206 protein-coding genes and 16 pseudogenes (1 of these 222 cut by a window edge) are annotated in these 230686 nt (G+C 51.2%); 143 read left to right on the top strand and 79 right to left on the bottom strand.

Annotated elements, in window-relative coordinates:
* Window positions 1-757, top strand: partial view of a sigma-54-dependent Fis family transcriptional regulator gene (locus JI735_RS32425; RefSeq protein WP_051051519.1) — the end only. 1199 nt of this gene lie to the left of the window's left edge; the window shows 757 of its 1956 coding nt (coding positions 1200-1956); its start codon lies beyond the left edge, outside the window; its stop codon occupies window positions 755-757.
* An 89-nt stretch (window positions 758-846) separates the two neighbouring features.
* On the opposite strand, the gene JI735_RS37120 is transcribed toward JI735_RS32425, so the two are convergent.
* From JI735_RS37120 to JI735_RS32400, 6 genes are read right to left on the bottom strand one after another with little or no spacing between them, the layout of a single operon-like run.
* Window positions 847-1212 carry an energy-coupling factor transporter transmembrane component T gene (locus tag JI735_RS37120; RefSeq protein ID WP_245236127.1) on the bottom strand — a complete coding sequence of 122 codons (366 nt, stop codon included), beginning with the start codon at window positions 1210-1212 and terminating at the stop codon, window positions 847-849.
* Window positions 1206-1637: an energy-coupling factor transporter transmembrane component T family protein gene (locus tag JI735_RS37115; protein WP_245236128.1), complete on the bottom strand. Its 432-nt coding sequence runs from the start codon at window positions 1635-1637 to the stop codon at window positions 1206-1208. The genes JI735_RS37120 and JI735_RS37115 overlap by 7 nt, the downstream gene beginning before the upstream one ends.
* Before the next feature lie 43 nt (window positions 1638-1680).
* Window positions 1681-2556 carry an ATP-binding cassette domain-containing protein gene (locus JI735_RS32415; protein ID WP_039833238.1) on the bottom strand — a complete coding sequence of 292 codons (876 nt, stop codon included), beginning with the start codon at window positions 2554-2556 and terminating at the stop codon, window positions 1681-1683.
* Window positions 2541-3383: an ATP-binding cassette domain-containing protein gene (locus tag JI735_RS32410; RefSeq protein ID WP_039833239.1), complete on the bottom strand. Its 843-nt coding sequence runs from the start codon at window positions 3381-3383 to the stop codon at window positions 2541-2543. The genes JI735_RS32415 and JI735_RS32410 overlap by 16 nt, the downstream gene beginning before the upstream one ends.
* The gene (locus tag JI735_RS32405) at window positions 3380-3892 is read right to left on the bottom strand and encodes a CD3072 family TudS-related putative desulfidase (protein WP_051051520.1); all 513 of its coding nucleotides are present in this window, start codon (window positions 3890-3892) and stop codon (window positions 3380-3382) included. Before JI735_RS32405 ends, JI735_RS32410 begins: the two co-directional genes overlap by 4 nt.
* Window positions 3882-4463: a CD3073 family putative ECF transporter S component gene (locus JI735_RS32400; protein ID WP_039833240.1), complete on the bottom strand. Its 582-nt coding sequence runs from the start codon at window positions 4461-4463 to the stop codon at window positions 3882-3884. The genes JI735_RS32405 and JI735_RS32400 overlap by 11 nt, the downstream gene beginning before the upstream one ends.
* Before the next feature lie 444 nt (window positions 4464-4907).
* On the opposite strand from JI735_RS32400, the gene JI735_RS32395 reads away from it, so the two are divergent.
* Window positions 4908-6890, top strand: a complete 1983-nt coding sequence (locus tag JI735_RS32395) for a beta-galactosidase (RefSeq protein ID WP_039833241.1) — start codon at window positions 4908-4910, stop codon at window positions 6888-6890.
* 221 nt (window positions 6891-7111) lie between these two features.
* Here the strand turns inward: JI735_RS32395 and JI735_RS32390 are convergent, their stop codons facing one another.
* The 3 genes from JI735_RS32390 to JI735_RS32380 are packed head-to-tail and all read right to left on the bottom strand — an operon-like array spanning window position 7112 to window position 10671.
* On the bottom strand, window positions 7112-8800 hold the full coding sequence (locus JI735_RS32390) for a type 2 periplasmic-binding domain-containing protein (protein ID WP_039833244.1): 1689 nt from the start codon (window positions 8798-8800) through the stop codon (window positions 7112-7114).
* A 42-nt stretch (window positions 8801-8842) separates the two neighbouring features.
* A complete protein-coding gene (locus JI735_RS32385) occupies window positions 8843-9712 on the bottom strand; it encodes a carbohydrate ABC transporter permease (RefSeq protein ID WP_039833245.1) in 870 nt (289 codons plus the stop codon).
* A gap of 14 nt (window positions 9713-9726) precedes the next feature.
* The gene (locus JI735_RS32380) at window positions 9727-10671 is read right to left on the bottom strand and encodes an ABC transporter permease (protein ID WP_233476165.1); all 945 of its coding nucleotides are present in this window, start codon (window positions 10669-10671) and stop codon (window positions 9727-9729) included.
* A 269-nt stretch (window positions 10672-10940) separates the two neighbouring features.
* On the opposite strand from JI735_RS32380, the gene JI735_RS32375 reads away from it, so the two are divergent.
* The 9 genes from JI735_RS32375 to JI735_RS32340 all read left to right on the top strand — a co-directional run bounded on the left by JI735_RS32375 (window position 10941) and on the right by JI735_RS32340 (window position 20743).
* Window positions 10941-12629: a sensor histidine kinase gene (locus tag JI735_RS32375; protein ID WP_233476164.1), complete on the top strand. Its 1689-nt coding sequence runs from the start codon at window positions 10941-10943 to the stop codon at window positions 12627-12629.
* Between the two features lies 1 nt (window position 12630).
* Window positions 12631-14001 (top strand): response regulator transcription factor, encoded by a 1371-nt coding sequence (locus tag JI735_RS32370; protein WP_039833247.1) that lies wholly within the window; start codon window positions 12631-12633, stop codon window positions 13999-14001.
* An 898-nt stretch (window positions 14002-14899) separates the two neighbouring features.
* Window positions 14900-15838 carry a nickel ABC transporter permease gene (gene nikB, locus JI735_RS32365; protein WP_233476163.1) on the top strand — a complete coding sequence of 313 codons (939 nt, stop codon included), beginning with the start codon at window positions 14900-14902 and terminating at the stop codon, window positions 15836-15838.
* Between the two features lie 39 nt (window positions 15839-15877).
* The gene (gene nikC, locus JI735_RS32360; protein WP_039833257.1) at window positions 15878-16684 is read left to right on the top strand and encodes a nickel transporter permease; all 807 of its coding nucleotides are present in this window, start codon (window positions 15878-15880) and stop codon (window positions 16682-16684) included.
* 3 nt (window positions 16685-16687) lie between these two features.
* A complete protein-coding gene (locus JI735_RS32355; protein ID WP_051051521.1) occupies window positions 16688-17473 on the top strand; it encodes an ABC transporter ATP-binding protein in 786 nt (261 codons plus the stop codon).
* A 37-nt stretch (window positions 17474-17510) separates the two neighbouring features.
* On the top strand, window positions 17511-17759 hold the full coding sequence (locus JI735_RS36630) for a hypothetical protein (RefSeq protein WP_233476162.1): 249 nt from the start codon (window positions 17511-17513) through the stop codon (window positions 17757-17759).
* Window positions 17687-18325, top strand: a complete 639-nt coding sequence (locus tag JI735_RS32350; RefSeq protein ID WP_325175558.1) for an ATP-binding cassette domain-containing protein — start codon at window positions 17687-17689, stop codon at window positions 18323-18325. Before JI735_RS36630 ends, JI735_RS32350 begins: the two co-directional genes overlap by 73 nt.
* Window positions 18326-18395: 70 nt before the next feature.
* On the top strand, window positions 18396-19991 hold the full coding sequence (locus JI735_RS32345) for a nickel ABC transporter substrate-binding protein (protein WP_233476161.1): 1596 nt from the start codon (window positions 18396-18398) through the stop codon (window positions 19989-19991).
* Window positions 19988-20743 carry a class I SAM-dependent methyltransferase gene (locus JI735_RS32340; protein WP_233184142.1) on the top strand — a complete coding sequence of 252 codons (756 nt, stop codon included), beginning with the start codon at window positions 19988-19990 and terminating at the stop codon, window positions 20741-20743. The genes JI735_RS32345 and JI735_RS32340 overlap by 4 nt, the downstream gene beginning before the upstream one ends.
* A 16-nt stretch (window positions 20744-20759) precedes the next feature.
* Here JI735_RS32340 and JI735_RS37110 read toward each other — a convergent pair whose 3' ends face one another.
* From JI735_RS37110 to JI735_RS32325, 4 genes are read right to left on the bottom strand one after another with little or no spacing between them, the layout of a single operon-like run.
* Window positions 20760-20930: an LUD domain-containing protein gene (locus tag JI735_RS37110; protein WP_267919060.1), complete on the bottom strand. Its 171-nt coding sequence runs from the start codon at window positions 20928-20930 to the stop codon at window positions 20760-20762.
* The gene (locus JI735_RS32335) at window positions 20897-21430 is read right to left on the bottom strand and encodes a LutC/YkgG family protein (RefSeq protein ID WP_267919059.1); all 534 of its coding nucleotides are present in this window, start codon (window positions 21428-21430) and stop codon (window positions 20897-20899) included. Before JI735_RS32335 ends, JI735_RS37110 begins: the two co-directional genes overlap by 34 nt.
* Complete coding sequence (locus tag JI735_RS32330) at window positions 21427-22854, bottom strand: LutB/LldF family L-lactate oxidation iron-sulfur protein (RefSeq protein WP_202676815.1); 1428 nt, start codon at window positions 22852-22854, stop codon at window positions 21427-21429. Before JI735_RS32330 ends, JI735_RS32335 begins: the two co-directional genes overlap by 4 nt.
* The gene (locus JI735_RS32325; RefSeq protein ID WP_051051522.1) at window positions 22835-23599 is read right to left on the bottom strand and encodes a (Fe-S)-binding protein; all 765 of its coding nucleotides are present in this window, start codon (window positions 23597-23599) and stop codon (window positions 22835-22837) included. Before JI735_RS32325 ends, JI735_RS32330 begins: the two co-directional genes overlap by 20 nt.
* 167 nt (window positions 23600-23766) lie before the next feature.
* Here JI735_RS32325 and aldA point away from each other — a divergent pair, with 167 nt between their 5' ends.
* The 9 genes from aldA to JI735_RS36620 all read left to right on the top strand — a co-directional run bounded on the left by aldA (window position 23767) and on the right by JI735_RS36620 (window position 34043).
* The gene (gene aldA, locus JI735_RS32320; RefSeq protein ID WP_267919058.1) at window positions 23767-25212 is read left to right on the top strand and encodes an aldehyde dehydrogenase; all 1446 of its coding nucleotides are present in this window, start codon (window positions 23767-23769) and stop codon (window positions 25210-25212) included.
* A 924-nt stretch (window positions 25213-26136) separates the two neighbouring features.
* Window positions 26137-27192 (top strand): zinc-dependent alcohol dehydrogenase, encoded by a 1056-nt coding sequence (locus JI735_RS32315; RefSeq protein ID WP_233476160.1) that lies wholly within the window; start codon window positions 26137-26139, stop codon window positions 27190-27192.
* A 55-nt stretch (window positions 27193-27247) separates the two neighbouring features.
* Window positions 27248-29185 (top strand): alpha-amylase family protein, encoded by a 1938-nt coding sequence (locus JI735_RS32310; RefSeq protein ID WP_039833260.1) that lies wholly within the window; start codon window positions 27248-27250, stop codon window positions 29183-29185.
* A gap of 18 nt (window positions 29186-29203) precedes the next feature.
* Window positions 29204-30349 (top strand): sugar ABC transporter substrate-binding protein, encoded by a 1146-nt coding sequence (locus JI735_RS32305; RefSeq protein ID WP_039833261.1) that lies wholly within the window; start codon window positions 29204-29206, stop codon window positions 30347-30349.
* A 15-nt stretch (window positions 30350-30364) separates the two neighbouring features.
* Window positions 30365-31024, top strand: coding sequence for a RibD family protein (locus tag JI735_RS32300; RefSeq protein ID WP_020429121.1), 660 nt, complete (start codon window positions 30365-30367; stop codon window positions 31022-31024).
* Window positions 31025-31045: 21 nt separating this feature from the next.
* Window positions 31046-32407, top strand: coding sequence for an MATE family efflux transporter (locus tag JI735_RS32295; RefSeq protein WP_039833262.1), 1362 nt, complete (start codon window positions 31046-31048; stop codon window positions 32405-32407).
* A gap of 174 nt (window positions 32408-32581) precedes the next feature.
* Complete coding sequence (locus tag JI735_RS32290) at window positions 32582-33115, top strand: YceI family protein (RefSeq protein WP_039833263.1); 534 nt, start codon at window positions 32582-32584, stop codon at window positions 33113-33115.
* A gap of 387 nt (window positions 33116-33502) precedes the next feature.
* On the top strand, window positions 33503-33661 hold the full coding sequence (locus JI735_RS36625) for a hypothetical protein (protein WP_233476159.1): 159 nt from the start codon (window positions 33503-33505) through the stop codon (window positions 33659-33661).
* A gap of 16 nt (window positions 33662-33677) precedes the next feature.
* A complete protein-coding gene (locus JI735_RS36620; RefSeq protein WP_233476158.1) occupies window positions 33678-34043 on the top strand; it encodes a hypothetical protein in 366 nt (121 codons plus the stop codon).
* 1195 nt (window positions 34044-35238) lie between these two features.
* Here the strand turns inward: JI735_RS36620 and JI735_RS32280 are convergent.
* Window positions 35239-36156, bottom strand: a complete 918-nt coding sequence (locus tag JI735_RS32280) for a copper amine oxidase N-terminal domain-containing protein (RefSeq protein ID WP_202676814.1) — start codon at window positions 36154-36156, stop codon at window positions 35239-35241.
* A gap of 324 nt (window positions 36157-36480) precedes the next feature.
* Window positions 36481-37563, bottom strand: a complete 1083-nt coding sequence (locus tag JI735_RS32275) for a hypothetical protein (RefSeq protein ID WP_039833268.1) — start codon at window positions 37561-37563, stop codon at window positions 36481-36483.
* Between the two features lie 254 nt (window positions 37564-37817).
* Between JI735_RS32275 and JI735_RS32270 the strand changes: the two genes are divergently transcribed.
* Window positions 37818-38282: a DUF6097 family protein gene (locus tag JI735_RS32270; RefSeq protein WP_051051524.1), complete on the top strand. Its 465-nt coding sequence runs from the start codon at window positions 37818-37820 to the stop codon at window positions 38280-38282.
* 122 nt (window positions 38283-38404) lie between these two features.
* Here the strand turns inward: JI735_RS32270 and JI735_RS32265 are convergent, their stop codons facing one another.
* On the bottom strand, window positions 38405-39010 hold the full coding sequence (locus tag JI735_RS32265) for a TetR/AcrR family transcriptional regulator (protein ID WP_039833269.1): 606 nt from the start codon (window positions 39008-39010) through the stop codon (window positions 38405-38407).
* Between the two features lie 195 nt (window positions 39011-39205).
* Between JI735_RS32265 and JI735_RS32260 the strand changes: the two genes are divergently transcribed.
* Both JI735_RS32260 and JI735_RS32255 read left to right on the top strand, forming a co-directional pair.
* A complete protein-coding gene (locus JI735_RS32260; protein WP_039833271.1) occupies window positions 39206-39481 on the top strand; it encodes a hypothetical protein in 276 nt (91 codons plus the stop codon).
* Window positions 39411-40541, top strand: coding sequence for a YhgE/Pip domain-containing protein (locus JI735_RS32255; RefSeq protein ID WP_039833272.1), 1131 nt, complete (start codon window positions 39411-39413; stop codon window positions 40539-40541). The genes JI735_RS32260 and JI735_RS32255 overlap by 71 nt, the downstream gene beginning before the upstream one ends.
* An 80-nt stretch (window positions 40542-40621) precedes the next feature.
* Here the strand turns inward: JI735_RS32255 and JI735_RS36615 are convergent.
* Window positions 40622-40921 (bottom strand): annotated as a pseudogene (locus JI735_RS36615) (SAM-dependent methyltransferase); the annotation flags it as partial.
* Window positions 40922-41117: 196 nt separating this feature from the next.
* On the opposite strand from JI735_RS36615, the gene JI735_RS32250 reads away from it, so the two are divergent.
* Window positions 41118-45467, top strand: a complete 4350-nt coding sequence (locus tag JI735_RS32250) for an S-layer homology domain-containing protein (protein ID WP_202676813.1) — start codon at window positions 41118-41120, stop codon at window positions 45465-45467.
* A gap of 284 nt (window positions 45468-45751) precedes the next feature.
* Window positions 45752-46174 (top strand): HIT family protein, encoded by a 423-nt coding sequence (locus JI735_RS32245; RefSeq protein ID WP_039833277.1) that lies wholly within the window; start codon window positions 45752-45754, stop codon window positions 46172-46174.
* A 141-nt stretch (window positions 46175-46315) separates the two neighbouring features.
* On the opposite strand, the gene JI735_RS32240 is transcribed toward JI735_RS32245, so the two are convergent.
* Window positions 46316-46621, bottom strand: coding sequence for a DUF6809 family protein (locus JI735_RS32240; protein ID WP_039833278.1), 306 nt, complete (start codon window positions 46619-46621; stop codon window positions 46316-46318).
* A gap of 444 nt (window positions 46622-47065) precedes the next feature.
* Between JI735_RS32240 and JI735_RS32235 the strand changes: the two genes are divergently transcribed.
* From JI735_RS32235 to JI735_RS32225, 4 genes are all read left to right on the top strand, one after another.
* Window positions 47066-47203 (top strand): hypothetical protein, encoded by a 138-nt coding sequence (locus JI735_RS32235; RefSeq protein WP_202676812.1) that lies wholly within the window; start codon window positions 47066-47068, stop codon window positions 47201-47203.
* 4 nt (window positions 47204-47207) lie between these two features.
* Window positions 47208-47444, top strand: coding sequence for a hypothetical protein (locus JI735_RS36610; RefSeq protein WP_233476157.1), 237 nt, complete (start codon window positions 47208-47210; stop codon window positions 47442-47444).
* A 1450-nt stretch (window positions 47445-48894) separates the two neighbouring features.
* Window positions 48895-50364 (top strand): RNA-guided endonuclease InsQ/TnpB family protein, encoded by a 1470-nt coding sequence (locus tag JI735_RS32230; protein ID WP_039833280.1) that lies wholly within the window; start codon window positions 48895-48897, stop codon window positions 50362-50364.
* 72 nt (window positions 50365-50436) lie between these two features.
* Complete coding sequence (locus JI735_RS32225) at window positions 50437-50604, top strand: Rpn/YhgA-type helix-turn-helix domain-containing protein (RefSeq protein WP_157771268.1); 168 nt, start codon at window positions 50437-50439, stop codon at window positions 50602-50604.
* A 380-nt stretch (window positions 50605-50984) separates the two neighbouring features.
* On the opposite strand, the gene JI735_RS32220 is transcribed toward JI735_RS32225, so the two are convergent.
* Together JI735_RS32220 and JI735_RS32215 are read right to left on the bottom strand one after the other, a co-directional pair.
* Window positions 50985-51593: a hypothetical protein gene (locus JI735_RS32220; protein WP_233476156.1), complete on the bottom strand. Its 609-nt coding sequence runs from the start codon at window positions 51591-51593 to the stop codon at window positions 50985-50987.
* 309 nt (window positions 51594-51902) lie between these two features.
* A pseudogene (locus JI735_RS32215) lies at window positions 51903-52792 on the bottom strand (ROK family protein).
* 287 nt (window positions 52793-53079) lie between these two features.
* On the opposite strand from JI735_RS32215, the gene JI735_RS32210 reads away from it, so the two are divergent.
* The 8 genes from JI735_RS32210 to JI735_RS32180 all read left to right on the top strand — a co-directional run bounded on the left by JI735_RS32210 (window position 53080) and on the right by JI735_RS32180 (window position 60495).
* The gene (locus JI735_RS32210) at window positions 53080-54042 is read left to right on the top strand and encodes a glycoside hydrolase family protein (protein WP_233476155.1); all 963 of its coding nucleotides are present in this window, start codon (window positions 53080-53082) and stop codon (window positions 54040-54042) included.
* Window positions 54015-54446, top strand: coding sequence for a GH32 C-terminal domain-containing protein (locus tag JI735_RS36605; RefSeq protein ID WP_233476154.1), 432 nt, complete (start codon window positions 54015-54017; stop codon window positions 54444-54446). Before JI735_RS32210 ends, JI735_RS36605 begins: the two co-directional genes overlap by 28 nt.
* 52 nt (window positions 54447-54498) lie before the next feature.
* Complete coding sequence (locus JI735_RS32205; protein WP_039833282.1) at window positions 54499-55833, top strand: ABC transporter substrate-binding protein; 1335 nt, start codon at window positions 54499-54501, stop codon at window positions 55831-55833.
* Between the two features lie 91 nt (window positions 55834-55924).
* Window positions 55925-56800, top strand: a complete 876-nt coding sequence (locus JI735_RS32200) for a carbohydrate ABC transporter permease (protein WP_039833283.1) — start codon at window positions 55925-55927, stop codon at window positions 56798-56800.
* Between the two features lies 1 nt (window position 56801).
* Complete coding sequence (locus JI735_RS32195; protein WP_039833284.1) at window positions 56802-57635, top strand: carbohydrate ABC transporter permease; 834 nt, start codon at window positions 56802-56804, stop codon at window positions 57633-57635.
* A 32-nt stretch (window positions 57636-57667) separates the two neighbouring features.
* Window positions 57668-58756 (top strand): glycoside hydrolase family 172 protein, encoded by a 1089-nt coding sequence (locus tag JI735_RS32190; RefSeq protein WP_051051527.1) that lies wholly within the window; start codon window positions 57668-57670, stop codon window positions 58754-58756.
* A gap of 43 nt (window positions 58757-58799) precedes the next feature.
* The gene (locus JI735_RS32185) at window positions 58800-59792 is read left to right on the top strand and encodes a LacI family DNA-binding transcriptional regulator (protein WP_039833285.1); all 993 of its coding nucleotides are present in this window, start codon (window positions 58800-58802) and stop codon (window positions 59790-59792) included.
* Between the two features lie 469 nt (window positions 59793-60261).
* On the top strand, window positions 60262-60495 hold the full coding sequence (locus tag JI735_RS32180) for a KGG domain-containing protein (protein ID WP_039833287.1): 234 nt from the start codon (window positions 60262-60264) through the stop codon (window positions 60493-60495).
* Window positions 60496-60568: 73 nt separating this feature from the next.
* On the opposite strand, the gene JI735_RS32175 is transcribed toward JI735_RS32180, so the two are convergent.
* From JI735_RS32175 to JI735_RS32165, 3 genes are all read right to left on the bottom strand, one after another.
* Window positions 60569-60964, bottom strand: coding sequence for a hypothetical protein (locus tag JI735_RS32175; RefSeq protein ID WP_051051528.1), 396 nt, complete (start codon window positions 60962-60964; stop codon window positions 60569-60571).
* Between the two features lie 222 nt (window positions 60965-61186).
* A complete protein-coding gene (bglX, locus tag JI735_RS32170; RefSeq protein ID WP_202676811.1) occupies window positions 61187-63346 on the bottom strand; it encodes a beta-glucosidase BglX in 2160 nt (719 codons plus the stop codon).
* Window positions 63347-63416: 70 nt separating this feature from the next.
* Window positions 63417-64607 (bottom strand): GH36-type glycosyl hydrolase domain-containing protein, encoded by a 1191-nt coding sequence (locus tag JI735_RS32165; protein WP_233476153.1) that lies wholly within the window; start codon window positions 64605-64607, stop codon window positions 63417-63419.
* Window positions 64608-64952: 345 nt separating this feature from the next.
* Between JI735_RS32165 and JI735_RS32160 the strand changes: the two genes are divergently transcribed.
* The 4 genes from JI735_RS32160 (at window position 64953) to JI735_RS32145 (ending at window position 69559) form a co-directional block, all read left to right on the top strand.
* On the top strand, window positions 64953-65897 hold the full coding sequence (locus tag JI735_RS32160; RefSeq protein WP_411830019.1) for an ABC transporter permease: 945 nt from the start codon (window positions 64953-64955) through the stop codon (window positions 65895-65897).
* A gap of 28 nt (window positions 65898-65925) precedes the next feature.
* A complete protein-coding gene (locus JI735_RS32155) occupies window positions 65926-66822 on the top strand; it encodes a carbohydrate ABC transporter permease (protein WP_233184116.1) in 897 nt (298 codons plus the stop codon).
* A 76-nt stretch (window positions 66823-66898) separates the two neighbouring features.
* Window positions 66899-68473 (top strand): DUF3502 domain-containing protein, encoded by a 1575-nt coding sequence (locus tag JI735_RS32150; RefSeq protein WP_039833294.1) that lies wholly within the window; start codon window positions 66899-66901, stop codon window positions 68471-68473.
* A 69-nt stretch (window positions 68474-68542) separates the two neighbouring features.
* Window positions 68543-69559 carry a LacI family DNA-binding transcriptional regulator gene (locus tag JI735_RS32145; RefSeq protein WP_202676809.1) on the top strand — a complete coding sequence of 339 codons (1017 nt, stop codon included), beginning with the start codon at window positions 68543-68545 and terminating at the stop codon, window positions 69557-69559.
* 159 nt (window positions 69560-69718) lie between these two features.
* Here the strand turns inward: JI735_RS32145 and JI735_RS32140 are convergent, their stop codons facing one another.
* A complete protein-coding gene (locus JI735_RS32140) occupies window positions 69719-70750 on the bottom strand; it encodes a GerAB/ArcD/ProY family transporter (RefSeq protein ID WP_233476540.1) in 1032 nt (343 codons plus the stop codon).
* A gap of 107 nt (window positions 70751-70857) precedes the next feature.
* Window positions 70858-71343, bottom strand: a complete 486-nt coding sequence (locus JI735_RS36600) for a Ger(x)C family spore germination C-terminal domain-containing protein (protein ID WP_233476539.1) — start codon at window positions 71341-71343, stop codon at window positions 70858-70860.
* Between JI735_RS36600 and JI735_RS36595 the strand changes: the two genes are divergently transcribed.
* Window positions 71303-71560: a hypothetical protein gene (locus tag JI735_RS36595; RefSeq protein WP_233476551.1), complete on the top strand. Its 258-nt coding sequence runs from the start codon at window positions 71303-71305 to the stop codon at window positions 71558-71560. The genes JI735_RS36600 and JI735_RS36595 overlap by 41 nt on opposite strands.
* A gap of 7 nt (window positions 71561-71567) precedes the next feature.
* On the opposite strand, the gene JI735_RS36590 is transcribed toward JI735_RS36595, so the two are convergent.
* The 3 genes and pseudogenes from JI735_RS36590 to JI735_RS32125 all read right to left on the bottom strand — a co-directional run bounded on the left by JI735_RS36590 (window position 71568) and on the right by JI735_RS32125 (window position 75160).
* Window positions 71568-72005: a Ger(x)C family spore germination protein gene (locus JI735_RS36590; protein WP_233476151.1), complete on the bottom strand. Its 438-nt coding sequence runs from the start codon at window positions 72003-72005 to the stop codon at window positions 71568-71570.
* 88 nt (window positions 72006-72093) lie between these two features.
* Window positions 72094-73715 (bottom strand): annotated as a pseudogene (locus JI735_RS32130) (spore germination protein).
* Window positions 73716-74191: 476 nt separating this feature from the next.
* Window positions 74192-75160, bottom strand: a complete 969-nt coding sequence (locus JI735_RS32125) for a bile acid:sodium symporter family protein (protein ID WP_202676808.1) — start codon at window positions 75158-75160, stop codon at window positions 74192-74194.
* A 203-nt stretch (window positions 75161-75363) separates the two neighbouring features.
* On the opposite strand from JI735_RS32125, the gene JI735_RS32120 reads away from it, so the two are divergent.
* A complete protein-coding gene (locus JI735_RS32120) occupies window positions 75364-76443 on the top strand; it encodes an LCP family protein (protein WP_051051531.1) in 1080 nt (359 codons plus the stop codon).
* A 331-nt stretch (window positions 76444-76774) separates the two neighbouring features.
* On the opposite strand, the gene JI735_RS32115 is transcribed toward JI735_RS32120, so the two are convergent.
* A complete protein-coding gene (locus JI735_RS32115) occupies window positions 76775-77485 on the bottom strand; it encodes a GntR family transcriptional regulator (protein WP_020427327.1) in 711 nt (236 codons plus the stop codon).
* A 369-nt stretch (window positions 77486-77854) separates the two neighbouring features.
* Here JI735_RS32115 and JI735_RS32110 point away from each other — a divergent pair, with 369 nt between their 5' ends.
* From JI735_RS32110 to JI735_RS32090, 5 genes are all read left to right on the top strand, one after another.
* Window positions 77855-78829: an SIS domain-containing protein gene (locus tag JI735_RS32110; protein WP_039833300.1), complete on the top strand. Its 975-nt coding sequence runs from the start codon at window positions 77855-77857 to the stop codon at window positions 78827-78829.
* A 39-nt stretch (window positions 78830-78868) separates the two neighbouring features.
* A complete protein-coding gene (locus JI735_RS32105; protein WP_039833301.1) occupies window positions 78869-79735 on the top strand; it encodes a fructoselysine 6-kinase in 867 nt (288 codons plus the stop codon).
* A 78-nt stretch (window positions 79736-79813) separates the two neighbouring features.
* Entirely contained in the window at window positions 79814-81133 is a 1320-nt protein-coding gene (locus JI735_RS32100) for an anaerobic C4-dicarboxylate transporter family protein (RefSeq protein ID WP_039833302.1), read from the top strand.
* A 55-nt stretch (window positions 81134-81188) separates the two neighbouring features.
* On the top strand, window positions 81189-82019 hold the full coding sequence (locus JI735_RS32095) for a sugar phosphate isomerase/epimerase family protein (protein ID WP_039833303.1): 831 nt from the start codon (window positions 81189-81191) through the stop codon (window positions 82017-82019).
* A 52-nt stretch (window positions 82020-82071) separates the two neighbouring features.
* The gene (locus JI735_RS32090; RefSeq protein WP_202676807.1) at window positions 82072-82485 is read left to right on the top strand and encodes a hypothetical protein; all 414 of its coding nucleotides are present in this window, start codon (window positions 82072-82074) and stop codon (window positions 82483-82485) included.
* Between the two features lie 171 nt (window positions 82486-82656).
* Here the strand turns inward: JI735_RS32090 and JI735_RS32085 are convergent, their stop codons facing one another.
* Window positions 82657-82884 (bottom strand): hypothetical protein, encoded by a 228-nt coding sequence (locus tag JI735_RS32085; protein WP_039833305.1) that lies wholly within the window; start codon window positions 82882-82884, stop codon window positions 82657-82659.
* Between the two features lie 209 nt (window positions 82885-83093).
* On the opposite strand from JI735_RS32085, the gene JI735_RS32080 reads away from it, so the two are divergent.
* Both JI735_RS32080 and JI735_RS32075 read left to right on the top strand, forming a co-directional pair.
* The gene (locus JI735_RS32080) at window positions 83094-83459 is read left to right on the top strand and encodes a hypothetical protein (protein ID WP_039833306.1); all 366 of its coding nucleotides are present in this window, start codon (window positions 83094-83096) and stop codon (window positions 83457-83459) included.
* A gap of 12 nt (window positions 83460-83471) precedes the next feature.
* Window positions 83472-83645, top strand: coding sequence for a hypothetical protein (locus tag JI735_RS32075; protein ID WP_167330776.1), 174 nt, complete (start codon window positions 83472-83474; stop codon window positions 83643-83645).
* On the opposite strand, the gene JI735_RS32070 is transcribed toward JI735_RS32075, so the two are convergent.
* The 3 genes from JI735_RS32070 to JI735_RS36580 all read right to left on the bottom strand — a co-directional run bounded on the left by JI735_RS32070 (window position 83632) and on the right by JI735_RS36580 (window position 84896).
* Window positions 83632-83940 carry a hypothetical protein gene (locus JI735_RS32070; protein ID WP_020427317.1) on the bottom strand — a complete coding sequence of 103 codons (309 nt, stop codon included), beginning with the start codon at window positions 83938-83940 and terminating at the stop codon, window positions 83632-83634. The two genes, JI735_RS32075 and JI735_RS32070, sit on opposite strands and share 14 nt — an antisense overlap.
* Before the next feature lie 306 nt (window positions 83941-84246).
* Window positions 84247-84651 (bottom strand): FCD domain-containing protein, encoded by a 405-nt coding sequence (locus JI735_RS36585; protein ID WP_233476150.1) that lies wholly within the window; start codon window positions 84649-84651, stop codon window positions 84247-84249.
* Window positions 84633-84896, bottom strand: coding sequence for a GntR family transcriptional regulator (locus JI735_RS36580; protein ID WP_233476149.1), 264 nt, complete (start codon window positions 84894-84896; stop codon window positions 84633-84635). Before JI735_RS36580 ends, JI735_RS36585 begins: the two co-directional genes overlap by 19 nt.
* A 221-nt stretch (window positions 84897-85117) precedes the next feature.
* Between JI735_RS36580 and uxuA the strand changes: the two genes are divergently transcribed.
* The 11 genes and pseudogenes from uxuA to JI735_RS32010 all read left to right on the top strand — a co-directional run bounded on the left by uxuA (window position 85118) and on the right by JI735_RS32010 (window position 99424).
* Window positions 85118-86194 (top strand): mannonate dehydratase, encoded by a 1077-nt coding sequence (uxuA, locus tag JI735_RS32060; RefSeq protein ID WP_202676806.1) that lies wholly within the window; start codon window positions 85118-85120, stop codon window positions 86192-86194.
* Window positions 86195-87805, top strand: coding sequence for a mannitol dehydrogenase family protein (locus tag JI735_RS32055; RefSeq protein WP_039833316.1), 1611 nt, complete (start codon window positions 86195-86197; stop codon window positions 87803-87805).
* 40 nt (window positions 87806-87845) lie between these two features.
* Window positions 87846-89261 (top strand): glucuronate isomerase, encoded by a 1416-nt coding sequence (gene uxaC / locus JI735_RS32050; protein ID WP_039833317.1) that lies wholly within the window; start codon window positions 87846-87848, stop codon window positions 89259-89261.
* Between the two features lie 176 nt (window positions 89262-89437).
* Window positions 89438-90112 carry a response regulator transcription factor gene (locus JI735_RS32045; protein ID WP_039833318.1) on the top strand — a complete coding sequence of 225 codons (675 nt, stop codon included), beginning with the start codon at window positions 89438-89440 and terminating at the stop codon, window positions 90110-90112.
* Window positions 90109-91479, top strand: a complete 1371-nt coding sequence (locus JI735_RS32040; protein WP_039833319.1) for a sensor histidine kinase — start codon at window positions 90109-90111, stop codon at window positions 91477-91479. The genes JI735_RS32045 and JI735_RS32040 overlap by 4 nt, the downstream gene beginning before the upstream one ends.
* A 596-nt stretch (window positions 91480-92075) precedes the next feature.
* Window positions 92076-93044 carry an SIS domain-containing protein gene (locus JI735_RS32035; RefSeq protein WP_039833320.1) on the top strand — a complete coding sequence of 323 codons (969 nt, stop codon included), beginning with the start codon at window positions 92076-92078 and terminating at the stop codon, window positions 93042-93044.
* Between the two features lie 15 nt (window positions 93045-93059).
* On the top strand, window positions 93060-93872 hold the full coding sequence (locus tag JI735_RS32030) for a fructoselysine 6-kinase (RefSeq protein WP_039833321.1): 813 nt from the start codon (window positions 93060-93062) through the stop codon (window positions 93870-93872).
* 96 nt (window positions 93873-93968) lie between these two features.
* The gene (locus tag JI735_RS32025; RefSeq protein ID WP_039833322.1) at window positions 93969-94682 is read left to right on the top strand and encodes a GntR family transcriptional regulator; all 714 of its coding nucleotides are present in this window, start codon (window positions 93969-93971) and stop codon (window positions 94680-94682) included.
* 90 nt (window positions 94683-94772) lie between these two features.
* Window positions 94773-96356, top strand: a complete 1584-nt coding sequence (locus JI735_RS32020; protein ID WP_039833323.1) for an amidohydrolase — start codon at window positions 94773-94775, stop codon at window positions 96354-96356.
* Window positions 96357-96358: 2 nt separating this feature from the next.
* A pseudogene (locus tag JI735_RS32015) lies at window positions 96359-97788 on the top strand (YfcC family protein).
* Between the two features lie 445 nt (window positions 97789-98233).
* Window positions 98234-99424, top strand: coding sequence for an IS256 family transposase (locus tag JI735_RS32010; protein ID WP_202676805.1), 1191 nt, complete (start codon window positions 98234-98236; stop codon window positions 99422-99424).
* Between the two features lie 290 nt (window positions 99425-99714).
* Here JI735_RS32010 and JI735_RS32005 read toward each other — a convergent pair whose 3' ends face one another.
* The 6 genes from JI735_RS32005 to JI735_RS31980 form a co-directional block, all read right to left on the bottom strand.
* Entirely contained in the window at window positions 99715-101466 is a 1752-nt protein-coding gene (locus JI735_RS32005) for an ABC transporter substrate-binding protein (RefSeq protein WP_039834485.1), read from the bottom strand.
* Between the two features lie 75 nt (window positions 101467-101541).
* Window positions 101542-102444: a carbohydrate ABC transporter permease gene (locus JI735_RS32000; protein WP_039834484.1), complete on the bottom strand. Its 903-nt coding sequence runs from the start codon at window positions 102442-102444 to the stop codon at window positions 101542-101544.
* Between the two features lie 10 nt (window positions 102445-102454).
* Window positions 102455-103411: an ABC transporter permease gene (locus JI735_RS31995; RefSeq protein WP_020426118.1), complete on the bottom strand. Its 957-nt coding sequence runs from the start codon at window positions 103409-103411 to the stop codon at window positions 102455-102457.
* Between the two features lie 126 nt (window positions 103412-103537).
* On the bottom strand, window positions 103538-105097 hold the full coding sequence (locus JI735_RS31990; protein WP_039834483.1) for a response regulator transcription factor: 1560 nt from the start codon (window positions 105095-105097) through the stop codon (window positions 103538-103540).
* Window positions 105090-106877 carry a sensor histidine kinase gene (locus JI735_RS31985; RefSeq protein ID WP_039834482.1) on the bottom strand — a complete coding sequence of 596 codons (1788 nt, stop codon included), beginning with the start codon at window positions 106875-106877 and terminating at the stop codon, window positions 105090-105092. Before JI735_RS31985 ends, JI735_RS31990 begins: the two co-directional genes overlap by 8 nt.
* A 413-nt stretch (window positions 106878-107290) precedes the next feature.
* Complete coding sequence (locus JI735_RS31980; RefSeq protein ID WP_039834481.1) at window positions 107291-108205, bottom strand: dihydrodipicolinate synthase family protein; 915 nt, start codon at window positions 108203-108205, stop codon at window positions 107291-107293.
* A gap of 154 nt (window positions 108206-108359) precedes the next feature.
* Between JI735_RS31980 and JI735_RS31975 the strand changes: the two genes are divergently transcribed.
* Genes JI735_RS31975 through JI735_RS31965 form a run of 3 tightly spaced genes read left to right on the top strand, consistent with a single transcriptional unit; the run spans window position 108360 to window position 112728 of the window.
* Window positions 108360-109118 (top strand): IclR family transcriptional regulator, encoded by a 759-nt coding sequence (locus tag JI735_RS31975; RefSeq protein WP_039834491.1) that lies wholly within the window; start codon window positions 108360-108362, stop codon window positions 109116-109118.
* A 47-nt stretch (window positions 109119-109165) separates the two neighbouring features.
* Window positions 109166-111142: a YjhG/YagF family D-xylonate dehydratase gene (locus JI735_RS31970; RefSeq protein ID WP_411830018.1), complete on the top strand. Its 1977-nt coding sequence runs from the start codon at window positions 109166-109168 to the stop codon at window positions 111140-111142.
* Window positions 111142-112728 carry a glycoside hydrolase family 43 protein gene (locus JI735_RS31965; RefSeq protein WP_039834480.1) on the top strand — a complete coding sequence of 529 codons (1587 nt, stop codon included), beginning with the start codon at window positions 111142-111144 and terminating at the stop codon, window positions 112726-112728. The genes JI735_RS31970 and JI735_RS31965 overlap by 1 nt, the downstream gene beginning before the upstream one ends.
* A gap of 40 nt (window positions 112729-112768) precedes the next feature.
* Here the strand turns inward: JI735_RS31965 and JI735_RS36575 are convergent, their stop codons facing one another.
* Window positions 112769-112924, bottom strand: a complete 156-nt coding sequence (locus JI735_RS36575) for a helix-turn-helix domain-containing protein (RefSeq protein WP_233476148.1) — start codon at window positions 112922-112924, stop codon at window positions 112769-112771.
* Window positions 112876-113673 (bottom strand): AraC family ligand binding domain-containing protein, encoded by a 798-nt coding sequence (locus JI735_RS31960; RefSeq protein ID WP_233476147.1) that lies wholly within the window; start codon window positions 113671-113673, stop codon window positions 112876-112878. Before JI735_RS31960 ends, JI735_RS36575 begins: the two co-directional genes overlap by 49 nt.
* A 207-nt stretch (window positions 113674-113880) precedes the next feature.
* Between JI735_RS31960 and JI735_RS31955 the strand changes: the two genes are divergently transcribed.
* The 9 genes and pseudogenes from JI735_RS31955 (at window position 113881) to JI735_RS31915 (ending at window position 122892) form a co-directional block, all read left to right on the top strand.
* On the top strand, window positions 113881-116112 hold the full coding sequence (locus JI735_RS31955; RefSeq protein WP_039834489.1) for a glycoside hydrolase family 52 protein: 2232 nt from the start codon (window positions 113881-113883) through the stop codon (window positions 116110-116112).
* 76 nt (window positions 116113-116188) lie between these two features.
* A pseudogene (locus JI735_RS31950) lies at window positions 116189-116982 on the top strand (Nif3-like dinuclear metal center hexameric protein).
* A gap of 131 nt (window positions 116983-117113) precedes the next feature.
* A complete protein-coding gene (locus JI735_RS31945; protein WP_039834477.1) occupies window positions 117114-117719 on the top strand; it encodes a pentapeptide repeat-containing protein in 606 nt (201 codons plus the stop codon).
* The gene (locus JI735_RS31940) at window positions 117716-118339 is read left to right on the top strand and encodes a hypothetical protein (RefSeq protein ID WP_233476145.1); all 624 of its coding nucleotides are present in this window, start codon (window positions 117716-117718) and stop codon (window positions 118337-118339) included. The genes JI735_RS31945 and JI735_RS31940 overlap by 4 nt, the downstream gene beginning before the upstream one ends.
* Before the next feature lie 40 nt (window positions 118340-118379).
* Window positions 118380-118871 carry a hypothetical protein gene (locus tag JI735_RS31935; RefSeq protein WP_233476144.1) on the top strand — a complete coding sequence of 164 codons (492 nt, stop codon included), beginning with the start codon at window positions 118380-118382 and terminating at the stop codon, window positions 118869-118871.
* Window positions 118872-118886: 15 nt separating this feature from the next.
* Entirely contained in the window at window positions 118887-119681 is a 795-nt protein-coding gene (locus tag JI735_RS31930; protein WP_039834474.1) for a hypothetical protein, read from the top strand.
* A gap of 36 nt (window positions 119682-119717) precedes the next feature.
* Window positions 119718-120131: a DMT family transporter gene (locus tag JI735_RS31925; RefSeq protein WP_233476143.1), complete on the top strand. Its 414-nt coding sequence runs from the start codon at window positions 119718-119720 to the stop codon at window positions 120129-120131.
* A 29-nt stretch (window positions 120132-120160) separates the two neighbouring features.
* Window positions 120161-121669 (top strand): spore germination protein, encoded by a 1509-nt coding sequence (locus JI735_RS31920; RefSeq protein WP_051051672.1) that lies wholly within the window; start codon window positions 120161-120163, stop codon window positions 121667-121669.
* Window positions 121666-122892 (top strand): Ger(x)C family spore germination protein, encoded by a 1227-nt coding sequence (locus tag JI735_RS31915; RefSeq protein ID WP_039834472.1) that lies wholly within the window; start codon window positions 121666-121668, stop codon window positions 122890-122892. Before JI735_RS31920 ends, JI735_RS31915 begins: the two co-directional genes overlap by 4 nt.
* A gap of 4 nt (window positions 122893-122896) precedes the next feature.
* On the opposite strand, the gene JI735_RS31910 is transcribed toward JI735_RS31915, so the two are convergent.
* Window positions 122897-124036, bottom strand: coding sequence for a GerAB/ArcD/ProY family transporter (locus JI735_RS31910; RefSeq protein WP_202676803.1), 1140 nt, complete (start codon window positions 124034-124036; stop codon window positions 122897-122899).
* Window positions 124037-124159: 123 nt separating this feature from the next.
* On the opposite strand from JI735_RS31910, the gene JI735_RS31905 reads away from it, so the two are divergent.
* The 9 genes from JI735_RS31905 to JI735_RS31865 all read left to right on the top strand — a co-directional run bounded on the left by JI735_RS31905 (window position 124160) and on the right by JI735_RS31865 (window position 133983).
* Window positions 124160-125773 carry a sensor domain-containing diguanylate cyclase gene (locus tag JI735_RS31905; RefSeq protein ID WP_039834470.1) on the top strand — a complete coding sequence of 538 codons (1614 nt, stop codon included), beginning with the start codon at window positions 124160-124162 and terminating at the stop codon, window positions 125771-125773.
* 574 nt (window positions 125774-126347) lie between these two features.
* Window positions 126348-127070 (top strand): 4Fe-4S binding protein, encoded by a 723-nt coding sequence (locus JI735_RS31900; RefSeq protein WP_202676802.1) that lies wholly within the window; start codon window positions 126348-126350, stop codon window positions 127068-127070.
* Window positions 127071-127079: 9 nt separating this feature from the next.
* Window positions 127080-127475 carry a PadR family transcriptional regulator gene (locus JI735_RS31895; protein WP_202676800.1) on the top strand — a complete coding sequence of 132 codons (396 nt, stop codon included), beginning with the start codon at window positions 127080-127082 and terminating at the stop codon, window positions 127473-127475.
* Complete coding sequence (locus JI735_RS31890; protein ID WP_202677718.1) at window positions 127403-127645, top strand: virulence activator alpha C-terminal domain-containing protein; 243 nt, start codon at window positions 127403-127405, stop codon at window positions 127643-127645. Before JI735_RS31895 ends, JI735_RS31890 begins: the two co-directional genes overlap by 73 nt.
* Before the next feature lie 157 nt (window positions 127646-127802).
* Window positions 127803-128822 (top strand): LacI family DNA-binding transcriptional regulator, encoded by a 1020-nt coding sequence (locus JI735_RS31885; RefSeq protein WP_020429029.1) that lies wholly within the window; start codon window positions 127803-127805, stop codon window positions 128820-128822.
* 151 nt (window positions 128823-128973) lie between these two features.
* Entirely contained in the window at window positions 128974-129936 is a 963-nt protein-coding gene (locus JI735_RS31880) for an ABC transporter permease (protein WP_233476537.1), read from the top strand.
* 14 nt (window positions 129937-129950) lie between these two features.
* Window positions 129951-130838, top strand: a complete 888-nt coding sequence (locus tag JI735_RS31875) for a carbohydrate ABC transporter permease (protein ID WP_039834468.1) — start codon at window positions 129951-129953, stop codon at window positions 130836-130838.
* A 119-nt stretch (window positions 130839-130957) separates the two neighbouring features.
* The gene (locus JI735_RS31870; protein ID WP_202676799.1) at window positions 130958-132595 is read left to right on the top strand and encodes a type 2 periplasmic-binding domain-containing protein; all 1638 of its coding nucleotides are present in this window, start codon (window positions 130958-130960) and stop codon (window positions 132593-132595) included.
* A 38-nt stretch (window positions 132596-132633) separates the two neighbouring features.
* Complete coding sequence (locus JI735_RS31865) at window positions 132634-133983, top strand: glycoside hydrolase family 30 protein (RefSeq protein WP_039834466.1); 1350 nt, start codon at window positions 132634-132636, stop codon at window positions 133981-133983.
* Window positions 133984-134093: 110 nt separating this feature from the next.
* Here JI735_RS31865 and JI735_RS31860 read toward each other — a convergent pair whose 3' ends face one another.
* The 6 genes from JI735_RS31860 to JI735_RS31840 all read right to left on the bottom strand — a co-directional run bounded on the left by JI735_RS31860 (window position 134094) and on the right by JI735_RS31840 (window position 139329).
* Window positions 134094-134309: a helix-turn-helix domain-containing protein gene (locus JI735_RS31860; protein ID WP_020429023.1), complete on the bottom strand. Its 216-nt coding sequence runs from the start codon at window positions 134307-134309 to the stop codon at window positions 134094-134096.
* 10 nt (window positions 134310-134319) lie between these two features.
* The gene (locus JI735_RS31855; RefSeq protein WP_039834464.1) at window positions 134320-134802 is read right to left on the bottom strand and encodes a DUF2975 domain-containing protein; all 483 of its coding nucleotides are present in this window, start codon (window positions 134800-134802) and stop codon (window positions 134320-134322) included.
* Between the two features lie 135 nt (window positions 134803-134937).
* Complete coding sequence (locus tag JI735_RS31850) at window positions 134938-135876, bottom strand: DUF5643 domain-containing protein (protein WP_202676797.1); 939 nt, start codon at window positions 135874-135876, stop codon at window positions 134938-134940.
* 107 nt (window positions 135877-135983) lie between these two features.
* On the bottom strand, window positions 135984-136346 hold the full coding sequence (locus tag JI735_RS37605; protein ID WP_325175645.1) for an AraC family transcriptional regulator: 363 nt from the start codon (window positions 136344-136346) through the stop codon (window positions 135984-135986).
* Between the two features lie 527 nt (window positions 136347-136873).
* Entirely contained in the window at window positions 136874-137593 is a 720-nt protein-coding gene (locus JI735_RS37600; protein ID WP_325175557.1) for a response regulator, read from the bottom strand.
* A 14-nt stretch (window positions 137594-137607) separates the two neighbouring features.
* Window positions 137608-139329: a sensor histidine kinase gene (locus JI735_RS31840; RefSeq protein ID WP_039834462.1), complete on the bottom strand. Its 1722-nt coding sequence runs from the start codon at window positions 139327-139329 to the stop codon at window positions 137608-137610.
* Between the two features lie 315 nt (window positions 139330-139644).
* Here JI735_RS31840 and JI735_RS31835 point away from each other — a divergent pair, with 315 nt between their 5' ends.
* Window positions 139645-141249 (top strand): extracellular solute-binding protein, encoded by a 1605-nt coding sequence (locus JI735_RS31835; protein WP_039834460.1) that lies wholly within the window; start codon window positions 139645-139647, stop codon window positions 141247-141249.
* A 38-nt stretch (window positions 141250-141287) separates the two neighbouring features.
* On the top strand, window positions 141288-141497 hold the full coding sequence (locus JI735_RS37595; RefSeq protein WP_039834459.1) for a LacI family DNA-binding transcriptional regulator: 210 nt from the start codon (window positions 141288-141290) through the stop codon (window positions 141495-141497).
* A gap of 21 nt (window positions 141498-141518) precedes the next feature.
* On the opposite strand, the gene JI735_RS31825 is transcribed toward JI735_RS37595, so the two are convergent.
* Window positions 141519-141800, bottom strand: a complete 282-nt coding sequence (locus JI735_RS31825; RefSeq protein ID WP_039834458.1) for a toxin-antitoxin system YwqK family antitoxin — start codon at window positions 141798-141800, stop codon at window positions 141519-141521.
* Window positions 141801-142342: 542 nt separating this feature from the next.
* On the opposite strand from JI735_RS31825, the gene JI735_RS31820 reads away from it, so the two are divergent.
* Both JI735_RS31820 and JI735_RS31815 read left to right on the top strand, forming a co-directional pair.
* Entirely contained in the window at window positions 142343-143266 is a 924-nt protein-coding gene (locus tag JI735_RS31820; RefSeq protein WP_039834456.1) for an ABC transporter permease, read from the top strand.
* A 16-nt stretch (window positions 143267-143282) separates the two neighbouring features.
* Window positions 143283-144206: a carbohydrate ABC transporter permease gene (locus tag JI735_RS31815; RefSeq protein ID WP_051051670.1), complete on the top strand. Its 924-nt coding sequence runs from the start codon at window positions 143283-143285 to the stop codon at window positions 144204-144206.
* A 30-nt stretch (window positions 144207-144236) separates the two neighbouring features.
* On the opposite strand, the gene JI735_RS31810 is transcribed toward JI735_RS31815, so the two are convergent.
* Window positions 144237-144518, bottom strand: coding sequence for a GNAT family N-acetyltransferase (locus tag JI735_RS31810; RefSeq protein WP_039834455.1), 282 nt, complete (start codon window positions 144516-144518; stop codon window positions 144237-144239).
* 24 nt (window positions 144519-144542) lie between these two features.
* Window positions 144543-144767: a (4Fe-4S)-binding protein gene (locus JI735_RS31805; protein WP_039834454.1), complete on the bottom strand. Its 225-nt coding sequence runs from the start codon at window positions 144765-144767 to the stop codon at window positions 144543-144545.
* 199 nt (window positions 144768-144966) lie between these two features.
* Here JI735_RS31805 and JI735_RS31800 point away from each other — a divergent pair, with 199 nt between their 5' ends.
* The 4 genes from JI735_RS31800 (at window position 144967) to JI735_RS31785 (ending at window position 147723) form a co-directional block, all read left to right on the top strand.
* Window positions 144967-145488, top strand: a complete 522-nt coding sequence (locus JI735_RS31800) for a stalk domain-containing protein (RefSeq protein WP_051051669.1) — start codon at window positions 144967-144969, stop codon at window positions 145486-145488.
* Between the two features lie 201 nt (window positions 145489-145689).
* Complete coding sequence (locus JI735_RS31795; protein WP_020429012.1) at window positions 145690-146088, top strand: RrF2 family transcriptional regulator; 399 nt, start codon at window positions 145690-145692, stop codon at window positions 146086-146088.
* Window positions 146089-146185: 97 nt separating this feature from the next.
* Window positions 146186-147091 carry a class I SAM-dependent methyltransferase gene (locus JI735_RS31790; protein WP_039834453.1) on the top strand — a complete coding sequence of 302 codons (906 nt, stop codon included), beginning with the start codon at window positions 146186-146188 and terminating at the stop codon, window positions 147089-147091.
* Window positions 147092-147270: 179 nt separating this feature from the next.
* On the top strand, window positions 147271-147723 hold the full coding sequence (locus tag JI735_RS31785) for a GreA/GreB family elongation factor (protein WP_039834452.1): 453 nt from the start codon (window positions 147271-147273) through the stop codon (window positions 147721-147723).
* 465 nt (window positions 147724-148188) lie between these two features.
* Here JI735_RS31785 and JI735_RS31780 read toward each other — a convergent pair whose 3' ends face one another.
* Window positions 148189-150123, bottom strand: coding sequence for an NAD(+) synthase (locus JI735_RS31780; RefSeq protein WP_202676796.1), 1935 nt, complete (start codon window positions 150121-150123; stop codon window positions 148189-148191).
* A 164-nt stretch (window positions 150124-150287) separates the two neighbouring features.
* On the opposite strand from JI735_RS31780, the gene JI735_RS31775 reads away from it, so the two are divergent.
* The 3 genes and pseudogenes from JI735_RS31775 (at window position 150288) to JI735_RS31770 (ending at window position 154669) form a co-directional block, all read left to right on the top strand.
* Window positions 150288-151016 carry a LacI family DNA-binding transcriptional regulator gene (locus JI735_RS31775; protein WP_233476142.1) on the top strand — a complete coding sequence of 243 codons (729 nt, stop codon included), beginning with the start codon at window positions 150288-150290 and terminating at the stop codon, window positions 151014-151016.
* Complete coding sequence (locus tag JI735_RS36565) at window positions 150992-151327, top strand: substrate-binding domain-containing protein (protein WP_233476141.1); 336 nt, start codon at window positions 150992-150994, stop codon at window positions 151325-151327. The genes JI735_RS31775 and JI735_RS36565 overlap by 25 nt, the downstream gene beginning before the upstream one ends.
* Before the next feature lie 49 nt (window positions 151328-151376).
* Window positions 151377-154669 (top strand): annotated as a pseudogene (locus JI735_RS31770) (alpha-mannosidase).
* Window positions 154670-154855: 186 nt separating this feature from the next.
* Here the strand turns inward: JI735_RS31770 and JI735_RS31765 are convergent.
* From JI735_RS31765 to JI735_RS31730, 8 genes and pseudogenes are all read right to left on the bottom strand, one after another.
* On the bottom strand, window positions 154856-155698 hold the full coding sequence (locus JI735_RS31765) for a sugar phosphate isomerase/epimerase family protein (protein WP_039834438.1): 843 nt from the start codon (window positions 155696-155698) through the stop codon (window positions 154856-154858).
* A gap of 52 nt (window positions 155699-155750) precedes the next feature.
* On the bottom strand, window positions 155751-156473 hold the full coding sequence (locus JI735_RS31760; protein ID WP_051051667.1) for a rhamnogalacturonan acetylesterase: 723 nt from the start codon (window positions 156471-156473) through the stop codon (window positions 155751-155753).
* 68 nt (window positions 156474-156541) lie between these two features.
* Window positions 156542-157966, bottom strand: a complete 1425-nt coding sequence (gene uxaC / locus JI735_RS31755; protein ID WP_039834437.1) for a glucuronate isomerase — start codon at window positions 157964-157966, stop codon at window positions 156542-156544.
* 33 nt (window positions 157967-157999) lie between these two features.
* A pseudogene (locus JI735_RS31750) lies at window positions 158000-159486 on the bottom strand (UxaA family hydrolase).
* Between the two features lie 27 nt (window positions 159487-159513).
* Window positions 159514-160935 (bottom strand): tagaturonate reductase, encoded by a 1422-nt coding sequence (locus JI735_RS31745; protein WP_051051666.1) that lies wholly within the window; start codon window positions 160933-160935, stop codon window positions 159514-159516.
* Window positions 160936-161167: 232 nt separating this feature from the next.
* On the bottom strand, window positions 161168-162172 hold the full coding sequence (locus JI735_RS31740; RefSeq protein ID WP_083886559.1) for a LacI family DNA-binding transcriptional regulator: 1005 nt from the start codon (window positions 162170-162172) through the stop codon (window positions 161168-161170).
* Window positions 162173-162863: 691 nt separating this feature from the next.
* Window positions 162864-163073, bottom strand: a complete 210-nt coding sequence (locus JI735_RS31735; protein ID WP_039834434.1) for a hypothetical protein — start codon at window positions 163071-163073, stop codon at window positions 162864-162866.
* 203 nt (window positions 163074-163276) lie between these two features.
* The gene (locus tag JI735_RS31730) at window positions 163277-163495 is read right to left on the bottom strand and encodes a hypothetical protein (RefSeq protein ID WP_020428986.1); all 219 of its coding nucleotides are present in this window, start codon (window positions 163493-163495) and stop codon (window positions 163277-163279) included.
* Window positions 163496-163770: 275 nt separating this feature from the next.
* Here JI735_RS31730 and JI735_RS31725 point away from each other — a divergent pair, with 275 nt between their 5' ends.
* From JI735_RS31725 to JI735_RS31705, 5 genes and pseudogenes are all read left to right on the top strand, one after another.
* Entirely contained in the window at window positions 163771-164400 is a 630-nt protein-coding gene (locus JI735_RS31725; RefSeq protein ID WP_202676787.1) for a hypothetical protein, read from the top strand.
* Window positions 164401-164609: 209 nt separating this feature from the next.
* Window positions 164610-165737, top strand: a complete 1128-nt coding sequence (locus JI735_RS31720; protein WP_039834442.1) for a DNA alkylation repair protein — start codon at window positions 164610-164612, stop codon at window positions 165735-165737.
* Between the two features lie 86 nt (window positions 165738-165823).
* Window positions 165824-166129, top strand: a pseudogene (locus JI735_RS31715) (GNAT family N-acetyltransferase); the annotation flags it as partial.
* Window positions 166130-166131: 2 nt separating this feature from the next.
* Window positions 166132-166317 (top strand): hypothetical protein, encoded by a 186-nt coding sequence (locus JI735_RS31710; protein ID WP_039834433.1) that lies wholly within the window; start codon window positions 166132-166134, stop codon window positions 166315-166317.
* Window positions 166283-166684, top strand: coding sequence for a hypothetical protein (locus JI735_RS31705; protein WP_233476140.1), 402 nt, complete (start codon window positions 166283-166285; stop codon window positions 166682-166684). Before JI735_RS31710 ends, JI735_RS31705 begins: the two co-directional genes overlap by 35 nt.
* Window positions 166685-167343: 659 nt before the next feature.
* On the opposite strand, the gene JI735_RS31700 is transcribed toward JI735_RS31705, so the two are convergent.
* The 3 genes from JI735_RS31700 to JI735_RS31690 all read right to left on the bottom strand — a co-directional run bounded on the left by JI735_RS31700 (window position 167344) and on the right by JI735_RS31690 (window position 169325).
* A complete protein-coding gene (locus JI735_RS31700; protein WP_202676786.1) occupies window positions 167344-167535 on the bottom strand; it encodes a hypothetical protein in 192 nt (63 codons plus the stop codon).
* Between the two features lie 55 nt (window positions 167536-167590).
* The gene (locus JI735_RS31695; RefSeq protein WP_039834431.1) at window positions 167591-168493 is read right to left on the bottom strand and encodes a manganese catalase family protein; all 903 of its coding nucleotides are present in this window, start codon (window positions 168491-168493) and stop codon (window positions 167591-167593) included.
* Between the two features lie 268 nt (window positions 168494-168761).
* Complete coding sequence (locus JI735_RS31690; RefSeq protein ID WP_039834430.1) at window positions 168762-169325, bottom strand: hypothetical protein; 564 nt, start codon at window positions 169323-169325, stop codon at window positions 168762-168764.
* Window positions 169326-169401: 76 nt separating this feature from the next.
* Here JI735_RS31690 and JI735_RS31685 point away from each other — a divergent pair, with 76 nt between their 5' ends.
* The 5 genes from JI735_RS31685 to JI735_RS31670 all read left to right on the top strand — a co-directional run bounded on the left by JI735_RS31685 (window position 169402) and on the right by JI735_RS31670 (window position 171976).
* On the top strand, window positions 169402-169977 hold the full coding sequence (locus JI735_RS31685) for a TetR/AcrR family transcriptional regulator (protein ID WP_039834440.1): 576 nt from the start codon (window positions 169402-169404) through the stop codon (window positions 169975-169977).
* Window positions 169978-169993: 16 nt separating this feature from the next.
* Window positions 169994-170137, top strand: coding sequence for a hypothetical protein (locus JI735_RS36560; protein WP_157771319.1), 144 nt, complete (start codon window positions 169994-169996; stop codon window positions 170135-170137).
* Window positions 170130-170792 carry a ribonuclease H gene (gene rnhA, locus JI735_RS31680; protein WP_039834429.1) on the top strand — a complete coding sequence of 221 codons (663 nt, stop codon included), beginning with the start codon at window positions 170130-170132 and terminating at the stop codon, window positions 170790-170792. The genes JI735_RS36560 and rnhA overlap by 8 nt, the downstream gene beginning before the upstream one ends.
* 79 nt (window positions 170793-170871) lie before the next feature.
* Window positions 170872-171540, top strand: coding sequence for a uracil-DNA glycosylase (locus JI735_RS31675; protein WP_039834428.1), 669 nt, complete (start codon window positions 170872-170874; stop codon window positions 171538-171540).
* A gap of 31 nt (window positions 171541-171571) precedes the next feature.
* Window positions 171572-171976, top strand: coding sequence for a hypothetical protein (locus tag JI735_RS31670; protein WP_039834427.1), 405 nt, complete (start codon window positions 171572-171574; stop codon window positions 171974-171976).
* A 163-nt stretch (window positions 171977-172139) separates the two neighbouring features.
* Here the strand turns inward: JI735_RS31670 and JI735_RS31665 are convergent.
* Window positions 172140-173107, bottom strand: a pseudogene (locus JI735_RS31665) (AI-2E family transporter).
* Window positions 173108-173403: 296 nt separating this feature from the next.
* Between JI735_RS31665 and JI735_RS31660 the strand changes: the two are divergent.
* Window positions 173404-173877: a general stress protein gene (locus JI735_RS31660; RefSeq protein WP_039834425.1), complete on the top strand. Its 474-nt coding sequence runs from the start codon at window positions 173404-173406 to the stop codon at window positions 173875-173877.
* Here the strand turns inward: JI735_RS31660 and JI735_RS31655 are convergent.
* Window positions 173850-174191, bottom strand: coding sequence for a hypothetical protein (locus JI735_RS31655; RefSeq protein WP_202677732.1), 342 nt, complete (start codon window positions 174189-174191; stop codon window positions 173850-173852). The genes JI735_RS31660 and JI735_RS31655 overlap by 28 nt on opposite strands.
* 127 nt (window positions 174192-174318) lie before the next feature.
* On the opposite strand from JI735_RS31655, the gene JI735_RS31650 reads away from it, so the two are divergent.
* The 13 genes and pseudogenes from JI735_RS31650 (at window position 174319) to JI735_RS31590 (ending at window position 187795) form a co-directional block, all read left to right on the top strand.
* Window positions 174319-174459 carry a hypothetical protein gene (locus JI735_RS31650; RefSeq protein ID WP_157771318.1) on the top strand — a complete coding sequence of 47 codons (141 nt, stop codon included), beginning with the start codon at window positions 174319-174321 and terminating at the stop codon, window positions 174457-174459.
* Window positions 174460-174599: 140 nt separating this feature from the next.
* Window positions 174600-175361, top strand: coding sequence for a DeoR/GlpR family DNA-binding transcription regulator (locus JI735_RS31645; RefSeq protein ID WP_039834423.1), 762 nt, complete (start codon window positions 174600-174602; stop codon window positions 175359-175361).
* Window positions 175362-175393: 32 nt separating this feature from the next.
* A complete protein-coding gene (pfkB, locus tag JI735_RS31640) occupies window positions 175394-176305 on the top strand; it encodes a 1-phosphofructokinase (protein WP_039834422.1) in 912 nt (303 codons plus the stop codon).
* 39 nt (window positions 176306-176344) lie between these two features.
* On the top strand, window positions 176345-178276 hold the full coding sequence (locus tag JI735_RS31635) for a PTS fructose transporter subunit IIABC (protein ID WP_039834421.1): 1932 nt from the start codon (window positions 176345-176347) through the stop codon (window positions 178274-178276).
* Window positions 178277-179367: 1091 nt separating this feature from the next.
* Window positions 179368-180214, top strand: a pseudogene (locus JI735_RS31630) (STM4015 family protein).
* Window positions 180214-181458 carry an STM4014 family protein gene (locus tag JI735_RS31625; protein WP_202677717.1) on the top strand — a complete coding sequence of 415 codons (1245 nt, stop codon included), beginning with the start codon at window positions 180214-180216 and terminating at the stop codon, window positions 181456-181458. Before JI735_RS31630 ends, JI735_RS31625 begins: the two are co-directional and overlap by 1 nt.
* Window positions 181455-182239 (top strand): annotated as a pseudogene (locus JI735_RS31620) (STM4013/SEN3800 family hydrolase). The gene JI735_RS31625 and the pseudogene JI735_RS31620 overlap by 4 nt, the downstream one beginning before the upstream one ends.
* Before the next feature lie 36 nt (window positions 182240-182275).
* Entirely contained in the window at window positions 182276-183661 is a 1386-nt protein-coding gene (locus JI735_RS31615; protein ID WP_039834417.1) for an STM4012 family radical SAM protein, read from the top strand.
* Window positions 183658-184530: an STM4011 family radical SAM protein gene (locus JI735_RS31610; RefSeq protein ID WP_039834416.1), complete on the top strand. Its 873-nt coding sequence runs from the start codon at window positions 183658-183660 to the stop codon at window positions 184528-184530. The genes JI735_RS31615 and JI735_RS31610 overlap by 4 nt, the downstream gene beginning before the upstream one ends.
* Window positions 184527-185060, top strand: coding sequence for an adenylyl-sulfate kinase (cysC, locus tag JI735_RS31605; protein ID WP_039834415.1), 534 nt, complete (start codon window positions 184527-184529; stop codon window positions 185058-185060). The genes JI735_RS31610 and cysC overlap by 4 nt, the downstream gene beginning before the upstream one ends.
* Window positions 185061-185261: 201 nt before the next feature.
* Window positions 185262-185762 carry a Crp/Fnr family transcriptional regulator gene (locus JI735_RS31600; RefSeq protein WP_020431600.1) on the top strand — a complete coding sequence of 167 codons (501 nt, stop codon included), beginning with the start codon at window positions 185262-185264 and terminating at the stop codon, window positions 185760-185762.
* Window positions 185763-186101: 339 nt separating this feature from the next.
* Window positions 186102-186773, top strand: a complete 672-nt coding sequence (locus JI735_RS31595) for a YitT family protein (protein WP_039834414.1) — start codon at window positions 186102-186104, stop codon at window positions 186771-186773.
* A 230-nt stretch (window positions 186774-187003) separates the two neighbouring features.
* Window positions 187004-187795: a TIGR00266 family protein gene (locus tag JI735_RS31590; RefSeq protein WP_039834413.1), complete on the top strand. Its 792-nt coding sequence runs from the start codon at window positions 187004-187006 to the stop codon at window positions 187793-187795.
* 357 nt (window positions 187796-188152) lie between these two features.
* Here JI735_RS31590 and JI735_RS31585 read toward each other — a convergent pair whose 3' ends face one another.
* From JI735_RS31585 to JI735_RS31570, 4 genes are all read right to left on the bottom strand, one after another.
* Window positions 188153-188977 (bottom strand): NAD(P)-dependent oxidoreductase, encoded by an 825-nt coding sequence (locus JI735_RS31585; RefSeq protein WP_051051664.1) that lies wholly within the window; start codon window positions 188975-188977, stop codon window positions 188153-188155.
* A 66-nt stretch (window positions 188978-189043) separates the two neighbouring features.
* A complete protein-coding gene (locus tag JI735_RS31580) occupies window positions 189044-189433 on the bottom strand; it encodes a MerR family transcriptional regulator (protein ID WP_233184018.1) in 390 nt (129 codons plus the stop codon).
* Between the two features lie 256 nt (window positions 189434-189689).
* Entirely contained in the window at window positions 189690-189950 is a 261-nt protein-coding gene (locus tag JI735_RS31575) for a hypothetical protein (RefSeq protein ID WP_202676785.1), read from the bottom strand.
* Window positions 189951-190014: 64 nt separating this feature from the next.
* Window positions 190015-190749, bottom strand: coding sequence for a class I SAM-dependent methyltransferase (locus JI735_RS31570; protein ID WP_039834408.1), 735 nt, complete (start codon window positions 190747-190749; stop codon window positions 190015-190017).
* A 343-nt stretch (window positions 190750-191092) separates the two neighbouring features.
* Between JI735_RS31570 and JI735_RS31565 the strand changes: the two genes are divergently transcribed.
* Both JI735_RS31565 and JI735_RS31560 read left to right on the top strand, forming a co-directional pair.
* Window positions 191093-191791, top strand: a complete 699-nt coding sequence (locus JI735_RS31565) for a response regulator transcription factor (RefSeq protein ID WP_020426540.1) — start codon at window positions 191093-191095, stop codon at window positions 191789-191791.
* A 1-nt stretch (window position 191792) separates the two neighbouring features.
* On the top strand, window positions 191793-192767 hold the full coding sequence (locus tag JI735_RS31560; protein WP_039834407.1) for a sensor histidine kinase: 975 nt from the start codon (window positions 191793-191795) through the stop codon (window positions 192765-192767).
* A gap of 228 nt (window positions 192768-192995) precedes the next feature.
* Here the strand turns inward: JI735_RS31560 and JI735_RS31555 are convergent, their stop codons facing one another.
* Both JI735_RS31555 and JI735_RS31550 read right to left on the bottom strand, forming a co-directional pair.
* On the bottom strand, window positions 192996-193439 hold the full coding sequence (locus JI735_RS31555; RefSeq protein ID WP_039834406.1) for a MarR family winged helix-turn-helix transcriptional regulator: 444 nt from the start codon (window positions 193437-193439) through the stop codon (window positions 192996-192998).
* A gap of 123 nt (window positions 193440-193562) precedes the next feature.
* Window positions 193563-194600, bottom strand: a complete 1038-nt coding sequence (locus JI735_RS31550) for an NADH:flavin oxidoreductase/NADH oxidase (protein ID WP_039834411.1) — start codon at window positions 194598-194600, stop codon at window positions 193563-193565.
* 218 nt (window positions 194601-194818) lie between these two features.
* On the opposite strand from JI735_RS31550, the gene JI735_RS31545 reads away from it, so the two are divergent.
* The 5 genes and pseudogenes from JI735_RS31545 to metE all read left to right on the top strand — a co-directional run bounded on the left by JI735_RS31545 (window position 194819) and on the right by metE (window position 201709).
* Window positions 194819-195589, top strand: a complete 771-nt coding sequence (locus tag JI735_RS31545; protein WP_039834405.1) for an ABC transporter ATP-binding protein — start codon at window positions 194819-194821, stop codon at window positions 195587-195589.
* On the top strand, window positions 195564-197513 hold the full coding sequence (locus tag JI735_RS31540; protein WP_202676784.1) for an ABC transporter permease: 1950 nt from the start codon (window positions 195564-195566) through the stop codon (window positions 197511-197513). The genes JI735_RS31545 and JI735_RS31540 overlap by 26 nt, the downstream gene beginning before the upstream one ends.
* 14 nt (window positions 197514-197527) lie before the next feature.
* Window positions 197528-198150: pseudogene (locus JI735_RS31535) on the top strand (DedA family protein).
* Between the two features lie 82 nt (window positions 198151-198232).
* Window positions 198233-199092: pseudogene (locus JI735_RS31530) on the top strand (undecaprenyl-diphosphate phosphatase).
* 328 nt (window positions 199093-199420) lie between these two features.
* Window positions 199421-201709: a 5-methyltetrahydropteroyltriglutamate--homocysteine S-methyltransferase gene (metE, locus tag JI735_RS31525; RefSeq protein ID WP_202677716.1), complete on the top strand. Its 2289-nt coding sequence runs from the start codon at window positions 199421-199423 to the stop codon at window positions 201707-201709.
* 71 nt (window positions 201710-201780) lie between these two features.
* On the opposite strand, the gene JI735_RS31520 is transcribed toward metE, so the two are convergent.
* Complete coding sequence (locus JI735_RS31520; RefSeq protein WP_020429143.1) at window positions 201781-201933, bottom strand: DUF1540 domain-containing protein; 153 nt, start codon at window positions 201931-201933, stop codon at window positions 201781-201783.
* 347 nt (window positions 201934-202280) lie between these two features.
* Here JI735_RS31520 and JI735_RS31515 point away from each other — a divergent pair, with 347 nt between their 5' ends.
* Complete coding sequence (locus JI735_RS31515) at window positions 202281-203423, top strand: DUF4349 domain-containing protein (protein ID WP_051051663.1); 1143 nt, start codon at window positions 202281-202283, stop codon at window positions 203421-203423.
* Window positions 203424-203605: 182 nt separating this feature from the next.
* Here JI735_RS31515 and msrB read toward each other — a convergent pair.
* Both msrB and JI735_RS31500 read right to left on the bottom strand, forming a co-directional pair.
* A pseudogene (gene msrB, locus JI735_RS37590) lies at window positions 203606-204591 on the bottom strand (peptide-methionine (R)-S-oxide reductase MsrB).
* Between the two features lie 101 nt (window positions 204592-204692).
* Window positions 204693-205307, bottom strand: coding sequence for a TVP38/TMEM64 family protein (locus JI735_RS31500; protein ID WP_039834394.1), 615 nt, complete (start codon window positions 205305-205307; stop codon window positions 204693-204695).
* Between the two features lie 149 nt (window positions 205308-205456).
* On the opposite strand from JI735_RS31500, the gene JI735_RS31495 reads away from it, so the two are divergent.
* The 4 genes from JI735_RS31495 to JI735_RS31480 all read left to right on the top strand — a co-directional run bounded on the left by JI735_RS31495 (window position 205457) and on the right by JI735_RS31480 (window position 208185).
* A complete protein-coding gene (locus JI735_RS31495) occupies window positions 205457-206392 on the top strand; it encodes a Gfo/Idh/MocA family protein (protein ID WP_202676783.1) in 936 nt (311 codons plus the stop codon).
* Between the two features lie 26 nt (window positions 206393-206418).
* Window positions 206419-206742: a protein YxiS gene (locus JI735_RS31490; protein ID WP_039834389.1), complete on the top strand. Its 324-nt coding sequence runs from the start codon at window positions 206419-206421 to the stop codon at window positions 206740-206742.
* Between the two features lie 95 nt (window positions 206743-206837).
* Window positions 206838-207155: a winged helix-turn-helix transcriptional regulator gene (locus tag JI735_RS31485; RefSeq protein ID WP_020429149.1), complete on the top strand. Its 318-nt coding sequence runs from the start codon at window positions 206838-206840 to the stop codon at window positions 207153-207155.
* A 307-nt stretch (window positions 207156-207462) separates the two neighbouring features.
* Window positions 207463-208185: a hypothetical protein gene (locus JI735_RS31480; protein ID WP_039834388.1), complete on the top strand. Its 723-nt coding sequence runs from the start codon at window positions 207463-207465 to the stop codon at window positions 208183-208185.
* A gap of 203 nt (window positions 208186-208388) precedes the next feature.
* Here the strand turns inward: JI735_RS31480 and JI735_RS31475 are convergent, their stop codons facing one another.
* Window positions 208389-208832 (bottom strand): DUF6773 family protein, encoded by a 444-nt coding sequence (locus JI735_RS31475; protein ID WP_039834387.1) that lies wholly within the window; start codon window positions 208830-208832, stop codon window positions 208389-208391.
* Window positions 208819-209034, bottom strand: coding sequence for a helix-turn-helix transcriptional regulator (locus tag JI735_RS31470; RefSeq protein ID WP_039834386.1), 216 nt, complete (start codon window positions 209032-209034; stop codon window positions 208819-208821). Before JI735_RS31470 ends, JI735_RS31475 begins: the two co-directional genes overlap by 14 nt.
* A 464-nt stretch (window positions 209035-209498) precedes the next feature.
* Here JI735_RS31470 and ric point away from each other — a divergent pair, with 464 nt between their 5' ends.
* The 5 genes and pseudogenes from ric to JI735_RS31445 all read left to right on the top strand — a co-directional run bounded on the left by ric (window position 209499) and on the right by JI735_RS31445 (window position 214942).
* The gene (ric, locus tag JI735_RS31465; RefSeq protein ID WP_039834391.1) at window positions 209499-210215 is read left to right on the top strand and encodes an iron-sulfur cluster repair di-iron protein; all 717 of its coding nucleotides are present in this window, start codon (window positions 209499-209501) and stop codon (window positions 210213-210215) included.
* A 118-nt stretch (window positions 210216-210333) separates the two neighbouring features.
* Entirely contained in the window at window positions 210334-211089 is a 756-nt protein-coding gene (locus JI735_RS31460) for a hypothetical protein (RefSeq protein WP_039834385.1), read from the top strand.
* Between the two features lie 213 nt (window positions 211090-211302).
* Window positions 211303-213730: pseudogene (gene nirB, locus JI735_RS31455) on the top strand (nitrite reductase large subunit NirB).
* 30 nt (window positions 213731-213760) lie between these two features.
* Window positions 213761-214081 (top strand): nitrite reductase small subunit NirD, encoded by a 321-nt coding sequence (gene nirD / locus JI735_RS31450; RefSeq protein WP_039834380.1) that lies wholly within the window; start codon window positions 213761-213763, stop codon window positions 214079-214081.
* A 42-nt stretch (window positions 214082-214123) separates the two neighbouring features.
* Window positions 214124-214942, top strand: a complete 819-nt coding sequence (locus tag JI735_RS31445; protein ID WP_039834379.1) for a formate/nitrite transporter family protein — start codon at window positions 214124-214126, stop codon at window positions 214940-214942.
* 221 nt (window positions 214943-215163) lie between these two features.
* Here the strand turns inward: JI735_RS31445 and JI735_RS31440 are convergent, their stop codons facing one another.
* A complete protein-coding gene (locus JI735_RS31440) occupies window positions 215164-215883 on the bottom strand; it encodes a Crp/Fnr family transcriptional regulator (RefSeq protein ID WP_269847273.1) in 720 nt (239 codons plus the stop codon).
* A gap of 353 nt (window positions 215884-216236) precedes the next feature.
* On the opposite strand from JI735_RS31440, the gene JI735_RS31435 reads away from it, so the two are divergent.
* The 5 genes and pseudogenes from JI735_RS31435 (at window position 216237) to JI735_RS31420 (ending at window position 222389) form a co-directional block, all read left to right on the top strand.
* The gene (locus JI735_RS31435; RefSeq protein WP_039834378.1) at window positions 216237-218540 is read left to right on the top strand and encodes a glycoside hydrolase family 65 protein; all 2304 of its coding nucleotides are present in this window, start codon (window positions 216237-216239) and stop codon (window positions 218538-218540) included.
* A pseudogene (locus JI735_RS38030) lies at window positions 218537-220611 on the top strand (glycoside hydrolase family 65 protein). Before JI735_RS31435 ends, JI735_RS38030 begins: the two are co-directional and overlap by 4 nt.
* Window positions 220581-220832: a glycosyl hydrolase family 65 domain-containing protein gene (locus JI735_RS36545; RefSeq protein WP_233476137.1), complete on the top strand. Its 252-nt coding sequence runs from the start codon at window positions 220581-220583 to the stop codon at window positions 220830-220832. The pseudogene JI735_RS38030 and the gene JI735_RS36545 overlap by 31 nt, the downstream one beginning before the upstream one ends.
* A 46-nt stretch (window positions 220833-220878) precedes the next feature.
* Window positions 220879-221505: a beta-phosphoglucomutase gene (pgmB, locus tag JI735_RS31425; RefSeq protein ID WP_411830143.1), complete on the top strand. Its 627-nt coding sequence runs from the start codon at window positions 220879-220881 to the stop codon at window positions 221503-221505.
* An 86-nt stretch (window positions 221506-221591) separates the two neighbouring features.
* On the top strand, window positions 221592-222389 hold the full coding sequence (locus tag JI735_RS31420) for an alpha/beta hydrolase (protein ID WP_202676780.1): 798 nt from the start codon (window positions 221592-221594) through the stop codon (window positions 222387-222389).
* Window positions 222390-222828: 439 nt separating this feature from the next.
* On the opposite strand, the gene JI735_RS31415 is transcribed toward JI735_RS31420, so the two are convergent.
* A complete protein-coding gene (locus tag JI735_RS31415; protein WP_202676641.1) occupies window positions 222829-223140 on the bottom strand; it encodes a hypothetical protein in 312 nt (103 codons plus the stop codon).
* 6 nt (window positions 223141-223146) lie between these two features.
* Window positions 223147-224103 carry an IS4 family transposase gene (locus JI735_RS31410; protein WP_039832733.1) on the bottom strand — a complete coding sequence of 319 codons (957 nt, stop codon included), beginning with the start codon at window positions 224101-224103 and terminating at the stop codon, window positions 223147-223149.
* Window positions 224104-225356: 1253 nt separating this feature from the next.
* Between JI735_RS31410 and JI735_RS31405 the strand changes: the two genes are divergently transcribed.
* The 4 genes from JI735_RS31405 to JI735_RS31390 all read left to right on the top strand — a co-directional run bounded on the left by JI735_RS31405 (window position 225357) and on the right by JI735_RS31390 (window position 230408).
* Entirely contained in the window at window positions 225357-227150 is a 1794-nt protein-coding gene (locus JI735_RS31405) for a cache domain-containing sensor histidine kinase (RefSeq protein ID WP_202676778.1), read from the top strand.
* Window positions 227151-227166: 16 nt separating this feature from the next.
* Window positions 227167-228495 carry a response regulator gene (locus JI735_RS31400; RefSeq protein ID WP_039838562.1) on the top strand — a complete coding sequence of 443 codons (1329 nt, stop codon included), beginning with the start codon at window positions 227167-227169 and terminating at the stop codon, window positions 228493-228495.
* A gap of 145 nt (window positions 228496-228640) precedes the next feature.
* A complete protein-coding gene (locus tag JI735_RS31395) occupies window positions 228641-229534 on the top strand; it encodes a carbohydrate ABC transporter permease (RefSeq protein WP_233184077.1) in 894 nt (297 codons plus the stop codon).
* Window position 229535: 1 nt separating this feature from the next.
* On the top strand, window positions 229536-230408 hold the full coding sequence (locus JI735_RS31390) for a carbohydrate ABC transporter permease (RefSeq protein ID WP_039838561.1): 873 nt from the start codon (window positions 229536-229538) through the stop codon (window positions 230406-230408).
* Window positions 230409-230686: the final 278 nt, after the last annotated feature.

The following is a 230686-nucleotide window of genomic DNA, read 5'->3' as shown; positions in this document are numbered from 1 at the left end:
GAGCGAGCTGTTCGGATACGAGAAGGGCTCCTTTACAGGAGCGCTCCGGGAAGGCAATCCGGGAAAGTTTGAGCTGGCGCACGGGGGGACTATTTTTCTGGATGAAATCGGGGAACTGCCGCTGGAGATTCAGGCAAAGCTGCTCCGTGTTCTGGATAACCATAAGGTCCGCAGAATCGGGGGCAAGCATGAGCGGACGCTGGATGTAAGAGTCATTGCAGCCACCAACCGCGATCTGGCGGAGGAAGTGAACCGGAAATCATACCGCAGCGACTTGTATTACCGCTTGAATGTAATCAATATCAAGCTGTTGCCGCTAAGGGAACGCAGGGAGGATATCGCCCCGCTGGCAAGGCTGTTCCTGCTGAAGTGCAACCGTGATCATCCCGGCCCGGCTAAGCGCTTCAGCCCCTCCTTTCTGGAAGCCTTGCAGAGCTATGAGTGGCAGGGAAATGCTCGCGAGCTTCAGAATGCCGTGCAGCGGGCTTATTATGTATGCAGCTCTGCGGAGATTACCCATCTGGATTTGCCTCCTGCACGGACCCCGCTTCTGCAACACTCCAACAGCGGTAATGCAGCGGTACCGGAGAAGCCTTCAGCGGAGGGGGCCGGCAAAAAAATGGAGCAGATCGAGATGGAAAGCATCTGCAGTGCGCTAAAAACATGCGGCGGCAATGTTGTCACCGCAGCCAAGATGCTGGGGATCGGAAAATCGACCATGTACCGGAAGATTGCCGTGTATGGAATAAGGAAATAGGACAAATAGCGGGGGGATCACGGGTATTCAGTTCCGGTACAAGCAAAGAAGCGCCCCGGCAGCCACTCAGCACCGGGGACGCTCCCTTGTTACCCAATAAAAATAAACAACAAATTACAGACCGCGAAGCTGAAAACGGCATAATCACTTAGCTTAAACTGGTAGATCCGGATGGGGGTTCTTCCTTCCTCTCCCTGGTAGCAGCGGGATTCCATGGCGACCGCCAGGTCCTTGGCGCGGAGAATAGACATCACGAACAGTGGCATAAGCATGGGCAGCACTCCGCCAAAGCGGGAGGTAAGCCCCTTGCGGTGAAAACCGCCTCCCCGGGCAAGCTGGGCTTTGCGGATCTTGTCGAATTCTTCCACAAGAATAGGAAGAAAACGCAGGGCGATGGAGAACATCATGACAGCCTCATGAACCGGAAAACGCCATTTTTTTAAAGGCTTCAGCAAGATTCCAGTCCTTCCGCCAATACAATAGGCGAGGTTGTCCGTACCAGCAGCGACAGGAGCAGCACAATCCCCGCAATCTGCTCGCACATCATCATTCCGTTGACCAGGCCCCGGGTAGAGAATTGAAGGGGACCCCATTGAATCAGGGTGTCGGCCGGCTCTGACAGCAGAATGGCTTGATAAATCATTGTCGAGGCAAAAAATAACGATAGTGAAAGTAATGTAAGGACCAGAACGCGCCAAGGCAGCTTCGCGATCCCCCATAACAGGATCAGTATAAGCAGCTGTAAGGTTTTCAGCCCCGGATCATGGGTGAACAGCATAGCAGCGCCAAAAAGCAGCACCGCCACAATTTTCATCCGCGGGTCCCAGCGTTCCGGCCACGAATTCCGTTTTTGATAGAGTAAAAAGCTTGTGCCTGACATAACGCTCTCCTCATTTACAATAAGCTGGTTGATTCTTCAAGTGTTAATTGGATACTTGCCGGTTCTGGTGCAAAGCGAGAATGGCGCCGGCGGCCTCCAAGGCGGTAAGCGGCCGGTTGTCTTGAACAGCAGCCCCAAGCTCCCGCAATATCCGGGATACGGCCAGCGCCGGCGGCTCCTCCCAGTCAAAGGCCTGCAGCAGCGCCGGATCTGACAGAAGCACAGATGGGGCGCCATCCGCCACAAACTGACCGGCCTTAAACGCAATCATACGTGCAGCATGCTCAAGAATCTCTTCCAGCTGATGACTGACCCATATAATCGTGATCCCCTGCTCGCGGTTCAACGTATGGAGCAAATCAAACAACGCGGTCCGTGATTGCAGGTCCAGTCCGGCTGTGGGTTCGTCAAGAATCAGCACCTCCGGTTCCAGGACAACCACTCCTGCAATGGCTACACGGCGTTTCTCCCCTCCGCTGAGCTCAAACGGACTCCGGTCTTTAAATTTCCCGTAATCCAGTTGAACGGCTTGCATGGCCTTGCGTACCTTGGCTTCCTGAATTTCAGGGGACAGCTTGGCGCTCCGGAGCCCGAAGGCAATGTCTTCATACACGGTGGTAGAGAACAGCTGGTGTTCAGGGTATTGAAAAATGAATCCGATCCGGTCAAACTGCTCCGGCTGCCGGTTCAGATGGGGATCGGTCCCGTCCAAATAAAGGCTTCCTTCGGACGGTGACAGAAATCCCTTCAGCAGCTGGAGGAAGGTTGATTTGCCTGAACCGGATTTGCCGGCAACTGCCAGCATTTCGCCCTTGTCCACGGTGAATTGCAGCTTCCCCAGCACTAATGGTCCGGCCAGGGGCCTGTTCTTACGCCGTTTGCTATAGGTGAAGGAGACATGGTCTAAGATGATCTGCATAGCAATCCTCTCAATTCTTGTTCACTTAAAGTTGCAGGTGTAGGGATTCCGCTGCGGCGGAGCAATTCAGCAAGCTTATAATAATAGGGCAGCTCCAGTCCGCAATCATGCAGCAGCTGTGTATCCTTCTGCAGTTCTGAAGGCGGTCCGGATGTGATGATCCTGCCTTCACGGAACAGCACCCAGCGGTCTGCGCCCATTACCTCTTCCAGATGATGGGTAATATAAATCAATGTAAAGGGAACCCGTTGTCTCACCTCATGCAGGGTTTCCACGAACCGGCGGCGGGCAACCGGGTCCAGCATGGACGTGGCTTCATCCAGAATGAGATAGCGCGGGGCGAGCGCCAGTACAGAAGCGAGCGCGAGCTTCTGTTTCTCACCGCCGGATAATCGGGTGACCGGACGTTCTTCATCGGCTTCTAATCCGACAAGCTGTAGCGCCCAGGCAATCCGGCTGCGGATCTCCTGCTGCGGCCAGCCGATATTGGAAAGACCAAAAGCAATATCCTCACCCACAGTAAGCCCAACCTGCTGATTCTCAGGATTCTGGAAGACGATTTGCACCGCCCTCCGGATCTCCTGTACTTCATGCGGCTCCGCAGTCCGGCGCCCGTCAACCGTCACCGTTCCCTCCGTCGGCAGCTCAATGCCGTTTAGCAGGCGGGAAAGCGAGGATTTGCCTGAACCATTGCGGCCCAGCAGTGCCACGAACTCTCCCGGCTGAATGTCGAGCGATACCTTCGATAACGCCGGCCTCAGACCGGCGTGCCCAGAGGCTTCGTCGGGTTCATTATAATAAAATGTGACATCCTGGATACGTATCATTGCTTCTCATCACCCTTTTGGATTACAGGCGTACGGGTAGGGCCGTAGACACTATTGGAATCCCCGGGATTGAAGGTTCCGTCAGCGGTGTTGGGAATCTGCCAGAAGAAATCAATGGCTACCCCGTTCTCTGCGGCCAGCTCCAGAAAGTCGCGCATAAATACGCCTTTGCCCGGATCGCAGGAGGGGCTGCCCGAGATTCCGAGTCCGCCCACGATGGAATACCCGTGATCCTGATAGGTTTTCAGCTGTTCCACAACAGGTTGGAGAATCTTGCGGTTATGGCTGCGGAATTCCGGGGTGTCGTACTCCTCCACCGTCATTGGAGGACGCTCCGGCCCCAGGAAGGTGAATTCCGGGCAAGGCAGCTGAAACAGCCCATACCCCTGCTCATAAGTCCAGTCGACCGCCGCTTTCATAACGCCTGGACTTCGAGCCTCGCCTTCCACTACGGCATTCTGATTGATGACGCAGTGGGAGGCTACAATGATCTTTTTGCTACGCTGCACGGGAACTCTCCTTCTTCTTAAGCGCCGGGCGCTTGATTAAAGAATGCGGCAGATTCTTGACTAAGTAATATACAAGCAGGGCGGATAGAATTTTATCGATCAGGTTCTCGCCAAGGCGCGGCAGAAAAGCGGTAGCGAACAAGCTGGTTCCTGCCTGCTTGAGCCATAACACCGCAACATCCTGCACTCCGCCCGTTAATCCGCCAAACAATCCAATGGCGATCACTGAACCCACGGCGGGGCATAGAATACCCAGAATAATACCCGAGACCAGGGCTGAAGAGAAGGTGAAGCCTTTCTTGCGGGAGGCATAGCCGACCACCAGACCGACAATGACATTTACAAGAGCAAAAGGTATAGCTGTATACCCTGAGGTTACACCAAGCACAAGGTTTGTCAGCAGACCGACGAGCGCTCCCCATAAAGGGCCAAAGACGGCGGCAATGAATATAGTGCCAACAGTATCCAGAAACAGAAAAGGGATTATTAAATTGCTGACCACAGTTCCTGCAATGACATTAATGGCAATAGCAAGGGCTCCCAGCGTAATGACGAGCGTTTTTTGATTCATTTCATTCTCCTCCTAAAGATCATAATGCTGATGAATTTTTTCATTTCATGAATCCAGCTGATTATGAACCCGAAGCCCCCTTTGTACATAACGAGCGCTGCCGTACATGAACCGGCAAACACTACAGACGAATAAATAACCAAGTAAGTATATTGGTATTATTGTATATCGTTTTATGCAGAATTTTAGGGTTGTCAATGGTATTAAACTGGAAGCTGGTTTATGGGGCGGGATGATGCCGGGGCTTTCTGCGTTAAGAAGAGACGGTATTATTCTGCTTGATAATTGTGTATGAATGGTTCAGATTAGGGCATCGACCTGAGGATGAATTCCGAATATAATCTTTGTGAAATTTCCCGATCGGCAACGAATCGGTTGAAGCGGAGGGAAGGCCGTGTTAATGGTGTTCTACTCTAAGATCTCATGGAAGGAGCAAAGAAAAAAATGTCATTATCTTTGGCAGGCACATTCTGCAATGTCCCCGAAGGCATCAGAATTTTAACTGTGGCGGAGGATCATTTTCAGATGGAGACAGCTTCAGACGGAGGCGGTGCAGCCCTAGATATATCGCAGTATGCACCGGATATTTGGAACGGCTATGAATATTTGACTGCAGATATTTACCATGAATGCCACGACGTGCTGGTCATCATTTTCAAGTTCCAGGATACTGACGGACGGGCGATTTCCGTTCATTATGGCGTTTTGCCTCATGTAACAACGCGGCTCTGCTTCCCGCTGGCGGCTTTAAACGGGGAAAAGCTGTTTTTGGAGCGTTTTCCCGGCGTGCTGCAATCTGTTCTCAGAGGAGATTCCTTCGTCGACCGGAGCCGGATTGACGGACTCTCGATCTGTACGATACCTTCGGTATCCGCCAGGAAATTTGAAGTTTCCGGGCTGCGGCTGACACAGTCTGTGCCGGATTTTACATATGAACCGAAACCATATGTTGACGGGCTTGGACAGCTCTCCTGGAAGGAATGGCAAGGTAAAACCCGTTCTGCCGGGGAAATGGCCTCAGCGTTACACGGGGAGCTTGCCCAGATGCGGCCAGATGCGGATTCGAATGGGCTAACCAGCCCCTTCGGAGGCTGGAAGAGCCTGCGGTTTCCCGCTACCGGCTTCTTCCGGACAGAGTTCGACGGATCGAACTGGTGGTTTGTTGACCCTGACGGATATGCTTTATTCAGCGCCGGGATGGATTGCATCGGGCCTTCGTCCGAGATGCAGGTAACGGGCATGGAGCATTTGCTGCCCGTTCTTCCAGATCGGGAAGGGCCGTATAAGGAGGCATGGAGCGGACACGGCTACTCGCCTTTTATCGCCAACCTGATCCGTGCGTTCGGGGAGAGTTGGCGGGAAGACTGGAGGGAATTGACCGAGCGCCGGTTGAAGGCGTGGGGCATCAATACGGCCGGGAACTGGTCCGATCCGGATTTTATCGCCGGCTCCAAGCTTCCTTATGTATATCCGATGCAGAGCTTTCCGTCGACGAACGCGGTTATCTACCGTGATTTCCCCGACGTCTTCAGCCACGAATACGAGGAGAAAGCCTTGGAGTTCGCCAGGCAGCTGGCTGCGTTTAAGGAAGATAAGCGGCTGGTAGGTTATTTCATGCGCAACGAACCGCAGTGGGCCTTCGTGGACGGACTGAATTTGACGGAAGAAATGCTGCGCAGTCCGGTTCCGTTCGTGTCCAAATACCGTCTGATCGCCTGGCTTGAAGACAAGTATGCCTCGGTCGGGCGCTGGAATGCGGCTTGGGGAACCTCTTTTGACAGCTTTCAGGATCTTTTGGACAACGAAAAGGCAGCGTCGGGCGGGAATGAAGCGCGGAGGAACGATTGCACGTTATTTAACCGGCTCATGATCAGGCGTTACACGGAAATTCCGGCAAGGGCTTGCAGAGAGGCAGATCCGCACCACTTGAATCTGGGCATGCGCTACGCCTGGATTTCTAATGAAGATCTTCTGGAAGGCTGCGAAGCGTTTGATGTATTCAGCATTAATTGCTATCAGCTTCAGCCGGACCGGGAGCTTATCGGGCGTATCAGCAAAAGGCTAAAGCGGCCGGTGATGATCGGGGAATATCATTTCGGGGCAGCGGATGCCGGCTTGCCGGCTTACGGCATCCGGGCTGTGGCCACCCAGCAGGACCGTGGGCTGGCTTACCGCTATTATGTCGAACAAGCAGCTGCGATCCCGGAGCTGATCGGGGTTCATTATTTTCAGCTCAATGACCAGACGGTGCTGGGACGGTTTGACGGGGAGAATTATCAGATCGGGGTGGTTGATGTCTGCCAGCGGCCCTATCAGGCGTTTGTGGAGCAGATGAAAATGGCTCATCGGAACATGTATGAAGTCCGTACCGGCCGAATCGATCCGTTCACTCAAGCGCCGGAAGAAATACCGAAGACCGGTTTCTAGATTGGCTGGGCGAACGCAAACACAGCCGTCATCTACGGCCACTGGCCCGCCGGTGACGGCTTGTTCGTTGTACAGGACATAAAACGGGGCACCCAAGCAGTGTGCTCGCTCCGAGGGAACTGGGCGGAAATCTTGCGTACAGAACAACAATGTGTGCCCAAAGCCCGCCCCCGGGCGGAAATCCTGCACTTAGCTTGTTCCCTGCTTTATACTACCTGCGGCTATTTCAGCCCCATTGCCGACATTACATCGACTTCATTGGTTTTTTTATACCAGTCATTCACTTCTTCTGTAATTTGCGTGCCGCCTTTTTCGTGCCACTGCTTCACAAACTCATCATAGGCTTCAAGAGGTTCTTTGCTGTAAATGATCTTGGTGAAGGTTTCCTTCTCCATGGTGGTAAGCTGCTCCCAGGAAGACTGCATCGTTTTCGTAGGTGCGCCGTTGAAGGCGCTTGGAAGTAAAACATCTCTGTTCTCGTAGGAGATTACAAAACCGTCCTTGGCGGTTTGGTCTACAGGAGCCGCAGCTCTCATTAGGATACCATTGTCCGGCTTGGCGCCGTTCGCTAAATCATAGTAGGATTTACCCGGTCCGTCTACGCTCGGCGTATTTTTGGTGAAGGTCATTTTGCCTGGAGCCTGTATGGCATCCAGCGGCTTGTTGAACTTTGCTGAATCGAACACGACTTCGCCGTTCACGACATCATAGTCATAGCCTTGGGCATAGCCGTATTTGAAGTCGCCTGTTCCGAATGCCGCATCGTACAGCTTGTCATAGTACAGGAAAAATGCTTCCATATTAGTGAAGTTTTTGTTGAACATGAAAACACCGTCGTTAAGCTGGCCCGACTGATAGGTCTTGTCTTCTTTCACACCCTTGATTGTTGGATGCGCAGAAATCTTGGCACCCTTGATATTCTTCTCGACGTCCTTTACGCTGCCATACAGCCAGGGGCGCCCGATGATGATGCCGGCTTTGCCTTCCGTGAAATCGGCGAGCGCATCCCAGGCCCCTTGAGTAGCCAATTCCTTGTTCAAATAGCCTTTGGAATACCAGTCGCGAAGCTTGGCGAGTGCTTCCTTGTTGCCGTCGGCCACTGATCCGTAAGTGAGCTTCCCGTTGTCATTGTACCACTGGCCGGGGAGATGCTTGCCGGTATAGGTGCTGAAGATCATCACCGGATCGCTGACCCAGCCGGTGTTGTAGGAATCCTTGCCGGAGAAATCGAACCCATAGGTATCCTTTTTACCATTGCCGTCCGGGTCGTCGTTCGTGAAGGCGGCAATGACTTTTTCGAATTCATCGATAGTTGTCGGCACTTCTAGATTCAGTTTATCCAGCCAATCCTGCCGGACCAGCATAACTTCACCTTCGGTCAGGTTGGGCGAGATGGCCATGCCGTATACTTTGCCGTCCTGGATGACGGGATTGAAAGTCGTCGGGTACTGCTTGTAGATTTCTTTTAAACGGTCCGGCATGTATTTTTGGATATCCCCGGTGATCTCCTTCACCTGCCCGGATTGAATGAGATCATTCTCCAGCGAAGTATCATATACAGGGATAATATCCGGCAGCTTCTCGGAGCCGGTGAGCGCGAGCCGCAGCTTGGTATTGTAATTCGCGGCGTCGCCGCCGAGCAGCGTTGTTTCGATCTTGATGCCCAGGTGATCCACACCCCAGCGGGTCATCACATTGTCGTTCAGACTCTCGCCGTTGATATATTTACCTGCATTCTCATCCTGCTGCTTGGCCGTGGTAATGGTTAGTACAGGGTCATACTTCCCGTCTTTCAGAGCCGCTTCCGGTGCGGCGGTGCCGGGACCGTTGTCTTTGGATACGCAGCCGGCAAGCATCCCGGCCATCACTAGAGCGGATGCAGCGGCAGCACAGGTTTTTTTCATTTTCATCGATTTGGCTCCTTTAAATGTATTCTGGGTGTTACCTCAATTTTATTCCTTTACCGCGCCCAGGACGATTCCCTTGACAAAATACCGCTGAAGGAACGGATACACGAGGATAATGGGCAGGGTGCTGATAAAGATTTGGGCAGCTTTGATGCTCTGCTCTGACAAGGCCGCTGCTTCCGATTGGCTGAGCGCCATGCTCTGCGCAGAACTCTGCACGACAACCGTCTGCAGAAAAGACGCCAGCGGATAGTTGGTGGTGTTGGACATATACAAGATTCCGTCAAACCAGGAATTCCAGTGTCCTACCATGATGAACAGGCCGACGGTTGCCAGTCCGGGAAGCGATAGCGGAAGAAAGATTTTGACGAAAATACCGAAGAATGAAGCTCCGTCGATAAAAGCCGCTTCTTCCAGCGCCTTCGGGATCGTCTTGAAGAAGTTCATAATCAGGATCAGGTTGTAGGCGCCGAAAGCGCCCGGCAGCACCAGCGCCCAGATCGTGTCTTTCATGCCAAGACTGGTCACCAGAATGTAGGAGGGGATCAGCCCGCCCGAGAACAGCATGGTGAACACGAAGATCCACATGAGGGCATTGCGCCCGCGGAAGTCTTTGGATAACGCATATCCGGCCGTTGTGATCACGAACATGCCAATCAGGGTTCCAAGCACGGTGCGCACTATCGAAATCAGCATAGAACCGGTAAAGTTCGAGTTTTTGAAGGTTTTTTCATAGGCGTCTGCGGTAAACTCAACCGGCCAGAAGGAGACCAGATTGCCGTTGACGGCCGCTTTGCTGCTGAATGACTGGGCGAACAGATGCAGCAGAGGCAGCAGACAGGTCAGCGCAACCAGAATGAGCAGGATGTGGTTGAAGATTGAAAACAGCTTATATCCCTTAGACTTGTGGTACATGCCTACGCTCCTTTCTAGAAAATTTTATAATTCGCCAGTTTGTAAGCGATCCGGTAGGAAATGACAATCAGGATAAAACTGATCCCGGATTTGAACAAACCGACCGCCGTACCGAAGCCGTATTGTCCGTTAAGCAATGAGGAGCGGTATACATAGGTGTCAATTATATCACCGGTGCTGTAGACCAGCGGATTATAGAGGTTAAAAATCTGGTCAAAGCCTGCATCCAGGACGCTCCCAAGACTCAGCGTGGAAATAACGATAATCATGGGCAGCATGCTGGGCAAGGTGACATGGCGGATTTGCTGTCTGCGTGTTGCCCCGTCGATCTCGGCCGCTTCGTAATACGAAGGGTCGATGCCTGTAATCGTTGCCAAATAGACGATCATGCCGAACCCGAAGTTTTTCCAAAGATCACTGATAATAACGGTCGGCCGGAAGTAGGCGGGATCACCCAGGAAAAAAACCGGCTTTGTTCCAAAGACGCTGAAGAGAAAATGGTTAATCCCCCCGTCAAGACCCAGAATATCGATCATAATGCCAGCCACCGTAACCCACGACAGGAAGTGCGGCAGATAGACCAGCGTCTGAATGCTCTTCTTAAGTCCGACGTTCCGGATCTCGCTCAGCAGTATTGCCATAATAATCGGTACGATAATCCCGACCACAATTTTGATGACGGCTATAATTAGCGTGTTCATAATAGCCTGCGTAGACTCTTCATATTGAAAAATCCGTGCGAAATTGTCCAGCCCAATCCATTCAGAACCCGTGATCCCCTGCCAAGGCTTATAATTCTGAAATGCCATGACCAGACCGGCCATAGGACCATAGGCGAAAATCAAGACAAAGATCAAAGCCGGCAAACACAGCACATAAAGCGGCCAGTTATGTCTGAGCTCCTTCTTCCATGGTTTTTTTCTGGTTCCGTGAATCTTCTCCGGCTTCACCCGGTTCACCTGAGTGTTAAGTGCCTGTGCGATGGTCGTCCCCCCCCCTTTTTTTCATGATTGATTTCTCTGTATTGCCTATTTTCAGACTAACAAAAGCGCTTACATCGTGAAATGCCAGAAAATAAATATTATAGCCCCGATCTTAATGAGGTTAACAAAATAGCCTGGACGGGGAAAACGGAACTCTTTTTCTTTGGTGAAGATTAAGCTATTATGGGGGAGCGGCCAGCCATGGCGGCAAAAAGGGGGTGGCTTCACTGCTTAGAAAAATAAATATGAAACGCTTTATTTATTTTTTTGTCTTTTTTCTAACGCTTACACTGGTTTTGTTTTATGTGATGGAAACGCTGAGTGCGCGGACCCTTCAACAAAGCCTGATCCATTCCTCCAAGAACCAGGTAATCTATACGGACAGTATGCTGGATGGTGTTCTCTCCGAAGCCCGGATGTATGCCATACAATATACGACGGACAGTTCGGTCCGGTATTATGAGAGCCAGAAGCGTGTCCTGGGCGTCTATGATTCCCAGATGAAAAAAAATGATATAAAGGCCATGATCAGCAATACGCTGGTATCCAGCCAATCTGTGGAGATGGTGGGGATTTTCTGGAGATCGGACGGAACCTTTATCTCTACCGCAAGCGGCCGGTCCGTAGCCGGGCCGTTCAAGCAGGTGACCCGTCAGGGGTGGAAAACTGTGGACGGAAGTTTGTACTATTTTTCAGTCTATCCGTATATCAAGCAGCCCAGCAGCCCCTCGGATATTCAATACATTGTAGGGGTCAAGCTCAAAACAGAGTATTTGGTGGGACTGCTGGATAAGGCGTTGAACAGTGACAATGCGGACGCTTTTTTCCTGCTCAACAAGGAGTTGCTGGTCAGTGACAAGTCCGTGGATTCCGGTATCGTCCAAGCGGCCAAAGGAATGATTAACGCCGATCCGGACCAAGTGCTGGAATATCACTATAAGGCGGCTGACGGAGATTACGTGATATTGTCCCAATACATTGATTCGATTGATGCTTATCTGGTGACCTACACGCGCATGAACGATTTCCTGAATCCGCTTAACCGGAATCATCAGGTGTTCTTCATCAGCATTCTGGTTATCCTGATTATCGGTCTGTTCGTGATCACGATGTTCTACCGCAATTTTTACCGCAATGTATATTTGCTGCACAAGCGTTTTTATCAGGTGGAGCATGGTGAATACAGCACGCGGATCAAAGAGAATCCCGGCAATGAATTTGACAGCCTGTTCAAAAGCTTCAACCACATGGTTGAGCAGATTCAGGCGCTGTTCGTTTCGCTGGCGACGGAGACGGAGCTTAGGCAGAACGCGGAATTGAAGGAGCTGCAAGCGCAGATCAACCCGCATTTTTTGTATAACAGCCTGTTCTTTATTATGTCTATGGCCAAGGCGTCACCTGATGCAGTCATGCGGATGAGCAAGCATCTGGCTGAATATTACCGCTATATGACGAAGCTGGACTCCCGCGATGTAACCGTTGCTTCGGAACTGGAGTTGTCCGGCCATTATTTGGCGATCATGGCGCTATGTAAACAAATCGACTACCGGATCGGACTGCCGCAAGGCATCGGAACACGGCGGATCATGCCTTTGATGATTCAGCCCATTGTGGAAAATGCAATTCAGCACGGCATTGAAGAGCATCAGGGGGCTCATCGTGTCTCCATCAGCGCCGAAGAATGGGGTGGAGGTCTTAAAATTACGGTAGCGAACGACGGAAAGGGGCTTTCACCGGAACAAATATCACAGCTCATGGACCATATCGGAAAGGAAGAGGCACCGGAAGGAACGAAAGGCATTGGGCTGTGGAACATTAACAAGCGTCTCAAAAATTCGTACGGGGAAAGCAGCGGTTTGCACTTTTATACCAATGAATGGGGAGGGCTTTCTGTGTGCCTGCTCATCGATTTTCAACTGGAAGAAGGGGAATAGTGTGAAGGTACTGATCGTGGATGACGGGCATTACATCGTGGAGTATTTGAAGCATTTGCTGGACTGGCGAACATTCGGCGTGGAGCAGGTTGAGACTACAACGAATTCCATTGAAGCCAAAGGAATGCTGGAACAGTCGCCTGTAGATATCCTGATCACTGACATCCGTATGCCTGAGGTATCGGGGATCGATCTGCTGGAGCATGTGAAGGCCCTGGAGCTGAAGACCAAAGTGATTTTTCTGTCCGGTTATTCGGAATTCGAATATGCGCAGAAGGCGGTCCGCCTGGGAGCGTTTGATTATTTGTTGAAGCCGGTGGATAAAGAGGATATGGAAAAAGCCATACGGAACGTCACCAAAACAATTGGGGATAACCGGCCCGAAAACGGTCATTCAGGGAAGTCGCAGGACGGTCTTGGCTATCTTTTATCGGCCCTCAGCGTGAACGGTTCGCCGAAGCGGGAATTAATACCGGCGCATAGCGGCTTTGAACAAAAACTTATGCGGTTCTTCAAGGTTACCCCGGCGGACGGGCAGGAGGAAAAGAAGCTCCGGGGCAGCCTGGAAGAGGCTGGTGTGTTCATTTGGGAAGCCCCGCCTGCTTGGGTCGGGATAGTCCCCGACACCAAGACTGGGCAGCTTGAGTCTGCCATCCCTACCATCGTCTGGTCTGAGCCGTTTCAGTTTATACACAAGCATTCGGTCCGGCATTCGTTCTATCAGTTCTTTTATCAGGAAAAAGTGGAGCCTGCTGACTTTGCCCTGCTGCAAAATGCGGACGAATTCCCGAAACTGGAGTCCCGGGAGTGGGAATGTGCCCGCCAAAAAATTCAAAAACGGTTCACTCATTTGACTGTTAAAAAACAGAAGATGATTTATCTTGTGGAGGCTGTCCGGTATTTATATCTTACCCATGACCAAGTAAGCGCGGAGGAAGTTCCCGATTGGCTGTTTCACCGGCTTGAACACCCGGCTGACGCCTATGAATTCATCATCCTGGCGATCTCTCGGCTTGGGAGGGAAGCAGACCTGTCCAATGAGGATATGATCGACAACATCCGGACCTATATCACCGGACATCTCGATGAAGCGCTCAGCCTGGAGGATTTGGGGCGCATCGTCCATCTTCACCCGGTCTATCTCTCCAAATTCTACAAGCAAGAAACGGGGGAGAACCTTTCAAGCTATATTTCGTCCAAGCGGCTTGAACGGGCCTCCAGGTTGTTGACCGGTTCCAATCTGCATGTGGCGGATATCTCCCATATGGTGGGCTATAAAAAGTCCCAATATTTCATCAAGCTATTTAAAGAGCAATACGGCGTCACACCGCAGCAATACCGGAAAAATCAGATGAAAGTGAAACAGGAGTAACCGGAATTTTGTAACTCGGGTTCAGGTTTCGCATGATTTCGAGGATACTAATGATTGGTATACAGTGCAAAAAAATGTGGATATCTTGGCAGCCTCAAAGGATATAAGCGATGCAGAAGGATAGGGCTCCAGGTGGGCTGGAGCTCCATCCTCAGACTGAGCGGACTGAGGAGCCCTTATTTAGTCAAAAACCTTGCTTTTTCAGCAGTTGCGGACTCAGGAGCCGTTATAACGTTCGATCGAGCCTGGAATGAAGGGGAAAGGGACAAATAAAGGCATCTGAGTCCGCTGTCCTGCGGAATAGCCGAATCTTCTATCCATAACGGCTTTCCTGTCCGTAACGGCTGCGGATCGATCGCGAAGGAATAGGGCGATCCGTTTTTACCGGCTTCTTCGCAGGTGCTAGTTGGAAAAAGGGAACTTATTTTTTCGAAAATTAAGTAATCATGGGATTGAAGTGGAAAAAGTAAACTTAATTGGGCCACTTTTCTTGAAAAGTGGCGAAATGAGCCGAATTAGTGTCCCTTTTTCCACTTCATCTGCCCGAGGGTAGGGTACTCCAGCAAATTAGTGTCCCTTTTTCCACTTAAAGAGTTGCCGTTAGATTCATGAGGAATCGTTCTCCAGGTAACGCTAGAACAAAGGCGGCTGCGCTGTCCCGTGGAGGACGGCACAGCCGTTTCTACTTGTGCAACCCTTATCCCCTAAAATCAGAATGAATCTCTACCTCTACTCAAATCAAGTGGATACAAAACATATTACTTGTTGCAGTAAGCCCCTTTGGTTATTCGTTGGCCGCTCCGCCTGGAGCGGCCATGTTTTATATGAACGTCAAATTTAGACTATTAATTTTAAAAGTTTATGTTATAATCGTAATTATTACGAATAAACATTGGGGTTGAACATCATTTTACGGTATCTGGTGCAGCGGCTGCTGCAGATCATTCCCGTGCTGTTTGGCATCTCCATAATAACCTTTGCACTGATGCAAATAACGCCGGGAGATCCGGCTGAGATTATGCTGCGTGCAGACGGCATCAAGCCTACACTGGAGGCCATCCAGGCCACCAGACATGCTCTTGGCCTGGATGGGCCGATACATATGCAATTTGTGCACTGGCTGTACCGCGTGTTTCATCTGGATTTGGGAATATCCTACAGCAGCGGCTTGCCGGTGCGGGAAGAACTTATGACCCGTTTCCCGGCTACAGCGCTGCTTAGCGGCTGCTCCTTGTTGACGGCAATTCTGATTGCCTTGCCGCTTGGCATCGGCTCTGCCCTTTATCCGGGAAGCCTGCTGGATCGTCTGGGAAGAGTCTGTGCGCTGTTCAGTGTTTCCGTGCCGGGTTACTGGCTTGGCCTGCTGCTGATTTATTATGGTGCGGTGAAGCTGAAGTGGTTCCCTGTGATGGGCATGGAGGGATGGCCGAGTGTGATTCTGCCTGCATGTACTCTCGGCTTTGGCATGGCGGGAATCTATATCCGTCTGATCCGTTCCAGTCTGCTGGAAGTTCTCGGCAAGCTCTATATCAAGGCGGCGAGGGCTAAGGGGCTGCAGGAATGGAAGGTGATAAGCGGACATGCGCTTCGCAATGCACTTCTTCCCAGCCTCACCTTGCTGGGGATTCACATAGGGGGGCTGCTGGGCGGTTCGGTGATTGTGGAGAGCATCTTTTCCTGGCCCGGTATCGGCAAATATGCAGTGGAAGCTATTTTTGCCAAAGACTACACGGTCATTCAAGGCTATGTATTAATAATGGCTGTTGTCGTTGTCCTGATTAACGTTGCGGTGGACTTGCTCCATCTGCTGCTGAACCCGCGAATCAGGATGCGGTGAAACGGCAGAAAGGGGGCGTTGGTTTTGAACCGCCTTCATATGTTCAAGAGTAACGGGGCCAAAGCCGGCGGGATGATTGTGCTTCTGTTCGTATGTATTGGAATATTTGCCCCTTGGCTTGCTCCATCCGATCCGCTTCAGATTCATATGGAACACAAGCTAAGTATGCCGTCATGGGAGTATCCTCTGGGTACGGACCATTTGGGGCGCTGCGTTTTATCCCGTCTGATCTACGGGACGCGGACTTCACTATATTATTCACTGATGGTACTGGCGGCGGTTTTTTCTATTAGTATTCCGGTTGGCCTGCTCGCTGGCTATGTTGGGGGAATAATCGATCATTTGATCATGCGGGTGATTGACATCCTGCTGGCTTTTCCCAGTCTCATTCTCTCTCTGGCCGTTACAGCGGTGCTTGGCCCCAGCATGAAAAACCTGCTTATCTCTTTTGCAGCAGTGTGGTGGGCGGGCTATGCAAGAGTGATCCGCAGTATGGTCCTGCAAATAAAGGAAAGTGATTACATTATGGCAGCGAAGGCTGGAGGCTCCACGCATCTGCAGATTATTCTGCGGCATATTCTCTTGAATGCCACCCGTCCCATCCTGGTGCTGGCTTCCATCGAAATCGGTACACTGATGCTCTCGATCGCCGGTCTGTCTTTTCTGGGCCTGGGTGCTCAGCCTCCGACACCGGAGTGGGGAGTCATGCTGAACGATAGCCGCCCCTACATCCAAACGGAGCCCCGGCTGCTGTTATATCCGGGACTGGCCATTATGCTTTCGGTCCTGGGCTTCAATCTGCTGGGAGAGGGGCTGCGCAAACCGGGGCAGAAGGAGGAATTGTAGAACATGTTAACTGAGACCCCGCTGCTGAGAATCGACCATCTGCGGACCAGCTTCTGTACCAAGGATCAGGCAGTCACGGCTGTAGATGATGTGAGCATGGAAGTGAGGCCCCGGCAGATTGTTGCGCTTGTCGGTGAAAGCGGCTGTGGAAAAAGCGTAACAGCCATGTCTGTTCTGGGGCTGCTGGACCCGCCGGGCAGGGTGGAGAAGGGAGAAGTCTGGCTGGGTGGCAATAATCTCCGCGAATACTCAAAACGTGAGCTAAGGATGCTGCGGAGCAAAGAAATAGCCGTTATCTTTCAGGACCCCATGAACGCACTTCATCCGCTGCTCCCCATTGGCAAGCAGATCAGGGAGACGGTGATGCTGCATAGAAAGGTATCCAGAAAAGAGGCAAAAGCTCTGGCTTTGGAGCAGATGCACCGGGCAGGCCTAAGCGATCCTGAGCTGCTGTACACTAAATATCCTTTTCAGATCAGCGGCGGGATGTGCCAGCGGGTGATGATTGCCATCGCTCTAATCTCAGGTGCGCGCCTTCTGATTGCCGATGAACCGACAACAGCACTTGATGTTATGGCTCAAGCCCGGATTCTGAAGGAGCTGGATCGGATCAGACATGCGGAGGGCATGGGCATCCTGTTAATCACACATGATTTTGGCGTTGTCGCAGAGCTTGCGGATTATGTGTATGTCATGCAGTCAGGAAAGATTGTGGAGGCCGGAAATGTGTACACCCTCTTTGCCAATCCGGTGCATCCCTATACAAGACAGCTTCTTGGCAGCAGATAACAACCATAATAGTATATATCTGTTCAGGAGGGGAGACATGTATCTGCTCGAAGCTGTAGAACTGAGTAAAGTGTATGGCCGGGAAGGGAGGTGGTTCACGCCGGATATCCAAAAGGTAGCGGCTGTAAATCATCTGTCGCTCCGGCTGAAGCCGCATGAAAATCTGGGACTTGTGGGGGAAGCGGCAGTGGTAAAAGCACGCTGGCCCGTTTATTGCTTGGATTGGAACGGCCGTCCTCCGGAAGGGTTCTCTACCAGGGTACAGATTTCACAGATTGGAGCTTAAGCAAAATGCGGAGAATTCGGGGCAAGCTGCAGGTCGTATTTCAGAACAGCCTCGCTTCGTTCAACCCGCTGTTTACAGTGGAGCAAATCATCGGCGAGCCGTTAAGGAATTACGGGATGGGAAATGCAGGGGCACGCAGGGACCGGATTGCAGAAACGCTGGAGCTGGTGGGTCTCGAAGGGCGGTACATGTACCGTTATCCGCATGAACTCAGCGGGGGCCAGCAGCAAAGAATCGGCATTGCCAGAGCGATTGCGCTTCGCCCGGAGCTGATTATCTGTGATGAGCCGTTCTCCAGTCTCGATGCCAGCCTGCGGAGGCAAATGATGAATTTGTTGCAGGAGCTGAAGGCTCAGCTGGGGCTGGCTTATATTTTTATTACACATGATCTGTCAGTCGTCAGCCGTTTCTGTGACAGGGCAGCTGTAATGCATCAGGGGCAGATTGTGGAGGAGCAATCGGGCGGCGGACTGATGAAGCAGGCGGTCCATCCGTATACCCAAAAACTTATAGCTTCGGTGCCTGTACAGGACCCCCGGCTAAGAAGGTCAGATGACCGAAATTAGAAGAAGGAGAGTTACATTAGAGATGGCAAGAAATTCAAAGCGAATCAGAGGCTTAACCCAATCTTTGATAATGATCATACTGGCTGCATTCATAATGATTGCGGGGTGCAGCAGCAACAGCAATAACAGCGATGCAACAGGCCAACCCTCCGAAGGGCGGGAGAAAGCGGTCACTGTAGCCATATCGGCAGACCCTGGTATAGATCAGCTCGATGCCGGTGCCTATAAAGGTGCGATGAGTGTACATGCGATGATCTATGACGGATTAGTGGAGTATGGGGAAAAAGGCAGCATTCTGCCGGCATTGGCAGAGTCCTGGGACATATCCGAAGACGGAAAAGTGTATACTTTTCATCTTCGCCATGGGGTGAAGTTCTCGGATGGCACTGATTTTAATGCCGCCGCGGTTAAATTCTCTTTTGAACGCTGGATGAACGATCCGGCTAATTCGTTGAATGTAGCTGCAGCGTTGCAGTCTATGGATGTTGTAGACGACCATACCCTCACCATGACCTTCAACAAAACCTATTATCCGTTCCTTACGGAGTTGTCTTTTGCAAGACCGGTTCGAATCATTAGCCCTTCTGCCGTAGAACCTGCCGGAGAGGTTACCGGGAAATTTGTCAAAGCGGTCGGCACCGGGGCATGGATGGCGGAGAGCTATAAGACGGATCAGGAGGCAGTGCTCGTCAGAAATCCTTATTACTGGGGAGAGGCCCCCAAGCTGTCCAAGATTATTCTCAAGGTTATTCCTGATCCGCAATCCAGAGTGCTGGCGCTGCAAAGCGGGGCTGTAGATATTGCAGGAGGCCAGCCCGGCAAGCTTCCGGTAGAAAGCGTACCGGTTATCGAAGGCGACTCCAGTTTGAGTCTGCAAAAAGCACCAGGAACAAATTCGCATTTCCTGATTTTTAATTACAACACTCCGGCTCTGCAGGACCTGAACGTGCGCAAAGCCATTAATTTAGCCATCAACAAAAAAAGCATTATCGATGATCTGCTGGATGGTATCGGCAGCGAAGCCAAAGGTCTATTCCCCTTAACCGTACCCTATGTGACAGATCAGAATAATACCTGGTATGGCTTCGACCCGGATGAAGCAAAACAGCTTCTTGCAGAAGCCGGTTATAGCGATTCTAATGGGGATGGAATCGTTGAAAAGGACGGCGCGGCGCTGGAGTTTAGTTTTGTACTGCAGCAAGCCGAGTTTCCGGAATGGAAATCCGTCAGTGAGCTGGTCCAGTCCGAGCTGAAGGCGATAGGTATTGCCGTGAATCTTCAGATCCTTGAGCCTAACGCGTATTATGATGCATTATGGACCACCAAGGCATACGACCTTATTATGTACCGTACCTACGACGATGCTTATAATCCGCATGCCTTTCTCCTGTCCCTGTTCCATAGGACTGCGGAGGCACCGGCTGTTGCTTGGTCGGACGCTGAATTGGAATCATTCATTGATACAGCGGTAGGAAGTACGGATCTGCTGGTGAGGCAAAAGGCTTATGACTCGATCTTTGGCAGGCTGTATGGGGAAGCCATGTTTGGAGCCCTATACTTTCCGGAAGAGGTCATGGCGGTGAACAAGCGGGTGAAGGGTTTCAAGCCCGGGTACACCACCTTCACACCGGTTTTCTGGAATCAGCTGGACATAGGTGAAGAATGATGCTAAAAGAAATCTCTAAATATTGGACCTCCAGCTCGGTTGGTTATGACAAGGTGATCCAGACTCAATTCCGCAGCAGGAAAACCGTCAGACTGTGGAAGCAGCTGCTTATTCAGGGAATGGGCCTCAAATCCCGGCAAAAAGTACTTGATGTAGGAACAGGTCCGGGATTTTTCTCTATCCTCTTGTCACAGATGGGGCATCAGGCAACAGCAGTGGATGCTTCACGGGGAATGATTGAACGGGCTTCGCGAAACTTTGACCGCTATGGATGCAAAGTCCAGGCATATGTGGGCGATGCAGCGGATTTAACTGCCGAGCCGGATAACAGCTTCGACGCAGTCGTCTGCCGTGATATGGTGTGGACGCTGCCCGATCCGCAGAAGGCCTATGCGGAGTGGCACCGCATTCTGAAGCCGGGCGGGACTCTGATTGTTTTTGACGGCAACTATATGTATAAGGAGAACAAGTCATTATTCCGCAGGCTCTGGTACGCTTTATCCTGGATGCTGATTCTGATTACGGAAAAAAGAATCCGGCAGCGCAGCAGCAGGGAAAAAAGCCTGCTCAGTGAACTGCCGTTTGTAAATGTACTCCGGCCTGAAGCAGATGAACAGGCTCTATTGCACGCAGGGTTCCGCATATTCGATACCCGCCGGAATTTCATTCCTGCCCGCAAGCTGCCGCTTAATTACCTGAAATATGGTTATGAGAATGTGAACCGGTTTATGATTATCGCTAAAAAGGAGTGATCTGCTAAATGAATCGCTAGATAAGCACATAGGCCGCCCGCAGCGGACCATGCACCCCGACAACGAGCTGCATTTCAATATCGGCCGAATTCGAAGGCCCGGAAATGAAATTGATCGAGGAACCCAGCGGCTCCCCCGCCTGAATCCGCCGGTTCAGATCTGCTGCAGCCTGGGTCGAGCGGAGCATGAGCCGCTTTTTTCAATCACCGCAATATAATGGGCAGGCAGAAAATGCAGGGCGCGCCCTTGATCCGGGCGGCTCTCGACAACAATCGTACCCGACTCGGCCAGCGCATAGTCGGCAAAGACAATCGCCGTATTGGCCGCTGCGGAGCGCAGAATATTCTGCTCCCTTCCTGCCGCTTCCTCCCAGACGGAAGCATTTGCGAATTCCAGCCCATATTCGGCAAACCGGGCATCTCCGGAAGTGATTACACTGCCTCCGCCATTCGCAGCGATCAGATCATCCAATGTTTTCTGCAAGATTTCCGCGTTTGATTCAATCACCTGCGTGTGAATGAAAAAGCACTGCTCCTTCAGAATCTCTATCAGCTCACCGGCTGTTAAACTGCCGTAGCTGTCCGGAGCCATGGCCTGCAAGTCCGGCCGCTGAACGTCGTAGATACGCTCCCGCCCCAGCTTGGAGGCAATTGTGTTTAAGAATGAATCCTTGTTGGATGCCGTCATTGACCCTCCCTCCCTTTGCGTTTGTCAAACCAGGCCCGGAAGCTGTCCTGCTGCCTGACCGGCTGGCTGAGATCACGGGCGTTGATCCAGCCGCGGACCAGCTGCGGTCCTCTTGCAATTCGTCCATGCCTGCTGATCAGCCGGCTGGCCGGGTTGGCAAACCGCAGGGCTTTGCCGAACAAAGCCTGGGAGGCCAGCAGCCTTCCGGCTGTCTTCATCTGGAGCCTTTCTGCAGCACTGGTGCGTTTTTCCTGTACAATATTCTGGCGGTGCAGAATCAGCTGCTCATGCAGCGGGATTTTGACCGGACAGACATCCGTACAAGCGGCGCACAGGCTGGAGGCAAAAGGCAGCTCTTTATAGTCATCGTAGCCGCCCAGCAGCGGGGTGATTACCGCTCCGATCGGACCCGGATAAATGGACCCGTAGGCATGGCCGCCGATATGGCGGTAGACCGGGCAGACATTAAGACAGGCGCCGCAGCGGATGCATTGCAGGGCTTCGTTGAATTCGCTGCCGAGAATCCCGGAGCGGCCGTTGTCCACAACCACCAGATGGAAGTCCTCAGGACCATCCGTCTCCCCGGACGCAGAGGGCCCGATGACTGAGATATAGCTGGTCAATTTTTGCCCGACCGCACTGCGGCAGAGCAGATTGTCCAGCACTTCCATCTCTTCAAGCGTCGGCACAATGCGCTCCATGCCCATCACCGCGATATGCGTTTTCGGTATGGCGGCGGTGAGGTCACCGTTGCCTTCATTGGTCACCAGATTGATCGCGCCCAGGTTGGCGACGGCGAAATTACAGCCGGTGATCCCGACATCCGCTTCCAGGAACTTCTGCCGCAGCACCGTCCGGGCATAACGGGCAAGATTCACGGGACTCTCGTCGCCGGTGTATCCAAGCTTCTCCGTGAACACTTTTCGAATTTGCCTCCGGTCCTTATGCAGCGCAGGGGCCACAATATGCGAAGGCGGGTCCCAATCATCCATCTGGAGGATGTATTCACCCAGATCCGTCTCGGTCAATTCACAGCCGGCTTCCATCAGGACATGGTTCATTTCAATTTCCTCGGTGACCATCGATTTGGATTTGACGATTTTTTTAGCTTTTTTCTGGACGATGATATCCCGGATATAGCCGCTCGCTTCTTCTTTGGTTTTGGCAAAATAAATATGTCCGCCCTTTTTCTCAATGTTATCCGCTAACTGCCCCAGGTAATAATCTAGATGCTTCAGCGTGTGCTGGCGGATTTGCTGGCCTAGAGTACGCCACTGTTCCCAGTCTCCAAGAGCGGTTGCGGCGGACAGGCGCCTGGTCTTCAGGCTGTCCTGGGCTGAGCTTACAGCGTTTCTCATAAAAGGATTGCCGATGCCGTCTGTAGTCCGTTCGTTGAATTCCCGCCTATCCGTTTGCAGGCTCATGTCCGGCTTCCTCCTTTTTAGCAGCAGGGTTGTGATGATTCAGCACTTCTGCAATGTGCATGATTTTTACGGGTTCTCCCTTACGGGACAGGCGGCCCCCGATGTTCAGCAAGCAGCCCATATCCGCACTGATCAGGATGTCCGCTCCGGTTTCGGTTACACAACCGCATTTTTCATTGACCATCTGCTCAGAGATGTCCGGCATTTTTACCGAAAAGGTTCCTCCAAAGCCGCAGCAATTATCGCTGTTCTTCAGCGGCTCCATTTGCAGTCCCTGCACCTGCTCAAGCAATTGGAACGGGGTTTCCCTTTCGCCCAGCAGTCTTGTCATATGGCAGGAGCGGTGGTAGGTTGCGGTCCCCTCCAGACTTGCACCCACATCGGTAATGCCGAGCACCCGGACGATGAATTGTGTGAACTCATACGCTTTCTCCTTTAACGCAACCGCTTTCAACTCCCATTGGGGATCTCCCTTGAAAATTTTCGGGTATTCATGGAACATGGCGATGCAGGAGCCGGACGGACCTACAACATAATCGGAATGCTCAAAGGCCCGCATCATATTTTTCATAGCAAGCTTGGAATCTTCCAGATAACCGCTGTTGTAGGTGGGTTGGCCGCAGCACACCTGCGAAGCGGGAAAATCGATTTCACAGCCCAGCCTTTCGAGAACCTGAACCATAGCAATCCCGACATTCGGGGTCATAAGGTCCACTACACAGGTCGAAAAAATACTGACTTTCATTTCCTATCCCTCCAATCGCAGCCTTCACAACAATAGCTTAACTCAAAAAGTCAATAAAAAACAACACAAAAACAAATAATAAATGTGAATCTTGTTGACAAAAAATATTGATAACGTTTACACTGTGGAAGAGTAAATGGAATGATCTACCTTAAGGGGGAGAAACAGTGGAAAAACATTTGATGTATATCGACGGCCAGTTTACCGAGTCAGAAGGCAAAGAGTGGATGGATGTCACCAATCCGGCAACAGATGAAGTCATTTCACAGGTCCCCAAAGCTACAAGGAATGACGTGGTCCGTGCCATCCATGCAGCGGATAAGGCCCAGACTGCCTGGGAAGAAACGCCTGCGGTGGAGAGAGGGAAGTATCTTCATGCCATTGCCGAAGGGATTCGGGCGGAGGCGGACAGCCTGGCCAGACTGATCTCCGAAGAGGTAGGCAAGACATTGGAACTGTCCACGGTCGAGGTTAACTTTACAGCGGATTATATGGACTATATGGCAGAATGGGCACGCCGGTATGAAGGTGAGATTGTTCAGAGTGACCGGGATAATGAGAATATTTTTGTGTTCAAACGGGCGATTGGGGTCACTACCGGCATCCTCCCTTGGAATTTTCCATTCTTTTTGATTGCCAGAAAAATGGCGCCGGCGCTGATTACCGGAAATACAATTGTCGTCAAGCCCAGTGCTGAATCTCCAAACAATGCAGTGGCGTTTGCCCAAATTGTTGACAAAGCCGGTCTTCCCCAAGGGGTGTTCAACCTGGTTACAGGCAAAGGCGGAGAAGTAGGCAATGAATTAGCGAGCAACCCTAAGGTTGGGATGGTCAGTCTGACGGGCAGCGTGCCGGCCGGACAAAAGGTGATGGAGGCCGCAGCCGAAAATATCATCAAGGTCAGTCTGGAGCTTGGCGGCAAGGCACCGGCCATTGTAATGGACGACGCCGATCTGGACCTGGCGATCAAAGCGATTGTGGATTCCCGGGTGATTAATACCGGGCAGGTCTGCAACTGTGCGGAGCGGGTCTATGTGCATGAAAAGATCAAGGACGAATTCACCAGCCGTCTGGTTGAGGCGATGAAAGCGGTGAAGTATGGCGATCCGCTGAAAGACACGGATATTCAGATGGGTCCGCTGATTAATAAGGCAGCCCAAGAATCGGTGCAGCAAAAGGTTGACCGCGCGGTACAGGAGGGGGCCCAAATCGCCCTTGGCGGTAAAAAAGTGGAGGGGGCAGGCAGCTTTTTTGAGCCTACGGTTATAACTGGTGCCACCAATGAGATGGAGATCGTCCAGGAAGAAATCTTCGGGCCGGTCATCCCGGTCATATCCTTCTCGAACCTGGATGAAGCGATTGCGCTTGCCAATGACAGTGAGTTTGGGCTGACCTCTTCCCTGTATACCCGGAATCTGAACGTCGCCATGAAAGTCATCAAGCGTCTCAAATACGGAGAAACCTATATTAACCGCGAGAACTTTGAAGCAATGCAAGGCTTCCATGCGGGCTGGAGAAAATCCGGCATCGGCGGCGCGGACGGCAAACACGGCTTGAACGAATACCTGCAGACCCACGTGGTATATTTGCAGTATGATCAATCGGTCAACTGAAATTTGTATTACAGCGGTATACAATCAAGAAATCTGCAGATGGGCAGCGGCCGGAGGTACAAACATTATCTGGAAGTTAAGTATATATATAGAAAATGAATAATGAACTTATCCGATACGGTCCGAAAGGGCCGTTTTTTTTGCGGGAAAGCACCAGAGTAATCATCGAAGAGCCACTATTCCTGATCCATACGGACTGTAACGCCGTTATTTTAGCGGTAGGGGGACTTGGCGCAGGGCTAACGGACCAGAGCGCGCTTATTTTCTCTCCAGCAGGCTGAAATGGGACAAATATCAGCACATAAGAGCACTGGTGTCCGTTAGCTTGCCTAAAGTTGATTTTGGCAAGGAATAAGGACTGCTCAGTCCGCTAACAAACAAACAGGCAGGCAGCACACAAACACAAACCAAACGCAGACGCAAACGCAGACGCAAACGCAGACGCAAACGCAGACGCAGACGCAGACGCAGACGCAATTGCCTTAGCCTGTCCTGCCCGCAACGCAGCCGGTACGATAAGAGGCATTACTTATCCGCCAGCGCTAGCTGGCTCGGTTACTTGTCCGAGGGCTAAACAAACGGTGCTGTCCTTATTCAAGGACGGTACAGCGTTTCCACTTGTTATGCTGGCCCGGATTCTTCAGTTCAGGAAGAGGGCAGGATCGCATTTTATGAGTTGGATTGTAAAAAATACGAGTATTGCTAAAATTCGACAAAATTTCCCTTACTTTTTAAAAAAAGTGTGCTAGGATAAAAAAGCAATTGCACAAACGTTTGCACGAGATCAAAAGTTTCGTTATCCGGAGCTGAAGGAGATGTTTTGCAACTAAATGAAAAGAAAAGAAAGGGAAAGTAAGAAATTGTAAAGAAATGCAATTAAATGTAATAGAAAAGCGGATGTGAAAAAAGAAAGGATATGGAGCAATGAAATCAGAAAATGCTGAATATGCAGAATCGCGTAAGATGCCGGCGTTGGTATGGAATTCTCAGAGGCTGAATCTGTCCGAACAGGACATCCCGGTGATCACGCTTGCTACTGATGTCAAAGTGAAGATCCATATGACGGGCATCTGCGGAACTGATCTGGCAGTCATCACAGGTAAGGAGCCTGGTGTTCCCGGAGTGATACGCGGTCATGAAGCCGTAGGTACTGTTATTGAAACCGGCAGCAAAGTAACAAGCTTAAAAGCAGGCGACAGAGTCGTTGTTGATCCCAATCACAGCTGCGGCAAATGCAGGTTCTGCCTTCAAGGCAAACTGCATCTCTGCACAGGAACGGATGGACAAGGTATGCCGATTGCCGGGTTGAATAAAAATGGAACTTTTGCTCCATGGTTCGTTTCAGAAGAAAAATTTTTACACAAATTACCTGAGCAGATGAGCTGGGAAGCGGCATTGGCCACTGAACCCCTCGCCTGTGTTCTCCATAACTTCCGGGAAGCCAGAGCTAAAAAAGGAGATGCGGTATTAATCCTTGGTTCGGGTCCGATGGGATTACTGTGTCAATTTGTTGCTAAACGCATAGGGTGCACCACTGTTTCAATAGAAATTAATGAAGGACGACTGGCAAAGGCACAGCAAATCTCAGACTATGCCTGCCCGCCGGAGGAGCTGACCGCAGAGCGGGTGTTCCGCATTCTGGGTGATAAGAAATTTGACATCGTAATTGATGCGGTGGGCACACAGATGGAGATGGCGGAGCAGTGGGTGGAGCGCGGCGGCACGATCATTCCCTTCGGGATAAACGGACGATATAAGTACACCATCTCACCAACTTATTATACCCAGAACGCAGTACGGCTGCTGGGGGCCGGTGAATATCTGAACACCTTTGAGGATGCCCTGCAGTTTGCAAAAGACGTTCCGGAGGTAGCTTCCCTGATCACACGCAAGTACAGTTTGGATCAATTCGAGACTGCAATTCAGGAGCTGCTGGGGAAGAGCGGGAATCCTGCGGTTTCTGCGGAGCCCCCGTTTTGAAATCGGCATTTATTTTCTGAAAAAATATAATTCCTGTATAGAGGAGATCTACTTGATGATCAGACATAATCATAGAGTAAACCGGATGCTTGACTATTTTGCAGACTGCCGGTTTCACGACACAGCACCCATCTGGATACCTGCGTTGTGGAACGAGTGCGGCTATGTATCGACATTGGATAGCAAGGATGGCGAAATTCTTGTTGAACCGGCAAGATTTATGGTTAAACATCTGCAGTACTTGCTTGAGTTGTCTTCTGATTATGCTCATCTCGGCCAGGCAGATTTAGATGATAGTGTCATTTATTGCTCCTTGCTGCGTTATTCCTCGGCCTGGGATTATACTCATACCGGGAATATCCAATCCGGAACATTCCTGAAATTTATGATTCTGCTGCCTATGCTGAAAAAAATGAATGTCAATATCCTGTATCTGCTGCCTGTCACCCGGTACAGCAATTTGAATCTCAAGGGGGATATTGGTTCACCGTATGCAGTGTACAGCCTGTTTGATTTGGATGAGAATTTACATGATCCGTTGCTGGACGGCATGGAGAACCTGACCATCCACGATGAGCTGGCGACCTTGGTCGAGGCCTGCCATCTGCTGGATATCAAAGTTGTGCTGGATTTAATCCCCCGGGTGGGTGCACGGGACAATGTATTTTTAGCCGAACACCCGGACTGGTTTTATTGGATTGATCTGAACGCGCTGCCTGGATTCCAGCCCCCGCACATTGCCGGATTGGAATTCTTCACAGAGTGCACACCGGACAAGCTGGAAACCATTTACCGCAGCAAGGATACCTTAACTTTCCTGAATCAGTTCCGTCTGCCGCCGGATGAACTGGACCCGGACCGCTGGAACGACCTCAAAAAACGCGCGCTTGAGTCCGGCGAGCCCCTATTGCCATTGATCGAACAGGAGATGGGTATTACGCCGGCTCCCGCCCATTCGGATTGGATTAATGATGTTCAGCCGATCTGGACGGACATTGCCTTTTTCCGCCTGTACAAGGACCCCTCGCCATTGGTCCGGCCTTATTTGCCTGAGGGTCAGCCCCCATATGTGCTCTTCGATACGATCAAGTGCAATATTTATCCGGGGGAAGAGCCGAATCAGGAATTATGGGACACGCTGATAGAGGCTGCCAGCTTCCAGCTAAAAACTTATAATATTGATGGTTTCCGGGTGGATATCGGACATACGCTCCCCGTCCCCTTGCTGCAATCTATGTTTAAGATGATCAAAGATATGAAGCCGGCAGCGATTCTGATCAGCGAGGATTTATTCAACCGCAATCACCGGGAAGCGGCAAAAACCGGATACAATGTGATGTTAGGCAGCGGCTGGAATATTATGACCGATATCCGTGTCGAACGTTTGCAGGATTACTTGCGGGAGCTTCCGGAACTGCAGATTCATGTGTTTGCCTGCTCGGAGACGGCGGATACCCCGCGCATTACAAGCCGTGGCGGGACAGAACTAGCCCGGCTTATGACGGTGTTCAATTATTTCCTGCCGAATGGGATTCCCTATCTGACTACAGGAATGGAAGTTTATGAGGAGCAGCCCCTCAATTGCGGTCTCGGGGATAATACCGGCGGTGCGGATATTCCAAAAGCTTTTTTCAATACCATGGCCATCAACTGGGCCAGTGAATCAACATTACTCCCGCTTCTGGAGCAATTGCAGCAGATGAAGAGACAGCATGCTAATCTGCTGAAGCCTGCGAACTTCTATCTTTCCGACTCGCAGGGCGATATTTTGATTTACTCATACTATTTGAAAGATGAACTGTTCAGTGCCTGTTTTAATTTGAACCCGGATCAAGAGCAAACCTTGCGGACTGAGCTGATCTATCCGGGCCACAAACAGACAAGCCTGCTGCTGGAAAGCGAACAGGGCGGCTGGAACCGGCTCAGCAGTGAAGGAACCTATGAAATGCGGCCATATCAGGCTTTGGTGCTGTATACGGAACTCATCAAATGACGAAGGAGGAAGACAGCTATGAACAAACAAGTTGCACAGCAGCTGAATATCTGGCATGAATTCGACGGGAAGGGAGATACATCCATAGAGGTGCTGGAGCAGCTCTGCCGTGCTTACACCTCTGAATCCGGAGTTTCCGTTATTCCCGAGGTCATGAATATCACCGTACTGACCGCCCGCTTGCAGCAGATAAAAGCCGGCGGGGCGGGTCCGCAAATGGCGCTGGTTCCGGCCGATATGGCCGGTTACGCGGAAGGCGCCATGTATTCAGAGATTCCTGAGAAATTCTGGTCAATGTCCGGCCTCCCCGATGTGGATATCCGTAGCTCCATGCAGTCCAACGGCCGGCAGTACGGTATTCCTATTTTAAAAGGCAATCATCTGGTTCTATATTACAATCCGGAAATCTACCCGGAGGCTCCCGCTTCCTGGGAGGCGATTGAACAACAGGCCGAAGCGTTAACGGCTAAAGGAATTGTTCCGGCCGCTGCCGATCTGGCGGACCCGTATTGCTTCATTCCGTTCCTGACCGCATTTGGAGGCTGGCCGCTGAAGGAGGGGAATCCCGATCTGGCGTCTTTTGAAATGGATGCGGCTCTGCGGTTCGTTCAGCGGCAAATTGCCCACAAGGTACTCGGCAGTTTTCATGGTCCAACTGAACTCCTGGACCGTTTTATCGCCGGTGAGATTGGAGCAATCATTTGCGGGGAATGGATTTACAATTATTTGGACCTTCAAATGAGAGACAGATTGCTTGTAGGTGCGCTGCCGTCGATTAATGGCAATCCGGCGGCCTCGATGTCTTCATCTATCGGTCTGGTCTTTCCGCAGCATTCGTTAGAATCGGAGCAGGCGGACGAGCTTCTGTCTTTCGCGGCGTATCTGCTGAATGAAAGCAGCCAGCTGGAATGGGCGGAGCGGGTGCAGCGGATTCCCGTGCATTCCCGCGTATTGGATAACATCAAGGCAGCCGCCTCACCGGCCAGGGCTAAACTAATTACCTGCCTTGAAAATGCGCGGAACATGCCCATTGAGCCGATTATGCGGAATATCTGGGATGCCATGGCTGTTGGCCTGCAACATTTAGCAGATGAAGATGCCGCAAGAATGATGAGGTTAATGAATGAGCATGTGAACAGCAGCCTCATTCAACAAACTTTATAGAGAAGAGGGAGAACGATGAAAACAACTATTTTTAGCCAAGTTTCAATCGACGGCAAGCTTACTTTGGGCGCGGGGAAGTCCAGTAAACAGTTGTTCAGTATGTTCGAGGAACCCGATATTAAATACATTCATCAATTCAGAGGTTTGATTGACGCTATCATGGTAGGTAAAAATACAATTCAATATGATGATCCGATGCTGACAAACCGGTATGAGGAGAATAAGAACCCGCTGCGGATTATCCCGACAACACATATGGATATTTCGTTGGACAGCCATGTCCTTGCTGACGACGGTCGGACGCTGATTGTTACCACCGAAAACGGCAAAAATCCTGAAATGATTAATATTTTGAAGGATAGGAATAAGGATGTGTTAATCTGCGGGAAGGACAAAGTGGATTTTGTGAATCTGTTCCGTGAATTGGAAGAGAACTATAACGTACACAGCATTATGATCGAAGGCGGCGGATTTCTGAACTGGAATGTACTGGACCAGGATTTAGTTGATGAGATCATCATCATGCAGCTGCCGATTATTATCGGGGGCGGGACCAATATCACACTGGTTGACGGCACGGGATATACCGACCTGAATTTCGTGAAGAAATTCAAGGTTGTCGAAGTTCTCCCGAACAAAAACTATACACTGCTTCGTTATCAGAAGGCTGTCTAACAGCTATGGGAGGCCCTGCTAATGTTAAAAGATTCAAAGGCGGATTTTTATAGTAAAATCTATACCATTGCAATTCCTGTAACACTGCAAAGCCTGATTATGGCACTGCTAACCTTAACCGATCAGCTGATGGTCGGACAACTCGGCGATGTGGCTGTTGCATCAGTAGGGATTTCCATTAAAATATACGGGATCATAACTGTAGTATTGGCAGGGCTGGCTACAGGAGTATCCATTTATGCCGCGCAGTTCTGGGGAAAGAAAGATGAGAAAAGCACTGGCCAACTGCTGGGATTGGGATTGTTTTTTGGTCTGGGAATCTCCATTATTTTTACGCTGCCTGTTCATTTCTTCCCGCAATTCTGTCTCGGCTTGTTTACGAAGGACCAGCGGCTGATCACAGAGGGGGATATTTTTCTGGAAGTCACCTCCCTGAGCTATATTCCTGTCATGCTGACGATGATATTTTCCGCAATATTGCGCGCTACAGGACATGTGAAGCTCCCAATGATGACCAGCATCGTAGCTGTATGTATTAACATTGTACTTAACTATCTGCTCATCTTCGGGAACTTCGGCTTTCCGGAATGGGGGATAAAAGGAGCAGCAACTTCTACACTGATCGCCCGTTTATTTGAATGCTGCTTCATTATTGCGGCTGCCTATAAGCTTCGTCTGCCTGGAGTAACCCATATCCGTGACTGGTTCGGGGCTTCCACAGCCTTGCTGTCAAAGTTCCTCCGCACCACCTATCCGATCGTATTGACCGAGCTGATTTGGGTACTCGGTGAAACGGTATATGCGATTATTTACAGCCGGATGGGAACTGTAGAAATAACCGCAATGACGATAACCTATCCGCTTCAAAGCTTAAGTATCGGATTATTATCCGGGCTCTCCAGTGCAGCCGGCATTATGATTGGAAACAAGCTAGGGGCCGACGAACAGGACGCAGCACTGGATTTTTCGAAGAGGTTCATTAAGCTGGGGATTTTTGTATCCCTTGGGATAGGTGTATTGATCGCCGCAATTGCACCTTTGTATGTATCCATCTTTCAGGTGTCAGAGGAAGCGCATCACATGGGCACCCGTCTAGTATGGGTTTTCGCCGGGTTTCTGTGGGTAAAGGTTGCCAACATGATCCTGGCGGGCGGCATTCTCAACAGCGGCGGTGACAGCAAGTTCGTATTTGCAATGGAAGCCGCTGCAACATGGCTGATTGGTGTTCCTTCCGGATTATTAATGTCATTTGTCTGGAAGCAGCCTGTGTTTCTGGTATATATGATTTTGTCATTGGAAGAAGTGGTTAGGCTTAGCATCGGATTGGCGCGAATTCACTCCAGGAAATGGATGAAAAATCTGGTCGCTGAAATCTCTGCATAAGCCATTGAGTGAATCTATTGAAGTTTCCGGTACGGCCCGAAAGAAAAATGTTGAAACGCTGCTGACATTACGTTGTCAGTAGCGTTTTTGTATAGTCAGGGTATGCGAAGATCGCAGTGCTTAGGAGATGGGGCAACCTTTCTTACAATCTTATCGTAGAGGTGGAAATTAATCGTGAGCAATGTCAATTGGGAAGTGGATCAGGACCACAGCTCCGTCGAATTTTCGGTGGCGCATTTAATGATTAATCGAATCAAAGGCGTATTCGGGCAATTTCAAGCAAGCTTGAGCTTTGACCCCAATGATCTAACAACGATGGGTATACAGGCGTCCATAGATGCCAATAGTATCACAACCCGCCAGCCGCAGCGGGATGAGCACCTGAGGAGCGGCGACTTCCTGGATGCAGCCAGGTATCCAACCATTGCGTTTCAAACCACCGGCTGCATCCCTGCTGGAGAACGGCAATATGAACTTGAAGGCAATTTGACGCTGCATGGAGTAACGAAGCCGGTCACTTTTCATACCGTTTTTGAAGGACTAAACAAAGATCCTCGCGGCCGGGAACGTGCAGGATTGTATTCAACAGCTAGTATTGAACGCAATGAATTTGGTTTGACCTTTAACTCGCCGCTGGAAACTGGCGGCATGATCGTCGGAAATGAGGTGAGGATTGAGCTTTATATCGAGGCAATAAAAATAGAATAATACGATTGACAGCTACAATTAAGATGTGGTAACTTTACCATTGAAAATAAAGGCAATGCAACCTTTGGGTTCAACCTCGCTGAGAAGTGGGTTGGGCCCTTTTTGCATTTAATGCCAGGGGAGGATTCATATGCTGAGAACAGAACTGCTGCTACAGCGGCTGGATGAGATCGGCCAGTCGCTCGAACGTATGGGGGGAGCTCTTTTATTATTAGGCGTTGGTTCCGTTGGAGCCGAGACAGAACGGTTGGATGAATATTCGGATTTGGATTTCTTTGTTATTGTGAAACCGGGGAGAAAAGCAGATTTATCGGCCGGCTGGATTGGCTCGAAGGGGTACACCCTCTTGCCTATTCATTTAAGAATACGGATGACGGGTACAAGGTATTGTTCGAGGACGGAATTTTCGGGGAATATGCTGTCTTTGAGGAATGGGAGCTGGCGGATGCCGCCTATACGGAAGGCCGGGTCATATGGAAGGACCCGGCGTATAGCAATACGGCAATCGCCAAACCGGTAAATCCGAATCCCCAGCCCCAAAAATGATTCCTTGGACTTTCCTTTGAACGAAGCCTTAACCAATCTATACGTAGGGCTCTGCCGCTATGCCAGGGGAGAACGCCTATCCGCTACGCGGTTTGTTCAAGGTTACGCTATAGACCGGATTCTATCCGTGCTCCATCTACTGGAACATGAGGAGGATTACTTTCCCGACCCATTCGGGAATGAGAGACGGTTAGAGAAGCGATACCCCCGTTTTGCGGAAATCATCGGAGACATGATCCAGGGATACAACCATGTTCCCGAATCGGCACTCCGCATTTTAAATTTCTTAGAAGAGGTGTACCCGGTCAATCGGCGGTTAAGCGATGAGATCCGGCGCTTGGCTAATCTGAATTGCGGGCAGAAGCAGTGCGGTGAACCTTAAATAAGATCATCTTTTGGCGATGGCCTTTTTCTCGTTGTATAGGAAATTATATAGTGTAAAAAAGTGTGGATATCTTGGCAGCCTCAGAGGATATAAGCGATGCAGGAGGATGGGGCTCCATCCGAGGACGGAAGCGGACTGAGGAGCCCTTATTTTGCAAAAAATCTTAGTTTTTCAGTAGTTACGGACTCAGGAGCCGTTATATCGTTCAATGGAGCCTGGAATAAAGGGGAAAAGGACAAATAAAGGCATCTCAGTCCGCTGTCCTGCGGAATAGACGAATTTTCTATCCATAACGGCTTTCCTGTCCGTAACGGGTACGGATAGATCGCGAAGGAATAGGGCATCCGTCTTCAGCATGCCCCCATTGATTTTTGGAGCGGTTGGGAATTCCTGCGGCCATAGGCCCCGTGTTGCTATTCACCCGCCAGGGTGATTTTGTTCAAATATAATTTATATGTTTCACGCTGTAAATTATCCTTCTATTTCTCGCTGAAACGGGTACCTGAAAGCGATACTCTGTATCGCTGCTTCGGAAGCATTGGCTCCTTATAAGGACGACGTAGCCGTTTCTACTTGGATTCTTTGCATGACTGCACTTCGTGCAATAGAATTCTTATTGTTCTGCGTTGAACCGCATTCTGCTGTATTTTGTGCAATAGATTTTCGGATATCGCGCCCAAAACAACCTTTCCAGCGGATTCAAATGTACAGAGTGCAATTGATGGAGCTTTTCGACTGATTTACGGGATATTCTGCTGTAGAGAATGCAATAGACATACATGCCGCCCATTGGCGGCACTTCAGACGATGAAATTTCGGAGAAGGGCTATAATACTTTATTTTCTTTGGACATATGAACCACTGACTATTCTGATTTTTCATATTATTTGACTAGAGGTTCATTACCAGCGCCGAATGTAACCTGTCGTAGCGGGTGTTGCAAAGAACTGATAAGGCGGGCCTGTTCCAAAGCAATCAGAGTAGCCTCGGCGGCACCTATACGAGACAAACAGGTCGAGCTGTTTCAAGAGGATATTGAAACCATGAGTCAACGTATACGCATCCCGCGGGAGGATGCGGTTTCCCATATTGTGACTGAGCTTTTAGCCTACATTCAAGTCGAAGACACATCCTGAAGAAGCGGGCAACGCCCTACTGAAGTGGCGCCGCCCGCTTTGTGTGTGGAAATGGTTTAAGATTTGTTCTCTTCCGGTATGTCAAAAAACTGATTTAAATTCATTTCCTTTGTCCCCAGGGTCTTGACTTCTCCGTTAGGCTCAACGAACCCGTATTTGGCTTGTCCGACATGACCCATGAATTCAAAAAAAACTACACGACTCGTGATTTTTGGAAGTTCGCCGTCCTGGTTGGTGATTTTTAGAGGCAAAAAGAACAGGCCGCTGGACGCTTTAACCGAATCAAAGGTGGCCGTCCATTTTTCCTCGCTGTGGTTTCCCACAACTTCGTAATATGAAATGCTGTTGCCTCCAGTCAAGAAAAATTGGTCCGCTTTTCCTTCCGGGAAATAATAACCTTGATTACCTCCTACTTCGCTAGGAGTAATGTCCAAGGCTTTCAACGAGCTAACCACAGGAAATTTCAGCGCTGCGGTTCGGGCTTCGGCCAGATTGGACGATGCAAATTGTTTCTTTAGTTCCTCACTGGATTTGGCGACGAACACGATCCGCTGTTTAGGATTCCACAGGACATACGCCCCCGTCGATTCCGCGATAAAGCGCAAGGGAACCATAACACGGCCTTGTTTTAGGGTAGAGGCCGCTTCCAATTTCACTTCTTTATTCCCGATCTTTGCTGTTTCCTGACCCGCCACTAAGGTGATGGTTTCCCCGTCCCGGGTAAGAGTGACGGTCTTGGACGCGTTATTCCATTGTACCGAGCTGCCGGGTATTTGTTGGGTCACCTGCAAAGGAACCATGGTTGTTCCATTGGTAATATACGGAGCTACATCCGTATCCGCGAAACGATTATTTATCCTAATTTCGATGGCTGAGGAAGCTGCGGAAGCCGTTCCTGTAGGTAGGGCACTTCCTGCGATCAGCAGGGACGCGGTGAGCCATCCGATGACGCTCGTTTTCAAATGCTTTTCCATGTTATAATATCCTCCTTATTCTATTTTTGGTCATTCACTGCACATCCGGTCATTTTTCAATCTGCTTTTCTCAAAATAGATTAAAGATTTGATTTGTGATAAATGGTGTAGGCCTCTAGAATAACGCTATCTTCAATTTGACCAAGTAAGTGTAACTCTTCCTCTGCCGGAGCATATGAACCGTATTTCAGTACATCAAACGAACCTGCGAAAAACTGGTCAACGACTTAATCCCAGCCACTTTTGTTTATTTGGATGATTTCCCTTTGTTCTAACATATTTAATCATCTCATAGAACTTCAGTAGGTATTGCTTAGCTAACCATCAAAGAAATTCCCGATATATTTCCCGGGCGTTCTCATCGAACAGAGCCGTGACGTTCGCATAGTTGTGGAGATCAATCCGGTTCTGCCACAGGATTTTCTGGATAAAGATTGTCTCGGTAAACATCCGGTTCACAATTACCCTGCACAGGGCTAGATCGTCCTGGAAAAACTCCACCAGTTCGACAATCTGGTCAAAGTCAAAATATAAAATGTAGCATACGTAATTGTGCAGCAGCATGCTGATAATGTGTTCGCGGTAAGGTGTGGAGGGCACACCCGTAAGCGTATCCTGCAGGCATCCGAACACTTCAGACCTATTGCGGGCATAAGCGGCAAGAAATTCGTCCGCTTGGTTAATCAGACGCAGGGCTGGTTCCAGGCCGGCTTCGGGTGGAAGCTTCAGCCTGGAGGAACGTCCTTCGACCACTTCCAGCATTTGCAGGGTAAGCCCGCAGCAGGCTTCAATCTCTTGCGGCGAGAGAGTCAGGCAATCGTTATATGCTGTATGATGGTGGGCGTAATGATCGTGGTACGCTGCGAAATAATCCTGAACGCGGATGCCGGTCATCGTATGGATTAAGTCCGGGCCGCGAAAAGAAAAAGCATCCAGCGTCTCCCCGTTGACCGGGTGGGCGTACAGGTAGAACCAGAAGAAAAAGTCCCGCAGTCCGGCTTTCTGCTCATCGGACAGCATAGAGAGATACGCCCACTGAGCCAGTTGGAAGAAGCAGTAGTGCTTCATTCGGTCATTCATCACGTTGTAGGGGTGAATTGGAACGATGGAGGTAGTTGCGTTGATCGTCAGCAGCAGATAGTCCAGCACCTGTTCGCCGTACACGTCCAACTGACCGAAACGGGACGCTAAGACGGGCGCTCTGCCCGTGGTATCCGTATAATGCGGGTCGGCGGGACGAAGGTCGCTTGTCCAGTCGGTAAACGACTCGTTCTCGCGGCCGGCCAGGAACAGCTCCGTGCTTCCGTCTTCGCACAACGCATACTCAAAGCGGCCTGTTTTCAGTAACGGCAGCCCGCGTTCGAATTTGAGGTTAAGGTAATTGTGGTACAGGGCATCAAGTTCCATCTCACATCTCTCCGATTCTGGCAGGATTGGATGACATGGCGATTCATTCGTCCCGGCTTCGCCTTGCTTACGAACTAGGCCGCAGCGCCCGTCATTTATAGTATAAACGATAATCCAGAAACGCCCCGCGGTTCAAGCCAATTTCATTGTCGGGACTGTTCCTGCGCGTTATAATACAATAGTTGACCGGAGAATCGTGGATCTGATGTCCGAATGATGCCGCCGGAATCTGTAAACGATGGGAGGTGACGACAATGAATGTGGGAAGAACTCTCCTGCGGACGATGGAGTTCAGCCAGCAGTTGGATTTGCTGCACAAGCATATTACGTACAGCGAGCTGCCGGTGCAAAAAAGCGATTCCTTCGACAAGCAGTGCATGCTGCTCGAACAATATCTCGGCGAAAATACTTTTCAAACTACTTACAAGAAAATGAACAGGGTTAATATCCTGTCCGGTTTGTTCGCCCTGCCAGTGCTGCTGATTGTGGCCGCTGCATTTATCTATGGACGCTATATCGACCGGGACTACGATGTTTTCGGATTTTTCATGGACCATCCCGTCTTGTATCTGGTACCCGCCGCGCTGATCGTAGTGACCCTGGTGCTGGCCGTGTTTCATTCGGTGCTGCGGCGGAAGCTGTATGGCCGTATCTACCCGGAGCTGACAAGAAAACTACAGATGAATGCCTCCAGTGGAGTATCTCTATCTGGACGATAACCTCATCCGGAGCAGATCCAAGCTTTGATGCTTAGTTCCTAAAAGAGGCCATCTCCAAAAGATGGCCTGATTTGAGGTTAACCAATACATATTTAAGTTTTTTATTTCACCACCGCTGATTTTTATTCCTCATAAGCGATGCCGGCAGCTTTCAAATGCCCGTAGGCCACGAGTCTGCTGAACTGAGACGATACTTCACCCGCAGGAAGAGGTTGTTCGTTTTTAACCCACCAAATGATGATCCCCATGAAAGACGATACAAGGTATTCGAGCAGCAATTCCTTAGATATCGCTAAAGGGGAATTTCCCGCTGCAGGATTCCACCCCTCATTTAGTTTATCTTTAATGATATTCTCCATTTTCGCCCGGAACTGATAGATTCTATTCTCTTCAATTAACATGGCATAGTAAAAAGAAGTGTTGCGTGAAATATGTTCCAGTACAGTTTGCATAACTGTCTCGAGTATAGCAATACTGTAAGGATTCATGCTGATTGGACAAAGAACCACTGCATTTTTTAATTCGCCCAACAACTCATCCATATATGTATTTAATAAGTCAGGTTTGTTTTCGTAGTGGAGATAAAACGTATTTCGATTGATCATAGCCCGATCGGCAATATCCTGAATCGTTATCGCTTCATAGCCTTTTTCCTGAATAAGCGCAATAAACGCCGTTCGAATCGATTGTTTAGTGCGGAGTATCCTTAAATCAGTTTTTTTGCTCATTGTTTTCGCTCTCCTTGCTTAAATTTGAGTCGTTAAGCGACAAAGTGATCTGGACTGTATGTTATCTTTCAAATTCAAAAATATTGAATATTGAGCGTCATATTCATCTCTATTATAATGAGCGCATGATAAATAAACAACAAACCGTTCATTATTTATCTTTACAACAGTTGAGAAAATAAGGAGGATATTCTAATGGCAGTAAACAATCAAAATGAGCTTGTACTTAAGGCAACCGCTGTGCTGGAAAGTTTAGCGAGCGGTGATCCCGGAGCGATTACGAATTACATTCATCCGGATCAATATATTCAGCACAACCAGGCTTTACCCGATGGCCGTGCGGCTATGCTGGGTGCACTTAATCATTTACAGGAAATCGGTACAAAGGTGTTGAAAACCTATGAGTTTATTAAAAAGCAAATTAATTGTTACTTTACCTGTTATCGTTATTGCAGTCATCTTCATTTTTAGTCTGGCTATGATTCCTAGCCTCAATCCGGCTCCCCGGAACTTGCCCATTGCCATTGTGAATGAGGATCAAGGCTTGGCAACTCCAGAAGTAATTCAGTCAGAAACCTGGGCTAATCCGGATGGAGAGCCAGCGGTTAAATGGATCGAAGTGGGCAGTGAAGCAGAAGTAAAAGCGGGACTTGATAACCAAAAATATTATGCTGCATTGGTGATTTCCAAGGGGTTCAGCGAGAAGCAGGCATCGCTTATGACGCCGGACCCTTCTTCACCCCGGGTGCAGATTTACATCAACCAAGGTATGAATGCATCAGCATCTAGTATGGCTGGGCAAATGCTGAATCAGGCGGTTCATGGCATGAATGAGAAGCTGCGTGCCGAGCTATTAGCGGCTATTGGTCAACAGGGCGGTATGCTCTCGACAAAACAAGCCGCTGCATTAGCTTCACCCATCGTTAGCGAAACCATTAATGTGAATGAAACCGGTACGCATAATGGAAACGGGAATTCACCGGTTTTGATGCTACAACCTTTGTGGATGGCGAGTCTAATCGGAAACGTGGTTTTCTTGCTTGTCAAAAATAAACAAAATTACGTGAATCGTAAAGAGCGGGTCCGGGCGAATATAATCCAGATCATTTGGGGAACGGTCATCGCTTTGGCGGCTGGATTTAGCTTCACTTGGTTCGCCGGGAGCTTGGGGGTACACATTTCTCATTTCACGGATACCGCTATATTTCTGGCAATTGCTTATTTAGCATTTTTCCTCATGATAGCTGCTGTTTTCGCTTGGATTGGATTAAAAGGCATGATTATTTTTGTGCTGCTCCTATTCTTCGGCGCGCCTCTCCTTAGTTTCGGTTCAGAGTTTTTATCTCCGTTTTACCGCGATTGGATACTATCGTGGCTGCCGATGCGTTACATGGTAGATGGGCTGCGTGAGTTGCTTTTCTTTGGGCAAAGGCTGCGTATGAATCATCCGACAATTATCCTAATCTGGATCGGCACTGGCGGCCTGTTGGTCTTGCTTGCCTCTGCCTTCAGACGTTCCAGTACACCTTAACGATAAGACTCTCTATTTTATAAAAGCATTATAAATAAGAAGGATACTCGATTAACGAGTATCCTTTTTGTGTACAATCTCTATAGCTTAGCAGTGATCATAAAGCGTTCCGAATTGGTCCGAATCCCCTTCTCCGTTTGATTTTCCTTAATAAATTGTTGGAGTATTTTGAAATCGGCCTCTGTCCGTCCAAAGTCGGGAATAATAGGAGTGTGTTTTAATAAAAAAATCAGGTCTTCAGCGGTTTGGTAATATTCGATAACATTAGATTCAAATGACTGAATGTCGCTAAAGCCGGCCTCGCTTAATTCAGTAATATATTGATGCTGTAATGTGCCTCCCTTTGCTCCATAAGCTTGTCCTCTTCCAAACGCTTCTTTAAATATTGGATTTGTAGAGATTCAGGTTTATAAGGCCCACGTAAAATAGTTATTTTAACACCTAATTTGGTAGTTTCTTTATTCTCTTGGGAGATTTTTACGAAAAGCTATTCTTGTGTGAACATAATGAAAACATTTGCCAGCTAGAATAAACCGGTATGCAAATAATAATGTTTACGAATAAGGAGGCAATGAATTGAGGAAACTTATTAACAAGTCACTTTCAATGGCGCTGGTTTTGATCATGGTATTGGGCTTTGCGACCAATGGAGTGCAGGCTTTGGCAGAGAATACCAACGGGGAAATGCTGCAGAGTCAGGCAAATCAGCCTTTTACATTGCTGGAAGGAAATTCAGTATGGAAGTATGCTGATGATGGAACCGATCAAGGCACAGTGTGGCAGGCAGTCTATGACGATTCCAACTGGAATACGGGACAGGCTCCTTTGGGATACAAGGATAATGGCACTGGAGTCAGTACCACCGTATTTGGTGGTCTGAAGACCAATATAAGCTATGGCAGCAATAAATCGGATAAGTACAGGACTTCGTATTTTCGTACGAATATCAATGTGAACTTGGAGCAATTAAAAGATTTTCAGAAGTTCGAAGGAACGATTGCATTTGATGACGGTATCGTCTTGTATTTGAACGGTACTGAAATCTACCGTGAAGGCATGCCTGCGGGAGCGATTGATTACTTAACCCAGAGCACTTACGCCAATGGAGATCCCAATGTCTCCAAGGTTAATCTGACTGACCTTGTGAAGGCGAATCTCAAGGATGGCAACAACGAATTTGCAGCCGAGGTTCATCAAGCAAATGCAACCAGTTCGGATCTGTATTGGGATATGAGCCTGACAGCCTATCCGGCGGCTGATCCTGTGCAGCCTGGCAAAGGCAAGCCGGAATCCATCGCACTGACCTTTAACGGGAATCCGCAGACCAGCATGGGGTTTGCCTGGTATACCCCGGAGACGGTGACAGGCACGAAGCTGGAAGTGGTGGAAGCCTCCAAAGTGACTGACAGCGGGTTTCCTGCGGATGGACTGCTGACCTTTGAAGGAACTTCGGTTGTTGCCAGCGTCTATCAGTCCAAAGCGGACAAGTCTGCCGGGGACGCTTCAGCCATATCCAGCCATAAAGTAATTGCGGACAATCTTCGCCCGGGCACAAAATATGCTTACCGGGCCGGTGATGGGCAAGACGGCAACTGGAGTGGGATTGGAACCTTCACAACAGAAGCTGCGGACAACTCTTCCTATCAGTTTATTTACACTACAGATTCCCAGGGTACCACCGAACCGGATTTTGACATCTGGAACCACACCCTGCAAGAGGGGGTCAGCAAGTTCCCTGAGGCGGAGTTTATTCTGAATTCAGGAGATTTGGTAGATAACGGGGATTTGGAAGAGCAGTGGGGCTGGTTCTTCGGGAAGCCGAAGGATATTCTGGAGAACATACCGCTGGTTCCTCTGGTTGGCAATCATGAGAGCAAAAACTACAGTAATTATACCGGACATTTCAATCTGCCCAATGTTTCCAATACCGGTGCTAAACCGGATGGTTCGGTATATTCATTCAATTATGGCCCGGCGCACTTCATGGTTCTGAACACAGAGTATTACGGAACAAGCTCCAATGCCTTGAATAATGAAATCTATTATAAGCAAGTGGAGTGGCTGCGCAGTGAGGTGGCAAAGTCAGATAAGAAATGGAAAATTGTGCTGCTGCATAAATCCCCATATTCAGTAGCCAATCACACCAATGATAAGGATGTTCTATTCTATCGTTCTGAATTGACGAAAGTCTTCGATGAGCTTGGCATCGATATGGTTATTGGCGGACATGATCATACGTACGCCAGAAGCTATCAGATGCTGAACAATGTACCTTTAACAGACGTTGTTCCGGATTCAGCAGGTAAGGTTACAGACCCTGATGGGACGCTCTATCTGATTACCAATGCCGCAGGCAACAAGAAATATAACGTTGCTTCGGGACCTTTCCCTTTTGCAGCTAAATACGGGCAGCCCGGCAAGGAAATGTTCACAGGGTTCACCGTTACAGAGAACGAATTAAGCTATAAGGCTTATACTACAACAACCGGAGGAACTACAGACCTCTACGACGAATACAGCATTCATAAATCGGATGCAGCCGTTCCCGGCGTCCGGAATGCGCAGATGGTTGCAGGCGCAGACGGCAAGATCACATTGACCTGGGAGGCCCCTGATACGGAGCTGCCGGTATCGGGTTACCGTGTCTATGAGCAGAATGATCTCCTTGGAGCCAACTGGAATACGTTAGTGTCTACTGAATCCGGGAAAACCGCCTACAGCTATACGGTAGACAACTCAGATCCTGCACAGAATTACCAATTTGTTATTAAAGCGGTAAGCGGCCGAAATCATTCAGAAGCGGTTATTGCCGGCCAGCCAGCCGTGAGTAAAGTGACCGTTACCTTCCATGGGGATCCCCTCAGTTCAAAGGGCTTCACTTGGTATACACCACTGATCTCGAAGAAAAGCGACTTGCAAGTGGTAGAGTTAACCCAGGATACACCTGATTTTACCAACGCAAAATCATTCAGCGGTCGTTCTGCCGTTTCTACCAATGCCAAGGAAGAGATGGTGCACAAGGCGGAAGCTACGGGGCTGAAGGCCGACACCTCCTATTATTTCCGCGTGGGCGACAAGTCGCTGGGAATCTGGAGCGCGGCTGGCACCTTCCGAACAGCACCTGAATCGGGGGCATTTACATTCGTTGACCTTGCGGATACACAGGCGAAGTCTGAGGATGAAGCGATTTTGTCGTCACAGACCCTTGCCAAAGCTCTGGCAACGGTGCCGGACGCACATTTTGTAGTTCATAACGGAGATATTGTAGATACTGGAACCAAAGAAACGCAATGGGACTGGCTGCTGGGTCATTCTCAGAACAGTCTGCTCCATACCACAATAGCCCCTTCTGCGGGCAATCATGAGGATGAAGCCAATGCGTTCTATGAGCATTTTAATATTCAGGAGGCACCAGGATCGGCGACCGAAACCGGAGCCTATTATTCTTATGATTACAGCAATGCCCATTTCGTAGTACTGAACAGCAACGAAGATTCCGATTTGTATGCCAATTTCAGTGCAGACCAGGTAGAATGGCTCAAAGCAGATGTGCAGTCGGCCCAAAAAGCCGGTGCCCGCTGGATTATTGTCAACATTCATAAAGGTCCTTATACAACCTCCAATCACGCTACCGACAAAGATATTATCGGCGCCAACGGGGTAAGAACGAAAATTGCGCCGCTTATGGCGGAGCTTGGCATCGATTTTGTATTGCAGGGACATGATCATATCTATGCACGTACCAAACCAATCAAAGCAGATGGAACCGCTGCAGCCACGCAGAAAATCACCGAGACCTTGAATGGTTCAACCGTGGAATACACGGTGAATCCGGATGGCTCGATCTATCTGATTCCAGCCACAGCCGGGGCAAAGGTGTATTACAAGAACCAGAAACCAGAGCTGGGAAAAGCCTATTACGATCTCTTTGAAGCTGCTGACGAAAACCATGCTGCACCGTACGGGCCGGACCCGAGCGACAGCTCGCGTCCGAAGCGTGGACAGATCCAGAACTTCGTGGGCATTACGGTCAATGGTGACAAGCTGACTGCAGTGTCCTATGAAATAGACCAGAACAAGAACGATGCAAAACCTTACATTATTGAGCAGTTCGGCATCATCAAGAAGAAGAGCGACGGGGGAGGGACACCGACACCGGAGGTACCAACTCCGGCACCGGCTACACCGACGCCTGCTCCTGCTGCGCCAACACCAACGCCGACGGCAACACCGGTACCTGGCGGTTCAACTGGATGGACACCGGTTTCCACACCGGCGCCGACACCTACACCTACACCGACACCGTCTGCTTCTCCAACACCGGCACCGACAGCTGCTGTCCCATCGTCTTCACCAGCCGGCAGCGTAGACCGTCCGTCGACGAATCCAGTACTAACGGATATAGGCACTCATTGGGCGGCTTCGGCTATTCAAAAAGCGCTTGAAGCCGGCTTTGTCAACGGGTATGCCGACAATACCTTCCGTCCGAACCGGGAGGTGAACCGGGCTGAATTCATCACGATGCTTGCCCGTGCGCTGAAGCTTCCGGATAATAGCAGCACTGGAGCTTTTAAAGATATGGATAAAATCCCGGTGTGGGCCAGACCCTATGCGGCACAAGCCGTCTCAGCTGGAATTGTCAGCGGATATGCTGACGGAACCTTCCGGCCGGAGCAGAAGCTGACCCGTTCAGAATTGACTGTGATGATTGTAAGGGCTCTGGGAATAAAGGTAGATACGCAAGCCAAGCTAACCTTTACTGATGCCGGCGATGTCCCTAAATGGGCAGCCCCTTATATAGCAGCCGCCGTAGATAAATCTCTGGTAAATGGCACCGGCCAGAACAAGTTTGCCCCCCACCGGGTTGCCACGCGGGCGGAAGCGGTGACCTTAATCGTAAATCTGCTGGAGAATCCGATAGAATAAACTTTCCGTTGTTCACAGATATCAACCGCTACTAGCGGTTTACCCCAGTATCCTGCATAAAATAACAGGGCTATCCCCGCAGCCATTTTATGGCTTAGGGGGTAGCTCTTTTTTGTACTGAACTATTGCTCCTATTCTTCGGGCGCCACTCCTTAGTTTCGGTCCTGAGTTCCCGTTTACCAGAACAGAAGAAGGAGGTTGCGTGTAACTCTTTTAATTGTAGACAGCAGAACTTAGGAGCAGGATAGAGCTGTATATAATCACAGGGAGAAAGGAAGTAGGACATGGAGAAAAATAACGAGTGTATGTATTGTATGGAGGATGAAAGACGGGACAACCTTATGATTGAGGTGGCTCAGCTGGAGGATTCAACCGTGTTTCTGTTCAAAGAGCAATCGTATAAAGGCAGATGTAATGTCGTGTATAAAGATCACGTAAAAGAGTTATTTCAGCTTACCTCAGCGGAATTATCCGCATTCATGAATGATGTCCAAAAAGTGGCCGCTGCTATGAACAAGGCTTTTGGGCCTGATAAACTGAATTATGGAGCTTACGGAGACAAACTGCATCACCTTCACATGCACATCGTCCCTAAATATGCCGATCAAAAGGACTGGGGCTCCACCTTCGAAATGAACCCGGGTCTGACGTATTTAAGTGATGAAGAATATGCTGAAATGATCGCGGAGATTAAAAAACATTTATAATCTCATTACGTCGGTATCGACGCTGTATCTGAAGTTGACGGATTCGAACAGGCATGACCTAAGTGGTTTCATGCACAGCCGCGGGCACTATTCGGTTTTGTGTGGAGGCGGTTAGGTCTTTTTTGGTGCCAAAAATAATGTTTAGTCGGGAAAGCTGCTCAGCTTGTCGGCAAGCTCTTCTTTTCTAATTAAGACCTCGACCATGAGGCCTGCCCCCAAGCGAAATCCATAGGTAAAAGAGGAGGCCAGCTCCATTCCATGGGTTTGACTATATAACTCCAACAATACCTCAAGCTCATTGAACTCCTCTTCGGAATGCCGCTTCCTCCATGCCTCCAAGGTTTCGGATGTTTTGCGGCTTATATGGCGGTACTGCGGATCATTGGGTACAGCCTTTTCATCAGGACGCAGATTGCCGTGATATAGCTGGTCTAACAGGCTCGCCATTTCTGTTCATCCTTTCTGTAAAGAAGGTTTGTTGGAAAAAACCGGGAAAATCCAAGGGGGTGTTTTCTTAAATTAATTATCCGGCAATCTCCATCATGAAATCCACGGAGTATACTCTACAGAATGGGATATTTTTTCGGTTTAATGAATAATCAGATAATCTATAGCACCTATAAAAAGGTGTTTTTTTGTTTCTAAAACAGGAAAAATATCACAAAAGGTAGAAATTAGATATAGTAATATTTTCATATATTCTACATAAGGTAGTTGAAGAAATGTCGGATTTTAATTTTAAACAAATTCCTTTTGCGGTTGAGTTTGCTGAAAATCCAGAGCCTAGATGTCCTTGTATTCTACTACTAGACACGTCTTATTCAATGCAAGGTGAAGGAATAAAAGAGCTGAAGACTCAAGATATTCAAAGAAGAATTATTATCCGACTCTATGGCGACGAAAAGAGTAGAACTGGCTATAGTGATAATTGGACCAGTTGAAGTTCATACCGATTTTATGACGGTAGATAATTTTTACCCTGAAGATTCTTTTAAAGAGATTAAAGGATTAAATATTCTCTCCAGATGAAATCATGAATAATACAGATGAATATAGCTTTAAAGGCACCTTTTTATATTTAACACCCATGTGGTTAGATAATTATGGATATACATTTATGAGGTCAGGTTGTTCTGCTCTTCAATCAATTGTTAATTACCTTGAAGGAAGGCCAATATTAAAGACTATTTTACATGCAAGGAGCGAAAGATTTGGTAGGAGTAACCTTGATCATCCAATAGATAAATTAATAAGTCTGGGAGCAATTTAGTACAGATTCCAAGAGAACTAGGGTTAATGATTTATTAGGGTATCCATTATTTATCTCTGAAGATATTTAAGAGATCCTGAAAGGGAAGTATGACTCCTTAAAGGTATGATTGGATACTGTCAAGTATAAAACTGTAGATCTACGACTGCTTTTTGTCTCATTCAATAATAATAGTAGAACGGAGAATGTAAACTGAATATATGGGGAAATATCGCTGTTATATTGTCTTCTATAGCTGTAATGGTACTATTATGGTTTGTTATGAATTTTATTTTTAGCAAATGGTTTATACCGTTTTTTGAGTCAGTTGGAAAATTTTTTGCCAGTAAGATTACTGAGAGAATCATTCTGATCTTAGAGGTTTTAGTATTAGTAATTCCCTTTGCATATATAATTGGAAACTTTTATCTGTACTTCACTACAAATTTAGGAAAGGGGTACTTCTCTCTTTACTGGGTTATACTCACTTTGCTTTTTTTAGTTTGGGTGTTTGCTACTACAGCGCTAATTGTTGAGTATAAGACAATACATTCTGGATACAAGTTTCCATTTATAAATTGGTTTGGGAAAAGAGTTGAGAGAATCTTCTATCGACTAAAAAGAATTTATATATTCAATAGAATTGGGCTTTTGTTTTCTCAATTCCCTGATCTTTTGAAATCGATTATGATACTGTACATTTCTTTAGTATTCTTGACAATACTCCCATGGTCAGATGAGTATTATTTCTTGGGATTCCTTTTTGTTCCTTTATATGCAAATTACTGGGTTTATTATAATAGAGTATTTACTGTTAACGAGAATTTAGAAGAAGTTTTTATCAGAAGAGTTTGTTTATATGTTTCAATGATGGTAGTGGCTACATATGAATTGTTTACTAAATATGAAAGTTTTCTCTATGAGATTAAATCGAATTTTAATTTCTGGATTCTCTTGATGACTGGATCCGGGGTCTTATACATAGCACTCGATAGAATATTGAAAGAGATAACCGCTGATTATATAAAGTTTAAAAAAGAACACAGGAAAACCAGTAATACAAAAGGTGAACAAACTACAGTAAGAAAGATCAGATATGTTCAAAGAAATAGCCGAAAGTATTTAAGTACCCCACGGATGTTGTCAAAAAGGAGGAAACAGCGGAGAAAAAACTCAGAGAGTAAAAAGCATTAGAGCAAAAAATCTATACGGGGGATAGTGGTGGTTGTGCTTCTAGGAATATACTTTGGGACAAATGCTATAGAGTCGTCAGATTTAGAAGTAATAGCTAATTCAAAATATGAAAGTTTCTATCAGCACTCGCCGAGAGGACTCCCGCTTCTGCAAGCGGTGAGGTGAATCGGCGACCTCCTGAACTTGCCCGCAAGATGTTCTTTCCTTCCATCTCTATTAGCGGTATAATAAAAATGGAACATACATTCGTATTCCGTGATTGGAAGGAGGTGAAGTCATGTCGGATTCAACGATGATGTACAGGACCCATCAAGTATGGATCAAACCGGGCCATCGGTTGTTTACGTACCTAAATGAAGCGTGTCAGAACGCCAGAAATCTGTACAATACGACCAACTTTTACATCCGGCAAGTGTTTACTTCTTTTGGACGAAATGAGCCCCTTCAGCCATTGCAACAACAAGTGATGAACACACTGGAAACAAGGCTCGAAGCAATGAATGAAAGACGGAGCTTTCAAAATCGTTCCCGCCTGTTCGAGCTGCCTTCACAGGAGAATCCCTTTGTGTCCTACCCCTTTCTGGACGCGTTGTTCAAAGTGATGGATCAACCCGATTATCGCGCACTTCCTACGCAGAGCAGTCAAAGCATCATGAAGGTGGTGTTTCAAAACTGGAACGGCTTCTTCGCGAGCATGAAGGATTATCGTAAACATCCGGAGAAGTACACCGGCAAACCGAATATACCGGGTTACGCTCGCAGTCCGGTGAAAGAAGTGGTGTTCTCCAATCAGGATTGCGTGATCAAAGAACGGAAGTTTCTTAAGCTTCCCAAGACCAGGCTACAGCTTAACATCGGCAAGCTGGGCCGTGCCCACGGACAACTGAAACAGGTACGTGTAGTGCCCAGCCATGGACACTATGTCGTCGAATTGATCTTCGCTTGTCCAATGGAAGAGAAGGAAGCCGCGCAAGAAAACGTGCTAGACGTCAAACCTTCTGATTTACTTGTGGACGTGAATCGTTCTGATTACCTTATGGCCATTGATTTGGGTGTAGACAATCTTGCAACCATCGTCACGACAACGGGTTCGAAGCCGATGATCGTGAAGGGCAAGATCGTCAAAGCGATCAACCAGTATTACAACAAGATGAAAGCGCACTATACCGGAATTCTTCGTCAAGGCAAGGAACCGAGAGAAGGGTTACACACCTCCAAACGGATGGAACGTCTGCATCGGAAACGCTACCTCCGGATCAAAGACTTGTTTCACAAAGCCAGTCATCGCCTGGTTAGGTTGGCCGTGGAAAAACGCATCGGCACGATCGTCATCGGGCATAACGATAGATGGAAGCAATCATCGGCGATCGGACGGCGAAACAATCAGTCGTTCTGCCACATCCCACACCAGATGCTGATCCGCATGATCCAGTATAAGGCGGCTGAACAGGGAATAGCGGTCATACTGACGGAAGAAGCATACACGTCGAAAGCCAGCTTTCTGGATCACGATCCCTTGCCGCGTTATGGCGAAGAGGGGACATGGACGTTTTCCGGCAAGCGAATTCATCGCGGGCTTTATCGAAGTAATAAAGGGTTCATCCATGCCGATGTAAACGGCGCTCCCAACATTATGCGCAAAGTATTCCCAAACGTAGTTGCCAAGAGTACGGATGGGATAGAGGAGTTGGACGGTAACCAGTCCGTCAACGTGTCAACTCCCCTGGTGTTAAGTATCCTGAAATAATTCAGGTTGAGACATCAGAAACCCCCACTTCAGCCGAAGCGGTAGCATCGGTAAGTGGCGGGAGTATTCATTATGGGTCTGGAAAAAACCTTGGATGATATTGAACGCAAAGGCATCGAATTAGGTAAAGAGAAAATAGCTGGCCGCATGATTGCAGAGGGTATGGATGATCAATTGATTGCCAAGATCACAGGCTTCTCCTTGAAAAAAGTTGAACAATTGCGTAAGCAGATACAGTAACATGTGCCGCTTCTTGTGAAGCGGTTTTTTTGTGCGCCACATGCAGCAATGGTTAACGCTAGCTCCGGTTTCGGGGGGAGCTGCCCCCTGCTGCTATTGCTGTTCCGTATCAAACACTGGGGAGTGATTCCAATTGGTTTGGTTCTGTTGCACTTGATACAGCAGAATGCCGCCATCACCCCTCCCAAAATGCGTTCTGTTGTAGTTTGTACAACAGATTTTCGCTCAGATGCAGCAAATTGACGAATTTGAACTTTTTGAGTGTATAAAGTGCAATAGAAGTGAAATTTCCCGGTGATGGGCCTAATTCTATTGCAGAAAGTGCAGCAGATGGACAGGACGGGTTGAAGCTCTTATGAATTTGACCATTGTGCTTTTGATTAGAGCGGAACATTATTAACGACCTGAATCATGGCAGGCAGTTTCCGGCTTGTTCCGCCCATAAATGAATAGCTGGAATCCGGAACGTTCATCTGAGTGGCATTGGCACCGTCCAGAATAATTCCCTCAATTCCATTGGTGGTGTCTATGCCTAATTTGATTGCGGTCCGGAACTGGTCCAATGAGCATTTCGTTTCGGAAATGACAAGATAAATATTCAGCGAGGTTCCATACAGAAGAGCAGAACGATTATAGGGAGTATTTGGAGATTGATCACTGATATATTCACCTTTGGTAGGGGAGTTGATCAGGTTGTTCCAAGAAGTGTCGTTCTTAAGGAACAGATTGACTCCGCCTTGTGCCCAGTAATTATCCGGATCACCGATCGTTACTTCGTCCGCAGCTTCTATGGTTTGCAGCCGGTATGTTCTCCAGGGGTCATCCCATACTAAAGTACCCCGGGCTTTGGTACCGGCCGAGGTTACATTATAATAGCCGTTGTAAGTGTGCCCGCTAGTTACGGTGCTTGAATTTTGAATACAAATGGAATAGACATCTTGTGAATTGTCGTCGAAATATCCTGCGTTTATTCCCAGTAATCCCGACACCGGTACGGTGCCTGAAATATGAGTGAGCTTAATATTTTTGGGCGATGTTTTAATATATCTTAAGCGGATATAACCTTTCCCAGTAACGTATACATCAGCAGTTCCAAAAAAATAATAGGACATTTTCCCACACCCCATGAAAGTTAGATTGATGAATATAGTTTCTATCTCATAGATTGGATAGTGGGATAAGAAGCCGCTTTAAGTTGTATCCCTCAAATTAAAGCAGCTTCACTATCACATTTAGCATATTTTGCTAGGATCGGTTTTGAACCAACCAATAGTGGAAATCGTGAACAACAATAAAATCTAGATGTTCTGCGCAGGATCTTGCAGAGCCTTGATCCCCAGCGCCAGAGCACCGCACAAGCCCGCATGGTCACCGAGGCCAGGCGGAACAATGTAAGTATCCATGGCCTCCAGGATTTCCGGTGCTGCCACATAGCCGTTCAGAGCCTGGCGGACTTCCTTACGAATCAGCGGAAAGAGCTGCTCCTGGTGCATTACGCCTCCGCCCAGGATCACACGCTTCGGAGACAACAGAAGGACCACGCCCGCGATGGCTTGGCCCAAATAATAGGCCTCCATTTCCCAGGCCGGATGATCCGCCGGCAGCGCAGAACCTTTGACGCCCCAGCGCTTCTCGATGGCCGGTCCTGCCGCCAAACCTTCCAGGCAGTCGCCATGGTAGGGACACAAGCCTTCGAAGACATCCTCTGCATGCCGCCGGGTCAGTACATGTCCGCCTTCAGGATGCACCAGCCCGTGGATCAGCCTGCCCTCTGCATACACACCCACTCCGACGCCTGTCCCGATTGTATAATAGACGCAGCTGTCTAATCCTTGAGCCGCTCCCCACTTCACCTCGCCAAAAGCAGCAGCATTCACATCCGTATCGAATCCGATCGGCACAGGGAAATGCCGTTTCATATACCCGACGAAGCCGAAGCCTCCCCAGCCCCGCTTGGGCGTGGTGGTCACATGCCCGTACAAGGGGCTGGAAGATCCATATTCAATGGCCCGAACGACCCGATCCCGATAGCCTCCACCCCAGTATCCTTAAAATAAGCAACCGCCTGCTGCATGGTCTTCCCCGGTGTCTCCGTCGGAAAGCTGATCCGGTCCAGAATTTTGCCGTCCTCATTGCCCACTCCGCAGATGAATTTTGTACCGCCTGCTTCAATCGCCCCAATGATCATATGATGTTCTCCTCCTGCCGGGAAAGGATGGCCTTCCCCTTTTCAGTTATTGGTAAACGTTTTACAAAATTATATTTTACTCTGAATGATATATATCTTTAATCCCACTATACAAATAAATGTAACCGTTGACAAGAATAAAAATTATGTTACTATATGTTTGTAAAACGTTTGACTAATGGAGATGATGCAAATGAGAAAGGTATTCTACAGACCTGCAAATGGCTGGGTCGGTGACGTAATTCCGTTGTATGACCAAGGGGAGTACAAGCTGTACTATCTTCACGATGAGAGAGTGGGGGGACTATGGCAACCATACCTCATGGAATTTGCTGGCCACCAGAAACGGGTTTGACTTTGAGGATTACGGAGAGGTTCTGCCGAACGGTGATGAAACCGCTTTAGACCGGAACGCATATACCGGCTCTGTGATCAGGGACAAGGAAGGCATGTACCACCTTTTCTACACGGGACATAACCCGGGCGCTGCATTTTGCAAGGAGGGTAAGCCTTTGCAGGTTGTGCTGCGGGCGACGGGCACCGACGGGATTCATTGGACTAAGGACCACAGCTTCAAGCTTTACGGGGATGAAGTGATCTACGAGCAGTATGATTGGCGTGATCCCTTTGTGTTCTTCAACGAAGAGAAGCAGGAGTACTGGATGCTGGTCACGGCCAGGGAAATGAATTCTTCCGAGAAAAGAGGCGGGTGCATCGCCCTTCTGACTTCGGATGACCTGCTGAACTGGAAATACCGTGAACCCTTCTACAGCCCGGACAAGTACATCACGATGGAATGTCCCGATTATTTCAAGATGGGGGAATGGCACTACCTGGTCTACTCCACCTTCAGTGAGAAGTTCGTCACCCATTATAAAAAGAGCAAAACAATCGATGGCCTGTACACCTCACCGGTGCTGGACACTTTTGACGGCAGGGGATTTTATGCGGCCAAAACAGCCTCGGACGGCGGGAAGCGGTATGCTTTTGGCTGGGTTCCATCGAAGAAGGGCTCGAATGATTACGGGGATTGGGAATGGGCAGGCACTCTCGTTGTCCATGAGCTGCACCAGAACGAACAGGGAGAGCTGCTGGTGAGAATGCCGTCTTCCATCTATGGACATTTTAATAGGGAAGAACAAATTCTGCCGCAAGCGGAAAAAAATTGCCTTCAGCAGGAAAATGGCCTGCAGCTCTCTTCCCGGACGGGCTGGCTTATAGTGTGCTTAACCCGTTGCCTGCCCAGGTGATGCTTGAAGCATCCTTTGCGGATTGGCAGCAGGTGAAGGACTTTGGGATCGCGGTTCGCACAGACAAGTCGCTGGACAATGGTTATTTCATCAAATTTGATCCTTTTCATAACCGGATAACCTTTGATATGTGGCCGAGAAGAGAGCCGGGATTTTTTCAATGGCAAATTGCCGGGGACAAGCCGCAAATGATTGAGCTGGAGCGTCCGTTTGATTTTGGAAGCCGCAGCCGGATTCATTTCCAGCTGATACTGGAAGAAGATATTTTATGCCTCTATGTCAATAATGAAGTTGCGATGACTACACGGATCTATAACTTCAAAGACGGCCATTTTGGATTTTTTGCCAATGAGGGTGCTGTAAGCGTTCAGGACATTACCCTAAAAACGGCTGCAGAGCTTTGATCACAGGATGGTTTCACAGCATTTATAAGATAAATATGTTGGAGGGGTAAAAATGACAAAGAAAATGTCAAAAGCGTTCACTGGGCTTGCAGTTTTCTCCTTGGCCGGGGCCGCTCTGGCGGGCTGCGGCAGCTCCGCAGGCAACAATAGCCCGGACCAGGCCGGTGCTTCGAATGCGCCTAAGGAGCAAACTGTCACCTGGCTCTCGGCCAGACCGGAGAACGGGGCCATTGTCCAGACGGTTAAGGAGCTTGCGGACCGGTTCGCCGCCGATCATCCCGGCTTCAAGCTGGACCTTCAGGTAACAGCGGACAGACCTTCTTACCTGACCAAGCTCAGAACGCTGGTCGCTTCAGGACAGATGCCGGATTTCATTGACAGCGATGCCGACCCTTTTGCCCAGGAGCTCGTCAATGGGGGGTTGCTGGTGGACATGGAGAAATTCCTGAAGGACGAGGGAATGTATGATAAGTTTTATGAACCTGCGCTGAAATACCAGGCGCTGCCGGATGGAAGCCTGTATCTCCTGCCGATGGAATACCACATGGAAATGACCTGGTATAACAAAAAAATATTTGCCGACAACAACCTTACGGTGCCCAAAACCCTTGATGATCTGCTTGCAGTCAGCAAAACGCTCAAAGACAAGGGGATTACACCTATCGCTGTAGACGGCGTTGATGTATGGCCGGTATTGCGTTATGCGGCAATGTACCCGTTCCGGACCACAGGCAATCAGTTCATCCGGGATTTGAGCCAGGGCAAAGCCAACATGTCCGATGCGGCAGGCATGCAGGCGGCTAACTTCGCTTCGCAAATCGGGAAATACTTTCAGGATGGCTTCGCTACAACCGATTATACGACAGCCAAAAATCTGTTCCTGAACGGACAGGCTGCCATGTACAACATGGGCACTTGGGAAATACCGTCCTTCGTGGAAGAAAGCCTGCCGGAAGGACTCAAGGGCAATGTGGATTATTTCTACCTGCCGACAACAAGCAATGCGGTCACACCGGATAATGAATTTTTCGGCAACAGCGGGATCGGACTTGGAGCTTCGGCGAAAACGTTCGATGGACTGCCTAAGGAATTCCTCAGCTATGTGCTGAAAAATTACAGCGACGTCTATGTGGCCAAACAACAAATGTCTCCGCTGAAATTCACCATTGATGACGAGTCCAAATTCTCCCCGCTGTTCCTGCGGATCAAAAAGGATATGGACAACTATGGCTCCGAGTTCGCCAAGCCTTGGGATACGCTGCTTGATCCGAATACCAACTCGGTGATGAGCGATCTGATTACTAAATTGACAATGGGCTTTATTACTCCAGAGGATTTTGCCAAACAGATTGATGAGGCCATTGCCAAAAACACAGCCGGCAAATAAAATCCGGGCCTGACAAACCTCCGCCCGGCCCTTAAGGACCGGGCGGAGACCTTCAACGAATAGCGTGATTACAGATGCGGGGTGACCCTATATGAATGTGCTAAAAGACAAAAAGGCATGGCTGATTTTCATCCTGCCGGCTTTGATATTTTATCTGGGAACAGTCTTTGTCCCGATTATCCAGTCCTTGAAATACGGGTTTCAGCAGTGGAACGGCATTCAGGAGCCGCGCTACATCGGCCTTGATAATTATATCGCGATGTTCAAAGATTCGTATTTCTGGAATTCTGTGCAGAACAATCTGGTCTACGTAGTGATTGTGGTATTTATGCAGGTGTTCATCGGCTTGTTTTTTGCCCTGATGCTCTCCTATGTCACCAAAGGCGCAGGAATCTTCAGAACACTGTATTATCTGCCGGCGGTTGTTGTAACCGTAGCTATTGCGCAAATGTTCCGTAATTTCTATTCCCTTCAGCCTCTCGGTCTGCTGAATATGTTCCTGGACTGGGTGGGACTCAGCCATCTTCAGTCCGCCTGGCTCTCCAATCCCCATACGGCATTGATCGCGGTGTCGATCCCTGAGGGGTGGCGGTTTATCGGGATGTATATGGTTATCTTTTATGCGGCGCTGATTGCGATCCCCAAAGAAATTGAAGAAGCGGCTACGATTGACGGTGTAAGCGGCTGGCAGCTGATTCGTTATATTAAGCTTCCGAGCATCATGCATGTGCTGAGCCTGTCTTTGATTATGTGTACCACAGGGGCTCTGCGTGGCTTCGATATTCCTTATATCATCGGTGTGCCGGGATCGGCCACAGAGCTGGTTACCACCTACATGTATAAGCAAGCGTTCTCGACCATCCAGTATGGATACGGAAGTGCGATTGCCGTGTTCATCGTTATCGAAAGTCTGCTCGCGGTACTGATCATCCGGGCTGTTTTTAATTCAAGGAAAGGAGATGCCTGACATGCTGGCGAAGAAAAAGCTCTCCTCTTCTCTGCTGTATATCCTGGTCATTGCGATTCTGCTGGTTCAAATCTACCCCGTAGTCTGGCTGATGCTGTCCAGCTTCAAATCAAGCATCGAGCTGACGACACAACCGTTTGCAATGCCTTCGTCCTGGTCGTTTGAGAACTATGCCAGTGTATTCCGGGAGAGCAGCCTGCTGCTGTATATCAAAAATACCGCTATTGTGACCTTTGTCTGCCTGGCATTGATCATCTTCCTGAGCGCGACCGCAGGTTTTGCCCTGGTCAAAATGATCAACCGGCTGAATTCGAAGCTGCTGCTGTTTTTTACGATCGGCATTATGATTCCGATTCAGGTTACCCTGATTCCGCTCTTTATTATGTACAAAGATTACGGCCTGCTGAACTCGTATCCGGCACTGATCCTGCCGCAGGTGGGTTTCGCGCTGCCTTTGTCCATTCTGATCTTCACCAGCTTCTACCGGTATGTGCCGGGCGAGCTTATTGAGGCTGCGGTAATCGACGGCTGCAACATCTATCAGGTTTTTTTCCGGATTATTTCGCCGCTTACCATCAATACAACCATTACGGTGGCATCGATTAACTTTATTTTTATCTGGAATGATTTCGTGTTCTCCAATACGTTCACCAATGATAAAGCGTACAAGACGATTGCCGTCGGGCTGCAGGAATTCATCGGCGCCTTTGGGGCTACAGATTGGGGCCAGACCTTCGCGGCGATCAGCATCAGCATTATTCCCATTATTGTTACTTACTTGTTCCTGAATAAATATGTGATGGCCGGTGTGTCAGACGGTGCAGTCAAAGGATAAGGATAAAGATAAGGATAAGGAGAAGATAAACCATGCAATCGATGAATCAGCTGTTTGGCCGAATGAAAGGCAAGAGCAGAGCAATTACAGCGGAGAATCCGCGGGGTCTGAAGGGGCAAGGCGGCCAGGCGGAAGGCCCTCTGGGTGTTGCCCGCAAAGGCAAGGCGTTCATTTCGCTCGCACAGGGAGAAACCGCAACGCTTGTTGATATTGAAGGACCCGGAATCATTCAGCATATCTGGATGACCGTTACCGATAAGACTGAATCCGGCTGGTTCGTCCTCCGCGACCTGGTGCTGCGCATGTACTGGGACAATGAAGAACAACCATCCGTTGAAGTGCCGCTGGGCGATTTCTTCTGCAACGGATTTGGAGCGCGGGCGGTTGTCAATTCACTGCCGGTAGTGGTGAATCCGGTCGGCGGCATGAACAGCTACTTCGCCATGCCCTTCCGCCAGGCGGCCAAAGTGACCATTACAAATGAGCATCCCCAGAGCATTGAGGCGTTTTTCTATCAGTTTGACTATATGCTGGTGGATGAATTGGATAAGGATACCGAGTATTTTCACGCCCAGTACCGCAGAGAAAATCCCACGGTCCTGAGGCAGGATTATACCCTGATTGATGGAATTAAAGGAAGAGGCAAATTTATCGGCACCTATATGTCCTGGACTTCTCTATCCCGTTATTGGTATGGTGAAGGTGAAGTGAAATTCTATATCGACGGTGACCGGGACTGGCCGACGATTTGCGGTACCGGGGCAGAGGATTATTTCGGCGGTGCCTGGGGTTTTGTGAAATATGACAACGGAAACCCGGTGCAGGAGCAGACGTATTCCACCCCGTTTATGGGTTTCCCGTATTTTGCAACGCGGGATGATACCCGGTCACACATTTATGACGGTGCGGCTTGCCCGATGCGGGGGTTCTACCGCTGGCATATTCTTGATCCGATTCTGTTCGAAGAGGACCTGCGGGTGACCGTACAGCAGATAGGACATGACGGCCAAGCCTTATTTGAACGCAGTGACGATATCAGCTCGGTCAGCTACTGGTATCAGACGGAGCCGCATCAGGCATTTCCGGAATTTCCGGCAGTGATGGACAGACGTCCGCGGTAAGCGCTGAGGCAGGTTTCCAAGTAAATTCGCAGAGGTGCAGCACATGGCAAAACAAAGAGTTACTTTAGTACAGGTCGCCAAAGATGCAGGCGTGTCGCCGGCAACGGTCTCCCATTTCATGAACGGCAATTTTCACCGGATGAGACCGGAAACCCGGGAGAAAATAAGCGACTCGATTACGAAGCTCGGGTACCAGGCAAACCCTGTTGCCAAAAGCCTGATTACGGGCAAAATGTATACCATCGGCCTCGTTCTGTCGAACAGCACTTATGACGGATATTTCGAAGATTTATATTTCCTGCACTTCGCCAAGGTGCTGAAGCAGCAGCTGAAGACTATGGGCTACAAGCTGATCCTTCTGGACTTTGATGAGATCTTCATGAATATCCAGATGGTGGATGGAATTATTGTAAAAGCAACCCTGGAGACGGAGAAGTTCATGCCGAGGCTCATGGATCTCAACGTTCCGGTCATCACCATCGGCCGGCATAATTTATCCTACGGGGCGCATATTGTCCGGGTGAACGATTATCAGTGCGGCCAGACGGGAGTGGACCATTTAATGTCCCGGGGGTATCACAAAATTATTATTCTGACCTATCCGCATGGGCAGGTCCCCGGATTCGACGACCGGTTGAACGGCGCCTCCCAGTCTATGCAGGAGAAGGGCAATCTCACAACAGTCATTACCGGAGATATGACGGAAAGCTTCGGTTATGAAACGGTGATGCAGCTGCACACCAATGGCCAACTGCCGCAGGCATTGTTCTGCCTGAACGATATCTCTGCCATCGGGGTGCTGAAGGCCTGCAAGGATCTGAACCTGTCCGTGCCGGAGAACCTTGCTGTGCTCGGTGTGGATGACATGCCGACTGTATCGGAGCTGCTCAGTCTGTCAACGATCCGGCATCCGATCAACGAGCTGGCACTGAATGCCTCGGAGCTGATAATTCAATCGGTTGAAACCAAGGGGGAGCCGGTCCAGCCTGTTGACCGGATGTTCCCCATTGAGCTGATGGCAAGGCATACCAGCTGAGCAGGGATACAAGAAATACATGAGGATAGAGAGGAGAGGCTGTCGAGAGGTTTTCGGCAGTCTTTTTCTAAAAATAAATGAAACCCATGCCGTTGTTGGAGCGAAAAAGCTCAGCGGATCATTTGCCGTAAACTTGCCGTTCTTATAGACAACTCCGAAAGTTCTGCTTCTTGACTGTGACAGGGCCTCGCTTATCGTGGTGAAAGGATGCGGCATGAATCTTCTCCTTTGCTGTGCATGGATTAGCGGCTTGCAGTGCCTTTCTTCATTATTCAAGAAACAGAGGGGAAGGCTATAGGAGAAGTTTTGGATGATGGAAGAATTTATAGCGCTTTCATAGCTGGCTTGAACTTGTGTACTGGATGGCAAGAGCAAGGGGGATATATATATTATTGTTTCATGCTCAGGGGGACGGGTAAATTAAAAGTGCAACAAAAATACTCAATACCCGAAAAGGAGCGAATTCGAAATGGCACAGAACAACCAGAATGATCAAAAGATGAGCCGCGAAGAAGCGGGACGTAAGGGTGGCGAAGCCACGGCAAAAAATCATGACCGTGAGTTTTATCAGGAAATTGGAGAAAAGGGCGGAGAAGCCCGCAGCCGCAACCAATCAGGCAGCAGCGGGAATGATGGCAAAATGAGCCGTGAGGAAGCGGGACGTAAAGGCGGAGAAGCCCGGGCCCGTCAACGTGACAATTAAGTAAGCAACCCAATTCATATATTATAAGTACAAGGCCAGGTTCTCTCAGGAGGACTTGGCCTTGTTTACTGTTTTAGGCAATGTGGGACCGGTCCAGCCGATCCCTGTAGCTGAAGAGGGACTCATCCATAATGAAACGCAGAAAGGTGGGGTCTGCCTCTGTAAGCAAGGAAACAGCATATGCCCACGCATTTTCCTCGATTCTTAATCTGATTTCGGCTTCTTGCCTTTCTGTCAGAGGCCTGTCCAGTGCTGCCGCAAGCAGCTCCAGCTCCTGGTCTTCGGAATGCCCAAGCTCGTGGGCTAATACAACCGCAATGTATTCCTTCAGCCGGAGTGGTGAACCGAACAGCTCACAGCATTGTCTGACAATCTCTTCTTTATATAGGAAAATGGTATGGCTGGCTAAATGATATTTGCCGCCAACTAACCGGTTCTCTTGGAACCTGGGTTCCAGTATTACCTGCACCTTGCTGTTAGAGAGGGCCAGCAGCTCATTGACAGTCTGATTAAATAATTGGTCTTCCAGCTTGCCTCAACCTGCCTTATCAAAAAGTATAGCATTATATTAATCTAAAATTTTTAGTAACTCCAGTGATTTTGACAGAAAAATGTTACTGTTTATTGAAATTTAAAAGTTAGCCAACATGGTGCTGGCACTTTCGGCCATGCAGCCGCAGCCAGACGGAGGTCAACCGATCCAGATCCGCTGTGTTTCGTGGTCGCCGGAGTTTCTGCCGATCATAATATCGAATTCCCCGGGCTCGAAGACAAGCTGGTCATCCTTGCCGTAGAACATCAGCATCTCTCTGGTGATTTCGAACGAGACCCTTTGTTTCTCATGCGCTGCCAGGGATAATTGGCGGAAGCCCTTCAGCTCTTTGACCGGACGCACGACACTTGCGCTGACATCGCGGATATAGAGCTGGACGGTTTCCTTGCCGGCGATGTCCGATGTATTTTCTACCTCAATGGAGGCGGTGATCCGGTCAGCGGTTTCAACAGCAAAGCCGCTGTAAGTAAAATGGGAATAGCTCAAGCCATACCCGAAGCAGAAGAGCGGATCATTGGGACAATCCAGATAACGGGTTACATAACGCACTTGCGGATACTTGGGATCATAAGGGCGCCCTGTCTGAAAAGCATTGTAATACACCGGAATCTGCCCCACCGTGTAGGGAAAGCTCATGGATAAACGCCCGGACGGATTGTAATCCCCGAACAGCGCATCTGCGAGTGAATTTCCCGACTCTGTACCCAGAAACCAGGCCTGCAGCAAGGCGTCGCTGGCTGCAAGGATCGGGTTCAGCTCCAGCGGCCGCCCGCTGAATACAATGGTGACGACCCTTTTGCCGGTATCCTTCAGCCGCCAGATCAGCTTCTCCTGATTGGCCGACAAGCGCAGATTGGACTTGCTGCCGCCTTCCCCGGTATCCTGCTGGTTCTCGCCGACGGCAGCCAGAATGACATCGCAGTCCTTCAAGACGTTATATGCTTCCTCCGTTTCATCCTCCACATCGAAGAACCCCTCCAGCATACTTCCCAGCTCGCCGGTCATGGCCATGAGAATATCCCCGGCTGCGGTTTTTTGCCTGATTCCGGAGTAGAGCGAGACGGCGGAATCCCTTTCCTTCCCGGCCCAGCCGCCCAGCACGCGGACAGAAGCAGCGAAGGGGCCGGCCAGGCCGATCTTCATCCCCCGTTTCAGCGGCAGAGTCTCATTGTCATTTTTAAGCAGCACAACCGAGCGGGCTCCAAGCTCCCGTGCAGCCTGCAGATGCTCCTTGCAGGGTTCAGCGGCTTCATCCACCGCAGGATCGGCATCCTTGAACGGATTCTCGAACAGGCCCAGCGCATCCTTGAGCTCCAGAACCCGGATAACGGCTTCGTCAATCCAGGCAGGATCAAGCCTGCCCTGCTGTATCAGGTCTGCGCCATGATTCAGATAGTGGGTGGACATCATCTCCATATCCAGCCCGGCCGCAAGGCTGTTCTCTGCGGCTTCGCCGCCATCCTGCGCAGCCCCGTGGGGAATCAGCTCATTGACGGAATTGAAGTCGGCGATGGTAACGCCGCTGAAGCCCCATTCCCCGCGCAGAATCCCGCGCAGAAGCTGCTGATTGCCGGTTGCCGGTAAGCGGTCTACCGTATTGAAGGCCGCCATCACCATAGCTACTCCGGCATTTACAGCTGCTTGATAAGCAGGCAGATAATACTCACGCAATATTCCGGAGGACATATCCACCGTGTTGTATTCCCGGCCGCCTTCGGGCGCGCCGTAACCGGCGAAATGCTTCACACAGGCGGCGATGCGTCCTTTTTCCTTCAGGTTCGTCCCCTGATAGCCGCGGACCATGCTTTCGGCAACCCTGGCGTTCAAATAAGGGTCTTCGCCGGAGGTTTCCATGACGCGGCCCCAGCGCGGGTCGCGTACGAGATCGGTCATCGGCGAGAAAGTGACGTGAATTCCGGCCGCCGCGCTTTCCCTGGCCGCGATCTCGGCGAATTTTTCACAGGCCTCCAGATCAAAGCTGCAGCCCATGGCGAGCGGAATCGGCAGGATGGTCCGGTAGCCGTGGATGACGTCCGCCATGAAGAGCAGAGGGATCTTCTGGCGGCTTTTTTGCAAATGCTGGGCCTGCATCCCGATGACATTCCTGGCTCCAATGCCATTCAGGACGCTTCCGATACTCTCCATTACATGCGGCTCTATGTTCAGTTCCTTGAACGGCCCCGTTAAATCCACGGTATCGTCCAGACCCCAATAGTGAGGACCCAGCTGGGTTAATTGAGCCAGCTTTTCGTCCAGCGTCATATCATTCACAAGATCCTGGATAAACGGTTTGGTCATGGTCAACTCCTTCTTCCTTGGCACATTGGAAAGTTATTGTGATAGATAAGTTGAACTTTGCAAGTTCATCTTAGATAGATGTGCAGTTCCCTGTCCGCAAGCTCAGGCACCGTTCGTTTGGCAATGCTTGCACCCCTGGACGATACGGGTTGGAGAGGCTCTGGACGGGAACAGCCACGCCTTCTGCCCGCAGCTCAGGTGTGCGGGACGGACCTGAACCGATGTGATAAACAAAGGTCAGGATGCAGCCGAAGCATTGGTAGGTGAAGTGCAGTCCGTCCAGGCCGGCCGGCAGAACCGGGTCCATAATAAGGCGGTCTGCCGTGAAGCGGATGCCCAGAATGCCCGAAATGAGCTGGTTCAGATAAATGCCGGGGCCGCTGGAATACAGCCGCCAGCCGCCTTTGACTTCCACGCTGCCGGTGCGCAGCTGATCAAAATGCTCGTGATAGCTGTAGCGGTCGGGGAATTCACCGTCTGAACTGCTGAAATACATATTGCTCTGGCGCCGTTTCGCATTAGGCACGTTCTCTTGGATCAGGATCGGATTAATCTGGAACAGCCCTTTCCAGGCGCGGTCTGCTTCACCGAGCTTGGCGGCCGCCTCAAGATACCGGATATGGGCATGCACATACTGCAGGCTGATTTCACGGCCGACATTGGCCCCCTGCTCGGCACGGCGGAAGATGGTGCTTACTCCGCCTGCATACCGGGCCGGTCGGTCCACCAGGCGTACGCCATCCGGGAACTGCAGATGCTCATCGATCAGGCGCAGATTGGCTGCGGCTTGTGCCGGGTCCACCAGCTCAGCAATGATGCTGCGTGTCATGGGCAGCAGGCGGTAACGGATTCCGGTCTGATGGTCCTGCGGATGAAGCATATATTCGATGGCCCCGGCCTCCTTGAAGTAAGCAAAGCCGGCGATGACCCCATCCTTAATCAGCAGCGAGTGGAAGGAGGCCTTCATCCGCTCCGCCATGTCCGCAAGCTTTGCCGAGAATTCCGGGTCGAATGCCGTAACCTCCGCCAGGTTGCGGATGACCTGGAACGCCAAAGCAACCGTCCAGGCGCTGACCAGCTCAGTCTTCAGCGCTTCATCGGCTGGCTGCAAAGTATCATCCCAGTCGCCGCCGGCATAGGAGATGAGGGCAGTTCCCTTCAGGAAGCGCTTACAGGTTGTGTCTACTGCCGCCTTTACATGCTCCAGAACAGATTCGGCTTCCTGGCTGGGCAGAGCATCTGCCGCATGGTGATACACCACCTGTTCGTCAATATGACCTGTAAATGGAATCTAACGGGGAATTCATCACAAGAAATTATATAAAAGGGGGGAGGACAGTTTTCACAAAAAACGATATAGAAACGTTTTCATTACTGATTCACCTCGATCTTAGCGGCAAGATGGAAAAAAGTCAATCTTCTTTAAAGAAAAGACGTAATTACAAAATTTGACACAAAAATAGTAATTTTTGTCCTTGAAAAATAAAAAATAATTCAATTGACAGCGCATACATTTCGGGAGTATGCTCTTCGCAAGGGGAGTTCCAAGAAGAACATAGAAACGTTTCCATGTCATTCGCTGCGCTGTTTATCGCTCAAATTGGAGGTGGGCTTGTTGACAAGAGTTAAGCTGGCGGGCCGGAATATTGTCCGGGAAGTGATGAAGAATAAGGTTCTTTTCCTCATGCTGCTGCCTGTACTGCTGTATTTCCTGATCTTTCACTATGCTGTCATGCCTGGCGCTTATGTCGCATTCGTGGATTACAATCTCAATAAGGGGATTTTTGGAAGCGATTTTATTGGCCTGAAGAACTTCGAGTTCCTGGTGCAGAACGGTGATCTCTGGAATATTACGAAAAATACACTGCTCTACAACATTGTTTTCCTCGCCCTGGGGAATATCATTCAGATTGTGTTTGCCATTATGCTGTCTGAAATATCGGGCAGATGGTTCAAGAAGGTTTCCCAGTCTGTCATTCTCCTTCCCAACTTCATTTCCATGGTTATCGTCGGCGTGTTCGCCTACAATATCTTCAACTTCAACTCCGGTTTTATCAATACAATACTTGCGGGCGCCGGGCTGGACCGTTACGAGTTCTATTCCGATCCGGGCATTTGGAAGTATATTATCGTGGCCTTCAAGATATGGGCCGGAACCGGATACGGTATGATTGTCTATCTGGCTACGATCACAGGGATTAATCATGACTTGTATGAGGCGGCATATATGGATGGGGCCACCACCTGGCAGCGGATTCGCTACATGACCCTGCCGATCCTGAAGCCTACCTTCATTCTGCTCCTGTTGTTCGGGATGGGCGGCATTCTCAAAGGCTCCTTCGACCTGTTCTATAATCTGATTGGCACCAACTCCGTGCTGTATCCGCAGACGGATATTATTGATACCTATGTCTTCCGTTCGCTGGTGGGGCAATTCAACTTCTCTATGGGTGCAGCGGTGGGCTTCTACCAATCCTTATTTGGCCTGATTCTGGTGCTGGTGGTTAACTTTATCGTACGCAAGATCGAACCGGACAGCGCGTTGTTCTAAGCTCAGATACGAAACAGGGGTGATATCCGTGGAAAAAACAACCATCAAACAGGACTCCGGAAGCCTCATTGTCAAAGGGGTCAGTTATGTCAGCATCACCTTTTTTGCCCTGGTATGCCTATTTCCTTTTGCCCTAATGATCTCCTCCTCGTTCATGAACGAGCAGGAAATTGTCCGCGAGGGCTATAAGCTGCTGCCAAAGGAAGTCTCCCTCAAGGCTTACAAAATGCTGCTGGGCAACTCTACTCAGCTGCTGGACGCTTATCAGGTCACTATTATTATTACCGTAGTGGGTACGGTACTTGGATTGTTTATGATGTCGATGGCCGGGTTCGTGCTCAACCGCAAGGACTTCAAATACCGCAACTTCTTTTCTTTCCTGATTTACTTCACGACGCTCTTTAGCGGCGGCTTGATCCCAACCTATATTCTCATGGTCAAACACCTCCACCTGAAGGACAACCTGTTCGCTATGATTCTGCCGGGTGTGGTTGGCGCATGGTCCATCTTCCTGATGCGCAACTTCATGAAAGCGATTCCAGATTCCTTATATGAATCTGCAACTATTGACGGTGCCGGCGATTTCCGTATCTATTGGCGGATTTTCATTCCGCTTGCGGTTCCTTCCCTGGCTACGATTGGACTTTTCTCGGCGCTGGGCTTTTGGAATGAGTGGTATAACGGGATGCTGTACATGGACAGCCCCGATAAATTTCCGCTTCAATACTTTTTGCAGCGCATGGTCAACCAGACGAACCTTGGGGCTTTGATCAACTCGGGGGCGGTTATTAATACGGCTGATCTTCCAACGCAATCCATCAAGATGGCGACAGCGGTGCTGGCCACCGGGCCGATTATTCTCCTGTATCCGTTTGTACAGCGTTATTTCGTAACGGGCCTTACGATCGGGGCGGTAAAGGGTTAATGGACGTCATCTTATCAGAGGCGTTTATTATAAATGAAGGAATTCATAAATAGAAGAGAAAAGGGAGGCTTACTCAATGAAAGGTAAAAAACTTGCGTCTTCTTTAATCGCTGTCCTCATGCTTACCGGGGTATTGGCAGCCTGTTCATCCAAAAACAATGAGTCCGGCAATGCACCGGCAGCGTCGGGAACACCCGGAACGGCTGCTAACACCGGTGGAGTCGATACTTCGAAGGAAGCCAAGCTGGTGTATTATCTGTGGGGGAGTGAAGGGGTCGCCAATAAGGCTATTCTTGCCGAGATTAACAAAAAACTGAAGGCAGATCTCAATGCCAGTATTGAAGTAAAGTATATCGACTGGCCGGATACGGCGACCAAGTACCCGCTGCTGTTTGCTTCCGGCGAAAAGTTTGATCTGTCGCATGCCTCTCCGGGAGCGCCCGTGTCCTATTTTACATTGGCCAGTGAAGGCGCATTGGTGGATATTACAGATATGCTCGACAAAGTGGCTCCGAAGCTGAAGGCGGAAATCCCGGCCAGTGTCTGGGAAAATACCAAGTACAAGGGCAGAATTTATGGCGTTCCGAGTCTGTACAGCGAATACACGCCTACCGGCTATGCTTACCGTTCTGACCTGCTGAAGAAATACGGTATGGATAAAATCAGCTCGATAGATGATATGGTTAAATATATGGATAATGTGGTTGCCAATGAATCGTTCCCTCCAATTAACGGCAAAGCTGAAGATGCGCAGAATATGTACAGAATGCTGGTCGATACTACAGATATGTGGCTGAATGCACCTGGTATATCTTCAACCGAGCTTAACCTGGTGACCAAGAGTCCCGAGGATTATAAAACCGTCTTCCATCCGGCCTTCACCCAGGAGTTCGAGGATTGGGCCGTGAAGATGCGTGAATGGGCAGATAAAGGATATTGGAGTAAAGATGTGCTGTCTGCCACCCTTGGCGGCAAGGATAACTTCCGCGCAGCAAATTCGGCAGGTTATCTGACGCATGCCCAGGACTGGATCGGCCAGTATGGTGCGGATATGAAGGCGCAGCCGGAATCAGATCCTTACTTCTTCACATTTGCTGAAGCCAATAAAAAAATCAAACGCAAGATGGGCGTTGACAACTCGACCGTAATCAGCACCAACTCGGCCAATCCGGAACGCTCCCTGATGGTAATTGAGAAGTTCATGACCGATGAGAGCTACTACAATCTCATTCAATATGGAATCGAAGGCAAGCAATATGTTATGGACAACGGTGTGAGAAAAAACCCTCCGGGCTATAACGAAAAAACGGATGCCGGCGGCTTCTCGGCCTGGTCCCTGCGGAATGACAAATTTGTGGTTCCAAGCGATACAGAAAATCCAATCCGCAACTCCCTGTATGCGGAGTGGGACAAAGTCGCTATCGATGACCCTTACAATGGCTTCAGCTTTGATCCGTCGAATGTAAGCACGGAAATTGCCGCCATTTCCAACGTGAATTCACAGCTTGGCATTCAGCTGATGCTCGGCAAAACAAGCAAAGATCCCAAAGCAGCGGTTGCAGATTACCGCGAACAGCTGAAAAAAGCAGGAGTTGACAAGGTCATTGCCGAAGTAGAGAAGCAGTTAGCTGAATTTGTCCCTGTCAATTAAGGGGACGTTAACAGGTGTGGGGGAGCTATAGTCCGATATAGCTCCTTTACCCATAAATGGAGGAGTATTGTGGACGTAAATATCAAGGATATCGCGCGGATTTCAGGTGTCGGCATCTCCACGGTTTCCAGGGTGATCAACAACAAGGGACTGGTGAGCAAAGCTACACGGGAAAAAGTTCTGAGTGTGGTTAAGGAATACAATTATATTCCCAATTCCAACGCCCGGAATTTGAAAACTACGCAGTCCAAGAACATTGCACTCATGGTCAAGGGAATTACCAATCCTTTTTTCTCCAACATGATCAAAGAAATTGAGCGGCAGGTCAATCTGCGGGGTTACCCGTTTCTGATCCAGCAGGTAGAGGATGGTACGGATGAAATCAATGCGGCGATTCAGCTGGTCAAGGAGAAAAATCTTTGCGGGATTATTTTTATGGGCGGGACCTATAATCATTCCGAAGAGAAGTTCAAGCAGCTGACGGTTCCTTTTGTGCTGACGACAATTACTTCAACACAGGAGGTGGACCCCGCCATCTTCTCCAGTGTCATCATCAATGAATTGAAGGAAGCCTATAAGGCCACCAATTATTTGATCTCCCTCGGGCATAAGAATATCGGTTTTCTGGCCAAGTCTCCTTTAATGGATGAAACCACAGGCAACCGGCGGTTTTTGGGCTACAAAAAAGCACTGGAAGAGCATGGTCTGCCCTACGATGCCGGGCTGGTTGAGGATTGTGAATACAGTCCCAGCTCGGGATTCAATGCCGCGCGGAGACTGCTCAACAAGAATAAGGGACTTACGGCTATTTTTGCTGCCTCCGATACGATTGCCATTGGCGCGGCCAAAGCCGTGCTTACCGCAGGGCTGTCTATCCCGGATGACATCTCCATTCTTGGCTTTGACGGGATCGAGATGGCTGAATATTATCATCCATCCCTCGATACCATCAGCCAGCCGGGTACAGAAATGGCCCTATCCAGCGTAGGCGTCCTGTTTGACCTCATTTCCGAACGCTCAGGCAATCAGCATATTGTGTATGATGCGGTGCTGCTGAAACGCGGCTCCTGCAAGATGCTGGTGTAATGCATAATGCTGCTCCACCTGCATATTAAGCAGCACCTCCTGCGCGTGCCGGTATTCACCGGTGCGCGTTCGTTTGGATGATGACTTTTGAGCCAAGAAGTATTAACCAGTGAAGAAGACATGGGATCTTCTCTACCCACCGCTAATCCTCAGGTATTCTCATGAGCTGGACGGTTTGCTCCGCTTTTTCCGCTTTCTGATAAGGATCAATATAAACAGCAGCAAGGGAAGAACAATCTGGAAAACAGGGAAAAGGTAATTTAATACAACTTGCCGGCCTGTTACGATATGATGGGTATAATTTGGAGATAGGAAGGCCATTCCGTAAATTAGAATGGCTACAGGCACCACCCATTTTTTATAAGCAACACCGGTTATTTTTTCGAGTCCGATTACGGCACCATTAAAAAAAGCTCCCATTTTAACACCCAATCCAAGAAAAAGCAGCATGGTGAATAGAGCGTCCATCCGCTCAAACACTTCCGCCAAGTCAATCAATTGGACGGTTTCCAGAAGTGGCAGAGTGCTGTATAGCGCAATCTTTGGACCCAGGACAAAAATGTTCAATTGATTAATAAATGTTAGTGAGAGTGCTGTAAGGACATAACTGGTAATCACAGTTTTGTTGAGTTTTTTTTCGGTGCGGGCATAGGGGAAAAACACAAGAAATAATACAACCTGTCCGAACGGAAAAGAGATAATCTCCGGTAAAGCCGCATTAAGAACGGGCTTCCACCCGGCTTCCAAAACCGGAAGCATGAATTCGAAGTGGAAGATGCCGGTGACAGGAATCAGAATACTGATCAGGACATAACTAGCTAACATAATGGGGAAAAAAATGACACACATCAGAAACAATACTCTATGTCCATAACGGACTGAATTGGAAATAACCAGGATGACGATCAGCATGATAATCCATAGCGATGTCCGGTTTAACAAAGTCATTACCGTGATTTCGCCAAAATCGCGTAAATTCCGTGAGGCTTCATAGGCGAAGTAGCCCGCAAACAAAAGGTTCACGAATGTCCCCACATATTTCCCCATATAACGGCGGAACAATAGGAACAGATCTAAATGGGGCTCCTGGTGATGAATACTCAAGTGTATTAGGAGCATGAACAGACCGGCCAACGCCCCTGTCAGCATGGCTAACCAGGCGTCCTGCTTAGCTTCCCCCCTATAAAAAATAAGGTTGTACTGCCTACCTCGAATAATGAAATAGCTATGGCCAGTTCTGATACCCGGATTGTATTCCGTTGGCTCATTATTTCATCTCCTGTTTGTGTGAGTAATCCTTAATCATCTTCGGATTCGAGCAGCCGGCTGAATGAACTCTGAAATAAACCGGGCCGTTTCAGGTTCACTTTTACATCGACGTCCAGGTCCATGTTTGCTATTTCATCGGGCCAGCTTTCTTTTAATCTTTTCCAATCCTTGGGGGATTTGCGGTGGATTTTATTGCCGATTCCCACAAGGTCTATTTTTAGGTGCTGTACAGCTTTCCAGCCGTCCAGGATTTGCGTGCGGATGATCTGCTCTGCCTGCTGCTCCAGCTTCTTAACATCTTGCGTTTTTAATAGATCTTCATGTGTAGTGGTCTCCAAAAACTCACCTACAACCACTTTAGCCTTGACTTTTAATGTATAATGCAGGGCTTTTTTTACTGGTGTAACTTTAACCTTCGCGTTGCGGACCAGAAATGCGGACACATCGGTATCATCCTTACTTTTATAACTTAATATGGTCAAACGTATACGGTTGGTCAGCCAGGAGATTCCCATACTCTCGTTTTGCTCCAGTGTTCCAACCATTTTTGCCTTCTGGAAGACGCTTAACCCGGAAATTTTTAATTTACTGCTGGTCGAGGTCTGTTGGTATACACTTGCTGATTCCAAATTGGAGCTGTCAGTGCCTGTGATAGATACTTCTGGAACTCCAGCTGCGCCGCTGTCGGAACTGATGCCGAGCGCCAGTTCATGTACGGATGCCGAAGGATAAAACGAACTTAACTGCTTATTTTTTTGCAGGATATCGGATAACGCTCTGCCGGGAAGCTTCTCCGGGGGATCAGCTTATTCAAAAAATCTCTGGCTTCGCCATTGGCTACCAAGACCTTAACAGTTTCCCGTGCGTCAGGATTACGGTAATAAGTGTCCAGAATTTCTTCAATTCCGTTTTCTGCTGCTTGTTTGCCAATGATAAGAACATTAGTATGTGCAAAATACAGCTTACGCGGATTTTCCCGGTTGCTTTCCGCTAAAGCCCCTCTGATGGTTTTTCCATGTGCCGAGAAGGTATGCACAGCAGCTTGGGATCCGCCTCCGCCGGATGATCCGCCTGCGCCGGAAGCCATGGCCGGTGGAAAGATGACCTGGTAAGTGAGGGTCCAGTCCCCTTGCTGCCCATCAAACCCGGTTGCCGTTGTAATTCCTAATTCGTTCATTTCAACTCGGTTTCCGCACCCTGCAAGCATTAGAGCTGCAACAAGCAAAACAGTAACAACCCGGCGTCGGTGCACATAGATCTCTCCTTTAAGCTTTGGGATCAGGCTTGCCTGCGCGGTGGATAATGTTATTCGAACCGGTAGGATATTGTTGAGGAGCCTGTCTTCTTTTGTTAGATCCGGATTTTATATTGGGTCTTGTTTTCATTGCCCACCAAGGTACCCGGATAAGCAGGTCTTTCATGTTGGACTTATACATTGGGCTGTATGGCATTAGATAGTCAACGCCGAACGATTTTAGAGAGAGCAGATGAGCCAGAATAGGAACAATCCCTGCCATAATTCCGAATAAACCGAGGGTTCCCGCCAGCAGCATGAGAACAAAACGCAATAAGCGTACGGCAGTGGCCATACTGAAATATGGAATGACAAAGTTGGATATAGCCGTAAAGGAGACAACGATTACCATTGCACCCGAGACCAGGCCTGCTTCCACCGCTGCTTGGCCAATAACCAGGGCTCCTACGATGGATATGGCTGGACCAATCGCACGGGGCATCCGGACCCCTGCTTCACGAATCACCTCAAAGGTTAATTCCATCAGCAAGGCTTCGAGCAGAGCCGGAAAAGGAACCCCTTCCCGTTGGGCAGCCAGAGTGACTAACAGGATGGTGGGAATCATTTCCTGATGGAACGTTGTCAAGGCAATGAACAAGGAAGGAAGCAGCAAGGATACCAGGAACGATATCAGACGGATCACACGCAAAAAAGATGAAATATCGTAGCGCTGGTAATAGTCCTCGGCGGTCTGGAAAAAATTATAAAAAGTTACCGGGGCGATTAAGGCGAAAGGGGTCCCATCCACCAATACGGCTACTTGTCCATCCAGAAGGCTGCCGGCGACGGTGTCCGGGCGTTCTGAATTTAACATGGTAGGAAGGGGGTAAGCGGCGCATCCTGGATGAATTCTTCGATATAGCCGCTTTCAAGGATACTGTCTGTATCAATGGCCTGAAGCCGCTTAGTGATCTCCTGAACCACACCGGAATCGGCAATTCCTTCTATGTAGGTTACGATGACAACGGTTTGTGAGTATTGTCCGATGATATGGCTGTCGAACTTAAGATCAGGTGTCCGCAGCTTCCTTCTGATCAGAGTAAGATTGGTTGCGACATCCTCTGTAAAACCCTCTTTCGGCCCCCGGACCACACCTTGCGAAGTGGGTTCCTCCACGGCCCGTCTGACCCCGCCGGCAATGGAGACGGTCAGGGCAGATTGCAAACCATCTATTACAATGACGGCTTTGCCTGCAAGGACAGCTTGATAGATCTGATTTTGCGAATCAATCATTTCAATATTTCCTAGAGGCAGTGTTTGTTTTATCAAAGAAGCAACAAGATGTTCTTCTAACCGGTTCGAGGGGGCAGGGGCTATTTCTTTAACTAAGCTTTCAATAAGATCGGATAACAGACCTGAGTCAACCAGCCCATCAATATAACAAACGGCAAGAAGCCCGGCATGTTCAGAATGATCGGAAAAGTCCCGGATGGTAAAGTCAGGGCTTTGGCCCAGTTTCTTTTTAAGCGTGCGCAGGGTACTGGCTAAGGATGCATTTATAGGTTCGTTCAAGGCCTGATGTTTGGATTTTTCCGCATCCTGATTGGAACCTTTCGCTGGTTTCAACACATTTTTGATCCAGTGTTTTAGCATGATTAGCCCCCTCTCCTGTGTATACTATTTGCCGCCATTCCCAATTGTATACATTGCGGGCTATCTCCAAATGATCCGCTGAGCTGAAAGAAATACTATGGGCGGAACCGGCAGTTGCTAAGGTAGATTAAAGGAGATATTGATATGGAGGTTACAGAGCGGGGTTAAAAGGAGTGCTTGTCACGTTGCAGATGATTGGCGGGAAATGGAAGCCGCTGATCAGTGTCTGCTAGGGCTTCGATAGATGGTTAGGTGGAAAAAGGATCACTAATTCGCTTGAGCACCATGCGCCCCGCAGGCTAAGTGGAAAAAGGATAACTAATTCAGCTCACTTTGCTCCTGATGGGGTAATATTGCCCAATTAAGTTCCCTTTTTCCACTTAAATCTCTCAATTGTTGAGTTTCGAGGAGAAATAAGTTCCCTTTTTCCACTTGCTACTGATGTTGGTCGGTGTGCGGCTGATCAGTAGCCAAACTCACGCCGCCGTAGTCTGCTCCGCAGTGTGTCTGACCTTGGCGCGGTGGCTGAGCAGAAAGCCTGCAAGTGAAGCCAGCAGCTGCTGGAACACCATGCCAAGTACGACGGGAACGGCCACCGGAGCGGGGAAATAGGATACCGCCAGGACAGCGCCGGCGCTGATATTGCGCATGCCTCCATTGAAGATAAGGGCGACTTCATCCGCTTCATTCCAGCGTAATACCCTCGCCGTGAGGAAGCACAGGGCATAGCCTGTGGAAGCCAAGAGCACAATGACAAAGGCCAGGCCAACCAGATGCAGGCTGATGCCAGCTAAATACGGGGAAATGACAGAGCCGTTGATCATAATCACTGCAGCCATGAAAAGCTTGGAGAACGGGTTCAGTCTGGGACTCCAGACGGGAGCAACCGCACCTTTGGTCCATTCGTTAAGCACCATGCCGAGCAGGGAAGGGACGACAATCATCCAGAACAGACTGCTCATCATGGCGCCCGTGTCCAGCTCCACACTGGTTCCGATCAGCAGCGATAATACGCCCGGGACGACAAAGGGAGCCAGCAGCGTGTCGATCAGAATGATGGACAAGGTGAGGGCGGTATTGCCTTTGTAAATGCTGACCCAGATGAAGCTGCTTACCCCCGTTGGAATGACTGCGGCCAGCACAAGGCCCGTAATCGTGAATTCATCCGCGTGATACAGCACATTCCCGATACCTAAGGCAACCAGCGGCATGGCAATGTGCAGAATGAACAGACAGGCAAACAGGGGCAACGGCTTTTTGAGTACATTCACAAAATCCTTAAATCCCAGGCTGATGCTTCCGGCAAACGTCATAAACGCAAACAGCCAGGGAGACAGATAGGTATAAGAGGACAGTGCACTTCCGCAGAGCACGCCGGTCAAGACGCTTAATGGAGTGATCAGCGGCATCATCCGGTTGAGTGTACGGTTCACAGCAAGAAGCATGTCAGGACATCCTTTTTCTAGAAGTTCTACTTATTATACACCTTTTGCAGTCTGGCGGATGCCGGAAACATCTCTAGCCTCAGGCTCTGCTGATTCATTTGAATGACCAGCTGCGGTTTCCTCCACTTTTGAGCATCAAGATAAGCCTATGTTATAATCATTTACAACTTATAACATTCATGAGATGAAGCAGGAGGAAAGGAATGGAGGAACGAAGCAAGAGAAGGAAAGCCCAACGCGGAAAAGTCCGTACCCGAAAAACACTGCTCACCCTGTCGGCCGTGCTCGGCACTTGCCTGATCGCCGGCGCAGTCTATGCCGGAACGCTCTATTACAAGGCGGAACGGGCGCTTGACCGGATTTCGGCGGCAGGCTCTGCCCCGGGTGAGACAGCCGGACCGGCGTCACCCGTACCTACAGCTTCTGCAGCCGCTGCGGCTGTGGATGCAGAAGAGGAGAGCAAACCGCTGACCTTCCTGCTCGCCGGAGTCGACAACAGAAGCGGCAGCGGTGGAACGCTGAACACGGATGTGCTGATGCCGGTGGTCTATGAGCCTGTGAGCAGGAAGCTGTCCATCCTGTCCATCCCCCGGGATATGAAGATCGCAAGCAGTGAGATGGGGACACATAAAGCTAATTACTACTACGCTTATTATTACGCGCATAACAAGGGTGAGGATTTAAGCAAGACCAGAGAGTTCTACGGCGATATTCTGCAGATGGATATCGATCACATGATTCTGGTCAACTTCGAGGCGTTCAGCAGTATTGTGGATGAGCTTGGCGGGCTGGATATCGATGTGCCGATGGATATGCGGTATGTGGATAATGCGGACGGCACGAACATTAACTTGACAAAAGGGCGGCAGCACTTAAACGGCAAGAAAGTGCTGGATTTCGTCCGCTACCGTAAATCCAACCGCGGGACCGCCGAGTCCTCCGATATCTCGCGCAACGAACGGCAGCAGGAGGTGTTGAACCTCATCCTGGATAAGCTGGATTCGGTAAGCGGAATCGCCAGGTGGGGGAATATCATCGATATTCTGGGTGACAATATCCGCACGGATATCGGCAAGGATCAGCTGCGGGACTGGATTCTGAATTATCCGTCGATGAAGCCTGCGGCAAGTGAGCTGATTACCCTGGAATCGGGCTGGAAGAGTCCTTATGTCTATGCGAACAAGGAGGATTTGCTGGTCAAGCTGCCGAAGCTGCGCGAACCGCTGGCCCTGCCCGCATTGGATACCCGGAAATTGCTCCATGATTTTGGAATTGCCGAGTAGGCAGGGTTAACTTACATAGGGTCCGTTCATCTATACTATACGGTTACAATACATCACAATAATAAACGCCTAACCATTGATTGGAAGGGCGTTTATTTTTGCGGTGGCGGCAGACTTTCTTTGTTGCTTAGGAAATGATGCAATGTAAAAAAAGTGTGGAGATCCTGGAAAGGGTGATTTTGTGCAAAGATAAGAATTTCTATGCTTCACGCTATAAACTATCCTTCTATTTCCCGCTGAAACGGGTACCTGAAAGCGATACTCTGTATCGCTGCTTAGGAAGCATAGGCTCCTAATAAGGACGGTACCCGTTTCAGCTTGTTATGCAGGATTACACAATCAACTCGAACTTATCCCCTAATATGAGCTGCTTGGAGCGGTGGATTTTTTGTCCGTCCGGACTGGACACCGTGCTTCGGATGCTGAGCAGCGGATAACCTTCCTCTATATTCAAATAGGCGGCCACATCAAAGGAGGCATATTCCATGACAATATATTTTCTGGAATGCCCGAAGGTAACCTTGTACTTGCTCCGCAAAATTTCATACAGCGACTTGTCGTTCAAATCCTCCTGCAGCAAAAAAGAATAGGAAGAGGGAAAACGCGAATACTCCACCGAGATAGGGACGTTGTCGGCATAGCGGATACGTTCAATATTAATCACTTTGTCTCCGGGGTTCAGCCCCAGATGCTCCTGATCCGCTGCGGTGGCTTCTTCAATGACGCATTTGATGACTTTGGCGCCGGGCGTTTTGTTCTGCAGCCTGCATGTATCGCTGAACCCGATCGTCTCGGCAACATTTTTTTGAATTTTGTCTTTCGTTATGAATGTGCCTTTACCCGGAATCCGCACCAGGTAGCCTTCAGAGGTAAGTGCATCCAGGGCAGCCCGGACCGTTACGCGGCTTACCTGATTCGTTTCGCTTAATTCCAGCTCTGTAGGGAGTTTATCCCCCGGCTTCAGTGTACCGTCATGGATGGAGTCTAAGATCTTTTCTTGCAGCTGCTTGTACAGCGGCGATGATTCGGAGTGGTCTAGCATTCGTTTTATACCTCCAGGTTCGAAAATCGGTTATAAAATTTGCACTATGGCCGGATATGGTAAGGCCTAACTGGGGATCAGGATCGTCTGACATCTGACATCCGCCAAGTGAAATGTATTGAAATGTACTACATACATATCTCTATAGTATAACAATATGTACTATTTGTTAACAGTTTACATCCCTTTACCTTCCAAATATTGTCGCAACTGTTCCGGAATAGGGCTTGAACAAGAAATTTTTAAAAAATGAAAGCCTTCTCTTGATTCATGTATTATAATGTGTTAATCTCTGTTTAAGACATTCCCATACAAAAGCCGGCGCGGAATGGAATTCCAATAAATGTATCATACAAGGGGAGAGACAGAATGGATATGAAACAAATTATCGAGCAAATTACAGCGGATAAAAAAGAGGCTGGCGGCATCAAGCAGGTCTACTATGCAGCTTGCGGAGGTTCTTACGGAGCATTTTATCCGGCCAAGACGTTTCTTGAAAAAGAAGCCAAGGATATTAAAGTAGGCCTCTACAACAGCAATGAGTTCGTGCACAACACGCCTAATGCGTTCGGAGAAAATTCGGTGCTGGTTGTAGCTTCCCACAAAGGCAATACGCCGGAAACAGTAAAAGCCGCAGAACTGGGCAAAAAAGCAGGGGTACCGGTTATTGCGCTTACCTGGATTGAAGATTCTCCTATCACGGAATATGCGGATTACGTGGTCAAGTATACCTTTGGGGAAAATAAAGATATCGCCGGAGAGAAGACGATTCAAGCGCTGATGACTGCGGTGGAAATTCTGAAACAGACGGAAGGGTACGGGAATTACGACAAATTCCTGGACGGTGTATCGAGAATTGACCGGATTGTGAAGCAGGCCTGCAAGCATGTGGCGAACCGCGCCCTGACATTTGCCCGGAACCACAAAGACGATTCCGTGATCTATACCATGGCCAGCGGAGCGGGTTATGGCGCAGCTTACATGGAAAGCATCTGTATCTTTATGGAAATGCAGTGGATCAACTCTGCGAGCATCCATTCCGGAGAATACTTCCATGGACCGTTTGAAATTACGGACGCCGAAATTCCGTTCGTCATTCAGGTATCGGAAGGCAGTACCCGGGCGCTTGACGAGAGAGCGCTGAGCTTCCTTAACCGGTACGCCAAGCGGGTGGAAGTGCTGGACGCGAAGGATCTCGGTTTGTCTACCATCGACAGCTCGGTCGTCGACTACTTCAATCACTCCTTGTTTAACAACGTGTATCCTGTTTACAATCAAGCTTTGGCTGTGGAAAGAGAACATCCGCTTACCACCCGCAGATACATGTGGAAGGTTGAATATTAATCTCTGCTTATTTCAGCAGTCTTCAGAGGGGATATTCTTATGAAACAGTATAAGGTAATCGGAATTGGCGACAATGTAGTGGATAAGTACGTCCACCAGGGCATTATGTACCCTGGTGGAAATGCCTTGAACTTCAGTGTATACGCTACCATGTGCGGCATGGAGTCTGCGTATCTGGGCAAATTCGGCAGCGATGAAGTCGCCGGGTATATCCGGCAGGTGATTGACGAGCTGAAGATTGACCGCAGCTGCTGCCGCGAGTATGAAGGGGGGAACGGCTATGCGCGTGTCACCCTGGAAGACGGCGACCGCGTATTCCTGGGATCGAACAAGGGCGGAATCGCCAAGGAACATGCATGGCAATTCACCAAAAGCGATCTGGACTACATCAAACAATTTGCTGTGATCCACACCAGCTTGAACAGCTATATAGAACAGGACCTGACCGTACTTCGTGAGAGCGGCGTCCCTATTTCGTATGACTTTTCGGTCCGCTGGAATGACGGCTATCTGGAGCAGGTATGCCCGAATGTGGACATTTCCTTTCTATCATGCAGCCATTTGACTGCAGAAGAACGGGAGAGGGAAATGCGGAAGGCGCAGCGGTTCGGATCTAAAATTGTGGTCGGAACAGTAGGGGAGAACGGGTCGTATGCCCTTTTCGGCGATCAATGGATCTACCATCCGGCAGTTTCGACCGAAGCGGTGGATACGATGGGAGCGGGAGATTCTTATATCACTGCATTTCTCGTGGAGCTGATCCGGAATTCGGACGGCAGGATCGAATTTGGCCAGGAGAGCGAAATGCTTGGCAAGATCAAGAGCAGCATGAGCAAGGGAGCGGAGTTTGCAGCGGAGATATGCCGGGTCAACGGTGCATTCGGCTTCGGCACCCCATTGGTATAACAGCCAATGGGGAGGCTCCCCTCCTTTTACCTTCAATTTGTAAGCGTGTTCAGTACAAACAAAAAAGGGGACTTTTTTATGTTTTGGTTAGAACTCTTAATCATCTTTTTGCTCATTTTCTTTGGCGCCCGGGTCGGCGACGTATTTATGGGCTTGCTCGGCGGTGTCGGCGTTGCGATCTTCGTATTTATCTTTCATGTTCAGCCTGCATCCCCTCCCGTCGATGTTATGCTCATTATTCTGGGGGTTGTGCTGGCCGCCTCGGCACTCCAGTCTTCGAGCGGGTTGAACTTTCTTGTTCACGTCGCGGAAAAACTGCTGCACAAATCACCGAAGAATATCACCATTGTCGCTCCCGTTATTTGCTGGTTGTTCACTTTCCTGTCGGGAACAGGGCATGTTGTTTACAGTCTGCTGCCCATTATCAATAAGCTGGCCATTGACAGCGGAATCCGTCCGGAGCGGCCGATATCGAACAGCATCATTGCATCCCAGCAGGCTATCACCTGTTCGCCGGTGTCGGCGGCGACCGCTGCCATGCTTGGACTGATGGCTCCGCTTGGTGTAGGTCTTGGTACGATTTTGTCCATCGCCATTCCGGCTACCCTGCTGGGAGTCATTGTAAGTGCTTTGCTTACACTGCGCAAAGGGAAGGAGCTGGCGGAAGATCCGGAGTATCTGCGCAGACTTGCTGAAGGTTTGGTTGAGAGCGCACCGGAAGAGCAACCGGAGAAAAAGGCGACGCCGAAGGGGGCAAAAGCTTCAGTAGTGCTGTTCCTGCTCGCGGTTCTGTCCATTGTCATTCTGGGGCTGTTCCCCGATCTGCGCCCATCCTGGACCGTAGACGGCGTAACGACTGTGTTAACCATGGCGCATACCATCGAAATTATTATGCTGGTCTGTGCTTCGCTGATTATTATCATCTGCCGTCCGGCGATTGAAACGATTCTTAACGGCACCATCTTCCGGGCCGGGGCGCTGGCCATGGTTTGCGCTTTCGGATTGGCCTGGATGAGCAACACCTTTATCGGCGGACAAACGGAGTTTATCCAAGAGCATGTGGCTGCGGTTGTTAACAGCCAGCCCTGGATGCTTGCTGTAATCATGTTTATCGTTGCCGCTTTAACGACCAGTCAAGGCGCTACGACATTAATTATGATCCCGATTGCCATTGGCCTTGATCTGCCGGCGTACATCATCGTTGGCGCGTGGATGGCTGTTAACGCCAACTTCTTTTTGCCGGTATCCGCCCAGTGCCTTGCAGCCATCTCCTTTGATACGGCGGGAACCACCAGAATCGGCAGGTTCGTGCTGAATCACAGCTTCATGCTGCCAGGGATGATCAACATAGTCGTATCTGTAGTCACCGCCACTTTAATTGGAAACGCTCTTATCTAGGTGTGCGTAGAAGTATGGATGATATGAAGGATAACAAGGGAGGAAGAAGATTATTATGATACAGCTTAATCAAGTTGCCGCTGCTAACTTTCATTACAAACGCTATTCACTGGATTATTTTCTGGATTCGGCCGCCCGGCTCGGATTCGAAAATATTGAGCTGTGGGCGTCGGGTCCTCATTTCCACCTGGATTATTACACCCCGCAGGATGTTCAGCACCTGAAGCGCAAAATAAAAGACCGGGGGCTCAAAGTCATTTGCCTTACCCCCGAACAGAGTGTCTACCCGATCAGTATCAGTCATCCGGACCCGGTGTACCGTAAGAAAAGCGTGGAATTTTTCTGCCGGCATATTGAAGTGGCCGCTCTTATGGAGTGTGACCAGATGCTGGTGACTACAGGACTTGCCTATCTGGATGAAGATGAGTCGGAAATGTGGAAATGGTGCAGGGAATCGCTTGGCGAGATCTGCAAAACCGCAGAAAAAGAAGGCATCATTTTACCTGTGGAAGCGTTCACCTCATATTCTACCCATGTATTTAACAGCGCCGAGCATATCTCACGAATGATTAAAGAGGTAGGGAGTCCGAATCTGAAGGGGCTGGCGGATACGGATGTCATGGCGGTTACAGGAAAAGATACGATTCACGACTTTATCAGAGAACTCGGCGGTAACCTGGGGTACGTGCACTTTGTAGACGGCAACCCCGGAGGACATCTGGTGCCCGGCGAAGGCAGGCTGCCGCTGGAAGAAGCACTGCAGGCGCTGAATGACAGCGGGTATAAGGGGTATTTAGGCCTTGAGCTGCTGGACCGGAGATATGTGCTGGACCCGGAGAAAGCAATGCGCGATTCGCTGGCCTGGTTCCAGAAGCACCTGGGATAAATGGACGAAGTTAATATTATCTGCAGCAATAGCTGAGGAAGAGGGATTTGCGATGAAAGCTGACATTTATGCATATGACGGCATAGGCATCCAATGCGTTTATAAAAACGACGAATGGCTCGTGTGCATCAAGAACTGGAAACCGGATAACGACATTGACGGAATCCACCGTCTGGAGGTCCACCTGGAGACCGACGAACAGTTCATTCTGATCAACGGAAAAGCCATACTCCTGGTGGCGGACCGGAAGAAGGACCAGTTCGATATTGATCTGATCGAGATGGAAATCGGCAAGGTCTACAATGTTCCGAAGAACACCTGGTTCTATACCATTGTCCAAAAAGACACCAAGCTTGCGTATGTACAGCATGCCAATACCACGGAAGACAACAGCAGCTATTGCGAAATGTCTGAATCCGAGCTGGCCGGTGTTAAGGAAAGAGCGCGTAAAATCTTGAAGCTGTAAAGTATTCAAGGGGAGGCCTATCTTCATTTTGCATGAGTAATGTATACAGGACTGCGGGTTGAAAGGAAAGACTTTCGATCCGCGGTCCTGTTTTTTTGATTATCCAGCGGCAAGCGCGTCTTAAGAAGGGTTGATTTTTTCAATGTTGACATGAATGATTAATAAATATAGTCAGTGTTTGCTCTCCTCCTTATTTTGTCCTTGTGGGGGGACACGTAAGGCAGACTGATGGAATGTTTTGACCAGCATATTCATTGTTTTCTCAAGCTGGGATAACCGCTTCTCTAGCCCTTCCACTTGCCGGTTGAATGTAACCAGAATCGTTTGGAGAAGAATGATGGACAAGGCAATTGGAAATCCAACGTTGCCGACTAACTGTACAAGTGATTGCAGATCCATAATTTGCTCATCCTTTCAATAGGTTTATGCCTATATTATATTATATAACGTTGCGTAACGCTATATACAAAATACATTTTTCACCATTCTGTTGAACTTATGTGCATTATAATCAAAAAAGGCAGAAAACAGCTCAAAACATGGAATAAATATTGTGCAACGTAACGAATCGCTATATAATAGCAAAAGATAACAAAAGGAGGCTGAATATGAAATACTCGATTAACTTGTTCGGCTACAGCGTTGATTGTGAGCTTAAGCTTGTGGGGGAAAGTTTGAGTATCGAAATAACGGAAGAGAATCAAAAAGCCCTAAAGCAATATCTGGTGCGTGTGTTGCCAAAGTACGGAAGAGAGGCCACTAGTGAATCTTCGTTTCAAACTTTGCTGGAGCTTGCCATAGATGCTGAAAAAACACTAGATGGCCGGATGGTTGAACCTAAATTGAAGTTGCCTTATGAATTTCAGCCCGAGATTAAGGAGAAGTTGATCGAAGCGGCAGCTTTACAAGATGTGTCGGCCACCCAGCTGCTGATCCGGATTATTGAAAAGAAATATCAAGAAGTCATGGGATAGGAGGAACTTGCATTGGCGTACGGGAATAAGGTGAAGTTTCATTATGATGTACCGGCCTACATAAAAAAAGAATTGGCTGAAGCCGCTAAAAAGCTGAATATGACGGCAACCGAACTGCTCTCCAAAGCGATTGAAGAAGAATACGAACGCATCAAGAAAGAAATAGAAGCTGCTAAAGGAGATTAAGCCGTGAAATAAACTCAGCAACGGCTTGAACATGTTCTACAGCCATGTTGTTGTACAGATAATCTTCTCCGATCTGGTCATAGGCATAGCAATGGCATGTTGTATATGACTCCCCGGGGTTATGTTCAATCAGAAAAACATTTACATTGGGTGCATGATGCTCAACTTTACAGTAAAAATGAGAGGTTGAATTCGATTCAAGAACATCTACGATATGCCGCTGTACATGAACAGGAAGCAGCTGTTGCAGTAAAAGGAAAGTATGGGGAGCCAGCTCGTCTTCATAGATAATCATAAGTTGAAATCCCTCCTAGCATAAGTATTTAACTGTAAAATATTGACTTGTACATTATACCGATATACGCTCGCATCTTAAGGGTATAATTTCCTTATCAGCATATACTTTACTATTATTGCGAGAGATTTGGTACAGCTAATTAGTAGCTTATTGGTTACAAATGTGAAATCTTATTCATCCTAAATTTACCATAATTTTGCAGTATATTACAATGCGTTTTATCACGCAATATTTCAAAGCTTTCTCAAGCAGAAAGCTTTTTTCTATGCGCTTGGCGGTGCATTATTTTAAAAAGCAGAATGCTTATTTCTTCAGATACTCCGAGAAATTCTCCTGAAAATCCAGCGAATGGATATCTTCCCGGAGATGGTGGTGGATCAGCGGGCCGATCTTTGCGGTTTCCTTATGCACCATCAGCTCCAGCAGGGATTGATGCTCCTTCCAGATTCCCGCGAGCTTCTCTGTTTTCAGCATGTGCAGCCTGCGGTACCGGAGGTAATGCACATTGGACTGCTGAATCAGATTCCACAGAAATTCCCGTCCGGCAAGCCGGTACAAGGCCCGGTGAAACGCGTCATCCTGATTGAGAAAGGAATCGATATCATTGTGCCCGATGGCTTCCTTCTGCCGTTCCAGAATGTCCTTAAGCTCGTGCACCCCGGTGAGCAAAAGCTGTGAAGAGAGATCCTTCAGGATCTCTTTTTCCAATGTGCTGCGCAGATATGTAATTTGTTCAACGGATTCAAGATCAATATAGGAGACGATATTCCCTTTTTCGGATAGATATCGGTATAGGATTCCAGAGCCAGCTGTTTCAGCACATCACGCAGCGGCGTCCGCGAAATCTGAAAGCGTTCAGACAGGGCGGTTTCGCTCAGAATGGTGCCTGGCTTCAAGGACAAGGTAAGGATTTCATGCTTCAGTGTATTCATAATTTCAGCTTTGATCGACATTTCTCTTCCTGCTTTCCGTAGATATTGACAGATATGACTAGTATACATGATCTTTGGCGGTAATAAAAATATTTATCAAAATAATGAGGCTGGTGTAGCGGACATGCTCATGAAAACTGTTTATTTTATTGTATTGACATCGGGGGATTCTTATTCTATGATCAAGAAAATCTTGTATACAAGATTGATTATGAGGATGACAATCATAGGAGGGTTTATCGATGAACATGACGTGGAGATGGTATGGTGAAGGCAATGACAATATTACGCTTGACCATATCCGGCAGATTCCGGGGGTTATGGGTATTGTCTGGTCTTTGCATGAGAAGGTAGCCGGTGAAGTGTGGGAAATGGAACGGATCCAGGAAGTGGCGGATCAAATCACCAGCAAGGGCTTCAGCACAGCAGTGGTGGAGAGCGTCAACGTTCATGATGATATCAAAATCGGCCTGCCGACCCGTGATAAATATATCGATATTTATATCGACACCATCCGTAAACTGGCGAAGGTTGGCGTGAAGGTTATCTGCTACAATTTCATGCCGGTGTTCGACTGGACGCGTACCGAACTGTACAAAGAACTGCCGGACGGTTCAAATGCCCTCTTTTATGAAAAGGCTGCCATTACCGATAATCCGCGTGAGATGGTGGACCGGATCTTGAAGGGAGCGGGGCAGTTCACCATGCCGGGCTGGGAGCCGGAGCGCCTTGCGAAGCTGGATGAGCTGTTCGCAGCCTATGCCGATGTGACTGAAGAAAAGCTGTTCGAGAACCTCAAATATTTCCTGGAGCGTATTATTCCGGTCTGCGAGGAAGTGGACATCAAGATGGCCATTCATCCTGACGATCCGGCCTGGCCGATCTTTGGCCTGCCGCGCATTATCCGCAGCCGCGATACGATCCGCCGTATGCTTGACGCCGTAGACAGCCCGTACAATGGCCTTACTTTTTGCACGGGGTCACTGGGTTCCAATCCGGAGAACGATCTGCCGGCCATGATCCGCGAGTTCCATGACCGTATTTATTTTGCCCATATCCGCAATGTGAAGGTGTTTGAGAACGGGGATTTCATTGAGGTCTCGCACCGCGGACGTGACGGCAGTGTCGATGTGGCAGAGGTTGTGAAGGCATATCATGAGAACGGGTATACCGGTTATGTACGGCCTGACCATGGACGCCACCTCTGGGGCGAAGAGAAAAACTGCCGTCCGGGCTACGGACTCTATGACCGGGCGCTCGGCATCATGTATTTGCTTGGCGTCTGGGACAGCCTGGACAATGTCAAGGGGGCGAAATAAATGCTGCGCTTGACCAGAAGCAGTATCCAACGGGAACAAGCAGCCTGGACCGCAGCGGGAGTAGAACTGCCGCAGTTCGATTATGAGCAGGTGGCGAAGAATACACAGCAGAAGCCGGAATGGATTCATTTCGGGGCGGGCAATATTTTTCGGGGATTCGTAGCCAATGCCCATCAGAAGCTGCTGGACAGCGGCAAAGGGGCTACAGGCATCATCGCGGCGGAAACCTTTGATTTCGAGATGATCGACAAGGTCTACAAGCCGTATGATAATCTGACCCTGCTGGTGTTGATGAATGCACGCGGCGATTTTCAGAAAAGAATCGTAAACAGCATCGTCGAGGGAATTACTGCGGACAAAAGCCGTGAAGCAGATGACCGCCGCCTGACGGAAGTGTTCGAGAACCCCAGTCTGCAAATGGCGAGCTTCACTATTACGGAGAAGGGATATTCGCTGACGGGGCCTAACGGGAAGTACCTTGGCATTGTGGAAAAGGATATCGAAGGCGGACCGGAGCAGCCGGTTCATGCCATGAGCATCGTCGCTTCTCTTGCATACAAGCGTTATCTGAAAGGCGCCTTCCCGATGACCTTCGTCAGCATGGATAACTGTTCCCATAACGGCGACAAGCTGAAGAAGGGCGTCGTGACGATTGCCAAGGAATGGACGGCCAGAGGTCTGGTTGAAGAAGGTTTCGTAGCCTATCTGGAGAATGAGCAGCTGATTGCCTTCCCGCTGTCGATGATCGACAAAATCACGCCGCGCCCTTCGGAAACGGTCCAGGCGGCACTGCTGGAGCAGGGGATTGGCGGTATGGATGTGATCATTACCTCCAAAAATACCTATACCGCACCCTTCGTTAACGCGGAAATCAGTGAATACCTGGTCATCGAAGACAAGTTCACGAACGGCCGGCCTCTGCTTGAGGAAGCGGGCATTATCTTCACCGACCGGGATACGGTCAACAATGTGGAGACGATGAAGGTTACGACATGCCTCAACCCGCTGCATACGGCGCTTGCCGTATCCGGCTGTCTGCTCGGCTATACCCTGATTGCGGATGAAATGAAGGACGATACTCTGCGGAGATTCGTGGAGATTATCGGGTATAAGGAAGGTCTGCCTGTTGTAGTGGACCCCGGCATCCTCAGTCCGAAGCAGTTTCTGGATGAAGTGCTGACGGAGCGCTTCGCCAATCCGTTCATTCCGGATACGCCGCAGCGGATCGCCACCGACACCTCACAGAAGGTGGGCATCCGGTTCGGAGAAACGATTAAATCGTATATCCGCCGGGAGGAGCTTGATCCGGCGCAGCTGACGGCGATCCCGCTGGCCATTGCGGTCTGGTGCCGCTATCTGCTTGGCGTGAATGATGAAGGAGAAGCCTTCACGCTGAGTCCTGACCCGCTGCTGGAAACGCTGCAGGGACATCTGCAAGGGGTTGCCCTCGGCGACCGGAACGCCAGTGTGCGCCCGATTCTTGAAGATGAGCAGCTTTTTGGCGTTCCGCTGTATGAGATTGGCCTCGGAAGCAAGATTGAGGGGATGTTCCTGGAAATGCTGGCAGGACCGGGAGCCGTGCGGAGAACCTTGGAGAAGTATTTGAAGTAGTACCTGAAGCAGTATCAGAAGTAGGGAAGGGAGTATAGCGATGAAGGCTTTTATTCATGAGGATTTTCTGCTGCAGACGGAAGAAGCGCGGGTGCTCTACCATGAGTATGCCGAAGCTTTGCCCATTATCGATTATCATTGCCACCTTGACCCGGGGGCGATTGCCGAGAACAAGCGCTTTGGCAGCATCACCGAGGTGTGGCTGGGCGGAGACCACTATAAATGGCGGGCGCTGAGAACGTTCGGCGTCGAAGAGAAATATATTACCGGCAATGCTCCGGATGAAGAGAAGTTCGCCAAGTGGAGCGAGGTGCTGCCCTATACGGTCGGCAACCCGCTGTACCATTGGTCCGCGCTGGAGCTGAAAGCCTATTTTGGCGTAGAGGAGCAGCTCAGCCCGCAGAATTGGCGGCGGATTTATGATCACTGCAATTCGCTGATTGCCCAGGACGGCTTCACAGCGCAAGGGCTGATTACCCGGTCCAATGTGAAATGGATCTGTACCACGGATGATCCCGCCGATGATCTCCGCTACCATGGACAAATCGCCGGGCAACCGGGGTTCCAAACCGGAGTTACTCCAACGTTCAGACCGGATAAAGCAATGCAGATTGAAGCGGAGTCTTTCCCGGATTATGTCCGCAGTCTGGAACAAGCTGCCGGTTATGCCATCACGTCCTATGCGCTGATGGAACGCGCCCTGCTGGAGCGGATTGAATATTTTGACAAGCACGGCTGCAAAGTCTCCGACCACGGGTTCTCGCATTTTCCCTATGCGGAGGCAGCGCCTTCTGTGCTGGAAGACATTTTCAGCAAACGCCTGAGCGGGAGAATCCTGAGCCGTCTGGAATCCGACCAGTACCAGACAGCGTTGCTTCTGGCCATGGGGCGCAAATATGCTGCCCACGGTTGGGCCATGCAGCTTCATATCGGAGCGATCCGCAATCCGAATTCACGGATGTTCCGCGAGCTGGGTCCGGATACCGGCTTTGATACCATCGGGGATAACAGCTATGCGGACAGCTTATACAAGCTGCTCGACGGGCTGGAGCGGACCGGAGAGCTTCCGAGGACGATCCTGTATAATCTGAATGCGGTGCAGAATGATGTGCTGGCTGCGATGGCGGGTTCTTTTCAGGGCGGCGGCATCAAGGGCAAAATCCAGTTCGGCTCCGGCTGGTGGTACAACGACCAGAAGGACGGGATGATCAAGCAATTAACGTCTTTGTCGAATCTGGGCCTGCTCAGCTGTTTTGTAGGGATGCTTACAGATTCCCGTTCCTTCCTGTCCTATACCCGGCATGAATATTTCCGGCGGATTCTATGCAATCTGATCGGCGGCTGGGTTGCCAGCGGCGATGCGCCGAGGGATTTGGCTTTTCTGGGAAGCATCGTTCAGGACATTTGCTATCATAACGCTGAGCGGTATTTTGAGTTTCCTCTATCGCGGGGATGAGTTGAATGAATATTGTAAAAGCCTTCAAGACCGCTGACCAAGCGGCTTTGAGGGCTTTTGCTGTTCTTCTGCTGGTTCGGGTGTTGCCGGGTGAACGGCGGAGTGAGGCGAAGGGAACATTATAGGTTATTTTTTTGTATAATGATTAGGATGGACAACAAGGAAAGAGGGAACGAATGCCTACTATATTGGTTGCTGACGATGATGCGAACATTAGCGAGCTCGTAAGTTTGTTTCTCCGCAATGACGGATTCCAGACAGCCGAAGCTGCGGACGGAGAGGAAGCGCTGAGCGTATATGCCTCGACGCAAGCCGATCTTGTCGTGCTGGATATCATGATGCCGGTTATGGATGGATGGACGTTATGCAAGGAGCTCAGACGGATTAATCCTGATCTTCCGCTGCTTATGCTGACGGCGAGAGGCGAAACCTGGGAGAAAGTGAAGGGATTCGAGCTTGGGACGGATGATTATTTGACAAAGCCCTTCGATCCGCTCGAATTGACGGCGCGGGTCCGGGCATTATTGAAAAGATACCGGATTGGCTCCGCACAGAAGATTCAATTCGGCAATGTCATTCTTGACCGGCAGACCTATAAGGTGATGAGGGGAACGGAGTCGCTTACGCTGCCGCTGAAGGAGTTCGAACTGCTGTATAAGCTGGCTGGGACACCCGGACAAGTCTATACGCGCGGGCAGCTGATCGACCAGATTTGGGGGATTGATTATGCCGGTGATGACCGGACGATAGATGTGCATATTAAAAGGCTGCGCGAACGGTTCGCGGATACGCCTGATTTTCGTATCGAAACGGTGCGCGGGCTTGGCTACCGGCTTGAGGCTCACGAATGATCAGATCCTTATACACACGTGTCGTCCTGACCTATCTGGGCTCCGTAATCGGGGGCACGATCATTGCCCTATTGGTAGCAACCTGGGTATATTACGATCAGTTTGACGAAAACTTAAAAACCAACTTATTTTATTACGGCCAAGATATCGTCCGGATTTACGAGTCATTCCCATTGCGGGATGTGGAAACTTACCTAAGTGGAATGAAGCAGCTCAATTATTATATTCGGGTTTATGAAGAAACAGGGCAGTTCCAGTCTTACGGTACGCTTAACGGAAGCCGTATTTCCGCAGTCCCTATGGATCAAGTTAAGGCGGTACTGGATGGAGAAGTTGTTCAAGTTACTGGTGTGGAAAAGAGCTTCTTAGGGTTGCCGTTGAAAACAGAAACGGGAAAAAAAGCGCTGTTTGTGAACACGGTTGCTCCCCCTTCCGCTATTTTTTTCATCAAGTGGCTTTTGAACTTTGTGGCCTATTCTTTGATCGCAGGCAGTCTAATTATTCTGGTTGCTGCCGTGTTCCTGGTCAGACCGATCAAAAAGCTGACAAAAGCGACCAGGCAGATTGCCACCGGAGATTTCAGCGTCAAGCTGGATATTAAGCAAAAGGGCGAGCTGGGCACTCTGGCCCGCAGCTTTGAAGACATGATGCATGACCTGCAGGAGCTTGAGCAGATGCGCAGGGACTTTGTATCGAATGTGTCTCACGAAGTCCAGTCGCCGCTTACCTCGATATCCGGATATGCTAAAGCGCTCAAGCAAGTAAATCTTGCAGAACATGAGCGAAGCCGTTATCTCGATATTATCATCGCTGAGGCTGAGCGGATGTCCAAGATGAGCGATGGCCTGCTCAAGCTAAGCTTGCTTGAATCGCAGTCACTGCAGCTGCGGCTCAGCACGTTCAGCCTTGATGAACAGATTAGACGGGTCATCGTCGCAGTCCAGCCGCAATGGTCGGACCGGAACATCCGTTTCGAGCTCCATTTGGAGCCCGTCCGGCTAATGGCGGATCAGGATCAATTAAATCAGGTATGGACGAACCTTATCGGCAACAGCATCAAATTTTCCAAGGATGGCGGCGTGATTAACGTCAGCATCAGACAAGAGCTCAAAAACGTGACCGTCAGGATTTCCGACACAGGCATAGGGATCTCTCATGAGGACCAAAAGCGTATCTTTGAACGGTTTTTTAAGGCGGACCGCTCGCACAGCCGCAAATACGGCGGCAGCGGTATGGGACTTGCCATTGTGAAACAGATCATATCGCTTCATCAGGGAGAAATCCGGGTGGAGAGTGAGCCTGGCCGGGGAACAACCGTCATTGTTATTTTGCCAACCCCTACGCCCGCGGATAAGGCGGATAATTAGGTATCATTCGGATGGGCTTGCATGTTATGGAGCGTCTGTCCGAAGCTGAGCAGCACAGTGAGGTGGAATTAGTACACCTAAAATGATGAAAAACCTTACTTTAGAGGAAATAGTGGGAAAAAGTACACTTAATATAGCCGAAATCGCCTGTAAGCGTCCGAATCGGTCAGATTAGTTATCCTTTTTCCACCTAATGCTTGCGGAGCTTGGGAGGGTGAGAATTTAAGCTCCATTTTTCCACTTGGGCTGACCGGCTGAACCGGCTGACCGGCTGACCGGTTGAACCCAAAAATGGATTTGATACCCAGTAACCTAATTTTATATACGGCTGCGCCGTCCAGTGAGGACAGTGTGGCCGTTTTTTTTATAAAAAAAACAGAGCGAGGATACGGTAACAACGGGGTTCATTTGCTGCCCGAGGCGGACTGAGAAGACGTTATTTTGCCAAAAACTCACCGTTTCCGTTTGATTACGGACAAGAGCGAATCCCCTTCGTTATAAATTATTGAACAAAGTCTTGACAGCTTCTTTGAAAGCGGTTATATTTATCTCGTAAACAATACGTTATATAACGTTATACAAAAGGAGAGAATCAAATGAACGTAAATCAGGTTGTTCAGAGTATCCGTGAAAAAGTGGCTGAAGGAATTTCAGAGGTATATTTTGTAGCTTGCGGGGGATCACTCGTCGATATGTATCCTTCCAAGTATTTTCTTGACAGTGAAGCAAAGAAACTGGTAGCAGGACTTTATACGGCGAATGAGTTCGTTCATGCCTTGCCTAAACGTCTGGGCGCACAATCGGTAGTCATCGTTTGTTCCCATGGCGGAAATACGCCGGAATCGGTAGCTGCGGCGCAAACAGCCAAAGAGCATGGGGCCCACACCATTGGTCTGACCCACAACAAGGAAGCCGCGCTGCTGAATTACTCCGATTATTCCTTCCTGTATGAATGGGGAGATGACAGCAATGTCAAAAACAATCCGATGGCTATCATTCTGGACCTTGCCGTTCAATTGCTGCATGTGGTTGAAGGGTATGCGCATGTTGAAGCTTTTCAAAAAGGCCTGGAAAGCATCAACGGCATTATCAACCAGGGTAAGAAGCAGGTTGCCCCGCGTGCCCGTGTGTTTGCCGACAAGTACCGCAATGAAGAGCTTTATTATATCTTGACGAGCGGAGCTTCGTACGGACATGCTTATGGCTTTGCGATCTGCTCGCTGATGGAAATGCAATGGCTGAATGCTGCCGCTATTCACTCTGGTGAGTACTTCCATGGTCCTTTTGAAGTGACGGATAAAGAAACACCATTCATCCTGATGATGAATGAAGGCCGTACCCGCGCGCTGGATGAACGGGCCCAGACATTCCTGAACCAGTATGCGGAGAAAGTCGAAGTGATTGACGCCAAAGAGCTTGGAATTGGTACGATTGCCGATGAAGTCGTGGAATTTTTCAATCCGGTGTTGTTCTACAGTATTATTTGTGTCTATCGCGAGGCTCTTGCCGAAGTCAGAAATCATCCGCTGGAAACCCGCCGTTATATGGGGAAAGTAGCCTACTAATCGGGAGGAACAACCATGAAAGTCTTAGGGATTGGCGATAATGTGGTCGACAAGTATGTTCATCAGCGTACGATGTATCCCGGCGGCAATGCGCTTAACTTCAGTGTTTTCGCCAAAGGAGAAGGTGCAGACGCGGCGTTCCTCGGTGTTTTCGGCGATGATGACGAAGCACGGCTTGTGGAAAATACGCTGCAGCAGCTAGAGATCGATATCTCACATTGCAGACACCACAGCGGCGAGAACGGATGCGCACGTGTTACCCTGGAGAATGGGGAACGGATATTTCTGGGCAGCAACGAAGGCGGAGTCACCAGACTGAATCCGATTATGCTGAGCGAAGCCGACAGAGAATATATCCGGGGCTTTGACATTATTCATACAGGGCTTTATAGCCACACTGGACATCTGCTTGCGGAGCTGAATGAACTGGGGATTCCCCTCTCCTTTGATTTCTCGGATGACTTTGAGGATGAGCAAGTAGAACGGTATATCGGGAATGCGGATTTTGCGTTCTTTTCCTGCAGCCATATGACCGACGAAGAAACGCGGAATTATATTCAAGCCAAACGCAGAAGAGACGGCCAGATTCTGGTTGCAACCCGCGGCGGAGACAGCTCCATTGCCTATGATGGAACCGCTTTTTATTACCAGGCCCCGGAGCTTATTGAAGCCGTGGATACCATGGGAGCAGGCGATTCTTATATTACAGCCTTTTTAATGAGTATGATCAAGGATGGGAATATTCAAGCGGCCATGCAGGAAGGCTGCAGATTAGCCGCCAAAAGCTGTATGGTAGAAGGTTCCTTTGGATTCGGGGCCCGTTACTGACAACGGCAACGTTCTATCTCTGCTTGTGAAAAAGAGAAAGGTTTGTTACTCTAACTTTAGAGTAATATAACGTTATATAACAAGCGAGGGTAAAGGATGTTAAATTCAGAACAGGTAGAGCCCCTATATATTCAGTTGAAAAAAGCGGTCCAAGCCGCCATTGCGAACGGAAGCTTTAATCCCGGAGATAAAATCCCTACTGAAATTGAGCTTAGCGCGACCTACAATGTCAGCCGGATTACGGTAAGGAAAGCTATCGAGGAATTGGTGAGTGAAGGATACCTGACGAAACGCCAGGGCAAGGGCACCTTTGTCAATGCGCACAAAATCGGCCGCAAAATTGAGCATATTATCAGCTTTACGGCTGCCTGCAGAGCCAATGGATTATCTTCGCACAGCGTCATAACCGAGAGGAAGAAGATTAAGGCCGACCAGGAAACCGCAGAGCGGCTGCAAATACAGCAGGGTGAGCCGGTGCTCTATATTCAGCGCAAAAGATATGCCGGTGAAAGACCGCTTATGCTGGAAAATAACTATTATCCGTTTGAGCGATTCTCCTTTTTAATGGAGCAAAGTCTGGAAGGCTCGGTGTATGAGCTGCTGCGGGACCGTTATCAGATTGATCCCAACCAGCCGGGAGAGACTGTATTGCAAATTACCCTGGCTGATGAGCAGCAGGCGAAATTACTGGAAATTCCGATTGGCCAGCCATTGTTCTATATGAATACAATCATTTATGACCAGCATAGTAAGCCTGTTCATGTAGGCAAGCAGTACATTATCGGTGACCGTTATCAATTTACTTTGTAATTCATTCTGCTTCTTGCGGCAAGCGGGAAGCAGAAGTTTTGATATAACGTTATAAGTCGTATCTAGATTCGGCAGAAAGGCGTTGAACTCATGGAAGCAGCTACACATGGTTTTGCAGACAGAGTACTGTTGTCTAATGCAGTATTTACAGGAATAGAGGATAGCGTTTCACCGGCATTTGTTGCCCTGCAGGGTGAACGCATTGCCGCGGTCGGCAGCCCGGCAGAAGCCGAAGATTGGATTGGGCCAAAAACATTTGTTCATCATCTGAAGGATGCACTCATTATGCCCGGTGTGCATGATAACCACGTGTTTTTTACCGGTTACATGTCTATGCACCGTGGTGTGAATCTGACACATGCCGCTACGATTGACGAGGCCCTGCAGCTGCTTAGGCAAGACGCGGAAAAACGTCCCTCAGAGCAAAATGTATACGCTTACGGATGGAGTGAAGAGGGTTGGGGACAGCTTCCCGGGCAAAGCTTATTAGACGAAGCTTTTCCCGATCGGGCTGTAATCGCCATTAACCGGACCAAAAGCTATTGTTGGATGAACACACTCGCCCAGCATAAGTATCAGTTTGCTCCTGACGAATGCAGTGCGGAATCACGTGCCCATCTGCTGAAGGACATGATGTTGGACCGGGAATTGGTCAGACAGGAATTTCTTGAGTTCGCCCGGATGCTTGCCAAGCGGGGAGTTACTTCAATAAAAGATATCGGCTTTGACCGACACAGCGGTCTGCTTCCGGTCCTTGAAGAGCTGGAAGCTGCAGGGGAGCTGCCGCTGCGGGTTCATTTCGCACTTGAACCTGTATTGCAGCCGCTGGATATTCCCGCAGGACTGCAGTATAAAGAGCGTTACCAAGGGGAGTTTCTCCGCTTTCAGGGCTATAAGCTGATGCTGGACGGTGTAGTAGCCGATCATACGGGAGATATGCTGGAGCCTTATGCGGATATGCCGGGGGTTACCACCCTGCGGCCCGTTGATTACGAAGCGGTTGAAGCGGCAGTGCAGGCAGCGGACAGTCATGGAATCAAATGCTGCCTTACGGCTGAAGGGGATGCGGCTATCCGCAAGGCAGTGGATATCCTCGAAGGCTGCAGCCGCCGCCGGGGGGATCAGCGGATCAGACATTCGATCAGTGATTTGGAATATCCGCATCCCGATGATATCCGGCGGATGGGCGAAAACGGGATCTTTGCCGAAGTATATGCGCAGATTCTGCTTTTGAATCCTTCCTATGAGGAGGCTTACATGGCGGCCGTGGCCGGCAAGGAAAATGAAAGCCGGTTTTATAATTACAAGTCCATGCTGGAAGCCAAGGTTCCGGTTACGATTGGCACGGACTTGCCGCTTTTCCTTACAAGTGTGCCTGATTCACTGTATGCGGCTTCATTCCGGCTGTTTCCGGATGGATCGCCTACGGGAGGATGGCATCCGGAGCAGGGGATGCCTGCTGCAGAAGTCTTAAAGGCTTGGACCATCAACGGTGCCCGGCATAACGGCATGGAGGAGCGCACAGGAACTTTGGAAGCTGGAAAAGCTGCTGATATTGCTGTATTTGACCGTAATCTTTTGGATACAACAGCAACCGAGATTAGAGACGCACATGTGATCCTGACGATTACCGCCGGTCAGATCACCTATGATGCTGCCAGGAACGAGGGGTAGAAATGGAAACAGTTAAACGTAAATGGAAATGGTCCCTTCCTCATAGCTATACGTTGATTTTCCTGATTATTATCGCTATTGCCGGTCTGACCTGGATTGTCCCGAGCGGGCAATTTGACCGGCAGGAGGTTGTGGTGGATGGTTCTTCCCGGACGGCTATCATTCCGGGAACCTACCACACTGTACCCAAGATCAGTGAACAAGGGGATTTGAGACAGGGGTTGGCCCAAATAGCCAGTGCGCCGATGGAGGGTATTATCAATGCTGCCGATGTTGTGGCCTTCGTTCTGATTGTAGGCGGAGCCTTCGGAATCATTCTGCAGACTGGAGCGATTGACCGGGCCTTGATGGCTTTAGCCGGCAGGCTCAAAACGAAAGGAATATTACTGATTCCGATCGCCATGGTTATTTTCAGCCTGGGGGGTTCCACCTTTGGGATGAGTGAAGAAATCATTCCGTTGTATGCTATTTTTATCCCGTTAATGTTTGCCTTGGGTTTTGACTCCATTACGGCAATTCTCATCCTTTTCCTCGGAACACAGATCGGCTATGTCGGATCAACCGTCAATCCGTTTTCTGTACTGATTGCGCAAGGTGTAGCGGGAGTGCAGGGAAATCCGCAGTTATGGCTGAGATTTATCGAATGGATTGTTTTTACCGGGATATCGGTTGGCTTTACGATGTGGTATGCACACCGGGTCAAGAAGAATCCGGAGAAATCGGCAGTCTACCAGAACGATATTCTGAACCGCCAGCACTTCATCAAGGAGAATGACGGGATCGAAGTAAAATTCTCGAACCGGGATAAATTGATTATCGGCGGCTTTATCGTTACCTTGGGGATTATTGTTTGGGGGATCTTGAGCAAAGGCTGGTATATGACCGAGATCGGAGCGCTTTTCTTTGTACTTGGTATTTTTTCGGGCATTGTGACCCGGATGAGCCAGAAGGAAATCGCCGAGAATTTTGTCAAAGGCTGTGGAGAATTTATCTACGCTGCGGTGATCATCGGCCTGGCCCGGGAATTCTTGTCGTTGCCGAGAACGGGATGATTATCGATACCATTCTAAACGGGCTGGCAACCATGCTTGAAGGCTTGCCGAACTACTTGTTCACGACCATCATGCTGATCGTTCACAATGTTATAACGTTCCTGGTCCCTTCTTCATCCGGGGAGGCGGCCTTAACGATGCCCGTGCTTGCGCCTTTAGGCGATCTGGTAGGTGTGAACCGCGAAGCGGTAGTAACCGCATACCAATTCGGAAATGGATTAACGAATCTGATCTCTCCGACAGGCGGGGTGCTGCTGGCAGGTCTGGCCATCGCCCGGATCAATTTTGGACAATGGCTGAAGGTGATCCTCAAGCTGTTTCCGATTCTCTGGCTGGTGGCAGCAATTTTTGCGGCAATTTCCTCAGCGGTAGGCATGTAGTGCATAACGTAAAACAGGGGTGTTCCAAAAGCCGTGAAACGGCTTGGAACACCCCTTGTTTTATTTAAATACAAACATTTATATGCTTCACACTACCGTTGCTGGAGCGGCGAAGGCCGAGTTCTGAGGGAGTAGCTGGTCTAAATATCCTAATTCCAACTAGCAATTACTTACCGGTTTCTTCGCAGGTGCTAGTTGGAAAAAGGGAACTTATTTTTCCGGAAATTAAGAATTCCTGAGATTGAAGTGGAAAAAGTAAATCTAATTGGGCCACTTTTCCTGAACAATGGCGAAATGAGCTGAATTAGTGTCCCTTTTTCCACTTAGATCTGCCCGAGGATGATGGCGTAAAATAAGTTGTGTACCAAGATTTGGGGCCTAGTAGGCAACAAAAAAGTAGGGTATTCTCGGGATTACGACACCACCAAGAAAGGAACCCTACTCAATGACTATTGTACCCGAAAATATGCTGAATAATCTATTTGAAAATCTTGTTACTCAATTTGTGAAAGAGAACTTAGAGTCCATCATGCGAGCAGAAATCCAAGAATTCATGGCTACGGAAGAGTCCGGTCCAAGCAACAGTCGCAATGGATATTACCCGCGCAATCTGCACACGAAATACGGAAATGTGGAGAATCTTAAGGTTCCTCGTGACCGTCAGGCTCTGTTCCAGACGCAACTGTTTGAGCCCTACCAACGGCGGGACGGTTGGTTAGAAGAGGCCGTCATTCAGATGTACAAAAGCGGAATGGGGACACGGGATGTGGCCCGGTTCATTGAAAGTATGTTCGGCAGTCACTATTCTCCCACGACGGTCAGCAACATTACGGCAACCGTCCTCGAAGACATTCACCAGTGGCAGAAGCGCCCTCTGCAAAAGCGTTATTCCGTCATCTACCTGGACGGATTATACGTCAAACTCAAACGTGGCACCGTCGGCGGAGAAGTGGTTTATTTCGCGATGGGCATTGACGAAGAAGGCCACCGACAAATCCTCGGGTTTTATGTGGGGGGCCAAGAAAGCGCCAATGGCTGGCGGGAGGTCCTGAAGGATCTTTACGACCGCGGAGCGCAGGAGGTCTTGCTCGGCGTGTTTGACGGACTCCCCGGCCTGGATGGAGCGTTCCGCGAAACGTATCCGAAGGCAGACGTACAGCACTGTGTGGTTCACAAGATTCGGTCGACCTTTCCCAAAATACGGGTGCAGCACAAAACCGAAGTCATTGAAGATCTAAAGACGATCTACACCTCAGCCGATGAGGATGTGGCCCGGGCTGCATTCGATACCGTGAAGGCCAAATGGGGCAAGCTCTACCCGAAAGAGATGCAGTCATGGGAAGAGCAATTAGCGACCTTACTGACGTTCTACAAGTATCCAGCGCTCATTAAGGAAGCCATCTACACGTCCAATCCCATTGAACGAATGAATAAGGAAATTCGGAAGCGCCTCAAACCCATGAACAGCCTCACCAATATGGATGCGGCAGAGAAGATTGTCTATCTGGATGTTGTGGAGTATAACGAGCGCTTTGCCGAACGAGTGATTCGCGGTTTTGGGGATCTAGAGGTAAAGAAGAAACTGAATGAGATGTTTGAGGCACGATATCCTGCCCAGGAATTGCAGGAAAAGTAGCCCATTTCTCTTGTTCTTGGGGTGGGGGAACCCCCACCCCAAGAACACCCCTACCACCTAAAACGAATACTCGAGAAGATACTCTACGCTTCTTACACAAACTTCTTGACGCTACCCCGAGGATAGGGTACTCCGGCAAATTAGGTAACCTTTTTCCACTTAAAAAGTTGCCGTAGGATTCATGGGGAATCGTTCTCCAGGTAACGCTAGAACCAAGACGGCTGCGCAGCCCATGGAGGACGGCACAGCCGTTTTTGTTTGTATGTTTCGGGGGAAGCGAAGCTTACCCCTTACTTGCTGCTCCACAAGGCGACACGGTCCTGCACATATTTGGTATAGCCTTTTTCCATTTTCTCCACGCCGGCTTTGTCGAGGTCGGCCATGTAGTCATCCCAGATTTTATCGAAATCCGCCGGTTTCGCCAGGATGGCCTGGGGAATCCGTTTCCACGTGATATCCCTCATTTTATTGCCGAGAATGGAGACCTCATCCTCGCCGGGAATGGCAATGTTCCAGGCGGCTCCATAGGCTTTTTCCTTGAATTCCTCTTCCTTCGGGAACAGATCCTTCCAGGTGGTGGCTTTGTAGGCGGCCAGGGTTTCCTTCTCGGCGTCGCTGTAGCCAAGCACCAGCTGTTCCGGGAAGTTTCTGGTGTAATAGTTGCCGGTTGAGTCCTTGGCACCGTCGCCGTAGTGTACCATTATGTTCCAATAGAAGCCGAGTCCGGATTCCTTAGTGAACGCAGTATTGTCATTGTTGATGCGGTCCTGAACTTCCTTAAGAACGACCCGTTTGCCGTTTTCCACCGTATAATGCTTGCCTTCAATGCCCCAGTTGTTCAGAATTTGGCCTTCATCGGAAGCGAGGAAGTCCAGGAACTTGATCGTGCGGACCGGGTCCGGGTTGGTGCTGGAGATCGAGATGCCGTAGCCGCCCATGAAGCCGGTAGGCCAGAAGCTGGTTTCCTTATATTCTTTCGTCAGCGTGACCGGATAGTGGCCGTAGGTCTGGTCAAATTTGCCTGCCGTCTTAAGCGCCTGCTGGGCATCATTGTAGTCCCAATCCTGGTCAATCAGGCCGAGCACCCGTCCGGTGGCGACTTTAGCTTTGTATTGGTCATACTTCTGCACAAAGCTCTCCTTGTCGAGCAGGCCGATGTCATTCATGTGGTTCAGCCAGCGGAAATATTCCTTCTCCTCCGGACGGCGGAAGTGGTATATGGCTTCATGCGTCTCCTGATCGATGTAATATTCCCCGTCATCCGAGCCGCCGGTCGTTGCTACAGCCGGGTTGGTGACGGAAATGTACATATGCCAGTCATCTGCATTCAGGGAGAGCCCGATATTTTTGTTGCCGTTCTCATCGGTGGGATGTTTCTCCAGGTACGCCTTGATCACATTCTCGTAATCGGCAACCGTCCGGATTTCCGGATACCCGGCTTCCTTCACCACACGGTGCTGCAGCTCGAACCCGCCGCCGGCCACGAATTTCTTCTCATTCATTGCCGCCCAGGTCGGAATGGCATAGATGGACTGGTCTTCATTGGTGTATTTCGCCCGGGCGAGATTGTCGCCGAGCACACGCTTGATGTTGGGAGCATATTTATCGATTAATTCAGTCAGATCAATCACGGCCCCGGCATCGACCAGCTTGCCGATATCCGCTTTGGCGGAGATGATGTCGGGATATTCGCCGCCGGCTGCGATCAGGGCGATTTTTTGCTGCGGGTCGCCCACGGCAAATTCCGCATCCAGCGTGACGCCTGTTTTTTCCGTAATGACTTTGCTGATATCATCCTTCATATTATTCCAGTTCGGATTCGGGTCTTCGGCGAAGAAGGAGAGTGTCAGCGGACTCAAATCTTCGGTTTTCGCCGTAGCCTCGGCGGTTGCACTGGCATTGCCTTCGCCCGCAGCTTTAGTCGCAGCGGCACTCTCCGCCGTATTCTTGGTATTGTTTGAACCGCTGCAGCCTGCCAGCACACTGAGGAGCAAGGTCAAGACCATCAGCAGCACGTACGGTTTCGCTGTCTTGCTTGTCATGAATAGAAACCCTCCCTTTTTCTGGTCAAAAATGTATTGTATACACAGGCAAAGCCTGATGATACCGGAAGCGGACTAGCTTTTTACCGAACCCAGCGTCATGCCCTTGACGAAGTAGCGCTGCAGAAACGGGTAGACAACCAGAATGGGCACCGTAACCACGATGGTGATCGCCATTTTGACCGATTCCGGGGAGATTTGCGCCATCACCTCGGTCATATTGCGGCCGCGGAAATTATCCGCATTGGTTGTTGTGCTCTGGATAACCTTCATCAGCTCAAACTGCAGGGTGGTCAGCCCATCCTTGGAGCCGTTGTAGAGATAGGTGTCGAACCAGGCATTCCACTGGCCGACGGCCAGGAACAGCGCAATCGTCGCCAGCGCCGGTTTGGTCAGCGGGAGAATGACCCGCCAGTAAATCGTGAAATCATTGGCCCCGTCCAGCTTGGCGGATTCCTGCAGGGCGTAGGGCAGGCCGTCGATGAAGGAGCGGATGACGAAAACATTGAATGCACTGACGAGACCGGGTAGGACATAAACACTGAAGGTGCCCATCATATGCAGGTTTTTGATCAGAATGTAGACCGGAATCAGTCCGCCCGAGACATACATCGTCAGCGCCAGGAACGTGGAGACGAATCTGCGGGCCTGAAAGTCCACCCGGCTTAACGTAAATGCGAGCATGGAGGCACTGACCAGTCCGAGTATCGTGCCGATGATCGTGCGCAGGATTGAAATCTTCAGTCCGGTCATCAGCCCGGAATAAGCAAAGATCGTTTCATAGTTCTTGACCGTGAACACGCGCGGATAGACTGTAATTCCGCCTTTGATGCTGTCTGTGGAGTCGTTAAAGGAAATCGCCAGCACATTCAGAAAAGGATATAACGTGGCAATAGTCACCACGGTAATCGCAGCATAGACTACCAAATCGAAGATACGGTCCGACCAGGATGCGGCGGCCAGTTTTTTACTCAGCATAAAGGGCCTCCTATATGATGCTTTCCTTCGTTATTTTTTTGAAAATGCCGTTGGCAACGAACAGCAGAAACACACTTACCACCGAGTTGAAAATGTTAATGGCTGTCCCGAAGGAAAAACGCCCCAGCCCCAGCCCGTAATTCAGCGCATACAGGTCGAGCGTCTGCGAATAGTCGCGCACCAGGTTGTTGCCGAGCAGGAACTGCTTCTCGAATCCGATGCTGATTAAATGCCCGATCGACATAATCAGGAGGATAATCACCGTAGTCCGGATACCCGGCAGTGTAATATTGCGTACCTGCTGGAGCCGGCTGGCCCCGTCCACTCTTGCGGCTTCATAGAGCTCGGGACCGATGCCGGAGATCGCTGCCAGATAGATGATCGTGTTCCAGCCCGTTTCCTTCCAGACATCCGAGGCGGTGACTATGCCCCAGAACAGATTGCCTTTGGCCATGAATTGTATGGGTTCGCTAATCAGGTGCAGGCTCATGAGCAGATCGTTCACCGCACCGTTGTCGGTGGAGAGCATCTTGGTAATAATCCCGGCCGCAACGACCCAGGACACGAAGTGGGGCAGATAAGAGACGGTCTGGACAAAACGTTTCAGAAATATCTGCCGCAATTCATTCAGCAGGACGGCGAATACAATGGGAATAATAAACCCGGCCAGCAGGCCCATGAGGCTCATCGCAAGGGTGTTGCGCAGCGCATTGAAGAATTGCTCATCCTGAAACAACTCCCTGAAGTACTGCAGGCCCACCCACTTCTGCTCGAAAAAAGACTTGCCCGGCTTGTATTTCTGAAAGGCCATCGTCCATCCCCACAAAGGCAGATAGTTAAAAACAAATGCCCAGAGCACAAACGGAACAGCCATCATATAGAGGTATTTCTGCTGCAGAAACTTTGGCCAAAAGCGTGAAGCTGGCTTCTTCGGCTCCGGCTGGACTTTGGCAGTAATCGCTTTCATTTATGTCCCTCCTTCGATATGGCCTTATCATAATCCGCAAGGAATGCTGGAAACACCCGAAGATTTAAGTTAAAAAACAGGGGAAAATCTGCTTTTTTCGTAAGCGCTTTCTGAAAAGAAATCCGTCTATATGGAGTTTTTTCTGCGGTAATCGGAAGGGGAGAGGCCTTCAATCTTCTTGAACTTTTCCCGGAAATAATCCACATCGCTGAAGCCGACTTCGCTTGCGGCCTGATGGATTTTACAGCCCTGGTCCAGCAGTTCCTTGGCTTTTCCGATGCGGACATTGTCCAGATAGCTGTTGAAGGAGAGGCCCGTGCTGTTCTTGAACAGCCTGCCCAGATAGGCGCTGCTGTAAGTAAACACATCCGCCAGCGTTTCCAGCTTCAGATTCTCAGGGTAATGGCGGTGAATGAGGTCCAGCATCCGCTTTATTAACACCTCTATATCGTCGCGCTTAATTCCGCCTGCATATTGCTCCAGGAGACCGTTGATATGGGATTGCAGTTTCGGCAGGGAGGTATGCTTGTAAATTTGCTCGACCTGTTCATCCATTCGGCTGTGCAGCAGCTCCAGCTCCCTGTACTGGAGCGACAGCTTGTTCATCAGATGGGTAACCAGGCGGACATAACGGGATTTTACGGCCATTTCGGAATAACCGGCGGCAATCATCAGCGCTCCGGCTTCCTGAATCAGCGAAGGCAGAAGGTTGATGCTGCCGATATCCATGGCAAAATACAGCCGCTCCGTCACAGGCGCCAGACCCGGTTCCACTTCCTCCGGTTTGACCGGCAGCCCAGTCTTCAGCTTAAGGGAGTCGGGTCCGATCATCCCCGGCTCATCGTAGAAGAAATGCTCTTTCATCCGCGTCAGCGCGGACTCTTTGGAAGCAGGAACTTCCTCCAGAGAGTCCACCATATCTCCTGCGGTGATGATGCATTCCAGCCCTTGGGCGGTTACGGCTTCCCGGATATTCCGGACCATCAGCTGGCGCACCAGCTCCTTCTGATATGAAGGCTGCAGCAATACGCCCAGATAGGAGTCCAGGGAGAAGACAATCCCCCATTCCTGTTCTTCAAAGCTGGCTGCAAGCCTCGTCTTGACAGCCGTTGACGGTCCGTTGTCCGCATTGTCCTGGAGCAGGAGCCGGATCAGAACCACCTGGTAGGAATCCCAGAGCAGCCCGGACTCCTGCGCCGGTCCCTCCAATGCCGCCGGTGCCTGCGGGCCGTTATCCAGCAGCAGGGATTGGACCAGCATTTCCCGGCTCCATATTTTGACGGCGGCATGCTTCTTCCGGTGGGCAGCGCGCGCTGCCAGCCCTGCAGACAGATTCGTCAGATACAGGTGCAGTTCATCTTCATCCACCGGCTTCAGCAAATAATTGTCGATCCCCAAAGACATCGCGCGTTTGGCATAGCTGAAATCCGCATAGCCGCTGAGGATGATGATATGCAGCTCCGGATCGTCTTCCCGCAGCTCCTTAATCAGCTCCAGCCCGTCTCTGCCGGGCATGCGGATATCGATAATCATCAGATCCGGGGAATGCAGCTCATATTTATGCTTCGCTTCTATGGCGTTCGCCGCGGTATCAACGACCACATAGCCAAGGCTCTCCCAGTCCAGCAGGGTTGCAAGCCCCTCCCGGATTGCCAGTTCATCATCCACAATCAGCACACTATACATAAGAATCACTCCTTAAAGGGATTTCAAAGCTGATCTGCGTGCCGAAGCCCTCCTGGCTTGCCAGCGTAAGCCCGCATTCCGGGCCATAGGTCAGCTTCAGCCGCAAATGAATATTGCGCATTCCGATATTATTGCTTTCATAGTCATCCTTGCTCTCCAGCATTTGGCGGATTTCGTGCATCCGTGTTTTTGAAATGCCGGCTCCATTGTCGGATACCTGAACCTTGAGCAGTCCGTCTTCGATACGGATATCCACCCGGACCATACCGCCGTCAATCCGGTTCTCCAGCCCGTGGACAACGGAGTTCTCCACCAGCGGCTGAATAATCAGCGGCGGAATCTGTACAAGATTCGCCTTGGGATCTATATGCAGCTCATAAGCGAGCCGGTCATCATAGCGGAATTTCTGGATGACGAGGTAGCAGCTCACCGTCTCCAGCTCGCTTTGCAGGCTGATTCTCCGGTTGCCGACCTCCAGATTTTTGCGCATCATTTTACCGAGCAGCCGCACGACTTGAGAAATATCGGCCTGGCCCCTGACATGGGCCTTCATCCGGATGGATTCCAGGGCATTGAAAAGAAAATGGGGGTTGATCTGGCTGGCCATCATTTTGAATTTGATCTCGTTCTGCTTCAGCAGGATGGCGTTTTTTTGCCGGTTGGATTCCTGAACCTCACTCATCAGATCATTAATGTTCCGTACCATATGATTGAACTGTCTGGCCAGCTGGCCGATTTCATCTTTACCGTCAATGACAAGCGTGGCCCCCAGATTGCCGGAACCGACCTTGGAGATATGCTTGCTTAGCTGGAGCATCCGTCCGGTGAGCAGCCGCGAGAAATAGTAGATCAGCAGAATCGCCATAATCAATGCGGAGAGGATGACAGCAGAAGCCAGCATAATAATCCGGTTGGGCTCCTTGACAATACTTTCCACGGAAAAGATGGAGATGATGCGCAGGCTGTTCAGACTTCCTCCCGGCTGCCAGTCATCAATCAGCATTGTGAAGGGTTTCCCGTCAATCGATACATCATAAAACCCTGGACCGGCAGCGGATTCGGCCTTGAAGTTCAGGTCATTCAGGGTTTGGCCGAGGAGTTCCGTGCGGTTGGAAGCCACAATGTTGTCGTTCTCATCTACAATCAGAGTTTCAAAGGATTCCTGGTTCAGGATGCCATTCAACCTGTCTGTATTCACGTTCACAACCAGCACACCCGAAGTCCGCTGCTTAAAAAAATTGACTTTGCGGATCAGGCTGAGGTAATACCGCCCATCGCGGTTGTCGCGGATATAGTTCCAGCAGACCATCCCCTTCTGGGCCAACGCAGTGCGGTACCATGGCTCCTGTGTGACCGTCTCGTCTGCCTGCAGGAACTCCCAGTTGTCCAGAACCGTCGGGTTGTCGATATAAAGGCGGATGCTGGAGATTTCTCTGTACAGCCGGACAAATTCGCGGAAATCGGGGTAATTCCAGTAGGCTTGCACCACATCATAGACCGATACGTAGCGGTGGTTGGCGGCTTCCTCCAGACGGCTGTCATTGGACAGCCGGTAAGCGATGTCGAGTGGCACATCCAGCAATTCGCCGGTCCTTTTTTTCACCCGGTCCACATTGGCCGTAATCTGCTTCAGGGCATTGTCCATTGCCATATTCCGCAGCTCACTCGTCAGGAACACTCCCACAATAAGCACCGGTATCAGGGCGACACAGCCAAAGGACAGGAAGAGTTTGGTCCGCAGGCGCAGGTTGTTCATCGAGGTGATGATCCGGGCATACATGAATATAAACGCCTCCATTCTTTTTGTTGATAACGCTTACATGAGAGTATACCGTTAATTGCGAAGCTAATATATGCAATCATTTATGCATTTATTGTCTTTGATTGGATACTTTTCATAAAGCGGGGTGAGGGCGGGGAGCTGAAGGGGAGCGAAGTGGAAATAGTCCATTTAAATCGGCTCAAAAGTGTTCAACAGAAGGGAATAGTGGGAAAAAGTAGACTTTAATTTAGTTGATTTTACCTGTAAGCGGGCAAATCGGCCGAAATAGTTATCCTTTTTCCAACTAGCATTTGCAGGGAAGCAGGATGGGACAAATTAGGTATACTTTTTAAACCACAAATTAAAAACGGCTATACTGTCCAGGGATGGACGGAGTAGCCGTTTTGTTCCGGGAACGAATGCGGTTGTCATTATGCAAAGGGAATCCCCGCATTGCTGAATATTTGTTTCAACTGCTGCTCCTTCCCGCTGTTCCAGGGATTTGCCGGGGAATGGCTGAAGGCAGGAACGGGAACACCGGCCAAACGGACCGCTTCCTTGATGGCGGGAATGAAGGGATCATCCAGCGCATACAGCGGCGGAATTTGAATCAGCTTCCGGTGATATTCAAGCACCTCTGAGAATTGATTTTTCTGAAAGCTGCTGTATAAGCCAAGCATCAGCTGCGGGGCAAAATTAGCACTGGCTGCGATGGCTCCGGCTCCGCCTGCGGCAAGGGTTGGCAGCAAATATTCATCAAAGCCGCAGAACACGGCGAACGCCGGGTTCACTTCTTTGACCTGCAGAATCATCTGGCGGATATGGCTTAGCTGGTCTACCGTTTCCTTGATGCCAACCACCCGGGAGTAGCGCGCCGCAAGGCGTCTGACAAAGGCGGGACTCAAATCCTGGCCGGTAAGCGCCGGGAAATTGTACAGCATCAGAGGAAGCTCTGCTGCTTCGGCAATGGCGGCATAATGCGTGAACAGGCTGTCCTCGCTTAGCTTGCAGTAGTAAGGGTTGATGACAACGACACCAGTGGCCCCGCTGCGGGCAGCATGCCGGGTGAGGCGCAGCGCTTCGGAGGTTGTATTGCTGCCTGTTCCAATCCAGACCGGGAGGCGCCCGTCTGTATAATTAATGCAGAACTCTGCAATTTCTTCCCGTTCCCCCGCGTCGAACTGATTGAACTCCCCGGCAGTTCCCAGGAAGAACAGGCCATGAACACCTTTGTCTATCAGGCTGTCGATTAGAAGCTGCATTCCGCCGCGGTCGAATTTCTGCTGTTCATTCAGAATGGTGGGAACAGGGGGGATAATGCCTGCATTTGGATGAATAATATTCATTTGTTTTCGCCTCCAAGTTTGATATTATAAACATAAGATTATTATATTGAACTCGAGGGAGTTTATCAAACAATGTTTTGCCAAACATTGTTTATCTGATCAACCTCAAAGAGGCAGACACTGTTAATAATCTTTAAGAAAGGGGATGGAGGGATTGGACCGTAAATATTGGGTTCCCGCCCTGGAACGGGCTGATTTGATTCTGGCGGCGATTTCCCGGAAGCCCGGGGAGTATAAAATGACCGATCTGTGTGATGCAACCGGCATCAACAAAAGCTCGATGTTCTCCCTGCTGCGGACGATGGAAGCCTTGAACTGGGTGACGAAGGATGAGAAGGAAGCCTATGCGCTTGGGGCAGGGGTGGCTTATCTCAATAAGGTGTTCAATGAGTCGCACAAGCAGAACTACAATCTGGTGGAACATTTTCTCAAGGCTTCTGCAGAGAGTATTAAGGCCGTTGGCGAAACCTTTCAGCTATCGGTGCTGGACCGGAGTGAAATTATCTATCTGGCCAAGCTGGAAGGGCCATCGCTGGTGAAGCTGGAGTCCAGCCCGGGGATGCGGTTTCCGGCTCATGCGACAGCGATGGGAAAGATGATGCTCGCGCTGCTCCCGCCGGATGAGCTGGACCGGAGGTACCCGGACAGAATTTTAACTCCGGCAACTTCACATACGCTAACAGACTGGAATGAATTCACGGCAACATTGGCGGAAATCCGCAGCAGCGGATATTCGGTGGATCAGGAGGAGATTATTCAAGGAATCTGCTGTGTCGCCGCACCGGTCCTTGATGCTTCCGGGAATGCGGTTGCGGCAGTGAGTACCTCCATGCTGCGGCATGCCTACCTTAACAAGCAGGAAGCGGCGATTCAAGAAGTAATCTTGCTTGGGAAGAAGCTGTCCTTGGCTTAATTCTCTGCCGCTTGCGCTTGATTACATGAAGAAAGAGGGGTCCAAAAGTGGAAATAAGCTTGCAAGAAATCATGCGGGAAGCTCCCGGACAGTCAGCTTCAGTACATACTGCTGCGGCAGGCCCTGCAGGCAGGCTGCCTATTACAGGTGAAATGCTGCGGAGTGCCCCAAGCGGTGAAATATTCGGGATGACGCAAAATTCGGGAATGGGCTGGAATCCGCTGCTCCTGAACAGGCCGCAATATCTCATCCTGGGTACAATGGGGGGAATACGGCGCGAGGACGGCAGTCCGCTTGCCCTTGGCTACCATACCGGCCATTGGGAAATTGGGCTGATGATGGAGGAAGTCGCGCAGGAAATTACTGAACAGCAGGGAATTCCGTTTGCGGGTTATGTCAGCGATCCCTGCGACGGGCGCTCCCAGGGAACAGCGGGCATGTTCGATTCCCTGCCGTACCGCAACGATGCGGCCATGGTGCTGCGCCGCTTAATCCGTTCGTTGCCTACGCGCAAAGGGGTGCTCGGTGTAGCCGCCTGTGATAAAGGGCTGCCTGCAATGATGGTGGCGCTGGCTGGCATGCGGGACCTGCCGGGGATTATTGTGCCGGGCGGAGTCTCTCTGCCCCCTGTTCATGGGGAGGACGCCGGTAAAGTGCAGAGCATCGGGGCCAGATTCAGCAATGGTGAGCTGACTCTGGAAGAAGCGGCAGACCTCGGATGCCGGGCCTGCGCAACTCCCGGCGGCGGCTGCCAATTCCTGGGGACCGCCGCGACGGCCCAGGTGGTTGCCGAGGCGCTTGGCATGTCGGTTCCCCATTCCGCTCTGGCCCCTTCGGGACAGCCTGTATGGAAGAACATGGGGCGCCAGTCTGCCCGCGCGCTGCTGCATATGGAGCATAGCGGAATGGGCATGAAGGATATTCTGACCAACCAGGCAATCATGAATGCGATGGTAGTTCATGCGGCGTTTGGAGGGTCCACGAATCTGCTGCTCCATTTGCCTGCCATTGCCCATGCCGCCGGCCTGCGCATTCCAACCGTCCAGGACTGGAATGCCGTCAATCGCAGGGTACCGCGCCTGGTCAGCGTGCTGCCAAACGGTCCTGTTCCACATCCGACGATCCGGGTATTTCTTGCTGGAGGTGTTCCTGAAGTGATGCTGCATCTGCGCCGGTTGGGACTGATTGACGATTCGGTGCGGACGGTAACAGGCAGGACGCTTGGAGACAACCTGGACTGGTGGGAAACCTCGCAGAGAAGGCAGGATATGCGAAGCCGCCTGCGTGAGGCGGATGGCATTGATCCGGATGCCGTCATTATGAGTCCCCGGGAGGCAAAGCGGCAGGGGCTTGCTTCCACAATGACCTTCCCCACCGGCAATCTGGCTCCGGAAGGCTCGGTCATCAAATCGGCAGCCATAGATCCTTCGGTTCTGGACAGTGAAGGCGTCTACCGGCATGTGGGAAGAGTTAAGGTTTTTACCGCAGAAAAGGACGCGATCCGCAGCATCAAGGACGGACTTATCCGGGCGGGAGATATTCTTGCGGTCATCGGCCGCGGTCCCAGTGGAACCGGAATGGAAGAGACGTATCAATTGACCTCCGCGCTGAAGCATCTGCCCTTTGGCAAGTACGTTACGCTCATTACCGACGCCCGTTTTTCCGGTGTGTCCACGGGGGCCTGCATCGGGCATATCGGTCCGGAAGCGCTGGCGGGAGGGCCGCTTGGCAGACTCCGGGATGGGGACTGGGTAGAGGTCATTGTCGATACGGTCAAGCTTGAAGGGAGTGTAAATCTGGTTGGTGACGGCGAACAGCCCGGCTCGCCTGAAGCAGGGGTGGACATTCTGGCCGCCCGGACCGCTCACCCGTTCCTGGCTGTTGATCCGGGACTGCCGGATGATACCAGACTGTGGGCAGCATTGCAGGCCGTAAGCGGCGGGACCTGGCAAGGCTGTGTCTATGATACCGATAAAATCATTGCCGCACTCGAAGCGGGCCGGCAAGCATTGGGGTGGAACTAATGAGCAGAAGTCTAATTCAGAATCCGATTCTCCGCGGCTTTCATCCGGACCCGTCCATCTGCAGGGCAGGAGAAGATTATTATATTGCTACATCTACTTTTGAATGGTTTCCCGGCGTCCGTATCCATCATTCCCGTGATCTTGTCCATTGGCGGCTGCTGACGCATGCGCTTACACGCAAATCACAGCTTGATATGGAAGGGGATCTGGACTCCGGCGGGGTGTGGGCGCCGTGTCTCAGCTACGACAATGAAATCTTTTATCTGATTTATACCGATGTAAAAAGCAGGCAGGGGGCGTTCAAGGATACCCCCAATTACCTGGTCACCGCCCGGAATATTGAAGGCCCCTGGTCTGAGCCGGTTTATCTGAACAGCAGCGGTTTCGATCCGTCCCTGTTCCATGATCCGGACGGGCGCAAATGGCTGGTCAATATGCGCTGGGATCACCGGACGGACAAGAACAGCTTCGCCGGAATTGTTCTGCAGGAGTATTCGGCAGAGCTGGAACGGCTGATCGGTCCGGTGTTTCCTATCTATAAAGGGACCGCGCTGGGGCTGACGGAAGGCCCGCATCTGTACCGGAAAGACGGCTGGTATTACCTCATTACGGCTGAAGGCGGCACGCAGTACAACCATGCAGTGACCGTCGCCCGCTCAAGAAATATTGAAGGTCCCTATGAAACCGCCCCCCTTCATCCGGTGTTGACTTCCGCCGGCAACAGCGGGCTGGAGCTGCAAAAGGCGGGGCATGGCTGTCTGGTCCACACGCATACGGATGAGTGGTATATGGTTCACTTATGCGGCCGGCCGGTGAAGGAGAAGTACTGCAATTTGGGCCGGGAGACTGCGATACAGCGCTGCGAGTTTACAGAGGATGCATGGCTGGCCCTTGCGGATGGAACAAACCGGCCTTCCGTTACTGTCGAAGGCCCGGATATTCCGGCTCACCCCTTTCCGGCAGCTGCGGAGAGGGATGATTTTGACGCGCGGGAGCTGGATGTGCGCTGGAGCACCCTGCGTGTTCCTGCCGATGAATCCTGGCTCTCGCTGAAGGAACGGCAAGGGTTCCTGCGCCTGAAAGGAAGAGAATCGATGAGCTCCCTGCACCGCCAGAGTCTGGTTGCCCTGCGCCAGCAGGCTTTTTGCTGCAGTGCTGAAACAGAGCTTGAGTTTGAGCCGGAGCATTTTCAGCAGATGGCCGGGCTGATTGTCTATTATGATACGAAGGATTATGTATACTTGCGGATCACTCATGATGAAGTGCTGGGCAAGTGCCTGGGGATAGTCCGGTCCGTGGACGGCGTATACGAGGATTCTATATGTGCTCAGGCTCCTCTGCCGCCTGGTGCAAGCTGCCGGCTGAAGGTGTTGATCGAGCGGGAGTCGGCGCAATTTTATTACAGCGTTGGCAATACCCTCTGGGACAAGATTGGCCCCAGCCTGGATATTTATCATCTATCCGATGATTTCCCGGCGTACATCAGGTTTACGGGAACCTTTATCGGGATGTGTGTCCAGGACCTCAGCGGTACCTTTCAGGCTGCAGATTTTGATTATTTTGAGTATAAGGAGCATTCGAGGTAAGCGAAAACGGATACCGCCTTTCCCAAGGGCGGGTCCGTTTTTATTTATCCGCTTCCCTGTACTCACGCGGTGATTTCCCGTACCAGCGTTTGAACTGGCGGCTGAAGTGGGCGATATCGCGGTAGCCCAGCAGGCTTGAGATCTGGCTCACGGACAGGCTTGAATCCTCCAGCAGAACCTTTGCCTCATGAAGCATCTGTTCGGACAGAAATTCCCGGGCGATACCCCGAATACCTGCCGGAACACACGGTAGCAGTGGGAAGCGCTGATGCCCAGCTCTGCGGCAATATCATCAATGCCATAATGGCTGTCGTAGGGCAGCTCCATTTGAAATTGCTGAAAGACCAGCCCCTGCAGGCGGCTGCGGATCTGGTGGGCAAGCTCTACCTTTTCGTAGGTGCCCGTTGTGGGTAAATTCGCCTCGATGGAAAAGGCTTCCCACAGCTGCCCGAACAGCTCAAACACCGTAGACTGCAGCCTCATCCGCTGCGACATGGTGATATCTCCAGAGATGGTGCTTGAAATCTCCACCAGCCTGGTGAAGACAGGGCCTAATTTATGGGTAATGGTGCTGCCGGATTCGAAGAGAACATGATTCAGGCGGCTGAGCAGTGAGATCAGAATCTTGTCATCGATGTCAAAATGAATGCAGAAATAAGTGAAGGGTTTGCCGTTGCCGCTTTTGCTGGAGTGGGAATCGCCTGGTCTTAACAAGACCAGATCTCCGGCCTTCTGCATATAGCTGCGGTTATTGACGACAAGCTGCTGCTCGCCCTCAAGCACATAATTAAATTCGTATTGCGGATGGGCGTGAACGGGATACTCCCATTCTCCGCGCACCTTCCGCAGATGCATGCCGAATAAGTTCAGTGTTGTTTTCACATCGGGGATGATCGTCTCGCTGATGCTGTGGCCGTGGACAGGCGGTATAAAGGCTGATACCATACAGACTCTCCTTTTGAAATAGTTGCATTCAATCTAAAATATATCCTTTCTAACACTATAGCAGGATTCAGCTTGATTTGGGTAAATATCTGCTTGATTTGACAATGTTCGCACCCTGAAGGCCATGTTAGGATGAACATGAACAAAGGAAGTGAAGTAACCCAAGAAACCAAGAAACCCAAGCCGAAGTTCCAGAGAGGAGTCTTTATGACAAAAACCAATTTATTCTATAATGTTCAACACTCACCTATCGGGGCCTTTGCCAGCTTCACATTGGGCTTCAAAGGAAAAAATGGGGGGCTTGGACTGGAGCTGGGCAAGCCGGCGGACCAGAATGTGTATGTTGGCTTCCAGTCTGGAGATGGCGAAACGTATGACGTGCTGCCCTTTTTCGAGCGTGTGGAAGATACAGGCGCCAGATATGATATAGAAAAAGCGGACGAAACCGCCAAGGAATTGCAGGAGGTGTTCCCGGCTTCGCCGGGCGGAAACGACAGGGATAAGCCAAGCGGCTGGTATCAGCCTTCCCGGATTGTTTTGCAGGCATATGAAGACGGGAAGATTACCAGAACCCTCCGTCCGGCAACGGATACCTGGAATGCGGGGGATCTGACGTTTACCATCTACTCGCCTGTGCGTTCCGTTCCCGATCCGGCAACTGCGGATGAAGAGGAACTGAAGGCCGCCATTCTGCCGGCCGTATTCGCTGAATTGACACTGGATAATACCCAGGGCACCTTTACGAGAAAAGGCTTCTTCGGCTACGAAGGCGGCGATGCCTACAGCTCCATGCGCAGGCTCCGGGATACCAGCAACGGTGAATTTGAAGGCGTCGGACAAGGCCGGCTGACGGCTATAGCCTGTAAAGACGAAGGGGTGCAAACCGCCCTCGGCTTCACCATGGAGAAGATTCTTGAATCCAAGCTGGAGCATAATCTTGCTTTTGGGCTGGGGGGAACAGGAGCCATTATGATGGAGGTTCCTCCAGGAGAAAAGCGGACCTACCGCTTCGGCATCTGCTTTTACCGTGGCGGGCTGGTTACGGCAGGTATAGATGCCAGCTATGCGTATACCCGCTATTTTAAAAACATCGAAGCCGTTGCAGGTTATGCCTTGGAGCACTTTGACGAGCTGACCGGTTCCTGCGCAGCCGGCAATGCCTGGATCGAATCTGCCCGCCTTACAGAGGACCAGTCCTTTATGCTGGCGCATGCGATTCACAGCTATTATGGCAGCACCCAGCTGCTGGAGGCTGACGGCAAGCCCCTTTGGATTGTGAACGAAGGCGAATACCGGATGATGAATACGCTCGATTTGACGGCGGATCAGCTGTTCTTTGAGCTGGTGATGAACCCCTGGACCGTGAGAAATGAACTGGAATTGTTCGTGGACCGCTATAGCTACGAGGACAAGGTCGTATTTCCCGGCGGGACGGAGGAATACCCCGGGGGCATTACCTTTACCCACGATGTCGGTGTAGCCAATGTGTTCTCGCGGCCGCAGTATTCCGCCTATGAGATGGCAGGACTGGATGATTGCTTTTCATATATGAGCCATGAAGAGCTGGTTAACTGGCTGTGCTCGGCGCTGGTCTATATCGAACAGACCCGGGACCGGGAGTTCATCGGTCATATGCTGCCGACGCTTCGCGCCTGCTTTGACAGCATGCTGAACCGCGACCATCCTGAGAGCCATCTGCGCAATGGTCTGATGGGGCTGGACAGCACCCGCACTGAGGGCGGTGCCGAAATTACCACGTACGACAGTCTGGACACTTCCCTGGGACAGTCGCGCAATAATATCTACATGGCAGGAAAATGCTGGGCCGCTTATGTGGCCTTGGAGAAATTTTTCAGGCAGGAAGACCTGGCTGAGCTCTCGGCAGCGGCGGGACAGCAGGCTGAGAAATGCGCCGCGTCCATAGCCTCCAAGCTGAACAGTGAGGGCTACATTCCGGCTATTATCAATGAAGACAATGCGTCCTGCATTATCCCGGCGATCGAAGGGCTTGTGTTCCCGCTGTTCACCGGCTGTGAAGCTGCGCTTGATCCCAACGGCAGGTTTGCCGGGTATCTGAGCGCGCTGAACACACATTTGGCAAATGTGCTCGTTCCGGGCGTATGCCTCTTTGAGGACGGAGGCTGGAAGCTGTCATCTACCAGCAACAACTCCTGGCTCAGCAAAATCTATCTGTCCCAGTTCATTGCCAGGGAGATTCTGCAGCTGCCCTGGGATGAAGCCGGACTTGCTGCAGATGCCGCACATGTCCGCTGGCTGCTCCATCCCGAACTGTCCTACTGGTGCTGGAGTGATCAGATTCTATCCGGGCTTATCGGCGGAAGCAAATATTATCCGCGGGGAGTTACCGCCATCCTATGGCTGCTCGAAGGCACAGGCAACCGGTCGTTGACCAAGATCAAGGAGGAAATCCCAGTATGAGCCACTCCCAAGCGTTCAACACCATTACAATCATCATTCAAATTGATTCAAATCCAGTTCATACAAGGAGGATATGATCATGCTTACGTTCGGACAACTCATCGGTCACCTGACAGCAGGAACCGCCGGGCCGGAACAGACCGTGGACAAGCTGGAGCCGGGGTCCCGGAGACCCCGGTACGGGGGGTTGTTACGGCTTTTTCGGCCTCACAGGCTGTTATCGAACAGGCCATAGCGCTTGGAGCAAACCTGATTATCACGCACGAAGGTGTATTTTACAGCCACCAGAAGCATGGGCCTGAGCTGGAGCAGGACCCGGTGTATAAGCAAAAAGCGGAACTGATCGCAGGCTCGGACCTCGGGATTTACCGTTTCCATGATTATCTGCACCGCTACACACCGGATGGAATCGTGGACGGGCTTATCCGGGAGTTAGGCTGGCAGGAATATGTGGCCGAGCACCGGCCGGCGGTTTCCATTCTGACCCTTCCTGAGATGAAGGTTGAAGAAATCGCGGAGCATTTGAAACGGCGGCTGCACATTCCCTATGTGCGGGTTGCGGGAAATCTGTCCGCTTCCTGTGCAAGAGTTGGGGTACTCGTTGGCTACAGAGGGGGCGGCTCCACGGCAATCCCCTTGTATGATCAAGATTCCCTGGATGTCATCATCGCCGGGGAAGGACCGGAATGGGAGACACCGGAGTACATACGGGACGCTGCCCGTCAGGGCCGGAATAAGGCTCTGATCATGCTGGGCCATGCAGAAAGCGAAGCACCCGGTATGAAACATCTGGCCGGGCTGTTGTCTGAGCAGTTTCCCGGTGTGCCGGTTCATTTTATTGCAGACCCGCCGGTGTTCCGGGTTCTATAATGATCGAAACCTCTTTGGAGGCAAAAAGAGCGGGGAGGGCCTCTGCAGCATGCCACAAACTGGTAAATGTACTTGACATGCATATGTTAAAATTAAGGATGTGTTGAACTTTCTATTATCGGAGGAATCATATGTATCAGTACAACGACCGGGAATTTGTGGATGTCCGTTTTGACGGGCATGATTTACGTTATGGGGAGCTGATCCGCTGCACGTTTACAAACTGTACGTTCATGAATACCTCAATGGAAGAAATCGATACCAGCCATTGCCGTTTCATAGAATGTGATTTTAAAGGCGCTGCCCTGAATGCTTCAATCCACACTGAATCCGCGTTCGAAAATTGTAAATTCAGCGGTGCCAATCTCTTCGTCACCAAATTTATCTCCTGCAAAATGACCGGCTCGGACTTCTCGGGCGCTCAGATAGACGGCATTACGTTAAGCCAGGGTGACTGGTCGTATACGAATTTGCGGCATGCCAAGCTCGGAAAGCAGGATTTGCGCGGGGTCCGTTTCCATGAAGCGGATCTTTCGGAGAGTGATCTGACGAAGGCTGATTTGCGGGACTGTGATTTGACGCGGGTAACGCTGAGCAAAGCCAAGCTGAAGGGGGCCGATCTGCGGGGAGCCAAGCTGGATGGGATGAATTTGAAAGCTTTGGATGTTACCGGCGTCCGGATGGATATGGAGCAGGCTGTCCTGTTCCTGCGCTCCTATGGAGCGAAGATAGATTGAGTCCGGATCAGGGAGCAGCATATCAGAAGGAGAAAGAAGAGTGGGGTCCATCGGCCTCCGCTCTTCTTTTTTCGTGCATAAGCCACATGCGTATGGGGAAAATTAGAAGTCAAAGCTTGACAGAGAAGGGAAGGCATTTTACGTTGGTCGTCATCATATTTTTCGTGTTTGCGTGGTTCTGTATTGGGGTCATGGTCTGCCTGCCGAGTAAGCTGCCGCTGGCCGCCAACTTTCTTCTGCTTATGGTTATTGAAATTATGCTGACTAACAAAATAACGGTTTTGACTTACAATCTAAAGCTGCTCCAAATCAATATAAACAGCATCCCTCACTACCTGTCCATGGCCATACACAATGACATCACCGATGCATTCGTTCTTCTTACCTTCGCTAATGTGTTTTTAACTACCTCCAAAGCCAGTATCCGCTGGGGAATATCGGTCTATGCTTTTCTCTTCCAAATGTTCGCTGGAGCGATGCTAAGTTGGAACTCCGTACTTATCTATACGGGGTGGAACTTCGTTTTGGAGGCGGTGATGATTATAGCCTTAATGATCTATGCTTTGCTGATGGGGCGTCTCTTTCAACGAATGGCTTCAAAAGAAGGGTGGATGCGCTGATGAAGAAAATCGTCTATGACAATCATTTTAACGGGAATGAGTGGTTCATCATCGGGATTATTGTAGTGGGTTTCGCGGTGGTCTGGTTGTTGCCCCGGCGATTTTCCCCGCCCAAACAACCTTTAATCTGCTTGTTGGCATTACCTTCGGGCACATTATCGACCATGCGATCGGGCTGCCGCCGTTTGATTTTTATGATTTGGGGGACCAGTCCACCTACCAGCTGTTTGATTTATTTACTTATCTGATGTATTCGCCGTTTGGGTATTTGTTCATTTACGGTTATGAGCGGTTGCGGATGTCCGAACTGATGACGGTTGCGTATATTCTCTTCTGGGCGGCGGTGTCTGTCGGGCTCGAATGGCTGGCCTTTAAGGCTGGAGTGTACCATTACAAACACGGCTACCATTCCGGTTATTCCTTCCCCATCTACTTGTTTCTGATAAGTATTCAACTTATCTTGTACCGTATGGCATTTGCACGGAACCGGTGGCAGAGGAGCCGCAGGGAAGAGGTTAAAAAGACATACTAAGCGGGGGCAATCCAGGTGGAGCATAAGACAGAAGCAAAGCATATCCGCAGGTATAACAGCTATATGGCGATATACAATAACAACCATATCTATTTAAGGAACCCTTGGGTTGTGGCGTGGTGGTCGGCGGCTTTTCCCGGTTTGGGCCATCTGAGCCTGGGATATTATTTGAAGGGGTTTATGTTCATCGTTTGGGAAATCGTGATTAATAACGGTGCAGGGATTAACAAAGCGATGGTTTATTCCTTTAATGGAAGGTTTGATATCGCGAAAGGCGTACTGAACCCAAGATGGGTGCTTCTGTATATTCCCGTCTACATTTACTGCATATGGGACAGTTCCCGCAAAACGGCCGATCTGAACAAGCATTGCTTGCTGGCTGAACGTGAGGCTGCGCCCATAACGCTATTCAAGATGAATGGGGTGAGCCTGAATATGCTGGATAAGCGGCTGCCGGAGGTCGCTCTGGTCTGGTCCTTGTTATTCCCGGGATTGGGCCATCTATATTTGCATAAATTGCTGAGCGGTTCATTTCTCTTCGTGTGCTGTACCTTCATTTCTTATTATTCACATCTTGTTGAAGCCTGTATATATATGATTAACGGTTCCTTTGGGCAAGCGCAGGCTGTACTTGATCCCGAATGGATCTGTTACTATCCGTCTATCTTTTGTTTTGCGGCTTATGAGTCGTACAAAATAGCAGTCCAGCATAACAAATTGTACGAGCAAGAGCAGTTTCGATTTCTCCGGGAACATGTTCAACCCCGGAGCTATAAGCTGTTTGAATCGAAAGGAAATGAGGGATCTTAATTGCATGTGTTCTCTTCTTTTGAGTCCTCTGTGTATGTGGAATTGGCAATTCTGGCTTTGGAACAGGACGGGTTCGGCAGAGAGAGCATAGCTGCTGTTCCAATGGAACCGACAACGCGCAGCATAAGCCTGTCCGATTCCATCTGCCGGGCCGAGGGAGTTGGCGTAATCGATATGGCTGCAATTCTGGGCACCATCTTTGCAGTATTAGGGGCTTCTTTCGGTTTTGAACTGAGGTGGGGGCCTATTCTGTGGGGACTTATCGGATTGGCGGCAGGGGTGTGCGCAAGCTTGATCCTCTTTCTTATGGGAGGAAAAAGACTGAACCATAAAGCGTCAGATACAAAAGCCGTAGTCATGCTGATTATTCATTGCGAACAAGGCGATTCGCATAAGGCAATCCAAATCTTAAAGCAGTTCTCTGCGATAAGCATTGGGAATTTAGATTAGGCATCTTTTGAAAAAGATGGAGGGTAACTATGCGTTTTACCGAATTGAGCACTGACCTCGCAAAGAATGAACAGACGCTTAGAGAAATTTTTCAGGATTGTTCCGATATCGTATTTCGGACATTCAACGTCGATCCGAGAGTCCTTTTGGTTTACATAGATGGATTGACCGATACACAAACCCTGGAAAAGGTTGTGCTGCAACCCATCCTGTTTGATAAGAATACTGACGGGTTGAACCACGCTTACACGCCGGGAGAAATCATTCAACAGCAGCTTGTAGCCATTGCAAAGGTTCAGACGGTTTCTACGCTAAATGAGGTAACCGATGGAATATTAAAGGCGAATATCGCCATATTGGTTGAGGGAGAAAAGCAGGTTTTAGTTGCAAGTCTCAAAAGATCTGAAAAACGCGGGGTTGAAGAACCGGAGGCTGAGGTAACTGTCCGTGGACCGAGAGACGGCTTCACAGAAACCTTACGAACCAACACCAGCCTGATCCGCAGACGAATCCGCAGTGTGGAGCTGAAAATGGAATCCGTTACAGTGGGTCAATTTTCTCAGACGGAAGTCATAATTGCTTATATTCATGGAGTTGCCTCGGATACCGTCCTGGAGGAAGTACGTAATCGAATCAGGCAAATCCAGATTGACGGAGTCATGGAATCGGATTTTATTGAAGAATTTATCGAAGATGTCCCTTGGTCTCCTTTTCCGCAAATTCAAAATACTGAACGCCCTGACGTCGTAAGCGCAAGTCTGCTGGAGGGCAAAATTGCGATTATGGTAGATAATACTCCTTTTGTACTGATCGTTCCGATGAATTTTTGGACTGGACTACAGGCGGTTGAGGACTATTACGAGCGGTCAATCTATACAACCTTCATCCGGTTCATCCGCTATTCCCTGGTCAATATGTCATTGCTGCTGCCGTCTTTGTATGTTGCGCTTTCAACCTTCCATCAGCAGCTCATTCCAACCAACCTGCTCATCAGTATTGCCAGTTCCAGGGAAGGCGTCCCTTTTCCAACATTTGTTGAGACCTTATTGATGGAATTTATGTTCGAGGGGCTCCGTGAAGCGGGGATTCGTCTGCCAAAAGCCATCGGTTCGGCTGTTAGTATTGTCGGGGCACTTGTCATTGGACAAGCTGCTGTGCAAGCAGGCATCGTATCTGCCCCTGTGGTAATTGTGGTTGCCGTAACGGGGATCTCCTCATTTGCTATTCCGCGATACAATTTTGGGACTGCGTACCGGATGCTCCGGTTTCCTATGCTGATTTTGGCGGGGGTGCTGGGTTTATACGGTATTATCTGCGGATTATTCATTATGATCATACATCTTCTGGGTCTAAGTTCATTTGGTGTTCCGTATATGAGTCCGGTCGCTCCACAAACCCTCCGGGGCTTGAAGGATGTATTTGTCCGCGCACCCCGATGGAGCATGAATGTGCGCCCGGCTTACGTCTCCGGGGCAAACAAAAGACGTATCCCCAAAGGCCAGCAGCCTAATCCGAATCGAAAGAGGGGAGATCAATGAATAAAAAACGGATCGTTTCTTCCTGCCTGCTCCTCTCTCTTATATTTACCTCAGGTTGCTGGGACAGTACAGAGGTGAACGAACTTGCCATTGAACTTGCTTGGGGGATCGACAAAGGGCAGGACGATGACGTAATGATTAGTGCTCAGGTCATTGTTCCGTCAAAAATCAGCAGCGGACAAGGCGACGGTAAAGCTGGAGCGGGTCAGGGAAAACCCTTTTTTGTCGTAACCAGCTCCGGCATGAACACGCTGGATGCCGTGCAGAAGATGCAGACCAAGCTTTCCCGGCGGGTATTCCGCGGCCACCGGCGGGTCATTGTAATTGGAGAGTCATTGGCCAGACACGGAATTAAGGATGTACTAGATACCTATACCCGGGATCCGAACCTCAAGCTGCGGACCGATCTGTTTGTTGTCAAGGGAAGTACGGCGAGGGAGTTTTTGAACATATCGTATCCGCTGGAAACCATACCCGGTCTCGGGGCTTTAGGGGAATATGACCAGATCGGAACGCTTATGGAGATGGGGTTTATAAATTTTCTGGTATCTGCAAGCAGCAAAGGAAGCAGTCCGACCGTCCCTGTCCTTGTAAGCGGCTTGAACACGGGTTTATCACAGGAAGGAGAGCAGCAGGATTCATCCGAAAATGTTGATGCAGAAGGCTTCCGTATTTCAGGAGCTGGGATTTTTGATCAGGATCTGAAACTGGTGGGATTCTTGAAAACATCAGATGCCCGCATCTTGCGATGGGTAACCGGAAAATTGCAGAAGCTGACGATTTCAACCCAAATTCCGGATCAAAAAGGAAACGCCAGTATGGATGTGAATAATCCGGGCAGCAAGATTCAGCCTGTAATCCGCGGAAACCAGATAAAAATCTTTGTCACGTTAACGGGGCAAGGAGACATCCGTGAAAACAATGCACGTCTGGACCTGACACAACCGGGCAATGTAAACCTGCTGCAGGACACATTCAACAAACATATTGAAGAATCGGTTCTTCAAACCATTACCAAAGTGCAAAAAAAGTATGGGACAGATGTCTTTGGATTCGGGGATGTCATTCACAATAAAATTCCATCACAATGGAAATCCTTGAAGAATAACTGGGATCTGGAGTTTTCGAAAGCTGAAGTATTTGTAAAAGCAGATTTGAAGGTCCGGCGGATAGGTGTAACAGGGCCATCGGTGCATTTGATGGATGACGAAATAAAACGGTGAAGTTTCATTTCTTGAGTTGCCGGAACCAGGCAACCAGAAGCAGGGCCGTTGGCAGGATAATAAACAAGGGGACCCACACATAGGGAACCAGTATTTTAAAATGATGATAATAAATGTGTTCAGCGATGTTTTGTGACATTGTCATTCCCAGCAGCAAAGCGATGATGCATCCGGGGATCATAAGTGCATGGTAGCTCTTTAACTTCGTCAATTGCTGGACCCCTTTCAGCGCGGCATACATATAAATGGCACCTTTCAATAATGCCGTCATTAAAAAATAAAGCACGCCAAACATCTGCAGGTTTTCAATAAACTTTCCGACACTGATTAAACTTAATAAGGTGTAGAGGGGATACAGGAAACGCGAAAAGACGCCCCCAAAAACGGAAATCACAAATATATCTAGACAGGCTATCATGATTCCTGACAGCAAAGTGGAGAGAACCGTTATCTTCATCACTTTTGAGGGGGTTTTGGATAGAGGCCAGATCATGGCAAGAGCCAGCGTCTCCCCAAAGGGTTGAGTGATACCGGCTGGATAGACCACGTTCCAGATGGGCCCCCATCCGTGTTCCAGCACAGGCTCTATATTCGTGATATGCATGACCCCGGAGCTGAAAAGCAGGATAATCTCAATACTAAAGATGAGGATAACAATGGGAAAAAATATTTCTCCCAGCCGGGCAATGATCTGAGCGCCGCCATATACGCAATAGGCGATGATGATGACAAACAGCCCTGTGATCAGGAGCAGCGGTGTATTGTTTAAAATGGTTGTTGAAACCATATCTCTAATATCCGCAACAATGCGTCCTACAGTATACAGAAACAATAGAGGGTATAAAAATGCTATGGGTGTGCCGATCCAGCGGCCCAATTGTGCAGGAAACCACTCCACAAGAGATAACCCCGGATTCATCCGCATTAAAGTAGTATAGATCAGAATGATGATTACCCCCAGAGAACAGGAAATCAGTTCGGCGATCCACGCCTCCCGGCCGGCTGTACCCCCAAAGCCAAAAATAATCGTAGTCCCCAACTGAAAAATAAAGGTTATGGTAAATAACTGATAGGCAGAGATTTTTTGCACAGTATCCGCTCCATATAATCTGATTTCGCATGCCGTCAGTATGATTATTTCCATCGGAAGGCTGCGGCAAACCATTAGGAGCGAAATGAGGAAATATGCTCATTTATTGTCGAATAACATTATGGTTTGTTGTATTATGGAACTAAGCCGTTTTCCAGAATCAAGGAGGGTAATAGTTTGCATATACAGAGAAAGGCCGGGCTGCGTCAAGGTAAAAAGCTCAGTCTAACATCGCTTTTTACAGGCCTTGTAACGCTGGTGGTTCTGCTAACCACAACTATAATTATGGTGGGTTCTTATGACTCCAAAAAACAATCGTTGATGGAAACAACGCTCCACCTGAATTTCTCCAATGCCGACCGCATGGCGAGGACCATGGACTCCTTATTTCAATCCATACGCGGCAGCCTGGCACATAATGCACAGATGCTTTCCAAGGTGGACGGTATGACACCTGAGCAAGTGGGGCATCAATTGGAGTTGATGCGTAACAGCAGCAATTATTTTAATTCCATTGTTGTTATTGGCAAAGACGGGCTGGTCCGCAACGTGGAACCCACCTCAATAGGGACTGCGGGCAAACATATCACTTCTCAAGCGGCTAAAGAAGCGTTGGAGCTCAAACAGCCGTACACTTCTGCTCCTTATATGACAAAGAACACCAATAGGCTAATCGTGTTCCTGAGTCAGCCGATCTTCAGCAATGACGGTACATATCTTGGTATACTGGGTGGTACCATTTATCTGCAGGAGAATAACGTTCTGTCCAGTATTTTTGGAAATAACAAAGTGGACGATTTTGGATCTTATTATTATATTGTGGATTCCGGCGGACATTTGCTGTATCACCCGGACAAGCGCCTCTTCGGGAATGATGTCAGCGGCAACGAGGTTGTGCAGAAGCTGATGAAGGGGCAAAGCGGGGAACAGCAGGTCCGCAACCTTAATGGAAATGAACTGCTCGCCGGATACTCCAGTGTTCCAGAGAGCGGCTGGGGAATTGTGGTCGTTTCACCGGTGGCGCTGATCCGTCAGCAGCTGATCGGCCATATTCAGACCATTATCGCGTATTCCCTGATTCCGTTCATTATTCTGCTGAGCGCTGTGATTCTTGTAGCCCACAGACTGGCTCGGCCGTTTGCCTATCTGGCCGATTTGGTCAGCAAGATGGGCAAGGAAAGGATAGTGCTTCCGCCGGTCAAGCCGCACTGGAGCCGGGAGGCCGATTTGCTGACGAAGGCTGTGTTTTTAGCGGTAGCGGACATCCAGAAGCAGACGGATCAACTGACACAGGAGGCAGCGACCGATACGTTGACCGGGCTGAAGAACCGGAGGTCGCTGGAATATACCTTGAGCCAGTGGATTGCCTCAGGGATTCCATTTTCACTGATTGTGCTGGATGTGGACCGGTTCAAGTTCGTGAACGATACCTATGGCCATGTCACCGGTGATGAGGTGCTGAAGCATGTGGCCGGAGTGATCGTCTCCTCGCTTCGCCCGGATGATGTGTGCCACCGTTTTGGCGGTGAAGAATTTGTCATTCTGCTGGCACGCACCCGTCCGGCCGAAGCCTTCAATGTGGCGGAAAGAGTCCGCCGGGCGCTGGAGCAGAGGAAGGGGCCGATTCCCACGCAAGTTACTGTATCGCAGGGCATCGCCCACTATCCGCAGCATGCTTCAGAGCAGGCGGAGCTGCTGAAGAAAGCGGATCAGGCGCTATACCGTGCCAAGAGCAACGGAAGAAACAGAACGATGGTCGCGGAGGACAACCCGGCTGCCCCATCGGCATAACCACTTGCGTGGAACATTGGCGGGATAAGGAGGCTGCCCTTTCAGCGGTACTAGCGGGGATTAGCGGGAATTTGTACACTTAAATTGGCTAGAAAGCTTCCTGTAGAAGAAATAGTGGGAAAAAGGGAACCTAATTTAAGCGAATTCGCCCGGGAGGGTGAGAATCGGCCAGATTAAGTGTCCTTTTTCCCACTAATGCCTGCGGAGTAGCGGGATGGGGAGGATTTAAGTTCACTTTTTCCACTTCAGCCTTGCTGCCGAGCCCAAAAGTGTCCGGAAGGACCGGGAGAGCACATCAACCAAAAGCCGGCTGCCGTAATTGGCAGGCTGGCTCTTTTTATTTTACATAAACAGCGGCTGCTGAGTCTAACCAACGGATAAATGCTTCAGCAAGCTTCTAAGCAATCAGAAATGACAAAAAGCTCATTGACAGCGAATATATCAACTTGATACCATAAACTATATCATCATGATATACATCCCGCTCAGTAAGGAACGCCTTTATTCTAAAAAGAATGGAATGTGATGAAGCATGCGTAAGCAAACGCTCCGAAAGACCCTCCTTCTGTTGTCAATGCTGCTGTTTCCGGTAACCTTGAACTATTTCTCCCCTTATCTGATTATCCAAGGCAGTTTTGCCGGTATTGCCACCGGAAGCTTTTTGCTGTTTGCCGCACTTTTTGGCTCTTCCTTATGGTTTGGCAGAGCCTTTTGCAGCTGGGTGTGTCCGGCAGGAGGGTTGCAGGATACCTGCAGCCAGGTCGTGAATAAACCTGCGGGATCAAGGCAGAACCTCATCAAATATCTGATTTGGCTGCCGTGGGTTCTGTCTATACTGGCCGGATTTGTGACTGCTGGCGGGATTAAAGACGTCAACCCGGTTTATTTTACTGACCATGGAATTTCAGTTTCTGCCCCTCCGGCTTTCATTACGTACTTTGCTGTCGTATTATTAATAGTCAGTGTGTCCCTGATCTTCGGTCGCCGTTCCTTCTGCCATTCGCTCTGCTGGATGGCCCCGTTCATGGTCTTGGGCAATAGCCTCAAGAACAGGCTGGGTTACCCCTCACTGCACCTGGAGGCGAAAACCGAGGATTGCATCAGCTGCAAGAAATGCGACAGAGCCTGCCCGATGAGCCTGAAGGTCAATGAAATGGTGCAGAACAGGGACATGAACAGCAATGAATGTATTCTGTGCGGCAGCTGCGAGGCGGTGTGTCCGAAGCAGGTGCTCCGGGTAGGCTTCGGTGCGCAGAAGCATTCTGCTGCCAAAAGCAGCTATACGGAGGGAGCTTAAGGAAAAATTATGCCGAAGGAAAATACTACGGTTTACATCATATTGGGCCTGCTGAACCATGAGGACCTTAGCGGATATGATATTAAAAAAAAGATTGATGTGATGATCAGCGGTTTTTGGGAAGTAGGTTATGGACAGATTTATCCCACCCTGGCGAAGCTGGTTGCCGAAGAGCTGGTAATCAAACATAAGGGCACCGGCTCCAAAGGTCCTGAGAAAAACATTTATTCCATCACGGACAAAGGGCGGGAGCTGCTGAAGGAGTGGGTTATGCTTCCTGAGCAGAAGGAGTATACGAAATATGAGATTTTGCTTAAGCTTTTTTCGGAAGCCTGGTTCCGGATGAGAGCAATCTTGCGCGGATTGAAGACTTCAAGGAACGGCATATACAGAATTTTCAGCTGATTCAGATGTTCAAAGGCAATCTGGAGCGTGTTCTCCATACCGACAAGGATCATCTGTACTTTTATCTGACTGTCCTGTTCGGGGAGCATGTCTACAAGGCTTATCTGGACTGGGCGGACGAGGCTAAGGCGCTGCTGGCCGGTGCATCAAACGGGGAACTGGAGCAATGATATTGAAATATTGTTCAAACAGGTGCGAGGTATGGAGGGGAAGTTTGGAACCGGGAGCGGCAGCGTCCGCCTTCACAAGAAAAACTATTGTGCTGAAAACGGTTTTATGTTACTTTATAATCTATAAAAACGTTTTTATAGTGAAGGATAAATGAAGATGGGAAAAATTACAATCCGGGATGTTGCCAGGGAGGCCGGGGTTTCGATCTCAACCGTATCGAATGCGTTAAATGATGTGGATGTGCTGAATCCGGAGACCAAATCGCATGTGCTTAAGGTGGCGCAGCGGCTGAATTACGTCCCTAACCTGAACGGCAAACAGCTGAAGTCAGGCAAAACCATGATGCTGGGCTTTTTTACAACAAGTGTGGCTGGCCCCTATTTTTATAAGCTAGTGGAGGCTATGTCCCGGCAGTGCGACCGTCTGGGGTACGGGCTGAACGTATTTGTCACGAAGGATAAGCAGGTTGTGATGAGCAATATCCTCGGCAGGCGTGTGGACGGCGTCATTATTTATGAAGAGCTGGGCATCGGCGACAAAGACATTCAAGCGATGAACAAGGAAAAGATCAAAGCGGTGTTTCTGGACCGGGTGCTGGAGAACGAGAACATGGGCAGCATTATTTTTGACTCCTTTGAGGCCGGTTATGAAGCGACCAAGTATTTAATCGGGCTGGGGCATAAGAAAATCGCCTACATCTCCGGCGTGGATACGATGTTTGACAGCGTACAGCGCAGGGAGGGGTACCTGGCGGCCTTGCGCCAGTACGGTCTGCCGGTGAGCGAGGAGTATATTTTGCAGGGATATTTCGAGGAGGAGAGTACCTATAACGTGGTAAAATCCTTCATCCGGGCGCAGCCCGAGAAGCTTCCGGATGCTTTTCTGGCGGGCAATGACCTTAGTGCGATCGGCTGCATCCAAGCGCTCAAGGCCCATGGCTACGAGGTCCCGGACGATATCAGCGTGGTCGGCTTCGATGATATTGATATCGCGCAGTACTATTCACCTCCGTTAACGACAGTGCGGAATCAGATCGCCCGGCAGGGGATATTGGCCATCGACCATCTGGTCCGCATGATACAGAAGCAGGAGCAGGGCAATGCGCAGAAACTGAAAGGTGAGCTTATCGTCAGAGGCTCAAGCCATGTGAAGTTAGGCCGGAATGAGCGGATATAAGGCACTGGGCACGGCACCGTCCTTAACAGGACGGCAAGCCGTTCCACTTGTAATCATGCTAGGAGGGGATTTTTTTTGCCAATAATAAAAACGTTTTTATTGGTTTGGGATGCTGTTGGGGAGAGTGATGAACGTGGATAAACTGAACCTGATGCCTTCACCGGCACTGCAGCAAATGGGTAAAAGGCCTATGGGGCAAAGGATTAAGGAATGGGTGACGGATTTCAGAAGGCAATGGGAAATTCAGTCGATGGTGATACCGGGCATTATTTTTATGATTGTTTTTTGCTACATTCCCATTTACGGCTTGACTATCGCTTTCAAAAATTACACGGTCATCGATACGCTGTCCTCGGCCCCGTGGGTGGGTCTGGATAATTTCAGAATCATCCTGTCCGACAAATATTTTTGGGACTCGGTTATAAATACGCTGGGCATCAGCTTCCTGAAGCTGGCCATCGGGTTCGTCATTCCGATTATCCTGGGGATTATGATCTACGAATTGAACAGGGGACGCTTCAAAAAAATAGTGCAAACCATCTCGTATCTGCCCCATTTTTTGTCCTGGATCGTGCTGGGGGGCATGCTGATTACCTGGTTCTCAACCTCAGGGTTGTTCAATCAGCTGCTGCTCGAACTGGGGCTGATCTCGAAGCCGTCCAACATTCTGCTGGATGCGGGGAAATACTGGTGGATCGCCACGTTGTCGGATATTTGGAAAGAGGCCGGCTGGGGAACGATTCTGTATCTGGCGGTGATGTCCAAGATTGATCCGACGTATTATGAAGCGGCCAGAATCGACGGTGCGAGCCGGATCAGACAGATTTGGAATATTACGCTGCCCAATATGAAAATGATCATCAGCTTAAATCTGATCCTTACTGTAAGCGGTTTATTGGGCTCTAATCTGGATCAGACACTGGTGCTCATGAACTCCCAGAACCGGGAGAAGGCCGAGGTCATCAACTCCTATGTATACCGGATGGGGATGACGCAGGGTGATTTCTCTTATGCAACCGCTGTCGGACTCGGAGTCTCCATCGTTTCCGTGATCCTGCTGGTCGCCGCGAACAAGATCACCAGCAAATTAAATGACAATCAATCTGTGCTGTAAAGGAGGCATTCGCCGTGAATCGAAAAGTGGTTAAAGAGGATGTCGACAGCAGGATCTTTGATGCCATTAATATCATTGTGCTGTTTCTCGTAACGGTAGTGATTGTGGTTCCGCTCTGGAACGTGATCATCTCCTCCCTCAGCTCAGGCAAGGCGCTCGCCGAAGGCGGATTCATCTTTTGGTCCAAGGAATTTTCCCTGGAAAATTACCGGTCAGTGTTCAATGACAACACGATCTGGCAGTCCTTTCTCGTCTCCATTTCCAAAACCTTTGCCGGCGTGATTACCCATGTGTTTTTCTGCGCGATGATCGGCTACGGACTCAGCAAAAGATACATAAAAGGCCGCAAACTTTACGTTGCCATGGGTGTTATTACGATGTTTTTCTCCGGGGGGATGATTCCAACCTACCTGCTGATCAAATCGCTGGGTCTGCTTAACAGCTTCTGGGTCTACATTATTCCGGCGCTGTTCAGTTATTACGATGTCGTGATTCTGATGAACTTCTTCCGCAATGTCCCGGATTCCCTGGAGGAATCGGCCAAGATCGACGGTGCAGGCGACTGGCGCATTTTCCTGAAAATCTTCATCCCGCTGTCGATGCCCGCCATGGCAACCATCGCATTGTTCAACGGGGTGGGGCAATGGAATGATTTTATGACCACCAAGCTGTACATCACCAATCAGGCGCTGTATCCGCTGCAGATGAAGCTGTACGAAATCATCGTCCAGTCACAAACCCAGTCCATGCAGAACATCGGCGGTTCAGCGGTTATCGAAACGACCACCAAAGGGGTTCAACTCGCAACGATTGTCATTACGACTCTGCCGATTGTTGTGATATATCCATTACTGCAAAGGTACTTTATTTCCGGAATGATGCTGGGGGCGGTGAAGGAATAGAGGTGACAGGGGGGATTTATGAAAGCGTAATCAATAATGTGTGAAGTCCAAACATTCTCCGTAGTCACGATAATACCCGAGTTGGAAATATAAAAACAAACTTTGAGGAGGACTAATACATGAATAAAGCATTCGGTAAAAAAGGACTCAAGCTCTGCACGGTGCTGATGGCGGCTGTACTCGTCATGCAGGGCTGTGGCGGCGGCAATTCGGCAAGCTCCGGCAAAGCCGGTTTGCCTTCGGCAGATGACCGCTATACGGTTGACGCGGAAACTCCGGCCTGGAAGCTGGACAAAAAAGAGGAGACTACTGAACTGACCTGGTACGTGAATGCGGACTGGTGGAATACCGATTTTGGCAAAGATGTGGTCACGAAAAAAATCAAAGAGGATCTGAACATCAATATCAAATTCATCACCGGGGATGATACAAAGCTGAATACGTTTTTTGCCGGCGGCGATATGCCGGATTTGCTGACGATCTTCGATTCCAACTCGCCGGTGGTGCAGAAGGCTGCCACCTGGGCCTTGCCGCTGAATGATCTTGCAGAGAAATATGACCCTTACTTCAATAAAGTGGCGGCTGCCGATACGCTGAACTGGTTCCAGCTGGCGGACGGCAAAACCTATGGCTATCCGAACTATTCCAATACACAGGCGGATTATGACAGCGGCAACATCCCGGCCAAGACTGCCTTTGTGATCCGCAAGGACGTCTATGAAGCGCTCGGAAGCCCTGCGGCCGGCACGCCGGAAGAGTTCAAAAATGTGATGGGCCAGATCAAAGCCAGGTTTCCGGAGCTGATTCCGTTCGGCTTCAACTCCATCGGTGAAGGCACCGGCTCGCTGGGAGATGTGCTGCAGGATTTCCTCGGCGTGCCGATGGAAACCAAAGAAGGCGGATTCTACAACCGCAATCTGGATAAGGATTATCTGGCCTGGCTGAAAACGATAAATGCCGTGTATAGAGACGGCGCAATCAGCGATGACAGCTTTGCCGATGACGGAACGGCTTTTGAAGAAAAGGTCAAATCCGGCAAATACGCCACCATGCTGCTTGACGGAACGCCTCAGCAGGGCGGCAATCTGCAGATCTACATGAGTGCGAATCCCGGCAAGGAGTATATTGCCATCGACGGGCCGCAGAGCACAGTGGGCCATGCGCCAACGCTGAACCAGTCCGGAATTACCGGCTGGATGATCAGCTTCATTACCAAGAAATGCAAAGACCCGGCCAAGGCCATGCAGATCTTCACCTACCTGCTCAGTGACGAAGGCCAGAAGCTGATGAACTACGGTATTGAAGGCGAAACCTACCAGGTCAACGCGAACGGCAAGGTAGAGCTGCTGCCTGCGGTGAAGGATCTGCAATTAAACAATGCTGACAAATTCAAAAAGGATTACCGGCTGGGCGAATTCATGTTCTTCGGGCATGACCGCGACAAAGCCCTGAGTGAAGACGCCTTTCCCGAATCCATCAAGCAGATGCAGGAATGGGGCAAAGGCAAGCTGAAGCCGCATTTTATTCTGGAGAACATCAATCCGGACCAGGGTACACCGGAAGCACGGGCCCTGAGCGCTATCAACACCAAGTGGAACACAACCATGGTCAGTATGCTCCGCTCCAAGGATGATGCAAGCTTTGACAGCCTCCTGGCCGACTACAAAACCTTCCTGGATAATAACAACTGGGATAAAATTGTAGAAATCCGCACGGAGAAGATGAAGAAGAACAAGGAAAAGCTGGGGCTGAAGTAAACCAGGCGGGGAGGGGAACCACATTGCAGGAGCTTATCATGTACAGGTCCACAGGCGAAAACGAGCTGTTCATCAAGCAGCCGCCTGAACAACAGAAAGTAGGTGCTTCAGAGCAGGCGACCGTCACCGTTACCATTGATGAAAGTCAGACCTACCAGGAGATGGATGGCTTTGGGGCTTCCTTTACCGATTCGGCGGCGTATCTGATCAACCGGGTGCTGAGCCCGGAGCAAAGGACGGAGCTGATGAAGAGGCTGTTCGATCCGGCAGCCGGAATTGGCTTATCCGTCTTGCGCAATCCGATGGGCGCCTCGGATTACGCCAGAACGGTGTACAGCTATAATGATCTCTCTGAAGGGGAAACCGATATGGAACTGAACCGGTTCTCTGTCGCCCATGATGAAGAGGACATCATTCCGCTGCTGCAGCAGGCGGTGGCGCTGAATCCGGCGGTTAAGCTGATGGCTTCGCCCTGGAGCACGCCGGGCTGGATGAAGACCAGCGGGTCGATGATCACAGGCAGGCTGAAGCCGGAATATTACGGAGTGTATGCCGGTTATTTTGTCAGATACATTCAGGCGTACGCCGAGCACGGGCTTCCTGTTTATGCCGTCACTCCGCAGAATGAGCCGCTGTTCGAACCGCATCATTATCCGGGGATGCTTATGCTGCCGGAAGAGCAGGCCATTTTTGTTCGGGAGCACCTGAAGCCTGCGTTTGTAAAGCATAAGATCAACGCCAAAATTCTCTGCTATGACCACAACTGGGACCGGCCGGATTATCCGCTCGCCGTGCTTGCGGCTGCCGGAGAAGCGGTGGACGGGGTCGCCTGGCACTGGTATGGCGGCACGGCTTCGGCGCAGTCCCGGGTGAAGTTGGTTTTTGAAGATAAAGAAGTGCATTTCACCGAAGGCTCCGGCGGCGAATGGATTCCGCCTTTTGAACAGGCCTTCTCCAATGTGATCCGCACAGGGATAGAGATTCTGCGCAATCACAGCAAATCGTTTGTCCTGTGGAATATGGCATTGGATGAGCAGAACGGGCCGGCGGTGCCGGGCTTCGGCAGAAGCACCTGCCGTGGTATTGTCCGGATCGACCAGCAGACCCGGGAGCTAACGTATACGCTTGACTACTACGCGCTGGCTCATTTCAGCAAAGTCATCCGGCCCAAGGCCTTGCGGCTGGAGTCCCATTCTACTCATCCCGCAGTTACTTCCGCTGCCTTCCGCAACCTGGACGGATCGGTGGGAGCAGTCCTGTTCAACGACGGGGAAAAGCTTGAAATCGTGGCGGTGAGATTGCCGGGAGAGGAGCTGCTGACCTTCAGCATGGCACCCAAAAGTGCTGTGTCACTTCAGGTGAAGAAACACCCCAATGGAGTAGACTGATCTGAGCACAAAAGAAACAGCGGCAGCCATGGACAAAATATAAAGTCCGAAGCTGCCGCTGTTTTTTGTAAGCCATTGTGCCCTGTTAGCATATGTCCGCTTGTTAAGCTTTAAGTTTCTTCGTCGCTTCTGTATTCCAGTATATCTCCAGGCTGGCATTCCAGAGCCTTGCAAATTGCCTCTAACGTGGATAAACGAACTGCTTTTGCCTTGCCGTTTTTAAGAATTGAAAGATTAGCCATCGTGATGCCAACCCTCTCGGACAGCTCGGTGACACTCATTTTTCGCTTAGCCAGCATTACATCAATATTGATTATAATCGCCATGGTCTTCACCTCAGACTGTTAAGTCATTTTCTAATTTTAGTTCGATGGCCTCTTGTAATAGCTTCTGGAGAACAGCAGCAAAAACGGCAATTACCAGGGAGGCGAAAATGATGACCAAACCGATGACGATGATGCCCGGAGCATCGTCCTTCTCCGCCATGAGATAGAAGAGGGGCAGGCCTGCCACATACAAGCCGCTGATGACGATGGCACAGTATTTTATATTTTTAAGGACCCGCACAGATAATTCGGAAAAAGCTTTGTTCCTGTCAATATAGCCTAACAGTCTAAAGGCTTGATACAGCGCGATGTAAAAGGGGAGCGCCGACGCATACAAATCGATAAAAACCAGATATTTAATAAAAGACATATCCGGATACAATTCGGCTGCAAATTCCGCGATCTCAGGCACCGCAAATATACACAAAGCAAGAACCGGAATGCCCATAAGAATCACAGCTGCCTTTAAAAAAAGTGTTGTTCCCCGTTCCATAAAATGCACCTCGTTTAATTATTGTTACATTGAATTTAGCATAAAATTTATCGTTTTACAATATATTCTGATTGTTTTTCAAAAAAAGACGCCCGGGGAGCGAATCCCGGGCGTCTGATTGCGTGTTTGCTAACGTTAACGTTGATATATCTTCAATTCCAAATCCTTAAAATAAGACTTTGCCCACTTTCCTGTGGTGTCCTTAAATAATTGGCCTTTAGCATCCAATTTATATATAAAAGGTTTAATCGTTATGGATTGGGGGACAGTTGCAAAAGAACCGTAGTTCTGTTCATCCTTCCCTGTCTTTGGAGGCTGAATGTCACTGCCGTTTGGTGAGAATACATTTCCTTTTTCATCTACAAGGTCATATAACAGCTTGTGATGTTTTTTGACTGCGGCGGGAAACTCACCCTTATAGCTTATTTGAAGCTGCATCGTTAACGGCGTCATCTGAAAGGAGGTTACGGTATAGCTGAATTTGCCGCTCTTTTTGGTAGTGCCCGGTGTTATGTTTATGAGGCTGGCGATCTTTTTCACAGGAATGGTGAAGATGAACGGCTCCTCAACTTCCCTGACATAAGCTTTCAGCGTCAGCTGAAATTCATCCGGAATTTGTTGCTTGACGGCTCCTTTTGACAGACTAATCAAAGCTGCGTCCGGGTCTTCCGGCAGACTGCTAACGGACGTATCGTAATACATTTTTTTCCCGTTTGCGGAAATGTCCAACTTGTCGCTGTCAAGGATATTTTTATCTTTCTTCACAATGCCGCCTTCCTGCCGGATGCCCATCACAAGTTCGTTGCCGTCATAGATAAGATCAGTTAAGATCAACGTCACGCCATCATGTGTAACCGCCTGCTTAGGTGCGCTGGATAAGCCTTGCTGCAATACATCTTTCAGCGTCGGACTGTCGCTGATTTTGAAAACACTGCTAACATTTGTAGCCGTACTGGCTGCCGCAGCATTCACTGGTGGAGCATATTCGCCGCCCATCATTGCAATTCCCAGCGTGGCCGACAATGTGGTTACGGCAATCATTTTTTTCATAGTCTTGGATCTGGTAATGTTCATTGTTCACTCACTCCTCTTCGGACAATATCTATATAACATCTATATAACGTTTCTCGATATCCATTTTGTGACAAGCACCCTTACAAACTATTCAATTTACGGAAGCATCACATTGCAGGCTGATCATGCTGCTCTTTTTTATACTCATTGGGCGACAGGCCCACTTCTTGCTTGAACAGCTTGGAGAAGTAGGAGTAGTTGGTGTAGCCCACCTTGTTCGCAATGGTGTACACGGACAGCCGGGTGGTCTCCAGCAATTGCCTGGCGGCGGCGATCCGGACTTGAATCACATAGCTGCCCAAGGCCACGCCAGTCTCCTTCTTGAACAGCCGGGCCAGATAATCGGGATTCAGATAGACGATCTCCGCCAGATCATTCCGCGTCAGCTCATCTCCGTAATGCGCATGGATGTATTGCTTGATCTCTTCGGCCACCGATTTGGGCTGTGCGGTAAGATCGCGGTATTTCATAGCGGTGTTCACCAGGTATTCCAGGTATTCCTCCATGTCCTCGATAGAAGTCAGGGAATGCAGCTGCAGGCGGTCATTCACCTTGCCGCTGTATAATTTATGGACCTGAATGCCCTTCATTTTGAGAAAAGAATAGACGAGCTGCACAATATCCAGCCGGAACAGGCTGAGGATGGAGGTGTCGACGGTCCGGTTGACCAGCAGTCCCTTCAGATAACGGCTCACTTCCTCCAGAAAAGCGGCCAGCCTGTTCCGGTTCAGCAGCTCCTCCAGATGGGCCAGATCCGGGGGGATGTACGCGGCTTTACTCTGCTTCTGGTACATCTCTACCGTATAAGTATGATTCCGGCAGCGTGTGATTTCTTCATCCATTCGGGTCAGGCTTTTCAGGACCGTGCCGATCCCGCCCAGTTCGCCGTGCAGGCCAATATTGCAGCAGACATCGCATTTGAGATAAGGGTTCGTTTTCTGGATCAGGGAGGCGCAGATTTCCTCAAGCGTACCGGTATCCGGAATCTCATTCCATTTCAGGATGGCGATCCAGTGATAATCCTTAATCTCCAGAATGCTCTCGATTCCGAAGCCGGGATGCCGGAACAGCTCATACAGAATGTTAAGCAGGGCGAAATCGAACAGATCCTTCTCTTCCTTGCCCATACTGCCATTGAAGGGAAAGACATTGAACAACAGCGGCTGAAGGGTATCGTCCATATGATAGGCGAGATTCTGCTCCTTGATGGCATAGGTGATTGCCGACGGCCTGATGGGGAAGAGCTGCTTCCGCTCACCATTCTGCGCCAGAAATGCTCCAGATTTTTCGACTGGTTCTTTTGCCAATAATAGCCCTCTTGAATGGCTTTTTCGTTATGCTGCTGCTCCTTGGCGCGCGCAACCGCTTTTTGGATAATAAGCATCAGCTTGTCAAATTCAATCGGCTTGAGAAAATATTCGAAGCTTTGCAGCTCGATGGCTTTTTGCGCGTAATTGAAGTCGGCATAATTGGTCAGGAGAATGGTCTGAACCGGATAATCGTTGTCCCGGATCCAGGCCAGGAGCGATAATCCGCTGCCCTGCGGCATTTCAATGTCCGAGATTAGAATCTGCACGGAGTGGTTCTCCACAATTTCCCGGGCCTGGGCGACATTGTTGGCCGTATATACGGCTTCGATACCCAGTGCTGTCCAGTCCATTTTCTTTTGCAGAGCCGCCACTACATAATAGTCGTCATCGACCAGCAATACGTTCATAGGAAATTCTCCATTCATGTTGAAGTATTCGGAAGATCCGGAAGGGTTATGATGACAGAAGCGCCGCCGCCCTCTATATTGGAGAAGTGAACCGCCGCTTTTTTATAATACAGGTATTCCAGCCGTTTAAGCGTATTCATAATGCCGATGTGCGTTCCTTTGCTCTGATCCAGGGGCTGGCCCCGCACCAGCTTCTCAAGTACCTCGGGGGCAAAGCCGGGTCCGTTGTCCGAGATCTGGATCACCGTCACCTGTTCCTCTTCGGATTCACGCCGGGTAACCGTCAGTCTGATCTGGACTTCAGGGTCCCGGGAAATTGCATATTTGACGGAGTTCTCAATAAAAGTCTGCAGCACCAGCGGGGGGATATGCACATCTTTCGCTGTTTCGTCCTGCACGATATGATGTCTGAAGGCATCCCGGTACCGGCTGCGCTGGATTTCAAGATAAATGCGGACATGCTCGATCTCATCCTCCAGCCGGACAAAGTTCCCGCCGTTCTGAAACGTATAGCGGAAGTATTTGGAGGTCGACATGGCCATATTCTCGATTTCTTCGTACATTTGGATCTGGGCCATACTGTAGATGCTGGTCAGGCAGTTCAGGAAAAAATGAGGTTTGATCTGCTGCTTCATATAGTCCAGCTGAATGCGCTGTTTCTCCAGCTCCTGCTCATAGATGGCGATTTTGAAGGTTTTGACCTGCTCCACCAGGTCCTTGAACTGGTCGTTTGCCTGCTCCAGCTCGATGATTTTACTGCTTTTGAAGCCGGCCGGCTGACCGTCCTCATTCATGTGCGCCAGATTCTCCGAGAAGTTCTGGATCGGACCCAGCACTCTTTTATTGAAGAATAGCATTACGGCGCAGAGGGTGGAGGTCACGATGAAGAACAGGAGCATAATCAGCAATTGGGCGATCATGATTTTCTCGAAGGCTCCGAATTGAATGACCATGTCCGCGCTGAACGTAGTATTGGAAAATTCACTGCTGATCGTCGTGCGGGACCGAAAGAGGCCCGGCCAGCCCTGCTCCTGCTGCACCAGCTTCCCGCTGCCCGATAGGGGACTTGAAATACGGGTGCCGTTCTCATCCACAAGGGAGGCATAGCCGTTGGCCCCCAGGTTAATCTGCCGCAAAGGGCGGATCAGATTGTCGGCGGAGATCAGACCGATCAGATAGCGGTTGTAATACGGGACGATGTTGATAATATAGTATTTTCCGTTGACCAGGATAGGCGTCCACCGGGAATAAAACTCCGCATACACATCCTTATCTTCTATATAGGAATAGATCAGCTTCTTCAGCTCCAGATAATCCGTGTAGGTGACGCTGATCGGTGCGCAGTTCAGAAAGAAAGACTGATTTTTCAAATAAAAAAAGAAGTTGTATTCCTGCCCGTAATTCTTCTGCAGCTCGGAAAACCGTTTGTACAGATTACTGTTCGATTTCAGGAACTCGCTGCTGTCCGGTTCATAGGCATTCATCATATTCAGGGTTTCATCGTTCGCCAGCGTCCAGCCCATATAATGATTAATATAGGCAAAATCATGGTTGATGCGGTCGATGTACAGCTTGGCTGTATCCTGCAAATACCGTGTGGACTGCTGCTTCACAATGGAAATGGAGGCCAGGCTGATGGCAAGGTCCAGCACCAGTACGGCGAACGAGACCAGGATCATGATTCGTACATAATGGCGGATGGGATACGGTTTGCTGCCTGCTTTTCGTTTGATCATAGTCTTACATGCCGCGTCCTTTCCTGCGCGTTCATTAGATGAAAGCGGTTGTATGGCTAACAAAGCCATTATAAGACCTCCCGGGGGAAATTACATGCACTATTCCCGGCATTCCCTGACAAAGTCCGGAAACTGCAAGCGAAAGTCTGAATACCGTCATACCTGCACATCTGAAATTACGGTAGAATCTTCAAATTAATGTAAGCGGATGCAGAGGTCCGGATACTGCCGCCAATGGGTCCGGAATGCAAAGACGCGGCAAGCTATCATTAGAGGTGTAAAGCGGATGCAACCAATGAAACGGGGGATTACAGAATGGGTACACACAGCAAAAGCAGATTAGCCAAGAAATGGCCGCTGCTGCTTCTGTCGGCCGTAATGGTTATGGGAATGGCCGGCTGCAGCGGCAATAAGGAGAAAGCGGACACTCCGGCGGATACCGGTGATTTCAACAAAGAAGGCCTGCCGATCGTCAACGAACCGGTCACCCTGAAGGTGCTGACTGTGCGTTGGGGAAGCATGGGGGATACCTTCACCCAGAACCAGTGGCTGAAGGACCTGGAGAAGAATACGAATGTCAAAATTGATTGGCAGGTCATGTCCTCCAACGACTGGGCGGAACAGAAGTCCATACTGCTGGCCAGCGGCACGCTGCCGGATGTGGTAGTGGGCGACCAGACCTTTTCCGATTCCGATATCGTCAACAACTTAAGCTATTTCCGTCCGCTGGATGAGTATATCGATCAGTATATGCCTAACCTGAAAGCCGCGATGGAAGAAACGCCGGAGATGAAAAAAATCAGCACCTTCCCTGACGGAAAGATTTACTCTCTGCCGACCAGACTTCCTTCCCGCCCGAAAAGCTCCCGCCAGCCGGTCATCAACAAGGCCTGGCTCGACAAGCTTGGCCTGAAGACGCCGGACACCTTGGATGATCTGTACAATGTGATGAAGGCCTTCAAGGAAAAAGACCCGAACGGAAACGGCAAGGCGGATGAAATTCCGTATATCGAAGTCAGCAATGACCTCATCAGCCCGTTCGGCATCACTGATCTCAACAGCAACAATATGCTGGTTAAGGACGGTAAAGCTGTATATTACCCTACTTCCGAAGAGTACAAGGAAGGCCTGAAATGGGAGAACAAATTATACAGCGAGGGCCTGCTGGATAAAGAGCTGTTCACCCAGGACGCGACGATGATCTCGGCCAAGTTCCAGAATCCTGACGCGCCGATCGTAGGCCTCTCGTACCAATGGACGCCGGACGCCGTATTCGGCAAATGGAGCGAACAGTATGAAACCATTCCGCCTGTGGCCGGACCGGACGGCAAACGCTATACCATCGGCAACCCCATCGGGATGAATCTCGCCCGCAACGAGCTGCTGATTACCACCTCCTGCAAAAATCCGGAAGTCGCCGCCCGCTGGGCCGACCAGTTCTATACCAATGAAGCCAGCATCCAGAATTTCTGGGGGGCTATCGGAACGGTGCTCAAAAAGAATGACGACAGCACTTACACGCTGATGGACCCGCCGGCGGGAACGAGTGCGGATGCCTGGTACTGGGACCAGTCGCTGCGTGATTTCGGGCCGAAATATGTAAGCCCGTCCTTTGAGAAGAATATTGTGCTGAGCCAAAGCAGCGGCGACGGATTGAAGCTGCAGCTGGATAAGCTGGGCAGCGACTACGTGACCACGCCGTTCCCTAACGTGATGTACACCTCCGGGGAATTCCAGGAGCTGCCAACCCTGACCACGGACATCGACAGCTATGTGACTACGATGCGTGCCCAGTTTATTACCAAAGGCGGGATTGATGAAGGCTGGGATGCTTATGTGAAGAAGCTGAACGATATGGGCCTGGAAAAGCTGCTCCAAATCCGCACCGACGCTTATGCCCGGTATATGAATGTTAAATAACCTTCAAGGGCAGGCGGAGCTCTGCAGAGGAGGTTAAGATGACGGTTACGATGAAAAAAGTAGCCCGGAGAGCTGGAGTTTCGATCTCCACGGTCTCCCGGGTATTGTCCGGCCATCCGTATGTCAGGGAGGAGCTCTCCCGCAAGGTGAAGAGGAATTCAGAAGAGGTCTTGCATCTTGTTACAAGAAATGCCGTCCCGCAGCTTCCTGCAGGACGGCATTTCTATGCCTGGTGCCTATTCTGTTGAAAGAGATTCTACCCTGTTATTTTAATCCTTATCACGAGTGGTCGTTTTGTGTTTATTGCCTTTGCTGTCATAGGTGACCCATTCACCAACAGGCACGCCCATGTCAAAATACCCTGAACGCTTTATTGTTCCATCTGGACGATACCATTCCCAATAGCCGTCTGGCTTATCATCCATCATTTTTCCCTTAGACCATATTGTTTTTCCGTTTGCGTGGTACTTGATCGTGCAGCCATCAATCACTTCCAGCTTTTTTTCCTTGACGCCGTTTGGGTGTATCAAGTCACATTTTTCGTTTTCCACGACCTACCTCCGATAATCAGCTTTTTCTGGATTATACCACATCTTGGCACTGTGTAGTTGAACGCAACATCCGGATAACGTCAGTGAAAGTCCGGATATAGTATAGCCTGCCGGAGCTGCGGAAGCGCTTCTCCTTATCCCGGGAAAGGCGGCGCGGAAAGTCCGGTTAAGACCTCTAAAAGGTCCGCCGGGCATGAAGACGGGACGATATACTGAGGGAACAGAGAGGCTTAGGCTCACAAAACTATATAAAGCGAACTTGAAAAACTAACAAAAGGGAAAAGGGGTGGAGGGGAAGTTTGGATACTTACGGAGCGAATGCGTCCGCCTTTGTCTGCGGATTTCCACCGCGAAGAGCGGTATACAATTAAGAAATCTGCAGATGGGCAGCGGCCGGAAGTCCAAACATTCACCGTAGTCCCGACGAAGTCTCTTATGTAAAGCTCTTAAGTTCACTCTATATAACTAATGCTTTTCGAAGCCAGTTTTGCACGAAATGCAGCCAAAGAAGCTAAGCTCACAACACTTTTAGGAGGGGTTTCATGAAATCCGGTCATCGCCGTCCAGGTCGGACCTGGGGACAGATCAAACGGAACTGGGGGCTGTATGCGCTGCTTTTTCCTGCGGCGGTTCTCACGTTATTATTCGCGTATAAGCCGATGTACGGGGTGCTTATTGCCTTCAAGGATTATAGTCCGGCGCTCGGAATCACGGACAGCCCGTGGGCGGGCTTCAAGTATTTCGAGAAGTTTTTTCATTCCTATCAATTTTCGTCCACGATCAAGAATACGCTGATCATCAGCGTGTACAGTCTGATTACTTTCCCGATTCCGGTCATGCTGGCGCTGATGGTCAATCAGATGCGCCCGAACCGGTTCAGACGTTTTTTTCAGACCGTATCCTATATGCCGCATTTCATTTCCACAGTGGTTATGGTCGGCCTCATGATGATATTGCTCTCCCCAAGTACCGGCCTTGTCGGCAATCTGTACAGTCTGTTCGGCAAAGAGGCCCCGGATCTCATGGGTTCAGCCGGGTGGTTCAGCAGTGTGTATGTCTGGTCCGATGTGTGGCAGCATGTCGGCTGGGACAGCATTATCTTCATCGCGGCGCTGTCGGCGGTGGACCCGAGCTTGTATGAGGCTGCTACTGTGGACGGGGCCAGCCGCTGGCACAAGGTCCGCTACATCGATATTCCGATGCTGATGCCTACAGCCATCACCCTGCTGATCCTGCGCGTCGGCGGCCTGCTGGGCGTCGGCTTCGAGAAGGTCTATCTGATGCAGAATGACCTGAACGCCACCTCAAGCGAAATTCTGTCCACCTACGTCTACAAAATCGGGCTGCTCAGCAGCCAGTACAGCTTCTCCTCAGCCATCAACCTGTTCAATACGGTCATTAATTTCATCCTGCTCATTATGGTCAACCAGATTTCCAAAAAACTCAGCGAAAACAGCTTGTGGTAGAAAGGGGAGCAGCATCATGGGAGTACTACAGCCTGCGGCTCAGGAGAAAACAGGAAAAATAAAAAATAGCCGCACCTCGGATACGGTTATGGAGTTCATTATGTATGTTATTGCAGCGGTGTTTCTGCTGATTCTGATCTATCCGCTGTTTTTTATTGTCATCGCTTCGTTCAGTGATCCGTCTGCTGTAGCGGGAGGACAGGTCTGGCTGTTCCCCAAAGGCTTCACCCTCGACGGCTACAAAGAGCTGCTGCGCCATGACAACATCTGGACCGGTTACCGGAATACCATTCTGTACACGGTCATCGGAACGGTGATCGGTCTGGCCGTAAACATCTCGGCAGCCTATGCGCTGTCCCGCAAAGACCTGACAGGCCGCAAGTATATCTCGCTGTATTTCATCTTTACGATGTTTTTTAACGGCGGGCTGATTCCCACCTTCCTGACGATCCGCGACTTCCAGCTGTATGACACCTTCCTGGTGATGGTGCTGCCCTTTTCTGTGGGGGTCTACAACATTATTGTCGCCCGGACTTTTTTTCAGACGAGTATTCCCGGGGATTTATGGGAGGCGGCTCAGATCGACGGCTGCGGCAACCTCCGCTACTTTGCCCGGGTTGTGCTGCCGCTGTCCAAAGCGATTGTTGCCGTGCTGGGCTTGTGGATTGCCGTCGGATACTGGAACTCGTATTTCAACGCCTTGATCTACCTCAAGAACCCGGACATGTATCCGCTGCAGCTGATCCTCCGCAATATTCTGATTACCAATCAGATGCAGTCCGGCATGGGAACGGGCGAAGCGGCGCAAATCGCGCTGCGGCTGGCGAATATGATGCGCTACTCCGTCATTATTGTAGCTACAGTGCCGATCATGTGTGTATATCCTTTTGTGCAGAAATACTTCAATCAGGGCGTGATGATCGGCGCGGTAAAAGAATAGCTGATGAATAGCCGATGGGCAGGGCTGCAATTATTGATGAAGGACATCTCCAAGTTCGGCACGCTGCTGGAATCTGCCTTTGGCAAAAGGGCATAAGGGCAAAATCTTGATCCCATTCTCCCTTGCGTATTCCACCATCGCTTCAACAAGCAGGTCTCCAAGCCCTTGTCCGCGGTAAGCGGTGTTTACGAAGGTATGATCGATAATATAAAGGCTGGCTGTTGAGGTTACATAAGTCATTTCAGCAGCGATGGAGTCCTGATCCCGGATCAGAAACCGCTTGTTGTCTTTATCGTGAACTACATTGTGCATTGTGACACCTCTTTCTGTATGCTATTATTCCTGGTCAAGAATCTCGTATTTGAGCGCGCCGCTCGGGCATTTGTCGATATGCCGGGCAATGGCCTCAGCGGCATCGGCATCGGGCTCAACCCAAGGACGTCTGCTAACATTAAAAACCGCAGGCAAACCTTTCACACAAACACCGGAGTGAATGCATTTTTCTGGCTGGAACTTCACCGTGATATTTTTGCCGTAATACAGCTTCTGATCGTTTGTCATACGTTCACACCTTTCTTTTAATTTCTTGATTGCGTCCCGCTGTTCTGACTATACCATACTCTTTTGCAGAAAAGCTGACATGATTTCGCTAAAATTTGATATAAAAAGCTGGAAAAGTACAGTTTGCAGCAAGCTCGCTATCTATCGCCGTAAAATGGTAAACTAGGAAGTATAGTATTTTACGGGGAGTGAACTTCTTATGAAAAAGCTTGCTGCCGGCTTCCTGGCCGGTGCGGTATTGATGATAGGCACTCAGGCGATCGGGGCTTCTACGAGTCTAGTAGGCAAGACAATTCAAGCAGAATACACCGTAAACGTGTACGGCAAGAAACTGGCGGTCCCGGCCATTGTAATTGACGGCAAAAGCTATGCACCGGTCCGGGCAATCGGGGAGCTGGCAGGATATAAGGTTTCCCTATCAGGCAAAACCATCAGTCTGGACGAGAAAGAGGCGGCGACTCTGCCATCGCTGGCCGATAGGAATGCAGGCATTACAATGGGCCCGGTGCCCACGCTGACACCAGACTCCGCAGCAGCCGTGACCAAAGGCAAGATCAAAGCGATTGACAGCAAGATAGATGCCGTTGTCGACAACATTCTGTCCACAAGCAGCAAGCTGAAGGCAGACCCTGACAGTGGCGACCTGAAGGACAAGCTGGAGCAATATAAAGCGGAATACGCCGATCTGCTCCAGCAAAAGGATGCCGAACTGCAGAAATAGAACGGGTGCATGAGGTAAAAGTAATACTGGGCTCCGGGGAGTATAAGTTTTCTTATAAGAATGGGCTCGCAATGAACCGGGGATAACGAAGAAGGAAGCAGACGGATTCCGGCAGCGGGCGGCTGTTTAAGTCTCCGTTTGCTTTTTGCTTTCTTTAGCGCTATTATAGATTAATAAAGTCTTTGATTGAGGTGGATGTTCATGAAGTATTCAAAGGCAACCAACTATGCGCTGCACACCATGCTCTATCTGGTGGCTGCTGCGCCGAACAAGCCTATAGGCGTACAGCAGCTGGCGGAACGGCAGGGGGTATCTCCCACATATCTGTCGAAGATCCTGACCAAGCTGGTGAAGGCGGATCTCATCGAGTCCGCATCCGGTGCGAACGGCGGATACCGGCTGAAGCGCAGGCAGGAAGAGATTTCTTTTCTGGACATCATTCATGCCATTGAAGGCACGGCATCGTTGTTCGATTGTACGCTCAACCACTCCAGCAAGTGTCCGATTCAGCAGGAGATGGTCGAAGCGGAGCGGCAGATGGAGCAGTATCTGCAGAACAAGAAGATGTCCGAGCTTGCCGAAAAAATAACGGTGGACTGATCATCCGCCGTTTTTGGCGGCATGATTATAGATATAGACAGTCTTTTAAATCTGCAAAAGCTTGAAAATTATTAAATCCGGGAAGGGATGAGCTGTAATGATAAACGATTTATTTAGTGCCGATGTATGGGAAAAGGCCTGGAAGGAGGACCCGGCAGCGATGGGCAACAGGTTCAAGCAGTCGGGAATGGACATGGCACGCGCCTTTGACCATAAAGCGAAGTCGTTTAATGAGGAAGTGTTCAGTGAAGGGGGAAGACGCAGAAGCGAGCGGATTATCGGCTGGCTTGAAGGCCAGGGGGTCGACTTTGAAGGACTGTCTGTATTGGATGTGGGCGCGGCTTCGGGCGGGTTCACGGTCCCTTTTGCCGATAGAGGGGCGAAGGTTACCGCAGTGGAGCCGAACCATCCATTAGCCGGGCTGTTCATAGAGAATACCGCCAGGTTCGGTCCGGGGCAGGTGGAGCTGGTGCATGATTTGTTCGAACATGTGGATCTTGACGCCAAAGGCTGGAAGGGCGCCTTCGATCTTGTCTTTGCGTCCATGTCTCCGGTGGTGGTTGATTGGGAGAGTGTGGAGAGTGTGCTTAGCTGTGCGCGCAAGTACTGCTACATCAGCCTGAATGCAGGAGGCAGAGAGTTCAGTCTGCTGAATGAGGTGCTTCCTTTGCTGAACGGGCAGGCATTACCTGCGAAAAGCTCGGATATGGCTTATTTGACTCACTTGCTCTATCTGAAGGGCTATTCGTTTGAGTCGCTGATCACTCGCGAGATGAAAACCACCGAGCTCTCCAGCGAGGAGGCGGTCGAGGAGACGCTGATGCTGCTGAAGCATCATAAGCTGCCCGCAGATGAGGCGGCCCGCCGGACCGTTACGGAATATGTGCACCGCACTTATCCTGACGGCAAGGTGCAGGTTCAGCAGGGAGGACGCTTCGGCAAGGTGCTGATCCGGCTGCAGGAGCTGAATATGTACAGCAGAGCAGAAGCCGGTAAACGGTAATCAATAGGCGGCAGCGGTGGTAAAGGCGGATGGGCCTTGTATTTCTGACAAAAGATGATATGTTATAGATAGATCCCCATAGCGGGATCTATTTTACTATACGGAAGGAATGAGCGAAATGAGAGGACAAGTGCAGGTTTTCGAGCAAGACCGGATGAAGAAGGCGGGTGAAATCTACTATGAACCATAGTCTGATTACGGATTCCCTGCGTGAGGAACTGGTGCGCCAGCTTGTATATCTTGATGAGAATACCTATGGCATTCTGGAACGGACGGCAACGGAATCACCTGCGGACCGTGCGGAGATCCGTGCTTTGATTGAGAGGTATCAGGCATGTGTGCAGCGTATTTTGACCGGAGCCGGCGATGAGCTTACACGCTCTGCGGTGCTGATCGGCTCCTGGATTTCGCTGAGGATCGGCCCGGAAACGCTGACGGATGCGTATCGTATTGTGATACCCGGCGAATCCAGTCTGGATGAGTTCTCGATCTCACTCTGCTCTCCTATGGGCAGGGCGCTGCTTCTGGCTGAGCCCGGTGAGACGGTAACGGTTCATACCCCGCTCGGCAGCGACCAGGTGCTTGTGCTGAACAACGTCTATGAGTATCCGGTCCGCGAAAAACAGAGGTAACGTTGGAAGGGAACTGGAGGATTTTGTTTTGAACCTACTCCTGTTAAGAAGAGCAAAGGTTGATTGTTGATGAATAGGTTCGGATAAGGAACGCTGTAGGTGAGTGAAGTGGAATTAGTCCACCTAAATCTTCTGTAAGAGCGTCCTGTGCCAGTGTTAGTGGGAATTTGTATACCTAATTTAGGGAGATTTATCTGTACTGGCACGAATCAGCCGGATTAAGTGTACTTTTTCCAACTAACGATGGTTTGGGTGCCGGATGTCTTGGATTAAGTTCACTTTTTCCACTTGATTCCCTACGATGCTCCAAGTCCACATCGGGATTCCTGAATAAGGCGTCTGTCCCAGTGAGGCTCGATCCAAAAGTCATACTACATCACAACGGCTGCGCTGTCCTTATTGGACGGCGCAGCCGTTGCTGTTTGTGTTCTGCACTTTCTAGTGATCCCGCGGCTGGGCTGAAGATTACAGCTGCTCGACCTCACGCAGCCAAAGCGCTGCAGAAGCATCGCTCGGCATACGCCAGTCTCCGCGCGGCGAGAGGCTGACCGTTCCGACCTTCGGTCCGTCCGGGAGGCAGGAGCGCTTGAACTGCTGGGTGAAGAAGCGGGTCACGAATACCCGGAGCCAGCTCACCAGCTGCTCCTTAGGGTAGGCGTCGCCAAAAGCATGCCGGGCAAGGTAGAACATTTTTGCGGGAGAAGCGCCTGTCCGCAGCATGTAGTACAGGAAGAAATCATGCACTACATAAGGTCCGAGGATATTCTCGGTAAGCTGGACAATCTCGCCTGTAGCGGACGGCGGCAGAAGCTCGGGGCTGATTCCCGTGTCGATGATGTCATAGAGCAGCTTGTTCACAGTCTCGTCGGCCTCGTGATCGGCATACCAGGCGACGACATATTGAATAAGCGTCTTCGGAATCCCCGAGTTGACACTGTACATAGACATATGGTCACCGTTATAGGTACACCATCCAAGGGCAAGCTCCGACAGATCGCCGGTGCCGATCACAATGCCGCCATTCTTGTTGGCCAGATCCATCAGGATCTGCGTGCGTTCCCGGGCCTGAACGTTCTCATAGGTCAGATCGTGAACATCCTTGTCATGGCCGATATCCTCGAAATGCTGCAGGCAGGCGGCTTTGATGTCCACGACCTTAAGCGAAGCGCCGAGCGCCTTGATCAGGCCGACGGCGTTGTCGTAGGTGCGGTTCGTCGTGCCGAAGCCCGGCATGGTGACCGCCAGCACATCGCTGGCCGGACGGCCGAGCAGCTCCATCGCCCGCACGGCGACGAGCAGCGCCAGCGTGGAATCCAGGCCGCCGGAGATACCGATCACCGCCTGCCTGGTGCCGATGTGGCGGATGCGCTTCATCAGGCCGGAGGTCTGGATGGAGAGAATCTCCCGGCAGCGGTCGTCGCGCTGCTGCGGATTGCCGGGAACGAACGGGTTCACGGCGATGCTGCGGACCAGCTCCCGTCCTTCAAGCAGGGCGCCCGGTGCCGCATAGAGCACCTCACGGTAGTTGCGGCCGCCCTTGCCGGCCCGGAAGGTGCCCATTACCGTGCGGGAATACTGGATTCTCGGCACATCGATATCAGCGATGATGATGCGGCTCTCATGGGTGAAGCGTTCGGATTCCGCGAGCATCTGCCCGTTCTCGGCGATCAGCGAGTGGCCGCCGAACACGACATCCGTTGTCGATTCGCCGGTATTGCAGCCGGCGTAGACATAACCTGCCACGCAGGAGGCGGATTGGCTGGTGACCAGCTGGCGGCGGTAATCCGCTTTGCCTACCAGCTCGTTGCTGGCCGAGGGGTTGAACAGCAGGACAGCTCCGGCCTGGGCGAGCAGGCTGCTCGGAGGAACCGGAACCCAGAGATCCTCGCAGATTTCCACACCGAAGGAGATGCCGCTGCCTTCACTCGTGAAGATCAGATCATTGCCGACCGGCACAGCCGTTTCACCAATCCGCAGCTCTGATATCTCCAGCTCTTCGGCTCCGGCGAACCAGCGGGGCTCATAGAACTCACTATAGCCGGGAATGCAGGTCTTCACTACAAGACCCAGAATTTTACCCTGCTGCAATACGGCAGCGCAGTTAAACAGCCTGCTTTTTATCGAAATGGGCAGACCGGCAATGACGATGAGATTCCGCCCTTTGGTAGCGGCGGTGATCTTCTGCAAGGCTGCCAGTGCGGCTTCCTGCAGCACCGGCTGCAGGAATAAATCTGCGCAGCTATAACCGGTAATAGACAGCTCCGGCAGCACCAGGTATTCCACCTGCTTCTCATCCGCTTGTCCGATTACATCCATAATTTGTGCTGCATTATACTCGCAGTCGGCAACCCGCAGTTCAGGGGATGCGGCAGCGACTCTTGCGAATCCGAAATTCTGCATTTGTTTCACCTATCCTTTGTATGATGACACCTGCTATTAATTAATTGTACCCATGATAGGGTATCCATAACAAGTAGAAAGGGCTGAATAGACCGGAGCCTTCATTTCCATAAAAAGGTATACAACAAAAATAACACGTGTTATACTTTTGCCGAGGTGCTGATATGGACAAAAAAAGAGTGACCAGCCACGATGTTGCCAAGCTGGCCGGTGTATCCCGCAGCGTAGTCTCTGCTGTGCTGAATGGCACGCCGGGCATCGGCGTCAGCGGGGAGACGCGGGAGAACGTGCTGGCCGCGATCCGTGAGCTGAACTACCATGTGGACGCCCAGGCGCGAAGCATGAAGACGGGCCGCACCATGAGTCTGGCCGCGTTCGGCGACACACGGCACCCGCTGTTCATGCGGCTGCTGGAGGGCATGCAGCGGGAATGTGAGGCGCACGGCTATCACATTCTGCTCTGCTCGCCGGGCCACCGGCCGGACGGCGAAGCCAGGAGTGAGCTGGTGGACCTCTACCACCAGCGGAAAATCGACGGCATCGTGACGCTGGATAATACCAGCTACCGCGATGAAGCATGGGCCGCCAAGGTCAGCGAGGCGGGGGTTCCGTATGTATCCGTGGAGGGCTATGCCGAGACGGAGGGGGTATGCTCTGTGCTGGCCGACTACAAGGGCAGCGTGGAACTGGCTCTGGATTATTTGCTGCGGCCGGGAACTCCGCAGCTCCAGACTCCGCTATATGCTGAGGTGTATCATGGCAGCATCCGGAGCTGGGCGGAGCGGACACGCCGGGACGCCTATATCCGCTGGTGCAGCGAACGGGGCATGAATCCCTTTTCTTCCGCCTTCCCGAGCGGGAAGGGCGGGTGGACTGGGAGGAATGGCTCCTGAAGCTGGCGGATATCAGCAAGCCGCCGCCGCCGCTGCTGGTGAACTGGTCCAGCGGGGTCCCGGATTTGTACCGGGCCGCCCATAAGCTGGGCCTGCGCATCGGCGAAGAGCTGCGGGTGATGGCGGCGGACAACACGATCCAGGGCCACCGTCTGAGCCTGCCGGCATTAAGCTGTGTTGAAATTCCCTATGTGGGTATGGGAGAAGAGGCAGTAAGATGTGTGCTCAAGCAGATTGAAGGCGGAGCAGCACCGGAAGCGGCCGGGAAAATATGGCTGCCCGCGGTTTTAAGGGCGGGAGAAAGCGCGTAAGCGTGCTTTTTTCGGGATATAACACGTGTTATAAAAGGAGGAAAAGCAAATGTTTTGGACGGAGGAAAAGCTGGGGGCGCGGCTGCGTGAACTGGAAGGGTATCGTTACCGTGATGTTGTCAAGCTGAATGACTGGCTGGCAGTAGAGGATAAGGATGGAGCGAACGGGAAGTACCCTCCGCAGCTCGAAGGAGATACAAGGCTTCAGCTGGGGGATTACTGGACCGGCCGGGATGCGTACCTCTGGCTGCATAACACCATAGAAGTGCCTGCGGAGTGGAAGGGGAAACGCGTGGTCGGGCTTTTTGACTTCGGCCGGACCGGCGGGGGCAACAACAGCGGCTTTGAGTCGCTGCTGTATCTTGACGGCAAGCCTTATCAGGGGGTGGATTCCAACCACCAGGAGGTTTTTCTGGAGGAGGATGCGGCGGGCCGCGCGCTGGACTTCACCTTCCGCTTGTGGTCAGGACTGGAGGGCGGGGGCCGTCCGGTTCCCCAGGAGCACCGGATTATGCGGTCAGAGCTGGCCTGGCTGGATGAGGCGGCGGATAATTTGTATTATACAGGCCGTGCTGTGCTGTCCACCTGCAAGCAGCTTGCAGACCAGCAGCCGGAGAAGCAGGAGCTGCTGATGGCGCTCAACCGGGCATTCAACAAGCTGGACTGGTCGAAACCGGGCAGCGCAGGCTTTTACCATTCCGTCCGGGAGGCTGAATCGCTGCTGCTGGAGCAGCTGGCGCTGCTTGAGGCGAAGCCTCCGGTAACCATAACCGCAATCGGCCATACCCATATCGATGTTGCCTGGCTGTGGCGGCTTACCCATACACGGGAAAAAGCGGCCCGCTCCTTCTCCACAGTGCTTCGGCTGATGAAGCAGTACCCGGAATATATATTTTTGCAGACCCAGCCGCAGCTGTATGCTTACATCAAAGAGGATTACCCGGAAATCTATGCCGAAATCCGCAAGCGGGTGGAAGAAGGCCGCTGGGAAGCCGGAGGTGCAATGTGGCTGGAGGCGGACTGCAATCTGACCAGCGGGGAATCGCTGGTGCGCCAGATCTTGTACGGAACCAAGTTTTTCCGGGAGGAATTCGGCGTGGACTGCAAATATTTATGGCTCCCCGATGTCTTTGGCTACAGCTGGGCGCTGCCGCAGATTTTGCGTAAATCAGGCATTGATACGTTCATGACCACCAAGATCAGCTGGAGCCAGTATAACCGTATGCCGCATGACACGTTTCGCTGGAGAGGCATTGACGGCAGTGAAGTGCTGACCCATTTTATCACCACGCCTGAAGGGCCTGGCTCCGGCGCCTGGTATTATACCTACAACGGCCTGATTGAAGCCTTCTCCGTTCAGGGCATCTGGGATCAGTACCGGGATAAGAATCTGAACCGTGAGCTGCTGCTCTCCTACGGATATGGTGATGGCGGCGGAGGCGTCAACCGCGAAATGCTGGAAATGCGCCGGCGCCTTGACAAGATGCCCGGGATTCCCGCGGTCCGGACGGGGCGGGCGGATGAGTATTTTGAACGCCTGAATGAGGCGGTCCGCAGCACTGACCAGTATGTTCATACCTGGGACGGGGAGTTGTACCTGGAGTTCCACCGGGGAACGTATACCAGCCAGGCCTACAACAAGCGGATGAACCGGAAGCTGGAGCTGCTGTACCGTGAAGCGGAGTGGCTGCAGGTCCTCCTGGCTGTGGAAAAGGGCAGCTTCAGCAGCTATCCGGCACAGCTCCTGCTGGAAGGCTGGCACACCATCCTCCGCAACCAGTTCCACGATATTATTCCTGGCTCCTCCATCCGCGAGGTGTACGAGGATTCAAGACTGGAATATGCGGAAGCGGAGCGGATCGGCAGCGCGGCGGCGGAGGCAGCGGCTGCAGAGCTGGCAGAAGGGCGGGCCGAAGAGCTGATAGAAGGGCTGGCAGAAGAGCAGGCCGAACAGTTGGCTGAAGGGGCCGGTTTCCGGCGTGAGACTGAATACACAGTCTTCAATGGAGCTTTCTACGAGCGGACAGAGCTGGCAGCTATTCCTTATGAAGCAGCAGGTGAGGATATGGTGTGGACCACTGCGGACAGCCGGCAGTTATCTTCCCAGCGTGTTGGCGGGGAGTGGCTGATCGAGGTCCCGGCGGTTCCGATGCTGGGCAGCACAGTCATAAAGGCCGGAACTGCGGCAGCATTTGCGGTTCAGGCGGATTCAGCGGGTTCTGCTGATTCTGCCGGTTCTGCCGCAGGCAAGATTGGGGCGCGGGAAGGCAACTCCTTAACACCCGGCGCCCCGGTTCCGTTCGAATGGGAGGATTCCCGGCTTACGACACCGTTTTATGTGCTGGAATGGAACGATGCGGGGCAGCTGAGCCGTATTTATGACCGCCGGGAACAGCGGGAGGTGCTGGCTCCGGGCGAGAACGGCAACGTGCTTCAGGTTTTTGAGGATAAGCCGAAGATGTACGATGCCTGGGATATTGACCTGTTTTATCAGGAAAAAAGAGAGAAATCACTGACCTGCGCTCGGTAAAGCTGACGGAATGCGGCGCGCTTGCGGCGGTGCTGGAATTCACATGGCAGTATATGGACTCCTCCATTGTCCAGAAGGTCAAGGTGTACAGCAGAAGCGCCCGGATTGACTTTGAGACGCTGGCCGACTGGCATGAGCAGCATCAGCTGCTGAAGACCGCTTTTCCGGTAGCGGTGCGGGCTACAGAGGCTACCTATGACATCCAGTTCGGGAACGTGAAGCGGCCGACGCACTGGAATACAAGCTGGGATTATGCGCGGTTCGAAAGTGTCGGCCATCAGTGGGCCGATCTGTCCGAGCGGGGCTATGGCGTCAGTCTGCTGAATGATTGCAAATACGGCTATGACATCAAGGATCATGTGATGCGGCTGTCACTGATCAAGTCGGCCACAGAACCTGACTGGCAGGCGGACCAGGGGGAGCACCGGTTCACCTATGCCCTGCTGCCGCATAAAGGCGACTGGGTAGCAGCAAACACGGTTCAGGAAGCTTGGTCACTGAATAATCCGCTGCGTGTGGTCAAGGGCGGTTATTCTGCCGGGGCCGGCAGATCGCTGATCAAGACGGACTGCGGCAGCATTGCCGTTGACGCTCTCAAAATGGCGGAAAATGGCGAAGGCTTCATCGTCCGCCTGCATGAGTATACAGGCTCCCGCAGCATCGTAACGCTCAGCAGTGATTATCCGGTCCATTCCTGGCAGGAATGTGACCTGATGGAACGGCCGGTGGGTGAAGTTAAGCCCGGCGGGGCGGTTACCTGTGAAGTCAAGCCGTATGAAATCAGTACCTATATTGTGAAATTCTCCGGTTAGGTATGGAGCATAGAAGCCGGCAGAATTAGGTACAGGCATGAACAACGGGCATTCCATTCTCACGGCAGGTGAGGGGATGCCCGTTTGTTATGCCGCTTAGGCGCAGTGAATCGGGGTTGGTTCGCGCGGTCTGCGGCACAGTTTTTTAACTATCGCTTCTTTCTGCCCCCAGTTTCCTGCAGCAGGTCAGACTTCATCATACAGCCGCTGCAGAAAATCGATGCTGCCCTGCATATAGTCCTCGGGGGTACTCTCCAGAATGCCCTGAATATGCGGCCGCTTATATTTCATGTATTGGAGCAGCGGAGCAAAGTGAAGCAGCCCTTGGCCGACAGGCACAATCCCGATCTGCCCGTCATTGACCGTGAAGTCCTTCAGGTGCAGGACAGCAATCCGGTCCCCTAGCAGCTCCAGCGCTTCCCCAATCACGGCATCCTGCTGCCGGTAATTGTCTGCGGTCATTAGATTTGCACAGTCGAGAATAATCTGCAGATTATTGGAGGGGATCAGCGAGAGCAGCCGGTGTGCCAGCTGTGCGGTATGTAGCGGGTGATTGATCCCTGCTTCAATGCCTACCGTTACGCCGAATCGCTCCGCTTCTGCCACCATAGCTTGTACTGAGACCACAACCTGCTGGAAGGCTTCCTCCGTAAAATTTTCCGGGGTATAGCCGTTGCCTACACTGCCCGTTTCAGTACCGACCAGGCTGGCGCCAAAATCGCGGGCCAGGCGAAGATGGGTGCTGAATGCGTTCAAAGCCGCCTTTCTTTTGGCGGGATCAGGATCGACGATATTTACATAGCAGCCGAGCACGGCAATGCGGACTCCTGCCTGGCGGAAGGCTTCGCCAAAATATGCAGCGGTTCCCGGGCTTAATGCAGCCAGCGCAGGGACACTTTCGGGAAAGGATTTATGTACAGCGAGCTGAATATGCGAAAAACGATACATGTTAAGCTTGGTGGTCAGCTCCGGCAAAGGCAGCCGTCCAAAGTCATGGGCGCGTACACCTAAATGAAGCGGGGCAGTCATGGTAAAAGCCTCCTTTTGCGGCGTTTGAAGGTATCGCGGAGTCCACGGGAGCCTATGTTGCCGGCAGGCTCTCTGCGGCTCTAAACCCTGGCTCCCGCAAGTGTGCATGCAGGGCAGCCAGCTCTGCCGACTGCGGGATCGCCTCCACGACCAGTTCAGCCACGCGGGCGGCGCCTTGTTTGCAGAAATGCGTGTCATCCGTGATGCCCTGCGGATAATTGGGATGCCCGCCTGCGGGCAGATGCATGAACAGCTGCCGCGAGCCGTCTACTCCCAGCTCGCGGTACAACTGCTGGGAGGAGGCAAAAATATCAAGCAGCGGCGTGCCGGTCTGCGCTGCGGTCTCGCGCACCGCTTCCGGGTACAGCCCGACCGCGAGCGGGTCAGGTTCGCCGCCTGCAGTGAACCGGCGGCGGCTGACCGAAGTCAGCAGAACAGGGTATCCGCCGCGGCTGCGGGCGAATTCGATGAACGTGAGCAGATTCCGGCGGTACTCCGCAGCGGGGTCGGTATAACGGGCTGGGTCCTCTACCTTCTGGTCATTGTGTCCAAACTGGATCAGCAGGTAGTCGCCGCACCGGAAGTCCTTGCCGATATCTTCAAGCCGTCCTTCCGCCAGGAAGGAGCGGGTGCTGCGACCGTTAACCGCCCGGTTGTCTACGGCAATCTTAGGGCTGAAATGCTCCTGAAGGAATTCACCCCAGCCGGCCATCGGCTTTTCGCCTCCGCCTTTCTGGGCAGCGGTGGAGTCACCGGCAATATACAGCGTAGGCATAATATACTTCCTTTCCTGATGCTTTGCGTCTTTGGTTATCTTCAAATGGACGGCGTACCCGCTTCTGTCTACCTGTGCTGCAGCTTGGCTGCGCTGCGGTCTTCAAAGCCGAAGTAGCCGGCGGCATTGTTGTAGGCGATATCCTCGACCAACTGTCCGAGCAGAGCCGGATCGTCCGGTGCTTCCCCGCGCTCGGCCAATTCGCCCAGCAGCTCACAAAGCACGCGCCGGAAATACTCGTGGCGTGTATACGAGAGGAAGCTGCGCGAGTCGGTGAGCATGCCGACAAAATTGCCCAGCAGGCTGTTGTCGGCCAGCAGGGTCAGCTGGCGGCGCATCCCGTCGCGGGTATCGTTATACCACCAGCCGGAGCCGAGCTGAAGCTTGCCTGCGGTATCCTTTTGATAGCAGCCCATCAGCGCAAGCAGGGCAGGGTAATCCCCCGGATTCAGTGAATAGAGGATGGTCTTCGGCAATCCTTTGCCGCATTCGGCCCGGTCCAGCAGCTGCGAGAGCGCCTCAGCCAAAGACAGGTCGTTAATTCCGTCGTAGCCGGTATCCGGGCCCAGCCGCCGGAACATCGGCGTATTATTGTTGCGGAAGGCGTGCAGGTGCAGCTGCATGGTCCAGTTTTTATCATGATACATTCCAATCAGCTCCGACAGCAGCTCTGTCCGGTAGACTGTAATCTCTTCCGGCGACAACACCGCGCCTCCCAGACGTTTGGTGAAAATCCGCTCCAGCTGTGAAGCTTCGCCAGCCGCCTGATAACGCAGCACATCCAGCGCATGGTCGGACAGCCGGCAGCCGTTCTGATGGAAAAAATCCACACGGCTCCGCAAGGCTTCAACCAGCGCAGCATACGTGGTTACAGGTACTCCGGCAGCTTCCCCCAGCCGGGTCAGCCAAGGGGTGAAGCCATCGGCATCGATATTAAGCGCCTTATCGGGGCGGAAGGTCGGGAAGACCTGAAAGTCCTGCTCCGACGCCTTCAGCAGCCGGTGATATTCCAGGGAATCCGACGGATCATCGGTGGTGCAGACGGTTTTAACCTTGGAATTCCGGATCAGGCTCCGCCGGGTGTACGCAGGCTCCGCAAGCTTGCGGTTCACTTCCTCCCAGATGGCAGGGGCGGAAGCCACATTCAGCGTCTCGTTAATCCCGAAGAACCGGCGCAGTTCCAGGTGGGTCCAGCTGTACAGCGGATTGCCGACAGCCTTGGGGAGCGTACGGGCCCAGGCCAGGAATTTGTCATAATCCGAAGCCTCTCCGGTGATATGGGATTCCGGAATCCCGTTGGCCCGCATCAGCCGCCATTTGTAATGATCCCCGGCCAGCCAGGCTTCAGTCAGGTTGCGGAAGGCCTTGTCTTCATAGATTTCCTTCGGGTCGAGGTGGCAATGGTAATCGATGATCGGCATGGTTTTGGCATGATTATGAAAGAGCAGGCGCGCCGTTTCGCTGGTCAACAGAAAATCGTCATTTAAAAACATTGCAATTCTCCCTTTGCTTGGATTGGATTAGGATTAGAGCGTAACTCCGGTTTTGAAAATCGCCAGCTCACGCACTTCGTTCTGCTCGTTGCGTGTTTTTTGGCCGCTGGCCACACCGATAATGTAGGCGATAAATTCCTCCAGCACATCGGCCATCGGACGCTCCAGCAGCGGTCCGGCATTGAAGTCCATCCAGTGGCCCTTTTTGGCAAAAAGGTCATTGTTGGTCGCCACCTTGACCGTAGGCACAAAGCTGCCGAACGGTGTTCCCCGGCCGGTTGTAAAAAGCACAAGCTGGCAATCCGAAGCGGCGAGGGCGGAGGCCGCCACCAGGTCATTGCCCGGGGCTTGCAGGAGACTGAGACCTTTGCGGCGCAGCTTCACCCCGTAATCCAGCACATCCACAACGGGCGAGCTGCCGGCTTTTTGCGTACAACCCAGCGATTTGTCTTCGAGCGTGCTGATTCCTCCGGCCTTGTTGCCGGGAGAAGGATTCTCGTACACCGGTTCACCATATGAGAGGAAATACTGCTTGAAGTTATTGATCAGGGAAACGATGTCTTCAAAGACCTCACGGTTCTCCGCACGTGCCATGAGCATCTTCTCCGCTCCGAACATTTCTGGGACCTCGGTCAGCACGGAGGTTCCGCCTTGGGAGATAATGAAGTCGGAAAAAGCGCCCAGCAGCGGATTCGCAGTAATGCCGGAGAATCCATCGGAGCCGCCGCATTTCAGCCCGATGTTCAGCTCGCTGAGCGGAACGGGCTCGCGGACATCATCTTTTGCGGCCTCGTACAGCTCTTCAAGCAGGGCCAGACCGGCTTCCACCTCATCGCCCACCTCCTGGGCGACTAGGAATTTGACCCGGCTCCCGTCGTAGTCGCCCAGCATGCTGCGGAATTCGGAGACGATATTATTCTCGCAGCCCAGGCCGAAGACAAGCACGCCCCCGGCGTTGGGGTGGTTTACGGCATCCAGCAGGATACTGCGGGTCATGCGGTGGTCGTCGCCGAGCTGCGAGCAGCCGTAAGGGTGCTTAAGCACAGTGAAGTTGTCGAAACCGCCCAGGTCGGGGTGCTCTGCCTTGAACTCCTGCAGCATCTGCTCGGCAATGCCGTTCACACAGCCAACTGTAGGGATGATGAACAGATCGTTGCGGATGCCAACCTTGCCGTTCGCCCTGCGGTAGCCCTGGAAGGTCAGGCCGCGTTTCGGATAGGTGACCGGATGCAGGTCGGGAAGATATTCATATTCTTCTTCTCCGGACAGATTGGTTTTGATGTTATGCGTATGAATCCAGTCACCCGCCCGGATCTCCCCACCGCATGCCCGATAGGGTATCCGTATTTGGTAATGACATCGCCCTCGGCGAAGCCGGTTAAGGCGATTTTATGGCCCTGAGGAATATCCTGGGCGGCTGTGAGACTAAGCCCTTCAAAGGAGAGTACTTCACCGGAGGCAATCGGACGCAGCGCGACGGCTACTGTATCCCGGGGATTCATTTTCATTAATCGTTTCATGCTGTCCCTCCTATAAAAAATGATGAATTAAACTTCTGAACGGACCAACTGCTGTAGTGCGGCACGGCTGCCGGAGCTTTGGAGCTGGCGCAGCCGGGCGTCAACAGCTTCAGCAAGACCCGGCACCTGTGTCAGATCCCGGCCCCACAGGCTGACTTCTCTAAGAATTGAAGCAGCGAAGGTGGAAGGCTGGCTCCAGGCCTGATCAAAAACCGCCAGCACCTCGGCACTGTCCTGACGCTTCACGCGGTCACCCCGGTAGCTAAGCAGCAGCGCGGCAAAAGCCAGTGTAATCAGCGGCGGCAGTTGGCCGCGTTCCTGCTGATACCGGAGGAGCACAGGGAGAAGCCGTGTTTTAAACTTGGAGATGCTGTTCAGTGAAATCGAGGCCAGCTCGTGGCGGATGAACGGGTTTTTGAAGCGCTCCAGCACAGCGTCCGCGTAAGAGAGAAGCTCTTCTTGCGGCAGATCCAGCACCGGAATCAGTTCTTCATCCAAAAGCCTGCGCACAAAGCGGTAGAACGTTTCATCGTTCATCACATCCTCCACGGTTTCGAGCCCTGCCATCATGGCGAGGGGAACCATGGCCGTATGCGGCCCATTCAGCAGATGAACCTTGCGCTCGCGGTAGAGGGTCATGTCACCCGTAACGACTACGTTAAGTCCGGCTTTCGCTAGCGGAAGCCGCTCGGACAGCCACGCGGGACCTTCAATGACCCAGAACAGGAACGGCTCTGCGGTTACCATCAGCTTGTCGAGGTAGCCCAGCTCCGCTTCCAGCTCAGCGGCCTTGTCGCGCGGATAACCCGGAACAATCCGGTCAACCAGACTGCAGCAGAAGGTGTTCTCAGCATCCAGCCACTGCAGGAACGCTTCACCCAGGTTCCATGCTGCGGCGTATTGCTGCACAATTTCCTTCAGCTTTTCCCCATTGCGGTCAATCAGCTCACAGGGGATGATGACGAAACCTTTTTTGCCCAGCTCAAACCGTCTGTAGAGAAGGGCGGTCAGCTTGGCAGGAAAGCTTGAGGGAGGCGCATCCTCCAAACGGTCTTCCGGCTGATAGGCGATGCCTGCTTCGGTCGTATTGGAGGTGATAAACTCCAGCTCATCATTTTCGGCCAGGGCCAGATACGCTTCATAGTCGCTGTAGGGGTTGATCACCCGGCTGACACTGGTGATGATCTCGCGCGAATTGACTGGCTGCTCCTGCATGATGCCGTTCAGCAGCACCGTGTAGAGATTATCCTGCTCGGCCATCAGGCCGCCGAGTCCCTGGCCGATCGGCACGACGACCGCCGCACTTCCGTTGAACAGGCCTTGTTGGTTCATCTGCTGCAGCTGCCAGTCTACGAAGGCACGCATGAAATTGCCTTCCCCAAATTGAATCATCCGTTCTGGATATTGCGGCAGGCCGGGCTGAGTGGTTCTGGATAAACGCTGTGTCATAAGGTTCAATAATCTCCTTTTATAAGGTATTGGAATAATGCACACGTGAACATTTTATTTAAAAAAAGAGAGGCTCTTTTTTTAAAAATATAAGAATTAATATGCTTCACACTATAAATGTTCCTTCTATTTCTCGCTGAAACGGGTATCTGAAAGCGATACTCTGTATCGCGGCTTCAGAAGCATAGGCTCCTAAAAAGGAAAGGACGGTACCCGTTTCTACTTGCCGGATTCATTGCTGCTGTAATTCAGCTACCGTCTGGCGTATGACTAACGATGTGTTCACGAACAGCTGCTGGGGTTTGGCCTCCGGCTGCTGAAGCAGCTGGACCAGCATTTTGGTGCCAAGCTCGCTGATTTCTGTTATCGGTTTGCGGACCGTGGTCAAGGCGGGATTCGTATACCGGGAGAACATGATATCATCGAATCCAAGCAGGGAAATCTGCCCCGGAACATCGGCCTTGTGGGCGTAGCAGGCATTCATCGCGCCAATTGCCATGTCGTCATTGGAGCAGAATACGGCTGTCGGCGGATCTTCCAGCTGGAGCAGGGCAGCCATAGCCGCATAACCGCTCTCAATGCTGTAATCACCTGCCGCAAAATAACCGGAGTTCAGCGGAAGGCGATGGGCAATCAGGCTGTCCATGAAACCCTGCTTGCGCTCGCTCGAAGACTTGAAGCCGGGTTTGCCTTCGATAATAGCGAGTTTCCGGTGTCCCTGGCGGACGGCATAATCGATGGCTTCCTTCACGCCTTCGCGGTCATTTGCCACCACGTTCATAATGCCGGGGTCTTCAAGCTGGCGGTTCAGCACGACCAGTGGAATGCCCATCTTCTTTACATGATAGATGAAGGCATTGTCCTCGTCGCTCTGGCTCATGACCAGAATGCCGTCAAAACGCTGCGGCTGAATGTTGCCAAAGTTATGAACGCCGTCAATACCGTTGACCGTCAGGTTGAAGTTCTCATCCAGGATGTGGCTGATTCCCTTGATGGCATCCACCAGGAAGCTGGCCGAGGTCCCTTGCTCAATGCTGGAAAAAAACAGGCCAATGGTGAAGGATCTTTTGGTCACCAGGCTCTTGGCGCTGTAATTGGGGACGTAATTCATTTCTGCAGCGATTTTTTCTATTTTGTCCCGGGTGACCTTCTTGATCAGCGGGCTGCCGTTCAGCGCCCGGGAAACGGTGGTATGGGAGACGCCGGCGACACGTGCAATGTCTTTGATGGTGATCATAATATCTCTCCGGAAAAATAGAATTGTTAACGATTTCAGTTTACGGCCTCGGCAATATCAAGTCAAGGAATTATTAGATTGCACACGTTAAAATTTTGTGGCGGAATGCTGCCTCCGGCTTTATAATTTTTTGCTTGCCGGTGTCGGGGCAATGAGTGTGAAGGAGAACGCATGATTATGGAACAATTTTGAAAGCGTTCAAGCTTCTGCGTCTTCTTTGGCACAATGGGACCGGACACCTCTGGAGGCGCTTTCTTATAGCACAAAAAAACCTACCCGCGCCTGGTATGGCTGGTAGGTCTGTATATGGGTACGGCTTTTTTGCTATGCTTGTGAACTCGTGCAGGTTGATTGCATTTTGTGCAGCAGAATAGCCAGTTTTCTGTGAAAAATAGCATTCTATTGTATTTTCTGCAATTGATTTCTGGAATTCTGGCCTAAAGCACTCTTTACACAGGATTCTGCCTGTACAGAGTGCAATAGATCCAGTTTTTCGGACTATTTAGGGATGATCTGCTGTACAAAATACAACAGATATTCATGCCGCCCATTGGCAGCACTTCAGACGATGAAATTTCGGAGAAGGCCCTCAATTCGGCTTCGCCAAATTCGAGGCTTCCATAACCATGTCGTATGAATCGGACATCGTTATTTCAGGATAGAATGGCCCAAGTCCCTTTTCGAATGTTTTTTACTTGTCGCCGGTTTTCTCCCCGGCCGGATTCTTGCCGGAGTTCTTAGGGGAATCGCCGGTCAGGGTTTCCTGCACATTATCCATAATACCTCCGACGATATCGTCCAGCTTGTCCGTAGATGCGGTCTGTCCAGGCCTGATGCTGGCATCAGGAATCTGACTGAATCCGGGGGTTCGTTCGTCTCTGAAATCCGCTTTGTCGCTCATGCCTCTCATTCCTTTCTGCCCTGCAAAAGTCAGGATATGTCCATAATGCCCATCTTATGTAACGATTAACCAAATGGGCGGAACTGAACCACCATGCAGGGGAGAAAGGTGTCAAGGCTGTGCCGTAATGCTAAGGGCTGGCAGCCTTTTATCTGGAGTAAGCAGGGAAATTATACTCAAAGCGGAATGTAATTAGGGATGAATTAGGCTTTGTTATGCTGGAATTTCGTGATTTCCCGGTCGTAATGGGAGACGCTGCCGTCGAACCTTTTGAGCCGTACATAGTCTTCAGCAAATTTCTCGACGATTCCGATGCCCACCTGGGAATACATTCCGTCCGGGTCGAGCTGCAGCGCTGACACATAGGTCTGCGATAGGGCGGCGACAAAAAAATCAACATTTTTGACAAGTGTCTGCGGCATGGCTGACATTCCTCCGTTGTTCGCTTTAGCGCGGGTGTCTACAAAAGCTTTTTATCTATAATACGACAGGCATTGCATTTTGAAAACAAGATTTAATTTGCAAAATATGTGAAAATGACGCTTTCCTGTTGCAGACAAAGGCGGATTATACTTATTTTGCACAAATAGAAGCGCTGCTGAATTGAAGAATTTTAGGCGGCAGAAAGTAAATGTATGGAGGAATCCCAATGAGATTGCTGGTCTCCCAACCCAACCACGAGTCAGGGTTATTGAGGATGCAACAAGAACTTAAGCAGTGGTCCGAATATTGCGATGCAGTGCTCTACCCTGAAGGGTATGTAGCCGATACCGGCAGTGTGCAGACTCTCCGCAGTCTTGCCGGGCAGTATAGGAAGCTGATGATTACCAGCTACAAAAATGATAACGGCCAAGACAGAGCGCTGGTGATCGGTCCGGACGGAGAGATTGTATTGGAACGGGCAAAGTCACCGATGCAAGGAGAGCTGTATGCTCCTTCCGTAATTGAGGCAGGTGCTATCAGGATGGGTTATCTGCTGTGTGTGGAGATTTTGCAGGGGTTGAACGGGCTGGAAGGGCATGCTGGAACCCTGGATTTCATCGCCCATCCGATTGGAGTGGGAATGTTCAGTGAAGAACAGTTCGCCTTGTGGACGGAGGAGGCAGCGCGGATCGCTGTGAAATACCAATGCTCCATCATTGGAACCAGCCATGCCGACGGCTCCTACCGGAACTGCGGGGTGTCCATCCCTATATCCTACTGTATAATGGCAAACGGGCAACCGCTGTACATTTCACATGCTGACACACGAAGCCGCATTGTGGATTTGAAAAGCGGTACCGTTGCGATTGCTGGAACTGATTATTCACAGGCTGCTATGATGTAACACCGCCAGTTGAAGGCTGGAATCTGGAGGTCCATTCACAAATGGGATTGGTTATAAATTGGGGAAAGAGGTGCCGGGATGCCTTTAATCACCTGCGGACCAAATATGACATTCAGCTGTCCGGTTACTTATGTTACGCTGTTCTGGCTACACTTGTAACCAGAAGTGCAATACACTGCACAGGCAGTAACCGGCAGGAGGAGACAGAAATGGCGGAACCGTTAAAAGCAATGTACAATGAGGGATTTCTGCGCAGCTTCGGCACGAAGCTGCAGTCGGTATATAGCGGGTTTGATACTGAGGGTTTCGTCACTGCGGCGATGAAGGAGCCTTGGGAGGAACTGGAGCTAAAGGGCCGGATGCGGCGGATTACGGAGACGCTGGGAACATTTTTGCCCCGGCGGTATGAGGATGCTCTGGAAATTCTGTTTGCGATAGATAAAGAATGCGTAGGCTTCCCATACCTGATCTTCCCCGATTTCGTTGAAGTGTTCGGAGGAAGCGAAGAGCACTGGGAGCTGTCGATGTCGGCGCTGGAACGCTTCACGCCCAAATCGTCGGCAGAATTTGCCGTCCGGCCGTTTCTGCTGCGGGACCCGCAGCGGATGATGGCGCAGATGCTGCGCTGGTCACAGCACCCGGACGAGCATGTGCGGCGGCTGTCGAGCGAGGGCAGCCGGCCCCGCCTTCCCTGGGGCCAGGCGCTGCCCATGTTCAAGCGTGACCCGTCGCCGGTGCTCCCGGTGCTGGAGCAGCTGAAGGCAGACTCTTCGCTATATGTGCGCAAGAGTGTGGCGAACAATCTCAATGACATCGCCAAGGATCACCCCGGTGTCGTGATTGATATTGTCCGGCGCTGGAAGGGCGTGAATGCGCACACGGACTGGATCGTGCGGCATGGCTGCCGCACGCTGATCCGCAAAGCGAACCCTGAAATTATGGCACTTTTTGGTTATGCAGGCCAGAAGGATGAATCCCCGCTTGCCGTCAGCGCCGTCCTGTCTGTGGAGCCTGCGGAACTGCCAATAGGCGGGAGCTGTGAGCTGGCCTATGCCCTTGCCGTCCGCGAGGGGAAGGAGGCCCGTATACGTATAGAATACGGAATTGATTTTGTAAAAGCCGGGGGCAAAACCTCGCGCAAGCTGTTCCTGCTCTCGGATAAAACGGTTCCGGGAGGCACCCGGCTAACCGGAAAACGGACCCACCGCTGGGCGGATCTGACCACCCGCCGCCATTATGCGGGGGAACATAAGATCACCCTGCTGGTGAACGGCCGGGAAGCCGCATCTGCAGTGCTTATACTAAAGCCGCAGCGCAAAGGAGACTTGGAGCTATGATTACGAATAGACTCCGCTGCCCCGCTATGCTGCGAATCTAGAAGGAGTTGGTTAGAATGTTCCCTTGTCTGGAAACGGCAAGACTTACCATTGGCTTCAACGCCTGGTCGCCAAAGCACAAGCGTGCAGAGCTTGGCTACGAGCTGCAGCCCTGGCATTGGCGCAAGGGATACGCGGCAGAGGCGGCATCCAGCGTCATTGCTTACGGCTTTGAGGTGTTGGACCTGAACCGTATTGGCGCTGTAGTATTTACTGCGAACGAAGCCTCGGCCGGGCTGCTGGCGAAGCTGGGCTTTAAGCAGGAAGGGCTTCTGAGAGGCTACATGGTGCAGGGCGGCGTATCCTATGATACGAATGTCTACTCGATTCTAAAGCCAAGCGGGAAGGGTTGACCGTGAACAGACTGCTGGTTTATCCGGTTATGCTGCTGCCGTTTTTGGTGATTTTAGTTGCCGGCTGTGAAGATACAGAACATTCTGCTCCCGCCCGGGAGGCTGAACCGCCTGCGGAGGCTGTTATTATGCCGGAACAGATACCGGAGGATTTTGCCATTTTCTGTGCGTTATGGGATAACAGCTAAGAATGAGATCAACACCTTCAAGGGTACAGTAACGAAGGATTTGATTTCCAAGGGTTCAGCTGCAGCAAAGCTCAGGCTGACGGATGCTGAAAAGAGCGGGATTTACCAGCAGATGCTTGAGATGAATGTACTGGGTGGTATGGAGCTGGAGATGGCGGACAAAAGCTGCAGGCAGATCCCCTATGACGAAGAATACTGGATCATTCAGGTCAATGGCGGGCAGAAGGCATTACATTGGAGCGAAGAGTACTGCCAAACCACTCCGGATGCCAAGAAGCTCAAAGAACTGCGGAATAAGATTGTGAAGCTGGTCCAGAGCAAGCCCGAATATCAGGCGCTTCCTGAAGCGGTTGGCGGATATGAATAATCGGAAATGCTCGGTGGGCGGAAACTGCAGGGTTCCGCTGCCTTAACCCAAAACGGCTGCGCTGTCCAGTTAAGGACGGCGCAGCCGTTTCTACTATATAAAGCGAAATAAAGCGAACTTGAAAAACGAACAAAAGGGAAAAGGGTGGAGGGGAAGTTTGGATACTTACGGAGCGAATGCGTCCGCCTTTGTCTGCGGATTTCCACCGCGAAGTGCGGGAATAATCAAGAAATCTGCAGAAGGGCAGCGGCCGGAAGTCCAAACATTCACCGGAGTCCCGACGAAGTCCCTAATGTAAATATCTTAAGTTCACTCTATATAGAAAGATAAGAATTTATATGCTTTAGGGAAGCAAAGCTTACCCCCTTATTTATGAATTTGTAACAAGCAACGGCAGAAATACTGTTGTTGGGGCGGCGAAGGCTGAGTTCTGAGGGGGCGGTCTAAATATCCTAATTCCAACTAACACTTGCTTACATGCATCTTCGCAGGTACTAGTTGGAAAAAGGGAACTTATTTTTCCGAAAATTAAGTAATCTTGAGATTTAAGTGGAAAAAGTAAATCTAATTGGGCTACTTTTCTTGAAAAATGGCGAAATGAGCTGAATTAGTGTCCCTTTTTCCACTTCATCTGCCCGAGGATAGGGTACTCCAGTAAATTAGTGCCACTTCATCTGCCCGAGGATAGGGTACTCCAGCAAATTAGTGTCCCTTTTTCCACTTAAAGAGTTGCTGTAGGATTCACGGGAAATCGTTCTCCAGGTAAAGCTAAGACCAAGACGGGCTGCGCTGTCCCGGGAGGACGGCGCAACCGTTTCTACTAGCTGGACAAGTGCCGTTCTTTTAATCAATTGCGAGGCTGCTTCTGCTAGCCCATATCAGACTAACCGTTAGACTCATGCCCGCCTAATCATGTATATTCCCCGCCATCTTGAGGCGTTTGGCAATTTCCTTGAATTCGTCAGCGGAAATGCCCGGTGCGAACTCTTCCTTGGATTCTGGCGCTTCAGGGATAGGCACGCCTTCGGGCACTCCCTGAATCACCTCCAGCGGAAGGCCGTCTTCAGGATGGGTGCCCTTCCAGATCTGGCCAATGGAGCTAAAATCTTTGTCGCTCCAAGTGTACAGCTTGGTGTGCACCCCTTTTTCTTCATATTTGGCAGCTTCGGTAAATGACTTGTTGCTGAGGGAAGGGACGGGCACGAGCTTGGTTACGTTGACGCCCGTTGCAATCTCCAGCGCTTTGGCATAGGCCACCACATGGACTCCGCCGCGGACGAGCAGGAAACCGACTACCGCACGCGCAGCCGGATGATCGGTCATTTCATAGACCTTCATTTTGTGTGTTCTTGCTCCGCATTCCAGGAAGAAGTTATGCAGCAGATCCTCCACCAGGTTGCCGCTGTTGAATACGTTGGCCCCGGTCCATGGATTGCCCATGGAATCGAACGGCATCGCCCCCTGGGCTCCGGCCAGGAAGTGATAGGACAGACGGGCATCTTTTACGGCATCCAGCGGGGTAGAGTCTGGTTGCTTGTACGCTGTCGAGCCTCTGAGGCATTTATTTACCGCATGCGATACCAGCTCGACGTGGCCCAGCTCTTCGGCCGTTATACTCATTACCAGATCGTAGAAGGGCTTCAGCTTGTCTTTGGAACGGAAGTTAAAAGATTGATAGAGATAATTGTTAAGTGTGGACATCTCGCCGAATTTTCCTCCGAGCAGTTCTTGTACGGCGGCTGCGGCATTAGGGTCCGGCTTCTCGACATCGGGAATCTCGATCATGATCTCATCCATGCGTTGGAACATTGAATAGTCATCCTCCTTAGCGCTTCAGCAGAAGTGTGTATCCTACCGCCCTAACTTAAACGCAATCCCCTGTTCCTAAACATTTTGATTTCCAACAACATCCATTCTCACAGCATAAAGACACCCGGAAATTCACAAATTTGTATGGATGGAGCAGAGATACTGGCTATAATTGTTGAAGCTTTGTAAATTGGTTAGCTCCCATAACCGCGAAGGTGCTCCCCCGGCAGTTAAGCCATGAGGAAGCACCTTCGCGGTGGCGTTGTAATTATTTTTTGACCTCGGTTACGCCGGTTACTTTCCCCTGGTCCGAAGCACTGTAGGTAGCCTGGTATTTATCATCGGAGAAATAGACATTGCCCTCAATGGTGGCATTCACCACTTTGAAGCCGTTCGCTTCCACATAGACATCACCAACAAAAGTGCCGCCTTGGATCTGGGTATTTTCACTTTTGATCGTAATTTTGGGAGCCGTCAGTCTAAAAGAGTTGGTGATATTGTGATCCGCATCTTGCGTGTACAGCGCGATTTTGCGTGCCGGTTTACCTTTGTTGCTGAATTCTCCTTCGACGACGAGATCCTCTGTAAAGCTCAGATCCTTCAGTGTGGCGGCAATCCAGGTGCCTTCCTTGCTGATCGCTTTTTTGAAATCCTCGCCGTTGTCAACCACGGAAGCCGAGGTTACAGCATCTGGTGCAGCGGTGGCAGTGCCGGTGTTCCCGTTGCTTGCCGGCGTATTTGTGCCTGCCGTGTTATTGTTGTTAGCTGAGCTTCCGCATCCGACAAGCAGGGTCAGAACGAATATCGCCGCTAAGACTGCAAGCTTTTTCATGTGAATGTCCTCCCTCTGGTTAATATTTACCGAACGTTCTATAAATGATAAAATAAAAGCAGAAAGGGGCATGATCATGGCTAGAAGCAAAGAATTTGATGTCGACAACGTGCTGGGCAAGGCGATGAATGTTTTTTGGCAGCAGGGCTATGAGAAAACCTCGATGCAGGATCTGGTTGCCGGTATGGGCATTCACAAGCGGAGCATGTACGATACTTTTGGTGACAAGCATTCTTTATATATAAAATCCATGGAACGTTTTGCAGAGATGACCGCCAGCAGAATGGAAGGGCGCGTAGAAGGCGTGGATTCCGCCAAAGAAGCCATCCGCCGGCTGTTCGATATGATCATCCATAAGCAGGACACGGACCCCGCAGGCTGTCTGCTTGTGAACTCGGCTGTTGAACTGGCCAATCACGACCCGGAGACCATCTCCAGGGTAAACGATGCGTTTCTCGATGCGGAGCGGCTGCTGGAGCAATTGGTAACCCGCGGGCAGGCGAGCGGAGAAATCGCTGAACATCACCGGGCGGCTGACCTTGCGGTATTCCTGCATAATGCGCTGGTAGGGCTTCGGGTCATGGTCAAAATCAACCCGGACCGGAGCAAGCTGCAGAGAATTGTCGATACTACACTTGCGGTGCTGGACTAATTTCCATGGGGATATTATGAACCCCAAGCCGGGTTATTATCCGCCGGATATGCTGCGGCTTCAGGCTTCGTTATTTTGGACTTCAAACTCGCCGCTGTTTGGATTACAATATTCTTTTGAGCTGCAATTGCGGGAGGAAGGGGGAGTACACAATGGCTAAGCAGAAATTTTATGTGGTCTGGGAAGGCAAAAAGCCCGGTGTATACGGAACATGGGCGGAATGCCAGGCACAGACGGATCATTATACGGGTGCAAAATATAAATCCTATGAATCCAGGGCCGCAGCGGATGCCGCCTACAAAGCTGGCTGGAAGGGCAATTGGGGAAGCGGAGCAGCCGCAGCCGGAGCTGGCAAAAGCAAACCGGCAAGCTCCTATAAGCGCAGCACAGCCGAAGCAGCCCCGGCAGAGATTGAGTATGACAGCATTTCCGTGGATGTGGGGACGCGGGGCAACCCCGGGCCTGTGGAATATAAGGGTGTGGATACGCAGACCGGAGACATTATTTTTTCCTGCGGACCTATTTCCAAAGGCACCAATAATCTTGGCGAGTTCCTGGCGATTGTCCACGCGCTGGCCCTGCTGAAGAAAGAGGGCAGCAGCCGGACGATCTACAGCGATTCCGTGAATGCCATGAAATGGGTCAAGCAGAAGAAGGTGGCCACCACACTGCCGCGCGATGCTTCCACAGAGGAAATCTGGACGCTGATTGACCGCGCGGAACGCTGGCTGCAGACGAATACATATACCAACAAAATCCTGAAGTGGCAAACCAGGGAATGGGGAGAGATCAAGGCGGATTACGGGCGTAAATAATCTGCCGGGAGCCGGCTATATTTTGGGTAATAACAGGTAATGAATGAATAACACGCATGGGAGCGGAAGGAGAACGGAGATGTTTGGCAACGATTGGGATGAGATCCTGCAGGAAGAAACGCAGAAGTCCTATTTTCAGGAGCTGCGTTATGCGCTGGCACGGGAGTACAAGCAATACACGGTCTACCCGCCCAAGGAGGAACTGTTTTCGGCACTTAAGCTGACGCCATACAACAGCACACGGGTAGTTATTCTGGGGCAGGACCCCTATCATGGAGCAGGACAGGCACATGGACTCAGCTTCTCGGTCAAACCGGGAGTGCGGATACCGCCTTCCCTGCGCAATATCTACACAGAACTGCATGATGACATGGGTGTTTCTATTCCGAACCACGGCTCGCTGCTGCATTGGGCGGAGGAAGGGGTTCTGCTGCTTAATGCTGTACTGACCGTCCGGGAAGGCCAGCCGAACTCCCATAAAGGGCTGGGCTGGGAGACTTTCACCGATGCGGTGATGGAAAAGCTGAATGAGCGGAAGGAGCCTCTGGTTTTTATCCTGTGGGGCAGCCATGCCCAGCAAAAAGGGGCCTACGTCGACCGCAGCCGCCACCTGGTGATCCAGTCTCCGCATCCCAGCCCATTCTCGGCGCACAGGGGGTTTCTGGGCAGCCGGCCGTTTTCCCGGGCCAACCAGTATCTGGAGTCGCATGGCTTACAGGGAATAGATTGGTCCATACCGAATATATAGTCAGCTCAGACACAGCAAAGGGGGTGGGGCCATGAAGCATTGGGTAGGCAGGCCCGTTATTATGTACTGCGGCGAAGAACCCTACACGATCATGAAGGGTGTTCTGCGCAAATGGGACCCGGCGGCTTCGGTGGCAGTAATTGGCCATCAGGAAATCACGGTGCCTTTTCGTGACATTGTATTCATCAAGGCTCTGGCCCCCAAGGAGAGAGCCCTGGCCCCGACGCTGCATGCGGTCGGATACGTCATGAGAGAACGCCAGCAGTTCGACAATGCGATCTATTTCAAATCGGCAGTAACCGTCTGGAAGGGCGATCAGCTGATTGCTTACAATACAACAATTACTTCTCATACCAAGGGCTCCGTTACGCTGAAGGATGGACAGAATCTGCTGAAAAGCAGCCATGTCTTTGTAGTACGTTCCCTCCGGGGCTGAACGGTTCCAGCACCAAAAGACGCAGGCTTCTCCGTGAGAGAGGCTTGCGTCTTTTTAGCCTGCCAGAAAATTTAGGGTCTCCGCAGAGGAACTGAATCAGCTTCCATGCCAAAGGCTCCGGTCGCGGGGTTATTTTGGTAAGAATAAACCTGGCTGGCCCGGGTCAAAGCTGCTCTTCCTTGACAACCGAAACCTCTTCCACACGCTCAGCAATGATAATCTCGTAAATCCGCAGGAAAATGATTTTGAGGATCATATAGACCGGAAGCGCGATTAACACGCCGATGATCCCGTAGAAATCGCCCCCCACCAGCACCAGCACTACAGTGGTCAGCGGATGCACATCCAGCGATTTTCCGTAAATAATCGGGGAAAGCACATTATCCTGGATCTGCTGGGCGATGATTATAACCACCACCGACCAGATCGCCATCGTAGGGGATTCAATAAAGCCCACGATCACAACGGGAACAGCAGCCAGCAGAGAGCCGACATACGGAATGAAATTAAGCGGGATAGAAATGATGGCAAGCATCAGGGAATAAGGAAGCCCGATAATCAGGAAGCCCACATAGAGCATGGCCCCCAGCACCACGTTCAGCAGCACTCTTGTAACAATGAATCCGCTGAGTGCACTGTCGATATCCTGCAGCATGTCCTGTCCTTCCTTGCGGTACTTTCTTGGCACCAGGCTGAGCAGAATGGGGAGAGCTTATGTCCATCCTTCAGCATGTAGTAGAGAATAATAGGCAGAGTAGCAATGACCACTACAATGCTTGATACCACACCGATCAGATTGGACATGGAATTGGTCACCCAGGTGATGGCATCGCTCAAGTAACCCGATATTCGTGCTGACAGATCGGCATCCCCCTTGAAGAAGCGGGAAAAGTAAGGGTCGCTTTGCAGCTTATTGAACTGTTCCTGAATCCCCTCTACAAGATAAGGAGTATTGTCGATAAAATTCTGGATTTGCTCGCGCAGCGTTGGCCAGACGAGCACCCAGAAGAGGACAAACAATCCGATGAACACGACATAGATCAGCAGAATGGACAGCATGCGGTTCAGTTTCTTGCTCTCCAGGAAATTGACGAGCGGACGCAACAAATAATACATAAAGCCTGACAGCATCATCGGCACAAGCAGCAGATTGAAGATAGCTACCAATGGTGCGATCAGAAAAACGACTTTGGAGCCCAGATACAGAATTGTTAAAAAAGCGATAATGGCCAGACATGTCCTAAAATACTTGCTTTGCAGCATAGCGGCACCCCCTGATCTCTCAATTATAGCAATATGTATCGATTCTATCTTTATAACCGAATTCCGGTAGAATGATTCAGGGTATCGCTTGTCTGGAACTTGTAATTACTCTGGTTAGCAGCGGGAAGCTGAGGTTAATATCGCTTTAACAGGAGGAATGAGAGATGACGATACTGGTGGTGGGGATTTTTGAACATCCGAGCGACGCTGCATTGGCGATTGAGGCTGTCCGGGAACAGGGAATCAAACCGAAGCAGATCTCGGTGGTGACGAAACAAAAGAATACGCTGAAGATGATCAGCCACGACACGGGGATTGGCCGGACAGAATCCGGCGAGGGGAATGAAGGCTTGTTCGGAACCGCCAAAGCGCTGGGAGTCGGGCTGGAAATGCTGCCTGATACAGCTGTAGCGGCCGGTCCGGCAGCCCGGAAGCTGGCGGGGGCGGATCTGGAAGGGGATGGTCTTCCCGTCAGCCTGATCAGTATCGGAATTCCGCAGGAGGATGCGAAAATCTACGCCCGCCATGTCGGCAAGGAACATATTATTGTCATGGTAACCCTGGAGGAAAAGCAGAACCAGCAAGCGATAAGCACTTTGTTTGAACAGCATCACGCCATTCCGCCAGCCTCTCCCTGAGCACATATGAACTGAAGATCAAAGCAGTGGACGGTTTTTCCGTTTCGCTGCTTTATTTTTCTCGATCGTATGAACAGAAGCGGATCTATGCCGGCCTGGCCCCCGGTTTCTTTGGTTACCTGCTTGGCTTTCACGAGAGATAAGAAGGCGAAGATGTCGCCCAGTGCTGTCAGTCCGGCTGCAATAATGGCATAGTCTTCCGCATCCAGTTCCTCGGTTTCGGGGAGGGTGCTGCTGCTGTCCTTAGTGCTATTGCTCTTATTGCCGCCATTCCCGTTATTACTGGATCTAAAGTTATTGTTTTTATAGGCCATCTCCTGTTCACCTGCTTTTTCCCATATGTAATATAAAATATGTCTAACAGCGCCGGGAGGAATAGGCGAATGAGAGGATATTTCTGAGCAGTGCTTTTCTAAACAGCCGGACGGGAAATGAGCAAAAATGAGCGGAAATGAGCAGCCTGATATTTTGCATAAAAAAGGGGTTCATTGCGCCGGACAAACAAACCTTGGGGGGCAGGGTATATTTGTGCTGCGTGAAGAGAAAATAAGCCAAAGAAAAATCACTTTACACCAGATGTAAACGCTGTTACAATCATAAATGAGCATAAACGATCAATAATGATCACAAAGTAAGCGTGAATTTGATCATTTTGATCATCGATTCATAGATAGCATAACCGTAGTTTTCCTATTCTGCGCTGTTCACAAGGAGTGGGCGCCATGTTTGAAGAAGAACGCAAAAGGAGCATCGTCCAGTTTGTCGAAAGGCATACCCGGGCGTCCGTACAGGAGCTTAGCCAGGATCTGGGCGTGTCTGAATCCACCGTCCGCCGTGATTTGAAGGAGCTTGAAGAAGCGCGGCTGCTGAAACGCACGCACGGCGGAGCGGTTTCGCTGCAGAGTGTGAATTTTGAAGCGGCGTTTCCGGACAAAGCCGACCGGTTTCTTGAAGAGAAGCAGCGGATCGCCCGCAAGGCTGTGGAGATGATTCAGGAAGGCGACGCCATCCTCCTGGATGGAGGAACCACAACACTGCAGATCGCCAGAGCATTGAAGACGTTCTCGAACCTTAAGGTCATCACCAATTCCATGATTGCGTTAAATGAGCTCAAGGATTGCCGCAATATCGAGGTTTCAATCACCGGAGGGATGCTGCGGCCGGATACACTTGCTTTTGTCGGACCGATGACGGAGCGTTCGCTGGAAATGGTCCGGGTAGACAAAGCTTTTATCGGGACGAACGGGCTGGATATACATGAAGGCATCACCACACCGAATATGCTGGAAGCCGCTACCAAACGCAAAATGATTTCTGTCGCCAAGCAGGCTGTCCTGCTGGCTGACCACAGCAAGATCGGCCAGGTGTCTTTTTGCAAAGTGGCTGACCTGCAGGAAATCGATCACTGCATTCTGGATACAGGGGCACCTGAAGGCTTCATTCGCGGGCTGGAAGGCCTGGACCTCGACTATACCTTGGTGTGAGGGCCAGAATACCACAATAAAGAGGGATAACCATGATCTATACTGTAACGCTTAATCCTTCCATCGATTATATCGTGGAAGTTGAAGATTTGACGCTCGGCGGTTTAAACCGGATGCAACGCGATCTCAAGCTCCCCGGTGGCAAAGGAATCAATGTCTCCCGTGTGCTGAACCAGCTTGGAGTACGCAATACGGCAACAGGCTTCCTGGGGGGCTTTACCGGAAGATATATCGGGCAATGGCTGGATGAAGAGCAAATCTCCAGTGACTTCGTAACGGTAGCCGAGGACACCCGGATTAACATCAAGCTGAAGGCTGCTGAGGAAACGGAAATTAACGGAACCGGACCTGTGATCCGCGAGGAGGAGGCGGAAGCTTTACTGGCTAAGCTTGAAGCGCTGCAGGCCGGAGATATTCTGGTTTTGTCGGGAAGCGCTCCGCCTTCGCTGGGCGGAAGCTTCTACAGCAGGCTGATTGCGGAATGCAAAAGCAAAAAGGCTGAGTTTGTAATCGACACAACAGGTCAGGCCTTGAAGGATGCGCTGGCTCAGGAGCCGCTGCTGGTAAAGCCCAATCATCATGAGCTGGCAGAGCTGTTCGGTGTGAGCATCGGCTCCAGAGATGAGATTATTACCTACGGCCGCAGATTGATGGAATCAGGTGCGCGATATGTTCTGGTGTCTATGGCAGGTGAGGGTGCGCTTTTCATTTCGGATCAGGGTGTGTACTATGCCAATGCACCGAAGGGTCAGGTGAAGAACTCGGTAGGAGCGGGGGACTCCATGATTGCCGGATTCGTCGGTACACTGTCTCTTACGGGTGATGTGCTGGAGGCCTTCCGAACAGGCGTGGCTTCAGGCAGTGCAACGGCCTTCTCGGATGACCTCGCGGACAGAGCGCTTATCGGGCAGCTTAAGAACCAGATTCAGATTGAACAGCTATAAGTCAAGCAGCACACTTGTGATTAAAGGGAGTGGATTGTAATGAAAATTACTGATCTGTTGGTAAAAGAAACGATGATCATGAATCTTCAGGCGGTGTCCAAGGAAGCGGCGATTGATGAACTGATCGCCAGCCTTGCGGCGAGCGGCCGGATTAATGATCCCGTTTTGTTCAAGAAAAAGATTCTGGAACGCGAAGCGCAGTCCAGCACCGGTATCGGCGGGGGAATCGCCATGCCGCATGCCAAAACCAGAGCTGTCAACGAACCGACCGTTGTTTTTGCCAAAAGCGCAGCGGGCGTAGACTTTGCCTCTCTGGACGAAGAGCCTGCAAAGCTGTTCTTCATGATTGCCGCACCTGAGGGAGCGGGAAATATGCACATGCGCACATTGGCTGCGTTGTCGAGGCTGCTTATTGAAAGCGACTTCATCGAAGCATTGATGAATGCTGGGACACCGGATGAGGTGGTGGCTTTGTTTGATGCCAAACAGGCTGAAGCTGAAGCTAAGGCGAAGGCAGAGGAAGCAGCTAACGCCGGCGGAACCAAACAGGAGGCACCCGGACGTGTGATTGTGGGCAACCCGGCCTCCCAGAGCTTCGTCGTTGCCGTAACTGCTTGTCCCACAGGGATTGCCCATACCTTTATGGCGGAAGATGCATTGAAGAAAAAAGCCAAGGAAATGGGCGTCAATATCCGTGTCGAGACGAATGGTTCAGAAGGCGCCCAGAATGTGCTGACCGCGGACGAAATCGCCCGGGCCAGCGGCGTAATCATCGCTGCGGACAAAAATGTGGAGATGGCCCGCTTCGCCGGCAAGCCGGTGCTGCAAAGACCGGTAAGTGACGGTATCCGCAAGCCTGAAGAGCTGATCACCAAAGCGGTGAAGGGGGAAGCCCCGATCTACCGCAGCGAAGGGCGCGGCGGCGATGAGGCTCCGGCAGTCAAATCGGGCAGCATCGGCAGCAGAATCTACAAAGATTTGATGAACGGCATATCGCATATGCTGCCGTTCGTAGTCGGCGGCGGGATCCTGCTGGCGATCTCCTTCCTGATTGAACAGGTGGCGAGTGTGGATAATCCGATCGTCAAGCTGCTTCAGACCATTGGCGGCGGCGATGGCGCCTTCCACTTCCTCATTCCGATCCTGGCCGGCTTCATCGCGCTCAGCATCGGTGACCGTCCGGCCCTGATGCCGGGTATGGTCGGCGGGTTTATGGCCCTCAATTCCAACGCCGGCTTCCTTGGCGGTCTGGCTGCCGGATTCCTGGCCGGTTATGTGGTTATCCTGCTCCGCAAAACGTTTGCCGGTCTGCCCAAGACACTGGACGGACTGAAGCCGATCCTGCTCTATCCCGTATTCAGCCTGCTGATTACCGGCGGGATTATGTTCTACCTGTTCGATCCGGTGTTCAGCTGGATTAATGAAGGTCTGATCGACGGACTCAACCACCTGGGAACCGGCAACGCCGTTCTGCTGGGATTGATTCTTGGTGGAATGATGGCTATTGATATGGGAGGGCCGTTCAACAAAGCCGCTTACACGTTTGCCATTGGCGTATTTACCTCCAGCGGCAACACCAACGGACTGATGATGGCGGCAGTAATGGCCGGAGGTATGGTTCCTCCGCTGGCCATCGCACTGGCTACTACGTTCTTCAAGCATAAGTTCACCGAAACGGAACGCAAATCAGGCCTGACCAACTATGTGCTGGGATTGTCGTTTATTACCGAAGGGGCGATTCCCTTTGCCGCTGCCGACCCGCTGCGTGTCCTGACTTCCTGTATCATAGGTTCAGCCGTTGCAGGCGGCCTGACCCAGCTGTGGAATCTCAACGTTCCCGCACCGCATGGCGGTATCTTCGTGGCTGCGCTCTCCAGCAATGCCTTGCTGTTCATCCTTGCCGTGCTGATCGGCTCTGTCATCTCCGGTCTGACACTCGGCCTCTGGAAGAAGCCGCTCAAGACCGGCTGAGTATAATCGAATCTGAAGGGGCTGCCCATCGTCATCTTTATGCAGAGTTTATTCTGCGGGTGAGGGCAGCCCTTTTTGTTAACATGTCAGAAAGCATACATTAAGGCCCCGCAAAGTGTCAGAAAGCATACATTAGAGCCTCCGCAAAGTGTCAGAAAGCATACTAGGGCCTCCGCAAAGTATCAGAAAGCATACATTAGGGCCTCCGCAAAGTATCTGAATCAGCTTGCATGCAAAAGTCCCACTTTGTGGGGGATTTTATGGGAAAGAAGTGAGTCTCTCCGCTCCAGACGTAGAAGTAACGGCGGAAATGCCGTTGTTAGGCGATCCCGGTGGCCAGCTAAGTGGAAAAAGGGAACTTAAATTCCTCTGAAATCAACAATCGCGAGGATTAAGTGGAAAAAGGGAACTTATTTCGGTGATATACCCTTACCTGGGGTGAAATAGGCTGAATTAGTGTGCCTTTTTCCACTTAGCTTGCCGGGTTATTGAATGCCTAAGCAAATTAGTGATACTTTTTCCACCTAAACAGCTGACGAAGCCAGCTAATGAAACGCTTGAAACACGTTCTACCCATACACACTACCTATACACCATCCCGACCAACGAGCATATTGGTGAATGAGGTAAAATTACCTTCGAATTTGGCATTTTCGGGCTACGGGGTGGAATTTGAGCTACAGGATGGAATGAGAGGTAAAAGTACCTTTGAATATGGTGTTTTCGGGCTACAGGGTGGAATGAGAGGTAAAAGAAGTGTTGGAAACAACTGCAGAAATACCGTTCTTTGCGCGGGTTGCTGCTCAGGCGGGAAGGTGCCGTTTGCGCCCAATTATCTCACCTCAGTGACCAGCACAATGCCCGGACAGAACATAGCTTATACTAAAGTTTCAAACTCTCTCTCTACTTTTTCGATACACGGACTGGAATAGAAGGAGCTAGATGCTCTTTTCAATGAAAAGGTACTTAACAACCAGTGTCTCCCGGTTTGACAGAGCCGGCTTCACCGGCAGCACTTGGATTCATTTGACCAACCGTCCCCGAAGATGTTAGGGTGATTTATAGCCAAAATTTGCCGGGAGGGATTATTCATGTCGGAAGTAAAGCTTGCGATTGGGTACGATGAATTTGAGGATGGCCAGCGGATAGAAACAGCGATTGAAAGCTTAAGCGCAAGTCCCGAAGCTGCATCGCTGAGCAGCCTTGTTATCGGAGACTGGGGCCAGGCATATGAGAACAGCTCGGAGGAGGTTGTAGAAGCGCTCGTGAAACACAGCGCCAGCTTCCCGGCGCTCCGCAAGCTGTTCATCGGCGAGATGGGCTATGAGGAATGTGAGATTTCGTGGATTACGCAAAGTGATCTTTCTCCGCTGCTGCCGGCTTTCCCGGAGCTTCAATCGCTGACCATTCAGGGCGGGAACGAGCTGAGCCTGAGTAAACTGCAGCATGACAAGCTGGAAGAACTAATTATTATAACGGGGGGACTGGGCAAAGCCGTTCTGGCCCAAATCGCGGCTTCTGAGCTGCCAAATCTGCGCAAGCTGGAGCTGTACCTTGGTGTGGAGGATTATGGTTTTGACGGCAGCCTTGCAGATCTTATTCCGCTTATTGAGCCGGGTAAATTCCCCAAGCTTACATACCTTGGCCTGAAAAACAGCGAAATCCAGGATGAAATCGCCATAGCGGTTGCTGCTGCCCCTATTCTGGACCAGCTGGATACACTGAGACTTATCCCTGGGAACGCTTAGTGACGAAGGCGCGGAGGTGCTTCTGGCCAGCGAGCGGATCAAAGGCTTGAAGGCGCTGAACCTCAGTCATCACTACATGTCTGATGAAATGCTTGCGCGCTGGAAGGACAGCGGCTTGCCTGCCGATGTCAGCGACCGCCAGACCACCGATGATGACGAAGACTGGCGGTACCCTTCTATTACAGAGTGATGAAGGAGACCCGGCCGCTGATCGTCATCGGCATTCCCGGCGACAAGCGGACTGGCGGAATTCAACAGGCCAGAAGCCGTCTGGAGCTGCCGCCGGCGGTCATTCTGCCGTATACCGGCCTGCTGGTTGGCCGGACGCTGGCCGAGCTGCTGGAGGCGGAGGGGTACCCGCAGCGGACAGCCGCCTCTTGCGCCGGACCGTCCGCGCCGCTGCTCCGGCTGGACTCGCCAGGCGGCAGCTTTGAGGTAGAGCGGGCCTTAATTACGCTCGGAGCGCCGGATGCCGGAGACTCCAGTGATGCCCTGCATCCCTTTGGGCAGAGGCCTGATCCGTTTCCGCTAAGCTGCAGAACCGCCGGCAGGCTTCAGGACATGCCCGGTGTGCTGCATCATCCTTCGCAGTGGTTTCGCGGCTACTGCCGCCTGCTGGCCAGGCTTCGGAAGGACGCGGCTCTCCTTCTGCCGGATTCGCGGTGGCTGAATGATCCGCAGGATATTGCGGATATGACCGACAAACGGCGTACCCAGCAGCTTCTGGCCGCTGCGGGTGTCAGAATTCCGCGTCCGCTTAGCGCAGAGCAGACACTTGAAGACTACAGCTCCATCCGTGAACAGATGATCCGGCAGCGGATGCACCGGGTTTTTATTAAGCTGGCCTGCGGGTCCGCTGCTTCCGGTGTCATTGCCTACCAGGTGAACCCGTCCACAGGGGCAGAGATTGCGGTGACTACCGTGGGGGTAGAGAATTATATTACCCGTCCCCCAATTTATTATAATTCCGGCAAGCTGCGGCGTTATACCGACAGCCGAACGATTGCCGGATTGATCAACTGGCTCTGCCGCCATGGGGCATATGCCGAGCAATGGATTCCCAAAACAGGTGCAGGAGGTGCTTCACTTGACATCCGCCAGCTGGTGGTACTGGGCGAAGCCTGCCACTCCATTGCCCGGGTAAGCACCACACCGATCACCAATCTTCATCTGCGCAGCCGCCGGATGTCCCCGGCAGCGGCCGGGCTTTCCGGGGAGACTCAGGAACAGGTGCGGAAGACGGCGGTCCAGGCGCTGGCGGCTTTTCCCGGATCAAGGGTTGCAGGTATAGATGTGCTGGTATCCGCAGGCTCTCAACTAACCTATGCCGCGGATGTCAATCCTTTTGGAGATCTGCTCTATGACGTAGAGTATCAAGGATTTGGCACCTATGAATGGGAACTGAAGCAACTCATAAAGGAAGGACACTTATGACAGACATGAATGCTGTTGTCGGCAGCCACGATCTGCTGATGATTACGCTCGACACGCTCCGCTATGATGCAGCGGTTCTGGAGGAAGCGAACTGCCCCAATCTGTGCGGGACCGGTTCCTGGGAAAAAAGGCATACCCCCGGCAGCTTCACCTATGCCGCGCATCATGCCTTTTTCGGCGGTTTTCTGCCTACCCCGGCTACCACGGACAAATCCCGGCATGTGAGGCTGTTCCACTCGCGGAACACCGGGATGAAGACCCATCCCGACACCTGGCTGTTTGATACGCCGGATGTTGTGTCAGGGCTTGCCGCCGCCGGCTATCGGACCCTTTGCATTGGGGGCGTGATTTTTTCAGCAAAAAAGTACCGCTCGCCCGGGTCCTGCCGGGCTATTTCCAGCACAGCTACTGGCGGATGACGTTCGGGGTCACGAACCCCCGGTCCACAGAACATCAGGTGAACCATGCCCTGAAGCTGCTGAAGGACATCCCGCTGGATCAGAGGCTGTTCCTGTTTCTGAATGTCTCGGCGATCCACGGGCCGAATCACTATTTTGTGCCGGGTGCCCGCAAAGATTCCATAGACACCCAGCGCGCTGCGCTGCGTTATGTCGACGGCGAGCTGGGCCGGCTGTTCGAGGCCTTTCGTGAACGCGGCAATCCGGTTTTTTGCCTGGCTTTCTCAGATCATGGCGAGGCTTTCGGCGAAGATGGCTACCATGGACACAGGCTGGCGCATGAAACCGTGTGGAATGTCCCTTACCGGGAGTTTTTCCTATAGCCATTCACCCGATTTTACCGAAAGGATGGAGACCGTATGACGTCAACACAGCCTCCCCTGCATCTCCGCGATGACGGAAGAACACCATTCCCTTCGGAGGACGTTACGCAGTGGAGAGAACACATTACCGCTGATCCTTACCGCAATTATTTATATTCCTATCCGCACAAAACCGCTTACCGCGACCTTAATCCGCCGGTTCCGCTGGAGCCGCTCTGGCGGGAGGAGCCTGCGGAGAGCTTTTTTCTGTATATGCATATTCCCTTTTGCGGCGCGCGCTGCGGCTTCTGCAACCTGTTCACCCTGCCTGACAAGCGGGCGGAGGTGCATACCGTGTATGTGGATGCCTTGGAGCGCCAGGCTAGGCAGTGGGCAGCATTCACCGGCGGCAAGCCGTTTGCAAGGTTCGCCATCGGGGGCGGCACCCCGAGCTTGCTTGCTCCAGCACAGCTCCGCAGGCTGTTCCGGATTGCTGAGGATATCATGGGTTTGGACCCGGCCTCGGCCTCGATCTCGGTAGAAACCTCTCCCGAGACGCTGACAGAGGAAAAGCTGAATATCCTGAAGGAGCATACCGTGGACCGGGTCAGCATGGGCATCCAGAGCTTTGTCGCTGCCGAGTCGGCAGCCATTTACCGCCCGCAGAATCCCGATGAGGTATACCGGGCGCTGGAGCTGCTGAAGCTGTATGATTTTCCTATTCTGAATCTGGATCTGATCTACGGTCTCCCGGGTCAGACTGTAGACTCCTGGCTGTATTCCCTGGAGCAGGCGGTTAACCATGAGCCGGAGGAAATTTTTATTTATCCGCTGTATACGCGTGATCATACGATCGTGAAGCCAGAGGATATCCGGCGCCAGCCGGACATCCGTCATGAATGTTATAAGGCTGCGCAACAGCTTTTGGCAGAGCATGGCTACACTCAATATTCCATGCGCCGCTTTGCCAGGGCAACCGCCGGAACGCACAAATCAATCATAGATTACAGCTGCCAGGAGGAAGGAATGGTGGGCTTGGGCTGCGGAGCCAGATCCTATACCCGGAATGTGCATTATGCGTCCCGTTACGGGGTCAGCCGCAAGGCAACGGAGAGCATTATCGCCGATTACGTTGCGGCAGAACGCTTCGACACGGCAGATTATGGCATTGTGCTAAGCCTGGAAGAGCAGAAGCGGCGGTATATTCTGAAGGCGGTTCTGCACAGCGAAGGACTGAAGCTGGCGGACTACAGCGGGCGGTTTGGATCTTCTCTATGGAGGGATCACCCGGAGCTGGGGCTGCTGCTGGAGAGCGGCCTGGGCAGGGAAGAAGAAGGCAGATTGCGCTTAACCCCGGAAGGCCTCGGCTACTCTGATTCAATCGGCGACTGGTTTATTTCAGGCGAAATCAGGGAACAGATGGAAAGGTTTGTTTTGCCATGAGAGCTGTTCTTTACTACCGGGGTGCACTCACCTCCTGCAACTATGATTGCCCCTATTGTCCCTTTGGCAAAACCAGAGACAGTGCGGAGCGCCTTGCCAAGGACCGCGAGGAGCTGGAGGCGTTTGTAAGCTGGGCTTCCGCCCAGGGAGCCGAAGGTCATCGCCTGTCTATCTTCTTCAATCCTTACGGCGAGGCGCTGATTCACCGCTGGTACAAAGAGGCCATGATCACGCTCGCCAATCTGAACCATATCGACAAGGTGGCCATTCAGACCAATCTGTCGGCCGGGCTTGATTTCACTGCCCGGCTGAACCCGCACAAGGCCGCCTTCTGGGCAACCTACCATCCGGGTCAGGTCACGGAGCAGCGGTTTCTTGCTCAATGTATGGCTGTGTATGAGCAGGGCATTCCACTCAGTGTGGGCAGCGTCGGGATTCGAAGCAGCTTTGAGGCCATAGCGTCCCTTCGTGCAGCCCTGCCGGAAGAAGTCTATTTGTGGGTGAATGCCTACAAGGATAAGCCCAATTACTATACGGGAGAAGATATAGCCTTCCTCAGCAGCATAGATCCGTATTTCATGCTCAATGCGAGGGACTACGAAAGCCTGGGCAAAGCCTGCGGTGCAGGCAGCAGTGTCTTCTATGTGCAAGGTCCCGGCCAGGTCAAACGCTGCTATAAGGACAGGAGAGTTATCGGCAACCTGTACCGGGACGGGCTGGAAGGCTTATCGGCGGAACGGAGCTGCCGCATGAAGGTCTGTGACTGCTATACCGGCTATATCCATATGCCTGAGCTGCAGCTGCAGCAGGTGTACGGAGCCGGGCTGCTGGAACGAATCCCCTGCGGGGTACGGGAGGGAAAAGAATGAGTGTCAAACGGGGAATTACCCTCTGGCTCACGGGGCTGTCCGGGGCCGGCAAATCTACGGTTGCCGCACTGGTTACAGACAGGCTGCGGGCAGCCGGGCAGGCTGTGGAATGGCTGGACGGGGATGAGCTGCGGCGCAGCATCGGACGCAGACTCGGATTCAGCCGGGAAGACCGCTTCGAGAACATCCGCCGGGCGGTCTATGTTGCGGAACTGCTGAACCGGCATGGTGTGATAACGGTGATCTCGCTGATCAGTCCTTATGCCGAAATGCGCAGCTATGCCCGGCAGCAGCTGCCCGGATTCGTAGAAGTGTATGTGAATTGTCCGCTGGAGATTTGCGAAGCACGGGATGTCAAAGGCTTATATGCCAAAGCCCGCCGTGGCGAGCTTCCCTCTTTTACCGGCATCTCCGACCCTTATGAGGCTCCTGCCAGCCCCGAGCTTACGCTGTACACGGCCAAACATCCGCCGGAGGATTGTGCTGATGAACTGCTGGCTTGGCTGGAGAAACGGCAGCAGCAAGGATAGGCCAGTCGGCATTGAACCGGCAGAGCGCACTATTAAGCCGGACGTACAACTAATAAAAGGGCAGGAGTGAAGTTTAGCTTAATTTGGCTCAACTTCTGGTAAATTTGACTAAATCGTGCCCTGCCTGCAATTTGGTACAGGGTTTCTTTACATTTTGTAGAATAGAGTAATACATACTGAGAATATAAAGGAGAGAGCGGGATGATTTTGCACAAAGGAGAGGTCCTGTTCCGCCAAGGGGATGCCTGCCAGAATCTGTTTCAGGTGAAGAGCGGACTCTTTAAGGTAATCCGGCTGCATGAGAATGGGAACATGGTTCTATTCAATCTCTTGTACCCCGGGGAGACTGTCCCCCATCATTCACTCATTTCACCGAAGGAGGCGCATGGAACGGCTGTAGCAATGATGAAAAGTGAAGTGGAGCTTGTCCCGGCAGCGGAATGGTACCGCGAGCTGCGCGAGGATCCGGATAAGGTGATGGAGATCGCCTTGCTGCTTCAAGAGAAGGTGCGTTTCATGCAGACCCGCCTGGACCACCTTACGGTCGGCACTCCCGGAGAGCGGCTGGATTTGCTGAAACGCTGGCTTCTTGAATATTCCCATGGCGCAGAGCTGACGGATTTATTGACACAGGAGGAGATCGGGCAGCTGATTGGCGTGCGGCGGGAGACAGTCAACCGTCTGCTGCGCAATCCGGGTTGACAGAAAATTTACAGTGTTCTTTATGCTTTTTAATGGAAAAGTGTTTAGAGAGGCACTTCCGCGTGGTATAATCTATTCAGAACACATCAAATTAGAGAAAGGATCAGGATACCATGTGTCCCCGAAGGACGATTCCCCAAAGGACGATTTGGAAACGTTATGATCTGTCTTATACTTAGCTTCCCTGTAGAAAGTGCGCGAATCGTTGTTTATTGACGTTAGCCGCCTCTGCGAGGGAAGGGAGTATTGTATGCGAAGGAGTAACACTTCCTCCGGTCAGACCCGTCGTAGAGGCTTGGCAGATGTCTAAGCCGCCATATACGATAAGGGGAGACCTGTATGAGGAAACAAGACAGTGGCATGGGAATGCCGCTACGACTCACAGTCATTTTGTCTGGAACATTGCTGCTTGCATTTACTTATTATCACATTAATTATCAGAATCATTTGACCGAGGGCGGATTCGTAGGCTTATCGCTGCTTGGCAAATATGTGCTAGGCATTTCGCCTTCTTTAACAATTCTAATCTTAGACATTCCAGTACTCTTAATTGCGATGATCTTCAAAGGGAGAGCGTTCGTCTTGAACACCTTCATCTCCGTAGGAGCCTTCACGGTATTCTACAGTCTGATGGAACGGTATTCCGGATGGGTGATCAATTTGCAGGATAACCTGCCGCTCGCGGCGCTGTTGTCCGGTGTACTGACAGGTCTAGGAGCAGGAATGGTCCTGCGCGGCGGCGGGGCAAGCGGCGGTGACGACATTTTGTCGCTGCTGATCAGTGAATGGAAGGGGATTAAGGTAGGAACCGTATTTATCCTGATGGATGTAATCGTTCTGGCATTATCGCTTTTCTACATGCCTCTCAAGGAAACGCTGTACACAGTAATGGCAGTAGTCGTAGCCGGCTACGTTATTACGTTTACAACCTCACTTGGCAGACCTAAGCTGGGCAAAGCACCAACCATTCAGCCCACACTAAGCAAGCCGCACGACGGCACCGTAATGTGACAAGTTCAGAATCAGCCCCTGTTTCAGGGATAAGCGAAAAGGTCAGCCAAATGAACAACGGGCTGGCCTTTTTTGTAGCAGGTTTTGGTGTGAAAATATTTTTGGAGTCATCCTGAAACCAGCGGAGAACGGGACGCGTATATATCTCAGCTGTACAGACATAGGATTACATAGCAAAGTGAGAATAAGCTGATGAAGCAGTGCTCACCAAAAATTTAGGAGGAATACTATTGAGCGCACATGAGATTGATTACGTGATTATGGGTGAGGAAATTCAGTGTGTCGAGGTCCAGCTTGATCCGGGCGAGAGCGTGATTGCCGAGGCTGGCAGCTTCATGATGATGGACCCGGAGATTTCCATGGAGACAATCTTCGGCGACGGCACAGGCTCACGCGGAGGCGGGCTGATGGGCAAGCTGATGGGCGCAGGCAAACGCCTGCTGACCGGTGAGAGCCTGTTCATGACTGTCTTCACCCACAGCGGAGCCTATGGCCGCAAAAGTGTAACCTTCGCCGCCCCGTATCCGGGCAAAATCATTCCCCTGGATCTTCAGCAGCACGGCGGCAAAATCATCTGCCAGAAGGATTCTTTTCTCTGTGCAGCCAAGGGCGTCTCGATCGGGATTGAATTCCAGCGCAAGCTGGGCGCGGGCTTCTTCGGCGGTGAAGGCTTCATTATGCAAAAGCTTGAAGGGGACGGACTTTCCTTCGTCCACTCCGGCGGCTATATTATGGAGCGTACCCTGCAGCCCGGCGAGACGATTAAGCTCGATACCGGCTGTCTCGTGGCGATGACTTCATCGGTAGATTACGACATTGAGTTTGTAAAAGGCGTAAAAACCGCGCTGTTCGGCGGCGAAGGCCTGTTCTTCGCCACCTTGCGCGGGCCTGGCAAGGTATGGGTACAGTCGCTGCCGTTCAGCCGGATGGCGGACCGCATTCTGTCGGCTGCAGGCAATTCCGGCCGCAAGGAAGAAGGCAGCATTCTCGGCGGCCTGGGCAATCTGCTGGACGGCAGGTAAATGCTTTGCGCCGAGTGCAGCATCCGGCTCTATTATTGGGCTGCTTTGCGTGACGCCGACAACTGACTGTTTACGGGTACCAAGGATTATTCCGGCTGAGGCCGTTCATACTGTGGCCAGAGAGGCTTTAGGCGGTGAGTAGCCAATGGTCGTTGGTGTCAGCTGTAGCTGACAATGAATTAATTCTCTGTTCCGGTCTGCACCTTATTAGCCTCCTCTCCTTCTGATGGTTGCTCGTCGCATCCATTTTCCAAAGAACGGTTTCATTTTGTTTTACAATGAAAAAAACGGGGTTGTCCCTCAGGTCATTGTCGTGACCTTGGGACAGCCCCTTCTTATTTTGCGACTCAGTTCAAGCTATGGTCTGCTCCGGTCTCCGCCCTCCAGCATATCAAGCAGCTGACCGGCGAGCGGGGCGGGGAACTGCGCGTTGTGCGCCGCCGCCAGAAAGAGGCCGACATCCTTCTGCGGAATTTTGCTTTCGGAGATATTTGCCGTCTTCTCGGCGATCATTTTGCCATAGGATTGATAGATGGGGGCAGGAAACAGCGTGCTCGTAAGCATGTTGACCACCGCTTTGGAATCGAGCCCGCCGTGCTCGGCCATTCCCAGTGCTTCCTCCAGCGAGCGTCCGGCGGAGACGATGAGGAAGTTACCGATCAGCTTGACCAGCACGGCCGTACCGGCTTCTTCGCCGAAGTCAAAAATCCCTCTGGCTCCCAACGCCTCCAGCACTGGCCGTACCCGCTCCTTCGCTTCCCGCGGGCCCGCTACGGGAATCCACAGCTGCTTGGCCGCCGCCGCCTCGGGCCGCCCGAAGACTGGCGCCTCGACATAAACGGAGCCGTACCGCGCATGCAAGTCCGCCAGTTTCCTGCCAGTATCCGGCGACACCGTGCTCATCGACACGTGAATGCCGCCCGGCCCGAGCCGCTCCAGGAAATCCTCGCTTCCGACGACGCTTTCCAGTGCTTCATCGTCCCACACCAAGGTGACGACGATGCCCCCAGCCGTCACGGCGTCGGCGGGACGGGCCGCCTGCAACGCGCCTTGGGCAACGAGCGGCTTTGCTTTGTCCGCGGTGCGGTTATATACGGTCAGCGCGTACTGCGCTTGGAGCAGATTGGCTGCGATGGGCAGCCCGAGCAGGCCGAGTCCGATAAATCCAATGTTTTCGCTCATTAATATAATTCCTCCTTCAAAATATTAAAAACATTACGTTAACGTCATGTTTTGAATAAAAAAATTTTAGGCCCGGTCATTGGTCTCGAGCCACTGTTCGAAGCGTTCGATGTGGGATTGCAGATCGTCTCGGAACTGCCCCAGTGCATCGAGCTTCTTGTCCGTGTCTGCCAGATGCCGGCGCAGCAGGCCGAGAACCTTCCGCTTCGGCTGCACCCCGCTAGGGTCCGTGAAGTAGAGCTCGATTACGTCCCGAATCTCCTCGAGGCTTAAGCCCAGCTTCTTCAACTGATCAATCTTCCGCAGACGGGCGACCGTCTCTTCCGTGTAGTAGTGATGACCGTTGCCTTCGCGTTCGCCTGAAGGAAGCAGTCCGATGCTCTCGTAATAGCGGACCGTGCGTTGGGTAACCCCTGCTCGCTCTGTCAACTCGCCGATGCGCATGCGGTCCATCATGAATTCCCCCTTTCAAGATAAAATATAACGTTAACGTCATGTTCGTATCATAGCACTCTGATTGGGCGATGTAAAGGCCAACAGGATTGGGATTGATTGAAGTTGAAGCGGCGAAGGGAAGTTGGGTGAAAGGAGAGGTATAAATACCTTTGATTAGGCCAGAAGTGGGCGACTGAGGGCAAATGAGTTCCCCTTCTTCCACTTGGAGTTGCCGTAGATTCATCGGAGTCGTTCTCAAGGTAACGTTAGACTGAAATCAAAGACGGCAGCACGGTCCAGTGAAGCTGAAGGACGGCGCAGGTGCTTTGTGCCTGCGCCAGTGCTCTGCAACTATGTCTGCAACTATATCTGCAACTACGTCTGCAACTACGTCTGCAACTACGTCTGCAACTATGTCTGCAACTATATCTGCAACTACGTCTGCAACTACGTCTGCAACTACGTCTGCAACTACGTCTGCAACTGCGCTTGCAACTATGTCTGCAACTGCGCTTGCAACTATGTCTGCAAACTGCATTTGCAACTATGCCTCCACCTATACCTGCAACTACACCAGCAACTGCAACACATCCGCAGCGCTGCTAATTTCGCACTGCCGAGAGCAGCAGGAACATGGGGCGGCGCAGTTCCTCATGCCAGGAGGCGTTCTGCTCCAGCATCTCGGGGGTCGGCTGAAGCTCGGAGAGCTTGGTGACTGTGAAGCCGGAGGTGATCAGCGTATTGAGATAGGTCGCTATATTGCGGTGATATTTAATCACATCATCCTCAAGAAATCTGGCTTCGCGCGGGCCTTCATCATGATAATGGTCCAGCGGCCAATGGAGTTTCGCGCCATCCGGGCCGTAGTGCCAGTCCTGCGCGGCGAGCGCAGTGTAGATGGGATGCTCTACGGAGAGCACAAAGCTGCCGCCCGGCCGCAAGCAATGCTGAACCTCGCGGCAGAGCAGATCGAACCGTTCGACATAGTGGATGGCGAGTGAGCTGATTACCACATCAAATTCGCCCGCAGCGAACCGGATATCCTCAATCGCTCCCCGGCGGTATTCGATCCCGGGATCATCTGTTATCGCCCTGGCCCGCTCCAGCATATTTTCGGACAGGTCGATGCCGACCACAGATTCCGCAAGCTGCTCACGGGCATACCGGCAATGCCAGCCGAAGCCGCAGCCGAGATCCAGTACTCTTTTACCGTGTAAATCGGGAAGCAGGGAGCGGAAGGTGCTCCATTCTCCGGCAGCCTCCAGTCCCCCGGTGGAGCGGGGCATTGCGCTGTATTTGGCAAAAAAGCCGGCGTCATCGTATTTGTTCTGTTTCATCTTAAAGCGCCTCCTGACGTGAGTGAATTAAGGCGGTGTAAGGTTACCGCCTATCCAGTGAAAAATTGAAAGGGTTAGGGTTAAAGCTGCTAAGTATTAATGTTTGAGATCTGTTCTATTGCAGTTTGTACAGCAGAATTTTCACCGCGAACAGCGGTAACAATCAAGAAATCTGCAGAGGGGCAGCGGCCGGAAGTCCAAACATTCTCCGTAGTCCCAACTAAGTCCATCATACTAGAAATCATAGTAAAAACTATACCCCTTATTTGACTACTACCCAGGGACTGTATATATTATGGGGCAAACCCCTAAACGGGCTTATGCTGCAAACCGGAGGCCTGATATGTTCAAAATTTTTATTATCGAAGACGACCGTGGACTGGTAATGCTGCTTCAGGATTATTTACATAAATTCGGGTATGAGACGCAGGCGGTTCACGATTTTGAAGCGGTGCGGGCGGAGTTCGAGTCGTTTGCCCCCCATCTGGTGCTGCTGGATGTGAATCTGCCGAAATTCGACGGGTATTACTGGTGCCGCCAAATCCGCGGTCTCTCCACCTGCCCGATCCTGTTCATCTCTGCCCGTGAGGGCAAAATGGATCAGGTGATGGCGCTTGAAAATGGAGCCGATGATTACATCACGAAGCCGTTCGATTATGAGATTGCCCTCGCCAAAATCAAAAGCCATCTCCGCCGGGCCTACGGCTCTTATGCCGGAGGAGGCACGGAGCGCAGCCTGACCGTAGCGGGGCTGATGCTGGATGTTGAACGTCTGGTCCTGTCGCGGGGCAGCGCGAAGATTGACCTCAGTCACACTGAAGCCAAAATTCTCGACGAGCTGATGCAAAAAGCGGGCACTGTCGTCACCCGCGACCGGCTGCTGGAGAAAATCTGGGATGACCAGGCTTTTGTCGATGACAACACCCTGAATGTGTACGTGACCCGGGTGCGCAAAAAGCTGGCGGCGCTGGATATCGCGGACGGGCTCCAGACCGTCCGGGGTCAAGGCTACAGGCTGTGCGAGAACTGGGAGGAGGCCTAGCATGAAGCTGTTTTTGCGTGAACAGACGCCTCTCATTGTAATCTACCTGGCCCAGCTCCTAATGATCACCCTGGTCTACCGGCTGGACGGGGGCAGCGGAATGAACGTAAGCCTGTATGCGGGCCTGCTCAGCACCTGTCTGCTGCTGGCTTATCTGGCCTACCGCTATTTCTCCAACCGTTCCTTTTACGAACGGCTGCTGAATCTGCCCGCTACACTGGATGATTCCGGCGGACCTGCCCAGAGCTCTCCGCTGGCGGAGAGCCTGCGCGTCGTCCTGGCCCACCAGTTCCGCCTGTACCAGAATGATCTGCACAGCTACCGCCACAAGCTGGAGGAGCATATTCATTTTATTAACCAGTGGGTGCATGGCATGAAGACCCCGCTGTCGGTCATCCACCTCATCATCCAGGACAAGGACGGGCCTCCGTTTACGGCCATCGGGGATGAGCTGGACCGGCTCAAAAAAGGGCTGGATACCGTCCTCTACACCGCCCGCCTGGATACCTTTGAGCATGATTTTTATGTCGAGCGGCTGGAGCTTGCAGCCATTGTGCGGGGCGTGACCTCGGAGCAGAAACGGCTGTTTATCCGCAAACGCGTATTTCCGGCTATTAGGGTAGAGAACGGACTGTTCATTACCTCGGACGAGAAATGGCTGTCTTTTGTGCTGACCCAGCTTATCACCAATGCGCTGCGGTATACGGTGGAGGAGGGACGGTTCGTGCATTTTCACGGATACGCGGGGGAGCAGGGCAGACCTGTGCTGGAGGTGCGTGATGAGGGAGTAGGGATTCCGCCCGGCGATTTGCCGCGTGTGTTCGATGCTTATTTTACCGGGGTCAACGGCCGCAGCTTCCAGGAATCCACAGGGATGGGCCTGTATCTGGTGAAGCAGATCTGCGGCAAGCTGGGACATCAGGTGGAAATTTCCTCTGAGGTGGGGCAGGGGACGGCGTTGCGGATTATTTTTTGAGGCATGAAAAAACTCACATTCCTTGCATACGGAATCCAGCCCAATGACAGAATAATACCGCCCAACAGCTGCATCACTGAAAATAACATGCATACACCCCGCGTTCTTTTCTATTGTAGTATGCACGGCAGCCTGTCTGAAGTTCACGGGAACGCAGCGGGAAACAAAATAACCTGCCTCCTTAAGGGATAAGGGGCAGGCTGATTCAGGGTAATCCTCAAGGCTTGCTTAGGGTTGCTGCTGCGGCTTCAGCCTCAGCATATCCTCCAGCAGCTCTTTAACCTCCGTACGGGGAAAAGCTTCAAAAAGCACCTCGTTCACCGTCACCTGTGCACGGTCCAGCTTTTCTTGTCCGATAGGGGTTAGAGAGGTGTAGATGCTCCTGCGGTCGTCATCGCAGGTCGTCCGCTGCAGCGCTCCGCAGCCCTTCGCTTCAAAGCGGCTGACCAGTCTGGACACGGCACTCTGGCTGAGCCCGACCATCGACTCCAGCTGCTGCAGGCGCAGCTTTTTCTCCGGCGCTTCGGACAGGAAGTACATCAGATAGAATTCGTTGAGCGACCATCCGAAGTTCTCCTGCAATTTCGCTTCCAGTTCACCCGCGACCTTCATTTGTATATGAGTTAAGCTTAACCAACTGGTGATCAGCCCGCCTTCAAGGGAATTTTTCATCTAAACCATTCCTCTCCCGGATGTATGCCAAAGGATGACTAATAAATTTTTGTCTATTATAACACCCCGGGTCCCGTTTTGTATAAGAAACGGCTTTAGAACTTTACCTTACGGGTGTAAGTCTTATCTCCGGGAACGGGGGAAGCCAAGCTCATACTGCTTCGGCAGACCCGCGTCTTTGCCCAGCTGTACACCGGCTTCCAGCGTCCAATACGGATTTCTCAGCATGCCCCGGCCGACAGCAACCAGATCCGCCTCATCGTTGCCGATAACGGCGTTAGCCAGCACAGCCTCATCCAAGCGTCCGACAGCGATCACCGGAACATTCAGCTCCTGCTTGAACGCACGGGCCAGCGGAACCTGATAGGCAGCGTGAGTTCCCGGTTTGCCTTCAGCAGCAATAGCACCTTCACCGCCGGCGCTGACATGAAAAATATCAGCTCCGGCTTCCTTATAGGCTCTGCCAATCTCCAGACTCTCGCGGATGCCATAGCCGCCTTCCACATATTCCTGTGCGGAAATACGCATAATTAGAGGCATTCCCTCCGGCATTACTTTTTTGGCCGCCTGGATAACTTCTCTGCCGAACAGCGTCAGGTCCTTTCCATATTCATCTGTCCGTTTATTGGTCAAAGGGGAATGGAACTGGTGGATCAGATAGCCGTGTGCTCCATGCAGCTCAATGACATCGAAGCCGGCCTGAACGGCCCGCTCGACGCCAGCCTGGAATTTCTGAACCATAGCCTTTACTTCTTCAGTGGTCAGCTCACGCGGGGTTTTGTACTCGGCACTAAAAGGAATGGCAGAAGGGGCCACCGGCAGCGGAGCATCCTCGGCTTTACGTCCGGCGTGGGCAATCTGGATGCCTACCTTGGCGCCATACAAGTGGCAGGCCTCAACGATTCTCGCCAGGGCTGGAACGTGCTCATCCGACCAGATGCCAAGGTCATAATCGGTAATCCGTCCATCCGGATCGACATCGGTCATTTCTATAATAATGAGTCCTGTACCGCCGACCGCGCGGCTTACATAGTGATTGTAGTGCCAATCCGTGGCGACGCCATCCTTATCGGTAACGGAGTATTGGCACATGGGAGGCATAACGACACGGTTCTTCAGCTTCAAATTCTGCAGCTCATAGGGGGTGAATAGGTCCTTCATCATGATTAATCTCTCCTCCAAAAGAATAAATGTATGCTCATGCATGTAATATAAGCGCTTTGCGGCGGGATGTCAACCTGTTTCCTCGACACTTGAACGTGATCATGATATTTTCGGCTTACAATACTGTAAGGTGGCTGTAAGTTTCAGAAATGGCAGCTGCAGTTTACAGTTTTATATAATAAAAGCAATCCAGGCAAACGAAGGAGCGGAAGCACTTGCCCATATTAGACGTCCACAATTTATCCAAAATATATGAAGGCAAGGTTTCGATTCACGCCCTGAACCATATCCGCTTTGCTGTGGAGAAAGGGGAATTCGTGGGCATCATGGGACCCTCGGGCAGCGGCAAAACGACACTGCTCAACGTGATCGCCACCATCGATGAACCGACCTCAGGCGAAGTTATGATCAATGGCCGGGACCCCAGGGGGCTGGGGCGCAAGGACAGGGCACTGTTCCGCCGTAAAGAGCTGGGGTTTGTCTTCCAGCATTTCAACCTGCTGGACACATTAACCGTGGAGGAGAATGTTGTGCTGCCGCTGACGCTTGCCGGGTTCACAGTGCAGGAAATGGAGTACCGGCTTGGGGAGGTGGCGGACCGGCTCGGCATCCGTGCTCTTTTGGATAAGCGGACCAACGAAATTTCCGGCGGACAGATGCAGCGGGTGGCCATCGCCCGGGCAATGATCCACCGGCCTTCGCTGATTTTGGCGGATGAGCCTACAGGAAGCCTGGACTCGAAAGCCGCCGGCGAAGTCATGAACCTGCTTGCAGAAGTGAATAGCACCGAAGGGACGACAGTGCTTATGGTCACACATGACGCTGTAGCTGCGAGCTTTTGTCACCGGGTAATCTTTATCAAAGACGGGCGCTTTCACAGCGAGATGTACCGGGGCAGCAGCAGAGCAGCCTTCTTCCAGAACATCATCGACATGCTGTCGCTGCTGGGAGGCGGGGGCCATGACCTTCCGGCAGTTCGCTTATAGGAATGTAGCACGGAACAAACGGAAATATGCCGCATATTTCGTCAGCAGCGCTTTTTCGGTCATGGTCTTTTTTCTCTGTGCGCTGTTTATCTACCATCCGGCAATTTCGCGGGATATGATTCTCGGAACAGCAGCGGATACGATGATGGCGGCCGAGGGGATCATTTATGTCTTTTGCTCCCTGTTCGTCCTTGTGTCGGTTGGCTCCTTCCTGCAATCGCGCAAGCTGGAATTCGGCATTCTGCTGATGCACGGCATGACCAAGCGGCAGCTGAAGCTGATGGTTTTTCTGGAAAATATGATGATCGGCGGTTCAGCCATCCTCACCGGCACACTGCTGGGGCTGCTGCTGGGCAAGCTGTTCCTGATGATCGGGTCCGGCTTTCTGGGCATCGAACCTCTGGAATTCCACCTGTCCTGGCAGGCGCCGGTGCTGACGATCTGCAGCTTTGTCCTGCTGTTCATGCTGATCTCCCTGCTGACCTTTGCCTTCATCGGCAATGAATCGCCGCGCGGCTTGTTCCGGGGCGGGGGCAGAGGGGAAGCAGAGCCGGAGGTATCGGGCGGGCTTGCGCTATTAGCGGGTCTGCTGCTGCTGGCCGGCTATGGTCTGGCTGCTGTAACAACAGCCGCTACCATAGAGATCATGATGTTTCCAGTGGTGCTGATAACCATCTGCGGCACTTATCTTTTTTACACACAGCTCAGCCTGTATATTGTGGGGATGCTGCGGAAGCTCCGCCGCTTCTACTGGAAGCATACGCACATCCTGACATTCTCGGGACTGTCGTACCGCTGGAAGGACAATGGGCGGATGTTTTTTATGGTCACCATTGTATCAGCGGTCTCCTTCACCTCAGTCGGGGTGTTCGCCTCAATCCACACCTTGTCACGGGAGCTGAAGCTGGATTATCCTGCGGCTGTCGGTTATGTGGCTAAGGGAGGCGGGTACGCTTCCTCGGAAAAGCGGGACCTGCAGGGGATTACCGCAGAGCTGGAACGGCTGGGCCTGCCTTACGAAACCCTGCGGATTCCGCTGAAATACGCGGCTATTGCCTCACAGACCGGTCCTGACCATACGAAACAGCTTCCGCTGATGTCATACAGCAATTACAAGCTTGCCCTGCGGCACGCAGGCTTCAGCTCAGATGAGCCGCCGCTTGCGGGGAACGAAGGGCTGGTGATGATTGGTTCCCAGCGTGACCGCAGCCTGACCGCTGCGCGGTTCAAGGCAACCTACACGCTCAAGCAGGGAACCCGGATTCAGGAGATTGGCTATACGCAGCATGTGCCCATTGCCGAATATCTGCTTCCGGAGCTGGACGGCAGAGGCGGCGGGGACTTCAGCGGACTGGTGGTCAGCGACAGCCTGTACAGCGGAATTGTCCCGGTGCACCAGGACTGGTATACCGGATTTTATATGGAGGATTTTCCCCGGACGGCAGGGGTAGCCCCGGAGCTGGCCGCCACAGGCAAAGTACCCTATGAAGCGAAGTCTTCTTATGCTGTCGTGATCAGCGGCACATTGTTCGAAATTCAACGCACGCTGTACAGCACGATGCTGTTCGCTTCGCTGCTGGTGGGGACAGTGTTCTTCATTGCTGCGGGCAGCTTCCTCTATTTCCGCCTTTATGTGGATCTGGATCATGACCGTCTGCAGTATTCAACCCTGTCCAAAATGGGCCTGACCGACCGGGAGCTGGACCGCATTGCCACGCTGCAGCTGGCACTTATGTTTTTTGTTCCGGTGCTGCTGGCGGTTCTGCACAGCCTGTTTGCTTTTATTGCGCTGCAGCGGATGTTCTATCTATCCATCGCCGCCGAGACCGGAGCCGTACTGACCGGTTATCTGGCTGCCCAGACCCTGTACTTCTTCTTCATCCGCAGCCGTTATTTGCGCAACCTCAAGAAAAATCTTATCTAGACGGAGGGACACGAATGAAAACATGGATTACAGATATCATGGAGCAGTTCGGATATGCCGGAATTTTTCTGATGCTGGCTTTGGAAAATATTTTCCCGCCGATACCATCGGAGGTCATTCTGCCGTTCGGCGGATTTATGACCACGACTTCCGGGCTCACCATTCCCGGTGTGCTGATCGCCTCAACGGCAGGTTCGCTGCTGGGTGCAGCCATCCTGTACTGGATTGGCCGGCTGCTGGATGTCAGCAGAATGGAGCGGATCGTCGACCGTTATGGCAAATGGATCCGGATCAAAAAAGCGATATCCGCAAAGCGGATGCCTGGTTTGACAAATACGGCTACTGGACCGTGCTGTTCTGCCGGATGGTGCCGCTGGTGCGCAGCCTGATCTCGATTCCGGCAGGCATGTCGGGAATGAAGTTTGGACTCTTCATGCTGTTTACGACGATCGGCACGCTGGGCTGGAATACGCTTCTGATCCTTCTGGGGGCTGCACTCGGCGAGTCGTGGGAGGATATTGGAGGTTATATCGGCACATATTCCAGTATTGTATATATTCTGCTTGCCGGAGGAATTCTCGTGCTGGGCCTGCTGTACCTTCGCAAACGCCATACCGCAGGCAAAGCCCGCGGCTAGCAGACACGGGTCAAGTTAATGCTTCCGAAGGGAGTTTTGTACGCAGCGATTTCATAGATCCACACTTTTAGGAGGAGAATTCATGGAACTGTTAACGATTATTAAAGCTATCATTCTCGGAATTGTAGAAGGGTTGACCGAATTTGCTCCGGTATCCTCCACCGGCCATATGATTATTGTCGACGATATGTGGCTGAAATCGCAGGAATTTCTCGGAAAATACGCCGCGAACACGTTCAAGGTAGTGATCCAGCTGGGTTCAATTCTGGCCGTGGTGGTGATCTTCCGCAACCGGTTCATCGATCTGCTGGGCCTGAAGCGCTTCAGCCGCAAGGAGCTGACCGCGGTGCCGGAAGGCCAGCCCGCAGTGGAAACTACGGGGCGGCTGAAGCTGGCGCAGGTCATTGTAGGACTCATTCCTGCCGGAGTGCTGGGATTTCTGTTCGAGGATTATATTGATGAACACTTATTCTCGACGGCTACGGTGCTGATCGGCCTGGTCGTTGGAGCTATTCTGATGATCTGTGCGGACCTGTTCGCCCCAAAAAGATCAAAACAGAGAGTGTTGATCAAATTACATATAGACAGGCGCTATCGGTAGGACTGATCCAGTGCTTGTCGCTCTGGCCGGGCTTCTCGCGGTCCGGATCAACGATCTCCGGCGGCGTTCTGCTGGGCATGAGCCACCGGGCTGCTGCCGATTTCACCTTTATCATGGCGGTGCCGATCATGGCCGGAGCCAGCCTGATTTCACTGCTGAAGAACTGGCAGTATTTCACGCTGGATGCCTTGCCGTTCTTCATTGCCGGGTTCATCAGCGCTTTTCTGTTCGCGCTGCTGTCCATGCGCTTCTTCCTGAAGCTGATCAACCGGATCAAGCTGATGCCGTTCGCCATCTACCGGATTATTCTGGCTGCGGTGGTTTACTTCTTATGGTTCTAGAATAGAAAAGAGCAAAAAGGCGGGCCCTTATCGAAGGGTGCCGCCTTTTTTGTACAAGTCTGTATCGGGGTCCCCGCAAAGTAGCTGAATCAGCATCCATGCAAAGGCAGCACTTTGCGGGGGATTTTGGCGCGGGTATCTATCCAGGTTGAAGGGCGATTTTCTGCCGGTTTCTGTTTTGCTATAGCCAATGTGTATAACGCCGGGACGCCGGAATCTGTTGCGGATGGCGAAAGGGGTACAGTATGATGGCATCAGATTAAGGGCTGAAGTACAGAACACTTTGGATTGGATCGAACAAAAAGGGATAGATGAGGAGCAGAATATCATGACAAACAAGATTACAACCAGCAATCTGGGGTACCCGAGAATCGGTAAAAACCGCGAGTGGAAAAAAACGCTGGAGGCCTACTGGTCCGGCAAAATAGATGAGCAGGATTTCCTTGCCCAAATGGCCGGAATTCAGCTTCAGCATCTGCAGTCGCAGCAGAAGGCCGGCATTGATCTGATTCCGGTAAATGATTTTACCTTCTACGATCATGTGCTGGATACCGCTGTAATGTTCGGCATTATTCCACAGCGGTATGCTTATAACGGCGGGGCCGTTCCGCTCGATCTGTATTTCGCCATGGCCCGCGGCAACGCATCCGCCCCGGCCTGCGAGATGACCAAATGGTTCAACACCAACTACCACTACATTGTACCGGAAATCGGCAGCCTTACCCCGCAGCTTACAGAGAACAAACCGCTGGCCGCCTACCGCTTCGCCAAAACGCAGGCCGGCATTGAAGGCAAGCCGGTTATAGTCGGGCTTTATACCTTCCTGAAGCTGTCTAAGGGATTTCCGGCAGCGGAAATCGGAGAAGTTGCCGCACGGTTCCTGCCGGTTTATATTCAGCTCCTGCAGGAGCTGGAGCAGGAAGGCGTTGCCTGGGTGCAGATCGATGAACCGGCGGTTGTTACCGGGCTGACTCCGGAAGAGATTGCGCTGCTGAAGAATATTTATAACGGGATTTCCGCTGCGGTGCCTGGGCTGAAATTGATCCTGCAGACGTACTTTGAAGCGGCCGAACCGCTGGAAGCCTTGCTGGAGCTGCCGGTACAGGCCATTGGCCTCGACTTCGTCCATGATGGCGGCGCCAACCTGGAAGCGATTGAGCGCCTTGGCTGGCCGGCCGGTAAGCTGCTGGGTGCGGGCATTATTGACGGGCGCAGCATCTGGCGCGCCGACCCTGATGCCAAGCTCGGCCTGATCCAGAAGCTGGCGGCACATGTCCCGCTGGACCGGCTGATTCTCCAGCCGTCCTCAAGTCTGCTGCACGTGCCGGTAACCGTGCAGAGCGAAGGCAAGCTGAAGCCTGCCGTGAAGCAGGCGCTGGCCTTCGCTGACGAGAAGCTGGCAGAGCTTGGGCTGCTCGCCGCAGCTGCCGGCGGCGGGAACGGTAACGCCGCGGCTCAGCTTGCGGAGAGCCGTGAAGCGCTGGCCGCATTCCGCGCTCTTCCTGAACGCGGGCGCCAGGATGTAGCGGAGCAGGTCCGCCGGCTGGACGCGCTTCCGGACAGCCGCAGCCTGCCTTTTGCAGAGCGCGTGAAGCTGCAGCAGGCGAAGTGGAAGCTGCCGCTGCTGCCAACGACAACCATCGGCAGCTTTCCGCAGACGGCAGAGGTGCGGCAGGCGCGTCTCAAATGGCGCAAAGGCGTATGGAATGAAGAGCGCTATGACACGTTCGTCCGCCGCCAAATCGCGGAGGCGATTACCTTTCAGGAGGAGCTGGGCCTGGATGTGCTGGTCCACGGGGAGTTCGAGCGGACAGACATGGTCGAGTTCTTCGGCGAGAAGCTGGCCGGTTATCTGTTCACCCAGAATGGATGGGTGCAGTCCTACGGCTCCCGCTGTGTGAAGCCTCCGGTCATCTATGCGGATGTCGCTTTTATTCAGCCCATGACCGTCAAGGAGAGCGTCTATGCCCAGTCGCTGACGAGGCTCCCGGTAAAAGGGATGCTGACCGGACCGGTAACGATTCTGAACTGGTCATTCGTCCGCGATGATCTCAGCCGGGAAGAGGTCGCCAAGCAAATAGCCCTTGCCCTCCGCCATGAAGTGCAGGCGCTGGAGGATGCCGGCATCGAGATGATCCAGGTGGATGAGCCGGCGATCCGGGAAGGGCTGCCGCTGAAGGCGGAGGACCATGAGCATTACCTCAATTGGGCGGTGCGGTCCTTCCGGGTAGCTACCAATCATGTGAAGGATACCACGCAGGTCCATACCCATATGTGCTACAGCGAGTTCAACGATATGATCGGAGCCATTTCGGCCATGGATGCCGATGTCATCTCTATTGAAACCTCGCGCAGCCATGGGGAGCTGATCGCCGCTTTTGAAGATGATGACTATGATAAAGGCATTGGTCTGGGCGTCTATGATATTCACAGCCCCCGTGTCCCGGAGGTCGAGGAGATGACTCACAATATTGAGCGCGCCCTGCGTGTGCTGGATGCCGGACAATTCTGGATTAACCCGGACTGCGGACTGAAGACACGGGGCTGGGAGGAGACGGAAGCGGCGCTGCGCAACATGGTGCTGGCGGCGGCAAATGTGCGGGAGAATAACGCTTGATAATCATTCTCAATCTTGCTAGAATGGGAATAAGCAAGAAGGGACCGTGGAGGGTCCCTTCCAACCTTGACTTATTTTCTTTCAAAGGTTTTGCAGTCTGTTTCCTCAGCATTTGAAGGCTGTTTTGAGCTGTGGTAAGCAACAAAGATAGATTCGGCATTGCATTTGTTTTCCTCCGCCCAGTAGGTGCAGGAATTCACTGCGCATTGTACGTCTTTTGCCATGAGGGTTTCACCTCCCCTTGTCGTGGAATGGCAGCAGCCGAATGAAGCATGATCTGGCCGGCAAGGTGGAGCTTGTCCGGGCAGAACCTAACCCTTATTCCTTGCGAATATAGGGTTATTGGTGTTTCTCGTCTTCACAGACACCTTCATTTTAGCAAATAAGGCAAACGCCCGCAAACGGGGGGAACCGGGACTGCCGGACTGGAAAAATTACCGCTTGACTGCAACCTTCCAGCTTTTGGAACGTCAAAGAGTATAACGCGGAAAGCCTAGAGACAAAAAGCTTACTGCGTCAGCAATCTGCACAAAAGAAGCGGAGTTTCCACTACACTTTTGGAGGAATGAGGATGCAAAAAAGGGGTCTGCATTATCTGTATTATCTATTGGGGTTACTGATGTTTGCTGTGGTTGTGGCAGGGTGCGGGTCTGGAGGAAACAACGATGCTGCGGGGAATTCGCTTATGAAGGCGGATACGGCCAGTACGGAGGCAAGCGTAGACGGCGGTGCGGCGCAGAATGCTTCAGCAGACGTTGCAGAGCAGTCTATGACCTCTAAAGCTGAGGCGCCTGCCGCTGAAGGGACCAAGGGCGGTGGCGGAAATTCAGCAGTCGGCAGCACGGACGCAGCACAGACGTCAAAGGGAACGGCTGGTTTTACAGGAAGCGACGTTGTGGCAGGACTGAACAAAAAACTGATCTATCACGCCAATCTCACCATGGAAGTGAAGGATTACGCTGCGGCGCAGACAGAGGTCCGGAATATGGTGACCCTTGCAAATGGCTATATTATTGAATTTTCGGAGAGTACATCCGAGTATGAGCGGGGCGGAACCTTTATTCTTAAGGTGCCGGCGTCGGGGTTTTCTTCCTTTCTGAGCAGCCTGGAAAAAATCAAAAACGAAAAGCTTCAGCGTCAGATTCAGGGTCAGGATGTTTCAGAGGAATATGTGGATTTGGAGTCGCGCCTCAAAGCCAAGCAGCTGATGGAGAGCCAATACATCGAGTTTATGAAAAAGGCAACCAAATCCGCCGACCTTGTAGCGTTTGCGAACCAGCTCGGCGCCATTCAGGAAGAGATTGAGACGATCAAGGGCAGAATGCGCTACATTGACCAGAATGTCTCTTTTTCAACGGTTGAGCTTCGCTTGTATCAGACCGGTGAAAGCTTGAATCTTACAAAAACCAAAGAGCAAGGCCCGCTGATGAACCGGGCTTCGGAGGCGCTTCAGGGCAGTCTGCATGCGCTGTCCGTAATGTTTCAGTGGATCTTTATATTTCTGGCAGCCGCGTTCCCGGTATTGATTATAGCTGCGATTGTGGTGTTGATTGTGCTCTGGTTCCGCAGAAAAGCCAAGCCGCGGGATCGCGGAAGGGCAGATCGTATGCAGATGGCCAACCGGGAGCCGAAGCAGCCGCTGCCGCAAAAACCGGATGAACGGCCTGCGCCTGCGCAGGTTGAAGGAGAGCTTGACAATAAAAAGCCGGAGTAATTACGAGCAGTTCGGATTTGTACCAAGACCGGCGGGTTCTCCGGGAATGAGTTTATGGTTGTAATGTAAAAAAGCCTCCGACACCGCGGTTCGCGGGTTGGGGGCTTTGTGCTTGTTAGTGAAGTACCGTGCAGCCGTTATGTCAGATTGACATGCAGCTGCACGGTATCACGCCGGCTGAGTTACGCATGCTGGAACAGCGCGCGGTACTCGCCGTATCCTTCCTTTTCCAGATCTTCTTTTGGTACAAAACGCAATGCCGCTGAATTAATGCAGTAACGCAGGCCGTTCGGGCCGGGACCGTCGTTGAAGACATGCCCGAGATGGGAATCGGCTGTTTTGCTGCGGACTTCGGTGCGGATCATCAGATGGCTGAGATCCGTTTTTCTTTGACCGAATAGTCGCGGATCGGCCGGGTGAAGCTGGGCCAGCCGCAGCCGGAATCGAATTTGTCCTGTGAGCTGAACAGAGGCTCCCCGGATACAATATCTACATAGATGCCTTCCCCGTGATGATCCCAGAATTCATTGCGGAAAGGGGATTCGGTCGCGTTGTTTTGCGTGACTTCATATTGCAGCGGCGTCAGGCGCTCCTTCAAACTTGCTTTATCCTCTTTGTGCTTCCAATGGCTCTCAATAAAGGCGTCCCGGCCGGAGCCTTGGCGGTAGCGTTTATAGTGGCCGGGATTCTTGTGATGGTAACCCTGGTGGTACTCTTCCGCCCGGTAAAACGGCTTGGCCGGCAGAATGGGCGTCACAATCGGAGCGGAGAAACGTCCGCTGGCCTGCAGCGCCGCCTTAGAGGCTTCCGCCTGCTGCCGCTGCTCTTCGGAGTGGGTAAAGATAGCGGTGCCGTATGAAGTTCCGCGGTCATAGAATTGCCCGCCGGCGTCGGTAGGGTCAATCTGCTGCCAGAACAGCTCCAGCAGCTTGGTATATGGGAAAATATCGGGTTGAAAGGTGATCTGCACCGCTTCCACATGACCCGTAGTTTCTGAGCAGACCTCCTCATAGGTCGGGTTAACAGTATGTCCGCCGGTATACCCGGATACAACCTCCACAATCCCCGGCAGTTCTTCAAAAGGAGATACCATGCACCAGAAGCAGCCCCCGGCAAATGTGGCTTTTTCTGTTTTACCGCTTATATTGTCAGCTTGAATATCACTCATGAATATCCCTCCATTCATAGATTGCAATTAAATAGATCACAATGTAAGTATAAAACAAAAAGGCACAGCCTGCCAGCGGACCGCCATTCCTGCCTGCTTAGTCATTCCTTGGTCCAAAGCGACCGCGGGCGGAGCGCGAATACAGCCAGAGCGAGTACAACCACATAGACCATGACCGCCATCAGCCCGCTCCGTGGATGGTCGAAGAGCTGGCCTCCAAGAAAAGCATATAAGGCGATGCCGGGGATTTTGCCGAGTCCGGATGCGGCGAGATAGCTCCAAAAGGGTAAACCGGCAGCCCCCGCGTAGATGTTAACCCCCATCTGCGGGATGACAGGAACCAGCCGGGCCAGGACCACGGCGGCAAACGGCCTCCGCTGCACGGCTGAAGTGAATTTGCCCAGGGCAGGCACAGAAGTCAGATACTTCCCGGCTTTTTCCTTGAACATGTATTTAACAACACCATAGATAACCGCCCCGGCCAGGGTGGAGGCACTCCAGCAGATCAGCGCAGCGGTCAGACTTCCATAGGCATAACCGTATATCCCGATGATCAGCTTGTAAGGCACCACAGGGAACAGCGCCAGTAAAGCGGCGGCACTGAGACCCAGAAGCGCATTGTGGTCCTGGCGCAGCCAGGCCAGGATATCATACCTGTAGATAAACGCGAGGAAAATCCCCGAAACATACAGCAGTACCGTCAGCCATTTTCTCATTCTACTATGCCCTTTCTATCCCTCATTCATCTCATCATACTGAAAAAAAAGCTTTTAATGAAGCAAAGATCATTTGTTGCCGCGACTTGTCACGGTATAATACGTCTAAAAGGAAAAGGAACTGCCACACAGTCAAGGGAGATATGCTAATGAAAATTACCGGACGCACAAAGGTGGCGATAGTCGGCCTTGGCGACATTGCCCGCAAAGTTTATCTGCCGCTCCTTTCCCGCCATGATCAGGTAGAGGTGGTGGGGGTGCTCAGCCATTCGCCGTCCACTGTGCAGGGGGTTGTCCATTCTTACCGTTTTCCCAGAGGCACTACAGATCTGAAGGAGCTGCTGTCCTGGGGGCCGGATGCAGTATTTGTGCATAGCCCAACCCCCACACATTATGATATTGTTATGAAATGTCTAAATCATGGAATACCGGTATATGTGGACAAGCCGCTGTCCTATGATCTGGAAGAATCCCGCCGGATGGCCGGCTTCGCTGAAGAGAAGGGGCTGCTGCTGGGTGTGGGCTTCAACCGCCGCTTCGCGCCCATGTATACGGCTGCCAAAGCCTGGCTGGACACAACAGGCGGCATCAGCGCCTGCCAGGCGTTCAAGCACCGGACCAGGCTGCAATCCGGCAGCAGCCGTGAGACTATCCATGACGACCTGATCCATATCCTGGATCTGCTGCTCTGGTTATGCGGGGAAGATGCCGAGCTGCTGCACAGCAGTCTGAAAGCTGACGATGCAGGCCGGATGCTGCAATCTTCCGGGATGCTGGGCTGGAGCCAGGGGACGACCGGTATGTACAGCATGGTACGGGATGCGGGTGCAGACCTGGAGAAGCTGGAGCTGCACGGTAATGGCAGGTCTGCAGAGGTTGCGGATATGGAACGGGCAACGCTGTACGAAACAGGTTCACTGCCGCGTATACAGCATTTCGGGAGCTGGGATACCGTGCTTGAACGCAGGGGCTTCAGCGGCGCGGTGAATCATTTTTTGAGCAGTATAGACACACCATTGCAGTGCGGCATATCCGCTTCAGCCGTCTTGTCCAGCCATGAGCTGGCGGCGAAATTAGCCGATTGATGATGGAGCAGAAAGGAGGAAACAACATGGATGATTACCGCAAATCAAGGGAAGAACAAATTATCGAGAGCTACAAGCGGGATGAGGAAATGATGATCCTGGTTTTTGCCCAGTGGTGTGTGAACAACAAGCTGGACCCGCATACACTGTATCTTGAGGCCTATCCGCAGCAGGAAGGAAATGCGGCGCTGAGCCATGCGCTGTCATTGACTGTCCCCATTGAAGAAGCGGGGTTTATTTCCGACGATACCGTGCTTGGGGTATTGTCCCTGTACAGCAATGATGACCTCGCATACGTTGTGTCTGAGGCAATAGCGGGGAGGAAAACGCGGCAAGACTCAGAGGGTTGAACTTTTTTTTGCCAAACGATGTTCATTGTGTTATAAATGTGTTAAAATTATATATACTAACTTATAGTAAGTTTCGAAAGTGAGAGGTGAGAATAATGGAAGAACATCAATTGACGATGTGCCCTCGATTCGAATCGGCCTTCTCCTTCTTAGGTAAACGTTGGAATGGACTTATTATTCAGACATTGATGAGCGGACCCAAACGGTTTAAGGATATTTCGGGTCTAATCCCGTCGATGAGCGATAAGATGTTGTCCGAACGAATGAAGGACCTGGAGTGTGAAGGAATTCTGGTACGCCATGTGTACCCGGAAACACCCGTACGCATCGAGTATGAACTGACAGCCAAAGGCCGTGCGCTTGAGCCGGTTATGCAGCAGATTCAGTCTTGGGCGGAGAGCTGGGTCGAATAGCACCCGCTTAAATGTCCTGTGGATAGCCCCCCTTCCGGATGGAAAGAGGGGCTTTTTGCAAACAGCGTAAAATAAAAATGCACATAACATGTCAGAATATAATATAATAGAAAAAAGTTGCTGCCTTACTCTGTCGTATGGCACATAACTGTGTGATAATTGGGTATAGGTTTAATATGGCAACGCTGACATAAAAAGTATGTTTTATTCAGACTGCCAACCAAACTAAGCATATGCTTTTGAAGTAAGTTTTGTACGAAGCTAAATCAGGGAGTAATGCCAACCAAACTTTTAGGAGGCGAGGAAGATGACAACCACCTTGTTTTCCCGGGAAATAACCTATGGAAAAAAAGACGTTGCCGAACTGGAGAGTGCTTCAATCAGGGTGCAGCTAATTTACGACAAAGTGCTGTTCATGCTTCACAGCCACCTTCCCGATTCCTTGTGGAATGACTGGATCGGGGTACCTTATGAGATTATCTCTTCCTTATATAAAGGCGATAACGATAGCGGCAGTGTTTTTCAAAAATGGATTCAGAGCGAGGCGGGCTGGAAATGCATCGGTTGTGAGCGCCATTGCCTGGAGCCTTCGGCGGGTCCGGCGTTTCCATCCTCCGGACAGCAGCGCAGATTCACCTATCATAATGGCATCCGGCAGAGCATGGTGCTGCAGGCAGTGATTTGGTCGATGTATGAAAATACAGTGCTCTTCCAGCCCTATTTGGGTGAGGAAGCTTTTTTGGAGGAGGCCGATCTGGACACGATTTCCACATACTTCGTACCTACCTATCTGAGCAAACAGCGTCTGACTGAAAACGGCAAGCGCTGCAAAGAATATCAGGAATCGAACATCCGGGTGTATCAGGAGTGGATCGCTGCTCCCGATCTGGTGCTGCAGTGGAACGGAGGCCTGACCGAAGGCCGCTGGATGACTGGCGTCTATGTCGACCACTCGCGTTTTGCCGGGCTGGGACCATATTTGAAGGATGCTCAGGGCAAGCGGACGTATATGCGGGCAAATGTGAAATAGAGCAATGAATAAGGGGATATCGTAATAAAAACACCTCGATTAAGGGGTGTTTTTTTGAAAATATAAGAATTTATATTTTTCACGCTATAAATTATCCTTCTATTTCTCGCTGAAACTCCCCGTCCTTTAAAAGGACGGCGTAGCCGTTTCCACTTGTATGCATTTCGTGTGTATTTGTTGTGTTTAGGAACACAATCGTAAAACTATGCTTCTTCCCGGTTGTTTCTTCTTCTGATCCAGAACACCGTACCCAGGATGACCAGTCCGACAGCTGTAGAAATCATCAGAATGACCGGCCCGGCGCCGGTGCCGCCAGAGGTTTTTCCGGATGAGCCCATCCAGGCGGCGGTGATGACGCATAACGCGACAAGAATGGCCAGAACTGCACCCAATAAGCTTCGGCCATTAGCCGTCAGATTCCCGCTGCCCGGCCCTACATAGGAACCGTTCCAGATAATCCGTACCAGGTAAGAACCCACACCGATAAGAAAAATAATGTAGTTGCTCAGGGGATATTCGAGCCAGTGAATTCCGTAATTTTGCAGACCCATATCCGCAAGCAGCAGGAAGGCCAGCAGGATAAACGCCTGATTCCCCGCCTTGTGCTTGTTTTGCAGTTGTCTTTCGTCCAGATTAGTTCTCCCCATGCTCATCACCCTCCCAAAAAAGTTCATCCAGCGTCTTCCCTAAGGTTAAGCAAATCTCAATACACAACCTGATCGTGGGATTGTAGTCACCGTTCTCGATGGCAATAATCGTCTGTCTTGTCACTCCCACAGCGTCTGCCAGCTGCTTCTGCGACATATCTTTTGCCGCTCTGGAGGCCTTCAGCCTTAAATTTTTCCCCATTCCTTCACCTCGTCTAAAATGTAATATATATCATTCTTAATGTCAAATATATTTTACATATGCAGATGTAGAGAGGGTCATCGTTGAACTAAACTTCCTAAACTATGCTTGAGATCCTGACGTTCATTAAAATTTTTTATATTTAGTGCGTACAATCACAAGCCGCCAACCCTGCCCGCGTTAAGGTAAGAGGGTAAAAGAAAACCTATATAAAGCGAACTTGAAAAAGTAACAAAAGGGAAAAGGGATGGAGGGGAAGTTTGGAACTGTAGGAGCGGTAGCGTCCGCCTTTGTCTGCGGATTTCAACCGCGAACAGCGGTACAAATCAAGAAATCTGCAGACAACAGCGGCCGGAAGTCCAAACATTCTCCGTAGTCCCGACGAAGTCCCTAATGTAAATATCTTAAGTTCACTCTATATAAACCAACAACGTAAGGGAGGGGCCAGCATGACGGCCAAACAATTGAACAATACAGTGACGGAAGGTTCCGTCCATTTTTCCGGTGAAGCCATGGTAAGGGATATCGTCCTTCAATTCCCCAAAGCGGCGGATTATTTCAAGGCACAGCGGATTGATTTCTGCTGCGGAGGCGCAAAACCTCTGGCAGAGGCTGCAACAGAAAAAGGGCTTGATACAGGAGCAGTGCTCCAGGATCTGAACAAGCTGCTGGCCGAGCATCCGGTGCTGGAAGAAGATACGGCCTGGAACGAAGCTTCATCAGAAGAGCTGGTCGACTTCATTATCAATAAGCATCACAGATATTTGCGCGAGGAGCTGCCGCTGATTGCCCAGAATGTGACCAAGGTCTTCCGGGTACACGGCGAGGACTCCCCGCATTTGGCGGAAATGTACCGGCTGTTCCATACGCTGCGGGAGGAATTGCTGGAGCATACGGCCAAGGAAGAAGAAAGCGAGTTTCCCAAAATGCTGGCTTATGAGAAAAATCCTACAGAGGACAGCCTGACCGAGCTGCGTGGACTTCTGCGTACGCTGGAAGCGGAGCATGACGGGGCGGGCGATATTTTGCGCGAGCTGCGGAGAGTTACCAATGATTACACACCGCCGGAGCATGCCTGCACGACTTACCGTCTCACCTATGCCCGGCTTGAAGAGCTGGAGGGAATGACCTTTGAGCATGTCCATCTGGAGAATAATATCCTGTTCCTGCGTTACCAATAGAAGCTTGAGCAGTTTCACGAGTCCCTTCGGGGACTTTTTTTATAGCAATGGGGCAGGAAGAATTGAGAATGGCACCCGATTACGTTATTCTTAAAAAGACTATGTATTTCATCAAGACATGCCTGAGCAGCAGCGGAGACTGAGAGCGGGCAAGAAGAAGGCGGTGCCGGAAATGTCCGCGAAATGGGTGTGGCGCATTTGGCTGGGAATATTAATAATCGCAGTAACGGGCGGCTGCTCTTCGGTTCTTGACGCCCAGAACGAAGGGAACAACGGCGGAGCCGGGAATGCAGGACCTGCATTTTCGGTGCGTGTCGGTGACAGCGAGCTGGCCGGAAGCTCCGGGGGACAGATAAGCGAGGCTTATAAGGATGGCATGCCGCTGATTGAACTGCTTAAGAAGAGTGGGGTAGCCACATTGGCGGATGACGGGGACAGTCTCTTGACGGTCAACAAAGTATCCCTGAGCCCCGAGTGGATTTGGGAAATACAATTGAACGGCAAAAGAATATTAGATTGGAACAGCGGCGTTGACCGCAGCGACAGCATCCTTATTGCGGCAGAACCCGCGGCAGCCGGGGCCGAGCAGCAGCCGGTCATTTTTACCGTGAACGGCGGAAGCGAGCAGCCGGAAATGACTCATTCGTATGTGCTGCCGTATTCCGAGGATCTGTCCGTCCGGGGTGTGCTGAAGAGCAGCGGTATGGTTCTACTGGCCGAGGACAATAAGACAGTGATCAGCATTATGGATTACAAGCCGCTCAGCAATGAGGCATGGACACTGAAGGTCAACGGCAAGCAGCTGCTGGACAGTGGAACCGATATGAAGCTTAGGCCCCAGGATACCTTGGAGGTAGCACTTGTGCTGCGTTAGTGGAAGAGTATAACACCAGATTTCTTTTGCTTATATGCTCGGGAATCTGGTGTTTTTTGTCCAAAAAGGCTAATGGTTAACTCACTGAAATTATGTGAAAGTCTTCACATTTAATGTGATTGCAATCACAAAGTCTATTCGAAAATCAACAGTATAATTTCACTATCAGATGTATTGTGATGAAATGCAGATGGTTTGAGGAGGGGCACAACAATGACAGTGGAGAGAGAAAAGCTAGTACTCATTGGTAACGGTATGGCAGGTGTCGGGACGGTAGAGCAGATTTTGAAGCTTGGCGGCGCTTATGATATTACTGTATTCGGCAGCGAGCCGCATCCCAATTACAATCGGATAATGCTGTCCTACGTGCTTGAAGGAAGTAAAACCATAGAAGAAATCGTGCTGAATGACCGCCAGTGGTATGCGGATCACAATATTACGCTGCACACAGGAACGACCGTGGTCCGAATCGATGAAGCGGCACGGCAGATTATCACAGATAACGGGATGTCGGTTCCTTTTGACAAGGCCATCATTGCTACAGGCTCGAATTCGTTCATTCTGCCTGTACCGGGCAGTGACAAGGAAGGGGTAGTGGGCTTCCGCGATATTGCCGATTGCGATGCTATGATTGCCGCAGCCAAGCAGTACCGCACGGCGGCAGTGATCGGCGGCGGACTGCTCGGACTGGAAGCAGCCAAAGGGCTTGTGAACCTCGGCATGGATGTTACGGTCGTACATCTGCTGGAGGATCTGATGGAACGGCAGCTGGATCACAATGCCTCCGCTATGCTTCAGGCGGAGCTTACGCGCCAGGGCGTGAAATTTGCCATGGGCAAACAGACGGTTGAACTGACCGGGGACGAACGTGTCAACGGACTGCGTTTCAGTGACGGAACGGAGCTGGCAGCGGATTTTGTCGTTATGGCCGTTGGGATTAAGCCGAATACGCAGCTGGCCAGAGAGAGCGGCATTACGGTTAACCGCGGGATTGTCGTTGATGATTATCTGCAAACCTCGGTCCCGGGTGTATATTCCGTTGGCGAATGTACAGAACACAGAGGCATCTGCTACGGTCTGGTAGCACCGCTGTTCGAGCAGGGAAGTGTGCTTGCGAAGCATCTCTGCGGCGTACCGACTCAGCCTTATGAAGGATCGGTTGTAGCCACCAAGCTGAAAATCTCCGGAGTGGATGTTTTCTCTGCCGGTGAATTCACGGAAACCGCTGAGCATACGGTCATTTCGGCCAAGGATGAATGGAAGCGGACCTACAAGAAGATTTTGCTCAAAAATAATATTATCGTCGGTGCAGTGCTGTTCGGTGATGTCACGGAATCGGCGAATCTGCAAAAGCTGGTGAAGCAGGGTGCGGAGATGACCGACGAGATTTACAGCGAGGTTATGGGCACCGGCTGCTGCGGCGGAGGCGGAGCGAAGAAGGGCTTGTCGGTAGAGACGATGGCAGATGAAGAGATTGTCTGCGGCTGCAACGGCGTGACCAAAAAGGCCATTGTCGATGCCGTTACGGAGAATGGCTTCACGACTGTGGATGAGATCAAGGCCTGCACCGGAGCTACCCGCTCCTGCGGCGGCTGCAAGCCGGTCGTTGAGCAGATCCTGCAGTTTGTCCTTGGAGACAGCTTCCAGCAGGGCGCCAAGCAGGGAATCTGCGGCTGCACCACCTTGAGCCGGGATGAAATTGTGGCCGAAATCACCGCGAAAGGCCTGAAAACGACCAAAGAGGTCATGAATGTGCTGGGCTGGAAGCAAGCTGAGGGCTGCTCGAAATGCCGTCCGGCCGTGAACTATTATCTGGGTATGCTCTACCCGGATACGCATGAGGATGAGAAGGAATCGCGCTTCGTCAATGAACGGATGAGTGCGAATATTCAGAAGGATGGCACCTTTACGGTTGTGCCGCGCATGTATGGCGGGGTTACTACACCGGAGGATTTGAAGCGGATTGCTGATGTCTCCTTGAAATATGATGTAAAAGTGGTGAAGGTAACCGGCGGACAGCGCCTGGACCTGATTGGAGTCAAAAAAGAGGATGTGCCTAAAGTATGGGAAGAGCTTGATATGCCATCGGGTTATGCCTATGCGAAATCGCTCCGTACCGTAAAAACCTGTGTAGGTTCCCAGTTCTGCCGGTTCGGCACTCAGGATTCCATGGGTATGGGGGCATTGCTTGAGCGCAAATACGAGCGTCTTGATTTTCCGGCCAAGTTCAAGATGGCGGTTAACGGCTGCCCGCGCAACTGTGCGGAATCCTGCACTGAAGGATATCGGCATCGTCGGCAACGATGGCGGCTGGGAGATCTTTATTGGCGGTAACGGCGGAATCAAGCCGCGGATCGCTGATTCCTTCTGCAAAGTGAAAACCGATGAAGAGCTGATTGAGGTCTGCTCCGCAGTCATGCAGTATTACCGTGAGACCGGCAATTATCTGGAGCGGACCTCCGAGTGGGTGGAACGCATCGGGCTTGAGCAGATCCAGCGGGTGATTCTGGACAACGAAGACAACCGCAAGGAGCTGGCGGCCCGGATTGATTTTGCCCTGGCACAGGTTTCGGATCCGTGGAAAAAAATGCTGGATGACCAAGAGACGCGTACCGCATTGTTTGAACAGACCAGAGTCTGACCTATACCGACTTGAGGAGGAGAGAGCACGATGAAAACTGCGACACAAGAATATGCTGTAGGCAAGACGCAGGACTTCCTGCTGCAGATTGGGCGGGTTGTCGTTGCGGGTGGGGTGGAGCTGGCAATATTCCGCACCTCTGACGGAGATATTCATGCCATAGAGAACCGCAGTCCGCATCCAAAAGGCGGTCCGCTGGCTGAGGGTATCGTCTCCGGCAGCTATCTGTATGATCCGCTGTATGACTGGAAGATCGATCTGCGCAGCGGCGAAGTGCAGGCCCCGGATCACGGCAAGGTGAAGGTATACCCGGTAGAGCTGGACGGAGATCGTGTAAAGGTCTGCTTGTAGGCTGGCATCATCTATTTTAATGAGGAATGGCGGGGTGGACGGGTGTTTACGCAAAGTGTGGAAAATATCGTAGAGACGGCAGCAGCCAAACGTGACAAAATGAATGAAAGTCTGCCGAAGTATTTTCTTGCCGCATTGTTGGCCGGAGCTTATGTAGGTATTGGTATTATTCTGATTTTTTCGCTGGGAGCACCGCTGGCGGCGGTCAAATCCCCTTTTCAGCCGCTGATTATGGGGACGTCCTTCGGGATTGCCCTCACGCTGGTGGTCTTCGCCGGCTCGGAGCTGTTCACCGGAAACAATATGTTTTTCACCGTAAGCACCCTTGCCGGCCGGACCAGTGTGTGGGATACAGTGAAGAACTGGATCATCGTCTTTATCGGGAATGTAGCCGGAGCCGTGGTTCTGGCTCTGCTGATCCGGGGCACTGGATTGTTCAGCGCTGCTCCGGCGGAACATCTGATCTTCACCGCAGCCGCCAAAAAAATGAGTCTGCCCTTCTCTGAGCTGTTCTTCCGCGGTATTCTCTGTAACTGGCTGGTCTGCCTGGCACTATGGATGGCCTCGCGCGCCAAAAGCGAAACCGCTAAGCTGGTGCTGATCTGGTGGTGTCTGTTTGCCTTCATCGCGAGCGGTTATGAGCACAGTGTGGCCAATATGACGCTGCTGAGCGTAGCGGTGCTGCTGCCAAACCATCCCGAAACGGTCAGTCTGGCCGGGTGGTTTCATAATATGATTCCTGTGACCTTAGGCAATATTGTTGGCGGGGGCGTATTTGTCGGCATGGCCTATTGGCTGATTTCCCCGGTGCGGGCCGCACGGCCAGGCGTTATCACCGGAACCAAAAAACAAGTAAGCTAACTCTTTGCAGAGCCCTGTGGTCGAATGACCGCAGGGCTTTTTTGGCATGAGCGCTGTTGAAAACTTGTCCAGTTATTGAAGGAAGGGCAGGGGCGGCTCCGTGGTGATTACATAAAAAAAGACGCCGGACAAGGCGCCTTTGACCACTCTATTAGTTTATGCAATAATTCCGGGTCATATATGATTCATTGAGGAGAATAGAGGGTATTAGTATTAGGAAATTAAATGCGGCAAATTTCGTTCGGACATAATTCACAGTGGCAGATGTCCTGAAGCATCGAAAGATCCTTGATGACGATCATGCCGTTCTCATATTCCACAGCATCTTTTTTACGCAGATCGCTCAGCATCCGGTTGACGCTCTCACGGGTAGCACCGATCATGTTGGAGAGATCCGTATGCGTAATTTTTTTGTTGATCAGAATGCTGTCCCCGGACTTCTCCCCATAGGTATTGCCCAGACGGATCAGCGTGGAGCAGAGTGCGCCGGGCTTGCCGTACATCATCAGATCACGGAATTTTGTCTGGGTGAGACGGTGATGGATACCCATCCATTTCATAAAGTCAATAGCAAAATCACAATGCTGGCAGATCAGAATCTCCAGATCCTTCTGCTCGATAACGCCAACTTCACTTTCCTCAATCACTTCGGCGGTAAAGCTGTGCTTGGTGCTGAAGAACGGGTCTGCCTGACCTACCATGTCGCCTGCCTGATACATATACAGAATGAGTTCTTTGCCTTCGTCGGTAGATTTGGTTAATTTCACACGTCCACGTTTGATATAAAACAATTTATCCGAGTAGTCACCCTCCCAAAACAGGTGAGAGCCCTCTGGCACCATACGCTCTTTCATTGTGACCAGAAGCCGGTTAAAGTTCTGTTCGGAGAAACAGTTTGTATTTCCGTGGGCTTCGATAACATTATAATGTTCCTTTATCATAATCGACATCCCCTTTATTCCCTCAGTTTTTCAGTAAATTTTAAATTAATTATACATTGAAATTCCTCTTTATGGGTGAATATTTTCTCGAAAAAGTGTCGAATTTTTAACATTGTGATAATTTTCACTTCAAAGGTGTGAGATTTAATATGATTTTGGCCTTAATCGGGGACAAAGTCTTTTCTAGCATAACGCAATCTGTTGATTTCTTTCAACTCCGTAAAAATGCACATAACTCTGTTATCGGCTGACATTGGCCTTCTTTCTTCTGAGAGCTACGCTGGAAGTGAGCGTCCTGCGGTTTCTAATTCATGAAGCCGGAGGACACAACTCGGGAGAAGGAGAGTTCATTCATGGCAAAAGTAGCAGACAAATATCTGAAGGTTGATCCCTGGGCGGTTATCGAGGAGGGCTTCGATCCATTGCGGAACCGGACCTCGGAATCGATTTTTTCCGTAGGCAACGAGTATATGGGAGTGCGCGGCTATGCCGAGGAGGGCTACAGCGGTGATTCCCTGCCGGGCAGCTACTTCAATGGCCTTCATGAGCAGTTGGAGATCGGCAATCATTACAAGGGAATGATCCGTTCGCTGCGCTACATGGTAAATGCGGTGGACTGGCTGCATACACGCCTTACGGTAGAGGGGGAGCAGCTGGATCTGGCCCACAGCCGGATATCGGATTACAGCCGCAGACTGGATTTCCGCACAGGCACCTATAGCCGCCAATTCATTTGGCTGCTGGGGAGCGGCAAGAAGCTGAAGCTCACATTTACACGGCTGGTCAGCATGACGGATTCCCATCTGGGCCTGCAGCAGGTTGTGTTCGAGCCGCTGAATTTCTCAGGAGCTGTGGAGATATGCACCGGACTTGATTTTGGCAGCATCCATGAGGAACGCGGACAGAGCATGTGGAGAAGTCTGCGTTGCGGCGTACAAGACGGTATTACAGCCATTATGGCGAGCACCTTGAACACAGGCAATAAGCTGTTTTCCGGCTTTGTTCTGCAATCCTCCCAGGAACTGCAGCCGGCAAAGGTAGAACGCGACCGTTTTATCGGGCAGGCCTTTAGGCTGCAATTAACCCAAGGCACAAAGGATTCTTATACAAAGCTTGCTGTCCATTGCAGAGATCAGGAGGCTTACCTTCATGAGGATGCGCTCTGGACTAAAGGGCTGGAGCTGGCGGCAGCTGCCTCCAAACGCAATGATGCTGAGGTGTTCGCGGATCAATCCGCCTATTGGAGCGGAATATGGGAGACGAGCGACATCCGTATTGAAGGTGATCCCGAGAATCAGCAGGGCATCCGTTTCTGTATTTTTCAGCTCTATCAGACGTATCATGGCGATCATCCCGGCTATAATATCGGAGCCAAAGGGCTGACAGGTGAAGCCTACCGGGGGCTGGCTTTCTGGGACACGGAATCGTATTGTCTGCCGTTCTATATGTTCAACAACCCCAAAGCGGCTAAAAGCCTGCTGGAATTCCGCTACAAAACGCTGCCGGAGGCAATGGACCGCGCGAAGGAGGTGGACTGCGAGGGGGCTTGCTACCCGATTGCCACGATAGACGGAACCGAAAGCTGCGACCTGTGGCAGCACTCCAACCTCCAGCTTCATGTCGGCACGGCGGTCTCCTACGGCATCTGGCATTATGTGAAGAACACAGGCGACAGGGATTTCCTGTACAGCAAAGGTGCTGAGATGCTGATTCAGATCAGCCGGTTCTACGCCACCCGCGGACAGTGGGGGCAGCGCAGCGGGGAATATGGTTATTTTGGCGTGATGGGTCCTGACGAATTCCAGCTGATGGTGAATAATAACTGCTACATTAATCTTATGGCGAAGAAAATGTTCGAATTTACGCTGGAGACGCTTGCCGGGATGGAGATACAGGTGCCGGATGCCTATGCTGAACTTATCAGGAAGACAGGGCTCCGGACAGAAGAATTAACCGATTGGAGCAGCAAGGCAGAGCATATGCGGATACCGCTTGACCCGGACAGCGGGGTGTACGAGGAGCATGACGGTTATTTTGATCTGCCGCACATCGATATTCATTCCATACCTGTGACGGATTTCCCGCTGTATTCCAACTGGTCCTACGACCGGCTGTACCGCTATGACATGATCAAGCAGCCCGATGTGCTGATGTTTATGTTCTTATATAATGGAGAATTCTCCCGGGAAGCCAAACGGGCCAATTACGAATTTTACGAGCCGAGATGCATTCATGAATCCTCGCTTTCGCCGTCGATCCACTCTATTCTGGCCTGTGAGATCGGCAAAGAAGAGGAGGCTTATCAATTCTTCGAGTTTGCGACCCGGCTTGATCTGGACAATTACAACCGGAACACCCGCGAAGGCCTGCATACCACTTCGATTGCTGCGGTCTGGATGAATATCGTGTACGGCTTCGGCGGCATGCGTTCAGACGGTGAACGTCTCTCCTTCCGTCCGACGCTGCCGCAGCGCTGGACCTCTTACAGCTTCCAGGTGATGTATGAAGGGGTGCTGCTGGGCATTACAGTGGACAGTGAGCATGTAAGGTTCAAAGCTCTACGAGGCGGAACAGCCAGCATTCTGGTATATGGACAGCAGATTATGGTGGATGCCGCAGGCACAGTGCTTCCGCTGGGCGAAGGGATGCTGGCATGATGAGCTGGACCGTTCGCGATTCAAGTTTTGACAAGGCCCGGATCATAACCAACGGCAACAAATACATGACGGGAAATGGCTATATGGGCTATCGCGGCACCCTGGAGGAGTTCGGCAGGGATCAGCTGGCTGCGGTGACGCTCGCGGGCGTGTACGATCAGGCCGGAGAGCGGTGGCGGGAGCCGGTTAATGCTCCCAACGGGTTGTACACGGCATTGGTCTGCAACGGACAGCGCCTCAGTGTTCTGGAGACTGAACCGCTGGATCACAAGCAGGAGCTGGATATCCGCAGTGCGGTTCACCGGAGAGAGACGGTTTACCGCATCCCGGAGGGCGGCGAGCTGATCTACACGGCTGAACGTTTTGCCAGTATGGCTGAGCTGCATGTGCTGGCCAGCAGGCAGACTGTGAAGTGTACAGCGGACTGCCGGATCACGATTGAGACGGGCATCGACAGTGAAGTGTGGGATATTAACGGCCCCCATCTGCAGGATAAGGAGGAAGTGTTCAAGGATGGGGTGCTGCTGGCTTCTGCGGCCACGGGGGAGCTCCAGCTTCCGGTTGCTGCAGCTGAGCTGTCAGTGTTCGGATTTGGCAGGCTGAAGCTCTCCAAGGCTGGAGCCCTGCGGAGGGTTACTTTTGATGCCAAGGCTGGAGAGATCTATGAATGGTTCAAATATGCAGCCGTATATACCGGTCTGGACATGGAAGGTGCTCCGGAGGAATTGGCAGAGCAAGCGGTTCAGGCGGCAGCAGAGAAAGGGTACCGGGAACTGCTGCAGGCTCACCGAAGAGCGTGGGAGGAACGCTGGTCCCGCTGCGATTGCCTCATTGAAGGTGACGCTGCCGCACAGTTAGCGCTCAGATACAGCATGTATCAGCTGATGATTATCGCGCCTACGGCGTCGGAGAAGGTGTCCATCCCGGCACGGGGCTTATCCGGCCAGGTCTACAAAGGCGCGGTATTCTGGGATACAGAAATGTTCATGCTGCCTTTTTTCTCCACAGTGATCCCGGAGTTGCCCGCAATCTGATGATGTACCGGATTCACACGCTGGATGGCGCGCGGCGCAAAGCGGCTGAGTACGGATATCTTGGGGCGTTCTATGCCTGGGAGAGTCAGGATTCGGGTGATGATGCCTGCACTCTTTTCAATGTGAATGATGTCTTTACGGGCCGCCCTATACGGACGTATTTCCGTGATAAGCAGGTCCATATCAGTGCCGATGTGGTGCATGGAATTTGGCAGTACATTCAGTTTACAGGTGACGACAGCCTGCTGCTGGACGGCGGGGCCGAGGTTATTTGGGAGTGTGCGCGGTTTTTCTATTCGTATGCCTATTACAATCCGGTAAAAGAGCGCTATGAGATTCTGGATGTTACCGGTCCGGATGAATATCACGAGCGTGTGAACAATAACGCATTTACTAATGCCTTGGTGAAAGAAACCCTGGAAATTGCCCTGCGCAGTGCAGAATTGCTGGAGGGCAGGTACCCGGAAGCTTACCGCGAATTGCATAGGCAATTTACAGGAGGCCCGTTCCTGACAGAATTCCGGACGCTGCTGGAGGGGCTGTATCTTCCCCAGCCGGACCCGGATACGCTCCTGATTGAACAATTTGACCGTTATTTCCAGCTCGAAGAGGTCACTTTGACGGAGCTGAGGTCACGGGTGATTAACAAAAACGAATATTGGGGCGGTGGCAACGGGCTCGCCACCACCACCAGAATCCTGAAGCAGGCGGATGTTGTGCTGATGCTGAACCTGTTCAAATCAGCTTTTACTAAGGAAGTGAAGCAGGCGAACTGGGAGTTCTATGAACCGCGCACCGAGCATGGCTCCAGCCTTAGCCCATGCATCTACGCGCTGGTGGCGGCTGAGATCGGCTCGCCGGATTGGGGTTATCCATATTTTATGCGGACGGCTACTGTTGATCTTACCGGAGAATCGAAGCAATATGTGGGGGATCTCTATATCGGAGGCACGCATCCGGCAGCGAATGGCGGGGCGTGGATGGCCGCGGTGCTTGGCTTCGCGGGGTGCAGTTCGACGGAGCTACCGTCTGCCTGAAGCCGGCGCTGCCCAAGCATTGGCAGTCGGTCGAACTGCCGGTTACACTGCGCGGAGGTCAATACAGCCTGCGTGTCACTCGTGATGAAATCGTGATTACAGCGGCAGCGGGCAACCGTGAGGCTCTGGCTTTTGCCGGATTCGGCGGCCCGGCTGAGCTGTGCGGACCAGGTGCAGAGCTGCGGCTGCGCTTGGCGGAACCGGCAGCGGCAGAAAATTGATAAAAGCCAGAAAGTTTATTTACATGGAGAGGATAGAATATACATGATGGAGCATATGAAGGGTGCAATCTTTGATTTGGACGGTGTAATTGTAAACACGGCCAAATATCATTATCTGGCCTGGCGCTCGCTTGCCGCAGACCTCGGGTTCGAATTCACGGAGGCGCATAACGAAAGGCTGAAGGGGGTCAGCCGTATGAGATCACTTGATATTCTGCTGGAGATCGGCGGCCTGGAATTCGATGAAGCGGAGAAGGCGGCAATGGCCGAACGGAAGAATCGGCGATATGTAGACTATATCTCGCGCCTGGATGATTCGGAGCTGCTGCCGGGCGTCCGCGAATATCTCGGCAGGCTTAAGGAGCGGGGGATAGGCATTGCTCTGGGCTCTGCCAGCAAAAACGCCGTATTCATCCTGGATAAGCTGAAGATAACCGGGCTGTTCGATGCGGTTGTTGACGGCAACACCGTATCCCGCGCCAAACCGGACCCCGAGGTCTTTCAGACCGCCTGCCGCAGGCTTGGGCTGCAGCCTGCGGATTGTGTGGTTTTTGAGGATGCGGAAGCGGGGGTTGCCGCCGCCAGAGCGGCAGGGATGCGGGTGGTTGGCATCGGCAAGCGGGAAATGCTGGCGGAAGCCGATGTCGTCATAACCGGATTGCATGAATTGTAGGACCTTGGTAGACTTATTGCAGGGAAAGAAAGCGATTTCCTGTATGAAATAATTCTATCCAATGGAAGAAAGCTTGAGGGATGAACATGAAGACAATGTTGTTATGGCCGGAAGGGGCGCCTGGCGCACTGGGAACAAGCGATGAGGATTGCCCGGCGATTACGCCTTATCTGGTGGAAGGCGACAAGAACGCCGCTGTGCTTGTCTGTCCGGGCGGCGGGTATGGCATGCGTGCAGACCACGAAGGAGGACCGGTGGCTGAATGGCTGAATACACTGGGAATCTCGGCTTTTGTGCTGCGATACCGCGTAGCGCCTTATGGATACCCCCATGCGCTGCGGGATGCACAGCGTGCGCTCCGCACGATCCGTTACCGCGCTGAAGAGTATGGGGTAGATCCTGACAGACTGGGAATCCTGGGATTTTCGGCAGGCGGACATTTAGCTTCTGCTGCCGGCGTTCTGTTCGATGCGGGTGATGAAGAAGCTTCAGAACCTTTGGAACGGAAGTCCTGCCGTCCGGATTTGTTGATTCTATGTTATCCGGTAATATCCATGGCTGAAGGAGTGACCCATCAGGGCTCCAGGGAGAATCAGCTGGGGACCGACCCCGATCCGGAGCTGGTGAAACGTCTCAGCAGCGAGCTTCAGGTTACGGCAGCTACCCCGCCTGCCTTCCTGTGGCATACTTCGGATGACGGAGCGGTACCTGTGGAGAACAGCCTGCAATTTGCTGCTGCGTTAAGCCGTCACCGCATTCCGTTTGATCTTCACGTGTATGCTCATGGCCAGCATGGGCTTGGCCTGGCCGGCGGGGAGCCGCACACCCGGAGCTGGACTGAGGCCTGCGCGTCCTGGCTGGCGTTAAACGGCTATACGAAGTAGGTGAAAGTCTTTTCTAAAGAATATTCGAAACATCATCGTTCCTAGATGATCATGCAAGGGGACTGTCTAATGACAGTTCCTTTTTTTGAAATATAATTTATATGCTTTACGCTATAAATTATCCTTCTATTTCTCGCTGAAACGGCTACCGTCCTAATAAGGACGGCGTAGCCGTTTCCACTTGTTGCATAGGAAATTATACAGTGTAAAAAAATGTGGATATCTTGGAAGTCTCACAGGATATAAACGATGCAGAAGGATTGGGCTCCATCCGGGGACTGAAGCGGACAGAGGAGCACTAGCGTTGCATAAACACTGACATTAACCGCAATGACAATTGAATTTAGTGATTATTTTCACAATATATTCAGTCAAGAAGAAAATGAACGACCTTTCTTAAGCTTAGGTCATTGTCATCCATATTATTCCATAACACTCTTTATTTGTTGTTCTTGTTCTGCTCGATACCCGCTTTTTTCTGCTTCCGATCCACGATCCGTTTTTCGTTGACTGCTTTGGTGTAGGCTACTGGATGGTCGAGTGTCGGTGTTCTGCGCTTCGCCCCGGTCTTTCTTCGTCCTTTGGACGTTCGGGTCGGCCTTCGGTTGAGCTCCTGGATGAATTCTTCCCACGTGTGCTCTTTGGCCGCATGAATTCGCAATCGTTTGAGGACTTCCCATTCTGTTTTCTCCGGCGCTTGCGTGTAACGAATGTACAGTGTCAGCGCATGGGCAATCAGAGAGAGGTACAAATGATTTCAGATTCCCTGCGGCTGGGTACTTTGCAAGCGAACCAACCGCAGATGCTGCTTCAGCCACTTAAAAAAGAGTTCGATCAGCCACCGGTGCTTGTATATCTCTGCGATATCTTCGGCGGAGGCCTCCCATTGCGTGGTCACAATTCGGTACAATCGTCCCTTTTCATCCGTAAATTCGACGAGACGAACGCGTTGCTCCATCGCCGTATATCCGCTCCCCATTTGGACGGTGGCGTCCCGCAGGATGCGGCTTCCTTCCGGAACGGGGTGCTCGTGGAGCACATTGGCTTGATGGTGGTCGGCGATGCGCATCACAAAATTCAGCCCACCTTCAATCCAGCGGTCCATCCGCTCGTAGCATACGTACCCGCGATCCAGGACATAGGTGACCTCTTCCTCGTGCAGCAACAGATCCGATCCTTCGTAGTCACTCACATTCCCCGTGGAAGGCACCATGTGCTGAACGAAGGTATGTTCCGGGGAAGTCACCGCGTACGAGACATGAATTTTAACGCCGCAGCGGTCCCGCGTCACCCGGGCCCAGTCAGACAAAAAGGCAGGAAGTTTCAAGCAACTGGCATCCACAAGAAGTAACCGCCCGACTCGCTGAAGCAGCCCGCTCGAGGCAGGACGGGACAGGTTTTTGATAAGATGGGTTAGGGCATAAAACAGATGTTCCAGCAAGGCCGTAGGCAACTGATTCATCCGCCGGCTGACCTGTGAAGCACTAATGCTTGGAAGCCCTAGGAGTTCCTGCAGATCAGGGGAAGCGTCGAGCTGCCACGCATACTCGCGGTAGGATTCCCAGCGCAAAAGATGAGCGGTTACCGAAAGCTGCAATAGTGCGAGGGTACGCAGCTTTTTTACCCCATAGTCCAAAGGGACGCAAGTGGGGGACAAGGTAGGCAATAAAGAAAGGCATTGACGAATGACGGTCATTTTAGGTATGTTATCCATGGTGAGTCTCCTTTTGTAAAGTTGGGGTTGGATAACGACCTACATCTTTACAATAGGGGATTTTTCAGTTTATGCCCATGAAAATAAAATAAAATTTCACAAATATAGTTAATTTATCTAAATCAAATGTTGTGGGAGCTTTTATGCAACGCTAGTGACAGAGGAGCCCTTATTTTGCCAAAAATCTTACTTTTTCAGCAGTTACGAACTCAGGAGCCGTTATATCGTTCGATGGAGCCTGGAATAAAGGGGAGAGGGACAAATAAGGGCATCTCTGTCCGTTAACCTGCTGAATAGCCGAATCTTCTATCAATAACGGCTTTCCTGTCCGTAACGGCTGCGGATCGATCGCGAAGGAATAGGGCGATCCGTCTTTACCGGCTTCGCAGGTGTTAGTTGGAAAAAGGGAACTTATTTTTCCGAAAATTAAGAAATCCTGAAATTTAAGTGGAAAAAGTAAACTTAATTGGGGTACATCTCTTGTCCAATGGCGAAATGGGCTGAATTAGTGTCCCTTTTTCCACTTCATCTGCCCGAGGATAGGGTACTCCGGCAAATTAGGTAACCTTTTTCCACTTAAAGAGTTGCCGTAGGATTCACGGGGAATCGTTCTCGAGGTAAACGCTAGAACAAAGACGGCTGCGCTGTCCTGTGGAGGACGGCACAGCCGTTTTTGTTCTCAGTCGAATTTAATAGTTTTTTCTAAGTAGCGCCTGTTGAAGAAGTAGCTGAGCAATGCTATATAAACTAAACTCGAGATTTTTCGATTTTGGGATTGGCCGTGACTCCAGAGAATGTTTGGACTTCCGGCCGCTGTTGTCTGCAGATTTCTTGATTGCAAACCGCTGTTCGCGGTGGAAATCCGCAGACAAAGGCGGACGCTACCGCTCCTACAGTTCCAAACTTCTCCTCCACCACTTTTCCCCTTTTTCTTAATTTTTCAAGTTCAATCTAAATAGTTGGAAAAAGGAAACTTATTTCATCCCAAAATTAACAATTATGATGTTTAAGTGGAAAAAGGAACTTAATTTGGCTCTACTCCCTCATAAGTAGCAAAATGAGCTGAATTAGTTACCCTTTTTCCACTTCGCCAGCGGTGAATAGGGGCTTCGAGCAAATTAGTGACTCCCCTTTGCCTCTTCAATCCGCTGCTAACTGAAAAAATACATATAACTGAACATCATTTCCATTGAAATAAACCTATGTAAGCGCTTATCTGTTTGCTATATTATTAAAACTGGAGGTGTATCCAGATGTTGTCTGGTTTTATCAAGCCCATCGTCAGGCTGAACGTCAAGCAGCAGCTGATTCTGCTGTTTCTGATAATGATCTCGCCCATACTGATCCTGAACAGCTATGGCAACTACAAAGCGGAGGAAATTTTGAAGCGCCATGTCACCAATGCCTATGTGGAGCTGAACAAGCAGAACTTTGCGATTATCAATCGAGACATTGATACAGTGAACAAGATTACCACCACCGTGATTCAGAATCCGATTCTGCAGCAGCTGCATGTCAGCGGCGGCGAGCCTGTGATGGAGCGGGTGGAACGCTATGAAACCATTGAAAAACTGCTGGGCAGCTACTCGCAGGGCGCCGGACGGGGCGACGGGATTTATTACTCGCTGTACGTGTACGACCCCGACAATTATTATTTTTTTGCTCCCAATTTTCCTCAGGTGAAGAAGGCGGGCGTGTATTTTTTCTCCACAGGTGAGAAGCCCTACTGGTTTGACCAGGTCGTGCAGCAGAAAGGCAGAGGGTATTTAATGTTCGCAGAGAAGCTTAGCCCGCAGGCCGAGAATCTCAAGACACTGACTTACGTCCGGGCGGTCAACAGCATTTACAGGGGGGCAGGAACCATCGGCGTGCTGGTGGTCACCAAGATGGAGTCCAAAATCGGCGAATCGCTGAAATCCATTTCCCTGCCGGAAGGCGAAATCTATTTGACCGATATGAACAACCGGGTACTGGCTTCGACCACCAATGCGACTGGAGAGGTTATTGGCCTGCCGGAGGGGGCTGAGGCCGGTGATCCCGAAGGAACCGAGGACATTATCACGGATGACTTCATCTATGTGGTGAACAACAACCATGCCTTTGCCCAGAAGCTGGTCTACAAGGTCCCGGTCAAAGCGCTGCTCCAGCAGCAGAAGGAAATGAAGCGGGTGATTCAATACATAACGGTTGCTTACGCGCTCTTCGGGCTGATCATCATTACTTATTTCTGGCGTTCGCTCATGACTCCACTGCAGAAGCTGGCTTTTTTTGTGCGCAAATACGAGCCGGGCAACCGTGTTCCCGAGACCCCGCAGAGAGGGACCAATGATGAAGTCAGTGTACTGATCGCTTCTACTTACGATATGGCCCGCAGGCTGAATAGTCTTATCATGTATAAATACCAGATGGAGCTGAAGCAGAAGGAATCCCAACTGCAGCTGCTTTATCAGCAGATCAATCCGCATCTGCTCTATAACACTCTGGAGAGCATTTATTGGAAAAGCTCGCTGGAAGGCAATATCGAATCCGCGGAAATGATCAAGGAACTATCGAAGCTGATGAAGATCAGCTTAAGCCGGGGCCGGGAGCTGATTACGCTGGAGGAGGAGCTGGAGCATGCCAGTGCCTATATCAAGCTGCAGCAGCACCGGTATGACTATGTATTCACGGTCATCTGGAACATCGCCCCGGAGACCAAAACGAATCTCATTCCCAAGATCACCCTCCAGCCCCTGATCGAAAATGCCATCATCCATGGTGTCAAAAATATGGCTGAAGACGGGGAAATCCTCATCACTTCAGTTCTTCAGGAGGACACAATTCTGATTACCATAGCGGATAACGGCTACAAGCCGGTGGATTACAGGGCCATTGAGCAGATCTTAAATGATGAGAGCCCGAGTCCGGCCGGCGGCTACGGCATCCGCAATATCAATCAGCGGGTCCACTTGCATTTTGGCTCCCGATATGGAATCAGCTACGCTCCCCGCCAGGGTGGAGGGACAGTCGTCACGGTTAAACTTCCCAAGTCGGAGAATCAACAATAGAAAGGTGGCCTCTTAGATGTTTAATGTACTGGTTGTAGACGATGAGCCGCTGATTTGTAAGGGACTGGGCAGCCTGCTGGCTTCCTCGGGACTGGAGATTGGCCATATTTATACCGCAAACAGCGGCTTTGAAGCCTTGGATTGTATCCGCATGGAGGAGGTTGATCTGCTGGTGACGGATATCCAGATGGGGGCCATGAGCGGCATTGAGCTGATGCAGCACGCCAAGCTGGCCAAACCGTGGGTGCAGACCATTGTCATCTCCGCCCACGAGACGTTCCAATATGCCCAGATGGCCGTCCGGCTGGGGGCGAAGGATTATCTGATCAAGCCGCTGAACAGCGAGCATTTTCTCGATTCGGTACGGAATGTGCTGCTCAAAATGGACAAACCCTCCCCGGAGCTGGAGACCTTCATGGCAGGGATTGGCGAGAGCTTCCGCCTGGAGGAGCCGCTGCCCGAATACAGCTGGCTGCTGAACGCGCTCATTGAAGAGCCTGACTCTGTGCTGGGCGATGAGCAGAAGCTGCGGAAGCTGGATGAGCTGAAGCTGCAGGGGCCTTTTTTCTCCGTAATCAAGATCAAACTGCCGCTGCCGGAAGAAGACGGGGAGAAAAAATACACCTCCCGCGGCCGGGAGCTGCTGCGTTATGCCGCGCTTAACATTGCCAAAGAGCTGCTGGACCAGGAGTGGAGCACGGTGGCTTTTTATTCTCCGGAGGAGGAGATCACCGTTGTGATCCAATGGGATGAGAAGACCTATGAGGAATCGGCGGGGGGCCAGATCAACCGGCTGGATGTGCTGGGCCGCAGTCTGCATTTAAATATCCATAAGTATCTGCATCTGAATGCCGTAATTGGCATCAGCCAGATCCTCAAGGGCCTGTCCTTCATGGATGTGCTGAACCGGCAGGCCTCGAAGGCCATTCAGTGGAACAAGGAGCATTCCGATTACTATGTGTTCTACTACGGTGATTTCAACTGGAGCAGCTATGCCGCCGATCCTTCGGCCGAGGAGCTGCATACGCACAGCAACCTGATTGTGCAGAAGGCTAAAGAGTATATCGACGAGAACTATGCCCAGAAGGGCTTGACGATCCATGAGGTGGCCAAAAAAAATCACGTCAGCCCCAACTACCTGAGCTATCTGTTCAAAAAAAACACAGGCCACAACCTGTGGGAATATGTCATCAAGCTGCGAATGGAGGATAGCCGCGAGATGCTTCTGCATACCGACCTGCGCCGTTACGAGATTGCGGAGAGGGTGGGCTATGAGTCCCCGGAGCATTTCAGCAAGATTTTCAAAAAATATTACGGCATCAGCCCCAGCGAACTGAAGAAGTAAGAACGCTTACGATTGCGGTAGATATAGACATGTTCAGGCTTCAGCTCCTTTTCTACAATTAATGCAGGCAGCGCTTGGTGCAAGTGCTGAAAGACAAAAGGAATGAGGGAGCCAGATGAACCAAACCGCTTCAATCCACGAGACGATGCCGGCGAAGCTTGAGCGCAAACCGCACAAACAGAACCGCTGGAAAAAAAACTTTTGGGGATATATGTTTCTCGTACCCGCCATTATTATTTTTGTATTGTTTATGTGGGTTCCAATTTTTAAAGGGTTTATGTACAGCTTCTATACCGTGGACTTTGTAAAGGGCAATACCTTTGCCGGCCTCGATAATTATGCCAGAGCGCTTACGGACCCGGATGTATGGATTGCTGTCAAAAATACCCTGTACTACATGGTGCTCTGCCTGGTGATCGGCTTTTGGGTGCCGATTGCCTTTGCCATCGCCATTTCCGAGCTGCGGAAATTCGGCGGCTTTGTCCGTGTGGCGGCTTATCTGCCGTTTGTACTGCCGGCTGTCGTACTGTATGGCCTGTGGAGATGGCTGTACGATCCGGTCGGACCCATCAATGCGCTGCTCGGGACAATGGGAGCGGATCAAATCCCTTTTCTTACGGACAGCAGGTGGTCGATGATCTCGCTTGTTTTTATGGAAACCTGGCAGCAGTTCGGCTCGGGGATGCTCATTTATCTGGCAGCTGTGCTCAGTATTCCCCGCGATTGGTACGAAGCCGCTGAAATTGACGGTGCCGGGGTGTGGGCCCGTATCCGCCATATCACACTGCCCTCTTTGCGCAATCTGATTGTCCTGATGCTGATTCTGCAGATTATTGCCACCTCCCAGGGTTACCAGTCACAGCTTGCTTTGCTGGATGGAGGCCCGAACAATACCACGCTGACCTACGCGCTGCTGATTGTGAAATATGCGTTTACCCGGCTGGATTATGGAACGGCGACGGCGCTTGGCATGCTGATGTTCATTGTTCTCGGCGGTTTGGGCATTGTGCAGTTCAAGCTGAACAAGGAGGACAACTAGCATGAAGAGTGCAGACAGAGGCATTCTCTCCGAACATGATCTGAAAAAAACAAGCAACAAAATCGTCTACGGGATTATGGTGTTCTTCATCCTGGTCATGGTCTTTACCATGCTCTATCCGATCCTGATGACGATGTTCAACGGTCTTAAATCCAACACGGAGGTCAATTCCTTTCCGCCGCATTTTTTTCCGCAGGAGTGGCATTTCGGCAATTTGAAGGATGCGCTGAACTATATCGATCTGCTGGTGTTCCTCAGGAACACACTCTATATTTTCGTGGGGAATATGGTTGTGACTCTTATTGTACTTGGCCTTGCTTCCTTCAGCATTTCCCGGATGAACGTGCCTTACCGCAAGGTGTTTTATTTTTTCTTCCTGATGACTTTGTTTATCCCGGCGACCAGCTATATGATTCCGAACTTCGTCAATCTGAAGGAGCTTGGACTGCTGAACCAGTATGCGGCATTCTGGCTGCCGGCGGGAGCGAATACGTTTTACTTCCTGCTTCTGAAGAACTTTTTTGACGGAATCCATCCGGAGATTTTTGAAGCCGCGCGGATTGACGGGGCCTCGGAGCCGCGCAGCTTTTTTTCGATAGCTGTGCCGCTGTCCATTCCCATTTTTGCCACACTGGCGATCTTTATTTTCTCAACCGCCTGGAATGACTGGTTCTGGCCGTCCCTTGTCATGCACAGTGAGGATAAATACACTCTCGCCACAGCGATCTATAAATATGTAATCGCCGTTAAGGCGCTCAACACCAATATCAAATTTGCCATTCTCTTTCTGGTTTCTCTGCCGCCGATTCTGGTGTTCCTGCTGTTCCAGAAATTTATTATGCGCGGTGTGGCTTTGTCGGCAGTGAAGGGGTAGTGAGGGGGTGTGCGTTTGAACCGCAGATCGTAAACCTGCACATGAAAGGAATATAAATGCACCTCGTGCGGACACGGGTTCTCTCTTAAGATAAATCTGTAAGCTAACTATGAATGGAAAAGGGGAGTTTCAATGCGTAAATTTTCCAGCGTTCTAGCCTGTCTCCTGGTGACAGGATCGTTGTTATCCGCGTGCAGCGGCAACAATAACAACAATAGCGCCAAGGGAACAGAGGGGGAGAAGCATCACCGGCCGCCACGGACAAAGCTGCAGACAAC

The organism is Paenibacillus sonchi, assembly GCF_016772475.1.
Taxonomy (GTDB): Bacteria; Bacillota; Bacilli; order Paenibacillales; family Paenibacillaceae; genus Paenibacillus_AQ; species Paenibacillus_AQ sonchi.
This window is presented reverse-complemented; position numbering and strand designations above follow the sequence as displayed.

Excerpts from the sequence above, each read along its gene's own strand:
- JI735_RS37115 (WP_245236128.1), bottom strand. The coding sequence starts at position 1,637 with ATGTCAGGCACAAGCTTTTTACTCTATCAAAAACGGAATTCGTGGCCG.
- JI735_RS32415 (WP_039833238.1), bottom strand. The coding sequence starts at position 2,556 with ATGCAGATCATCTTAGACCATGTCTCCTTCACCTATAGCAAACGGCGT.
- JI735_RS32410 (WP_039833239.1), bottom strand. The coding sequence starts at position 3,383 with ATGATACGTATCCAGGATGTCACATTTTATTATAATGAACCCGACGAA.
- JI735_RS32400 (WP_039833240.1), bottom strand. The coding sequence starts at position 4,463 with ATGAATCAAAAAACGCTCGTCATTACGCTGGGAGCCCTTGCTATTGCC.
- JI735_RS32395 (WP_039833241.1), top strand. The coding sequence starts at position 4,908 with ATGTCATTATCTTTGGCAGGCACATTCTGCAATGTCCCCGAAGGCATC.
- JI735_RS32390 (WP_039833244.1), bottom strand. The coding sequence starts at position 8,800 with ATGAAAATGAAAAAAACCTGTGCTGCCGCTGCATCCGCTCTAGTGATG.
- JI735_RS32385 (WP_039833245.1), bottom strand. The coding sequence starts at position 9,712 with ATGTACCACAAGTCTAAGGGATATAAGCTGTTTTCAATCTTCAACCAC.
- JI735_RS32375 (WP_233476164.1), top strand. The coding sequence starts at position 10,941 with ATGAAACGCTTTATTTATTTTTTTGTCTTTTTTCTAACGCTTACACTG.
- nikC (WP_039833257.1), top strand. The coding sequence starts at position 15,878 with ATGTTCAAGAGTAACGGGGCCAAAGCCGGCGGGATGATTGTGCTTCTG.
- JI735_RS32355 (WP_051051521.1), top strand. The coding sequence starts at position 16,688 with ATGTTAACTGAGACCCCGCTGCTGAGAATCGACCATCTGCGGACCAGC.
- JI735_RS36630 (WP_233476162.1), top strand. The coding sequence starts at position 17,511 with ATGTATCTGCTCGAAGCTGTAGAACTGAGTAAAGTGTATGGCCGGGAA.
- JI735_RS32345 (WP_233476161.1), top strand. The coding sequence starts at position 18,396 with ATGATCATACTGGCTGCATTCATAATGATTGCGGGGTGCAGCAGCAAC.
- JI735_RS32340 (WP_233184142.1), top strand. The coding sequence starts at position 19,988 with ATGATGCTAAAAGAAATCTCTAAATATTGGACCTCCAGCTCGGTTGGT.
- JI735_RS37110 (WP_267919060.1), bottom strand. The coding sequence starts at position 20,930 with ATGCTCCGCTCGACCCAGGCTGCAGCAGATCTGAACCGGCGGATTCAG.
- JI735_RS32335 (WP_267919059.1), bottom strand. The coding sequence starts at position 21,430 with ATGACGGCATCCAACAAGGATTCATTCTTAAACACAATTGCCTCCAAG.
- JI735_RS32330 (WP_202676815.1), bottom strand. The coding sequence starts at position 22,854 with ATGAGCCTGCAAACGGATAGGCGGGAATTCAACGAACGGACTACAGAC.
- JI735_RS32325 (WP_051051522.1), bottom strand. The coding sequence starts at position 23,599 with ATGAAAGTCAGTATTTTTTCGACCTGTGTAGTGGACCTTATGACCCCG.
- JI735_RS32315 (WP_233476160.1), top strand. The coding sequence starts at position 26,137 with ATGAAATCAGAAAATGCTGAATATGCAGAATCGCGTAAGATGCCGGCG.
- JI735_RS32310 (WP_039833260.1), top strand. The coding sequence starts at position 27,248 with ATGATCAGACATAATCATAGAGTAAACCGGATGCTTGACTATTTTGCA.
- JI735_RS32305 (WP_039833261.1), top strand. The coding sequence starts at position 29,204 with ATGAACAAACAAGTTGCACAGCAGCTGAATATCTGGCATGAATTCGAC.
- JI735_RS32300 (WP_020429121.1), top strand. The coding sequence starts at position 30,365 with ATGAAAACAACTATTTTTAGCCAAGTTTCAATCGACGGCAAGCTTACT.
- JI735_RS32295 (WP_039833262.1), top strand. The coding sequence starts at position 31,046 with ATGTTAAAAGATTCAAAGGCGGATTTTTATAGTAAAATCTATACCATT.
- JI735_RS32280 (WP_202676814.1), bottom strand. The coding sequence starts at position 36,156 with ATGGAAAAGCATTTGAAAACGAGCGTCATCGGATGGCTCACCGCGTCC.
- JI735_RS32275 (WP_039833268.1), bottom strand. The coding sequence starts at position 37,563 with ATGGAACTTGATGCCCTGTACCACAATTACCTTAACCTCAAATTCGAA.
- JI735_RS32270 (WP_051051524.1), top strand. The coding sequence starts at position 37,818 with ATGAATGTGGGAAGAACTCTCCTGCGGACGATGGAGTTCAGCCAGCAG.
- JI735_RS32265 (WP_039833269.1), bottom strand. The coding sequence starts at position 39,010 with ATGAGCAAAAAAACTGATTTAAGGATACTCCGCACTAAACAATCGATT.
- JI735_RS32260 (WP_039833271.1), top strand. The coding sequence starts at position 39,206 with ATGGCAGTAAACAATCAAAATGAGCTTGTACTTAAGGCAACCGCTGTG.
- JI735_RS32255 (WP_039833272.1), top strand. The coding sequence starts at position 39,411 with ATGAGTTTATTAAAAAGCAAATTAATTGTTACTTTACCTGTTATCGTT.
- JI735_RS32245 (WP_039833277.1), top strand. The coding sequence starts at position 45,752 with ATGGAGAAAAATAACGAGTGTATGTATTGTATGGAGGATGAAAGACGG.
- JI735_RS32240 (WP_039833278.1), bottom strand. The coding sequence starts at position 46,621 with ATGGCGAGCCTGTTAGACCAGCTATATCACGGCAATCTGCGTCCTGAT.
- JI735_RS32235 (WP_202676812.1), top strand. The coding sequence starts at position 47,066 with ATGGCGACGAAAAGAGTAGAACTGGCTATAGTGATAATTGGACCAGTT.
- JI735_RS36610 (WP_233476157.1), top strand. The coding sequence starts at position 47,208 with ATGAATAATACAGATGAATATAGCTTTAAAGGCACCTTTTTATATTTA.
- JI735_RS32230 (WP_039833280.1), top strand. The coding sequence starts at position 48,895 with ATGTCGGATTCAACGATGATGTACAGGACCCATCAAGTATGGATCAAA.
- JI735_RS32225 (WP_157771268.1), top strand. The coding sequence starts at position 50,437 with ATGGGTCTGGAAAAAACCTTGGATGATATTGAACGCAAAGGCATCGAA.
- JI735_RS32210 (WP_233476155.1), top strand. The coding sequence starts at position 53,080 with ATGAGAGAGTGGGGGGACTATGGCAACCATACCTCATGGAATTTGCTG.
- JI735_RS32205 (WP_039833282.1), top strand. The coding sequence starts at position 54,499 with ATGACAAAGAAAATGTCAAAAGCGTTCACTGGGCTTGCAGTTTTCTCC.
- JI735_RS32200 (WP_039833283.1), top strand. The coding sequence starts at position 55,925 with ATGAATGTGCTAAAAGACAAAAAGGCATGGCTGATTTTCATCCTGCCG.
- JI735_RS32195 (WP_039833284.1), top strand. The coding sequence starts at position 56,802 with ATGCTGGCGAAGAAAAAGCTCTCCTCTTCTCTGCTGTATATCCTGGTC.
- JI735_RS32190 (WP_051051527.1), top strand. The coding sequence starts at position 57,668 with ATGCAATCGATGAATCAGCTGTTTGGCCGAATGAAAGGCAAGAGCAGA.
- JI735_RS32185 (WP_039833285.1), top strand. The coding sequence starts at position 58,800 with ATGGCAAAACAAAGAGTTACTTTAGTACAGGTCGCCAAAGATGCAGGC.
- JI735_RS32180 (WP_039833287.1), top strand. The coding sequence starts at position 60,262 with ATGGCACAGAACAACCAGAATGATCAAAAGATGAGCCGCGAAGAAGCG.
- bglX (WP_202676811.1), bottom strand. The coding sequence starts at position 63,346 with ATGACCAAACCGTTTATCCAGGATCTTGTGAATGATATGACGCTGGAC.
- JI735_RS32150 (WP_039833294.1), top strand. The coding sequence starts at position 66,899 with ATGAAAGGTAAAAAACTTGCGTCTTCTTTAATCGCTGTCCTCATGCTT.
- JI735_RS36595 (WP_233476551.1), top strand. The coding sequence starts at position 71,303 with ATGGTCAAACGTATACGGTTGGTCAGCCAGGAGATTCCCATACTCTCG.
- JI735_RS36600 (WP_233476539.1), bottom strand. The coding sequence starts at position 71,343 with ATGGGAATCTCCTGGCTGACCAACCGTATACGTTTGACCATATTAAGT.
- JI735_RS36590 (WP_233476151.1), bottom strand. The coding sequence starts at position 72,005 with ATGAACGAATTAGGAATTACAACGGCAACCGGGTTTGATGGGCAGCAA.
- JI735_RS32125 (WP_202676808.1), bottom strand. The coding sequence starts at position 75,160 with ATGCTTCTTGCTGTGAACCGTACACTCAACCGGATGATGCCGCTGATC.
- JI735_RS32120 (WP_051051531.1), top strand. The coding sequence starts at position 75,364 with ATGGAGGAACGAAGCAAGAGAAGGAAAGCCCAACGCGGAAAAGTCCGT.
- JI735_RS32115 (WP_020427327.1), bottom strand. The coding sequence starts at position 77,485 with ATGCTAGACCACTCCGAATCATCGCCGCTGTACAAGCAGCTGCAAGAA.
- JI735_RS32110 (WP_039833300.1), top strand. The coding sequence starts at position 77,855 with ATGGATATGAAACAAATTATCGAGCAAATTACAGCGGATAAAAAAGAG.
- JI735_RS32105 (WP_039833301.1), top strand. The coding sequence starts at position 78,869 with ATGAAACAGTATAAGGTAATCGGAATTGGCGACAATGTAGTGGATAAG.
- JI735_RS32100 (WP_039833302.1), top strand. The coding sequence starts at position 79,814 with ATGTTTTGGTTAGAACTCTTAATCATCTTTTTGCTCATTTTCTTTGGC.
- JI735_RS32095 (WP_039833303.1), top strand. The coding sequence starts at position 81,189 with ATGATACAGCTTAATCAAGTTGCCGCTGCTAACTTTCATTACAAACGC.
- JI735_RS32090 (WP_202676807.1), top strand. The coding sequence starts at position 82,072 with ATGAAAGCTGACATTTATGCATATGACGGCATAGGCATCCAATGCGTT.
- JI735_RS32085 (WP_039833305.1), bottom strand. The coding sequence starts at position 82,884 with ATGGATCTGCAATCACTTGTACAGTTAGTCGGCAACGTTGGATTTCCA.
- JI735_RS32080 (WP_039833306.1), top strand. The coding sequence starts at position 83,094 with ATGAAATACTCGATTAACTTGTTCGGCTACAGCGTTGATTGTGAGCTT.
- JI735_RS32070 (WP_020427317.1), bottom strand. The coding sequence starts at position 83,940 with ATGATTATCTATGAAGACGAGCTGGCTCCCCATACTTTCCTTTTACTG.
- JI735_RS36580 (WP_233476149.1), bottom strand. The coding sequence starts at position 84,896 with ATGTCGATCAAAGCTGAAATTATGAATACACTGAAGCATGAAATCCTT.
- uxuA (WP_202676806.1), top strand. The coding sequence starts at position 85,118 with ATGAACATGACGTGGAGATGGTATGGTGAAGGCAATGACAATATTACG.
- JI735_RS32055 (WP_039833316.1), top strand. The coding sequence starts at position 86,195 with ATGCTGCGCTTGACCAGAAGCAGTATCCAACGGGAACAAGCAGCCTGG.
- uxaC (WP_039833317.1), top strand. The coding sequence starts at position 87,846 with ATGAAGGCTTTTATTCATGAGGATTTTCTGCTGCAGACGGAAGAAGCG.
- JI735_RS32045 (WP_039833318.1), top strand. The coding sequence starts at position 89,438 with ATGCCTACTATATTGGTTGCTGACGATGATGCGAACATTAGCGAGCTC.
- JI735_RS32040 (WP_039833319.1), top strand. The coding sequence starts at position 90,109 with ATGATCAGATCCTTATACACACGTGTCGTCCTGACCTATCTGGGCTCC.
- JI735_RS32035 (WP_039833320.1), top strand. The coding sequence starts at position 92,076 with ATGAACGTAAATCAGGTTGTTCAGAGTATCCGTGAAAAAGTGGCTGAA.
- JI735_RS32030 (WP_039833321.1), top strand. The coding sequence starts at position 93,060 with ATGAAAGTCTTAGGGATTGGCGATAATGTGGTCGACAAGTATGTTCAT.
- JI735_RS32025 (WP_039833322.1), top strand. The coding sequence starts at position 93,969 with ATGTTAAATTCAGAACAGGTAGAGCCCCTATATATTCAGTTGAAAAAA.
- JI735_RS32020 (WP_039833323.1), top strand. The coding sequence starts at position 94,773 with ATGGAAGCAGCTACACATGGTTTTGCAGACAGAGTACTGTTGTCTAAT.
- JI735_RS32010 (WP_202676805.1), top strand. The coding sequence starts at position 98,234 with ATGACTATTGTACCCGAAAATATGCTGAATAATCTATTTGAAAATCTT.
- JI735_RS32005 (WP_039834485.1), bottom strand. The coding sequence starts at position 101,466 with ATGACAAGCAAGACAGCGAAACCGTACGTGCTGCTGATGGTCTTGACC.
- JI735_RS32000 (WP_039834484.1), bottom strand. The coding sequence starts at position 102,444 with ATGCTGAGTAAAAAACTGGCCGCCGCATCCTGGTCGGACCGTATCTTC.
- JI735_RS31995 (WP_020426118.1), bottom strand. The coding sequence starts at position 103,411 with ATGAAAGCGATTACTGCCAAAGTCCAGCCGGAGCCGAAGAAGCCAGCT.
- JI735_RS31990 (WP_039834483.1), bottom strand. The coding sequence starts at position 105,097 with ATGTATAGTGTGCTGATTGTGGATGATGAACTGGCAATCCGGGAGGGG.
- JI735_RS31985 (WP_039834482.1), bottom strand. The coding sequence starts at position 106,877 with ATGTATGCCCGGATCATCACCTCGATGAACAACCTGCGCCTGCGGACC.
- JI735_RS31980 (WP_039834481.1), bottom strand. The coding sequence starts at position 108,205 with ATGAATATTATTCATCCAAATGCAGGCATTATCCCCCCTGTTCCCACC.
- JI735_RS31965 (WP_039834480.1), top strand. The coding sequence starts at position 111,142 with ATGAGCAGAAGTCTAATTCAGAATCCGATTCTCCGCGGCTTTCATCCG.
- JI735_RS36575 (WP_233476148.1), bottom strand. The coding sequence starts at position 112,924 with ATGCTTCATGAGGCAAAGGTTCTGCTGGAGGATTCAAGCCTGTCCGTG.
- JI735_RS31960 (WP_233476147.1), bottom strand. The coding sequence starts at position 113,673 with ATGGTATCAGCCTTTATACCGCCTGTCCACGGCCACAGCATCAGCGAG.
- JI735_RS31955 (WP_039834489.1), top strand. The coding sequence starts at position 113,881 with ATGACAAAAACCAATTTATTCTATAATGTTCAACACTCACCTATCGGG.
- JI735_RS31945 (WP_039834477.1), top strand. The coding sequence starts at position 117,114 with ATGTATCAGTACAACGACCGGGAATTTGTGGATGTCCGTTTTGACGGG.
- JI735_RS31920 (WP_051051672.1), top strand. The coding sequence starts at position 120,161 with ATGCGTTTTACCGAATTGAGCACTGACCTCGCAAAGAATGAACAGACG.
- JI735_RS31915 (WP_039834472.1), top strand. The coding sequence starts at position 121,666 with ATGAATAAAAAACGGATCGTTTCTTCCTGCCTGCTCCTCTCTCTTATA.
- JI735_RS31910 (WP_202676803.1), bottom strand. The coding sequence starts at position 124,036 with ATGGAAATAATCATACTGACGGCATGCGAAATCAGATTATATGGAGCG.
- JI735_RS31900 (WP_202676802.1), top strand. The coding sequence starts at position 126,348 with ATGCTGCTGTTTCCGGTAACCTTGAACTATTTCTCCCCTTATCTGATT.
- JI735_RS31895 (WP_202676800.1), top strand. The coding sequence starts at position 127,080 with ATGCCGAAGGAAAATACTACGGTTTACATCATATTGGGCCTGCTGAAC.
- JI735_RS31885 (WP_020429029.1), top strand. The coding sequence starts at position 127,803 with ATGGGAAAAATTACAATCCGGGATGTTGCCAGGGAGGCCGGGGTTTCG.
- JI735_RS31880 (WP_233476537.1), top strand. The coding sequence starts at position 128,974 with ATGCCTTCACCGGCACTGCAGCAAATGGGTAAAAGGCCTATGGGGCAA.
- JI735_RS31870 (WP_202676799.1), top strand. The coding sequence starts at position 130,958 with ATGAATAAAGCATTCGGTAAAAAAGGACTCAAGCTCTGCACGGTGCTG.
- JI735_RS31865 (WP_039834466.1), top strand. The coding sequence starts at position 132,634 with ATGTACAGGTCCACAGGCGAAAACGAGCTGTTCATCAAGCAGCCGCCT.
- JI735_RS31860 (WP_020429023.1), bottom strand. The coding sequence starts at position 134,309 with ATGGCGATTATAATCAATATTGATGTAATGCTGGCTAAGCGAAAAATG.
- JI735_RS31855 (WP_039834464.1), bottom strand. The coding sequence starts at position 134,802 with ATGGAACGGGGAACAACACTTTTTTTAAAGGCAGCTGTGATTCTTATG.
- JI735_RS31850 (WP_202676797.1), bottom strand. The coding sequence starts at position 135,876 with ATGAACATTACCAGATCCAAGACTATGAAAAAAATGATTGCCGTAACC.
- JI735_RS37605 (WP_325175645.1), bottom strand. The coding sequence starts at position 136,346 with ATGAAATACCGCGATCTTACCGCACAGCCCAAATCGGTGGCCGAAGAG.
- JI735_RS37600 (WP_325175557.1), bottom strand. The coding sequence starts at position 137,593 with ATGAACGTATTGCTGGTCGATGACGACTATTATGTAGTGGCGGCTCTG.
- JI735_RS31840 (WP_039834462.1), bottom strand. The coding sequence starts at position 139,329 with ATGATCAAACGAAAAGCAGGCAGCAAACCGTATCCCATCCGCCATTAT.
- JI735_RS31835 (WP_039834460.1), top strand. The coding sequence starts at position 139,645 with ATGGGTACACACAGCAAAAGCAGATTAGCCAAGAAATGGCCGCTGCTG.
- JI735_RS37595 (WP_039834459.1), top strand. The coding sequence starts at position 141,288 with ATGACGGTTACGATGAAAAAAGTAGCCCGGAGAGCTGGAGTTTCGATC.
- JI735_RS31820 (WP_039834456.1), top strand. The coding sequence starts at position 142,343 with ATGAAATCCGGTCATCGCCGTCCAGGTCGGACCTGGGGACAGATCAAA.
- JI735_RS31815 (WP_051051670.1), top strand. The coding sequence starts at position 143,283 with ATGGGAGTACTACAGCCTGCGGCTCAGGAGAAAACAGGAAAAATAAAA.
- JI735_RS31810 (WP_039834455.1), bottom strand. The coding sequence starts at position 144,518 with ATGCACAATGTAGTTCACGATAAAGACAACAAGCGGTTTCTGATCCGG.
- JI735_RS31805 (WP_039834454.1), bottom strand. The coding sequence starts at position 144,767 with ATGACAAACGATCAGAAGCTGTATTACGGCAAAAATATCACGGTGAAG.
- JI735_RS31800 (WP_051051669.1), top strand. The coding sequence starts at position 144,967 with ATGAAAAAGCTTGCTGCCGGCTTCCTGGCCGGTGCGGTATTGATGATA.
- JI735_RS31795 (WP_020429012.1), top strand. The coding sequence starts at position 145,690 with ATGAAGTATTCAAAGGCAACCAACTATGCGCTGCACACCATGCTCTAT.
- JI735_RS31790 (WP_039834453.1), top strand. The coding sequence starts at position 146,186 with ATGATAAACGATTTATTTAGTGCCGATGTATGGGAAAAGGCCTGGAAG.
- JI735_RS31785 (WP_039834452.1), top strand. The coding sequence starts at position 147,271 with ATGAACCATAGTCTGATTACGGATTCCCTGCGTGAGGAACTGGTGCGC.
- JI735_RS31780 (WP_202676796.1), bottom strand. The coding sequence starts at position 150,123 with ATGCAGAATTTCGGATTCGCAAGAGTCGCTGCCGCATCCCCTGAACTG.
- JI735_RS31775 (WP_233476142.1), top strand. The coding sequence starts at position 150,288 with ATGGACAAAAAAAGAGTGACCAGCCACGATGTTGCCAAGCTGGCCGGT.
- JI735_RS31765 (WP_039834438.1), bottom strand. The coding sequence starts at position 155,698 with ATGACTGCCCCGCTTCATTTAGGTGTACGCGCCCATGACTTTGGACGG.
- JI735_RS31760 (WP_051051667.1), bottom strand. The coding sequence starts at position 156,473 with ATGCCTACGCTGTATATTGCCGGTGACTCCACCGCTGCCCAGAAAGGC.
- uxaC (WP_039834437.1), bottom strand. The coding sequence starts at position 157,966 with ATGTTTTTAAATGACGATTTTCTGTTGACCAGCGAAACGGCGCGCCTG.
- JI735_RS31745 (WP_051051666.1), bottom strand. The coding sequence starts at position 160,935 with ATGACACAGCGTTTATCCAGAACCACTCAGCCCGGCCTGCCGCAATAT.
- JI735_RS31740 (WP_083886559.1), bottom strand. The coding sequence starts at position 162,172 with ATGATCACCATCAAAGACATTGCACGTGTCGCCGGCGTCTCCCATACC.
- JI735_RS31735 (WP_039834434.1), bottom strand. The coding sequence starts at position 163,073 with ATGAGCGACAAAGCGGATTTCAGAGACGAACGAACCCCCGGATTCAGT.
- JI735_RS31730 (WP_020428986.1), bottom strand. The coding sequence starts at position 163,495 with ATGCCGCAGACACTTGTCAAAAATGTTGATTTTTTTGTCGCCGCCCTA.
- JI735_RS31725 (WP_202676787.1), top strand. The coding sequence starts at position 163,771 with ATGCAACAAGAACTTAAGCAGTGGTCCGAATATTGCGATGCAGTGCTC.
- JI735_RS31720 (WP_039834442.1), top strand. The coding sequence starts at position 164,610 with ATGGCGGAACCGTTAAAAGCAATGTACAATGAGGGATTTCTGCGCAGC.
- JI735_RS31695 (WP_039834431.1), bottom strand. The coding sequence starts at position 168,493 with ATGTTCCAACGCATGGATGAGATCATGATCGAGATTCCCGATGTCGAG.
- JI735_RS31690 (WP_039834430.1), bottom strand. The coding sequence starts at position 169,325 with ATGAAAAAGCTTGCAGTCTTAGCGGCGATATTCGTTCTGACCCTGCTT.
- JI735_RS31685 (WP_039834440.1), top strand. The coding sequence starts at position 169,402 with ATGGCTAGAAGCAAAGAATTTGATGTCGACAACGTGCTGGGCAAGGCG.
- JI735_RS36560 (WP_157771319.1), top strand. The coding sequence starts at position 169,994 with ATGAACCCCAAGCCGGGTTATTATCCGCCGGATATGCTGCGGCTTCAG.
- rnhA (WP_039834429.1), top strand. The coding sequence starts at position 170,130 with ATGGCTAAGCAGAAATTTTATGTGGTCTGGGAAGGCAAAAAGCCCGGT.
- JI735_RS31675 (WP_039834428.1), top strand. The coding sequence starts at position 170,872 with ATGTTTGGCAACGATTGGGATGAGATCCTGCAGGAAGAAACGCAGAAG.
- JI735_RS31670 (WP_039834427.1), top strand. The coding sequence starts at position 171,572 with ATGAAGCATTGGGTAGGCAGGCCCGTTATTATGTACTGCGGCGAAGAA.
- JI735_RS31660 (WP_039834425.1), top strand. The coding sequence starts at position 173,404 with ATGACGATACTGGTGGTGGGGATTTTTGAACATCCGAGCGACGCTGCA.
- JI735_RS31655 (WP_202677732.1), bottom strand. The coding sequence starts at position 174,191 with ATGGCCTATAAAAACAATAACTTTAGATCCAGTAATAACGGGAATGGC.
- JI735_RS31650 (WP_157771318.1), top strand. The coding sequence starts at position 174,319 with ATGAGCGGAAATGAGCAGCCTGATATTTTGCATAAAAAAGGGGTTCAT.
- JI735_RS31645 (WP_039834423.1), top strand. The coding sequence starts at position 174,600 with ATGTTTGAAGAAGAACGCAAAAGGAGCATCGTCCAGTTTGTCGAAAGG.
- pfkB (WP_039834422.1), top strand. The coding sequence starts at position 175,394 with ATGATCTATACTGTAACGCTTAATCCTTCCATCGATTATATCGTGGAA.
- JI735_RS31635 (WP_039834421.1), top strand. The coding sequence starts at position 176,345 with ATGAAAATTACTGATCTGTTGGTAAAAGAAACGATGATCATGAATCTT.
- JI735_RS31625 (WP_202677717.1), top strand. The coding sequence starts at position 180,214 with ATGAAGGAGACCCGGCCGCTGATCGTCATCGGCATTCCCGGCGACAAG.
- JI735_RS31615 (WP_039834417.1), top strand. The coding sequence starts at position 182,276 with ATGACGTCAACACAGCCTCCCCTGCATCTCCGCGATGACGGAAGAACA.
- JI735_RS31610 (WP_039834416.1), top strand. The coding sequence starts at position 183,658 with ATGAGAGCTGTTCTTTACTACCGGGGTGCACTCACCTCCTGCAACTAT.
- cysC (WP_039834415.1), top strand. The coding sequence starts at position 184,527 with ATGAGTGTCAAACGGGGAATTACCCTCTGGCTCACGGGGCTGTCCGGG.
- JI735_RS31600 (WP_020431600.1), top strand. The coding sequence starts at position 185,262 with ATGATTTTGCACAAAGGAGAGGTCCTGTTCCGCCAAGGGGATGCCTGC.
- JI735_RS31595 (WP_039834414.1), top strand. The coding sequence starts at position 186,102 with ATGAGGAAACAAGACAGTGGCATGGGAATGCCGCTACGACTCACAGTC.
- JI735_RS31585 (WP_051051664.1), bottom strand. The coding sequence starts at position 188,977 with ATGAGCGAAAACATTGGATTTATCGGACTCGGCCTGCTCGGGCTGCCC.
- JI735_RS31580 (WP_233184018.1), bottom strand. The coding sequence starts at position 189,433 with ATGATGGACCGCATGCGCATCGGCGAGTTGACAGAGCGAGCAGGGGTT.
- JI735_RS31575 (WP_202676785.1), bottom strand. The coding sequence starts at position 189,950 with ATGCAGTTTGCAGACATAGTTGCAAGCGCAGTTGCAGACATAGTTGCA.
- JI735_RS31570 (WP_039834408.1), bottom strand. The coding sequence starts at position 190,749 with ATGAAACAGAACAAATACGATGACGCCGGCTTTTTTGCCAAATACAGC.
- JI735_RS31565 (WP_020426540.1), top strand. The coding sequence starts at position 191,093 with ATGTTCAAAATTTTTATTATCGAAGACGACCGTGGACTGGTAATGCTG.
- JI735_RS31560 (WP_039834407.1), top strand. The coding sequence starts at position 191,793 with ATGAAGCTGTTTTTGCGTGAACAGACGCCTCTCATTGTAATCTACCTG.
- JI735_RS31555 (WP_039834406.1), bottom strand. The coding sequence starts at position 193,439 with ATGAAAAATTCCCTTGAAGGCGGGCTGATCACCAGTTGGTTAAGCTTA.
- JI735_RS31550 (WP_039834411.1), bottom strand. The coding sequence starts at position 194,600 with ATGAAGGACCTATTCACCCCCTATGAGCTGCAGAATTTGAAGCTGAAG.
- JI735_RS31540 (WP_202676784.1), top strand. The coding sequence starts at position 195,564 with ATGACCTTCCGGCAGTTCGCTTATAGGAATGTAGCACGGAACAAACGG.
- metE (WP_202677716.1), top strand. The coding sequence starts at position 199,421 with ATGACAAACAAGATTACAACCAGCAATCTGGGGTACCCGAGAATCGGT.
- JI735_RS31520 (WP_020429143.1), bottom strand. The coding sequence starts at position 201,933 with ATGGCAAAAGACGTACAATGCGCAGTGAATTCCTGCACCTACTGGGCG.
- JI735_RS31515 (WP_051051663.1), top strand. The coding sequence starts at position 202,281 with ATGCAAAAAAGGGGTCTGCATTATCTGTATTATCTATTGGGGTTACTG.
- JI735_RS31500 (WP_039834394.1), bottom strand. The coding sequence starts at position 205,307 with ATGAGAAAATGGCTGACGGTACTGCTGTATGTTTCGGGGATTTTCCTC.
- JI735_RS31495 (WP_202676783.1), top strand. The coding sequence starts at position 205,457 with ATGAAAATTACCGGACGCACAAAGGTGGCGATAGTCGGCCTTGGCGAC.
- JI735_RS31490 (WP_039834389.1), top strand. The coding sequence starts at position 206,419 with ATGGATGATTACCGCAAATCAAGGGAAGAACAAATTATCGAGAGCTAC.
- JI735_RS31485 (WP_020429149.1), top strand. The coding sequence starts at position 206,838 with ATGGAAGAACATCAATTGACGATGTGCCCTCGATTCGAATCGGCCTTC.
- JI735_RS31480 (WP_039834388.1), top strand. The coding sequence starts at position 207,463 with ATGACAACCACCTTGTTTTCCCGGGAAATAACCTATGGAAAAAAAGAC.
- JI735_RS31475 (WP_039834387.1), bottom strand. The coding sequence starts at position 208,832 with ATGGGGAGAACTAATCTGGACGAAAGACAACTGCAAAACAAGCACAAG.
- JI735_RS31470 (WP_039834386.1), bottom strand. The coding sequence starts at position 209,034 with ATGGGGAAAAATTTAAGGCTGAAGGCCTCCAGAGCGGCAAAAGATATG.
- JI735_RS31460 (WP_039834385.1), top strand. The coding sequence starts at position 210,334 with ATGCCTGAGCAGCAGCGGAGACTGAGAGCGGGCAAGAAGAAGGCGGTG.
- nirD (WP_039834380.1), top strand. The coding sequence starts at position 213,761 with ATGAAAACTGCGACACAAGAATATGCTGTAGGCAAGACGCAGGACTTC.
- JI735_RS31440 (WP_269847273.1), bottom strand. The coding sequence starts at position 215,883 with ATGATAAAGGAACATTATAATGTTATCGAAGCCCACGGAAATACAAAC.
- JI735_RS31435 (WP_039834378.1), top strand. The coding sequence starts at position 216,237 with ATGGCAAAAGTAGCAGACAAATATCTGAAGGTTGATCCCTGGGCGGTT.
- pgmB (WP_411830143.1), top strand. The coding sequence starts at position 220,879 with ATGGAGCATATGAAGGGTGCAATCTTTGATTTGGACGGTGTAATTGTA.
- JI735_RS31420 (WP_202676780.1), top strand. The coding sequence starts at position 221,592 with ATGAAGACAATGTTGTTATGGCCGGAAGGGGCGCCTGGCGCACTGGGA.
- JI735_RS31410 (WP_039832733.1), bottom strand. The coding sequence starts at position 224,103 with ATGGATAACATACCTAAAATGACCGTCATTCGTCAATGCCTTTCTTTA.
- JI735_RS31405 (WP_202676778.1), top strand. The coding sequence starts at position 225,357 with ATGTTGTCTGGTTTTATCAAGCCCATCGTCAGGCTGAACGTCAAGCAG.
- JI735_RS31400 (WP_039838562.1), top strand. The coding sequence starts at position 227,167 with ATGTTTAATGTACTGGTTGTAGACGATGAGCCGCTGATTTGTAAGGGA.
- JI735_RS31395 (WP_233184077.1), top strand. The coding sequence starts at position 228,641 with ATGCCGGCGAAGCTTGAGCGCAAACCGCACAAACAGAACCGCTGGAAA.
- JI735_RS31390 (WP_039838561.1), top strand. The coding sequence starts at position 229,536 with ATGAAGAGTGCAGACAGAGGCATTCTCTCCGAACATGATCTGAAAAAA.